The organism is Brevibacillus borstelensis (assembly GCF_036700025.1).
GTDB lineage: Bacteria > Bacillota > Bacilli > Brevibacillales > Brevibacillaceae > Brevibacillus > Brevibacillus borstelensis.
Genome location: NZ_CP144922.1, coordinates 2151026 through 2381711 on the forward strand (window position 1 = coordinate 2151026; position 230686 = coordinate 2381711).

219 protein-coding genes, 8 tRNA genes, 6 pseudogenes, 3 riboswitches and 1 other annotated feature (2 of these 237 cut by a window edge) are annotated in these 230686 nt (G+C 51.2%); of the genes and pseudogenes, 175 read left to right on the top strand and 58 right to left on the bottom strand.

The window, feature by feature from the left end; genetic code table 11:
* A protein-coding gene (locus tag V5G20_RS09955; RefSeq protein ID WP_338463377.1) for an IS256 family transposase crosses the window boundary here: on the top strand, positions 1–1066 show its 3' portion. The gene continues 161 nt to the left of window position 1, outside the view; only the last 1066 of its 1227 coding nucleotides appear in the window; its start codon lies beyond the left edge, outside the window; it ends in the stop codon at positions 1064–1066.
* Positions 1067–1195: 129 nt separating this feature from the next.
* Here V5G20_RS09955 and istA (V5G20_RS09960) read toward each other — a convergent pair.
* A pseudogene (istA, locus tag V5G20_RS09960) lies at positions 1196–1984 on the bottom strand (IS21 family transposase); the annotation flags it as partial.
* A 263-nt stretch (positions 1985–2247) separates the two neighbouring features.
* Here istA (V5G20_RS09960) and istA (V5G20_RS09965) point away from each other — a divergent pair.
* From istA (V5G20_RS09965) to istB (V5G20_RS09980), 5 genes are all read left to right on the top strand, one after another.
* Entirely contained in the window at positions 2248–3471 is a 1224-nt protein-coding gene (gene istA, locus V5G20_RS09965) for an IS21 family transposase (protein WP_338463378.1), read from the top strand.
* Positions 3468–4271 (top strand): IS21-like element helper ATPase IstB, encoded by an 804-nt coding sequence (istB, locus tag V5G20_RS09970; RefSeq protein ID WP_024982952.1) that lies wholly within the window; start codon positions 3468–3470, stop codon positions 4269–4271. Before istA (V5G20_RS09965) ends, istB (V5G20_RS09970) begins: the two co-directional genes overlap by 4 nt.
* Positions 4272–4299: 28 nt before the next feature.
* Entirely contained in the window at positions 4300–4527 is a 228-nt protein-coding gene (locus V5G20_RS27115) for a hypothetical protein (RefSeq protein ID WP_422388001.1), read from the top strand.
* Between the two features lie 266 nt (positions 4528–4793).
* Positions 4794–6035 (top strand): IS21 family transposase, encoded by a 1242-nt coding sequence (gene istA, locus V5G20_RS09975; protein WP_024985200.1) that lies wholly within the window; start codon positions 4794–4796, stop codon positions 6033–6035.
* On the top strand, positions 6032–6811 hold the full coding sequence (istB, locus tag V5G20_RS09980) for an IS21-like element helper ATPase IstB (protein ID WP_024985201.1): 780 nt from the start codon (positions 6032–6034) through the stop codon (positions 6809–6811). Before istA (V5G20_RS09975) ends, istB (V5G20_RS09980) begins: the two co-directional genes overlap by 4 nt.
* 750 nt (positions 6812–7561) lie before the next feature.
* Here the strand turns inward: istB (V5G20_RS09980) and V5G20_RS09985 are convergent.
* The 5 genes and pseudogenes from V5G20_RS09985 to V5G20_RS10010 all read right to left on the bottom strand — a co-directional run.
* Positions 7562–8755, bottom strand: a complete 1194-nt coding sequence (locus V5G20_RS09985) for a hypothetical protein (RefSeq protein ID WP_039070727.1) — start codon at positions 8753–8755, stop codon at positions 7562–7564.
* Between the two features lie 182 nt (positions 8756–8937).
* Positions 8938–9390 (bottom strand): GNAT family N-acetyltransferase, encoded by a 453-nt coding sequence (locus V5G20_RS09990; RefSeq protein WP_338463379.1) that lies wholly within the window; start codon positions 9388–9390, stop codon positions 8938–8940.
* 185 nt (positions 9391–9575) lie between these two features.
* Entirely contained in the window at positions 9576–10388 is an 813-nt protein-coding gene (locus tag V5G20_RS09995; protein WP_338463380.1) for a peptidase, read from the bottom strand.
* A 31-nt stretch (positions 10389–10419) separates the two neighbouring features.
* Entirely contained in the window at positions 10420–10839 is a 420-nt protein-coding gene (locus V5G20_RS10000) for a hypothetical protein (RefSeq protein ID WP_024985658.1), read from the bottom strand.
* 1077 nt (positions 10840–11916) lie between these two features.
* Positions 11917–12145, bottom strand: a pseudogene (locus V5G20_RS10010) (transposase); the annotation flags it as partial.
* Between the two features lie 115 nt (positions 12146–12260).
* Here V5G20_RS10010 and V5G20_RS10015 point away from each other — a divergent pair.
* Positions 12261–13487 (top strand): IS256 family transposase, encoded by a 1227-nt coding sequence (locus tag V5G20_RS10015; protein WP_338463377.1) that lies wholly within the window; start codon positions 12261–12263, stop codon positions 13485–13487.
* Between the two features lie 49 nt (positions 13488–13536).
* Here V5G20_RS10015 and V5G20_RS10020 read toward each other — a convergent pair.
* Positions 13537–14201, bottom strand: a pseudogene (locus V5G20_RS10020) (transposase); the annotation flags it as partial.
* A gap of 383 nt (positions 14202–14584) precedes the next feature.
* On the opposite strand from V5G20_RS10020, the gene V5G20_RS10025 reads away from it, so the two are divergent.
* Together V5G20_RS10025 and V5G20_RS10030 are read left to right on the top strand one after the other, a co-directional pair.
* Entirely contained in the window at positions 14585–16084 is a 1500-nt protein-coding gene (locus tag V5G20_RS10025; protein WP_338463381.1) for a malate:quinone oxidoreductase, read from the top strand.
* A gap of 213 nt (positions 16085–16297) precedes the next feature.
* Complete coding sequence (locus V5G20_RS10030; RefSeq protein ID WP_024985657.1) at positions 16298–16867, top strand: sce7726 family protein; 570 nt, start codon at positions 16298–16300, stop codon at positions 16865–16867.
* On the opposite strand, the gene V5G20_RS10035 is transcribed toward V5G20_RS10030, so the two are convergent.
* Entirely contained in the window at positions 16838–17920 is a 1083-nt protein-coding gene (locus V5G20_RS10035) for a beta family protein (protein ID WP_024985656.1), read from the bottom strand. The two genes, V5G20_RS10030 and V5G20_RS10035, sit on opposite strands and share 30 nt — an antisense overlap.
* A 346-nt stretch (positions 17921–18266) precedes the next feature.
* A pseudogene (locus V5G20_RS10040) lies at positions 18267–18587 on the bottom strand (LysR family transcriptional regulator substrate-binding protein); the annotation flags it as partial.
* Between the two features lie 138 nt (positions 18588–18725).
* On the opposite strand from V5G20_RS10040, the gene istA (V5G20_RS10045) reads away from it, so the two are divergent.
* Positions 18726–20213, top strand: a complete 1488-nt coding sequence (gene istA / locus V5G20_RS10045; protein ID WP_227278712.1) for an IS21 family transposase — start codon at positions 18726–18728, stop codon at positions 20211–20213.
* Between the two features lies 1 nt (position 20214).
* On the top strand, positions 20215–20940 hold the full coding sequence (gene istB / locus V5G20_RS10050; RefSeq protein ID WP_172921002.1) for an IS21-like element helper ATPase IstB: 726 nt from the start codon (positions 20215–20217) through the stop codon (positions 20938–20940).
* A gap of 62 nt (positions 20941–21002) precedes the next feature.
* On the opposite strand, the pseudogene V5G20_RS10055 reads toward istB (V5G20_RS10050), so the two are convergent.
* Positions 21003–21575 (bottom strand): annotated as a pseudogene (locus V5G20_RS10055) (LysR family transcriptional regulator); the annotation flags it as partial.
* 120 nt (positions 21576–21695) lie between these two features.
* On the opposite strand from V5G20_RS10055, the gene hutG reads away from it, so the two are divergent.
* From hutG to mutT, 3 genes are all read left to right on the top strand, one after another.
* Positions 21696–22682: a formimidoylglutamase gene (hutG, locus tag V5G20_RS10060; protein ID WP_338463382.1), complete on the top strand. Its 987-nt coding sequence runs from the start codon at positions 21696–21698 to the stop codon at positions 22680–22682.
* Positions 22666–23853 carry a sodium/glutamate symporter gene (gene gltS / locus V5G20_RS10065; RefSeq protein ID WP_031932746.1) on the top strand — a complete coding sequence of 396 codons (1188 nt, stop codon included), beginning with the start codon at positions 22666–22668 and terminating at the stop codon, positions 23851–23853. The genes hutG and gltS overlap by 17 nt, the downstream gene beginning before the upstream one ends.
* A gap of 285 nt (positions 23854–24138) precedes the next feature.
* A complete protein-coding gene (gene mutT, locus V5G20_RS10070) occupies positions 24139–24525 on the top strand; it encodes an 8-oxo-dGTP diphosphatase MutT (RefSeq protein ID WP_172920915.1) in 387 nt (128 codons plus the stop codon).
* A gap of 86 nt (positions 24526–24611) precedes the next feature.
* On the opposite strand, the gene V5G20_RS10075 is transcribed toward mutT, so the two are convergent.
* Positions 24612–24866 carry a YciI family protein gene (locus V5G20_RS10075; protein ID WP_003386460.1) on the bottom strand — a complete coding sequence of 85 codons (255 nt, stop codon included), beginning with the start codon at positions 24864–24866 and terminating at the stop codon, positions 24612–24614.
* Positions 24867–25258: 392 nt separating this feature from the next.
* Between V5G20_RS10075 and V5G20_RS10080 the strand changes: the two genes are divergently transcribed.
* From V5G20_RS10080 to V5G20_RS10095, 4 genes are all read left to right on the top strand, one after another.
* Positions 25259–25912, top strand: a complete 654-nt coding sequence (locus tag V5G20_RS10080) for a hypothetical protein (protein WP_003386459.1) — start codon at positions 25259–25261, stop codon at positions 25910–25912.
* A gap of 31 nt (positions 25913–25943) precedes the next feature.
* Positions 25944–26549 carry a DUF4241 domain-containing protein gene (locus V5G20_RS10085; protein WP_122959091.1) on the top strand — a complete coding sequence of 202 codons (606 nt, stop codon included), beginning with the start codon at positions 25944–25946 and terminating at the stop codon, positions 26547–26549.
* 149 nt (positions 26550–26698) lie between these two features.
* Positions 26699–27220 (top strand): DinB family protein, encoded by a 522-nt coding sequence (locus tag V5G20_RS10090; RefSeq protein ID WP_031932748.1) that lies wholly within the window; start codon positions 26699–26701, stop codon positions 27218–27220.
* Positions 27221–27906: 686 nt separating this feature from the next.
* Positions 27907–29481, top strand: coding sequence for an FAD-dependent oxidoreductase (locus tag V5G20_RS10095; protein ID WP_031932749.1), 1575 nt, complete (start codon positions 27907–27909; stop codon positions 29479–29481).
* Between the two features lie 296 nt (positions 29482–29777).
* Here V5G20_RS10095 and V5G20_RS10100 read toward each other — a convergent pair whose 3' ends face one another.
* From V5G20_RS10100 to V5G20_RS10110, 3 genes are all read right to left on the bottom strand, one after another.
* Complete coding sequence (locus tag V5G20_RS10100; RefSeq protein ID WP_157211771.1) at positions 29778–29951, bottom strand: hypothetical protein; 174 nt, start codon at positions 29949–29951, stop codon at positions 29778–29780.
* Positions 29952–30202: 251 nt separating this feature from the next.
* Positions 30203–31582 carry a DUF4179 domain-containing protein gene (locus V5G20_RS10105; protein WP_031932750.1) on the bottom strand — a complete coding sequence of 460 codons (1380 nt, stop codon included), beginning with the start codon at positions 31580–31582 and terminating at the stop codon, positions 30203–30205.
* A complete protein-coding gene (locus V5G20_RS10110; RefSeq protein WP_003386452.1) occupies positions 31579–32145 on the bottom strand; it encodes a sigma-70 family RNA polymerase sigma factor in 567 nt (188 codons plus the stop codon). Before V5G20_RS10110 ends, V5G20_RS10105 begins: the two co-directional genes overlap by 4 nt.
* A gap of 250 nt (positions 32146–32395) precedes the next feature.
* On the opposite strand from V5G20_RS10110, the gene spoIIP reads away from it, so the two are divergent.
* The 12 genes from spoIIP to V5G20_RS10170 all read left to right on the top strand — a co-directional run bounded on the left by spoIIP (position 32396) and on the right by V5G20_RS10170 (position 47714).
* Positions 32396–34288 (top strand): stage II sporulation protein P, encoded by a 1893-nt coding sequence (gene spoIIP / locus V5G20_RS10115; protein WP_003386451.1) that lies wholly within the window; start codon positions 32396–32398, stop codon positions 34286–34288.
* Positions 34289–34720: 432 nt separating this feature from the next.
* Positions 34721–35056, top strand: a complete 336-nt coding sequence (locus V5G20_RS10120) for a potassium channel family protein (protein ID WP_003386449.1) — start codon at positions 34721–34723, stop codon at positions 35054–35056.
* Between the two features lie 196 nt (positions 35057–35252).
* Positions 35253–37136, top strand: coding sequence for a PrpR N-terminal domain-containing protein (locus tag V5G20_RS10125; RefSeq protein WP_338463383.1), 1884 nt, complete (start codon positions 35253–35255; stop codon positions 37134–37136).
* 225 nt (positions 37137–37361) lie between these two features.
* Positions 37362–38693, top strand: a complete 1332-nt coding sequence (locus V5G20_RS10130; protein WP_003386447.1) for a four-carbon acid sugar kinase family protein — start codon at positions 37362–37364, stop codon at positions 38691–38693.
* 4 nt (positions 38694–38697) lie between these two features.
* Entirely contained in the window at positions 38698–39738 is a 1041-nt protein-coding gene (locus V5G20_RS10135; protein WP_003386446.1) for a TRAP transporter substrate-binding protein, read from the top strand.
* A 67-nt stretch (positions 39739–39805) separates the two neighbouring features.
* Complete coding sequence (locus tag V5G20_RS10140; protein WP_003386445.1) at positions 39806–40321, top strand: TRAP transporter small permease; 516 nt, start codon at positions 39806–39808, stop codon at positions 40319–40321.
* Positions 40322–40323: 2 nt separating this feature from the next.
* Positions 40324–41598: a TRAP transporter large permease gene (locus V5G20_RS10145; protein ID WP_003386444.1), complete on the top strand. Its 1275-nt coding sequence runs from the start codon at positions 40324–40326 to the stop codon at positions 41596–41598.
* Between the two features lie 37 nt (positions 41599–41635).
* Positions 41636–42904, top strand: coding sequence for a lactate racemase domain-containing protein (locus V5G20_RS10150; protein WP_227278120.1), 1269 nt, complete (start codon positions 41636–41638; stop codon positions 42902–42904).
* Between the two features lie 31 nt (positions 42905–42935).
* Positions 42936–44381: an aldehyde dehydrogenase family protein gene (locus V5G20_RS10155; RefSeq protein WP_024985646.1), complete on the top strand. Its 1446-nt coding sequence runs from the start codon at positions 42936–42938 to the stop codon at positions 44379–44381.
* A 27-nt stretch (positions 44382–44408) separates the two neighbouring features.
* Positions 44409–45611, top strand: a complete 1203-nt coding sequence (locus V5G20_RS10160; protein ID WP_003386440.1) for a hydroxyacid-oxoacid transhydrogenase — start codon at positions 44409–44411, stop codon at positions 45609–45611.
* Positions 45612–45644: 33 nt separating this feature from the next.
* Complete coding sequence (gene pdxA / locus V5G20_RS10165; RefSeq protein ID WP_031932757.1) at positions 45645–46649, top strand: 4-hydroxythreonine-4-phosphate dehydrogenase PdxA; 1005 nt, start codon at positions 45645–45647, stop codon at positions 46647–46649.
* Between the two features lie 84 nt (positions 46650–46733).
* Positions 46734–47714, top strand: a complete 981-nt coding sequence (locus V5G20_RS10170) for a 2-hydroxyacid dehydrogenase (RefSeq protein ID WP_122958219.1) — start codon at positions 46734–46736, stop codon at positions 47712–47714.
* 33 nt (positions 47715–47747) lie between these two features.
* Here the strand turns inward: V5G20_RS10170 and V5G20_RS10175 are convergent, their stop codons facing one another.
* The 3 genes from V5G20_RS10175 to V5G20_RS10185 all read right to left on the bottom strand — a co-directional run bounded on the left by V5G20_RS10175 (position 47748) and on the right by V5G20_RS10185 (position 51393).
* Positions 47748–49007 (bottom strand): sensor histidine kinase, encoded by a 1260-nt coding sequence (locus tag V5G20_RS10175; protein ID WP_003386437.1) that lies wholly within the window; start codon positions 49005–49007, stop codon positions 47748–47750.
* A 267-nt stretch (positions 49008–49274) separates the two neighbouring features.
* Positions 49275–50093, bottom strand: coding sequence for a WYL domain-containing protein (locus tag V5G20_RS10180; protein WP_024985643.1), 819 nt, complete (start codon positions 50091–50093; stop codon positions 49275–49277).
* Positions 50068–51393, bottom strand: coding sequence for a helix-turn-helix transcriptional regulator (locus V5G20_RS10185; RefSeq protein WP_003386435.1), 1326 nt, complete (start codon positions 51391–51393; stop codon positions 50068–50070). Before V5G20_RS10185 ends, V5G20_RS10180 begins: the two co-directional genes overlap by 26 nt.
* A 457-nt stretch (positions 51394–51850) precedes the next feature.
* Between V5G20_RS10185 and V5G20_RS10190 the strand changes: the two genes are divergently transcribed.
* The 12 genes from V5G20_RS10190 (at position 51851) to V5G20_RS10245 (ending at position 69133) form a co-directional block, all read left to right on the top strand.
* Positions 51851–53356 carry a TROVE domain-containing protein gene (locus V5G20_RS10190; RefSeq protein WP_311068331.1) on the top strand — a complete coding sequence of 502 codons (1506 nt, stop codon included), beginning with the start codon at positions 51851–51853 and terminating at the stop codon, positions 53354–53356.
* Between the two features lie 151 nt (positions 53357–53507).
* Positions 53508–54773: a methyltransferase domain-containing protein gene (locus tag V5G20_RS10195; protein WP_311068332.1), complete on the top strand. Its 1266-nt coding sequence runs from the start codon at positions 53508–53510 to the stop codon at positions 54771–54773.
* A gap of 4 nt (positions 54774–54777) precedes the next feature.
* A complete protein-coding gene (locus V5G20_RS10200; protein WP_327970290.1) occupies positions 54778–57363 on the top strand; it encodes an AAA family ATPase in 2586 nt (861 codons plus the stop codon).
* 377 nt (positions 57364–57740) lie between these two features.
* Positions 57741–58118, top strand: coding sequence for a helix-turn-helix domain-containing protein (locus V5G20_RS10205; protein ID WP_024985639.1), 378 nt, complete (start codon positions 57741–57743; stop codon positions 58116–58118).
* 532 nt (positions 58119–58650) lie between these two features.
* A complete protein-coding gene (locus tag V5G20_RS10210; protein ID WP_051925529.1) occupies positions 58651–59658 on the top strand; it encodes a P1 family peptidase in 1008 nt (335 codons plus the stop codon).
* A 78-nt stretch (positions 59659–59736) separates the two neighbouring features.
* Positions 59737–61041 (top strand): hypothetical protein, encoded by a 1305-nt coding sequence (locus tag V5G20_RS10215; protein ID WP_003386428.1) that lies wholly within the window; start codon positions 59737–59739, stop codon positions 61039–61041.
* A gap of 343 nt (positions 61042–61384) precedes the next feature.
* Complete coding sequence (locus V5G20_RS10220) at positions 61385–62923, top strand: AbgT family transporter (protein WP_338463384.1); 1539 nt, start codon at positions 61385–61387, stop codon at positions 62921–62923.
* 40 nt (positions 62924–62963) lie between these two features.
* Complete coding sequence (locus V5G20_RS10225) at positions 62964–64223, top strand: amidohydrolase (RefSeq protein ID WP_338463385.1); 1260 nt, start codon at positions 62964–62966, stop codon at positions 64221–64223.
* A gap of 61 nt (positions 64224–64284) precedes the next feature.
* On the top strand, positions 64285–65688 hold the full coding sequence (locus V5G20_RS10230) for a M20 family metallopeptidase (protein ID WP_171506615.1): 1404 nt from the start codon (positions 64285–64287) through the stop codon (positions 65686–65688).
* Between the two features lie 243 nt (positions 65689–65931).
* Entirely contained in the window at positions 65932–67917 is a 1986-nt protein-coding gene (locus tag V5G20_RS10235; RefSeq protein ID WP_338463386.1) for a bifunctional metallophosphatase/5'-nucleotidase, read from the top strand.
* A 230-nt stretch (positions 67918–68147) separates the two neighbouring features.
* Positions 68148–68492: a hypothetical protein gene (locus tag V5G20_RS10240; RefSeq protein WP_024985633.1), complete on the top strand. Its 345-nt coding sequence runs from the start codon at positions 68148–68150 to the stop codon at positions 68490–68492.
* A complete protein-coding gene (locus tag V5G20_RS10245) occupies positions 68444–69133 on the top strand; it encodes a YidC/Oxa1 family membrane protein insertase (protein ID WP_039070709.1) in 690 nt (229 codons plus the stop codon). The genes V5G20_RS10240 and V5G20_RS10245 overlap by 49 nt, the downstream gene beginning before the upstream one ends.
* A 51-nt stretch (positions 69134–69184) precedes the next feature.
* On the opposite strand, the gene V5G20_RS10250 is transcribed toward V5G20_RS10245, so the two are convergent.
* Positions 69185–69520, bottom strand: coding sequence for a winged helix-turn-helix transcriptional regulator (locus V5G20_RS10250; RefSeq protein WP_039070708.1), 336 nt, complete (start codon positions 69518–69520; stop codon positions 69185–69187).
* Positions 69521–69642: 122 nt separating this feature from the next.
* On the opposite strand from V5G20_RS10250, the gene V5G20_RS10255 reads away from it, so the two are divergent.
* The 8 genes from V5G20_RS10255 to V5G20_RS10290 all read left to right on the top strand — a co-directional run bounded on the left by V5G20_RS10255 (position 69643) and on the right by V5G20_RS10290 (position 76572).
* Entirely contained in the window at positions 69643–70614 is a 972-nt protein-coding gene (locus tag V5G20_RS10255) for an NAD-dependent epimerase/dehydratase family protein (protein WP_024985630.1), read from the top strand.
* Positions 70615–70923: 309 nt separating this feature from the next.
* Positions 70924–71382, top strand: coding sequence for a GNAT family N-acetyltransferase (locus V5G20_RS10260; RefSeq protein WP_003386418.1), 459 nt, complete (start codon positions 70924–70926; stop codon positions 71380–71382).
* 160 nt (positions 71383–71542) lie between these two features.
* Positions 71543–71932, top strand: a complete 390-nt coding sequence (locus V5G20_RS10265) for a VOC family protein (protein ID WP_039070705.1) — start codon at positions 71543–71545, stop codon at positions 71930–71932.
* A 77-nt stretch (positions 71933–72009) separates the two neighbouring features.
* The gene (locus V5G20_RS10270; protein ID WP_003386416.1) at positions 72010–72483 is read left to right on the top strand and encodes an immunoglobulin-like domain-containing protein; all 474 of its coding nucleotides are present in this window, start codon (positions 72010–72012) and stop codon (positions 72481–72483) included.
* Positions 72484–72593: 110 nt separating this feature from the next.
* Positions 72594–73238 carry a pyridoxamine 5'-phosphate oxidase family protein gene (locus V5G20_RS10275; RefSeq protein WP_024985627.1) on the top strand — a complete coding sequence of 215 codons (645 nt, stop codon included), beginning with the start codon at positions 72594–72596 and terminating at the stop codon, positions 73236–73238.
* A gap of 306 nt (positions 73239–73544) precedes the next feature.
* Positions 73545–74105 (top strand): DUF1697 domain-containing protein, encoded by a 561-nt coding sequence (locus V5G20_RS10280; RefSeq protein ID WP_338463462.1) that lies wholly within the window; start codon positions 73545–73547, stop codon positions 74103–74105.
* 4 nt (positions 74106–74109) lie between these two features.
* Positions 74110–74793, top strand: a complete 684-nt coding sequence (locus V5G20_RS10285; protein WP_024985625.1) for a hypothetical protein — start codon at positions 74110–74112, stop codon at positions 74791–74793.
* A gap of 366 nt (positions 74794–75159) precedes the next feature.
* Positions 75160–76572, top strand: a complete 1413-nt coding sequence (locus tag V5G20_RS10290) for a diguanylate cyclase (RefSeq protein WP_003386412.1) — start codon at positions 75160–75162, stop codon at positions 76570–76572.
* A 165-nt stretch (positions 76573–76737) separates the two neighbouring features.
* Here the strand turns inward: V5G20_RS10290 and V5G20_RS10295 are convergent, their stop codons facing one another.
* Entirely contained in the window at positions 76738–77034 is a 297-nt protein-coding gene (locus V5G20_RS10295) for a hypothetical protein (protein ID WP_003386411.1), read from the bottom strand.
* A gap of 331 nt (positions 77035–77365) precedes the next feature.
* On the opposite strand from V5G20_RS10295, the gene V5G20_RS10300 reads away from it, so the two are divergent.
* Positions 77366–77989 (top strand): YhbD family protein, encoded by a 624-nt coding sequence (locus V5G20_RS10300; protein WP_338463387.1) that lies wholly within the window; start codon positions 77366–77368, stop codon positions 77987–77989.
* 15 nt (positions 77990–78004) lie between these two features.
* Entirely contained in the window at positions 78005–78733 is a 729-nt protein-coding gene (locus V5G20_RS10305) for a polymer-forming cytoskeletal protein (RefSeq protein WP_003386408.1), read from the top strand.
* Between the two features lie 218 nt (positions 78734–78951).
* Here V5G20_RS10305 and V5G20_RS10310 read toward each other — a convergent pair whose 3' ends face one another.
* Positions 78952–79845: a sugar phosphate isomerase/epimerase family protein gene (locus V5G20_RS10310; RefSeq protein WP_227277541.1), complete on the bottom strand. Its 894-nt coding sequence runs from the start codon at positions 79843–79845 to the stop codon at positions 78952–78954.
* Positions 79846–80150: 305 nt separating this feature from the next.
* Here V5G20_RS10310 and V5G20_RS10315 point away from each other — a divergent pair, with 305 nt between their 5' ends.
* The 8 genes from V5G20_RS10315 to V5G20_RS10350 all read left to right on the top strand — a co-directional run bounded on the left by V5G20_RS10315 (position 80151) and on the right by V5G20_RS10350 (position 88258).
* Positions 80151–81506: a DUF455 family protein gene (locus tag V5G20_RS10315; protein ID WP_171506619.1), complete on the top strand. Its 1356-nt coding sequence runs from the start codon at positions 80151–80153 to the stop codon at positions 81504–81506.
* Positions 81507–81543: 37 nt separating this feature from the next.
* Positions 81544–82230: a deoxyribose-phosphate aldolase gene (gene deoC, locus V5G20_RS10320; RefSeq protein ID WP_003386405.1), complete on the top strand. Its 687-nt coding sequence runs from the start codon at positions 81544–81546 to the stop codon at positions 82228–82230.
* A 199-nt stretch (positions 82231–82429) separates the two neighbouring features.
* The gene (gene rbsK, locus V5G20_RS10325; RefSeq protein WP_024985620.1) at positions 82430–83371 is read left to right on the top strand and encodes a ribokinase; all 942 of its coding nucleotides are present in this window, start codon (positions 82430–82432) and stop codon (positions 83369–83371) included.
* A 61-nt stretch (positions 83372–83432) separates the two neighbouring features.
* Entirely contained in the window at positions 83433–84947 is a 1515-nt protein-coding gene (locus tag V5G20_RS10330; protein ID WP_338463388.1) for a sugar ABC transporter ATP-binding protein, read from the top strand.
* Between the two features lie 2 nt (positions 84948–84949).
* A complete protein-coding gene (locus V5G20_RS10335; RefSeq protein ID WP_051567470.1) occupies positions 84950–85924 on the top strand; it encodes an ABC transporter permease in 975 nt (324 codons plus the stop codon).
* Positions 85925–85964: 40 nt separating this feature from the next.
* A complete protein-coding gene (locus V5G20_RS10340; protein WP_003386401.1) occupies positions 85965–86951 on the top strand; it encodes a substrate-binding domain-containing protein in 987 nt (328 codons plus the stop codon).
* Between the two features lie 23 nt (positions 86952–86974).
* Entirely contained in the window at positions 86975–87430 is a 456-nt protein-coding gene (rbsD, locus tag V5G20_RS10345; RefSeq protein WP_024985617.1) for a D-ribose pyranase, read from the top strand.
* Between the two features lie 93 nt (positions 87431–87523).
* A complete protein-coding gene (locus V5G20_RS10350) occupies positions 87524–88258 on the top strand; it encodes a GntR family transcriptional regulator (RefSeq protein WP_003386397.1) in 735 nt (244 codons plus the stop codon).
* 436 nt (positions 88259–88694) lie between these two features.
* Here V5G20_RS10350 and V5G20_RS10355 read toward each other — a convergent pair whose 3' ends face one another.
* Complete coding sequence (locus V5G20_RS10355; RefSeq protein WP_338463390.1) at positions 88695–89030, bottom strand: antibiotic biosynthesis monooxygenase; 336 nt, start codon at positions 89028–89030, stop codon at positions 88695–88697.
* 195 nt (positions 89031–89225) lie between these two features.
* Here V5G20_RS10355 and V5G20_RS10360 point away from each other — a divergent pair, with 195 nt between their 5' ends.
* Positions 89226–89678 carry an SRPBCC domain-containing protein gene (locus tag V5G20_RS10360; protein WP_327927504.1) on the top strand — a complete coding sequence of 151 codons (453 nt, stop codon included), beginning with the start codon at positions 89226–89228 and terminating at the stop codon, positions 89676–89678.
* A gap of 54 nt (positions 89679–89732) precedes the next feature.
* Here V5G20_RS10360 and V5G20_RS10365 read toward each other — a convergent pair whose 3' ends face one another.
* From V5G20_RS10365 to V5G20_RS10375, 3 genes are all read right to left on the bottom strand, one after another.
* Complete coding sequence (locus V5G20_RS10365; protein ID WP_172920475.1) at positions 89733–89930, bottom strand: hypothetical protein; 198 nt, start codon at positions 89928–89930, stop codon at positions 89733–89735.
* A complete protein-coding gene (thiC, locus tag V5G20_RS10370) occupies positions 89927–91723 on the bottom strand; it encodes a phosphomethylpyrimidine synthase ThiC (protein WP_172920476.1) in 1797 nt (598 codons plus the stop codon). The genes V5G20_RS10365 and thiC overlap by 4 nt, the downstream gene beginning before the upstream one ends.
* Before the next feature lie 154 nt (positions 91724–91877).
* Positions 91878–91989, bottom strand: a riboswitch (TPP riboswitch).
* 1 nt (position 91990) lies between these two features.
* A complete protein-coding gene (locus V5G20_RS10375) occupies positions 91991–92578 on the bottom strand; it encodes a hypothetical protein (protein ID WP_003386391.1) in 588 nt (195 codons plus the stop codon).
* Between the two features lie 239 nt (positions 92579–92817).
* Here V5G20_RS10375 and V5G20_RS10380 point away from each other — a divergent pair, with 239 nt between their 5' ends.
* From V5G20_RS10380 to ltrA (V5G20_RS10395), 4 genes are all read left to right on the top strand, one after another.
* Positions 92818–94041: a SufS family cysteine desulfurase gene (locus V5G20_RS10380; RefSeq protein WP_251237736.1), complete on the top strand. Its 1224-nt coding sequence runs from the start codon at positions 92818–92820 to the stop codon at positions 94039–94041.
* Positions 94042–94129: 88 nt separating this feature from the next.
* A complete protein-coding gene (pdxK, locus tag V5G20_RS10385) occupies positions 94130–94942 on the top strand; it encodes a pyridoxine/pyridoxal/pyridoxamine kinase (protein WP_003386387.1) in 813 nt (270 codons plus the stop codon).
* Positions 94943–95090: 148 nt separating this feature from the next.
* Positions 95091–95339 carry a thioredoxin family protein gene (locus tag V5G20_RS10390; protein ID WP_003386385.1) on the top strand — a complete coding sequence of 83 codons (249 nt, stop codon included), beginning with the start codon at positions 95091–95093 and terminating at the stop codon, positions 95337–95339.
* A 627-nt stretch (positions 95340–95966) separates the two neighbouring features.
* Positions 95967–97265, top strand: coding sequence for a group II intron reverse transcriptase/maturase (gene ltrA / locus V5G20_RS10395; RefSeq protein WP_024985477.1), 1299 nt, complete (start codon positions 95967–95969; stop codon positions 97263–97265).
* A gap of 188 nt (positions 97266–97453) precedes the next feature.
* Here ltrA (V5G20_RS10395) and V5G20_RS10400 read toward each other — a convergent pair whose 3' ends face one another.
* Positions 97454–98350: a LysR family transcriptional regulator gene (locus V5G20_RS10400; protein WP_338463391.1), complete on the bottom strand. Its 897-nt coding sequence runs from the start codon at positions 98348–98350 to the stop codon at positions 97454–97456.
* Positions 98351–98871: 521 nt separating this feature from the next.
* On the opposite strand from V5G20_RS10400, the gene V5G20_RS10405 reads away from it, so the two are divergent.
* The 7 genes and pseudogenes from V5G20_RS10405 to V5G20_RS10435 all read left to right on the top strand — a co-directional run bounded on the left by V5G20_RS10405 (position 98872) and on the right by V5G20_RS10435 (position 106183).
* Entirely contained in the window at positions 98872–100353 is a 1482-nt protein-coding gene (locus V5G20_RS10405) for an IS1182 family transposase (RefSeq protein ID WP_422387999.1), read from the top strand.
* Between the two features lie 167 nt (positions 100354–100520).
* Positions 100521–101822: pseudogene (gcvPA, locus tag V5G20_RS10410) on the top strand (aminomethyl-transferring glycine dehydrogenase subunit GcvPA).
* Positions 101819–103312: an aminomethyl-transferring glycine dehydrogenase subunit GcvPB gene (gene gcvPB, locus V5G20_RS10415; protein WP_122958239.1), complete on the top strand. Its 1494-nt coding sequence runs from the start codon at positions 101819–101821 to the stop codon at positions 103310–103312. Before gcvPA ends, gcvPB begins: the two are co-directional and overlap by 4 nt.
* Before the next feature lie 462 nt (positions 103313–103774).
* Positions 103775–104386: an MFS transporter gene (locus tag V5G20_RS10420; RefSeq protein ID WP_338463392.1), complete on the top strand. Its 612-nt coding sequence runs from the start codon at positions 103775–103777 to the stop codon at positions 104384–104386.
* 54 nt (positions 104387–104440) lie between these two features.
* On the top strand, positions 104441–105127 hold the full coding sequence (locus V5G20_RS10425; RefSeq protein WP_228006649.1) for an MFS transporter: 687 nt from the start codon (positions 104441–104443) through the stop codon (positions 105125–105127).
* A gap of 50 nt (positions 105128–105177) precedes the next feature.
* Entirely contained in the window at positions 105178–105633 is a 456-nt protein-coding gene (locus tag V5G20_RS10430) for a MarR family winged helix-turn-helix transcriptional regulator (protein ID WP_003386372.1), read from the top strand.
* A 28-nt stretch (positions 105634–105661) separates the two neighbouring features.
* Positions 105662–106183, top strand: coding sequence for a GrpB family protein (locus V5G20_RS10435; RefSeq protein WP_338463393.1), 522 nt, complete (start codon positions 105662–105664; stop codon positions 106181–106183).
* Positions 106184–106260: 77 nt separating this feature from the next.
* On the opposite strand, the gene V5G20_RS10440 is transcribed toward V5G20_RS10435, so the two are convergent.
* Both V5G20_RS10440 and V5G20_RS10445 read right to left on the bottom strand, forming a co-directional pair.
* The gene (locus V5G20_RS10440; RefSeq protein WP_003386370.1) at positions 106261–106758 is read right to left on the bottom strand and encodes a GNAT family N-acetyltransferase; all 498 of its coding nucleotides are present in this window, start codon (positions 106756–106758) and stop codon (positions 106261–106263) included.
* A gap of 228 nt (positions 106759–106986) precedes the next feature.
* Complete coding sequence (locus V5G20_RS10445; protein WP_122958241.1) at positions 106987–107337, bottom strand: VOC family protein; 351 nt, start codon at positions 107335–107337, stop codon at positions 106987–106989.
* Positions 107338–107506: 169 nt separating this feature from the next.
* On the opposite strand from V5G20_RS10445, the gene V5G20_RS10450 reads away from it, so the two are divergent.
* Positions 107507–108172, top strand: a complete 666-nt coding sequence (locus V5G20_RS10450) for a VOC family protein (RefSeq protein ID WP_172920151.1) — start codon at positions 107507–107509, stop codon at positions 108170–108172.
* Between the two features lie 100 nt (positions 108173–108272).
* Here the strand turns inward: V5G20_RS10450 and V5G20_RS10455 are convergent, their stop codons facing one another.
* On the bottom strand, positions 108273–108536 hold the full coding sequence (locus V5G20_RS10455; RefSeq protein WP_122958243.1) for a hypothetical protein: 264 nt from the start codon (positions 108534–108536) through the stop codon (positions 108273–108275).
* An 88-nt stretch (positions 108537–108624) separates the two neighbouring features.
* Between V5G20_RS10455 and V5G20_RS10460 the strand changes: the two genes are divergently transcribed.
* A complete protein-coding gene (locus V5G20_RS10460) occupies positions 108625–108843 on the top strand; it encodes a hypothetical protein (RefSeq protein WP_035988812.1) in 219 nt (72 codons plus the stop codon).
* A 119-nt stretch (positions 108844–108962) separates the two neighbouring features.
* Here V5G20_RS10460 and V5G20_RS10465 read toward each other — a convergent pair whose 3' ends face one another.
* Entirely contained in the window at positions 108963–109379 is a 417-nt protein-coding gene (locus V5G20_RS10465) for a DUF3899 domain-containing protein (RefSeq protein ID WP_172920152.1), read from the bottom strand.
* Positions 109380–109553: 174 nt separating this feature from the next.
* Here V5G20_RS10465 and V5G20_RS10470 point away from each other — a divergent pair, with 174 nt between their 5' ends.
* The 7 genes from V5G20_RS10470 (at position 109554) to thiM (ending at position 117265) form a co-directional block, all read left to right on the top strand.
* Positions 109554–111224 (top strand): peptide ABC transporter substrate-binding protein, encoded by a 1671-nt coding sequence (locus V5G20_RS10470; RefSeq protein ID WP_003386363.1) that lies wholly within the window; start codon positions 109554–109556, stop codon positions 111222–111224.
* 144 nt (positions 111225–111368) lie between these two features.
* Positions 111369–112301: an ABC transporter permease gene (locus tag V5G20_RS10475; protein ID WP_172920153.1), complete on the top strand. Its 933-nt coding sequence runs from the start codon at positions 111369–111371 to the stop codon at positions 112299–112301.
* Positions 112298–113365: an oligopeptide ABC transporter permease gene (gene opp3C, locus V5G20_RS10480; protein WP_243015081.1), complete on the top strand. Its 1068-nt coding sequence runs from the start codon at positions 112298–112300 to the stop codon at positions 113363–113365. The genes V5G20_RS10475 and opp3C overlap by 4 nt, the downstream gene beginning before the upstream one ends.
* A gap of 23 nt (positions 113366–113388) precedes the next feature.
* Entirely contained in the window at positions 113389–114396 is a 1008-nt protein-coding gene (locus V5G20_RS10485) for an ABC transporter ATP-binding protein (RefSeq protein ID WP_003386360.1), read from the top strand.
* Between the two features lie 388 nt (positions 114397–114784).
* Positions 114785–115450 (top strand): YitT family protein, encoded by a 666-nt coding sequence (locus tag V5G20_RS10490; protein ID WP_031932787.1) that lies wholly within the window; start codon positions 114785–114787, stop codon positions 115448–115450.
* Positions 115451–115903: 453 nt separating this feature from the next.
* The gene (locus V5G20_RS10495; RefSeq protein ID WP_024985598.1) at positions 115904–116374 is read left to right on the top strand and encodes a hypothetical protein; all 471 of its coding nucleotides are present in this window, start codon (positions 115904–115906) and stop codon (positions 116372–116374) included.
* 81 nt (positions 116375–116455) lie between these two features.
* Positions 116456–117265 (top strand): hydroxyethylthiazole kinase, encoded by an 810-nt coding sequence (thiM, locus tag V5G20_RS10500; protein ID WP_371862612.1) that lies wholly within the window; start codon positions 116456–116458, stop codon positions 117263–117265.
* Between the two features lie 78 nt (positions 117266–117343).
* Here thiM and V5G20_RS10505 read toward each other — a convergent pair whose 3' ends face one another.
* Entirely contained in the window at positions 117344–117547 is a 204-nt protein-coding gene (locus tag V5G20_RS10505; RefSeq protein WP_003386355.1) for a hypothetical protein, read from the bottom strand.
* Positions 117548–117853: 306 nt separating this feature from the next.
* Between V5G20_RS10505 and V5G20_RS10510 the strand changes: the two genes are divergently transcribed.
* The 8 genes from V5G20_RS10510 to V5G20_RS10545 all read left to right on the top strand — a co-directional run bounded on the left by V5G20_RS10510 (position 117854) and on the right by V5G20_RS10545 (position 118804).
* Positions 117854–117946: transfer RNA gene (locus V5G20_RS10510), tRNA-Ser, on the top strand.
* Between the two features lie 13 nt (positions 117947–117959).
* Positions 117960–118036, top strand: a tRNA-Glu gene (locus V5G20_RS10515).
* Between the two features lie 8 nt (positions 118037–118044).
* Positions 118045–118131, top strand: a tRNA-Leu gene (locus V5G20_RS10520).
* 3 nt (positions 118132–118134) lie between these two features.
* Positions 118135–118210 (top strand) — tRNA-Gly (locus V5G20_RS10525).
* Between the two features lie 153 nt (positions 118211–118363).
* Positions 118364–118440 (top strand) — tRNA-Arg (locus tag V5G20_RS10530).
* 74 nt (positions 118441–118514) lie between these two features.
* A tRNA-Pro gene (locus tag V5G20_RS10535) sits at positions 118515–118591 on the top strand.
* Positions 118592–118643: 52 nt separating this feature from the next.
* Positions 118644–118714, top strand: a tRNA-Gly gene (locus V5G20_RS10540).
* A gap of 14 nt (positions 118715–118728) precedes the next feature.
* Positions 118729–118804: transfer RNA gene (locus V5G20_RS10545), tRNA-His, on the top strand.
* Between the two features lie 68 nt (positions 118805–118872).
* On the opposite strand, the gene V5G20_RS10550 is transcribed toward V5G20_RS10545, so the two are convergent.
* A complete protein-coding gene (locus V5G20_RS10550; protein WP_338463394.1) occupies positions 118873–119781 on the bottom strand; it encodes an EamA family transporter in 909 nt (302 codons plus the stop codon).
* Positions 119782–120053: 272 nt separating this feature from the next.
* On the opposite strand from V5G20_RS10550, the gene rarD reads away from it, so the two are divergent.
* Entirely contained in the window at positions 120054–120968 is a 915-nt protein-coding gene (rarD, locus tag V5G20_RS10555) for an EamA family transporter RarD (protein ID WP_031932788.1), read from the top strand.
* An 83-nt stretch (positions 120969–121051) separates the two neighbouring features.
* Here the strand turns inward: rarD and pdxK (V5G20_RS10560) are convergent, their stop codons facing one another.
* Complete coding sequence (pdxK, locus tag V5G20_RS10560) at positions 121052–121867, bottom strand: pyridoxine/pyridoxal/pyridoxamine kinase (RefSeq protein ID WP_003386352.1); 816 nt, start codon at positions 121865–121867, stop codon at positions 121052–121054.
* Positions 121868–122051: 184 nt separating this feature from the next.
* Positions 122052–122222, bottom strand: coding sequence for a hypothetical protein (locus tag V5G20_RS10565; RefSeq protein ID WP_003386351.1), 171 nt, complete (start codon positions 122220–122222; stop codon positions 122052–122054).
* Between the two features lie 219 nt (positions 122223–122441).
* Between V5G20_RS10565 and V5G20_RS10570 the strand changes: the two genes are divergently transcribed.
* The 3 genes from V5G20_RS10570 to V5G20_RS10580 are packed head-to-tail and all read left to right on the top strand — an operon-like array spanning position 122442 to position 126167.
* Positions 122442–123143 carry an ABC transporter ATP-binding protein gene (locus V5G20_RS10570; protein WP_327969930.1) on the top strand — a complete coding sequence of 234 codons (702 nt, stop codon included), beginning with the start codon at positions 122442–122444 and terminating at the stop codon, positions 123141–123143.
* Positions 123144–123167: 24 nt separating this feature from the next.
* A complete protein-coding gene (locus V5G20_RS10575; RefSeq protein WP_024984010.1) occupies positions 123168–124619 on the top strand; it encodes an ABC transporter permease in 1452 nt (483 codons plus the stop codon).
* A gap of 21 nt (positions 124620–124640) precedes the next feature.
* Positions 124641–126167 (top strand): efflux RND transporter periplasmic adaptor subunit, encoded by a 1527-nt coding sequence (locus tag V5G20_RS10580; protein ID WP_172920511.1) that lies wholly within the window; start codon positions 124641–124643, stop codon positions 126165–126167.
* A gap of 85 nt (positions 126168–126252) precedes the next feature.
* On the opposite strand, the gene V5G20_RS10585 is transcribed toward V5G20_RS10580, so the two are convergent.
* Both V5G20_RS10585 and V5G20_RS10590 read right to left on the bottom strand, forming a co-directional pair.
* The gene (locus V5G20_RS10585) at positions 126253–126915 is read right to left on the bottom strand and encodes a hypothetical protein (RefSeq protein ID WP_031932790.1); all 663 of its coding nucleotides are present in this window, start codon (positions 126913–126915) and stop codon (positions 126253–126255) included.
* Positions 126915–127697 (bottom strand): class I SAM-dependent methyltransferase, encoded by a 783-nt coding sequence (locus V5G20_RS10590; RefSeq protein WP_003386344.1) that lies wholly within the window; start codon positions 127695–127697, stop codon positions 126915–126917. Before V5G20_RS10590 ends, V5G20_RS10585 begins: the two co-directional genes overlap by 1 nt.
* Positions 127698–127834: 137 nt before the next feature.
* Between V5G20_RS10590 and V5G20_RS10595 the strand changes: the two genes are divergently transcribed.
* From V5G20_RS10595 to V5G20_RS10605, 3 genes are read left to right on the top strand one after another with little or no spacing between them, the layout of a single operon-like run.
* Positions 127835–128272 (top strand): DUF1284 domain-containing protein, encoded by a 438-nt coding sequence (locus tag V5G20_RS10595; RefSeq protein WP_003386342.1) that lies wholly within the window; start codon positions 127835–127837, stop codon positions 128270–128272.
* A gap of 55 nt (positions 128273–128327) precedes the next feature.
* Positions 128328–128540 carry a hypothetical protein gene (locus V5G20_RS10600; RefSeq protein WP_024984007.1) on the top strand — a complete coding sequence of 71 codons (213 nt, stop codon included), beginning with the start codon at positions 128328–128330 and terminating at the stop codon, positions 128538–128540.
* 7 nt (positions 128541–128547) lie between these two features.
* Positions 128548–129360 carry an EcsC family protein gene (locus V5G20_RS10605; protein WP_031932793.1) on the top strand — a complete coding sequence of 271 codons (813 nt, stop codon included), beginning with the start codon at positions 128548–128550 and terminating at the stop codon, positions 129358–129360.
* Between the two features lie 125 nt (positions 129361–129485).
* Here V5G20_RS10605 and V5G20_RS10610 read toward each other — a convergent pair whose 3' ends face one another.
* Positions 129486–130034: a GNAT family N-acetyltransferase gene (locus V5G20_RS10610; protein WP_003386338.1), complete on the bottom strand. Its 549-nt coding sequence runs from the start codon at positions 130032–130034 to the stop codon at positions 129486–129488.
* A gap of 195 nt (positions 130035–130229) precedes the next feature.
* A riboswitch (Lysine riboswitch) is annotated at positions 130230–130414 on the top strand.
* 90 nt (positions 130415–130504) lie between these two features.
* Between V5G20_RS10610 and dapD the strand changes: the two genes are divergently transcribed.
* From dapD to V5G20_RS10635, 5 genes are all read left to right on the top strand, one after another.
* Complete coding sequence (gene dapD / locus V5G20_RS10615) at positions 130505–131215, top strand: 2,3,4,5-tetrahydropyridine-2,6-dicarboxylate N-acetyltransferase (protein WP_003386337.1); 711 nt, start codon at positions 130505–130507, stop codon at positions 131213–131215.
* Positions 131216–131229: 14 nt separating this feature from the next.
* Positions 131230–132441, top strand: a complete 1212-nt coding sequence (locus V5G20_RS10620) for an aspartate aminotransferase family protein (protein ID WP_003386336.1) — start codon at positions 131230–131232, stop codon at positions 132439–132441.
* A 4-nt stretch (positions 132442–132445) separates the two neighbouring features.
* A complete protein-coding gene (locus V5G20_RS10625) occupies positions 132446–133582 on the top strand; it encodes an N-acetyldiaminopimelate deacetylase (RefSeq protein ID WP_003386335.1) in 1137 nt (378 codons plus the stop codon).
* Positions 133583–133832: 250 nt separating this feature from the next.
* A complete protein-coding gene (locus tag V5G20_RS10630; RefSeq protein ID WP_003386334.1) occupies positions 133833–134426 on the top strand; it encodes a hypothetical protein in 594 nt (197 codons plus the stop codon).
* Between the two features lie 118 nt (positions 134427–134544).
* Entirely contained in the window at positions 134545–134907 is a 363-nt protein-coding gene (locus tag V5G20_RS10635) for a DUF4912 domain-containing protein (protein WP_003386333.1), read from the top strand.
* Between the two features lie 54 nt (positions 134908–134961).
* On the opposite strand, the gene V5G20_RS10640 is transcribed toward V5G20_RS10635, so the two are convergent.
* Positions 134962–135597, bottom strand: a complete 636-nt coding sequence (locus tag V5G20_RS10640; protein WP_338463395.1) for a glycoside hydrolase family 73 protein — start codon at positions 135595–135597, stop codon at positions 134962–134964.
* Between the two features lie 165 nt (positions 135598–135762).
* Complete coding sequence (locus V5G20_RS10645; protein WP_003386331.1) at positions 135763–136191, bottom strand: DUF1885 family protein; 429 nt, start codon at positions 136189–136191, stop codon at positions 135763–135765.
* 188 nt (positions 136192–136379) lie between these two features.
* On the opposite strand from V5G20_RS10645, the gene V5G20_RS10650 reads away from it, so the two are divergent.
* The 5 genes from V5G20_RS10650 (at position 136380) to V5G20_RS10670 (ending at position 140796) form a co-directional block, all read left to right on the top strand.
* Positions 136380–136904 carry a MarR family winged helix-turn-helix transcriptional regulator gene (locus V5G20_RS10650; RefSeq protein ID WP_003386330.1) on the top strand — a complete coding sequence of 175 codons (525 nt, stop codon included), beginning with the start codon at positions 136380–136382 and terminating at the stop codon, positions 136902–136904.
* A 124-nt stretch (positions 136905–137028) separates the two neighbouring features.
* Entirely contained in the window at positions 137029–137328 is a 300-nt protein-coding gene (locus V5G20_RS10655; RefSeq protein WP_003386329.1) for a DUF3055 domain-containing protein, read from the top strand.
* A gap of 130 nt (positions 137329–137458) precedes the next feature.
* Positions 137459–138265 carry a lysophospholipase gene (locus V5G20_RS10660; RefSeq protein ID WP_338463396.1) on the top strand — a complete coding sequence of 269 codons (807 nt, stop codon included), beginning with the start codon at positions 137459–137461 and terminating at the stop codon, positions 138263–138265.
* A gap of 164 nt (positions 138266–138429) precedes the next feature.
* The gene (locus tag V5G20_RS10665) at positions 138430–138555 is read left to right on the top strand and encodes a GapA-binding peptide SR1P (protein WP_003386327.1); all 126 of its coding nucleotides are present in this window, start codon (positions 138430–138432) and stop codon (positions 138553–138555) included.
* Between the two features lie 117 nt (positions 138556–138672).
* Positions 138673–140796, top strand: coding sequence for a hypothetical protein (locus V5G20_RS10670; protein ID WP_338463397.1), 2124 nt, complete (start codon positions 138673–138675; stop codon positions 140794–140796).
* Positions 140797–140903: 107 nt separating this feature from the next.
* Here V5G20_RS10670 and V5G20_RS10675 read toward each other — a convergent pair whose 3' ends face one another.
* The gene (locus tag V5G20_RS10675; RefSeq protein ID WP_122958246.1) at positions 140904–142952 is read right to left on the bottom strand and encodes a dihydroorotate dehydrogenase; all 2049 of its coding nucleotides are present in this window, start codon (positions 142950–142952) and stop codon (positions 140904–140906) included.
* Between the two features lie 134 nt (positions 142953–143086).
* The gene (locus tag V5G20_RS10680; protein WP_003386323.1) at positions 143087–144559 is read right to left on the bottom strand and encodes an aminotransferase class I/II-fold pyridoxal phosphate-dependent enzyme; all 1473 of its coding nucleotides are present in this window, start codon (positions 144557–144559) and stop codon (positions 143087–143089) included.
* Positions 144560–144717: 158 nt separating this feature from the next.
* On the opposite strand from V5G20_RS10680, the gene V5G20_RS10685 reads away from it, so the two are divergent.
* A complete protein-coding gene (locus tag V5G20_RS10685) occupies positions 144718–145686 on the top strand; it encodes an NAD(P)H-dependent flavin oxidoreductase (RefSeq protein ID WP_003386321.1) in 969 nt (322 codons plus the stop codon).
* A 120-nt stretch (positions 145687–145806) separates the two neighbouring features.
* Here V5G20_RS10685 and V5G20_RS10690 read toward each other — a convergent pair whose 3' ends face one another.
* A complete protein-coding gene (locus V5G20_RS10690; RefSeq protein WP_031932797.1) occupies positions 145807–146457 on the bottom strand; it encodes a YktB family protein in 651 nt (216 codons plus the stop codon).
* A gap of 222 nt (positions 146458–146679) precedes the next feature.
* Here V5G20_RS10690 and V5G20_RS10695 point away from each other — a divergent pair, with 222 nt between their 5' ends.
* The 4 genes from V5G20_RS10695 (at position 146680) to speD (ending at position 149678) form a co-directional block, all read left to right on the top strand.
* Positions 146680–147279, top strand: a complete 600-nt coding sequence (locus V5G20_RS10695) for a hypothetical protein (protein ID WP_003386318.1) — start codon at positions 146680–146682, stop codon at positions 147277–147279.
* Positions 147280–147579: 300 nt separating this feature from the next.
* Positions 147580–148116 (top strand): DUF4446 family protein, encoded by a 537-nt coding sequence (locus tag V5G20_RS10700; RefSeq protein ID WP_003386317.1) that lies wholly within the window; start codon positions 147580–147582, stop codon positions 148114–148116.
* 312 nt (positions 148117–148428) lie between these two features.
* Positions 148429–149025, top strand: a complete 597-nt coding sequence (locus V5G20_RS10705) for a hypothetical protein (RefSeq protein ID WP_003386316.1) — start codon at positions 148429–148431, stop codon at positions 149023–149025.
* A gap of 248 nt (positions 149026–149273) precedes the next feature.
* Complete coding sequence (gene speD / locus V5G20_RS10710; RefSeq protein ID WP_003386315.1) at positions 149274–149678, top strand: adenosylmethionine decarboxylase; 405 nt, start codon at positions 149274–149276, stop codon at positions 149676–149678.
* 66 nt (positions 149679–149744) lie between these two features.
* Here speD and V5G20_RS10715 read toward each other — a convergent pair whose 3' ends face one another.
* On the bottom strand, positions 149745–150368 hold the full coding sequence (locus tag V5G20_RS10715) for a YhcN/YlaJ family sporulation lipoprotein (protein WP_003386314.1): 624 nt from the start codon (positions 150366–150368) through the stop codon (positions 149745–149747).
* 137 nt (positions 150369–150505) lie between these two features.
* Between V5G20_RS10715 and typA the strand changes: the two genes are divergently transcribed.
* On the top strand, positions 150506–152341 hold the full coding sequence (typA, locus tag V5G20_RS10720) for a translational GTPase TypA (RefSeq protein WP_003386312.1): 1836 nt from the start codon (positions 150506–150508) through the stop codon (positions 152339–152341).
* A gap of 184 nt (positions 152342–152525) precedes the next feature.
* Here the strand turns inward: typA and V5G20_RS10725 are convergent, their stop codons facing one another.
* Both V5G20_RS10725 and V5G20_RS10730 read right to left on the bottom strand, forming a co-directional pair.
* Positions 152526–153002 (bottom strand): glutathione peroxidase, encoded by a 477-nt coding sequence (locus V5G20_RS10725; protein WP_031932800.1) that lies wholly within the window; start codon positions 153000–153002, stop codon positions 152526–152528.
* 75 nt (positions 153003–153077) lie between these two features.
* The gene (locus V5G20_RS10730) at positions 153078–153311 is read right to left on the bottom strand and encodes a hypothetical protein (protein ID WP_003386310.1); all 234 of its coding nucleotides are present in this window, start codon (positions 153309–153311) and stop codon (positions 153078–153080) included.
* Positions 153312–153566: 255 nt separating this feature from the next.
* Between V5G20_RS10730 and V5G20_RS10735 the strand changes: the two genes are divergently transcribed.
* From V5G20_RS10735 to V5G20_RS10745, 3 genes are all read left to right on the top strand, one after another.
* Complete coding sequence (locus tag V5G20_RS10735) at positions 153567–153893, top strand: YlaH-like family protein (protein ID WP_003386309.1); 327 nt, start codon at positions 153567–153569, stop codon at positions 153891–153893.
* A gap of 12 nt (positions 153894–153905) precedes the next feature.
* Positions 153906–154181 carry a hypothetical protein gene (locus tag V5G20_RS10740; protein ID WP_003386308.1) on the top strand — a complete coding sequence of 92 codons (276 nt, stop codon included), beginning with the start codon at positions 153906–153908 and terminating at the stop codon, positions 154179–154181.
* A gap of 142 nt (positions 154182–154323) precedes the next feature.
* The gene (locus V5G20_RS10745; RefSeq protein WP_171506288.1) at positions 154324–155688 is read left to right on the top strand and encodes a hypothetical protein; all 1365 of its coding nucleotides are present in this window, start codon (positions 154324–154326) and stop codon (positions 155686–155688) included.
* 74 nt (positions 155689–155762) lie between these two features.
* Here the strand turns inward: V5G20_RS10745 and V5G20_RS10750 are convergent, their stop codons facing one another.
* Positions 155763–156098 carry a DUF5665 domain-containing protein gene (locus tag V5G20_RS10750; RefSeq protein ID WP_003386306.1) on the bottom strand — a complete coding sequence of 112 codons (336 nt, stop codon included), beginning with the start codon at positions 156096–156098 and terminating at the stop codon, positions 155763–155765.
* A 150-nt stretch (positions 156099–156248) separates the two neighbouring features.
* Between V5G20_RS10750 and V5G20_RS10755 the strand changes: the two genes are divergently transcribed.
* The 3 genes from V5G20_RS10755 (at position 156249) to V5G20_RS10765 (ending at position 159356) form a co-directional block, all read left to right on the top strand.
* Positions 156249–156707, top strand: coding sequence for a pyridoxamine 5'-phosphate oxidase family protein (locus tag V5G20_RS10755; protein WP_024984000.1), 459 nt, complete (start codon positions 156249–156251; stop codon positions 156705–156707).
* 92 nt (positions 156708–156799) lie between these two features.
* Positions 156800–156917: riboswitch (SAM riboswitch) on the top strand.
* 94 nt (positions 156918–157011) lie between these two features.
* On the top strand, positions 157012–158175 hold the full coding sequence (locus tag V5G20_RS10760) for an aminotransferase class I/II-fold pyridoxal phosphate-dependent enzyme (protein WP_338463398.1): 1164 nt from the start codon (positions 157012–157014) through the stop codon (positions 158173–158175).
* Complete coding sequence (locus V5G20_RS10765; protein WP_031932802.1) at positions 158172–159356, top strand: trans-sulfuration enzyme family protein; 1185 nt, start codon at positions 158172–158174, stop codon at positions 159354–159356. The genes V5G20_RS10760 and V5G20_RS10765 overlap by 4 nt, the downstream gene beginning before the upstream one ends.
* A gap of 31 nt (positions 159357–159387) precedes the next feature.
* On the opposite strand, the gene V5G20_RS10770 is transcribed toward V5G20_RS10765, so the two are convergent.
* A complete protein-coding gene (locus V5G20_RS10770) occupies positions 159388–159999 on the bottom strand; it encodes a YhcN/YlaJ family sporulation lipoprotein (protein WP_003386301.1) in 612 nt (203 codons plus the stop codon).
* A gap of 197 nt (positions 160000–160196) precedes the next feature.
* On the opposite strand from V5G20_RS10770, the gene V5G20_RS10775 reads away from it, so the two are divergent.
* Both V5G20_RS10775 and V5G20_RS10780 read left to right on the top strand, forming a co-directional pair.
* Positions 160197–161531 carry a PhoH family protein gene (locus V5G20_RS10775; RefSeq protein WP_003386300.1) on the top strand — a complete coding sequence of 445 codons (1335 nt, stop codon included), beginning with the start codon at positions 160197–160199 and terminating at the stop codon, positions 161529–161531.
* 393 nt (positions 161532–161924) lie between these two features.
* The gene (locus V5G20_RS10780; RefSeq protein ID WP_338463399.1) at positions 161925–162086 is read left to right on the top strand and encodes a hypothetical protein; all 162 of its coding nucleotides are present in this window, start codon (positions 161925–161927) and stop codon (positions 162084–162086) included.
* 137 nt (positions 162087–162223) lie between these two features.
* On the opposite strand, the gene V5G20_RS10785 is transcribed toward V5G20_RS10780, so the two are convergent.
* Complete coding sequence (locus tag V5G20_RS10785) at positions 162224–162697, bottom strand: DinB family protein (RefSeq protein WP_003386299.1); 474 nt, start codon at positions 162695–162697, stop codon at positions 162224–162226.
* Positions 162698–162826: 129 nt separating this feature from the next.
* Here V5G20_RS10785 and V5G20_RS10790 point away from each other — a divergent pair, with 129 nt between their 5' ends.
* Together V5G20_RS10790 and V5G20_RS10795 are read left to right on the top strand one after the other, a co-directional pair.
* Positions 162827–163273, top strand: coding sequence for a hypothetical protein (locus V5G20_RS10790; protein WP_003386298.1), 447 nt, complete (start codon positions 162827–162829; stop codon positions 163271–163273).
* Positions 163274–163381: 108 nt separating this feature from the next.
* Complete coding sequence (locus tag V5G20_RS10795; RefSeq protein WP_243015022.1) at positions 163382–163933, top strand: hypothetical protein; 552 nt, start codon at positions 163382–163384, stop codon at positions 163931–163933.
* Between the two features lie 63 nt (positions 163934–163996).
* Here V5G20_RS10795 and V5G20_RS10800 read toward each other — a convergent pair whose 3' ends face one another.
* The gene (locus tag V5G20_RS10800; protein ID WP_122958249.1) at positions 163997–164494 is read right to left on the bottom strand and encodes a hypothetical protein; all 498 of its coding nucleotides are present in this window, start codon (positions 164492–164494) and stop codon (positions 163997–163999) included.
* A 62-nt stretch (positions 164495–164556) separates the two neighbouring features.
* Here V5G20_RS10800 and V5G20_RS10805 point away from each other — a divergent pair, with 62 nt between their 5' ends.
* Both V5G20_RS10805 and V5G20_RS10810 read left to right on the top strand, forming a co-directional pair.
* Complete coding sequence (locus V5G20_RS10805; RefSeq protein ID WP_338463400.1) at positions 164557–165204, top strand: MBL fold metallo-hydrolase; 648 nt, start codon at positions 164557–164559, stop codon at positions 165202–165204.
* A gap of 55 nt (positions 165205–165259) precedes the next feature.
* A complete protein-coding gene (locus V5G20_RS10810; RefSeq protein WP_338463401.1) occupies positions 165260–166657 on the top strand; it encodes a CapA family protein in 1398 nt (465 codons plus the stop codon).
* 31 nt (positions 166658–166688) lie between these two features.
* On the opposite strand, the gene V5G20_RS10815 is transcribed toward V5G20_RS10810, so the two are convergent.
* Positions 166689–167756, bottom strand: coding sequence for a coiled-coil domain-containing protein (locus V5G20_RS10815; RefSeq protein ID WP_003386291.1), 1068 nt, complete (start codon positions 167754–167756; stop codon positions 166689–166691).
* 124 nt (positions 167757–167880) lie between these two features.
* Here V5G20_RS10815 and V5G20_RS10820 point away from each other — a divergent pair, with 124 nt between their 5' ends.
* Positions 167881–169026 carry a class I SAM-dependent methyltransferase gene (locus V5G20_RS10820; protein WP_338463402.1) on the top strand — a complete coding sequence of 382 codons (1146 nt, stop codon included), beginning with the start codon at positions 167881–167883 and terminating at the stop codon, positions 169024–169026.
* A gap of 58 nt (positions 169027–169084) precedes the next feature.
* On the opposite strand, the gene V5G20_RS10825 is transcribed toward V5G20_RS10820, so the two are convergent.
* On the bottom strand, positions 169085–169354 hold the full coding sequence (locus tag V5G20_RS10825; RefSeq protein WP_003386289.1) for a DUF2626 domain-containing protein: 270 nt from the start codon (positions 169352–169354) through the stop codon (positions 169085–169087).
* Positions 169355–169487: 133 nt separating this feature from the next.
* Positions 169488–170216, bottom strand: a complete 729-nt coding sequence (locus V5G20_RS10830; protein ID WP_024983993.1) for a helix-turn-helix transcriptional regulator — start codon at positions 170214–170216, stop codon at positions 169488–169490.
* A gap of 248 nt (positions 170217–170464) precedes the next feature.
* Between V5G20_RS10830 and V5G20_RS10835 the strand changes: the two genes are divergently transcribed.
* The 3 genes from V5G20_RS10835 (at position 170465) to V5G20_RS10845 (ending at position 172463) form a co-directional block, all read left to right on the top strand.
* Positions 170465–170842 carry a Spx/MgsR family RNA polymerase-binding regulatory protein gene (locus tag V5G20_RS10835; protein WP_003386287.1) on the top strand — a complete coding sequence of 126 codons (378 nt, stop codon included), beginning with the start codon at positions 170465–170467 and terminating at the stop codon, positions 170840–170842.
* 88 nt (positions 170843–170930) lie between these two features.
* A complete protein-coding gene (locus V5G20_RS10840; protein ID WP_003386286.1) occupies positions 170931–171686 on the top strand; it encodes an enoyl-CoA hydratase/isomerase family protein in 756 nt (251 codons plus the stop codon).
* A gap of 147 nt (positions 171687–171833) precedes the next feature.
* On the top strand, positions 171834–172463 hold the full coding sequence (locus V5G20_RS10845; protein WP_003386285.1) for an RsfA family transcriptional regulator: 630 nt from the start codon (positions 171834–171836) through the stop codon (positions 172461–172463).
* 78 nt (positions 172464–172541) lie between these two features.
* Here V5G20_RS10845 and V5G20_RS10850 read toward each other — a convergent pair whose 3' ends face one another.
* The gene (locus tag V5G20_RS10850; protein ID WP_003386284.1) at positions 172542–173009 is read right to left on the bottom strand and encodes an N-acetyltransferase; all 468 of its coding nucleotides are present in this window, start codon (positions 173007–173009) and stop codon (positions 172542–172544) included.
* A gap of 272 nt (positions 173010–173281) precedes the next feature.
* Here V5G20_RS10850 and V5G20_RS10855 point away from each other — a divergent pair, with 272 nt between their 5' ends.
* The 10 genes from V5G20_RS10855 (at position 173282) to V5G20_RS10900 (ending at position 183297) form a co-directional block, all read left to right on the top strand.
* Positions 173282–174625, top strand: a complete 1344-nt coding sequence (locus V5G20_RS10855) for an acetyl-CoA carboxylase biotin carboxylase subunit (protein WP_024983990.1) — start codon at positions 173282–173284, stop codon at positions 174623–174625.
* A gap of 14 nt (positions 174626–174639) precedes the next feature.
* Positions 174640–174852, top strand: a complete 213-nt coding sequence (locus tag V5G20_RS10860) for an acetyl-CoA carboxylase biotin carboxyl carrier protein subunit (protein WP_003386282.1) — start codon at positions 174640–174642, stop codon at positions 174850–174852.
* A gap of 49 nt (positions 174853–174901) precedes the next feature.
* Positions 174902–175834 (top strand): hydroxymethylglutaryl-CoA lyase, encoded by a 933-nt coding sequence (locus tag V5G20_RS10865; protein ID WP_003386281.1) that lies wholly within the window; start codon positions 174902–174904, stop codon positions 175832–175834.
* Positions 175831–176604: an enoyl-CoA hydratase-related protein gene (locus V5G20_RS10870; protein ID WP_003386279.1), complete on the top strand. Its 774-nt coding sequence runs from the start codon at positions 175831–175833 to the stop codon at positions 176602–176604. The genes V5G20_RS10865 and V5G20_RS10870 overlap by 4 nt, the downstream gene beginning before the upstream one ends.
* A 19-nt stretch (positions 176605–176623) precedes the next feature.
* Entirely contained in the window at positions 176624–178162 is a 1539-nt protein-coding gene (locus V5G20_RS10875) for an acyl-CoA carboxylase subunit beta (RefSeq protein ID WP_003386278.1), read from the top strand.
* A gap of 157 nt (positions 178163–178319) precedes the next feature.
* Complete coding sequence (locus tag V5G20_RS10880) at positions 178320–179294, top strand: ketopantoate reductase family protein (protein ID WP_171506295.1); 975 nt, start codon at positions 178320–178322, stop codon at positions 179292–179294.
* Positions 179278–179697, top strand: a complete 420-nt coding sequence (locus tag V5G20_RS10885) for a DUF3397 domain-containing protein (RefSeq protein WP_003386276.1) — start codon at positions 179278–179280, stop codon at positions 179695–179697. The genes V5G20_RS10880 and V5G20_RS10885 overlap by 17 nt, the downstream gene beginning before the upstream one ends.
* 49 nt (positions 179698–179746) lie before the next feature.
* Positions 179747–180304, top strand: a complete 558-nt coding sequence (locus tag V5G20_RS10890) for a helix-turn-helix domain-containing protein (protein WP_003386275.1) — start codon at positions 179747–179749, stop codon at positions 180302–180304.
* A gap of 116 nt (positions 180305–180420) precedes the next feature.
* Complete coding sequence (bshC, locus tag V5G20_RS10895; protein ID WP_251237670.1) at positions 180421–182043, top strand: bacillithiol biosynthesis cysteine-adding enzyme BshC; 1623 nt, start codon at positions 180421–180423, stop codon at positions 182041–182043.
* A gap of 201 nt (positions 182044–182244) precedes the next feature.
* Positions 182245–183297 (top strand): S-layer homology domain-containing protein, encoded by a 1053-nt coding sequence (locus V5G20_RS10900; RefSeq protein ID WP_035988933.1) that lies wholly within the window; start codon positions 182245–182247, stop codon positions 183295–183297.
* Between the two features lie 335 nt (positions 183298–183632).
* Here V5G20_RS10900 and V5G20_RS10905 read toward each other — a convergent pair whose 3' ends face one another.
* The gene (locus V5G20_RS10905) at positions 183633–184904 is read right to left on the bottom strand and encodes an APC family permease (RefSeq protein WP_172920692.1); all 1272 of its coding nucleotides are present in this window, start codon (positions 184902–184904) and stop codon (positions 183633–183635) included.
* Between the two features lie 132 nt (positions 184905–185036).
* Here V5G20_RS10905 and V5G20_RS10910 point away from each other — a divergent pair, with 132 nt between their 5' ends.
* The 21 genes from V5G20_RS10910 to ltrA (V5G20_RS11010) all read left to right on the top strand — a co-directional run bounded on the left by V5G20_RS10910 (position 185037) and on the right by ltrA (V5G20_RS11010) (position 210370).
* Positions 185037–185933: a LysR family transcriptional regulator gene (locus tag V5G20_RS10910; RefSeq protein WP_003386270.1), complete on the top strand. Its 897-nt coding sequence runs from the start codon at positions 185037–185039 to the stop codon at positions 185931–185933.
* A 126-nt stretch (positions 185934–186059) separates the two neighbouring features.
* Positions 186060–187319 carry an adenosylhomocysteinase gene (locus V5G20_RS10915; protein WP_003386269.1) on the top strand — a complete coding sequence of 420 codons (1260 nt, stop codon included), beginning with the start codon at positions 186060–186062 and terminating at the stop codon, positions 187317–187319.
* A gap of 151 nt (positions 187320–187470) precedes the next feature.
* Positions 187471–187902: a division/cell wall cluster transcriptional repressor MraZ gene (mraZ, locus tag V5G20_RS10920; RefSeq protein WP_003386267.1), complete on the top strand. Its 432-nt coding sequence runs from the start codon at positions 187471–187473 to the stop codon at positions 187900–187902.
* 56 nt (positions 187903–187958) lie between these two features.
* Positions 187959–188903 (top strand): 16S rRNA (cytosine(1402)-N(4))-methyltransferase RsmH, encoded by a 945-nt coding sequence (gene rsmH, locus V5G20_RS10925; RefSeq protein ID WP_327970435.1) that lies wholly within the window; start codon positions 187959–187961, stop codon positions 188901–188903.
* A gap of 62 nt (positions 188904–188965) precedes the next feature.
* Positions 188966–189397, top strand: coding sequence for a cell division protein FtsL (gene ftsL / locus V5G20_RS10930; RefSeq protein ID WP_003386265.1), 432 nt, complete (start codon positions 188966–188968; stop codon positions 189395–189397).
* Positions 189398–189599: 202 nt separating this feature from the next.
* Entirely contained in the window at positions 189600–192380 is a 2781-nt protein-coding gene (locus V5G20_RS10935) for a penicillin-binding transpeptidase domain-containing protein (protein ID WP_338463403.1), read from the top strand.
* Between the two features lie 68 nt (positions 192381–192448).
* Positions 192449–194374: a stage V sporulation protein D gene (locus V5G20_RS10940; protein ID WP_024984202.1), complete on the top strand. Its 1926-nt coding sequence runs from the start codon at positions 192449–192451 to the stop codon at positions 194372–194374.
* Positions 194375–194493: 119 nt separating this feature from the next.
* Positions 194494–195972 carry a UDP-N-acetylmuramoyl-L-alanyl-D-glutamate--2,6-diaminopimelate ligase gene (locus V5G20_RS10945; RefSeq protein ID WP_031932812.1) on the top strand — a complete coding sequence of 493 codons (1479 nt, stop codon included), beginning with the start codon at positions 194494–194496 and terminating at the stop codon, positions 195970–195972.
* A gap of 43 nt (positions 195973–196015) precedes the next feature.
* A complete protein-coding gene (mraY, locus tag V5G20_RS10950) occupies positions 196016–196987 on the top strand; it encodes a phospho-N-acetylmuramoyl-pentapeptide-transferase (RefSeq protein WP_003386259.1) in 972 nt (323 codons plus the stop codon).
* The gene (murD, locus tag V5G20_RS10955; RefSeq protein WP_003386258.1) at positions 196984–198348 is read left to right on the top strand and encodes a UDP-N-acetylmuramoyl-L-alanine--D-glutamate ligase; all 1365 of its coding nucleotides are present in this window, start codon (positions 196984–196986) and stop codon (positions 198346–198348) included. The genes mraY and murD overlap by 4 nt, the downstream gene beginning before the upstream one ends.
* A gap of 73 nt (positions 198349–198421) precedes the next feature.
* The gene (gene spoVE, locus V5G20_RS10960; RefSeq protein WP_003386257.1) at positions 198422–199516 is read left to right on the top strand and encodes a stage V sporulation protein E; all 1095 of its coding nucleotides are present in this window, start codon (positions 198422–198424) and stop codon (positions 199514–199516) included.
* A gap of 38 nt (positions 199517–199554) precedes the next feature.
* Positions 199555–200652 carry an undecaprenyldiphospho-muramoylpentapeptide beta-N-acetylglucosaminyltransferase gene (gene murG / locus V5G20_RS10965; RefSeq protein ID WP_003386256.1) on the top strand — a complete coding sequence of 366 codons (1098 nt, stop codon included), beginning with the start codon at positions 199555–199557 and terminating at the stop codon, positions 200650–200652.
* 110 nt (positions 200653–200762) lie between these two features.
* The gene (murB, locus tag V5G20_RS10970) at positions 200763–201668 is read left to right on the top strand and encodes a UDP-N-acetylmuramate dehydrogenase (RefSeq protein ID WP_003386255.1); all 906 of its coding nucleotides are present in this window, start codon (positions 200763–200765) and stop codon (positions 201666–201668) included.
* 15 nt (positions 201669–201683) lie between these two features.
* Entirely contained in the window at positions 201684–202940 is a 1257-nt protein-coding gene (gene murA, locus V5G20_RS10975) for a UDP-N-acetylglucosamine 1-carboxyvinyltransferase (RefSeq protein ID WP_003386254.1), read from the top strand.
* 182 nt (positions 202941–203122) lie between these two features.
* Positions 203123–203896, top strand: coding sequence for a cell division protein FtsQ/DivIB (locus V5G20_RS10980; RefSeq protein ID WP_003386253.1), 774 nt, complete (start codon positions 203123–203125; stop codon positions 203894–203896).
* Between the two features lie 44 nt (positions 203897–203940).
* The gene (locus tag V5G20_RS10985) at positions 203941–204651 is read left to right on the top strand and encodes a DUF881 domain-containing protein (protein ID WP_003386252.1); all 711 of its coding nucleotides are present in this window, start codon (positions 203941–203943) and stop codon (positions 204649–204651) included.
* 18 nt (positions 204652–204669) lie between these two features.
* Positions 204670–205419, top strand: coding sequence for a DUF881 domain-containing protein (locus tag V5G20_RS10990; RefSeq protein WP_003386251.1), 750 nt, complete (start codon positions 204670–204672; stop codon positions 205417–205419).
* Between the two features lies 1 nt (position 205420).
* On the top strand, positions 205421–205768 hold the full coding sequence (locus tag V5G20_RS10995) for a small basic family protein (RefSeq protein ID WP_003386249.1): 348 nt from the start codon (positions 205421–205423) through the stop codon (positions 205766–205768).
* Between the two features lie 145 nt (positions 205769–205913).
* Positions 205914–207170 carry a cell division protein FtsA gene (gene ftsA, locus V5G20_RS11000; protein WP_338463405.1) on the top strand — a complete coding sequence of 419 codons (1257 nt, stop codon included), beginning with the start codon at positions 205914–205916 and terminating at the stop codon, positions 207168–207170.
* 156 nt (positions 207171–207326) lie between these two features.
* A complete protein-coding gene (gene ftsZ, locus V5G20_RS11005) occupies positions 207327–208478 on the top strand; it encodes a cell division protein FtsZ (protein WP_003386245.1) in 1152 nt (383 codons plus the stop codon).
* Positions 208479–209104: 626 nt separating this feature from the next.
* The gene (gene ltrA, locus V5G20_RS11010) at positions 209105–210370 is read left to right on the top strand and encodes a group II intron reverse transcriptase/maturase (protein ID WP_024985202.1); all 1266 of its coding nucleotides are present in this window, start codon (positions 209105–209107) and stop codon (positions 210368–210370) included.
* An 85-nt stretch (positions 210371–210455) separates the two neighbouring features.
* Here ltrA (V5G20_RS11010) and V5G20_RS11015 read toward each other — a convergent pair whose 3' ends face one another.
* Complete coding sequence (locus tag V5G20_RS11015; protein ID WP_024984197.1) at positions 210456–210812, bottom strand: YmaF family protein; 357 nt, start codon at positions 210810–210812, stop codon at positions 210456–210458.
* Between the two features lie 255 nt (positions 210813–211067).
* On the opposite strand from V5G20_RS11015, the gene spoIIGA reads away from it, so the two are divergent.
* The 15 genes from spoIIGA (at position 211068) to V5G20_RS11090 (ending at position 226570) form a co-directional block, all read left to right on the top strand.
* Positions 211068–212030 (top strand): sigma-E processing peptidase SpoIIGA, encoded by a 963-nt coding sequence (gene spoIIGA, locus V5G20_RS11020; RefSeq protein ID WP_338463406.1) that lies wholly within the window; start codon positions 211068–211070, stop codon positions 212028–212030.
* A 5-nt stretch (positions 212031–212035) separates the two neighbouring features.
* Positions 212036–212758, top strand: coding sequence for an RNA polymerase sporulation sigma factor SigE (gene sigE / locus V5G20_RS11025; RefSeq protein WP_003386241.1), 723 nt, complete (start codon positions 212036–212038; stop codon positions 212756–212758).
* A 147-nt stretch (positions 212759–212905) separates the two neighbouring features.
* The gene (sigG, locus tag V5G20_RS11030) at positions 212906–213685 is read left to right on the top strand and encodes an RNA polymerase sporulation sigma factor SigG (protein WP_003386240.1); all 780 of its coding nucleotides are present in this window, start codon (positions 212906–212908) and stop codon (positions 213683–213685) included.
* Positions 213686–213813: 128 nt separating this feature from the next.
* A complete protein-coding gene (locus V5G20_RS11035; RefSeq protein WP_003386239.1) occupies positions 213814–214098 on the top strand; it encodes a YlmC/YmxH family sporulation protein in 285 nt (94 codons plus the stop codon).
* Positions 214099–214224: 126 nt separating this feature from the next.
* Positions 214225–215052: a peptidoglycan editing factor PgeF gene (gene pgeF / locus V5G20_RS11040; RefSeq protein WP_003386238.1), complete on the top strand. Its 828-nt coding sequence runs from the start codon at positions 214225–214227 to the stop codon at positions 215050–215052.
* Between the two features lie 37 nt (positions 215053–215089).
* The gene (locus V5G20_RS11045) at positions 215090–215788 is read left to right on the top strand and encodes a YggS family pyridoxal phosphate-dependent enzyme (protein ID WP_003386237.1); all 699 of its coding nucleotides are present in this window, start codon (positions 215090–215092) and stop codon (positions 215786–215788) included.
* 27 nt (positions 215789–215815) lie between these two features.
* Positions 215816–216235 carry a cell division protein SepF gene (locus V5G20_RS11050; RefSeq protein ID WP_003386236.1) on the top strand — a complete coding sequence of 140 codons (420 nt, stop codon included), beginning with the start codon at positions 215816–215818 and terminating at the stop codon, positions 216233–216235.
* A 79-nt stretch (positions 216236–216314) separates the two neighbouring features.
* Positions 216315–216587: a YggT family protein gene (locus V5G20_RS11055; protein ID WP_003386235.1), complete on the top strand. Its 273-nt coding sequence runs from the start codon at positions 216315–216317 to the stop codon at positions 216585–216587.
* 11 nt (positions 216588–216598) lie between these two features.
* Positions 216599–217372 carry an RNA-binding protein gene (locus tag V5G20_RS11060; protein ID WP_003386234.1) on the top strand — a complete coding sequence of 258 codons (774 nt, stop codon included), beginning with the start codon at positions 216599–216601 and terminating at the stop codon, positions 217370–217372.
* 99 nt (positions 217373–217471) lie between these two features.
* Positions 217472–217963 (top strand): DivIVA domain-containing protein, encoded by a 492-nt coding sequence (locus V5G20_RS11065; protein WP_003386233.1) that lies wholly within the window; start codon positions 217472–217474, stop codon positions 217961–217963.
* A gap of 68 nt (positions 217964–218031) precedes the next feature.
* Positions 218032–218297 (top strand) — a binding site (T-box leader).
* 50 nt (positions 218298–218347) lie between these two features.
* Complete coding sequence (ileS, locus tag V5G20_RS11070) at positions 218348–221131, top strand: isoleucine--tRNA ligase (protein ID WP_024984193.1); 2784 nt, start codon at positions 218348–218350, stop codon at positions 221129–221131.
* Between the two features lie 654 nt (positions 221132–221785).
* Complete coding sequence (gene ltrA / locus V5G20_RS11075) at positions 221786–223051, top strand: group II intron reverse transcriptase/maturase (RefSeq protein ID WP_024985202.1); 1266 nt, start codon at positions 221786–221788, stop codon at positions 223049–223051.
* Between the two features lie 205 nt (positions 223052–223256).
* On the top strand, positions 223257–224018 hold the full coding sequence (locus V5G20_RS11080; RefSeq protein ID WP_003386231.1) for a TraR/DksA C4-type zinc finger protein: 762 nt from the start codon (positions 223257–223259) through the stop codon (positions 224016–224018).
* A gap of 15 nt (positions 224019–224033) precedes the next feature.
* Complete coding sequence (locus tag V5G20_RS11085) at positions 224034–225152, top strand: mandelate racemase/muconate lactonizing enzyme family protein (RefSeq protein WP_251237672.1); 1119 nt, start codon at positions 224034–224036, stop codon at positions 225150–225152.
* Positions 225153–225169: 17 nt separating this feature from the next.
* Positions 225170–226570, top strand: coding sequence for an MFS transporter (locus V5G20_RS11090; RefSeq protein ID WP_031932816.1), 1401 nt, complete (start codon positions 225170–225172; stop codon positions 226568–226570).
* Positions 226571–226606: 36 nt separating this feature from the next.
* Here V5G20_RS11090 and V5G20_RS11095 read toward each other — a convergent pair whose 3' ends face one another.
* The 4 genes from V5G20_RS11095 to V5G20_RS11110 form a co-directional block, all read right to left on the bottom strand.
* Entirely contained in the window at positions 226607–227089 is a 483-nt protein-coding gene (locus V5G20_RS11095; RefSeq protein WP_251237674.1) for an NUDIX domain-containing protein, read from the bottom strand.
* 3 nt (positions 227090–227092) lie between these two features.
* On the bottom strand, positions 227093–228013 hold the full coding sequence (locus V5G20_RS11100; protein WP_003386226.1) for an NAD(P)/FAD-dependent oxidoreductase: 921 nt from the start codon (positions 228011–228013) through the stop codon (positions 227093–227095).
* Between the two features lie 79 nt (positions 228014–228092).
* Entirely contained in the window at positions 228093–228512 is a 420-nt protein-coding gene (locus V5G20_RS11105) for a hypothetical protein (protein ID WP_003386225.1), read from the bottom strand.
* Positions 228509–229102 carry a TetR/AcrR family transcriptional regulator gene (locus V5G20_RS11110; protein WP_003386224.1) on the bottom strand — a complete coding sequence of 198 codons (594 nt, stop codon included), beginning with the start codon at positions 229100–229102 and terminating at the stop codon, positions 228509–228511. Before V5G20_RS11110 ends, V5G20_RS11105 begins: the two co-directional genes overlap by 4 nt.
* Before the next feature lie 190 nt (positions 229103–229292).
* Here V5G20_RS11110 and V5G20_RS11115 point away from each other — a divergent pair, with 190 nt between their 5' ends.
* Positions 229293–230686 carry the 5' portion of an LCP family protein gene (locus tag V5G20_RS11115; RefSeq protein WP_003386222.1) on the top strand. It continues 19 nt past the right edge of the window, so 1394 of the gene's 1413 nt are visible here — the first part of the coding sequence; its start codon is at positions 229293–229295; its stop codon lies beyond the right edge, outside the window.

Below are 230686 nucleotides of genomic sequence, written 5' to 3' on the forward strand. Positions count from 1 at the left end.
AGATGAACGCCAAGGTTATCGGAACGGTACATATCCCCATCAACTGACAACGCGGGTGGGAACGATCACCCTTCGGGTGCCACGGATTCGAAATGGAAAGTTCTCGACAGAAATGTTTGCTCGCTATCAGCGAAGTGAACAAGCCTTGGTTTTAGCCCTCATGGAAATGGTGGTGAATGGGGTATCAACTCGAAAAGTTTCGCAAATCACGGAGGAACTGTGTGGAACCGAGTTCTCTAAGTCAACTGTTTCCGATCTGTGTAAACGCCTGGATCCGATTGTAACGGCTTGGAACAACCGAAATTTACGAGAGAGCTTCTATCCATTTCTCATTGTAGATGCCCTCGTTTTAAAGGTTCGTGAAGAGAGGCGTGTACGCTCTCGTGGCGTAATGTTGGCCTACGGGGTCAACACAGAAGGCTACCGAGAAGTCCTTGGACTGATGCTTGGAGATAGTGAATCAGAGGCCAGTTGGAGTGAGTTTTTTAGCTGGCTGAAAGATCGAGGCTTGCGCGGCGTAGAACTCATTGTGTCCGATCAACATGGCGGGCTCGTACGAGCCATTCGAACCCATTTTCAAGGGGTGACGTGGCAACGGTGTCAGACTCATTTTATGCGAAATATCCTCGTTGCCACGCCCAAGCAACTGCAGGAGGAATTGTATCCCCGTGTTCGTGCGATTTTGGATGCTCCTGATCTAGAGACGGCACGGTTATTGTTGCAACAAACGGTGGAAACGTATGAGGCCAAAGCTACAAAGGCAATTTCGGTTTTGGAGAATGGTTTTGATGATGCCACAGCCGTTCTTCTGCTCCCCGAAAAGTACCGTAAACGTCTTCGGACAACAAATGGCATGGAGCGACTCAACGAAGAAATTCGCCGACGAGAACGTGTCATTCGCATTTTTCCTAACCGTGAATCGGTTATTCGCCTGATCGGAGCTTTGCTTATAGAGATAGACGAAAAATGGGCAAGTGGCAAAAAGTATCTCGATATGGCAGAGTATTTGGAATGGCGAGAAACTCAGGCAACAAAAGCGGTGTCTAAAGTGACGCGCATTGGCTAAGTTATTTCTCTAATCGAGGGGAATTTACACACAAAGATGGACTTGATCACCGGAGCCTGCTGAAGTAAACAACCAGTAGCGACAAAAATGGGGAATTTTCAACCGATAGTTTTGGGGAAAATTAAATCGATATTGACACAACTCAGGAAGCAGGAAGTTGTTGCGAACGTACTTGACCATCGCCTCTACGTGCCCTTTTTCATTGCCACTACCGGGATTGCAAAACTCGTATTCAAAGTCATAATGAAAAACGAAGTTTTGAAATTCCTCCGTCAGTTCACGCTGACCATTTGGCATGATCTTTTTCACCGCTGGTGATAAATTATCAAATCGAATGACCTTTGGAACTCCACCTATATAGTGAAAGATACGCTTTAATCCCTCCAGAAAGCATTCTCGATTCTGAGACTGGAAAACTTGAAAGTAGAACGTGTTGCTATAAGGAAACGAGAGAACGAGGAATGGCAAGGTAACACTTTCTCCCTGATATTTGAATGGTGCTTCTCCAAAATCAACTTGAGCTGATCCAGGTCTCGTTTCCAATGGCAATGCCGCAGCATCACTTGTCTCCGCTAACTGGTGCTTACGTTGGGAAACATATTGTCTGACAGAGCGAGATGATCCTGTAAATTGGTATTCCTCCACTAATTGCGTGAACAAGCGTTGTGCTGTTCTTCGGAACTTCTTTTTCTTGTTCAAGTCCTCTTTGATCCATTGATCAAGAATAGGTTTAACGGGCTCCATGACTCTAGCTTTTCGAATTTGCTTGGGCTTTTCTTGTAGATTGAAATCATCCATTTCTGCATACTTCTGAACCGTCCTTGAATCACGATTCATTTGTTTGGCAATCTTGCTATAAGCTCGCCCTTTTTTGTTTGCCTCATGCCTGATATAATTAATTTCTGCCACTGCTAACATCTCCTAACTTTATACCTCCCGTCGTCTGTAATGCCCAACAGGAGTGTATTTTGATAAGGGGGTGTTGGCAAGTGGTTTTTTAATTTATGCAGCCCCTACGGGTCTGCATAAATTAACTGCCATAACCTACATTTTTAGTCTGCCATAAACACTGTCACCGCCGGGTTAAAATTGACCCAGGTTCGCCGGAATGAAAATGACCCACCCCTGTAGAATACCTCTCTCTGAAATTACCGACCAAAGTAGCTTCAGAGGGGAGACATATGCTAAGGAGTGGGACTGTGATCAGATTACACGAACTTCAAGTGAGCGGCAAGAGTATCCGCGAAATCACAAGGGAAACGGGTCATTCCCGTAATACCATACGAAAATACCTCCGCGCAGAAGGAATTCCGGAACCTCGTCCGCGTAAGAAGAGAGTCTCAAAACTCGATCCGTTCAAAGCCTTGCTGGATCTATACCTCGAAAAGGGAATTTTCAATTGTGAAGTGCTGCTGCGTCTCTTGAAAGAGCGAGGTTACACGGGGGGCATTACGATCATCAAGGACTATGTGAAGCCCCGTCGACCTCCAAAACAGGCACCTGCGGTGCAACGCTATGAGACAAAAGCCAGACACCAAGCCCAAGTGGACTGGAAGATTTGCGAGTACATCGATTTAAACGGTGAAGTGCGTAAAATCCCCGTTTTTACGATGGTGTTGGGTTACTCCCGAGCGATGTACATCGAATTTACAAAGCGCTGTGACATCCACAGTTTCTTACGTTGCTTGATGAACGGTTTGGAATACTTCGGCGGTGTTCCAAAGACCATGCTAACCGACCAAATGAAGACCGTTATTCTTGGCATGGGCGATGATCGAAAGCCGAGATGGCATCCGTTGTTTGAAGATTTTGCTGCGGCTATCGGCTTGATCCCCAAAGTTTGCCGCGTACGACGTCCCCAAACGAAAGGAAAGGTCGAGAGAAGCGTTCAGTTCATCGAGCAGAACTTCATGCCAGGGCGATCATTCACCGATCTTGGTGACCTAAATCGCCAAGCCAGACACTGGTGCGATGAGCAAAACCGTCGTATCCACGGTACAACTGGGGAAAGACCGATCGATAGCTTGGCACAAGAGAAGCTCGGTATGCTTCCGTCTCCGGAACGATGGGCAAAGTACCGGTTTGAACCGAGGAAAGTAAGCCGTGACGGATTTGTGAGCTACGACGGCGTTCGTTATGGCGTTCCATGGCGGTATAGCGGACGTGAAGTAAAGGTACGAGAGGTAAACAGATTCGTCGAAATATACTGCGAGAAGCAGCTCATCGCCCGGCACGAGAAGCAGTACCAATCCCGAAGGCTAGTGATGTGTGAGGACCAATACACGAATTTGAGTACAGCTCAGGGATATGCTTATCCAAAGCCGCAAGGCGTTCAGATTCCTGTACAAGACGTGGAAGTGCGTCCGTTGGACGTGTATGAACGTCTTGTGGAGGTGGGCGCATGATTGAGCTCGAACAAGCCCGCCAGCGTCTGGAGGAACTTGGTTTGGGTCAAGCCGCCCAATCGCTTGATGCCAAGCTGGAAGCTGCCAGCCGGAGCCAAAGCACGTATCTCTCTTTCCTCAATGATCTACTGGACGCTGAGATTCAGGATCGCCAGCGCCGAAATGTAGAGGTCCGCATGAAGCTGTCTCACCTCCCTTATCGGCGTACGCTCAACGAATTCGACTTCTCGTTTCAACCGGGGATTGATGAACGACTGATTCGTGAACTGGCTGCGCTGACGTTCGTTGGGAGGCAAGAAAACGTGTTGTTTCTCGGGCCTCCCGGCGTGGGGAAAACGCATTTAGCCGTTGCTATCGCTATGGAGGCCATTGGACAAGGATTGCCTGTGTATTTCGTCTCTCTCGCGCAGCTCGTGGGCGATTTACGAAAAGCTTATGAAGAGAATCGCCTGGACAAACGAATGAGGGTATATCTCAGGCCACGCATCCTCATCGTGGACGAGGTGGGCTACCTCCCCCTCGATCCGCTCGCTGCAAACCTGTTTTTTCAGTTGGTTTGTGCACGCTACGAGAAAGGAAGCATGATTCTGACTAGCAACAAGAGCTTTGGCGAATGGGGCGAACTCATGGGCGATCCCGTTCTTGCTACAGCTGTTCTCGACCGCTTATTGCATCACTCCCACGTCGTGAACATCCGGGGGAACAGCTATCGGCTCAAAGAAAAACTAAAAACCGGAATCTATTCGACACCAGGCGCACAGGTGGGTCAAAATTATACCGGCGCTCGTGGGTCAAATTAATTCCGGCGTTGACACATACCGTCGAATCATGGAGCATCTGGGGATTCCGGACCGCCACCGGCTTAAAGTATGGATGAAAAAATATAAACAGTTAGGCGAATTTGGGTTGATGGATCAACGAGGTAGACGTGAAGAATATGTTGATCAAGATCGATATGTTAAAAAGCTAAAACGAGAGAACTCGATGCTAAAAAAGTGTTTGAAAATCTGGATGCGGGAGGTGCAGCCCATAAGTATGAGGCGATCAAGCAAGTAGCTGGTGAGTATACGACTAGTGAACTTTGCAAGCTGTTTGGAGTCTCAAGAAGTGGATACTATGCATACTTGAAACGGCAACAAGCGGACCGGGACAAGCCCGTGAAAGACCTCATCAAAGTAGTTTATAAGAAGTATGATGGTAAATATGGGTATCGACAAACCCAGCTGTTTCTCTTATGTGAACGGCACTGTTAAAATCCTCAATAACGGCACTTGAAAATTCCCCACTTTCGGCAGAAAATCTCTCCCTGGAGGAGAGAAAATATGCTTAAGAATGGGGAGTTTTACTTGATCAAAGACATGAGACAAAGAGGAATGAATATCACACAAATTGCTGATTCATTAGGGAGGGATCGAAAAACAATTCGTAAGTGGCTGAAAAAGGATGAGCCTTCGAAATACCAACGATCTGTTAAAAAAACAAGCATTCTCGATCCATTTAAACCCTATATCAAAGCGAGAATGGAAGAAGGCTGCTTCAATGCTGTCGTTTTGTTTGATGAGATCAAAGCCCAAGGTTATCCAGGGCAAATTCGGCTCCTTCGCTCATTCATGGAACCATTGCGCCCGGTTGTTAAGACCAAGGCAACGCTCCGTTATGAAACGGCACCCGGAAAGCAAGCGCAAGTAGACTGGGGACATTTTAAGGTAGAGTGGAATGGTGGATATAAACGGCTGTACGCCTTTGTCATGGTTTTGGGATACTCGAGAATGTTGTATGTGGAATTTACAGAGAATGAACGGCTTGATACCCTCATCGGCTGCCACTTGCGTGCCATGCAATACTTTGGCGGCAGACCGGAAACATGCTTGTATGACAATATGAAAACCGTCATTGTCGGTTACGACGATCAAGGGCATGTATTGTGGAATGAACGATTTTCCCAGTTTGCAAGCCATCACGGTCTTACGCTGCGACGCTGCGCTCCCTACCGTGCACGAACAAAAGGGAAAGTGGAAAATGGAGTAGGATATGTTCGCAAGAACTTTTGGCCTCGGGTGCAGACGTTTACCAGCCTTCGTGACTTGAATCAGCAAGTACGTCATTGGTTGGATACGGTGGCTAATGTACGGGTACACGGCACCACGCATGAAAAACCAGTAGATCGATGGAAACACGAACAGTTGAAGCCACTTAACCCGATCCCATTCGAAGAGGTAGAACGCCATACTCGAAGAGTATCGAATGATTCACTCGTTTCTTACGGAGGAAGCCGGTATTCAGTCCCCTATGTTTATGTAGGTCATACGGTAGAAGTACAAGATCTCCAGAATGGCCATATCCGGATCTATCAGGGCAACATGATCATCGCTGAACATCCTAAAGCTACTCGTACCAAGCAAGTCATAACCAATAAAAAACACTTCGAGGGGATTCAAAACCAAATTGGCGCGAAGGCTCCCCAACCTATGCCGCGTTTGGTTCCCAATCCAAGCCCCGAAGTGGTGGAACGTGATTTGTCTGTCTATGAGCAGTTTGCTGACGAGGAGGTAATCGTACAATGATACTCCAGGCCCGTTTAGAAGAAGCCTTTGTACAGATGGGATGGGTACGAATCCCGGAAATTATTCACCACCACGCAGAAGAAGCTGCTGCTCAGAATATATCGTATTTGGAGTTCTTGGACAAGCTTTTGCAAGAAGAAATCATGGCCAAGAGGGATCGGTTTATCCGCATGAAAACGCGATTGGCTCATTTACCCTACCATAAAACGTTGGAGCAATTCGATTTCAGTTTCCAGCCCTCCATTGATGAAAGACGGATTCGTGATTTGGCAACCCTCCGGTTTGTACAACAACAAGAGAATCTCATTTTACTTGGTCCGCCAGGGGTCGGCAAGACTCACTTGTCTGTTGCTTTGGCTCTCGAAGCTATCAAACAAGGGTTGACGGTTTACTTTACAACTGCTCATGATTTGGTTCAGACGCTCCAGATTGCTCATCAAAACAATAGCATCAAACAAAAAATGCGAGCATTTATAAAACCGAATGTACTCATCATTGATGAAATTGGATATCGCAAAATGGATGAAACCGCAGCTCACTTTTTCTTTCAAATTGTATCAGAACGTTATGAATCCGGCTCAATTATCCTTACTTCGAACAAATCCTATGGTTCGTGGGGAGAGATATTTGGGGATACAGTACTTGCTACAGCCATCCTTGATCGATTATTGCATCACTCCCACACGATCAACATTAAAGGGGAAAGTTATCGCATAAAGGAGAAGAAAAAAGCAGGTTTCTTTCGACCCGAGTCAACCGAAGATAAAACAGAATAAACGGAATTTTGGTCGCCACCCGCCCCCCTCAGAGGGGGCATCATTCAGACAAACCTATTGCCTATAATGGGGAAAATTCGAGTGCAGATAATGGGGAATTTTCATTTGCAGTTGACAGAACAGTTGATTGCAAGGGTAGGTTAGTGCATTAGGAAAGAATAGAAGCACATTTTGGCAAGTGCCTAGCACAGAGAAATTCCAGAAAAATATAGTGTAATAGGCTCACATAAATATTTCATAAAGGAAGTGGCCCTATTGCCAGGATTTGAAAATAAGATATGGGGTTTTCGGTATCATGATTTTATCAGAGACCCATGTTGTTCAAGGGTTTGGGGACAATGTGTTCCTTGTCCAAGGAGAAGATACAATGACCTTTCATTCTACATTGGATTTAATCATCCAGCGGTAAACCGATCTGCACAGGCAACGATCTATTCATGTGCAGCACCTGCTGTACAGGCTGCCTATAGTATCTTAACTGGTGCATGTGGTGCTGCTGGTGGACCTTCGCCTGCTTGTGCGGCTGCAGTGATTGCTGCAATTCCAGCCGCTAACAACGCAGCAAGAACAACGTTTAGAACATGTATGGCTAATACAGATGTACCAGAAAGTTTGTATAGGCAAGTCAATATAGGAATCTATCATAGGAGAACAACTCTCTAATCCACATTAACAACACAAAACACCTCCTAATCATAGGAACCACATGCGATTAGAAGGTGTTTTCCATTTGCTTCTACTAAACAGCCGTTACTTAATATTATCCAACACACTTTTCATAACCTGCGGCGAGTCCTGGCGATCGAACAAGTTATACCGTTCCTTAACCGCTTGATATACCTGCATGAGCGCTTTCTGGCTCTTGGTTTTCCGGTATTCCTGCACGAGCTTTGCAAAGGAAGGGTGCCGAATCACATCGTTTCGCCAGTCCCACACACGCGGTTTTAGAACTTCACGCCGCACTTGTTCGACCATCCCGATCAACTTCGGGCCAAGATCGGCACTTAGCTGAGCTGCTGCTTTTTTCACTTCAGGACGATCAAGCAACATGACACCGTCGGGAAGGGAGTAAAGGGGCTTGTTATTCACATACAAGAATTCTTGAGAGCGATTGGCAACAGCCTCTGACAGACGGTCTTGTTTGACTTCGAACTGAAAGTACTCCCGCTCTGTCCCATTGAATTTGCTCGGGAAAAACAAATAAATGAAATCGAAGACGCCATGATAGTAAAACTGCTGATCCGGATAAATGTATCCTTTGGCATCGACTTGAAATCCCGGGAGGCCCGCCTCGATGGCCCAGCGAACTGCTTCGCTTTGGCTGTCCTTCGGGGCAACACTGCCCTTGTAAGGTCTCGCGTTTTTGTATATGCGATACAACGTGTCCGCAACAAATTGCTTTGTAATCGATTGACTGTTCCATTCCTCCGGCTTTACAAATCCGGCCTGAACCAGTGCTTTTATGCGCGAGTCAAGCTCAATCTGCCCCCGTTTTTTTCTGAATTCCGCATATTGTTCCCATTTTTCGGATGCTGCCAGCTTGGCGATTTGCTGTTTTATAGTCACGGGGTCGTAGCCTGCGGGGTATACAGGTTCTAACACCCCTATGTGATTAAAGAGCTCGAGCAAATATCCGTTTCTGGATAAATACATTTCATCTATCATAAACGAGCGAATGGAATCAGTGCCGTATAGATCTGCTACAATCTCGTATATATCCATCCGGTTTTTTTCTACAAGAGCAGCATCATATGGATTTTTGACCTGCAGGGAATCTTTCAGAAGGGAATAAAGCAGTTCCACTTCTTCCAGTGTGTTGATAGTGGGCATCTTGTAAGTGACACGATATGTATGCGTCCCTGATGGAGCTGCTTGAATGGCTGGCACGAATGAACCAGATAACAGCATGACGGTGATCATGGAAGCCAGAATGCTTTTTTTCATCGGTTTTGGTTCCTCCCTCTTTTATCCATTACGAAAACGCTTCATTGCATGCAAATGTTTCCTTTTTCTTCCTATTTTTCTCACGGAGCTTGCGTAAAGCGTCGATAAAGCTGTTCACTAAAAACGATTCGTTGGGTTTGAGAGGATCTGACCTCCATGATCGTGAGCAACTGCCAGACTGATCAGTTTGCTTCATCATCCTTCGAAAGACGCGCCATGATTTCGCCCCATGGAGCTTTGCCCAGAACCTTGAATCCTAATTTTTCATAAAGAGTAGCAGCTCCTTGGTTGTCAGGGTGATAGGCGACCATGATATCTGTGGTATCAGGCTTTGCTTTTATTCTGGCAATGACCTGTTTCATGGTTTCCATTCCGTAACCTTTGCCTTGGTGACGGGAATCGATCATCAGCCGATAAATCCAGTATTGCGAATCGTCAGGATCAATCCCAAACATCACAAATCCAACCATGATTTCATCTTTGTAAACGGCTAGTGTTTCGAAATTCGGTAAAAATTTTGACTGTGCCAAGGAATACAGATTTGAGGCGATAAATTGTTTTTGATCTTCACGGGGCTCTAACTCAATGCATTCTTCCCAGTTTTCAGCAGTTACTTCCTTGAGAATAAGATTCATAGCGATATCTCCTTTTGCTTCGTTTAGGAAAATTATACCATACCATTATACCCCATTTACAAAAAAAAGGTGTTCTTTAATAGCTCGAAGAACACCCTAAACCCTATAATTTAATAGCTTTAAAGCAAATGCTATCTAAGTTTGTGCTATTACTGTTGTTTAATCCTTCCCTATTCTTGAAACGACTATTCAATATCAGTTTTCAATTCATAGTGAGTTATTAACTCAAATTCACCAAGCACAGTCGATCCATCTACATCATAAAGAGGAATTGTACGGACATCACCATTATCGCCGTTTTGCTCAATTGCCTCTTCAATTGATGAAACATTTGGTGTCAAATCATCAGCTCTAACATATCCTTTAATCCCATTAGTGCCAACTGCAGAAATTAAATCGGGTTCCTCACCGATTGTATATTCGGATAGTGCAGAACCATAGGTCTCGCCGTTACTGTTTACATCATATTCTGTTTTTAACATCAAATCATCTATAACTTTTGCAATTTTGGTTGATTTACCCAACACCTGAATTGGAGATTTATAACCAGTGTATCTTGTATATCCATCTCCATTATAGAATTCAGCTCTACTCTGGGCATAATACTCTCCTGAAGTGGTTGTTCTAGGGGAGTACACATAGATTCCAGAGATCTTTGAATCATTATATGTCATAGAACTGGCACTTCTCAATTCACCAGCTGAATTAAACAAACGAGCTTGTCCGGCCATATAACCTACTGGCACATTTGTACCTATTGATTTGACGAAGGCAACTGCTTCTACGGTTGGATGAGTGTTGTCATTGCCAGGAGGATTTCTATCCCACACCATAGATTCAAAATAATACTCATAACCATGAATTTTAGGCGTTTGATAGGGATCAGAGTAAGTGGCGGCGGATGCTGGCGTTGACATCAAAAACATTGACAGTGACCGATCATTATGAAATTCCGAGTACTTGTCTTCCTTTTCTTCATTTTTCTTTTCTCCTCCCATAATTTTAATACTGGATTATGTTTAGTTAACATTAATCCCCACCCGAATAATAAAATCTAAATTCGCCGATTTTAGTTTTGCCATCAGATTCATACAATGGGATTGATTTGTAATCGACAGATTTCATTGATTCTTGATAAATAATTGCTTCTTGAGGTGAAGAAGCGGATGAATCCAAATCGGCGGCCTTTACATATCCGACAACCCCGTTTTCTCCTATTGTCCTAATTAAGCTTGGTTCTCGTGTTGGTCCATAAGGATATGGTCCATGTCCATATGTTTGTCCCTCTGCATTGACAGGATAGTCTGGAACCTGTTCTTCAACTACAGGTATACTATTTGCAAGAGAAGTTGCCTCCACACTAGAATTTTTAGTAACTAAAGTAGGTATACCGATTATTAAAGCGATCGAAAATATAACTCCCACAAAAGACTTTATTTTCATCTTCATTTCAAATACACACCTTTCTTCGTTAGCAGTTAAAGTAAATGTTTGCACGAAGGATGAAAGTAGTAATAGCTTTAACAGCGTGTAGCACCAAATATACACAACTTAAGATTAGACCAAAGCATTGTATTGTCTTTTAGTTGTAAATAAGAGACCGCTGACACGCGAGAATCCTTAGTAAATAACGATAGAATAATCTGTAATAAATTGCAGGGGAAATCTAAATAAATCCCTTTAATGTAATATTACACCAATTCCCCTGAAAAATTGTGTCGAAATTTCTGGTTCACAGAAAGTTCGAATTTAAGTATCATTCTTCCTGTCTAAAGTTTTGTTTTTTAAGTTGCTTTGTTCCGTGGGAACAGATTTTAGTCATAAAATTAGTTAAATAGACGTCGATTAATGAGACAAAAATGACTATACTAGTACGGTCCCTTTATTTTTTGACCTAACTTGTATTGAAGAGAATCCGTCTCCGATTAATTAGTGCTATCAAGGATATAAAGCCTCCACTGGCCTTTTTTACTACAAAACCAAGATTGTTACTGGTGTCGACATTCACTGTCTAATATAATCGGACCTTACCCTCGGTTACTATATGATTAAATAACATTAAAGGGTAACATCACAATAGAAGAAGAATTTTTTAAATCATTTCCCAGTTAATCGCTTAATAGGTCTCAGTAAATGGTAGAAAACCTATTTGTACAGAATATCTTCCCTTATGCGATTCGACTTTGCTCAACACACCGTCAAAATTTGTTGAACTTACTACAAAGTGGGTAAGGGCAGCGCTCAAATGCTTAACAAATACATCAAAGTGAACCGCTTGCAGATACCTCCCTTCATGGATCTTTGCCATCGACTGGTACTGTTACTGAATTGGCTCACCCAGGGCATAGCTGATGAACTTTGATTGATGCTTTCGTTGCTTCTCCATATCGGTGTTCTTAAAAAAGTTCACGGTATCAGCTCTTTTTCGAAAACAACAGAGTCAAGGACGTAAGGCGAAGCGAACCCTTGACGTGTTGGTGGAGAAGAAGACAATCCCCATCGGGGATGGAGCATATCTTTTATTTGTTAACGGATGTGTGGTCGTACTCGATCCTCAAAGAAAACAGATAGCTGCATGAGAATCTGGCCCCAATTATGGACTCGTCCCGTCCATTTACGTAGGACATTCATGGTTACGAGGTATAACATTTTGAGAAGAGCATCGTCTCGTCTGTGGGAAAGATGGCTTTTCCTTCGTTGCTTTACGAAGTTGTCGATGGTAACTTTCAATAATGTTCGTTGCATAGATCAGTTGAGTCCGTATAATTGTGTAAAAACGGAATCTCTTTTAAAAAATGAAGAGAGCCATTTCAAAAACCCTCGGTTAGAATGAAGTTTGCGGACACCATTCCTGGAGAGGAGTTTTTGTTATGGCTCAATATCAGATTACTGTAGATTCGCAACTTTTGCAGCAACTTTTTCTCGGAAATTCGAAGGATTCGGGGGTGGCCAAACTGTTGGAATCGGTATTGAATCAGGTGTTGCAGGCCCAAGCTACGGAACAACTGTCTGCGGAACCGTACGAACGTACAGATGAACGCCAAGGTTATCGGAACGGTACATATCCCCATCAACTGACAACGCGGGTGGGAACGATCACCCTTCGGGTGCCACGGATTCGAAATGGAAAGTTCTCGACAGAAATGTTTGCTCGCTATCAGCGAAGTGAACAAGCCTTGGTTTTAGCCCTCATGGAAATGGTGGTGAATGGGGTATCAACTCGAAAAGTTTCGCAAATCACGGAGGAACTGTGTGGAACCGAGTTCTCTAAGTCAACTGTTTCCGATCTGTGTAAACGCCTGGATCCGATTGTAACGGCTTGGAACAACCGAAATTTACGAGAGAGCTTCTATCCATTTCTCATTGTAGATGCCCTCGTTTTAAAGGTTCGTGAAGAGAGGCGTGTACGCTCTCGTGGCGTAATGTTGGCCTACGGGGTCAACACAGAAGGCTACCGAGAAGTCCTTGGACTGATGCTTGGAGATAGTGAATCAGAGGCCAGTTGGAGTGAGTTTTTTAGCTGGCTGAAAGATCGAGGCTTGCGCGGCGTAGAACTCATTGTGTCCGATCAACATGGCGGGCTCGTACGAGCCATTCGAACCCATTTTCAAGGGGTGACGTGGCAACGGTGTCAGACTCATTTTATGCGAAATATCCTCGTTGCCACGCCCAAGCAACTGCAGGAGGAATTGTATCCCCGTGTTCGTGCGATTTTGGATGCTCCTGATCTAGAGACGGCACGGTTATTGTTGCAACAAACGGTGGAAACGTATGAGGCCAAAGCTACAAAGGCAATTTCGGTTTTGGAGAATGGTTTTGATGATGCCACAGCCGTTCTTCTGCTCCCCGAAAAGTACCGTAAACGTCTTCGGACAACAAATGGCATGGAGCGACTCAACGAAGAAATTCGCCGACGAGAACGTGTCATTCGCATTTTTCCTAACCGTGAATCGGTTATTCGCCTGATCGGAGCTTTGCTTATAGAGATAGACGAAAAATGGGCAAGTGGCAAAAAGTATCTCGATATGGCAGAGTATTTGGAATGGCGAGAAACTCAGGCAACAAAAGCGGTGTCTAAAGTGACGCGCATTGGCTAAGTTATTTCTCTAATCGAGGGGAATTTACACACAAAGATGGACTTGATCCATAGATCAGCTTTCGAATCTCTGGAGGATATTTAAAAAAGGTCGCAATCTTATCCCAGTTGGTGCGCAAGGAGCTTACCATCAAGGGGGATTTACTGCCCCAGGTTTGTTCAAACTGATCGAGTTCTTCGAGTACAGCTTGCTCCGTCGTCCTGTTTTACTTTAAAGTGGATCGCGTCTAAGAAGCATAAACCGATTGCAAAGGGCGATTTTGCCACTCTTTAATCAGGGGAACGATTTTGTTCGTGACATTTGAAATGAGTGTTGGTGAGACTTCGATCCGTAAAGCTGCTGCAGATGGTCTTGAATATCACGTGTGGATACGCCTTTTGCATACATTGCGAGGATTTGATCTTCGATCCCTGTTACATTGGACCGGTGTTTCTTTAAAATGGCAGGTTCAAATTCTCCCTCACGATCACGTGGGACTTGACTGTCCACCTCGCCATACTCGGAACGGACAGTTTTTTACTGTATCCATTACGGCTATTCGTTGTTTGCTTGTTTTTCATGCCATGCTTTGCGTATCCAAGAGAGGACTCCATCTCAGCTTCGAGCATTTCTTGGATCGTTTCAGCAAACAAAATCTTTTAGAGCTGACTGTACGTCGTTCACAGACTTCATATTTTTCTCTTTGATCCACTGCTTGATCTGCTCTTTTGACATTATAAAAATCTCCCAACCTTTCTGATACTAATTGTAGTTTAGAGGTTGAGAGTCTACACAGAATATTTTAAAGACTCCACCTGGGATAAGATTGCCAACTTCTGTACATATCCTCCTAAGACTCAAAAGCAAATCTAGGGACAGCTCTCCCCTCCCTAATCGCAACTTTCTATCATTCCTCAAGTTTCCCTGCTAATTAATAGCATTTAGCAATCCATTTAATAGCAAATATTTAATTCTATATATAATAGTGTTACACTATTACTTAGGTTATCAATCATGCAGAAAAGGTGTGTGAACAGGTCGCACCCTGGCTTGCTGTGGAGCCTAAGCAGGAGGGCCTACATCTTTTCTTCAAATATTAGCGAGGTAGGACGGTAAACATGAGCGACAGACAAACCAAAACAGACGTTATCTTAATTGGTGCCGGAATCATGAGTGCAACGTTGGGAACACTGCTGAAAGAATTGATACCGGATTGGAACATTACAGTGTTTGAAAAGCTTGCAAGCCCAGGAGAGGAAAGCTCTAACGAATGGAATAATGCAGGAACGGGGCATTCAGCGCTGTGCGAGCTGAACTACACCGTCGAGAAACCGGACGGATCCATTGATATCAGCAAAGCTGTAAAAATTAATGAACAGTTTCAGGTTTCAAGACAATTCTGGTCTTATCTTGTAAACAGCAATCTGATCCGCAATCCGCAGGACTTTATCAGGCCGTTGCCTCATTTGAGCCTGGTGCAAGGTGAAAAGAATGTATCGTTTCTCAAAAAACGTTTTGAAGCGCTGTCAAACAATCCCCTGTTCAAAGGGATGGAATACTCCGAAGACCCTCGAAAACTGATGGAATGGATTCCGCTAATTATGAATGGGCGGGTATCGAATGAACCGATTGCGGCAACAAAAATCGACTCTGGAACAGATGTCAACTTCGGTGCTTTGACACGGATGCTGTTTGACCATCTGAAAAGGAAAGACGTCGATATCCACTTCAAGCATAATGTTGATGATATTAAACGCAACCGCGACGGCCTGTGGGAATTGAAAGTGCGAAATCTCGACAGCGGCACCGTTGAACGCCATACGGCCAAATTTGTGTTTATTGGCGGCGGTGGAGGAAGCCTGCCTTTGCTGCAAAAATCCGGTATTCCTGAAGGGAAACATATCGGAGGCTTCCCGGTAAGCGGTCTGTTCATGGTTTGCAAGAATCCGGATGTGATCGAGCAGCATCATGCCAAGGTATACGGGAAAGCCAAGGTTGGCGCGCCGCCAATGTCTGTTCCGCATCTGGACACAAGATATATCGACAATAAAAAATCGCTGCTCTTTGGGCCGTTTGCCGGTTTCTCGCCGAAGTTCCTAAAAACCGGTTCGATGTTTGATTTGCTCGGTTCCGTAAAACCGGATAACGTCCTGACGATGCTGGCAGCAGGGGCAAAAAACGTTCCCTTGACCAAATACCTGATCCAGCAAGTGATGCTGTCCAAGGAACAACGCATGGAAGAGCTGCGCGAGTTTATCCCGAACGCGAAAAGCGAGGATTGGGATATTGTCGTAGCGGGCCAACGTGTGCAGGTGATCAAAGATACGCCTACTGGCGGCAAAGGAACGCTGCAATTCGGTACGGAAGTAATCTGTGCAGCGGATGGCTCGATCGCCGCATTGCTCGGCGCTTCTCCGGGGGCTTCTACCGCTGTTTCCGTCATGCTGGACCTGATGAAAAGATGCTTCCCGCAGCATATCAATGAGTGGGAACCGAAAATAATAGAAATGATTCCTTCTTATGGTATATCCTTATTGGAGCACCCGGAACTTATCCGTGAAATTGATTTTTCCACAGCGCAGACGCTTGGTCTGCACAGTGAACTGGCTCTCGTCTAGCAGACGGTCGAAAAATAGAAGGAAAGAAACGGCCTTTGTCCCGAATTGCATGGGGTGAAAGGCCGTTTCGTTTTGCCTGCAGTTTTCGGCAACGGGTTGAAGGATAGAACTCTACACTGCATGAGAGCTCGGGCTTGTGTATTACTAAGCAGGAATATACAAGTAAACGTCAAAGTATACTAAGGCCAAGAAACTAAGGAACGGGATGTTAAGATGGAAAAATTACGTGATCAGGATGTTAGAGAGGCGTTATTGGAAGATCTCTCGAAAATTTACAAGGATGAACCTAATACACGTATAATTAATGAATTAGGGATTGATTTTGGAGCCTCTAGGGTAGATATTGCTGTTGTAAACGGAATATTACATGGGTATGAAATTAAGAGTGAAAGTGATACTCTCAAACGATTGCCAAAGCAAATGGAATATTATAATAGGCTTTTTGAAAGGCTAACTATTGTTATTGATGAAAAATTTTATGATGACATTCAAAAAATCGTACCAAACTGGTGGGGTATCACCATTGTTAAGAAGAGATCAGGCAAGGTTTTGTTCATTAAGAAAAGAAAGGGACGTATGAGAACGTCCCAAGATAAAGAATTACTATTAAAACTTCTCTGGAAAGATGAATTGGAGAAACTTGTTGATGTTCTTGGTTATCCCAAGAAAATGAAGCAGCTACGAAAAAAGAAACTCTTAGAATTGTTTTTACAGGAAAAAGATATTAACGTAATTCGGCAGTTTGTATATCATTCACTCAAGACTCGCGAACACTGGCGATAGCCCAAAGGTATTTTGAAGTTGATCAGTTACAAACTCGATGTGATGGTTAATTCCTATTTCGATTGGTTTTCCATGGTTTGTAATCTCTAGTTTGCCTAATGAACAATTAAGAATTGCTTTGTCACCAGCTGAAAAATGTTCACCTGAGTAATAATCGCTTGTCACTATAGTTTTACAAATATTAACAAAGGTTTCAACACCATTGTCCCCTAACAGAGTTGATTTACCTATTACGTAAAAGTCGTTAGTGGTGTAGAAAATCTTTAAATATGTGTTGTAGTAATCAATTATCTTACCTTCTTCTGGTTCGGGTGCCAGGCGAACAGTATAGTCAGCATAGTTTAATTCTGGAAACTCGTTCAGTAATTTTATATAAGTGTTAAAGTCATCTCGTGGTGCAGCCTGTTTTACGGACATAGCCGAAACATCGTCACTGTTAGCTGGACATGAGGTTAGTGCCAATATAACAGATGATTTTTTTAGTTGAGAGTAGGTTTTTAAAGCACTTCTAATCCTATTAAATCCTTGATATTTTTCAGCGAAATCAACAATAACAAATATTTTTTCCACATCATTAAATTTTGTTTCGAGCAACTCTTCGATCCTTTTGTAAATAAATGGATCAAGTGTACTATCAAAAGTATTGCAACGAATACGAACTGCAACCTTTTTTAATTCAAGGTCCTTGATCGAGTTTATCCACCATTCCGGAGAGTCATGATGGAAGCATGGGATGAAATTTAACTCTTTTTCGAGAAATCTACTTGCACAATAGCTAATAATGTTTTGAGAATCATCTGTAATTAGCTCTTCATCTGGATTGCCAATAATATCGTAAGACTGTCTAAAATCGTAAATAAACTCTCTATTCTCTACTTTTTCATAAAAGTATGAACCTAAGGTTTTAAACGATGTCCACCAAGTTTGTTTATTTTTAGAACTAATTCGTTTAGATTCAATAATTGGGACTATTGAATCTTTTGTAGCACTTTTAAGATTATGATATGCATTCATCTCGGAAGCAGAGTGCCTTAAAATTGGATAGTAGAACATGAAATCCCCTCCCTAAGACCTAGTTTAGTATGACTATGTTCTCTCTTAGTTGACAGAATCCTTCCAAATGTCGGAAAATGTCGGAAGAATAATATAGGAAATTGGGTAAGTTCGTCAAGTAATTGTAGTGGAATGTGAGTGTATTAATTTAAAAAAAGGGTAACAACAATGTAGTTCTTGATTTAGCTCAATTGGGAGAGCACCATCTTGACAGGGTGGGGATGGAGTCTTAATAATGTCTGGATCACCGTTAAGACTCCATCCCTTGTTACTCGAGGTTCTACTAAATGTTTAACAATATATTATTCCTGATTTAATTAGGCCAAAACAAAAACTTATTCTCCATTCACCCAAACTTCCTCCGAATCCCGCCGAGAAAAGCCTGAACCGCCGGAGCCAAATAACGATTCCGCATAAACATCAAATAAACGGTCCTCTCCAATGCCGGGGAATCAATCGCCTTCCACACGATAGACGGGTCCGTCGATTCAGCTAAATAATTTTCGGGAATAATCGTGACGCCCAAATTTTCCCTCACCAAGGTCAAGGCAGTCTCAAACCGTTCAATCTCAAACTTAATGTTCGGCGTCACCTGTTCAATGGAAAAGGCTGTTACAATATCCTCCCTCGTCTGAAAACCTTCCGTGCTAATGATAAAGGGCTCACTTTTGTTTATTGCACAATAGAAATGCCTAATATTGCAGCGTAAAAATGCTCAAAACAAATACAAAAAAGGCACTTGTCAGCATCAATAATTCCTCCTACCGTTAGGTTTGGGACAACTTAGCGAAGGAGAATGGAAAGGATGCTGAAAATGCCTCAACAACACTATATCAGGTTTTTACGCGAAGTAGAAGGATGCTCGGTAAACGAGATTGCAGGACGCGTAGGTGTTCACTGGCGGACTGCCAAAAAATATGCCGATAAAACCGATTGGAATGCCTCGATGACAAAACGAAAGGGCAGAAGTCCTGTCATGGGTCCATTTATGGAGATCGTCGATACCTGGTTAGAGGAGGACCGTTTGGTCCCCCGTAAGCAGCGACACACAGGTGTGCGCATTTTCCAACGTTTGCGCGATGAGCATCAGTTTACAGGTGGACAACGTACAGTATTGGCCTATGTGCAGAGACGAAAAAGTGAAATGGAACTGGACCGTGCCAAAACGTACGAACGGCTTGAACATCCACCGGGTGAGGCACAAGTGGACTTTACAACCATTGAGGTATGCCGAGATCATCGATTGGTCACATACAAACTGCTGGTAATGTCTTTTCCGTACAGCAATGCCGCTTTCGTCTATCCGACACCAGCGGAGAATCAGGAATGCTTTTTGGAGGCGATGAAGCTGTGCTTTGAACAAATGGGAGGTGTTCCTCAGCGAATCTGGTTTGACAATCTCTCCGCTGCCGTCGTTCATATCGAGAAGCAGGGCGAACGGCAATTAACGGATGGCTTCCAGCGATTCTGCGCTCACTACCGGTTTGAAGCTGTCTTTTGCAACCCATACAGTGGTCATGAGAAGGGGCACGTGGAGAACAAATGCGGGTACTCCAAGCGCAATTGGGCAGTGCCGATTCCCATCTATGAAAGCCATGAACAGTTAGTTGCCTACTTCGCCGAGCAAGCTAGCCGTGATCGTGGTCGTCAGCATTATGCCCTAAATCGTTGCATCGCAGATCTATGGGAGGATGATCGCCGTAAATTGCTTACCTTGCCGGAGCATGGATTTGAGGCTTTTCGCTTGGGTGCTGCAGTGGTGAATAAGTATGGAGAGATTCGGAAGGATGAATTGACGGTTCCGTTGCTGGGGATGGCAACGCCAGGCAGTGAGGTACTGATCCAAACGTTTTGGGATCGCCTTGTCATTCTAAACGGCCAACACCAGCTAATTCGGGAAGTACCCAGACCTTATACGGGACGAAATGTAGACATTCCGTGGTCACAAGTATGCGCTGGATGGCTGAAAAAACCACGTAGTGTAACGCACTCGCAGTTTCTCCGTATGCTACCGGAGATCTTGCAAGGGTATGTAACCGTGAAGGATCTAACAGAGCGAAAAGATCGTCTTCAGGCAATGTCGCACTGGTGTGATATTTACACCATCGAACAGATTCAAGAGGTAATTGCTCTACTAGGCCAAGACACACCGATTACGCGCATCACGGCCGTGCTAGGCGTAAAATATGGCAGTCGTGACCTCCCTGTCACGTGGGAGGAGACGTTGTCCCCTCCGGGAACTCGCGTAGAAGGTTCTCTCCAACGCTATGATCAACTTGTGGGGGTGAGCTGAGATGCCGACGGCATTGGGAGATTTGTGCCGACAACTCCGATTGGCGCATGTCGTGGACTACGTATCCGTTCAACAGAATGAGCAGATTCGTAGCATTGTGGAGCAAATCCTTGTTGCGGAACTGGACGGCCGCCGCCGTGCCAAGTTAGGTAAGCTTGTTCAGCAGGCGGGGTTCCCGCATATTAAGACTTTCGAGGGGTATGTGTATGACCATATCTCTTTCCCTAGTGGCAGTAGTCCGGAGCTGCTCCAGGAATTGGATTGGCTCGAACGCAAAGAAAATTTACTCTTAATGGGTGCCGTCGGCACAGGGAAAACCCATATGGCAACGGCACTGGGCGTGGAGGCTTGCCGCCGGGGCAAGGCGGTACAGTTCTACCGGGCTTCCGATTTGGTTTCTGTACTTCAGGAAAAATTTGTGGCGGGAACACTCAGCCGATTTCGCGAGAAATTGAAAAAGATAGATTTACTTATTCTCGATGAAGTCGGCTACGTGCCGTTCAGCCAAACCGGTTCTGAGTTATTGTTTAACGTGATTGCGGATTGCTATGAGCAACAGAGTGTGATCGTTACATCTAACCTGGAGTTTGGCCAATGGACATCGGTGTTTGGAGACACGAAGCTCACGTCGGCGCTCGTTGATCGTCTGGTACACCACGCTCATATCCTCTCATTCACAGGTGAGAGTTTCCGCTTCAAACAGGCAATGGATAGGATTCCTTTGTAGTTTCAAACGGCTGGCAAGTGCTTAGGCAATTTTGGCTGCAAAGCTGAGCATTTTCTACTTGCAAAACACACACTTTCCAGCTCGTGCAAAGAAACCGTTTCTTTATGCGCCAAAGGATGATCCTTGTGCAGCACGAGCACCAATCGTTCATCGTACAACGGGATCGATTCGATATCCTCCTCATGTACATACTGGTTCGTAATGAGCAGGTGCGTATGATACTTCCGCAGCGACTCCTTCACAGCCTTTCCGCCCAGCACTTCGATCAGCTTGATGTTGATGGAAGGATAACGCCCTTGATACTCACGGATCACTTTCGGAATCCAATGCTTCACCGACTCGATGATGCCGACAATCAGCTCGCCGCTGCCGGTGAGCTTTACTTCTTCCATTTCCTTTTTCAACATATCCATTTGGGAAAGCAGCGAAATCGCTTTTTTATAGAAAATCTTCCCAGCGTCCGTCAGCTCCATTTTTCTCGTGTTTCTTTCAAGCAGGGGAGAGCCGACCTCTTGCTCCAGATTTTTGATGGCGTTGCTCAGCGAAGGCTGTGAAATATGCAGCTTTTGCGCGGCTTTGGAGTAGCTCAGTTGATCGGAGACGGTTACGAAATAATACAATTGTTTGATATCCACAATAATTTCCACCTCTATTTATAGCTTGAAACTATAAAATTATTTAAATTATATATTAGAAATAATAAGTATGTCATTATATAATCAAAAAAACACATATACTTAAAAGGTTCAGAAAGGATGAAAAGATTGCCTACGAAAGTTTCAGCTGATGTATGGACCGGCCGGACTGATCATACGGAAAGAAGAAGCAGTTTTCGCTACCACCAGGTTGTGGAATTGGTGGATCTGGATCAATGGCTGCCTTCCGCGGACAACACATGTGCGATGATTGGGTTTGAATGTGAGGAAGGAGTTCGGCGCAATCAAGGACGAGTAGGCGCAGCCAAAGCTCCGAACGCAATTCGGCAAGCGCTTGCAAGCCTTCCCTGGAAGCTGCAGGAAGGCAACCGCATCGTCGATGTCGGTAATATTCGCTGTGAAAATGAAAAGCTCGAAGAAGCCCAGGAGGAATTGGGCCAGGCAGTCTCCGATATTTTGTCCAAGTCGGCGGTGCCGATTATTTTAGGCGGCGGACATGAAACGCTGTATGGCCATTATTTGGGCGTCCGCAAACACACCGGAAAAGAAGCTTCGCTCGGAATCATTAATATCGATGCTCATTTCGATTTGCGCTCCTATGAAAGCCAGCCTTCCTCCGGGACGATGTTCCGACAAATCCTGGAGTATGACAAAAACAGCCGATATTTTGTCCTCGGGATCCAGCGTTTCGGCAATACGCAGGAGCTGTTTGACAAGGCGGACGAACTCGGTGTCCGGTACGTGTATGAAGAAGACATGACCGCTGAACAGATGGACGACATTATCTCCGAGCTAAAAGAATTCATCGAAAAACACGATCATGTCATGCTCACGCTTTGTACCGATGTGTTAAATGCGGCGTTTGCGCCGGGAGTGAGCGCTCCGTCGCCTTTCGGATTGACGCCAATGGTTGTCCGCAGCTTGATCCGCACCGTTGCCACTCATAAGAAAACGCTTTCTTTTGACATTTGCGAAGTGAATCCGGTTTTGGATGAAAACGGCAGAACGGTAAAATTAGGTGCTTATCTGACAAACGAAGCCATCATGGGATTCTTAGGGGGACACAACGATGACGTTGGCACTTAATCAAGTCAACACGATTTTTCTCGCAGTAGCTCTGCTCGTATTGGGAACCTTCCTCGTAAAAAAGGCCGGATTCCTGCAAAAGTTCTGTATTCCCGCACCCGTCGTCGGAGGGCTGTTGTTTGCGATCATCGCAACGGCCTTGAAGGCGACAGGCGTTTTGGAAATTACCTTGGATACTTCCCTGCAAAGCCTGTTCATGCTCACGTTCTTCACGACAGTAGGACTGGGAGCGAGCTTCAAGCTCATCAGACTGGGCGGCAAGCTGCTCGTCATTTACTGGATTGCATGCGGATTCCTCGCTTTGATGCAAAACGTGATTGGCGTCTCCCTGGCTTCGCTGTTCGGCATTCATCCGCTGATCGGGATGATGGCAGGCGCGGTTTCCATGGAAGGCGGACACGGAGCGGCAGGTGCCTTTGGACAAACCCTCGAAGACATGGGGATCCAATCCGCACTGGCCATCGGGATTGCGGCAGCTACCTTTGGACTTGTAGCCGGAGGATTGGTAGGCGGACCGACTGTCAAGTACCTGGTCTCCAAATACAATCTGAAACCGACCGAAACAGAAGAAGGAACGGCGGAGGTAGAAGAAAAAGTCGAACCGATTACGACAAACGTCTTCTTCATTCAGGTACTGCTCATCACGTTCTGTATGGCATTGGGAACGTATTTGGGCGAGCTGTTCTCAACGGCAACCGGTTTTGTTCTTCCCGGTTATGTAGGAGCGATGTTTGTGGCGGTTATCGTGCGCAACATCGTTGACAAATTCAAACCGGCAGCTATCGACATGAAAAGCATCAATCTGATTGGCGACGTGACGCTTGGCATCTTCCTGTCTATGGCACTTATGAGTATCAAATTGTGGGAAGTGGCCAGCCTTGCGCTGCCAATGCTGGTGATCGTGCTGGTGCAAGTTGTCTTTATCGTCCTGTTCGGTGCCTTCGTTTTGTTCCGGCTGCTTGGCAAAGACTATGACGCCGCGGTAATGGTCGCAGGGTTCACAGGACATGGACTTGGAGCTACACCGAATGCGATGGCGAATATGGCCGCGGTGACCGAGCGCTTTGGGCCTTCGCGAAAAGCTTATCTGGTCGTCCCGATTGTGGGTGCCTTTCTGATCGATGTGTTCGGCATGCCGATCATTATTACGACGATCAATTTGTTCAAGTAAATTGCACGGTAAAGTCCTTCCACGCTGGAATTGTCCGGCTGGAAGGATTTTTTTGCTTGCAGCAATGCTTTGGAGAGCGGGGAGAGCCTTCTTTTGGGCCCTCCAACGTTGTATGTCCTTTTATAACCTGGATGGGGCAAGGATTTCGTTTTGAGAAAACAAGCTTGAAAGGAAAATGGAATTCGGCAAGAATGAAATACAGATAATACCATAGGAAGGGAATTTCGAGCTGCGCGCGGTTGTGCCAGCAGCAAACAAAGGCAAATGTTATAGGACGTGACGCAGATGATTGAAGTAGCCGCGGCAATTATAGGAAATGAACAAGGACAGATATTGATTGCAAAGCGCAAAAAGGGAAAGTCTCAGGAAGGAATGTGGGAATTTCCCGGCGGCAAAATCGAGGAGGGCGAAAGCGTTGAGGCTTGCCTGAAAAGGGAATTGCTGGAGGAAATGAAGATCGAAATCGATCCGTACGAGCCCTTTGCCGTGAATGACCATCGATACGGCTCCACACATATTCGTTTGATAGCATACACGGCGCTATACGTTGGCGGTGAAATCGTTCTGACAGATCATGATGAGTTTCGCTGGGTGCATCCCAGTGAACTTCATGAGTATCCGTTTGCGCCGGCAGATCTGAAGTTTGTGCAAATGCTGCAGGAGACCGTATAATCGCTTGAAGGCCAAAATCCCTGGCTTGTTTTTTTTACTAAAGAAAAAACGCCTCCAAAACAGGCGTTTAATTAAGGAAAGCTATGCTACTTGGTCAGCCACTCTTTTACGGACAAGGTAGAAGAACCCGATTTGATCAAGGGATCGGCGTTCCCGATGGCAATGGCTTCTTCCAGCGATTCCGCCTTGATGAGGTATGCTCCGCCTGAAACATCGCTAAAAGGTCCGTATAGCTCCAGGCGGTTGTTTTGCTTTAATTGTTCCAAATGTTCGTAATGTCCCGGAATGTCGGCTGAATTGAAGCTTTCGGTTCGATTCGTTATGAGCAAATATCGGTTCATGGTTTCTCCTTGTGAAACAGTTTTTAGCGTTATTGTAACACAAGTTTCTCCAGTTTTTGCTGGAGAGCTTGAGACAATGGTTATATATTCCAATCGCCAAGCATGATGCACCTTGTAAAAAAACCGGTTCGTTAACATGTCATTGAGGTTCAGGAATCTATTGAATGTGGTAGAGTCTATCAGTCTGTTTTATTGGCTTTTCCCACTCGGATGGTATCGAGGATGGCATACTGCTGCCGTGAATCTCGGGATGACGAGACACATCCGGCACCGGTGCGGTCTATGGACAGCTTGCAGGAGCATACGATGGAATGTCAGGAGCCGCCAAGGATGCTCCAAAAAATGGTTAAATAAGGAAATCATATCGATACTTAAGTATGGTGGTTTGAACATTGAAAATACAATACGTTCAAAAAGAAGTGTTCCTCGGCAATCAAAAGTACTTTTGTCTCACAGTTGATACGGTCAATCTGTATTCATGCGAGTTCGACAAGAATATGTACATGATTTTCGGGGATCAGCGGGCATTGCAGGAGCTTGCTTGCATTTTTCTTCTCGCCAGTCAGAATAGAGACAAAATCATTTATTTGCGCCATACGGATAAGTTTCTGCCCGAAGATTTGCATTCGTTTTCTACAAGCGACAGAAATGATGAATTGGTTTTGCTGCACCATTCTTTGCAGGCGAACACCGGACTCTGGAAGGACCTGAGGGAGCGGTTTCGCACCCAAAAAGGGAACAAGAAAAGCTATACCTGCAACCCGAGAAGGTTTGCCGATCTCGGTCATGACGATTATCAAAAGTTTGCCTTCGCAGAAAACAAAGACAAGATATTGGTCAAAAGCAAATATGAAACGCTGTTTTTGATTGGCAGCAAAAGCGTATTTGAAGTGGCTTCCGGCTTGTTTGAGCCGCTTTCCAGAGCTGGTGCAGGAGAATATCGAAGAAATGGCGGACACGCTCATGTGCATCTCGACATTTTTACAGGAAAGCACCAGGGGTTATGCGTCGATTACTACGACAAGGCATTATGGAACAAAAAATAATGGATTCAGGGAAAGGTAGGAAACCGCACAAATGTCAAATCTGTTGAACGAATTAGCCAATGCCGAAAGCAAAACGCTGCGCCCAGAGATTCTCGAACAGCTTAAAGTGATTTCCGGCAAGATTGTCGCCTGTGACCCTCTTATTTCCCGGCATACCCCATTTGAGAGGACTATTCAGCCAGGTGCGTACCCAGTCATTGCCTGGTGGCACGTGGAAGAAAACTGCATCGCAGGAGCTGAACTGAAGCTTTCCGAGTCCCGGCCGGTTCGTTGGGAAATGGCTACAGTGCCTGGGCAGAATGTAGAAGAACTGGAAGAGGGGTATATATTCGGCTACCCGGTTGATACGGGCCTCGGATGTTTTGCTGATTTAAAAGCGATCGAGAAAATGGACGAGCTGGAGGAAAAGCTGCAAAGCGAACGCGGCGAGGATTTTATCAGCTTATACGACGACCTGATCGATGACTTGATGACCGAGCATGACGATGAATGGTGCAATGCGGTTACAGACGAGGATGCGGGACTCAATGTAATTATTTTTCGCTCAGGATACGGAGACGGCTTTTACGCTACTTATTGGGGGATTGACGAAAGCGGAAAAATTGTTTCGCTCGTAACCGATTTCCAGGTCATCTAACAAGCGATTGAAATAGAGAACAAGCTCGCTTGGCTCAAACAAAATGGCTACCAAACATTGTTCCTCCATTAGTAACAGCGACAAACGACATGAGCAGTCGCGTGATGAAAGGAGAGTCTTCGACAGAAAGCAAAGAAAGGAGCAAGTCTATGAATTTTCAACTGAAAGAAGCCATTGAAATTCTTGAGCGAACGCCACAGGCTTTGGAGCATTTCTTGTCCGGTGTATCCAATGGATGGCTGCAATGCAATGAAGGCGAAGGAACCTGGAACGTCTCCGAAGTGATTGAGCATCTGATAGAAGGAGAAAAACACAATTGGATACCGAGACTGGAATTTATGCTTCAGGAAGGAGAGGGGAAACCGTTTCCCCCGTTTGACCGTTATTCGCACTTGAATGAAAAGCTTGAACGATCGATTGAACAAAAGCTGCTGGAATTTACAATGATCCGAATGCAAAATATCGCCAAACTAAAGGAGCTTGTTGAACCGGAAGCGCATCTTGAGGTGACTGGCTCTCACCCTGCATTCGGTACAGTGAAGGTCCGAGAACTGCTGTCTACGTGGGTTGTTCACGATTTGACACATATAGCGCAAATCGTACGGGTAATGGCTGAAAGGTACAGAACGGACGTGGGGCCTTGGAAAGAGTATTTGGGCATATTGAAATAGCGAATTGCCTGTAAACGTGTAAGGACTGGAAAAAGGTCGTTCCATCAGAGAAAATTAACTTTCGATAGCAGACATCCTTTTGAAGCTGGTCTAAGCTAGGCTTGCCCGTTGTAAAGTCTTCTTTTCCGTTGATGGAACGCCGTGTGCGATGAAAGTCGCCCGCACGGTGTAGGCTCGAACGAAGCTCCTCGCAAGAAGAAGGAGATAAGTCGAGAATAGCGAAGAACCAGCGCCCATTTCAAATTTGCATGTCTTTGGCGTAACAAAACGCGCAGACGGTTCCGTAGTTGTCTTTTTAACCTTTGCGGAGCCTGCCGGTGCTGCCTCGGTTGCCTTTCAGTACTCTACAGACCAGGATACATGGGTAGATGCAGAGCCAGACAGACCTGTTACGTCCACAACAAGCTACCTGAACATCCGGCTGCCCGATCGTGCTTCCGGTTTGTATTATTTCCGGATGATCGTCGAAGAGGGCAAGCGTGCTGGAGTATCCAATGTGGCAAGTGGAAATATTTAGCAAAATGAGGGGGGCAGCCATCAACGGCCCTCGGGGTAGCCCGGGGGTTTTTTCGTATTTCTCGAAGAAGATAAAAAAGGAAATTTTATATTTATTGAAACATTTTTTGCCAATTAATCGTAACTATAAGTAGAGATACCCAAAAACTGGAGAAAGCGAGGGAGAGAGAATGAGAGAGCTTCATGCCGATGTTGTGATTATTGGCGGGGGAACAGGCGGATGTGCAGCAGCTCTGGCCGCAGCCAAATCAGGAAAATCAGTCATTATGACGGAGGAAACGGAATGGATTGGCGGCCAATTTACCAGTCAAGCAGTGCCGCCGGATGAGCATCCCTGGATTGAACAGTTTGGCTGTACGCGCAGCTATCGCACATTCCGCAACAGTGTCCGCGATTATTACCGCAATCACTATCCGATGACGGCCGAGGCGAGAGCAATTCCCAATCTGAATCCCGGCAATGGCTCCGTCAGCCGTCTCTGCCACGAGCCGCGGGTCGCTCTGGCTGTTTTTTATCAGATGCTCGCTCCGTATATAAACAGCGGGAGATTGACTGTTCTGACCAACCACAAGCTTCATTCCGTCTGTGTGGACGGCGATGAGGTGCTGTCCATCGTTGTAGAAGATACAAGGCATCATGAGCAGATCGAACTCGCGGCTCCCTATTTCCTGGACGCTACCGAATGCGGCGACGTGCTTCCTCTGGCAGGCGTGGAATATGTGCTCGGAGCAGAATCGGTGGAGGAGACAGGCGAGCCAAACGCCGTCGTCGGTCCGCCGCAGCCAAACGATATTCAGGCATTTACGTACTGCTTCGCCATGGATTATCTGGAGGGTGAAGACCATACGATTGAAAGGCCGGAAACCTACGGCTTCTGGAGAAGCTACAAACCGGATTTCTGGCCGGACAAGCTGCTTAGCTGGACAGGCTCCAATCCGCGAGACACCACGCAAGCTGTACGATATGAGCTGTTTCCGGGAACCGAGTATTTTCCGTTATTCACGTATCGCCGGGTAGCAGACCCCAAAAATTTCCGGGACGGCTTGTACAAAAGCGGGGTTTCCCTCGTCAACTGGCCGCAAAATGACTACTGGCTGGGCTCTATCATTGATGTACCGGAAGAAGAGCGGCAGCGCCACCTTTACATGGCTAAGCAACTGAGCATGTCGCTTCTGTACTGGATGCAGACGGAGGCTCCTCGCCCGGATGGAGGACAAGGATACCCCGGGCTGCGTCTCCGCAAGGATGTCGTCGGAACAGAGGACGGGCTTGCCATGTACCCGTATATTCGCGAATCCCGGCGGATCAAGGCTGAATTCACTGTACTTGAGCAGCATGTCAGCGCGGCATGCCGTCAAACGGGGAAGGCGGAACCATTCCATGATTCCGTCGGTGTGGGGAGCTATCGCATCGATTTGCATCCGAGTACCGCAAACCGCAATTACGTCGATGTCTCCACCTATCCATTCCAAATTCCGCTGGGCAGCCTCATCCCGGTGCGCGTGAACAACCTTTTGCCTGCAGCGAAGAACCTCGGCGTCACCCACATCACCAATGGCTGCTTCCGGCTTCATCCGGTGGAGTGGAACGTCGGCGAGGCTGCCGGATATTTGGCGGCATACTGCCTCGAATACGGCCTGACCCCTCGGGCTGTCCGCAATACGCCTGCGGAGCTGCAAAAGTTCCAGGCATTCTTGTATTCGGAAGGTGTGGAGTACTTCTGGCCGACGATGTACGCGGTGTAGACGAGGATCAGCGAGTGGTTCAGCGGTAAACGAACTGGCAACGCAAATAATCCCGATCAAGTCTTCCGAGTCCGGTATTGCGCCGGACTCGTTTTTTCATTAATAGGGAACCGGAAGGATAAAAGATAGAAGTATGAGAAACAGCCAGATGGCCTCTAGTGCCTCGGATTTTGAAACGGCTTGAAACGGTGGAACTCATTGGTCTTTTTCTGCAATGGGGGATAGAGGGAAGTGCAGTCGGATTAGAGTAGGTGCTTCAGTATTTTAATAGGAGAGGGGGAGCCGTACAAATAGCCTTACCTGTCCTTGCCATCCGTGAACATTCTTACGAGCTGCACAGATGCAATTAACGATAAAATCCAGGCAATGGCCGCCAGTCCGCTGTCCAACGAATGGCCTGTTGTAGCACTTGCCAGCGAATAGATCGCAACGGTCCCAAAAAGAACCATCAGCATTTTTAAAATTTGCATGAATCCTCCTATTTTTGCGGGAATCAGGTACGAATCATCCTGTTTGGATTAGATAGGGAAGCGACCCCGTTTAGCAGACCGCGATGTATTTACTTGCGTTAACTCACTGTTTTTTTATTATTTTACAAAAAAGGAAATAAGGATACAAACTGGACCTAAGAAAAAAGCTGACACTTTCGAGAGTGTCAGCTTCCGTCTGGCGGTGACATGGGCAGTCTGGCCGTCCCCAAAGCCTAGCGAACTCGTATAGCTTATTTGCCGTCAATGATGGGAACAAGCCCATCCATCTTGATTTCCTGAAAGTCGATTCTCTCCGTGTCGACCTGGTAAGCATCCTTTTTCGGAACAGAATATGTGCGAATGAAGGAGCCGTTTTGAAAAAGTTCATTGTCGTAATTCAAGCCGTCTACTTTCAATACGGTTTCTTCCGACAATGCCTCTCCTGGCAGCAGCACATGCAGCTTTTGATCTTTGTAGTAAGCCTGGAGGATTCGGCCGGTCTTGTTTCCAAACGGCGCTTCCAGCGGGAATTGCCCGCTTCGCTCCAGCGTAAAATGGCCTGTTTTCATTGTTGAAACGGTTGCACCATCAAACTTCAGAGACAGCTTTTGCGGAACATCGCCATAGTACAGGGAAGGAATCATATCCAGATAGAAGGAGTCAGCCATATGTCTATACCCCTGAATGGGGTTGCCGTCAGTTGCCGGCTTGTACTCCCTTCCCTGGTCATCCACCAGACGGGGATTGATCAAGCTTTGGAGTTCAAAGCCTTCCTTCGTTTTTGCCTGCAGATGTACCCGCGTAAGGGTCGGCGTCATTTCTATTTCTTCCATGGCGAGTTCGCGAAGCAGGTCCTGTTTCCCGAGCTGGGGCTGGTTGTTCGTAGCTGTCGGCTGAATGCTTTTCTTTGCCGAGACGACTTCCTCCGGCAAGGGCAGGGGGACTTCCACGAGCACCTCTTCGCCATTGTGGGATTGTTTCACGAGCTGGATGGGCAGAACCGGGTTTGGCTGTTTCAAAAGCGCATCCATGTCGTCGTCATCCATCATGTATCTCGACTTGAAAATAAGATAGTGGGTACCGTCGATTTGCTTCCATTCGTAGGACGTGCCACCTGTTTTCCCGATTTTTCCAATAGCGGTAGTCAGTTTTGCAAAAACGAAATCCGCTTTTTTCTCTTCATCATTTTCGCTTGCGACGTCGTCGATGATTTTCCCCGAGATCAGCATCGTGAAAATGACCCTGCGGTGGTCGATCATCGCTTCCTTGACCTCAACGGTATAACCGTTTTGCTCTTTTTTCACCGAATGCAAAATGGGGTAGCCGTTTCTAAGGGCATTGGCAAAACCTTCGTCAGGGGCCAGCCATTCGAATTTCGCCGTTGACTGGACCGCGTTGTTTTTTACGAATAGGCCTCCAAGGCCCAGTGGATTCCACACGGCTACTACCAGCGCACAGGAAACGGCGGCTCCGGTCATCCAAGCAGCTGTTTTCCACCGGAACTGCCGGTTTCGCTTTTCCACTTTATCCATCACTTTGGCTTCCAGCTCGGACAGGCGGAACGGATATTTTTGACGAAGCTCCTGCTTGGCTGATTCGGCAAATTCTCTCCATACACGATCTTCCTTCATCTTCCGGCCTCCTCGGACATGATCTTTCTCAACTGCTTTCGCGCCCGGCTCAATCTGGTCCGGACAACCTCCTGCGACACGCCCAGGATGTGGGCAAGCTCCTTGATCGTCAAATCCTCGTAGTAGTGCAAGATGACGACCTGCCGATACTTGGGGGCAAGAGACATGACCACTTGAAAAATGTCTTCCCGATGCAGCCTGTTTTCCACTTCCTCCTCGACGCTGTCTTTGGCGTCCTGATCCAGCATGCTGCCCAGACGCTCATCCACCACCGTCCAAATATGGCGGAATGACCAGGAGCGAAAGTGCTTTTTCGCTTCATTCATGGCAATCTTGAACAGCCAGTGCTTGATGTCACCTTCGCCGCGAAAGGAATCCAGTGCGCGATACGCTTTGATAAATACTTCCTGTGTGATGTCCTCCGCAACCGCGTGGTTTTTGACCGTCAGGCAGAGCAGATGGTACACCTTTTCCCCGTATTGCTGCATCAGCCATCTGAGGGTCGCTTCCCGGCTTCTCGTGAGCGTGATCGGCAGGGCTTCCAAGTCGTTCAATTGTTTCACCTCATTTATTGTTCCTACCAAGATTGATCCGGCTGAAGCAGAAAGTGTGACAAGAAACTTCATTTTTATCAGGGAACGAAGCCGGGATCGTTTGTCTCCATTTTTTTATTGATTTCCGTTCAACATTTCCGTTTCATTTTACAGACAAAAAATGTCGCACGGTGAAGGAAAATGTAGATGAATCTAGAAAATCTAATGATTAGGATAGATTTTCCAATGCCGAATACTCGAACAGAGGGGAACGAGATTGTTGCATGCACGATTAAAAGTCGCTTTGATCGCCAGTTGTTTTTTGTTTTTGCTGCTGCCGCCATCTTGGGTGCGGGCGGCTACCCATATCGAGGTAGCTGTTGATCAGCTGAATATTCGCAGTTCTCCGGGTACAACCTCCCAAATCGTCGGAACCATCACCAAAGCTACACGGCTGCCGATCATCAAGCAGCAGAAAGACTGGACACAGGTGAAGCTCACGGATGGGAAGACAGGCTGGGTCATCAATAAATACGTCAAAATGATTGAAATTCAGCAACCGAAATATGTTAAGAGCAATGTAGACATGCTGAATGTTCGGGCCGAACCGAATGCGACGGCACAAATTTTGCAAATCATCGACAAAACCGGCGTCTATTTGCAAACCAAAAAGCAGGGAGATTGGGCACAGATCAAGCTGTCTGACAAAGTGAGCGGCTGGGTCAATGCACGTTTTCTAACGGAAACGTCTGCTCCTGCCCCCAAACCGGCACCTGCTCCTGCGCAGCCGCCTGCGACCACGCAACCACCGGCTTTATCGCAGAATCCTGCGACCACGCAACCGCCAGTTTTTTCGCAGAATCCAGCAGCACCGCCAGTGCCAACGCCAATCCCGGCGACGACGCAGCCGCCATTGACGACACAGACTCCTGGTCCGTGGGAAGCACCTGTACCGTCAACAACACCTGCTGTCCCGGCTGCTCCGCCATCCTCATTTACGCCAAGCAATGGACAAGCCTCCGGCACGATTATGCTGTCGGAAGGCTATGTAATATTTAGCGCGCCGGATTTTCTAAGTCCCGTGATCGGCCAGCTAAATGCTGGCACGGCCATCAACCATTACGGATATGCGGATGGCTGGTACAAGATCAGCTTCAACGGCGTCTATGCCTATATTTTCAATCCTGTTGCAGGAGGGCAGCCTGGACAGGGACAGCCGGTCAGCACTCCAGGGGCCGGGGTAAGCACTCCGAATCCGGCGGGACAAGCTCAGGCATCGATTCGCGTAAAAAATCCCGACACGAATTTACGGTCTGGCCCCGGAACCGAGTACGCCGTCATTGGAACCGTTCAGCCCGGTGAAGTATACCCAATCGTGCAGACAGCAGGAGACTGGTATGTGATCCGTCGCGGCGACAATACGACCGCCTATATCGCAGGTTGGGTCGTTGATCGCATTCAGCCGGGAGGCCAGCCGGCGAATGGAACGAACGGCCTTGGCGTCGGATACAACCACGGCATGGTCGGAAATGAGACCGTCTACATCTACCACACACATAACCGCGAGTCGTGGCGAAATGTGGCCAGAAATACACAGGGCAGCTCAGTGGATGACCCCGAGATCAATATTACACTGGTCGGAAAAAGGCTCGGTGAGCTGCTGCAAACAAGAGGCATCCCCACGATGGTGAACCGGGACGACTTTGCGCAAAAGCTCGCGGAGCAAAAGAAAAGCTATTCGCTTTCCTATTCGGAATCGTACAAAGCTGTAAGCGCAGCTGCTGCGACAAGTCCGTACCTGAAATACATTTTCGATATTCACCGCGACAGCGACGAGCCTCGCAGCAAGGTTGCCATTACGTTGAATGGCAAGACGTATTCGCGCATCTTGTTTGTGATCGGGACGGCCAATCCGAACTATTTGGAAAACAAGAAGCTGGCGGAACATCTGCATGCCCGTCTGGAAGCCTCGTATCCCGGCTTGTCGCGGGGAGTTATTCTGAAAGGTTCAAACCAGGGGAATGGCGAGTACAATCAGTCCATTTCCGGGGGAAGCCTGCTTTTGGAATTTGGCGGAACGAACAACACATTGGAGGAGTGCTACAATACGGCAGAAGCGTTTGCCGATGTGTTTTTCAATTACATGCTGGAATCCCAAATCGCTTACCACTAAAAGCACGATTCTTTTCGCAGCATCTGCGGAGAGAATCGTGCTTCTTTTTGCAAGCTGTGAAAATCGTTTGGTCATAAAGGTCAGGGTGTTTACAATCTGCCTGCAGCCAAGCGGCTCTGAGGGTTGCTTGTCGGTCCAGGTGGGTACGGCTATCAGGAGGGTTAAACAACGGCAAAGGCTTCAGTCCAACTGACCGTACTCCTTTACGCGACGCAAAGTGTCTTTCGGGACGAAGAACTCGGCCTTTCCGATGATTATTGTGGAAGCCCTCGGGCCAGAATGGGAAGCCCAGACACCGACAGAGGGAACTCCCAACGGGGAAGGCGCTGCTAGGCCACGAAAGCCTTGGATATTTTTGCAGACAGGGGGGAACAATTTTAGGCAAAACGAGCTGGTGTAAAATGGAATTCAGCCGGAAATGGAGCACCTGCCATGATTTCATTTTTTTTGACTCTGACACGCATGCTGAAAGGCTTGCTGCATGCTTTCAAAGAAAAAGATTTTCAGGTTATTTTTACGCTGGTCGTCCTTTTGCTGCTGTCTGGCACTATTTTTTATCATAATGCGGAAGGGCTTTCCATTCTCGATGCTTTGTATTTTTGTGTGACAACCCTGACGACAGTGGGGCATGCCGGCTTTATTCCGCAAACGAACGAGGGAAAAATATTTACCATGATCTACATTTTTGCGGGAGCGGGACTCACCTTCAGTGTTGTCGGCCGGATCGCCATCGGAATCTACCTCTCCCAGCGAGACAGGAGCAAATAATCTGGAGCAGACGGACCTCATGGCTTTTACGATGAGGTTTTTTCTGTTTCATCTACAGGGGTTGAACGGAAAATCAATGCTCGTCCAAGAGAATTTCCCACCCCCTATTGAAAAGGGAAAAGTAATTCTTGTACACTGTATGTATCAAATTGCAACATGGAGCATGGTGATATGTTGCGCAAAAGAGGGGTTTTTCTTGACTCGTATCCTGGTAATTGCCCCGTATCCGGGGATGCGCGATGTTTTTCTCGAAGTAAAAGAGGACATGCCAAGCGGCGCTCAACTGGATGTGGAAGTAGGCGACCTGTACAAAGGCTTGGCCTTGGCGAAGAGCCTTGAAGAGAACGGATATGACGTGATCATCAGCAGGGGGGCGACCGCTCGCCTGCTCCGAAAGCACTGCAATCTGCCGGTGGTGGAAGTGAAAATATCCGGCTACGATATTCTGCGGACCTTGACGCTGGTCAAGGGCTACACTGGCAAAGTCGGCTTGATGAGCTACCTGAACACGATCCAGGGCGCCGATGCGATCGGAACGCTGCTGGATATGAACCTGACCTTTTTTCCCATTGATCAGGAGGAAGAAATCGAAAACGGCTTGAAGCTGGCTCTGGCCCAAGGCGTCCAGGTGATTATCGGCGACGTGATTTCCACCTCGATGGCAACGAGGATGGGCTTGCAGGCGATCTTGATTACCTCGGGAAAGGAATCGGTGACAGAGTCGATTTCCGAAGCAGTGCATATGGCGTATTACACCCGGCGCGAAAAAGCGGCGCGGCAGCGGATGGAGGCCGTGATTCAGCGCTTTCCGGAAGGCATCGTTGCCGCTGACAGGGAGGGACGCGTCTTCGTCTTTAACCAGCAGGCAGAGGAATTGTTCGGGATCAGATCTGAGCATGCGCTGGACAAACAGATCGAAGAGCTTCATCCGCTGTTGAATTTGGACAGCGTGTTGAAAACAGGAGAGCGGTCTGCAGAGGAAGTAGTCTCGTTAAACGGTGAAAAAGCGCTGCTCACCAAACAAGCGCTGCTGCTAGATGAGCAAGAGGACGGCGGGTTTGCGGTCATTTCATCCGCACGCCGGATACAGAAAGCGGAGTCGCAGATTCGCCAGTCCATCACGGGCTTTGAGCACCGGGCCAGCATGCATTTCAACCAGCTTGTGGCAGGTTCGGACAAAATGAAAGAGACGCTGAAAATAGCGATACAAGCAAGCCAAACCGAATTGCCCGTGGTGATTTACGGGGAACCGGGGACAGGCAAGCAAAGTCTCGCCCAGGCGATCCACAATGCGGGACGTCGAAAGGACTTTCCGTTTGTCTTCTTCAACTGCGAGGCCTATACGGAGGAGCAGCTACCTCTGGAGCTGTTCGGGAGCGAAGGAGCGCTGATCAAGCGCGGGGCGTTTGAAATGGCCCATGGCGGCACCCTGTTCATCGACGCTATCGGCAAGCTGCCGCTATCTGTGCAGGCGATGCTGTTCAATGTCCTGCAGGAAAACAAGGTGAGCCGAATCAACGGTACAACACCGATACCCCTCGATGTTCGGGTTATTTGCGCCAACGGCCGAAACTTGAAGAATTGTATCGAGGATGGCAGCTTCCGCGAAGATGTATTTCACCTGATCAACGGGTTTTCCCTCGTGATTCCGCCGTTGCGCGAGCGAAAAGAAGACATCGACGACCTGGTTCGCTGGTTCATCGCTTCTTTCAATGCCCGATCCGGGAAACAGATCGTCGGGGTGCGCCCGGAATTGCTTCATTTGTTAAAGAGGGCCGACTGGTACGGCAATATTCAGGAATTGAAATCAGCCGTTGAGAAAATGTGCCATGCTGCAACAGGTCCTTTCATCGAGCGGATGGAAGCGGAGCATATCGTAACCGAGCTAGACAAAACGGCAGACGCCCAATCGCTGGGAAGCGGGATTGACATCAGCGGAAAAACACTGGAGGAAATCGAGCGGGAAGTGATCTGGCGCGTGCTGCAGGAAGAGGGGCAGAACCAGTCGGAAGCAGCAAAACGACTGGGGATCAATCGGTCGACACTGTGGAGAAAATTAAAGCAAGCGACAAGCGAATAGACGGAAATCTTCAAAAAGCAACGAGCAGATAGCTTGTTGCTTTTTGTTATGGGAATCATCAGTTTTCTTAAAATGTTGCAAAATGAATCGAAGAATCGAAAAAATTAGTATTGAATTTTGCAACTAATTCGTGTATTTTAATTATGCAACACATGAAGTTGTGCGAGGTGCTGAAGAGGTGATCGGCTCGAACGGGTGCCATGCAGCAAAGAGGTGATTGTTTGATTGGCTAGGATAGTCGTTATCGCGGACGATTTGACCGGAGCAAACGATACGGGTGTGCAGTTTGCAAAGAAAGGCTTTCGGACTGTATCGCTGTTTGATCCGTCAAAGCGTCAAAGCGGACAAGCAGCTGACGTCTGGATTATCAACGCGGAGACCAGGTCGCTTGATCCGGCGGAGGCATATGCAAAAAACAAGGAAATGGCGGCACATTTGCATCTCCATACCATTCCCTGCGTCTACAAGAAGATCGATTCAACCCTGCGCGGGAATGTGGGGATTGAAATCAACGCACTCATGGATGACGGGCCGTTCGATCTGGCGGCGATTATTCCGGCGTATCCGGCCAACAACCGGACGACGATCGGCGGTTATCACTTGGTCAACCAGGTTTTGCTCGAAGACACCGAGTTCGCCCGCGACCCAAAATCGCCTGTGAATGAATCGCATCTGCCGACTCTTTTGGGCAAACAAACGAGCCGGGCGGTGGGACATATCGATGTAAGAACGGTTCGCGGCGATCGCGACAGGCTGGTTGCTGCAATCAACAGTCAACATGCAGCGGGCTTGCGGCTGATCGTTTTTGACGCCTTTGACCAGTCGGATATGCAAAAGGCGACAGAAGCACTGGTTGCTTCCGGTAAGCGCGTGCTGTGGGTGGGCTCTGCGGGGCTTGCCGATGCATTATCCAATGAGCTTGCCCCCCGAGGAAATTTGAAACCGCTTCAATTTACAGACAAAGGGGAAAGCGTTGCGATTGATGCTCCTGTTTTCGTGATTGCCGGAAGTGTAAGCGCTATTACGGCGGAGCAGATTGAGGTACTGAGGGGCTTGCCGAAGTTCCGCATCGTGACGGCCGATCCGCTGGCTCTATTAAACGAAGAGACTGCTTATCAGGAAAGGATGCGGGTAGAAGCAGAGATCGTATCAAGCATTGACGATCAGCTTGTGCCCGTACTGAGTACAGATTCTTCCGAAAGCATGCGAAGGGCAGTTGCAGAGTGGATGGAACGCACGGGAGAAAGCGGTTTTGCAGTCGGCAACGCGATCGCGGATTTCCTGGGAGAAGTGGGGAAAAGCGTGTTTGCCAGGCGCATGCTGAGCGGATTTGTTCTCACCGGCGGCGATATTGCCTACCGTACCTGCCTGCACCTGGGTGTAGAAGCACTGCAAATCGTAAGTGAAGTGGAAGAAGGCATTCCGCTTTCCGTCATCATCGGCGGTTTGGCGGACAAGCTGCCTGTCGTGACCAAGGCAGGAGCATTTGGCAATCGTTTTTCCTTGGTGCATGCCGTGGAAAAAATATACAAAACGACTTTGATAGAGGGGGAATAGAAGAATGAAAAAAATGTTTAGCACGCTGGTCGTCTCGACTATGGTTCTTTTGACCGCATGTGGCGGCGGAGGCAGCGAGGCAAAACCTGCTGACAGCGGAAATGCCGGCGGACAGCAAGCAGCCGCTTCGGGTGAAGCAGTCACTTTGAAGGTAGGTCACACGCTGGCCGACACATCCCACTACCAGGTGGGTCTGGAGAAGTTCAAAGAACTGGTAGAGAGCAAAACCAATGGCTCCGTCAAGATTGAAACCTTCCCGAACGGTGCGCTTGGCGGAGAGCGCGACATGATCGAGGGTCTGAATGTCGGCTCCATTGACATGGTCCTTTCTTCGACTGGTCCGATGAGCGGTTTTGTACAGGAAGTAACGGTTGTGGACCTGCCGTTCCTGTTCCGCGACGCTGATCATGCACACAAAGTGCTGGATGGTGAAGTGGGAACCGATTTGCTGGCGAAGGTTGAAAGCAGCATGGGTGTGAAAGCGCTTGCTTGGTGGGAAAACGGGTTTCGCCACGTCACCAACAACGCCCATCCGGTCACGAAGCCAGAGGATTTGAAGGGCTTCAAGATCCGTACGATGGAAAACGACATCCACATGGATTCCTTCAAGGCGATGGGCGCACAGCCGACGCCGATGGCTTTCACCGAGCTGTTTACGGCTCTGCAGCAAGGAACGATTGATGCGGAAGAGAACCCGATTCCGGTTATCATGACCTCCCGTTTCTACGAAGTGCAAAAGCACCTGTCCCTGACTCGCCACTTCTACTCTCCTTCGATCCTGATGATGTCGCAGGCCAAATTCGATGCGCTTTCGCCAGAACAGCAAAAGGCGATTGAAGAAGCGGCGCTGGAAGCAGGGAAATTCGAGCGTGAAACCGTGGCCGAGATGGAGAAGCAGTACTTGAGCGAGCTGAAGTCCAAAGGCATGGAAATCGTGGAAAATCCGGACCTGCAGCCGTTTGTTGACGCGGTGAAACCCGTTTACGAAAAATACGAACCGCAATTCGGCAAAGAGCTGATCGAGAAAATTCGCAATACTCAGTAAGGTCTGGAGATTGATGGAGGCGGATAGGGGGACCTATCCGCCGATTCATAAGGTGGGGTGAAGTCTTTTGCAGGCGATAGTAAAAGCGATTGACGGTGTAAACAAGGTGTTGCGTTACGCAATTGCATTGCTTCTGGCCGTGATGACGGCATTGATCGTATACCAGGTGGTTGCGCGCTTGCTGAGCGGTTATATCAATATCGATATCCCCCGTTGGACGGAGGAACTCGCTCGCTACGCAATGATTTGGCTTGTGTTGATTGGAACATCTCTGGCTGTTCGCTACAGTGCATTGATTGGAGTGGAGGCAATCGCAGAACGCCTTCCCGCCCACTTGCAAAAGGTGCTTCGTATCATTGTATTGCTCGTTTCCATGGTCTTTTTCGTCGTCTTAATCGTGTATGGTTTTCAAATGCTTGCCCATGTTGGAAAACAGCTTTCCCCAGGTTTGAAAATCCCCATGACCATTCCGTATGCATCGCTGCCGATTGGCGGAGTGTTCATGTTGCTAAATTCGATAGCGGTTCTGATCGAGGTGGTCACCGGAAAAATGAACCGCGAATTTTTCAAAGGAGCTGAATAACGATGGCAGCTGTCATGATGATTTCGCTATTGGTGCTGCTCCTTTTGAGCGTGCCGGTCGCTCTGTCTATCGGCCTTGCTTCCACGGTCGCTTTTATGAACGACGGATCGATGCCGCTCATCGTTTTGATCCAGCGGATGTTTGCCGCACTCGATTCGTTTCCGCTGATGGCGATTCCCTTCTTCATCCTCGCCGGTTCGCTGATGGAGTCGGGGGGTATTTCCCGCAGGCTCGTCAACTTTGCCAATTCGCTGGCAGGGGGAATGACGGGAGGCCTCGCAGTGGTAACGGTCGTGACGGCCATGTTTTTCTCCGCGATCTCCGGTTCCAGCGCGGCGACTACTGCTGCGATCGGCTCGATCCTGATTCCGGCGATGGTGAAGAAGGGATACGACATCCGCTTTGCCGGAGCGACACAGGCTGTATCCGGAGAGCTGGGGGTCATTATTCCCCCGTCCATTCCGATGATCTTGTTCGGTATTTCCGCTGGAGTGTCCATCGGCGATCTGTTTATCGCGGGATTCCTTCCTGGGATCATGATCGGCGGCTCGCTCATTCTCGTATGCTGGTACATTTCCAAGCGGCGCGGCTACAAAGGCGAGACGGGCATTACCTGGTCGCATCGCTGGCAAGCGTTCAAAGAAGCGCTGCTTGCCCTGTTGATGCCGGTCATTATCCTGGGCGGAATTTACGGGGGGTTCTTTACACCGACAGAAGCGGCAGTGATCGCCGTCCTGTATGCATTGATCGTCGGCGTGTTTGTGTACCGTGAAGTCAAATGGAAGCAATTGGTGGAGATTTTCTCCAAGTCGGCAATTACGACGTCGATCATCATGATTATCATTTCCGCGGCAGGAATGTTCGGTTGGATTTTGACGCGCGAACAGGTGCCGCAAAAAATTGCCGCCGCGTTTACCGCTTTTTCCGACAATCCGATTATCTTCCTGGCCTTGATCAATTTGCTGCTGATCTTTGTCGGCATGTTCTTTGAAACGTCTGCTTCAATCATCATTCTGGCGCCGCTGTTGACGCCAATCGCCGTTCAGCTTGGCATTGATCCGGTTCACTTCGGCATGATCATGATCGTCAATCTGGCGATGGGGATGGTAACGCCGCCGGTAGGAGTGAACTTGTTTGTCGCCTGCCAGATCGCCGGGATCAAGCTGGAGGAGCTGACGAAAGCGCTCATTCCGTTCTTTATCATGCTGATCGTCGACATTCTGATCATCACCTATGTACCGGCGATCTCCACTTGGTTGCCGAGCTTGTTGAAATAACGACGTAAGTTCAAAGCGGGAGGCGCATATTTGTACCATGAACTTTCCAAAAATGATCAAAATCAGACAACGATTCACGGGACCAGTCGTTGCGGACATTGACGGAACCGTCAGCAAGCAGCTCGACAGCGCAGGGCTGAAGCAGAATGTCAAGCCGGGGATGCAGGTAGCCATTACAGCGGGCAGCCGGGGCATTGCTAACATCCAATTGATCATCCGGGCTGTCGTCCGCGAGCTCAGGCAGATGGGAGCTGAACCGTTCATCGTGCCGACGATGGGCAGCCATGGAGGCGCGACGGCAAAAGGACAGGTGGAAGTGCTGGAGAGCCTGGGGATAACGGAGGCCTTTTGCGGAGCGCCGATCCGTTCTTCGATGGAAGTGGAGCAGATCGGCCAGACAGAAGAGGGCATGCCGGTTTACGTGGACAAGAACGCTCTGGCAGCGGACGGGATCATCCTGATGGGGCGGGTAAAGGTGCATACCGATTTCAAATCGCCGATCGGCATTGAAAGCGGATTGATGAAAATGGCCGCCATCGGGCTTGGAAAACACAAGCAAGCCTTGCTGATCCACAGTCACGGGGTGACAGGCATCCGCGACATCATGCCCAAAGTGGCGCGGGTCATGCTGGCCCGTACAAAGATTCTTTGCGGCATCGCCATCGTGGAAAATGCGTTTGAACAGACGGCGCTGATCGAAGCGATCCCGACGGCACAGATTGAAGCCAGGGAGCGGGAGCTTTTGGCAGAGTCAGCGGCCTTGATGCCAAAGCTGCCCGCAGAAGAGATCGACATTTTGATCGTGGATGAAGTGGGCAAGAACTACAGCGGCACGGGAATGGACACGAATATCATCGGCAGGCTGCGGATTCAGGGGACGCCTGAACCCCAGTCGCCGCGCATCAAGTACATCATCGCCAGCGATCTTTCCGAGGCGTCGCACGGCAATGGGCTTGGCATCGGCCTGGCTGATCTGACCACGCAGCGTTTCTTTGACAAGCTTGACTTCAAAGCGATGAATGAGAATGTCATCACCAGCACATTCCTTGCCCGGGCGAGCATTCCGATCGTGCTCGAAAGCGACCGGGCAGCGTTAGCTGCAGCGCTGCGCGCCAACTGGGGCGTAGAGCCGGAAAAAGCTCGCATCATGCGGATTCCGAGTACACTTCATCTGGAGTACCTCTACGTATCGGAGGCGCTGCTGCCGGAAGTGACCGAATTGCCGCATGTGGAAGTGGTGGGAGAATTGGCGGAGCTGGAGTTTGACGATCAGGGCTACCTGCCAAAAATGCAGCACCATCCGTAAGATCAAGCAAAAAAAGAGAGGAGTGTACGCCATGCAAGCACAGACTGGAAAAGGCACCACCGTGTACGGAAACTATATTGACGGGAAATGGCAAGTAAATGATGATATGTTCGCCGTGATGAACAAATATACGGGAGAAGAGCTTGCTCGTGTCAGCAAAGCGTCAAAGGAAGACGTGGAGAAAGCGGTAACGAGTGCTCTTCATACCTTTCATACGAAAAAGCTGAGTCCGGTGGAGCGCTATGAAATTCTCATGCGCGCGGCGGACATCATCAAAGAGCGCAGGGAGGAGCTGGCCCTGATTCTGGTCGCGGAAGTAGGCAAGGTCCTCAAAGACGCGCGGGGAGAGATCGATCGCGGCATTCAGACGTTGATCGCTTCTGCGGAGGAGGCGAAGCGAATCGCTGGGCAAGGCGTTCCGCTCGGCCAGCCGGGAAATGAAAACAAGATGGCCTTTACCGTTCGGGTACCGGTGGGGGTGATCGGAGCCATCACTCCGTTCAACTTCCCGTTCAACCTGACGGTGCACAAGGTCGGCCCTGCTCTTGCGGCGGGCAATACGATTGTGCTGAAGCCGGCGGAAATGACGCCGATCATCGCCATGAAGCTGGCCGAAATTCTGGAAGAAGCAGGGCTCCCGGCGGGCTTTCTCAACGTGGTGAACGGATTTGGTCCGGAAACGGGTCAATATTTGCTGGAGGACGAGCGCATCGCGATGTTTACCTTTACAGGCAGTCCTGGTGTGGGACGCCACATCAAGAGTACGACGGGCATCCGCCGGGTCACGCTGGAGCTGGGTAACAACTCGCCCAACATCGTCCACCGGGATGCGCCAGACCTTGGCAAGGCAGCCGAATTGTGCGTCACACGCGGCTTTTCGAACGCCGGGCAAGCCTGCATATCCGTTCAGCGCGTTTACGTGCACCGCGACGTGTACGACAGCTTCGTGGAGCAGGCGGTCAAGGTCGCTCACTCGCTCAAGGTGGGGGATCCGACCGATCCGGCGACAGATGTCGGTCCGATGATTTCGGAAAAAGAGGCGAAAAGGGCAGAAGCGTGGATCAGCGAAGCCATCGCACAAGGGGCAAAAGCGGCATGCGGAGGAAAGCGGGAAGGAGCGGTTCTTTACCCGACCGTACTGGTGGATGTAACGCCTGAGATGAAAGTGGTCTGCCAGGAGGTATTTGCTCCGGTAATCAGCATCATTCCGTTCGACGACATCGAGGATGCGTTCCGCCAGGCAAACGACAGCAGACTTGGACTGCAGGTCGGTCTGTTTACAGCCAACCTGCAGCTGGCGATGCGCGCTGTCCATGAACTGGAGTTCGGCGGAGTCATCATCAACGACGTATCGACATACCGTGCTGACGTGATGCCATACGGCGGAGTGAAAGACAGTGGCATCGGCAAGGAGGGCCCGCGCTGGGCAGTGGAGGAAATGACGGAAGAGCGGGTTGTCGTGATCAATCTGTCTTAATCGACAGGGAAGAGGAGAGAAGCGGGTATGAGACATACATGGGAGTTCTTTTCTACAGAGCGGATCGTATACGGGAATGGCTCGATTCGCGAGCTGGACAAGATTTTGCAGCGGATCAAAGCGAAAAATGTTTTTTTGATCACAGACCCCGGCATCAAGGGGGCGGGGATCGCCGATAAGGTGCTCCGTCTGTTGGAAGAAGCGCAGTATCAGGTGGTCGTTTACGATCAGGCTGTTCCGGAACCGCCGATCCAAACGGCGATCGATTGCTATGAATTTGCCAAGGCGCATATGGATACGGACGCGATTATCGGTCTGGGCGGCGGGAGCAGCATCGACTTGGCCAAAGTGGTAGCGCTGCTGATGGCCCATGGCGGACATCCGTCCGATTACTTTGGCGAGCACCGCGTGCCCGGCCCCATCGCTCCATTGATCGCGATCCCGACTACAGCGGGGACCGGTTCGGAAGTGACTTCCGTTGCCGTATTGGCTGACCTGGAAAACAATCTGAAAATCGGCATTTCGGACAACTATTTGCGCCCAGCGGTAGCTTTGCTCGACCCCGAGCTGACCGTCGGCCTGCCTCCGTACGTGACTGCCTGCTCTGGCATCGACGCGCTTTCGCATGCAATCGAAGCGTATACGGCGAAGGATTTTCGCTACATTCGGGCGGAAGGCGAATTGCTGTTCCAGGGATCGCTGCCGCTTGCCGACGCACTGGCGTATAAAGCCATCGAACTGATCGCGAAAAATCTCGTCCTGGCGGTTCAGCAAGGCAGCAATCTGGAGGCACGCGGAAACATGCTGCTCGGCAGCCTGCTTGCCGGCATGGCCTTCTCCAATGCGGGAACAGCGGCTGCCCACGCGCTGGCATATCCGATCGGCGGCTTGGTCAAATCGCCGCATGGTGAAGTGACCGGATTGCTCCTGCCTTATGTCATGGCGTACAACACAGACGTGGAACAGGAAAAAATGGCCAAAATCGCGCTGGCGTTCGGGGTGAACCCGGCAGGCAAGACGGAAAAGGAGTTGGCAGAGGTGGCCTGGCAGGAAGTATTCAAGCTGGTCGAAGCGATCGGATTGCCGACCCGCCTTTCCCAGATCGGCATTAAAGAAGAGGATCTGGCCGAGATCGCCAGCAAATCGCTCGGCATCAACCGGCTGATCCGCAACAACCCCCGTGTGCCAACCCAGAAAAGCCTGGAAGAGCTTCTGCGCAAAGCGCTGTAGCGGCGACTTTTGAAAGAACGGAGGAAAACGGCTATGACGATCAACAACAAGCCGATTATCGCGATCACGATGGGGGATGCTGCCGGGGTAGGTCCGGAAATCATCATGAAGGCGCTCCGGGATCGAGCGATTTACGATGCGTGCCGTCCATTCGTGATCGGCGACGCGAAAATGCTGGAGCGTGTCAAAGGAGTCGTAGGCTCGGACCTCGTCGTGCGCTCGATCTCATCTATTGAGAAAGCCGCGTTTGAACCGGGCATTGTCGAATGTCTGGATTTGGATCTGCTGCCTCACGATCTTCCGTTCGGAGTTGTTTCGGCGGAGGCTGGCAACGCTGCCTTTCGCTATCTGGAAAAGGCCATTTCGCTTGCAAATGAGAAACTGATCGATGCGATTTGCACGGCGCCGTTAAACAAGGAGGCATTGCACAAGGGCGGTCATCTTTATCCGGGTCATACCGAAATTTTGGCGGAATTGACGGGGACGGAAGATTACTCCATGATGCTCTCCGCACCGAAGCTGAAAGTGATTCACGTGACCACGCACATCGGACTGATCGACGCGGTGAAAAAGATCAATGCAGAACGTGTTTACAAGGTGATCAAGCTGGCCCATGAGACACTGCAAAAAGCAGGCTATGCCCAGCCGCGCATCTGTGTCTGCGGCATCAATCCGCATGCGGGGGAGAACGGCTTGTTCGGCTACGGCGAGGAGGAGGAAAAAATTGTTCCCGCTGTGGAAAAGGCCCAGCAAGAAGGCATCCAGGCGGTGGGGCCGCTGCCTGCGGATACGCTGTTTTTCCGGACGGTGCGCGGCGATTTCGACATCGTGGTGGCGATGTACCACGATCAGGGCCATGGTCCGGTAAAGGTGCTTGGATTGGAGGCGGGCGTGAACATTACAGTCGGCCTGCCGATTATCCGTACCAGCGTGGATCACGGGACTGCCTTTGACATCGCCGGAAAAGGCATTGCCGATGAGCTCAGTTTGAAAGAAGCGCTTCGGCAGGCGATCGAATTGGCGCCGAAGCGCGTATAAAGTGAGGAAGCAGATAATGCACCAAACGAGACAGCAGTCGAGATGACCCTGCTGTCTCTTTCCATACCGGAGGTGGAATGTACGGTGAAAGACAAAATTGTGATAACGAGAAAAATTCCCCAGCCAGCGCTTGAACTGCTGCAAGCACGAGCTGAGGTATACATGTGGGATTCTGAGGAAGAGCAAATACCGCAAGACGTGCTGCTGGGGGAAGTACAAGACGCGGCAGCGATCTTCACCAATGTATCCGATTCGATCAATCGGGCGGTATTCGATGCATCTCCGTTCTTGCGCGTGGTCGCGACGATGGCGGTAGGCTATGACAACATTGATGTGGCGGAGGCGACCAGGCGCGGCATTCCCGTCGGCCACACCCCTGGCGTTTTGACGGAAACGACCGCCGACCTTACGTTTTCGCTGCTGATGGCAACGGCCCGACGCATACCGGAGGCCGACCGGTTCGTGCGGGAGGGCAGGTGGAAGAGCTGGTCCCCGATGCTGTTGACCGGACAAGACGTATGGGGGGCAACGATCGGGATCATCGGCATGGGGCGGATCGGCGAAGCGGTAGCCAGACGCGCCAAAGGCTTTGACATGTCCATTTTGTATCACAACCGCAGCCGCAAGCCGGAGGCGGAAGCAAAGCTGGGGTCCCGGTACTGTGAACTGGAAGAATTGCTGCTGGAGTCGGATTACGTCATCCTGATGGCCCCGGCGACAAAAGACACGCGAAGGCTGATGGGAGAGCGGGAGTTTTCGCTGATGAAGCGCAGCGCGATTTTCATCAACACGTCGCGTGGCACAAACGTGGACGAGGAAGCCTTGTATAAAGCGTTGAAGGAGAAGCGGATCTGGGCGGCCGGACTGGACGTTTTTCAGACTGAACCGATCAGTACGGGCCATCCGCTATTGGAGCTGGACAATGTAGTGGTTGCCCCGCATATTGGCAGCGCCAGCATCGCGACGAGAACAAAAATGGCGATGATGACGGCGGAAAACATTTTGCGCGGTTTGTCCGGGGACCGGTTGCTGCATACAGTGAACAGCGAAATATATGGAAGGTAGATAAATAGAAGTCCCTCCCATGTGCGATCAGGGTCAACCGACTTGCTCGGCTTCGGGAAAAATGAGCGTAAACTTCGTTCCTGCTCCAGGCTTGCTTGCCACTGTCACCGTCCCGCCCATGGCGTGTATCACTTGATAGGAATACGTAAGCCCGAGTCCGGTACCGTTTGACTTCGTGGAAAAATAAATGGAGCCGAGCCGTTTCATCTGGCTTTCAGTCATGCCGATGCCGTTGTCTTTGATCTTCAGAACGACGCGGTCCTCCTCGGACGACAGCCTGAGGATCACTTTTGCGTCGGAGACCTCCGAGCACGCTTCGACCGCATTTTTAATGAAGTTAACCAGCACCTGCTTGATTTCGTCCGGATTTGCCAGAACAGGTACCGGACTGTCGGGAGCATGGACCTCCAGCTCGACATTGTGCATGTTGGCGTACGGAGACATCACCTCCCGAATCACGTAAAGCTGCTCAGAGAAGTTGATTACCTCATGGCGGGCGGTCAACGGTTTGGAAATGGAGAGATACTCCGAGAGAATGAGCTCGGTCCTTTGAACCTCGCCGAGGCAGATGTTGATGTACTGTTCAAGCTTGGGCAGATGTTTATGGTCTTCTTGAATCAGTTTTAAAAAGCCTTTAACCGCTGTCAGCGGATTTCGCACCTCGTGAGCGAGGGAGGCCGCCACATGGCTCATTGTTTCGATTTTCTCGTTTTGAGCGTGCCTGATGAACATTTCTTTATCTGCTACGGATTTTCCAAACAAAGTAAGCAGGAGCCACGTGCCGAGCGAGTTTTGCATCGGTATGACGATCAGGTGGTAGGCGAGGTGCTCCTTCACGTCGTTCGGAAAAAAGGAGTACGTAAGCACCAAGGGAATAACCGAAAAGGCAATTCCCGCCAGAAAGGTAACAAACGTTCTGCGGTAATTCGCTTTGTACAATTTGTAAAAGAGAAGGGATAAAGAGAAGGTGCAGGCCAAGATGATCATCGCGACCGGCATTCCTTCCCCGCCTAGGTACAACCGGTAAATGACAAATTCGACGAGAAGGATAATGCCTGTTTGGACACCGCCGTAAACCAGTCCAAAAAACATGATGACGTAGCGAATATCGAAGATGACTCCGTCTACGACATTGGATGCAAAGGTCATGGCGAGAAACAGACAGAGTGAACTCGTGAGGAGAATAAAAGTCTGGCTGTAGTTTCTGATTTTATCGCGGTAGTAGATATTAAATGCGACAAAAGGGATTAAAGCGAAGAAGATTTGCAGGATAATCTCTTTTAATAGACTCATTTAGCGTCCCCATCACAGATTGTCCGTTGTATATTTCTTACTATTTCGACATTTCTTCCCTAAACCCTTCGAGGTCCCCCCTGTTGATTCCTTGCGCTGATTGCGGTTAAGGAGAAATGCAAATGAACAATGAACAAGGAAAAAAGCCAGGTGAGTCCATTTCCCCCTTTCCCGGCGGGAGCGTCTCAACTGGCTATTTGTTTTATGGCTCGACATGGTGCAAATCTCTTTTTTAGTGCTGACAGATGTTTGACTTGTAAACAACTGTTAGAAAAGCGGATCCACTGATTCGATCCCGTACCGGGAAAGTGCCTTGACCGCGGACTCATACATTCGCTGCTTTAGACGCTCTCCTTCCATGACGCGGACCCGCTTGCCCAGGAAGCGAAGCTTGGACAAAATGTATTCGCTGTCGTCAGCGAGAAAAGTAAGCCTGATCCGGTACGTATTCGTCTGATCCAGATACTCCACTTCCTTTTCGAAACAGGAGAAGGCGTACAATATCCTCGACAGCTCCCGGTTGTACGAACGGACGACCTCGATGACAGCCGTTTCCTTGCGCGCCTCCAGAGTGGCTTCGATTCTCTCTCTGATCTCAGCTGCCTCGCCTGGATCTACCGGCTCCTCGCTGACAGAAACGATGCTTTGCAGCCTGGTCGACATATAGGCTTGATAGCGGAAATGATACCAGAGCAGATACCATTCCTTTTTGACCATCGAATACTCCAGCTTATAAGGAAGGCCCTTATGTCCCGTGTTTACCCGGCCGTTTTTTGTCCGGTACGTCATGCGGATTCCCTGATTCTTTGCCAGAATGCGCCGAAGCAGTCTGAGAAGAGGGTGGTAGACGTGCCGCTCCTTGCTTTTTGCCTTTTCTCCAAGGCTTTCCGTGAAGGCAACCGTCTCTACCGGCTCCAGAAGGGATTGCAATTTGGTTCGCGTTTCCGGGGCAAAAGCCGCTTCTGCCGACGGGTGGGCCAGCATTGCTTTCAGCCAGGATCGCTCATGGGCAGTGATGGGCAAAGTCCCGTATTCGTCCAGACGGGAAATGAGCTGATAATTAAAGATTTTCTCGAAAAGGTTCATAATAGGACTGAATCTCCTTCCACTCCGCAATAAACTCCCGCCGCAGCCGCACAGGCTCAAGAACCTCGCAGCTCGAACCGAAGCTGCGGAGCCAGGGCTTGATCTCCGTTGTCCCGTTCACCGTGATCTCGTAAATAAACCAGTCATCGTTTTCCTCGGTAATCGTGCCCCATTGCCCCTGGAGCAGGACCCGCTCCTTGACGAAATCCGGCTGCTGTTTGTCCGGTCTGAAAAAGCGGACCTTGACCTTTACCGGCGCACCCGTGTCGACGAGCCAGCTCAAGCGTGTTCTCGCCTCCAGTTGAGCGAGCTTTTGCGCAAACTCCGCTTCCGGCACCTCTTCGCTCTCCTCGACCTGCGTCAGTCCTTCCACTCTGTATTTCATGATCCCCTGGCGGTAGTTATTCCCGAGAAGGTACCAACGGCCATATTGATGGTCATACACCACCTTCAAGGGCAGGACGTGCTCTTCTCTGCCTTCTGTCTCCCTTTCAAAGAGGGGATTCGTATTTTGGGAAGCATAGCTTTTTCCCGTTTTAGGAGAAAAGTAAAGAAATCTGACCTTCCGGCGGAGACGGATTGCCTGGAACAGGGGAAACAAGTGCGCCTCGTCCAAAATGCGCGAGTAGTAGTGATATTTGTACAAAAATGAATCGGTGACAGCAAGAGGAAGCTCTTTTTGCTTCAGCGCTTTCTTCAAGGTGTCCCGCAGCAGGTACCCCTGTACGGAAGGAACCTGGGTGTTTGCCATCACATCTACAAAGTCATACAGATCGAGCAATTCGTCGTCCGTAAGCTGGGCTACCAGATCGTTGTATACACGATAGCGGTAGGGCCGTCCGCCAGCCTCCCTTTTGATCACGCCGACCTGCTCCAAATACTTCAAATCGGAGCGAATGGTTTTCTCGTCGGGAAGAGAAACATCGGCAGGCAGTTCATCGCAGCAAATGTCCATCAGCTCTGCTGCCGTCAATGCCTTTTCCTGAAGGGCAGCAACGATGAGAGACAGCCGGTGGCTTTCCGATTCTTTCAGCGACTTGGCCCTGTACAAAAACAACAGGATCGGGTCTGACGACTCATAGTAGCTGAAGCGGAGCATGTCTGCGAATTCCGTTCCCTGCTTTTCCGGAAGCTCCGCATGGATCGTCTGCACGATTTCTTTCAGCCGCCGAAGCGTCTTGTCAAAGGTATGGACGGAGATGCCGAGGCGCTCCGCAAATTGCTGGCGGTTGTAGGCGCCGCTCGTAAGCACCAGCATTCGCAGGAATTGGATTTCTTTATCAAAGCTCTCTTTCGCCATGGCAATACCCCGTTTCCGCTTAATCGTCCTTTCTCATTTTACCAAACAGCGAAAAATGGTCAAAATGGAAAAGTTTCTCTCATGTCGTAATACTTTTGCCATGTTCGCGGGCATAAAAATAGGCGATGATGAATGTGCGAGGTCGACGCCGCACGGCGGCGCCCGCGAAGATCAGATCATTGAGGCGCTCGGATGGGTTACTTCGCCTTCTAAGCGATCGGTCGTTGGTTCGAGTCCAACTCCTGTACACGTACAGGATAGCTCAGTTGGTAGAGCAATCTGTACCTATCCAACCTTTTCCTCAATGATCCCTTTGATAAATAAGATGAAGCGAGGCGCTTGAAAGGGCTACTTCGAAAAATATGGGATTGGGATTGAAAGGTTGCCCAAGAGCGGCAGCCGGTGCCTTTTCACCTCTTTCCTCGCTTCCTTTTTTACGCATAAGGAGGGTATACCCATGAGCTTTGCCAAAAAGGTATTCTCCGGAATCAAGCCAGCTACATACAACAGCGACGGATACCCCGCATTCAAGCGTTCGGCAGAAGAGCAGTACCTGCAGACGCTGTTGACCAATACATTGGGACATACGTTTTACGCCGATACACAACAGCTTTTGGATGAAGCCCAGCAGCTCCACCATGAGATGGCCAAGCAAAACCCGCAGTTCATGGCAAAGGCAATCGTTTTTGCCCGCAACGAGGGATTTATGCGCTTGCAGCCGTTGTTTGGCCTGGCTGTCCTGTCGGGCTGCCGCCCAGACCTGTTTGCCAAGGTGTTTCTTCAGGTCGTTCGTATTCCTTCCGATTTGTCCGATTTTTTGACGATCCTGCAAGGCATGGGACGAGGGGAAGGCGGAAGGGCGGTCAAGCGGCAGGTCAACCGTTTTTTGGCCGGAGTGTCGGAGTATTGGGCGCTCAAATACAACGGCCGTGGCCGCGGCTACAGTCTCGGTGATATCATCGCCACCGCGCATCCAAAGCCGAAAGACGACAAGCAGCAGGCGCTGTTCCGCTATTTGCGCGGACATGAGACGAACCTTACGCTGATCCCGCAGGTGGAAGCATTGGAAAAATTGAAGCAAGCGGAGTCGGAGGCGGAGCAGATTCACTGGATCGAGGCAGGGAGGCTCCCTTATGAAACGGTGACTGGGGCTATCAAGCCGTCCAGGGCCGTGTGGGAAGCGCTGCTTCACCAAATGCCGGCATTCGCTCTCCTGCGTCATCTGAATGCGCTGGATCGGGCAGGTGTTTTTGAGAGCAAAGAAAGCCTCGCCTATGCGGTGAAAAGGCTGACTGACCGCCAGGCGCTGGCAAAAGCAAAAATCCTTCCGTTTCGCTTTGCAAAAGCATTCAATCAGGTAGACCATCCCGAGCTTCGCGATGCGCTCAGGGAAGCGGTCGAGCTTACCTTTGACAATCTTCCCGAGCTGGGCGAGCATACCGCGATCTTCCTCGACATCTCAGGCTCGATGGACGGGGAGTATTTGCAGATAGGCTCTGTATTCGCACTGGCGCTTTTCAAAAAAACGAAAGGGAACTCCTTGTTCTGGCTGTTTGACACAGATGTGCATGACGCGAAGCCTTCCCGGCACGACAGCATCTTGAGCCAGGCGGAGCGAATCCGCGCCGGAGGGGGGACCGATACGGGAGCCCCCGTGAGGAAGCTGATCCGGGAGCGGAAGCGGGTCGACCAGATCATCATCATAACCGATGAGCAGCAAAACAGCGGAAGCCCCTTTTATCTGGAGCTGCAAAAATACCGTTCGAAAATAAACCCGGAAGCAAAAGCGTTTATCGTCGACATTGCTCCGTACCGGCATGCCATGCTTCCGCCGGAAATCAAGGACACCTACTACATCTACGGCTGGAGCGATCACGTCCTGGCTTACATCGCCCAGACCCTCCAGGGGTATGCCTCCATGACGGAGCAGGTAGAAGCGCTGGAGATAGAGGACGGAAAGTAGAGTAGAGGCAGATTTGTTCACAGCAGATGTTCGGCCATGGACGTTTGGTCTGTGGCCTTTTTGCGTATCACGGGCGGCGCCGCCGGAAAGGAACCGGTGGCTGAAACGATCCAGCGGCTGCAACCATCCACTTTCCCTAAAGGAGGTTTATATGGCTATTGTTCAACTGAAATCTACAAACCCGCAGTTTTCCTTTCTGATCAAAAAGAACCCGCAAACCGGCGTTTTGCTCCGGTCGATCCGAAAGGGAATGGCGTACGGCTGGTACACCGACCCGACCACTTTCAACGTGTACTTCAAGGACGCGGACAATGAAATTTCCTACAAACGGCATGAGCAGGAACAATTCGAATATTTGAATGTGTCGCGGTACAACACGCCGCTCTTTCCGTTAAATGCGATAAACGAGTTTTTTTCAGCACCGTTAAAAGTGCATGACGAGCGGGACATAGAAGGCTATGAACACGCCTTTTACATCCACATGATTCATATTGAAAAGCTGCGGTATATCGAGTTTTTTGCCAAGCATCTCAAGGAGTTTGCGTTTGCCGTCGAGCATCGGGCGCATAAAAGCTATGCGCTGACCATCACGACGCGCAAGAGCCTGCATCATCTGCTGCATACGGCAAGTGTGCTGTGCCTGTTCTTGTCCATGTTTGGCGAAGAGTATATCGACATTTCCGACAGCATTCTCGATAAGTACACGAGGAGCATCAACCTGATTGACGCGCCGTTTTATATTCGCAGCCTGTTTGTCCGAAACTTCCTGTCCTCGCGGGACCGTTTTCAAACATACAAGGCAGAGCTGGAGAAAACGGGCGGCTGCGAGATCCGGTTTGCATTTGGAAGCACCGCGCTGCAACGCCGGAACTACATCGAAGGTTTGCTGCCCTTCAACAAGTCAATTGTCGATGTAGGCTGCGGGGAAGGATTTTATGCACTGCGGTTCGCCGGGAAGATAGAAGGCAGCTATTTTGCGATTGATACGGATAAAGAAGCGCTCGCTTCCGCAAATCGCAAGGCGCAGGCAAAAGACATCGATAACATCGCGGTATTCGACTCGCTTGACCGCTTCCTGGAGGTGTACAACGGAGAGAGAGTTGACGTTATCCTGACAGAGGTCATCGAGCATATGGCCGAGGATGAAGCCGGGAAGCTGATTCAGTCTATCTTGAGGCATATCGATTTCGAGTACTTTATCATCACGACGCCGAATGCAGATTTCAACCAGTTTTACGAGCTGGATGGATTTCGCCATGACGACCACAAGTGGGAGATGGGAAAAGACGCGTTTCAGCAGTGGTTCTCCAATGTGATCAAAGGGGTCGGGGTAAACACGGAATTTGTAGACATCGGCGACGCGGTAAACGGCACTCACACGACGCAGGGCGTCATTGTCAGGAGAAAGGAGGCTTGAATCCATGGAAATTCAAACGAAAGTCCACACTATCCTCATGCTGATCGGACCGACGGAATGCGGCAAGACGACGTTTGCCAGGGAAGTGCTCATTCCCGGTCTGCGGTTTGCCGACGAGACGAAAAACTATCGGGCAAATGTCCAGTACATCTCCTCGGACAGCATTCGCCAGGAGCTTCTGGGAGCGGATTTGGACAAGTACGACCAAGTCATGCTGGAGGCGAGCGAGCAGGCGTTTCAGCTCTTGTATGACAAGCTGAGAGCGGTGACCTCCTACCCGATCAATGCGGAATTCGTCGTGCTCGATACGACGGGACTGGCCGACGATTTTCGGGCAAAGGTGAAGGAGATTGCCAGCCAGAATCACTACAGACTGGAAGCAGTCGTGTTCGACTATCGCAACCGGGAGGATTACTACGCTTCCGAGCGGTCCAAAAAGCTGATTACCAGCCACATTAACCGGTTGAAAAGAGATGTCCTCGGCTCGCTGGCAAAGGAAGGATACGAAAAGATCCATCGGGTGCGGGCAAAAGACTTTTACCGGCCGGCAGAGGGCAAGGTCCATCCCGACTACCGGGTTGTGATCGAAAACAGGGAAGAGTACCTCGGGACAATTCTGCCGCCGGATGGGCGCTATATTATCGTCGGAGATGTCCATGAGTGCGTACAGGAGCTGCAAGGACTATTGCTCGCCTACGGCTACCGGATCGAGGCGGGCAAGCTGATCGCTACGGAGAAGGTCCGGGATACGAAGATCATTTTGGTCGGCGACTGGCTCGACAAAGGAAAAAACACGAGAGAAATTGTAGCGTTTTTGTACGCGAACCGGGAGCATTTCCTGTTTGTCACGGGGAATCACGAGAACTTTGTCGACAAGTATGTAAGGGGAAAAATAAAGGGAGCCGACCAGGAGCTCGTCCATTCGTATTTCGATTCTACGCAGGTGTTTTTGCAGGATGCGGAACTTTTGGAAAAGTTTTCATGCCTGCATGCTCTTTCAAAGCCGTTTTACAGATTTATCGGGGCAAACAGCCCTTCTTTCATCGTGACCCATGCGCCGTGCAAAAACAAATACTTGGGGAAAATGGACGACCATTCGGTTCGCCGCCAGCGGAATTATCGGATCGATCGGGAAAAACCGCTGGAAAACCAGCTTGCCTTTCTGCGGCAGGAAGCGGTGAAAAACCACCCGTATCACGTATTTGGACACATCGCGGCGAAACAGGCGTTTCGCATCAAAAACAAGCTGCATATCGATACAGGCTGCGTCCACGGCAATGTCCTGACCGCCGTCAGTATTGCACACAAACCGTTCTTCCGGTCATATAAATCCGGCCGGGCTGTCCTGACCGAAGAATTGCAATTGCTGTTCCAGGAGGAGCAAAAGGTATCTGTCGACGAATTGCAGGAGGAGGAAATCGGCAGGCTGGATTACTGCTCGCGAAACCGGGTCAATTTTATATCGGGTACAATGTCTCCGGCGGACAAGGACGAAGCGGCAAATGAATTGGAGTCTTTGAAGCGCGGGCTGCAGTACTTTGAAGGGAAAGGGATTCGGCACGTCGTTTTGCAGCCGAAGTACATGGGCTCCAGATGCAATGTGTATCTGCACAGGGAGCTCGCCCAGTGCTTTGCGGTCAGCAGGAACGGCTATAAAATCACGCAGGTCGACCTGACGGAGATTTACGAGGGGCTGCTGCAAAAATTCGGCGGCTACATGGAGCAAAACGGGCTGCAAATGCTCATACTGGACGGGGAGCTGCTTCCCTGGAGCGCAATTGGCGACGGCCTGATTCAAAAGCAGTTCAGACCGATTGAAAAGGCGTTGGAGGGCGAACTTGCCTTTCTGCAGCAAAATGGCTTTGAGGAAGCCTTTGGAAAGCTGGTGGACGAGTACCGGAACAGCGGATTTGAGCAAGACCAGTTCCGCAGCTCCAAGAGCGAGCTGAGTCAAAAATACGGGGCGAGTGTCTATCAAAATTACAAGCATCTGCACGACATTTTGGAGACGTATGTTCCCTTGGACGTCCATGTGAGCGCCTACCACACGTACAAACAGCAGCTGGAGCTGTACGCCGGGGACGGGAAGCTGGAATACAAGCCGTTTTCCTTGCTCAAGGCGGTATTGGAGAATGGACAGGAGCAGCTTCCGGACTGGAAGACGTCAGAGATGTACAGCTTTCTGTCGGATGACGACTTCCTCTTGCTCGATCTGGCTGAGCCGGACAGCGTGGAGCGGGCAGAGCGGTTCTTCGCCAGATTGACGCTGGAAAACCGGATGGAGGGCGTCGTGATCAAGCCGGAGGAAGCGACCAGCAGGGCCGTTCCCTATCTGAAGGTCCGCAATCCTGACTACTTGTCGATCATCTACGGGTATGACTACCGTTTCCCTCACAAGTACAGGAAGCTGCTAAAACAGAAAAACATCGGTCAAAAGCTGCGGACATCGATGAACGAATACGTGCTGGGACAAAAGATGCTGGCAATTCCGTTCCATGAGATCACGTCTGACAATGAAGCGTATAAGGAAGCCGTTGCAAATCTGTTGTTTGAAGCGGCCAAGGAAAAGGAGATCGATCCGCGGCTGTGAATAGGACGGGGGACGTGACGTTCCAGCCGGTCCCACCCGTTTTCATGCAGACCCATCCGTTCTCATACGTTCCCATCCAGCGGCTCCCTCTATCTCCATTCACCAACAGGAGGAGAGGGAGCCGAAAAAATAAGTTCTGTGACTTCAAGTCATTTTTTTCGTCTATTTACTGAGCAAGTGAATAGCATTTCGTGCAAACCGCTCACTCATTCGGAAGGCTGCCGTCCAGGTGGAGGCATGTCTTTTTAGAGCGAATACTGGAGGGGACCAAAAGGAACAGAGGACGAAAAGCGAAGTCTTCTTGCAGTCATGGAAATTTTCCTGAAGGCAAGGTCGGAAGCACTGAATATGGAACAGTCGGTACAGGAGGAACCAGTTTGAAAAACACGGGAAAACTCGAAATTTTTGTTTTGGCCGCAGCTATCCTGATCGGCGCGTGGCTCGTAGCCAGAGCGGCAACCGGAATTGCCGCCTACGGCGATTCGGAAACGCACAACACCGCTGAAATCGCCGGAGCCGTCGTTCGTCTGGAGGCAACGGTGAACGAGATGATTCAAGCCGAAGAACCGGAAGTCATGGATCAGAAGAGAGTCAGAAAATACCTGGGGATCAGTGAGCAAAATTTGACGGAGCTCATTCATGGCTCCGACTTTCCGTATATCAAGATCAGAGGGGACTATTTGTTTCCCAAGAGCGCGGTGGATGAGTGGCTCCACGATAGGGCGAAGGGACGATCATCTTTGCTTCAGTATTAGGAATCGTTTTTATCTTTCTATAAGTTGATAGGACGAGGGAGTAAGGACAAAAGTGTTCGTACTCCCTCTTTTTTGAATGGCCTCGATAGCTCCGGTTTTTCTGCGACTTTTTCCCTATTTGCGGAAAATCAATTGATTGCGGGAAGAAATTCCGCTACGATTTAATAGATAGAATATTCAAATAATTACTCTGGCAACTTGTCTTGTGCTTGTGAGAACATCTGAAAACGAAGGTGGGACCAGCATGAAAAATGAATCGTTGGACAAGCCGTTAACAACCGAAGAAATCGGCCAGATGCAGAGTCATATTTCACCTCGTGAGTTTGGCTGCAGGCAAAACCCTCCTAGTGTCGATGTCTTTGAATCTGCTCTCTCTTCGTCAGAAGAACCCAACCCACAGCAGCAAACACAGACAACCCAATCTGTCTCCCGCAGAGAGTTTCTCCACAAAACAGCCCTGCTTGGCTTGGCTGCGGCTGTTCCCGGAAGTCTTCTGACCATCGGTTCTGTCATGGCCGAGGAGGCGGGGGGAATGGAAGGAGCAAAAGCCGCTGCGGCAGGCATCGGTGAATGGATCAAACCAGGCGGAACGATCGTCGACGTACCGGGTGTGAAAGTCGGCCAGATGCAAGATCTAAAGGCGATGACCGGCTGTACCGTAGTCGTGCTGGAAGAGGGCTCCCCTTGCGGCGTAGATGTACGCGGCTCAGCCCCCGGCACACGGGAAACCGATCTGTTGAACCCGATCAACATGGTGGAAAAAGTAAACGCCATCGTGCTGACGGGAGGAAGCGCCTACGGACTGGATTCTGCGAGCGGCGTCATGCGCTATCTGGAGGAGCAGGGCATCGGCCACAATGTGGGGGTAGGTGTCGTTCCCATCGTTCCGGCAGCGGTCATCTTCGATTTATCGTTCGGAAGCGCAAAGGTGCGGCCCGATCAAAAGATGGGCTACGAGGCAGCCAAAAAAGCGAGCAAAGACCCGGTCAAGCAAGGAAATGCAGGAGCGGGAACCGGGGCGACAGTAGGAAAGCTGGCAGGAGGCAAACGGGCGATGAAAGGCGGGCTTGGCTCCGCATCCCTGCATTTGCCAAACGGCTTGGTCGTAGGCGCGGTCGTCTCCGTCAACGCCGTGGGAGAGGTGCGCGACCCCGTTACCGGAGAGATTTTGGCCGGCGCGCGTGACGACAGCGGCAGGATTCGCGACGCTCTCTCCTGGATGATCGAGCAGAGCTCTCCGCCTGTCCCGAGCGGCACCAACACCACGATTGCGGTGGTCGCAAGCAATGCCAACCTGAACAAAACGCAGGCGAATAAAGTCGCGCAGATGGCTCACAATGGACTGGCCAAAGCGATATTCCCCGTACATACGATGAGCGACGGGGATACGGTTTTCGCAGTTGCGACAGGCGGTGTCGATGCATCTGTCAATCTCGTGGGAGCATTGTCCGCGGAGGTGCTTGCCGCAGCGGTCGTCAACGCGATCAAAGCGGCGGAAGGGGCAGAAGGGCTCCCGGCCTATCGGGATCTTCGGAAATAGAGATGGAGATTATGACTTCCTGTCTGATATAGTAAAAAATGAAACATCATCTAAATCAGGCAGGGGTTAGCGAAAATTATGTATAGAATTGGTGTCGTTGGACCGCCTCCTTCTGTCGAGCGGATACTGGCTGTAGCCAACGAATTTGAACATGAGATCGAATTTGTTCCGATAACGTACGGGGATGCAAAAGAAGTGAGCGGCATTGTTCAGGAGCGCAATCACGAATTTGACGGATGGTTTTTCTCCGGACCCATTCCGTTCACGATTGCGAAAAATGTGCTCAGCCCCGAGGCCAATATGGTCTACTGCCCGCCTACCGGCTCCAACCTGTACCGGAGCTTTATTCAAATGTCGATCGACCGGGATGAAGCCGTGAAGCGAGTCTCGATTGACATGATCGAGTCGGAGGGGCAGTTTTTGCAGGAGCAGTTGTCCGAACTGCAGATACCGGAAGAAGACACGCACGTGATGACCTACGACGAGCATTATGACGCGCAGGCAGTCGCGCAATTCCATCTGAAGGTCTGGAGGGAAGGGAAGACCCAGGGCGCTTTTACTACATTGATGACCGTGGAAGAGCTTCTTCGCGAGGCAGGGGTTCCTGTCTACCGCATTTATATGACCAAGATGGAAATTCGGCAAGCAATGAAGATGGTCATCGAAAGAGCGAGGAGCTCCTACTTCAAGGATACGCAGATCGGTGTCGAAATCATTGAACTTGAGCAGTTTGACACGATTGTGGAAAAATCAACGGCCCGTTTTCATTTACAGCATCTGGAATTGAAGATCAGGCAGCTTTTGCTGCTGCTGTGCGAAAAGCTGGACGGTTCACTTATGGCAAACGGCAACGGCCGCTACCAGATTTTCAGCTCCCGGGGAGCCATCGAGCGGGAGATTGACATGCTGCGCGCGACCTTGCAGCAGCTCTCCCTGGAGGCGGACGTTCCCGTCGCAGTGGGCATCGGGTTTGGCGAGACCGCTTTTTCCGCCGAAAGCAATGCGCGCAAGGCAGTTCAGCATGCAAAAAACAGGGACGGATACGGGATCGTGATCGTCCAGGAAAACGGCGTCATCGTGGAAGCGGCAGGCGAACCGGAACAAATCGCTTATGCCTATCGCTCCAATGACAAGGAGCTTTTGGATAAATTAAACAAGGCAAACGTCAGCATCAAAACCTATAACAAGCTGCAAGCGTTGGTGCAGCGCATGGGCTGGAGCACATTCACGACTTCAGACATCGCCACGTACTTGTCGATGACGGTACGGAATGCCCAGCGGATCATCGGCAGCCTGTGCGAATACGGACTTGCCGAGTATAAGGGAGAAGAGCTTCAGGCTGTGCGCGGACGTCCGAAAAAAATATACCAATTAAAAAAGTAGCGATAAAAAAGATGAGCAGGCCAGTTCTCAAGAGAGGACTGGCTTTTTGTACGGAAAGCGCTTGCTGTTTTGTGAGAAGTCGAACAATTCTGTTGAAAAACATTTAACAAGGCTATATAATTCATTTAACGACAATTTCTCTATTTATTCGCATAATGAAAAATATGCGCAGAATTCACGAAGAAAGGGGCGCTGGCTACCGCTTTCGCAAAAAGAAAGTGCTTACATTGGGGCGGCTGCAGACTGAACACTCATTCGGTTTCGTTGCCGGCTTGCTTTACACACACATGGAAAACGAGTGACTTACCAGGACAGAAAGACACGGGCCGAGGGGGATTGTTCAATGCAAGCGCAAACGCAGCAAGCAAAGTCAGAGTTTCAGGAGCAAAAGGGGACAGGCTTATTGAAATGGGTGGAGCGGATCGGGAACAAATTGCCGAATCCATTCATGCTCTTCCTCTATCTGATCGCCATTTTGTTCGTAGTGACAGCCGTTTTGTCGTTTTTCCACATTACAGCCGTAGACCCGATCAAAAACGAGGAAGTTCAGGTAAAGAATCTGCTCAGCCAAGAGGGGCTTCAATGGCTGCTGCCCAATATCATTAAAAACTTTTCCGGATTCTTGCCGTTGGGATCGATTCTGACGCTGATGCTGGGGGGCGGATTGGCAGAGAAGGTCGGTCTGTTGGAAGCGGTCATCCGCAAGATGTCTCTGCGGGTAAATGCCCGATATGCAAGCTACCTGGTTGCCTTTATCGCTTTTTTCAGCCATGTCTCGTCTGATGCTGCCTTTGTCATCATGCCCCCACTCGGTGCGCTGATCTTCCTGGCTGTAGGACGTCACCCGGTAGCGGGACTTTTGGCTGCCATCGCCGGTGTCGGGTCAGGTTTTACAGCCAATATGCTGATCGTAACAACAGATGTGCTGCTTTCCGGGATCAGCTCGGAAATTTCGAAGTCGGTCGACCCGAACGTGACGGTAAGCGTTTTGGACAACTGGTTCTTTATGTCTGTCTCGGTACTGCTGCTTTCTGCCATCATCGGCTTTATCACCGACAAGTTTGTGGAGCCCAAACTGGGTGTTTATCAGGGCAGTGCGGAGAAAAAGCTGGAGGACCTTTCGGCTCAGCAAAAGAAAGGGCTTCGCGCGGCAGGAATTGCAGCGCTGGTGTTCATCGCCGTACTCGCCATTCTGGTCGTGCCGGAGGGCGGAATCCTGCGTGATCCGAAGCAGGGCACGATTGTTCCGTCGCCGTTTATTTCAGGGATTGTCCCGGTCATTCTGCTGTTCTTCTTCACGGTTGCCATCACATACGGGATCAAGGTGGGCGTGATCAAGAAGCAAAATGACATTCCGGCCCTTTTGACCGATCCGATCAAGGGAATGGCCAGCTTCATCGTCATGGTTTTCCCGCTCTCCCAGTTTGTCGCCATGTTTAACTGGAGCAACATGGGCAGCTTCCTCGCCCTGTTTATCACCGATTTGCTCGAAAAAATGAACATGACAGGAGCGCCTGTCTTTATCGGCTTGATGTTTTTGTCCGCATTCCTCTGCATGTTCATTGCCAGCGGCTCTGCGATCTGGTCGCTTTTGGCGCCGGTCTTTATCCCGATGTTCATGGCGCTGGGCTTCCACCCGGCTTTCGCGCAAATCACGTTCCGGATCGCCGACTCTGCCGTGATTCCGTTCGCGATCGTGTCGCCGTTTATTCCGCTGTTCCTCGGGTTCCTGCAGGAATACAAGAAGGACGCCCAGCTCGGGACGTACTATTCGCTGATCATGCCATACCCGATCGCTATATTCATTCTCTGGACACTGCTGCTGGTCGTCTGGTATTTCCTGGGCTTGCCAATCGGTCCTGGCGTCTATCCGAGAATGTAACGCAAAAAATGGCTCCAAGAGAAGACAGGAGGAATTGACTATGCTGGATTTGGTTTCACTGCGAAGAGATTTTCACATGCACCCGGAAGTGGGATTCACGGAATTCCGTACGGCTTCCAAGGTCGTGGAAATACTTGCTTCGCTCGGTTTTGACGTGATTTACGGCGCAGACGCAATGGATGGCGATTCCCGCAGGGGATTGCCGTCCGCGGACGTGCTGGAGGCAGCTTACGAGCGGGCCTTGCGGGACGGGGCAAACCCGCAGATCGTGGAGAAAATGCGCGGCGGCTACACAGCTGTGATCGGGGTGAAAAAAGGAAAGCAGGAAGGGCCTGCCGTCGCGTTCCGGTTTGACATGGATGCGCTGCCTGTCCTGGAAAGTACGGACGCAGACCACCTCCCCCAGGCAAAGGCATTTCGCTCCCGTTATGAAGGAAACATGCACGCTTGCGCCCATGACGGCCATACGACGATTGGACTCGGGCTTGCCGAAAAACTGGCGGACGGAAACTTTTCCGGTACCGTAAAGCTGATTTTTCAGCCCGCCGAAGAAGGTGTCCGCGGCGCTTACTCCATCGTTCAAAAAGGGATGCTCGACGATGTCGATTATATTTTCTGCCACCATCTGGGGACCAATGTCCCGCTCGGCGAGGTGCACGGAGCGTCCTTCGGGTTTCTCGCTACAACCAAGATGGTCGCCCACTTCCACGGGGTACCGTCCCATGCCGGAGCTTCGCCGGAAAAGGGAAAAAACGCTTTGCTCGGAGCTGCTACCGCTCTGCTGAACATCCATGCCATTCCGCGCTTTAGCACAGGCTCCACCCGTGTGAATGTGGGTGTATTGGAAGGCGGGACGGCAGCCAATATCATTCCGCAGCATGCAAAAATGATCGTGGAAACCCGTTCGGTGTCAGAAGAAGTGAATGCCGAGCTGGAACAGCGTGTCCGCAATATCATCGCCCACAGCGCAGCCATGCACGAGCTGGAGCACGAGATCGAAGTGATTGGCGGCGCCATCCCGATCAACAGCGATCTGGACATGGCTGAGCTGGCGATCGAGGAAGCGAAGCAGGTCGAGGGCTTCACCGCCTTCAAGGTCAGCGACAGCAATGCGATGGGCAGCGAGGACGCCAGCTTCATGATCAAGCGCGTTCAGGAGCGCGGAGGAAAAGGGACGTACATGGCGATCGGGACGGATATTCCCGCACCTCACCATCACCCCAAATTTGACATCCAGGAGGAGATTCTCCCGCGCTCCGTAGAGCTGTTGCACCGCATCGCCAAACGTCTGTTGACGTGAGAAGCCGTTCTATCGGACACTCCCCGAATCCTGCAGATGCGAATAGAAAGGATGTTTCTTTATGCATACCCAACGAATTTCGGAAATGATTGAACAAAAACGCGATTTGTTCATCAGTGTGAGCGACAACATTTGGAGCTTTGCCGAGACGCGCTTTGAAGAGTACCAATCTGCCGAATTGCTGGCGCAAACGCTGGAGAGCGAAGGTTTTCAGGTAGAAAGAGGCGTAGGCGGCATCAAGACGGCATTTATCGGTAGCTTCGGCAGCGGCGGTCCGATTGTCGCCATTTTGGGAGAGTTCGACGCCCTCTCAGGAATGAGCCAAAAGAAAGGGCAGGCGGTGCAAGAACCGGAGGTACCGGGAGGCAACGGGCATGGCTGCGGACACAACCTGCTCGGTACGGCTTCTCTGGCCGCTGCGGTTGCTGTCAAGCAGTACATGGAGGAGAACAATCTCAAAGGCACTGTCCGCTACTACGGATGTCCCGGCGAGGAGGGGGGCTCCGGCAAAGCCTTTATGGCCCGCGCCGGACTGTTTGACGACGTCGACTTTGCCCTCTGCTGGCACCCGATGGGCTACAACAGCATCATGGCGATCGAATCGCTGGCCAATTACCAGGTGTACTTCAAATTCAGAGGCAAAAGCTCGCATGCGGCAGCAAGCCCGCATCTGGGACGCAGTGCGCTGGATGCCGTAGAGCTGATGAACGTCGGCGTCAACTACTTGCGTGAGCACATCATCCCGGAAGCGCGCGTCCACTACGCCGTGACCAATACGGGCGGACTCTCTCCGAATGTCGTGCAGGCCTATGCGGAGGCGCTCTATCTGGTGCGTGCGCCAAAGGTTGACCAGGTGCAGGAAATTTATGAGCGGGTGTGCAAAATCGCCCAAGGGGCAGCGCTGATGACCGAAACCGAGGTAGAGATCGTGTTTGACAAAGCGTGCTCCAATGTGGTGCAAAACAAGGTCGTGGAACAGGTCATGTACCGCAACTTCCAGGAGCTGGGCGTCCCCGTGCATGACGAGGAGGAGCTCAAGCTGGCCAAGGAAGTTCGCGCCACGCTGACTGAGCAGGAGTTAAACACCTCGGAAAAAGAATTTCCGGACGGGCCGGACGTCGATATGGTGACATGGCTGAATCCGTACAACGGTGAAACGAGCCCGCTGAACGGCTCTACAGACGTCGGTGACGTCAGTTGGATCGCGCCTACCGCACAGTGTACGACGGCCTGCTTCGTGAACGGGTCGACGCTGCACTCCTGGCAATGGGTGTCGCTCGGTGGTACCTCCCTGGGCCATAAAGGCATGCTCCATGCCGGAAAGGTGCTTGCCTCCACGGCAGTCGACATGCTGAACAATCCGGAGCTGATCGAACAGGCCAAAGCCGAATTGCAGCAGCGTTTGGGCGGAAAGCCATACAAATGCCCGATCCCGGAAGGTGTGCAGCCATCCGTTAAAAAGTAAGCGAGCGTGATTCGGACAATTTGCAAGGTCAAGACGATGAAAAGCCAGCGGTTTCTCGCCGCTGGTTTTTTCTGCAGGCGAATGCCATGGATAAAAAGCAGAAATGGCAAGAAAATGATTGAGAATCTTTTCCTGTTGCGATAGTCTACTAGAGTGCCCATCTATGCACAACAAGAGAAAGAGGGTCTGAATAAAGAGAAAGAAAATTCAGAAAGAACTCTTTAGACAAAAGGAGGACAAGCAATGCGCAAGGGGAAATTGGCGCTGAAAACCTGTCTGAGCGTAGCTCTCGGGCTTACGCTGTTCAGCAGTGCTGCTGCTGCACAGCCCGCTCAGGCAAAAGCCGCCGGGAATTCAGAAATCAAAATCACGCTGCTCGGGACGTCTGACATCCATGGACGTTTCATGCCGTGGGACTATGAAATCGATGGTCCAAACAACAACGGAAGCCTAACGCAATTATTTACGATGGTCAAACAAATTCGCGAAGAGAATCCCAACACGATTCTTCTGGACGCGGGAGACTGCATCCAGGGAAATTCGGCTGAACTGTTTAACAGCCATCCACAGTCTCCGATGATGGTTGCGATGAATGCGATGAAATACGACGCGTGGGCATTTGGCAACCACGAATTCAACTTTGGACTGGACGTGCTGGAAAAGATCAGCAGCCAATACGACGGGCCGCTGCTTGCGGGCAATATTTACAAGGAAAACGGCGAGCGCTTCCTGCCAGCCTCCACGATTATTGAAAAAGCTGGGGTAAAGATCGGCATTATCGGGATGAACACCCCGATGATCGAGGATTTTGAAAAGGGAACCGACCACCTGAACGGGCTTGTCGTTAAAAATCCTGTCGATGAAACGAAAAAGGCAATCAAGGAGCTTGAAGGAAAAGTAGACGTCATGATCGGCCTGATGCATATGGGGCTGGACAACGAGAACGGGAAACCGGGGACCGGCGTGCGCGACATTGCCAATGCCAATCCCGAGCTGACCGCCATTTTCGCCGGCCACATGCACAAGCTGGTGAAAAGCGAAGAGGTAAACGGCGTACTGATCACCGAACCGGACAAATACGGCACGCATCTGTCCCGCATCGACCTGACGTTTGCCAAGCAAGGCGACAAAGTGGTGCTGAAAAGCAAGGAAGCGACAGCGCTGCCTGTGAAACAAGCAGACGGTACCTTCGTCGAGTCCGATAAGGCATTGGAAGAAACGCTGAAGCCTTTCCACGAGATTGCCCGCGCAGACGCCAATGTCGTCGTGGCTGAGCTGAAGGGCGAAAATATGGTGCCGAAAAATGAGATTGAGGGCATCCCGCAGGTCCAAATCCAGGAGACGCACCTTGCCGACTTCTTTAATGAGGTCATGCTCTATTACAGCAAGGCCGATGTCGTCGCTCACCAGATCGACAATGACAAGGCCCGTCTGGATGTAGGGCCGATCAAGAAAAAGGACATCGCCTTCAACTACCAGTACGCACTGGGCGAAATTACCGTGTACGAAGTAACAGGCAAAGATTTGAAGGACTACATGGAATGGGCGGCTGGCTACTTCAATACCGCTCGTCCGGGAGATGTGACGATCAGCTTTGACAAGACGCGTCGTTCCTCCAAATACAGCACCAACGACTTTTTCGGCGGAGTGAAGTACGAAATCGACCTTACCAAACCTGCCGGAAGCCGCATCACCAACCTCCGTCGTCTGGACGACAAGCCGATCAAAGCGGAGGATGTGCTCAAGCTTGGCATGAACTCCTACCGTATGGACGCACTCATCGCGAAGGGCGGCGCTTTGGAAGGACGGAAGTTCAAACAGCTCTGGTCGTCCAAGGATGAGAGCGCATTTGGCGAAACAGGCGGAACGATTCGCAACCGCACCATCGCCTATCTCAAAGAAGTGAAGAAAGGCGTTTACGAGCCAAAAGCATTGAATTACTGGAAGATTGTCGGCGTGGACACCACTGCGCCTGAGCGTGCCGATGTCGTTGAGCTGATCAACGCCGGAATCCTCGGGGTGCCAAAGACAGAAGACGGCAAGTACACCAACGTGGCTTCGATCAACATCAAGGACCCGGTAACAAAAGAAGAGATTGCGGAGCTCTCGCAAAAGGCAAAGGTGAATGCAACCGCGTTTGCCAATGTGAAAACCAAGGGAGAGTTCTATCAGAAGCTGAATCAAGCGAGAAAGACTGCGGCTGCTCAGGCAAAGCCAGCAGCGAAGTAGGGAAGAAGAGGCAGGGAATATACAGGTTAGGCTTATGCAAGAAGCAAGATAAGCATAGGTCAGGCAAAAAAGCAGCAAGGCTTTTATAGAAGAAGCAGCCCGTGAAAAAACTCGGGCTGCTTTTTTTACATTCCCGTTCCTTCCCCATATTCTTTTTATAGGAAGTATCCAAGTATGTATGGTATCTTTAGTATAAAGCGAACGATTTTTGTCCTCTGGGAGGTGACGCTGTGGAGTTTTCCTTGGATATGACACTCTTGCTGCTGGCAATGGGCCTGTCGGGATATCTGGTTGCACATCTGCTATGCAGTCCGGTAAAGCCGCTGGGATGGGTAGCTTGTTTGGAAAAGGGAATAGATTCGCAGCCGCCAAACGAGATTTCGGTTCGCCCCGCCGTGCATCCGAGGATGCTCTGGGTGCGGCGAAAAAAGCCTCCCGAGGAGCAAGGGTCTTCCAGTGACGATGCTGATCCGCTTTCCTTCTTGTATCGAAAAGACATTTGCAACGATACGAGGAGGAATTCCGAATGTATACCTTTGTTCAACCTGTCATTGATTTGCTGGCCTCGCTGCTGAATGTGATCTTTCAGTTTGCGCAGGATTGGGGAATTGCGATCGTTCTTTTGACACTGTTTGTGAGAGGACTGCTTTTTCCGCTCAATCTGCGGACGGCCCGCCAGACGATGCTGCAGGTCTTGATTCGCCCTGAGCTGAAGCTGCTTCAGGAACGGTACAAAGACGACCAGCCAAAGCTGATGCAAGAGACGATGAATCTCTACCAAAAGGCGGGAGTCAAGCCGCTGTCGATGTTCACGACGGCGATAATGCAGATGCCGATCTTCATGGCGATGTACGGACTGTTTTTGACGCATGGAGCGGCGATGTCCTCTTCCTTTATTCCCTGGGTTGTCTCCTTTGCCCAGCATGACGCGTGGCACATCCTGCCTGCGCTTGCCGCTGGACTTACCTTTTTGACCGGCATGATTCCGTTGACTGGTGAAATGCTGACAGACACGCCTCTGATTCAACGGGCCTTGACCTCGCTGATCATGGTCGCCTTCTTCTTGATGATTCTCTGGAAAGCGCCTGTCGCCTTGGGCTTATATTGGACCACCGGCTCCCTGTTCGGTTTGCTGGAACGCGGTTTTTATCGAACCAGATTGGGGAAAAAGGTACTGATGCGGGGACGAGCCGAGCTGCCGGCAAGCCAAGAATAAATATTTATACGCAAGCAAACCCTTGAGACAGTCTCAAGGGTTTTTGTTTTTCTATTGTTTTCCCAGCTTCAGCACATCCCACGCATTTCCCCATTCCTTCATCGCATCGAAGACGGGGCGAAGCGTTTGGCCTTTTTCGGTTAGCGCGTATTCCACATGCGGGGGGATTTCCGAGTAGATCGTCCGGCTGATAATCCCTTCTTCTTCCAGCTCCTTCAGACGCATGGACAGCGTCCGCGGGCTGATCCCCTTCAAGGAGCGCTGCAGTTCTCCAAACCGCCGCGGACCATAGAACAGTTCCCTTAAAATGATGAACGTCCATTTCCCCCCGATCACGTGCATTGTTTTTTCAATCGGACACGCTTTTTGATTATATTCTTCAGGCATGAACATCCCTCCGCTATCTTTTTGAATAGTAACTATAAAAAATATCCGTACTTTTATAATAATAGCACTTTCATTATTATAGTGAATAATCATCCTGAAGCAATTGAATGGAGGAAAAAAGCATGAAAGCTGTTGTCTTTGGAGGTACGGGGTTTATTGGAGGGCATGTCGCGGAACAACTGCATCTGGCTGGACACCGCGTGACGGCAGTTGTCCGCAAGACCAGCAACACCGCGTTTTTGGACAGCTTGGGGGTCGACGTCGTTCGCATCGATTTTTCAGATCCAGCCGCCATAGCAGACGTGATGGCAGGAAATGACGCAGCGTACAATTGCACAGCCGACGCAAAGCTGCACACGCAAATAAGCATGAATGCCCCGGTGGAAATTGAGTTGACCCGAACGCTTGCGGAAGAAGCGGCCAAGCAGGGCATTTCCCGGTTTATTCAACTCAGCACAGTGGTCATCTACGATTTTCAAAGCAACGAACCGATAGACGAGTCGTATGTGTCGAAGCCGGAGTACCCGATACAGCGGCTGGGGATTGAAAGGGAGAGAGTCGTCGGGGAAGTGGGACGAAAAACCGGAATGACGACCGTGGTGCTGCGGCCGGCAAGTACAATCGGCGTCCGGGACACTACCTCGTTTTTCGCCAGACTGTTTGCCGCACATGCGCATGACCGCTACCCGATGATCGGCGAGGGGGCTGCACAAGTTTCGCTGGTAGATACCCGCGACATCGGCCGGGCGATGGTCTGGCTGGGTACCTTCCAAAAGCAGCCGCAAGATGACGGCGTCTACCTGCTCAAAGGATTCGATACAACGTGGCGTCAACTGAAGGAAGCGATGGACCTTGCCGCAGGGAAGACTGCCAAAATGCTGGAGCTGCCGGAAGCATTGACCGAAGATGAAATGGCTGCCTATGGGTTGAGTCCATTCGCCGTAAAGACAATGGCGGTAAACAGAATCTGGAAGGACGACAAAATACGGAAGCTCGGCTTTGCCACAAAGTATTCGCAAACGGATGCGGTCGAGGCGGAGGTGAGGGATTTGCTTAGTCGAAAACGAACTTCGGAAAACAGCGGCATTCTTTAAGGAACTGGCATAGGCCATTTATACAGACATAATCCGAAGGAAGATTCCGAGTCAAAACATCAGTATAAAAAAGATTTGGGTACAGGAAAAAAGGGTGATGTACCTTCAGAAACAGAATCGTACGTTTATTCGGTGATGAAAATACATAATGTAAGATATTCATTCTTCAAGGTATAATGAATAGATCCAGCATCTGTAACTCAATCCTACATTTATCTGAAGTGAATAGAGAATCAGACGATTCATCAAAATGGAAATGCTAATAAAGGAAAAATGTTGCAACGGACATACTTTCTAAAAGGAGTCTCCATGATCACCAAAATCAATTTCACCGAAACCGATACCGTCCAAAAGCTCTTCGACCTGCAAAAAGCCGCATACCAGGTAGAAGCCGAACTGATCAATTTTTTTGAAATCCCCCCGTTGAAAGAATCATTTCAAGAGTTCCAGCAGTGCGGCGAGGAATTCTTGGGTTATTTTATCGATAACAAACTTGCAGGCGCCATTTCCTATACCATAGAAAATGAAGAACTGACGATCTGCAGAATGGTTGTGCATCCGGCTCATTTCAGAAAGGGAATTGCCCAAAAGCTGTTGGTGGCGATGGAATTGCAGAATGCAAACTGTTCTGCTTTTAAAGTAGCGACCGGCAGAGAAAATACCCCTGCCAAAAATCTGTACGAAAAAAATCATTATCAATGGAAGCGGGATGTTGAGGTCGCTCCTGATGTTTATATCAGCTTTTTTGAAAAAGCAGGAAAGAACTAAGGGCTGGATGGCCTGAGCCTGTATCTGCAACGCGCTGCCATGTTTGTCTGAAAGTCAAGGCACTATTGGATGGCAGGACGATAGATTCCAGAGAAAGCGAATGGAAAAAATGGTATGACGAGTATATACAAGCTGTCGGGTATGTAAGGGAGGAATATGTTTGATCTATGAAATGACGGTTCAAGTTCGTGTTCCAGATATAAAAGAAGGACAAAAGTGGTATCAAACACTGCTCAAAAAGGAACCCGACTTCATCCCTCACGAAGGATTCGCAGAATGGGAGCTTATTCCCGGATGTTGGCTGCAGGTGGCGGAAGGTGCTCCCGCTGATGGCAGCGGACCTATTCGCTTTGGCGTTGCAGATATCGAAGCGGAGCGGGACAGGCTAAGAAGGGAATTGCATATCGAGAGCTTTGAAATCTGTTCGAGAGAAGAAGTTCCTGTAAAATGGGGGACTTTTTCCGACCCCTGGGGAAATCGGCTGGGGTTCTTCGAATACTTGAATGAGACAGAGAAAAAGGAACGCATAAAAGCTATTTTAGGAAAATAAAAAAATCTGCTCACAGGTCCCAATAAAATGGAAACGCTCCAGCAGCGCCTCCGTCTTTTAAAGAAGGGGGGAAAAACATGCTTAAAAAGATTTTTTTGATAGCCGCTGTTGCCTTGGCTGTAATGCTCGTGGCCGCCTGTTCTTCGGAAAAGACAAAACCGTTGACAACCCTGTCGAGCTACGGAGAAATATCCAATCAGGCGAGCACAGAAGAAGCCAAGGTGGAAATGAATACAGAACAACCCAGCTACTCCGCTTCCATTGACAAGGTGACGTTGAAAATCAAAAACGACGGTCCTACTACGTTGACATTTGGGACGCCTTTTACGCTTGAGAAACGGGAGCAAGGAAAATGGTACGTGGTCCCAATGCGCTCCGATATCGCGTTTACGTCCATTGGTCTTCTTGTCGAGCCGGGAGAAACGCGCGAGGACCAAATTAGCATGAGTGACCTTGACTATACCTTGACCAAGGGAGAATACCGGGTTATCAAAAGCTTTTCCGCAAATGAAAAGGAAATCATTGTGGCTGCCCGTTTTGAAATCGAGTAGCTTCGCGGCAACAAAGGCATGGGATGAGCCGCAATACCCTCGGGCGCAATGGCAGAAACACAGGAAGTGTAGTACGATGGGAGGATATTCCACAGGGAAAAGGTGATAAAATGAGCGCCGTATTTCGTGATGTGATCTCCACCGAACAACAATTTATGAAAGAGCTTCGCGAGCCTTTGGGAAATCCGAGCTCACTTGCGGCAAACAAAGTGGTTCACGCTCTTGACCGCCATTGCCGCGAGTTTATATCCAAGTCCCCCTTCCTGGCGATGGCTACCTCCGATGCAAACGGCCATTGCGACGTGTCGCCGCGTGGCGATGCACCCGGATTTGTCCTCGTGCTGGATGACCATCATCTGTTTATTCCCGAACGCCCGGGCAACCGCCGGATGGATTCCATTCAAAATATTATTGCAAATCCCCACGTCGGCCTTCTATTCTTCATTCCCGGACTGGGGGAAACGCTGCGGATAAACGGTAAAGCGGTTGTTTGCCGCGATCCGGAATTGCTTGAAAAAACCGCAGTAAGCGGCCGGACTCCCATGTTTGGCATCGGGGTTGAGGTGGAAGAGGTGTACGCGCACTGTGCAAAAGCCTTCATCCGCTCCGGTCTGTGGAATCCGGATTCGTGGTTGGCCAAGGAGCTGCTGCCTTCCGTCCCGAAAATGCTGGCAGATCACTCGAAAACCCCAAACTCTACGGCAGAAGAGGTAGCAAGCCAACTGCAAGACAGCTATAAGAACCGGCTTTACTAATGGCTGGGTACTGTGTCATAGAAGGTGTGCCTTCATTCACCATTTTTTGAATGGTAGCAGCAGTTCTATAGGTTGCATGCCTCATCGAGATTCGGTGAGGCTTTTTTGCGTTCGTAGACGCATGTCTGTCGATTGGAAGAAATGGTGAGCGAACTATTGAAAATGGAATCGGCAATTGCATATCCAGATACACCCATGATACCCTTTTAAGATAATGTTGCGACAATGGAAACTTCCAAATCGGTGCATCGCTTTAGAGCATCAAATGGGGTGTTCACACTATGCATGGAAAGGGTCGTGGGATCGATGGCCATTTATATCGCGCTTTTGCGCGGGATTAACGTAGGCGGCAAGAATATGATCAAGATGGCGGAGCTGAAGCGTACATTTGAAACAATGGGCCTCGGCCGTGTGCGGACGTATATCCAAAGCGGCAATGTTCTCTTCGAATCGGAAGAGGAGGAAGAACCGCTGCGCGAGCGGATTGAACAGGAGATAGCTGCAGCCCACGGTTTTTCCGTGAGTGTCGTTTTGCGGACGGCTGAGGAATTGAGACGGATTGCCGCGAGCTGTCCATTTTCGGAAGCCGCGCTGGAGAAAGCGGAGGAATCGGCAGAGGGAGAAAGCCTGTACGTAGGCTTTTTGCTCAGGGAGCCTTCACGGGAAGGGATGGAACGCTTGGCCCCCTACAAAAATGAAAACGAGCAGTATTACATTGCAGGCCGGGAGATCTTCCTATTGTTCGGTCGGAGTGTACGCAATTCCAAGCTTTCCGCGAATCTGCAGAAGCTGGATGTCCCGGTGACGGTCCGCAATTGGAATACGCTCAACAAGCTGGTCGCCTTGGCAAATGAGATGGAGGCCTAGTCGGATGATGATGGACCGGGTGGATGCCGCCGTTCAAAATAATATCGCATGGTGCGGGACTGTTTGTGATACGCACGGGATTGCCCAAGCCGCTCACAGCCACGTCTGGGGAGTGCTTTCGAAGGCGCCTGCTTTTTATCCTGATATCATCTCTTCGAGCAGGAATGCAACAACTGCCGATGTACAAGCCTTCGCGGGGAGGCGAGACATTTTGAGCATTAAAGACAGCTATGCGAATCTGGACTTGTCCCCTTTTGGTTTTGACATCTTGCTTGAGGCAGAATGGATATACCGCGACTCGATTTCGGTTAGTCGACCAGCACGAGCTTCATGGCGCTTGATTGCCACCGAAAAAGACCTGATGAGCTGGACGCATGCCAATGGATTGCAAGACGTGATCAAGGCTGATCTATTGAAGCAAACAGCCGTGAAACTATTCATGCACGAAGAAAAGGGTGAAATCTCCGGTTTTATTGCAAATCTGGCTGCGGGTGTAGTAGGGATTTCCAACGTCTTTACTACGGATCATGCCAATGAAGGTCTGTGGCTGGATATTGCAAGCATAGTGTCGGCTGAATTTCCGGGAGTGCCAATGGTGGGATACGAACGAGCGGGCGACTTGTCGGCGGCTCTACTATCCGGTTTCACATCGATAGGATCGCTCCGTGTGTGGGTGAAATCATCATGAGAAGGCTTGCGTGCTGTTGTACCGTTTTTAAGTGGAAATGAGCAGAAGTTTTATCCGATTGCAAACGCAGGAAACAAGCTGATAACTGCTGCATGCAAATGACGTGTGCCTCTCCCGGTACACGTTGCGGCGCTGCATGGCGGTAGTCGGACTACATGCCGTATCTTGCAAAATCGACAGTCGTGCGGGTAGAGGTTGACCGTTAAGGGGGTTAACCTCTTTTTTCGTAGAATGCATAATACCGGTATGAAAAAAGAGCGGTTTAGCCGATATAATCTAGGAGTGCCGAAATACCCCCGGCACAGGCATTCAAAACATCCGTCTCTATGCTAACTAACAACACGAATAACAGGAGTGATCGACCACGTGAAGGAAGGACTTGCCCTGACTTTAAAAAATATAGCCATTCTTTTATTTTATGCAGCATACACGCTTGTAAAGCTCTTTTACTTTCAGATACTGCCCTACGCTTTGCATTTTTTGATCGACATCACGGCGCTCTCGATGACGTATATTGTGGTCCAGCCCACCTGGATCAAAACATTTCGCAGACTCCGCAAATGGGTGACGTACGCGATCACGGGCATAGCGATGGTTATTTGCGGCCTGTGGACAATCGAGCATTACTACCTGTTTGGCTCCCAGCTCGGGATTGAGCTGTACTACATCCCGATTGTCCTTGCCACCTTGTTTTTGTCGACGACAGCCGGACTGATCGTCACCGGAATATCCAATCTCATTTTGCTGCTGGTAAAAATTCTCGTAGGCAGCTTTCAGGCTGACTACCTCATCGAGATGTGCCTGAACATCCTGTTCACGGGATTGCTCGTTTATTTGATTCGAACTGTCGTGAATCTGCGGGACCAGGTGGCCAACAAGCAGCATGTGCTGCTGCAGAATTCCCGCGATCTGGTGATCGGGATCAACCGGGAAGGCATTATTGATGTTTGCAACGCAAGCATGCTGCAGTTTCTCGGGGTAGGGAAGGCAGATGTTACTCAGCAGTATTTTTGGGAAGTGGAAGAAAAGCTGGGTGCCGAGGAAAACCAGGCGGTGGAGGCGATCTTTTCGCTCTTGTACACGGAAAAAACGGCAGGATGCAGGGAGTTGGAGATTGTCAAAGGCGGGAATTCATACACGTTCAGCGTCAATACGTATCATTTCAAGGACGATGGCTTTATTAACGGAAGGATTCTCGTATTGTCCGATCTGACAGAGAGAAAAGAAATGGAGCGGGAGCTGGAGAAGAAGGCGACGGAGGACAAGCTTACAGGGCTGCACAATCGCGGGTATTTTGAGGCGAAATTCAAGGAAGAAAAGCTTCGCTCCGAGAGGTATCACCACCAGCTTTCGCTTATCTTGATCGACCTTGATCACTTCAAGCGGATTAATGATCAGTATGGGCATCTCGCGGGGGATGCGGTTCTGCGAGAGACAGCCCGGTTCATCCGTTCCCACGTACGCGAAACGGATTGTACGGCCCGCTATGGGGGAGAAGAGTTTGTCATTCTTTTGCCGGAAACAGGAGAAGAGGAGGCAATGGAAGTAGCGCAGCGGATTCACCAAGGGCTGGCCGATCGAATCATCTGCCACGAAGAGAAAGAAATTCGGGTAAGCGCATCGCTGGGAGTGGTGACGAGCGAAAGCAGCTTTGATCTGTCCGAGCTTTTGGGGCTTGCTGACAAAGCCCTTTACCAGTCGAAAAAAAACGGACGCAACCAAATCACCTCCGCAAACAGTTTACGGGAAAAGGAACAGTATTTGGAGCCAGAAAGGTGAATGAGGAAATGTGGAACCAGGAATTCATCGCCTTTCCAATCCGCCGATGAACAAATGAATTGTGGAATTGATTCAGCGCAGCATGGAAAGACAGCGATGGGGGGACCTCGGCAGCAAAAGCTCGCGGGGTCTTTTTTTTGTTCCATTCTCCCTATTTTGCAATGCTTACTTCTTCCTGCTTTTCGCACGGCCTTCCTTTTGCCGGCTATTCATTCCCCTGTTCAGAGCCCGTCCGGTCGTTCCGCCGCCAACAGCTTGCTGCTGCTTCGTAGAGCTTTGGATAGCCGCATTCGTTCCGCATGTACTGTCTTTTCCACTGCCGCTGGCCACCTGCGTAGCTGCTGCAGCCATGCTTTTCTTGTTGCGGCGCTTGGCGACCTGATTGTTGATCACGATGACGAGACCCTCGTTGTCCCGTTTCTTCTTTCGCTTTTTGCTAGGTTCAGACTGTTTTCCTCTCATTCCGAGATTTCGCGCGCGACCGTCCGCTCCGACACTTTCCTGTTGCTGGGTATTGGAAGAGTCGATCGCGGCGTTGTTTCGTTCGTTTCACCGATGGGATCAGTCCTTTTTTGGTGAAGTTTGTATACAAAATGCGGCTGAAACAGAAAAAGTGTGGGACAAATGGCAGGATCGCAAGAAAATGCGCGAGAGTCCTGTTGATAGGAGGACGGAGAACAAAGCAAAAACGAGAACAATGAGTCAAAGGAAGGAAGGCACAAAACAAGGGGATAAAAGACCGCATTTAAAACGTAACAATGTTATGTTACATTATCTTCAGGAGGTGTTCCAAATGGAACCAGGACTAATCTCCAAAAAAGAGCTGCTGGAGCTGACAGGCATTTCATACGGACAGCTCTATAGATGGAAACGAAAACAACTGATCCCGGAGGAGTGGTTCATCCGCAAGTCCACGTTTACGGGCCAAGAGACGTTTTTCCCCAAAGACAAGATATTGATTCGGATCGACAAAATCTTGAATATGAAAGAGGATTTGTCCCTGGACGAACTGGCGGATATGTTTTCGCCCAATGCAGCAGAGCTGTCATTGACGAAAGAGGATTTGATAAAACGAAACATTGTTACAGAGGTTTCGCTGAATTTTTATCTGGAACAAACAGGAGACAGCAGTCCGTTTCCTTTTGAACGGATTCTGCAGTTGTTTGTACTGGATAAAATGCTGAAAACCGGCGAAATGAGCCTGGATGAAGGGAAGATGCTGCTTCAGATTTTTCAGGATCACTCTGCCAGCCTGGAACGCAAAAAATTCGACCTGATGTTTGTGCGAAAGCTGGGGATATCCACTTTTTTGCTGATCGAAAGCGACAGTCGCGTATATCTTGAAAGAAACACAAAAATCGTGCAGCGGCTAAACCTGAATAGCTGCATAGAAGAACTAAAACTACAGATTGGGTAACGGAGGTTGGCAACGATGGATAATCAACAGCGTAGCAGTATCAATATCAATGGAGCAGGAACGGCGACTGGAGGCTCCGTCGACGAAGTGAAAATAAACGGATCGGGTACGATAACAAGCGATCTGGACTGTGCTTCATTCTTTTGCAACGGGACTTCCGACGTCCGCGGAAATGTAAAGGCTGAGCGGATCAAAGTGAATGGCACAGCCTCTTTTCAGGGGAATGTAAACGCCGGAAAGGTAAAGGTATATGGCACCTGCGATATTGAGGGCAATTTGACGAGCGGTGAAGTGCTGGTGAGCGGCTCTTGCGGCATCAAGGGGACGGTGTCCGGGGAGAGCATTGAGATACAAGGTTCGGTTTCGATTGCCCATGACTGTGAGGCGGAGTCTTTTCGAGGACTGGGCAGTTTTTCGGTTGACGGGCTGCTGAATGCGGGAACAATCGACATCGAGCTGTACGGAAAGGCGCGCGCCAAGGAAATTGGCGGCGAGAAAATAACGGTCAAACAAGGGAGAAGGTTTGGCATCGGCAAGCTGATCAGATCCTTTTTCGCTGGGGCCCATGAACTGCACGCAGGTACCATCGAAGGCGACGAAATCTATCTGGAATATACGCGAGCCAAAGTCGTCAGAGGAAAAAATGTTGTGATCGGAGAAGGCTGCGAGATCGATGAGGTGGAGTATACAAGCGACCTCAAAATTTCGCAAGACGCGAAGGTGCGAGGCCACAAAAAGATTTGACGCAAGCTGCCTCTCTTTGCGATTTTGCCGGTATTTTTTCCGTCGGGAACGATCGATAGGGGCCCATTTTCCACAATTTGGACCTATAAAAGGAAAGGCAGCTTGGCCGATAATAGAAGTAAGGAATGACAATTCCTCGTAAAATTGTTCTGGGGATCAAAGACAGCCAAACTGTGCAGAGGCTGTCTATTTTTTTGCCCGGAAGTGGGCCCGTTCCATTACGAACGGGCCTGCTGCACTTCCCGCCAGGCCTTTTCCGCCAATTCTTTCAATACCAGCGATTGCTGCCAGCGGTCCGAGATTTCTTCCGCGGGCGTAGCGAGGTATCCGTTCAGGGCAATCGCATAGGGGACAGGCCCTAGTTCACAGACGAAAGGAAGCACATCTCCCTGCCTTGCTTCATCCAGCCAGCAAGCCATGCCCTGCTTCCACCATTGCATATAGCGCTCCGTCATCGGATGCTCGCCGCCAGGTCCGATGTCTGCTTGTATTTGCTGGCCGTTGGATACTCTGCCGTGGATGCAGGAAGTCCGCTTCAGCAATTTCTGAAAGCACGCTTCCGCCTGAGGATGGGGAACAAGCATCTCGCCAGCCAGGACGTAATGAGACAGATCGATGGTAAGGCGAAGGTCAGGCAATGCTTCCGCATACTCGACCGTTCGCAGCAAATCCTGTGTAATCCGTCCGCGGTGCGTTTCCACAAAAACAGGAATCCCATGGTTTTTGCCTTCGCGGATGATGCCCTTGAGCCGGTTGATCGCTTTTTCGCCTACGACGAAGGAATCCTTGACTTGCGCATTTACGTAGCTGACGCCAAACTGTTTAGCCTTGCGCAGAAACGCCGCAAATTCTTCCGGCTCCTCCGGGAAAGCTTCGACGCCGAATTGCAGGTTGTAATGGTCGAGCAAGCTGCGCCAGAGGCCTGCTTCTTCAGGGGCAGGCAGTCTCCCCATAATGCCGCCGTAGCCTGCTTCCGCAATTTTCGCAAGCTTTTTTGCGAGGGACCACTCGCCGTTTTCATCGCCGATCCCGCGCATAGCCCACCATGACTGGTGAACCTCCAGGCGAGGAGGAAGATGGTGAGGCCCGCACATACTTTGTAAGAAGTTCATGTACATTCTCCTTCGGTAGAAATGGATTTTCCACAGACAGTGTGGTAAGAGAGACAAAAAAACAGAATAGGAAAAAAAACTGACTACTTGGAAAAATGGGATTGACATCCGGCGGAAAAACCTTTACGTTATTATCAGACGTCCATAGAGGTATATATTCCAACATGAACATATCATAATCTGAAACTCGCATTCTTTCAAGTGAATAATCGATCGAAAATGGATGTTCGTAGATTTTCTGGAAAAATGTACCGACAATGACGCCAGCAACGTTCTATGTGAGACGACAAGGAGGAGAAAAGCGGATGACACAAACGTATCTGCCGGGATCTGAGCGGGGCAAGTACATGCGTTACGACACGGCTGTAATCCTGAAGCGATTTTACCTTTGCGAAAAAGAGCTGGTCGTAGGCGAGGCAGGCTGGATTCCAGGCATTCCTTACTTTGACATGAAAACGCTTCTGCCCAAAATCTTGTGGGAGGACGCGATGACTGCAAATGCGCTGCGGGAACGAGTGTTTGAACTGCGTTTCCCAAGCCGGATTCTGGAAGTGGGCGAGGACCAGCAGCTGATCGACCTCATCCAGAGGGCACGCTCGGCACCGAATGCGCTAGCCTTCCTGTCGACGCTGGCACATGTGTTCAAACCGGCGCTTCTCCAGGCTTACCAGACCTATCTCCGCTTGGCCGATCATATCGGGGACGGCCCAACCTACCGCTTCATGAATCTCGCTGTGGAAGAAAAACAAAGGCAGATTCGGGAGATAAGTCTGTTGCTCGAAAGAGAGTCGGCTCGTGCCGATCATACGGATCGAGTCCTCGCCGAACAGTGGACAAATGAGATCCAGGAGCGCTTGCAGGCGATGGGCGGAATCGGCCTTGATGCGCCAGTGGCAGAGGCTGAGCAAAAAGAGACAGCTTTGGGAAATCAGCCCGCAGCAGCCGGCGAGTCCGCCGAAGCGCTCTCTCATGCGATCCCCTTTGCCCCGATGGAAGTGCCCGCCAGAGATGGCCGCTTTATTCATGTGCGCTTCTACTGGCCGGACAATGTGGACCCGTCGTTTCCTTACGGAGAAGGCTTCCGGCTGCAGCTTCGGAGCGCCGTCAGCCATCTGAACGAGATTTGGGCGGTGGAAAATGCGGGACATGTCCTCTACTCGTTTGCCGGGGAGCTGGGATGGGAATTTATCTATGACGCCGCGCGCTGGGTCTACGACGAGAGCAGACATTGCCGGATGGGCTATGAGCGGCTCCGATCATGGGGATTTGAGGAAGCGGAACTGCCGCTTGGCACGTACATTTACGACAGCTGCAAAGGACAGGACCCGATCTACCGGCTCGGCATGCTGTTTTACTTTGAATCGAAGAATATCGGGAAAAAGCTGGACAGAATCAAAAATTTCGAATCGATGAATGACCGCACCAGCCAGCACGACATGGACTTCGACTGGGCCGATGAGACGATCCACACGAGCTATGGAAAGACGTGGCTGTCTGCGGCACTGAAAAAGCGGGGGCAGGACCCGGATGATTATACGGAGATCAAGGAAATGTGCGAAAGCATCGTCAAGCGTACGGTGGAAACGGCTACAGCCGAAGAAATTGAGAAAATCACGGAGATAGCCAACAGGATGATCGCAAAAGGTAAGGCTGCCCAGTAGGAAGGATCGCTATCCAAACATAGAGGAGTTGAAGAAAATGGCTACATTTACGGTAGAGCAAGTTGCCGCAAAAATTCAGCATACGCTGGTAACCCCCAATGCTTCGGAGGCAGATATCAAACGAGTTTGCGAAGAATGCCTGACCTACGGATTTGACGGGGCGATGATTCAGCCGGTGTGGATTCCCCTCGCCAAAAAACTGCTTGCGGGCAGCAAAGTAAAGGTATGTACGGCATTTGGCTACCCGATGGGCGGAGCTACCACTTTTACAAAGGTGGCAGAGGCGCGCGACGTGATTGCTGCCGGAGCAGATGAGTTTGACTTCATGCCGAACTACGGATTGTTCAAAAGCGGGCGTTACGACGAGTTCGCTCAGGAAATCGCGGCTGTCGTCAAAGCGGCCGAGGGCAGAGTGGTCAAAATCATGCTCGAATTCGGGATGCTGGATGAGGAAGAAAAAATAAAAGCCGCTACGTTGGCCAAGGAAGCGGGCGTCACCTACTTGAAAAATTCCAGCGGCTGGGGACAGGGCGGCCATGCCACGGTGGAAGACATCCAATTGCTTCGCCGCATCGCCGGCACACAGACACGGGTAAAAGCGTCCGGCGGGATTCGCACTTTTGAGGATGCCGTAAAAATACTGAACGCAGGCGCGGAGTTGATCGGGACCAGCGGAAGCGTGAAAATCGTCACGGGACAGGGAGAAGCAAGCACGGTTTATTAAAGCGAGGCCGTCTGCCCTGTCGATTGGTCAATGCCGACATAGCCATCCTATGGCAGGGAGCAGGGCTTCTCCCAAACTGTAATTTCAGACTCTTTCGATCGTTATTTATTTTGACAAAACAGAAAACATATGTATATCATGGTTTATAGACGTCAATATACGTTTATTACCTTTACTCTGATGCCAAAGGAGAAGAGAGATGGAGACACAAGGGCAAAAGCATATCGTCGTCATCGGCAGCTACAATGTCGGGTTTATCTGCAGCACGCCGCGAATGCCCGTTTGGGGAGAAACGATATTGGGCAGCGGATTCTCTGTTTGCGACGGTGGGAAAGGCTCCAATCAATCCGTTGCGGCAGCAAAATTGGGAGGCTCTGTTTCTTTTATCGGCTGTGTCGGGGATGATCCGTATGGGAAATCCGGCGTCGCCATGCTGCGAGAAGCGGGGGTCAATGTGGATGAGGTCTCCTTCTCACAGGCTGCCCCGACAGGTGTGGGCTTCGTCTTCCTGAATCAGCATGGAGAAAATTGCATCGTCGTCGATCCGGGAGCAAACCACCTGCTTTTGCCCGAGGAATTGGAGACGAAAGCGTCCATCCGCCGCGCCGATATTCTCGTATTCCAACTGGAAAATCACTTGGATACGATCCGCAAAGGCATGGAGCTCGGCCGCAAGTGGGGGAAAACGGTGATCCTCAACCCGGCTCCGGCAACGCCGGATTTGGACGATTTGCTCGCGCTGTCCAGCATCGTCACTCCGAATGAATCGGAGCTTCTGATCCTGCACGGCCTCGATCCTGCTGCCGACCTGACGGACGTGGAGTGTGAGCGTTTGGCCCGGCTGCTTTTGGAAAAAGGCCCGGAAGCGGTCATTGTCACCCGAGGGGAGAAGGGCGCGATGGCTGTGACAGCAGATGAGGTCGCATCGATTCCGGCTCCGAAGGTAACCGTGGCAGATACGACCGGAGCAGGCGATTCCTTTACAGGGGCATTGGCTGTCGCCTTGTCGGAAGGCAAGCCGCTTGCGGAAGCCGTGCGGTTTGCTTGCTGCGTCGGCGCCTACTGTGTGACCAAGGAAGACGTCATACCTGCGCTCCCCACGAGGGAACAACTGAATGATTTCATCAAGACGTTTGAATAAATGCCATTTTTGAAAACGCTTTAAATGGAAGCGGGATTGAAAGATGAGGGGAGGGAGCCAGATGCTGGCACTGCTGAGTCTGCAGAAAATCGAAAAAAGCTTTGGAAGCAACCAGATTTTGCACCAGGTAGACTTTCACCTGCAAAAAGGACAGGTTCACGCCCTTCTCGGGGCCAATGGAGCCGGAAAATCCACGTTGATGAAAATCATTGCCGGGGAGTACACCAAGGATGCGGGAACCATCCGGATCGAAGGCGAGGATGTGCACATCCTGAGTCCAGGTCACGCCAAACGCCAGGGGATCAGCGTCATTCATCAGGAACTGAGTCTCGTGCCGGAATTTACGGTTGCAGAAAATGTGTACCTCGGCAAAGAGCCGGCACAAGGACCGGGATCATTTCTTCTGTCTCGGAGCGAAGCCGCTAGGAAGACGATAGAGCTGCTCGACAAGTACCAGATTGAGCTTGATCCGCACCGCAAAGTCAAAGACCTCTCGATCGGGCAGCAGCAGGTGGTCGAAATCTTGAAGGCGATCTCGGAGGACTCCCGCGTCCTGGTCATGGATGAGCCGACAGCGACCTTGACCGCAGCGGAGACCAATCAGCTCTTTGAAGTGATCCACTCCCTCAAGTCAAAAGGGATCGGGATTATCTACATCTCGCATCGCCTCGATGAAATCCAGCAAATTTGCGACTGGGTCACGATCCTCAAAGACGGCAGAAAAACAGCCGAGGGGCCGATCGCGGAGTTCGGCAATGAGCGGATCATCGAATGCATGGTAGGCAGACAGATGGATCATTACTATCCGAACACGAAGCACAACCCGGGCGAAGTCGTTCTCGAACTGCAGCATATACGGAAAAACGGAGTCCTGCGCAATGTCTCCGCCACCTTCCGAAAGGGAGAAATCGTCGGGATATTCGGACTCTTGGGAGCCGGACAGTCAGAGCTGATGCGGATTATTTTCGGCGCAGACCGGGCAGATGGGGGACAGCTAATTTGCAAAGGCCAGGCGGTCCAAATCGATTCACCGCGTACCGCGATGAGCCACGGAATCGCGCTGGTGACCGAAAACAGAAAAGAAGAGGGCCTGGTGCTGGAGCTCGGATCGGATCAGAACATGACGCTGACCAGCATGGAGCAATTCTCCGGCTACGGGCTTCGCAACCTCGGAAAAATCAAGGAGATCGCCAAAGAGTACGTGGGGAAATTGAACATCAAGCTGCACGCCCTGCATCATCCGGTCAAGCATTTGAGCGGGGGAAACCAGCAGAAAGTGATTCTCGGCAAATGGCTGCTTACCTCCCCGGACATTATTCTTTTGAGCGAACCGACGAGGGGAATCGACATCGGGGCAAGGTCGGAGATCTACCACTTGCTCGACCGGCTGGCACATGAGGAAAAAGCGATCGTGATCGCGTCGAGTGATGTGGATGAAATCCTTGGACTGTGTGATCGGGTCTTGATCATGTTCCGGGGAGAAATCATCGCAGAGGTAGATCAGGCCGATGCCAGCATCGAACTCCTCATGGAATATGCGTCTGGAGCCCGGCAAACAACGGGGGTGGGGGGATGAACATGATCAATAGCACAAATCCGGTTGCAAGCAAACCGGCGGTAAACAGGCTCAGTCTGATTCAGCAATACGGCATGTTTTTTATCCTGATTCTCGTGGCAGCGATCTTCACGATGCTGACACCAAACTTTTTGACGCCGTCCAACCTGATCAACATTTTAAGACAGGTATCGGTAATCGGCATTGTGGCAGCCGGTCAAACGCTCGTCATCATCACGTCGGGAATTGATTTGTCCGTAGGCAGCATCGTCGGCCTGTCGGGAGCGGTTTCGGCGGGAGTTACGCTTGCCACAGGAAATGCGTTTCTGGGAATTGCCGCCGGGCTGTTGACGGGGATGGTATTCGGGGTGGCAAACGGTCTGTTGATCTCCCGCCTGAAACTGACGCCCTTCATCGTAACATTGGCCTCGATGACGATGCTGTCCGGTTTTACCCTGATCTATACGGGCGGAAATCCGATTTTGGTGACAAACCCGGTCTACAAATTCATCGGGCAAGGCTATGTAGGTCCGATCCCGTTTCCTGTCGTCGTTCTTTTGCTGGTCTACGCCATTCTTTACTTCGTCCTAAAGCGAACGGTTCACGGCCAGTATATTTACGCCATCGGCGGCAATGAAAAAGCTTCCTTGCTCGCGGGGGTGCGGGTAAACCTGCACAAAACGATTGTGTACGGAACATCGGGATTGCTGGCAGGTCTGGCCTCCGTCATCCTGACAGCGCGTTTGTCATCGGCGACACCTGTCGCGGGAACGGGGTATGAGCTGGACGCCATCGCCGCGGTCATCCTGGGCGGAACGAGTCTGTTCGGCGGCAAAGGAAGCGTGGTCGGGACACTGATCGGGGTCCTGCTGCTCGGGATACTGACGAGCGGAATGAACCTGATCAACGTCTCTCCGTTTTACCAAAATGTGGCAAAGGGGTTGATCGTCCTGTTGGCAGTCATCATCGACCGGATGATCAACAAAGAAAAACAATAGCTCACAGAAAATGGCCAATAAATTGAGGAGGGGAATTTTCATGAAAAAATGGATGTTTTCATTGGTAGCAGCGACGCTGATGCTGACAGTTTCGGCGTGTGGTTCGTCCGGTACAACTGGAGCTCCGGCCACGGGATCGGGCGGCTCCGCGCAAGGCGGCAGTGCGGGCGAGGGCAAGATCAAAATCGGCTATGCGATCAACACTTTGAACAACCCGTTTTTTGTCGCCGTAAAAAATGGAGCGGAAAAAGAAGCGGAAAAGCTGGGCGTAGAGCTCGTGGTGGTCAATGCAAACGACGACCTGGCCACACAGCTGCAAGGCGTAGAGGATTTGATCCAGCAAAAGATCGACGTCCTCATCCTCGATCCGGTGGACAGCAAAGGGACCATACCAGCCGCGGAAGCAGCGAATAAAGCCGGGATCAAGGTGATCACCACGGGACGCGAGCTGGAAGGCGCCGAAGTCGTCACGCATCTGGGCTATGACGAGGTCAGGCATGGCATCGTCGCAGGCGAATTCATGAGCAAGCAGCTGGGCGGCAAGGGAAATGTCGTGGAGCTGCAAGGCATCATGGGCACAAACGTGGCACAGGATCGCAGCAAAGGCTTCCAGGAGGGTGTAGCGACATCGCCGGACATCAAGATTGTCGCATCGCAGTCGGCCGACTTTGATCGGGCCAAAGCCATGACTGTCATGGAAAACATCCTTCAGGCCAATCCGGAGATAAACGGCGTCTATGCGGCAAACGACGAAATGGCGCTCGGTGCGGTGCAGGCGATCAAAGCGGCAAACCGCACAGGCATCGTGGTCGTATCCAATGACGGTACAGCCGATGCTCTTCAGGCGATTAAAGACGGCGACATAGCCGGGACGATGGCCATTTATCCGAACCAGTACGGACAAAAGGCAGTCCAGATCGCCAAGAAAGTAGCCGGCGGCGAATCCGTGGAAAAGAAACTGGAGCTCCCCTCTATTTTCGTAAGCAAGGATAACGTAGAAGAAGCGATCAAGGAATCTCAAAACTAATTGGAAACGAGGAGCGAAGAACAATGAAAAAAGGTACAATCCTGAACCGTGAGCTGAATGAAGCGATTGCCTCGATGGGTCACACTGATTATATGATCGTCTGCGATGCCGGTTTTCCGATCCCAAATGGCGTAAAGCGCATTGATTTGGCGCTGAAAAAGGATGTGCCCGATCTGGAAACGGTTCTCTCCCTGATCGCCGGAGATTTCATCGCAGAAAACATCTACGTCGCCGAGGAGGTCGAAACGAACAATGCGCCTCTGTACAACAAGCTCAAGGCGATGTTCCCCGGCGTAGAAATCGGCACGATGGAGCATCAAAAAATATTGAGCGAGATGGCTTATAAAGCGAAGGTGATCGTCCGTACAGGTGCATTCGATCCATGGGGCAACGTCATCCTGCAATCCGGGGTGAGCGTTCCGCAGTGGTTTGACAAGCCCGGCATCGTTGTTCCCGATTATTACAAAGACAAAATGTAAGGTGTGCAAACCTGGCAAGCTGGGGGTTGTCTTGAAAAAACAGCGGGATAAAAGTATAGTAAATGAGAATAAGTTGGATAAAGGGTGAACCCAGTGATCGAAAAAACAGGTCCGGAACCGATTTATATTCAAGCGAAAAATTGGATTCGGGGAAAAATTGCCAGCGGCGAGTGGAAGGCAAAGGAGAAGCTGCCGTCGGAATCGGATCTCGCAGCCACATTGGGAATCAGCCGGGGTACCATCAAACAAGCGATCAAGCAGTTAATCACAGAAGGCATTCTCGTCCAGATACACGGGAAGGGAACCTTTGTCGTAGGCGAGCAAATGGAGTATCCGTTGGCGGAGAGACTGATTTCCATCGCCGAAACCATGATCGAAAGTCACAAAGACTTTACGACCAGGCTGCTCGGACTGGAGACCTCCCCAGCCGATCAAACCGTAAGCCGGTTTTTGGAGTTGGACCCATCCGGACAGGTTTATCATCTAAAGCGGCTGCGTTTTATCGAAGACACGCCGGTTGTCTTTTTGGAGAACTTTTTGCCGAAACAACTCTTCCCCGGCTTCGAGCAGAACAACTTTGAGGAGAAGACGTTGTTTTCCATAATCGAAGATCGCTACAAACTGAGAATCTCCTGGGGAAAACGCTCATTTTTGGGAAAAGGCGCTGACGAGAAGATCGCGGAAATGCTGCAGATCGACAAAGGAACGCCGATTACGTTCCTGGAGCAGACCATTTACACCGAGGACAATGTACCGATCGAGTATTCCAAAGTATGGCTGCGAAACGATCAGATCAAGCTGACCTCCATTCTGAAAAGAACGCAGTAAGTATGAACGGCTTGCTTCAGGGGAAGCGAGAAAATGCTCTCATCACGAATGTCAGCCAATTCAAGACCGACACAAAGCAAAGCCGTCGTCGATTCGTTGCAGGACACCATGCTGACGAGCAAAAAGAGCAAAAAGCAAAAAACGCTTCAAAAGAAAGCAAGACATATGTTTGCAAAGAGAAGCTGGAGGCTGACGTCAAAAGCCTCCAGTTTTTTATGCGGCCAACCTTTGATTAAGCATCCTTTAGTCCGCTGCTTTTGGATGCGGTTCTGCTTTTGGACGAGGTTCCGCTTTTGGGGCGAAGCCGGCCAGTCTACATCCGAGAGGTGTCCCACCGTACCTGATTGCTTTCTTCTATTTTCATCTCCACTGCCAAAAGCCTGAACGACTGCAAACAAAAAAACGCGGAAAATGGCTCCGCGTCCGAATCTTCATCTTACAGCTCATTCAACGAATAGTCTCTTTCTACTCTGCAAATCCTCGTCACGTACTGCTCATACCATACCTGTTTCCCTTTTTCCTGCGCCACCAGATGGTCCTCGTTCTGCTTCCAGTTGCGAATATCCTCCAGCGACTGCCAGTACGAGATCGTCACTCCGAATCCGTCCGCATCGCGCGTGCTTTCCACGCCGAGAAAGCCCGGCTGGGCAAATACCAGCTTCTCCATCATTGCGGCCATCTCTTCGTACCCCGTATTATCCGTTTGTGTCCGTTGACTGGTGAAGATCACAGCATAGTAAGGCGGCTTCGGCGTCTTTGCAAATGGCCCCATTTTACCCCCACTCCCTCAACTGGTATCTGTTAACAAGTATAGCACCCGCCTTTTTTTCTGTAACCTATTTCTCCACTGACAGCGATTGTCAGGGATGAGTGGATATACTCGAAAAAGCTCCGGGTATCAGATCTCTATGGGGCGGAAACCTTTTTGCCATACAAAACACTAACGATACGAGGGGGACTTTCAAAGATGAAACCAACCGACTTGCACTACGAATTTTACGTATTGGCAACCCCAGAGCAGGTGTGGGACACGCTCGTCTCGCCAGATGGGGTAAAAGCCATTTACGGGGGCTGTGTGACCGAGTCAACGTTCCGTGAAGGAGACCCGATCCGCTATATCGGCCCGGGCGCAGACGGAGATAAAACCATCCACGTCTACGGCGTCATTTTGCAGTGCGAGCAGGCCAAGACGCTCAGCTTTACCCACTTTGTCGGCGATTCCTACCACTCCGGCCAGGAACGGTACGAATCGCGCATCACTTATCGGCTCGAACCGGCCGGCGCGTCCACAAAGCTGACCCTGACCCATGACCGTTGGCATGAGAATGATCTGTCATACGATAACAGCGCGAAGGCATGGTGGATGATCCTCAGCAGCACGAAGACACTGATCGAAACAGGTAGGCCGCTGGCATTTTAAAAGTCGGTTTCGCCGTCGGAAACAGTGCTGTAACCCAGCGCCGCAGTCGCTCCTTTAATAATAAAGACTTTCCGTCCACTGGCATTTTCGGCACATGCGGGAAAGCGGGGTCTCCAGAAAATCGTGATCACATGCTTTTTGGGCAGTCCCAAGCTGCGCGCGGAGTGCGGCTAAAGCCGACTCCAACCGCTTGATTTCAGCACGCAGCTGGCCGGGATCACGCAGTTTTCCCATATCGGCATCCCGCTTCATTTCCTGTCCGTCCCTTTGTACAGTTGTCCTCCCTGCTCGCGGAATTCCCTGGCTTTCTCTTGCAGCCCCTCGTCAATAGCCGCATGGACCGAAAGCTGGTTGTCTCGGGCGTAGGCGCGAATATCCTGGGTGATTTTCATGCTGCAAAATTTGGGGCCGCACATTGAGCAAAAATGGGCAGATTTTGCCCCTTCGGCAGGGAGAGTCTCGTCGTGATACTCGCGTGCCCGCTCAGGGTCAAGCGAGAGGTTGAACTGATCGTTCCAGCGGAATTCAAACCGCGCCTTGGAAAGCGCGTCGTCGCGAAGCTTGGCTCGCGGATGTCCTTTTGCCAGATCGGCGGCATGGGCGGCGATTTTGTAGGCGATCAGGCCGTTGCGCACGTCCTCCTTGTTTGGCAGGCCGAGATGTTCCTTCGGGGTGACGTAGCAGAGCATCGCGGTGCCAAACCAGCCGATCATCGCGGCGCCGATAGCGGACGTGATGTGATCGTAGCCGGGAGCGATATCGGTCGTGAGCGGGCCCAGCGTGTAGAATGGCGCTTCGTGGCAAAGCTCAAGCTGCTTATCCATATTCTCTTTGATCTGGTGCATCGGCACGTGTCCGGGACCTTCGATCATCACCTGCACATCATGCTTCCAGGCGATCTTGGTCAATTCCCCAAGCGTCTCCAATTCGGCGAACTGGGCTTCGTCGTTCGCATCGGCGATGGACCCCGGCCTCAGTCCGTCACCGAGCGAGACGGAAATGTCGTATGCCTTCAGGATTTCGCAAATCTCTTCAAAATGCGTGTACAGGAAGTTTTCCTGATGGTGGGCCAGGCACCAGGCCGCCATGATGGAGCCGCCGCGGGAGACGATTCCGGTCACCCGATTGGCGGTCAGCGGGATATAGCGGAGCAGCACCCCTGCGTGGATCGTAAAGTAATCCACTCCCTGCTCGGCCTGTTCGATCAACGTATCCCGGTAGATCTCCCAAGTCAGCTCCTCGGCTTTGCCATTTACTTTTTCCAGTGCCTGATAAATCGGGACAGTACCGATCGGCACGGGACTGTTGCGGATAATCCACTCCCGGGTCGTGTGAATGTGTTTTCCGGTGGAAAGGTCCATGATGGTGTCGGCTCCCCAGCGGGTGGCCCACATCATTTTTTCCACTTCTTCACCGATGGAGGAGGTGACCGCGGATGTGCCGATGTTTGCGTTTACCTTCACGTGAAAATGACGACCGATAATCATCGGCTCCAATTCCGGATGGTTGATGTTGGCCGGCAGGATCGCGCGGCCGCTGGCGATCTCGGCTCTGACGAATTCCGGCGAAACTCCTTCGCGGATGGCGACGAATTCCATTTCCGGCGTGATGATGCCGCGGCGGGCGTAGTGGAGCTGTGTGACGACGCTGCCTTTTTTGGCCCGAAGCGGCTTGCGGTCATTTCGGGGGAAAACAGGTACTGCTTCAAGCTGCTCGGCGCTTTTGAAGCCGTTATCGACAGGCTGCACCGGGCGTCCCGCGTAGGATTCCGTATCGTCTCTTTCAGCAATCCAGCTTTTCCGCAGGGAAGGCAGTCCTTTTTGAATGTCGGCAATGTAGTCGGACGCCGTATACTCGCCGCTGGTGTCATAGACGCGAATGGGCGGGTTGGGAATTTCTCCGTACAAGCCCTGGGAAGGCGAAAGCTGGATTTCCCGCATCGGGACGCGAAGATCAGGCCTGCTGCCGACCTGGTACACTTTGCGGCTGCCAGGGAAAGGCTGTACAGCCGTCAGGTTGAGGGAAGATGCGTGTGGAATGGACATGAAAAAAACCTCCTTGTCATGGTTGCACGCGGCATGAACCCTGATGGAGGCGGAAGAAGACGCGTCTGCATGACAAAAACAAAACGCCGCAAAAAAACTTGCGACGCCAGACGCGAGAGCAGACAGGAAAGGGACGCAAGCATACGCAGTCCTCTCCGGTCTATATAAACATTCCTCCGCTGGCATTACCCAGTTCAGGTTCAACGGTCGACGACAGAGTAGCCGTCCTCTCAGCCTGGTCATCCCCAAGCTCCCGTGCATCATTGTTTAGAAATAGTTTGTTGTTTCCACCATAGCATAACTACTTTTTCCCAATTGTTCAAGAGGTTTTGTCGCAGCAGGAGGAAAGACATCGTGCAAAGCTTTGTCCAGCTTGTACCATTGGTCCATTCCCACCGAGGAGAGAATCGCGTCTCCATCCTCTTGCTTATAAGAGTCGAGATGAAACTTCGGCCCCATCGTAAACGGCTTGAGATAATGCTCTCCTTCCCGCGTTTCCACGTACATCATATACGCGTAGTCTGAAACCTTGTTGGCCGTTTCATATTCAAACTGCAAAATGAACAGCGAATCAGCCGTTCCCCTTAATTGCTCCACTTTTTCGCTGCCGGAGATCCAATCAACGACGGCAATCTGCTCGGTTTTATCCGAGTACAGGGAGAGAAGCTCCGGTTGCGCTTTGATGGAGTCTTCCCGGTAGTGATGTACCCATATGGCTTTCCCTTTTCCTGAATGAAAAAGCGATTCCAGCGCCGCTCCCGGGTGGGGCGCTTGTTGCTGTGAACACCCGCAGACGAGTGCAGATAGACAAAGGATGACGAAACGGAGCACGTGAGTTCTGGAATTCACTGCCATGATACTGCCTCCCTAACCCCGGAGTTAACCCCCGTTTTTGATGTGATGCCGCAGCGACATGCTTCCCAAAGTACGAACCCTCTCAATATAGTAAACGAAAAAGAAGAGGGAAACGTTTCAAGACAAATCCAACCATCTATAGGATAATCAAATGATTTTTATATAAATAATTGAATTGAACTATTGGTTTGCCGCGGCTATCCTTACGGGTAAATCCCGGAAAGGAAGTTGAGAGCGATATGAATCCGCATGAAGTGAAGCAATGCTTCCCGATTATGAATGTCCCGATCTACGGGAAGCGGCTTGTATATTTGGACAACGCAGCCACTGCCCAAAAACCGGTTCAGGTGATTGAGGCGCTGGAAGCATTTTATCGGATGGCAAACGCCAACGTTCACAGGGGAGTCCACTACCTGGGGGCAAAGGCGACAGACATGTACGAGGCGGCGAGAGAAAAGGTCCGTGCTTTCATCCGCGCAAGCGAAGCGGCCGAGATTGTTTTTACCCGGGGGACGACGAGCGCCTTGAATCTGATCGCCAGCGGATACGGCCGTTTGGTCCTTTGCGAAGGCGACGAGATCGTCATTTCATTGGCCGAGCATCACAGCAACCTGATCCCTTGGCAGCAGGCGGCAAAAGCGGCCGGGGCAACACTGAAATTCATTCCCTTGCAGGAAGATGGGACGATAACGCCGGAAGCTGTCCGTTCAGTGGTGACCCCACGGACTAAAATCGCAGCACTCCACCATATATCCAACGTCTTGGGAGATGTAGTACCGCTCAGAGAGATCGCCGGCATCGTCCATGCACACGGAGGAGTTTTGGTTGTCGACGGTGCGCAGGGAGCGCCTCATTCACCAGTCGATGTGGGGCAGATGGACTGCGACTTTTACGTTTTCTCCGGTCACAAAATGTGCGGTCCTACAGGAATTGGAGTTTTGTACGGGAAGCGTCCATTGCTGGAGCAATTGGTACCTGTTGAGTATGGAGGAGAGATGGTTGAGTCGGTCGATGCCGAATGGGCGTCGTGGAAAGAGCTTCCGTACCGGCTGGAAGCGGGAACCCCTTTGATTGCGGGAGCGATTGGGCTGGGGGCTGCGATTGATTTCCTCGCTCAAATCGGCATGGAGAAGATCGAACGGCATGACCGCAGGCTGGTTGGCTACGCACTGGAGCGGTTGCAGGAGCTCAAAGAATGCAAAGTGCTGGGGCCGCTACGGCATCGCACGTCCATCCTGACGTTTCAACTGGGGGAGATCCATCCCCATGATCTGGCTACCGTGCTCGATGCAGAAGGGATCGCCATCCGTGCCGGTTACCACTGCGCGCAGCCGCTGGCGAAATGGTTTGGACAAGCGGCGACGGCACGGGCCAGCCTCTATCTCTACAACACCGAAGAAGACGTAGATGCGCTGATCCTGGGATTAAAGAAGGCGCAGGACTTGTTTCGCCGAAATAAATAAGACGGAGTGCCTAAAAAGATTCAGTGTCACGGATTTGGAGAGGCAAGCACGATGCTTAAAAAAGCACCATGAAGGAGGAAGGGCAGACATGCAAGTGTATAAAACAGTGACCATAGCCGGATCGGATTCCAGCGGAGGAGCGGGTATTCAGGCCGATCTCAAAACCTTTCAGGAGCTGGGGGTTTACGGGATGTCGGCCTTGACGACGATTGTCGCGCAAGATGAAAGCTGGGGCCATCATGTTTTTCCGGTTGAACCGGACACGGTAGCAGCGCAGCTACGAACGGCACTGGAGGTGATCGGAGCGGATGCTTGCAAGACAGGCATGCTAGGCTCTATCCGGGTCATCGAGCTTGTGGCCCAAGCAATCGCCGCGAGCGGCATTCAAACGATCGTTATCGATCCCGTCATGATTTGCAAAGGCGTCGATGAAGAACTGCACCCGGAAGTAAATGAGTGCCTCCGCGAAGTGCTGGTTCCGCTGGCGACCGTCGTGACGCCCAATCTGATCGAGGCGGCCAAGCTGAGCGGCATGGCACCGCTGCAATCTGTGGAAGAGATGAAGGAAGCGGCCAGACGCATTCACCGGCTCGGTCCGTCTTATGTGCTGGTAAAAGGGGGAGGGCGGCTGCCGGGAGACAATGCGATTGACCTATTGTATGACGGCAGCAGCTTTGACATTTTCGAAGTGGAAAAGATCCGCACGACAAATACGCACGGGGCGGGCTGCTCCTACTCTGCCGCAATCACCGCGGAATTGGCAAAGGGAAGGTCAGTGCCAGAGGCAGTTGCGACCGCAAAAGCGTTTATTACCGAGGGCATCCGTCACTCGTTTTCCTTGCGCTCGTTTGTCGGACCGACCAATCACAGCGCCTATCGGCAATCAAAAGGCGGCAACTGACCAAGCGGGGCACCGTCTCTGCTTTCCATGTGTTCATTCGCTAAACCAATCCTTATCATATCGGATTTGGAATTGATGCTGCCTGCCAAAATCGCTACCTTATAGCTAAGGGCCCTTGTATTACATCAGGAGAGGAGGAGAGAAAAGGATGGCGAAAGCTGTGTTTTATCATGCTGGATGCAGTGTATGCGTCGATGCGGAACAGGCCATTTTGCCGTATCTCGACCGTACCAAAACCGATGTGGAAACCATTCATTTCGCCCAGCATCCGGACAAGCTGGACGAGGCGGAAAAACTGGGAGTGAAATCTGTGCCTGCACTCGTATTGAACGGTACGGTGTACCATATCAACTTCGGGGCGAGCATGGCGGATGTCCGAAAGGCTGTTGGCAAGTAAGAAGGCGATATCGTAGGCAGCAGCACCAATTTGTTCATGGCTCTTTACTCACCTCGTTGATAGAACCTCTTGGAGGCGTAAGCTCGCGCATTACGCCTCTTTTTTTATGAAGCGTGCCCAGCAAGCCGTTAATTGCTAGTTGGTGAAAGTCCAACCGAGGCAGGAGCCAAGTCACCTCGTAGCTGACAGGCAACTGGTGGAGAAATCCTAAGGTTGAAGCCCTGTGACAAAGTAACTCGAAAGAGTGCGAGCAAATCAGCAGGCCGTAACATAAAGTGAATCCTGCAGCCTCGTTAAGAAAGACCACCGAGAGGTGGACAAAGGGAAGCCGAGCTTGTTTCATATGGGCGAAGGCCAAGGACGGTGTGGAGAACTTGGAATACAGCACCTATGAATCCCTCGGGGTATGGGGAGCGGTATGTTGAGAAAGTAGTTAACGGAACTGGGGAGACCCTACTCTGCACGCCCCGTCAGGAGCGTAAAACGGAAACCTATAACCGTAAGGGAAGTGGTGGATGGCAGAGAGGGAGTCGGAGGGGTTCATAGTACCGATGAACATAAGGACAACACAACCTTATGGAGGGAAGGAGCCCTGCTTTGTTCACGGGTCGAAGGAGGTAAGAGTGAGTGAATGCAAGTAAACTTGCTAACTACACCGATGTAAAAGCTCGACAACTTTGGACAACCCTATATCTTTGTGCCAAGGCAAACTCAAAACGGCGATTTCATGCCTTGTATGACAAAATCTACCGCCCGGATATTCTAGCGACAGCTTGGAGGAGAGTAAAAGCAAATAAAGGGAGCGGAGGAATCGACGGACAATCCATCGCACAGATTGTGGAGGAGTATGGGGAGAGCCGTTTTCTTAACGAGATCTATCTAGATTTAAAAGAAAAGCGGTATCGTCCACATCCGGTTCGTCGAACTTACATCCCTAAACCGGATGGCAAGAAACGTCCACTCGGCATCCCGACGATCAAGGATCGGGTGGTCCAAATGGCTACTAAGCTAGTCATTGAACCGATCTTTGAAGCTGATTTTCGGGACTGTTCTTATGGCTTTCGGCCAGGAAGAAATGCTCACCAGGCAATTGCACAGATACGCAAAGCAAGCAAGAGGTGTTATTGGGTCGTAGATGTTGACATTAAAGGGTATTTCGACAACATCAACCATGAGAAGTTGATGAAACTGGTCGAAATGAGAATCAGCGACAGACGTGTTCTGAAACTTATCCGACAATGGCTGCAGGCTGGGGTCATGGAAAATGATCAATTCCATGAAACAGAACTGGGAACTCCGCAAGGAGGGGTAATCTCGCCTCTTCTTTCAAACATCTATCTAAACTACATGGACACCATTTGGGAAAATCAATTCTCCCATCTTGGCACACTTATCCGCTATGCGGATGACTTCGTTATCATGTGCAGAACCAAACAAGAAGCATTGGAAAGCATTCAAGTGCTGATGGCTATTCTAAACAAGCTGGAGCTTAGTCTCAGTAAAGAGAAATCTAGACTCGTTAATATTTGGGACAATTCCACTGGGTTTGACTTTCTTGGGCTGCACCATCGCAAATTCCCCGTGTTCAACAAAGGGGGGAGCAAGGTATTTGCTATGTCTCATGTACCAGCTAAGAAAGCAATGAAGGAAATGAGACGTAAAATTAAGGAATACACTGCACCAAGGAACAAACTGTTTCTGTCTCTAGAAGAGCTAGTGAAAGGGCTAAATCGCAAGCTAAGGGGGTTCAAGAACTACTACTTCATCTCGCCCATCGCCAAACGATGGGCAAGACGGATAGACTGGTATGTGATTGAACGCCTTACAATCTTCTGCAACAAGAAAAGAAGCAAGCGGAATAAACATGCCGGAAAGCTGAAGGTCATACAAAACACGCAGGGTAGTTTATTGAAATTAGCCGGATAAAGTAAGCCGAATGCCAAAGAAAGAAGAACATCGGAAAGCCGTATGAGGGAAAACCTCACGTACGGTTTGATGAGGGGGAGCTGAAATGAGCAAGGCGACCATACGGTCGCCCGAAAGTTTCAGTTCTCTACTCTACAGTGTAAAGCCGCTGCAAACCTGTCTATCGTTTAAGGGTGGGGCGATTGCGGTTACTCCATCCTTTTGGCAGTCCCGATCAGGTTTTCGAGGAAAACCCGCGTGGCGGCGCACATATATTTGTCCGCCCGGTAAATGATGCCGATCTGGCGGGTGATCGGACTGGCGAACGGGACGGCGGCAATTTTTCCATTCTGGATAAAGTCGACGTATGGTTTGGGCAGGACAGTGACGCCGATCCCGCTTGCGACCATATTGACGATCGATTCCATCGTAGTCATCTCAAAGGAAGGCTTGACGGAAAAGCCGGCAGTTTCGCAATGCTGATCAATGAGCTGTCTGAGATAGTAATTTTGCGGAAGAAGGACAGAAGGCGTCTCTTTTAACACCTCGAGCGGAGCGGAACGTTTCTCTGCCAGTGCATGGCCGGACGGAACCACGAGGCACAGCTCCTCCTGCACCAGCGGCAGCGTCTCGAACTCCTCGTCCTCGACGGGCAAAAAGACAATGCCCATATCTAGCTGGTTGTCCAGCAGAGCGGAGCGGATGTCTCCCGTGCGCAGTCCAAGTACGGACAGCTCGATATGGGGATACTGCCGATGAAACGCGAGGATGGCTGGCGGCAGCAGGTAATTGACGACCGTCAGGAGTGCGCCGATGGTCAGCTTGCCGCGCTGCAAGCCCTGCAGATCCGAGATGGCGGCCCGCGCCTGGGACAGTTCATGGAAGACGCGCTGAGCATGTCCGCGCAGGATGCGGCCCGCTTCCGTCAAGGCGGTTTTCTTGCCGATCCGGTCAAACAGCGGGACGCCGATCTCCGCTTCCAGAGCGCGGATTTGCTGGCTTAAAGAGGGCTGAGAAATCCCGACCTTTTCTGATGCTTTGGTGAAATGCAGTTCCTGTGCCACGGCCAAAAAATACTCCAATTGCTTTAATTCCATCGTTCTCACCGCTTTCTATTCATAGGTAAATCCAATTGAAATAATAGTAATGATTGAATTGATCAATGTATATAGAAGCTTATAATGAAGGTGACCATGTGTCCAGTGCAAAATCGTAAACAAAAAAAAGAAACGGGTAGGGAGAGTCCTGCAAAAGTCCACCTAATATCTGTAAACCGTAACCCTAGTGCCCTTAGGTACTGGGGTTTTAAGTATCGAGAATGTAGCTGTAGTGGGGAGAAGCATGTTTCCGATCTGCGCTCCGGTCTACGTCCTGCAAGGATGTGAAACTGTCCGCTCCACAGCGATCCCGGGGGAAGCGCAAAACGGCGCGCAGCTCCGGGGTTTACTCATAGATTGCGCTTCTGTTTCCCCGGGCTCGCTGTTCCGCTTGGCTGGACTCCGCCAGTCGCTCCGCCTGGAAACATGCTTCTCCTCCGAAACAGTAGGTTTTCAACAGGCTGAAACCCAATGCCCCTTCGACACTGGGTTTGTTGTACAATGAAAAGAAAACGAAAGAGTTGGAACCATTGCTACAGCCCTCTAAACAAATCACGGCATCCTTCCATGCCGAATTATATAAACTAATTCCCGCGGATCACCCTTTACGTAAAATCAATGAAATCGTAGATTTCACATTCATTCATGAGTTGGTTCGTTCCTCTTATTGTGAGCATTACGGAAGACCTGCTAACGAACCCGAACTCCTGTTTCGTCTATTGTTTTTACAAGTTCTCTACAATCTTTCGGATGAACGCATCATTCAGGAAACGCAGGTAAACCTCGCTTATAAGTGGTTTTTAGGTTTAAATCCAGAAGATCCCCTTCCTGACCCCTCTCAATTATCCCGCTTTCGTAATCATCGGTTAGGGGCCGGAGCCGTGGATGAGGTGCTTAAATCAGTTGTACGTCAGTGCATCGAAAAAGGACTTGTGAAGTCAAAGACGATCATCATGGATTCCACCCATACACTGGCAGCTTCACAAAAACAAAAGCCGCTTGAAGTACTGCGGGATGCGGCGAAGCGCTTATTCCGTGTTGTGGTGAAAAAGCATCCAAAACTCGAAAAGAAACTCCCACGGTTACCGGAGTTGAAGAAAGATCAAGAGGATGCTGAGAAGATCATGCTTCACTACTTGGCGGAACTTGGAGAGACTGTCGAGACTTTGTTACCCGATCATGAGGGTTCCATCTCGGAGAAGGTCAAGATCGCCAAGGCCATCGTGGAAGACGAACGTCTCCTCGCCAATAAAGGTATTATGTCGGCCATTGATCCAGATGCACGCTTTGGATGGAAGAGTAATACGAAATCCTTTTTTGGCTACAAAGAGCATATTGCCATGACCGAAGAAGAAATCATTACGGCTGTGGAGGTCACCGGAGGAAGTACGGATGACGGAAAACAATTCAAACAACTTTTGAACCAATCGCTTGACGTAGGAATAGAAGTACAAGAAGTGATTGCTGACACCGCATATTCGGGTAAAGATAACTTGGACGAGATGAAAGCCAAGAAGATTCAACCCGTCGTCCCACTAAACCCAATCGTACATAACGGAGGGCTAAGGCAAGAAGGTTTTGAGTACAACAAGGATGCAGACTTTGTTATTTGTCCGGCAGGACAACATAGTATCCGAAAGGCTGTCCAAGGAAGCAAGAGTGGCAAAAGTCGTTCTCTCGTTTTCTACTTCGATACGGAGAAATGTAAGACATGCCCACTTAGGGAAGGCTGTTTCAAACCAGGAGCGAAGAGCAAGACCTACTCCATCCGGATCGTGGCGGAAACCTACAAGGCGCAAATCGAGTTTGAAAACAGCGATACGTTCAAAGAACGTATTCGTCGCAGATCGATTATTGAGCACAAAAATGCTGAATTAAAAAGGTATCATGGGATGACCAAGGCCAAGTACCGTGGTCTCTTTCGTATGCGAATACAGGCAATACTTACGACTTTCGTCGTAAATGTAAAACGGATGATAAAATTGGCAGAAAAAATGCAGCCCGCCTCTTAAAGGAGAATGGGCTGCATTTTTCGTTAAAGTCCTTTTTTGTAAAAAATAGTGTGGGTTACCCGATCCGCAAACCTCAAAAGAGGTATTTTGCAGGCCTCTCGGGTAGGGGAGGTCTTTTTTTGAAGCCGTTCGGGTATTTGCCCCATACAGAGACAGAGCGTAAAGAAATGCTGGCGTTTTTGGGTTTGCAGCAGACAGAAGGACTGTTTGACCAAATTCCTGCCGAGATCAGGCTGAAGGAGCCGATCCAGATCCCGCAGGCTTGGTCGGAGCTGGAGCTGACCAGACAGTTTGGACGGATGGCCGCCAGAAACAAAAATACCGAAGAATATGTCTCGTTTTTGGGAGCCGGCGCTTATGAGCACGCGATTCCGGCAGTGGTTGAAGCCATCGTCGGCCGCTCGGAATTTTACACGGCATATACGCCTTACCAGCCGGAAATCTCGCAGGGCATCCTGCAGGCGATTTTTGAGTACCAGACGATGATTTGCGAATTGACCGGAATGGAAGTATCCAATGCTTCTCTATAAGACGGTCCAACAGCGATGGCAGAAGCGGGGATGATGGCTTGTGCGGCGACCAAGCGAACCAAATTGCTCGTCTCCAGGGCGGTTCATCCGGAATACCGGGAAGTCCTGAAAACATACGCTTACGGCCAACGGCTGGAGATCGTGGAAATTGGCGTGGGGGATGGGCTGACAGATTTGGACGAGCTGGGAGACCGGATGGGTGACGACATCGCCGGATGTATCGTCCAGTATCCGAATTTTTTCGGCTGCGTGGAACCGCTGGAAGAGCTGGCTGCTCTCACGCGTCATTGCGGGGCGCTGTTTATCGCGGTCGTCAATCCGATTGCGATGGGAATTTTGGAGCCGCCGGGTTCCTTTGGAGCAGACATCGTCGTGGCGGAGGGACAGCCGCTTGGAAATCCGCTGTCATTTGGCGGGCCTTATCTCGGCATTTTGGCGACCACCCGGGCGCTTGTTCGGCGGATGCCGGGCCGGATCATCGGGCAGACCACGGACCTCGACGGCAGACGCGCTTTCGTCCTTACCCTGCAGGCCAGAGAGCAGCATATCCGCCGGGAAAAGGCGACCTCCAACGTCTGCTCCAACCAGGCGCTCAATGCTTTGGCAGCGACCGTCTACCTCAGCTATATGGGCAAGCAGGGGCTCTGCGAAGTAGCGAGACAGTGCATGCTGAAAACGCAGTACGCGATTGAGCGTCTCACCTCCATCAAAGGAGTGGAGCGATTGTTTTCGACAGCCGTTTTTCACGAATGTGCGTTCAAGCTGCCGGCATCTCCTGCGGCAGTGAACAAAAAGCTTCTTGAGCACGGAATCATCGGCGGATACGAGCTGGCGAAAGACTACCCCAGATACGAAAACAGCGTTCTGCTTGCCTTTACGGAGGCGAGGACGAAAGAGGAGATCGATACATTAGCCGAGCGATTGGAGGCTGTGCTATGAGACAGGAAAAAGATCAGCCGCTTATTTTTGAATGGTCCCGGCCAGGCCGGAGCGCCTATAGCTTGCCAAAGCTCGATGTGCCGGAGCTTTCTGTGGAGGACATTCTGCCTTTGCCCTACATCAGAGCGAAGCGGGCCGAGCTGCCGGAAGTGAGCGAACTGGATGTCGTCCGGCATTATACGGCTCTGTCCCGCCGAAACCACGGAGTTGACAATGGTTTTATCCCGCTTGGCTCCTGCACGATGAAGTACAACCCGAAGCGAAATGAAAAAGTGTCCAAGCTGAGCGGATTTGCGTCCATTCATCCGTACCAGCCGGAGGAGACCGTGCAAGGGGCGCTGGAGCTGATGTACCATTTGCAAAAGGAGTTGGAGGCCATCACGGGGATGGACCAGGTCTCGCTGCAGCCGGCTTCGGGAGCTCAGGGAGAATGGGCAGGCCTGCTGATGATCCGGGCCTATCATGAGTCGCGCGGGGAAAAGCGGACCAAGGTGCTGATACCGGACGTATCCCACGGTACAAATCCTGCCTCGGCTGCCGTCGCCGGGTTTGAGAGTGTCACGATTGCCTCCAACGAGTACGGCGAGGTCGATCTCGAATCGCTCCGGCAAGCGGTAGGGCCGGATACCGCCGCCCTGATGCTGACCAATCCGTCTACGCTCGGTCTGTTCGACCGAAACATTCTGGAGATTGCCCGCATCGTCCATGAGGCAGGGGGACTGCTTTACTACGACGGAGCCAATTCCAACGCCATCCTCGGCTATGCCCGTCCGGGAGACATGGGATTCGACGTGGTGCACCTGAACCTGCACAAAACCTTTACCACCCCCCATGGCGGCGGAGGGCCGGGGGCGGGACCCGTCGGCGTCAAAAAGGAACTGATTCCGTTTCTGCCCGTACCGATCGTAGAGCGGGACCAGGACCGCTACCGGTTGAATGCAGACAAGCCGCAGTCGATCGGAAAGGTCAAGGGGTTCTACGGAAATTTCGGCATTCTGGTCAGGGCTTATGCGTATATGCGCACGATGGGACCGGACGGATTGAAGCTGGTGACCGAAGACGCGGTACTAAACGCCAACTATATGATGAGAAAGCTGCAGCCGCACATCGAGCTGCCCTACGACAGGACGTGTATGCACGAATTTGTCCTGTCAGCAAGGCAGCTCAGGAAAAAAGGGGTGCGGACGCTGGACATCGCCAAGCGGCTGCTCGATTTCGGCTATCACCCGCCGACAATCTACTTTCCGCTGAACATCGAAGAAGCGATGATGATCGAGCCGACCGAGACCGAAAGCAAGGAGACGCTGGACCAGTTTATCCAGACGCTCATCCGGATATGCGAGGAGATTGAGAGTAGCCCGGAGACCGTACAGGAAGCGCCGCACACAACTGTGGTGAACAGGCTGGATGAGGCGAAGGCAGCCCGCAATCCGATCCTCCGCTATCGGAGAGAGGAAGAAAATGGACGGGAGGGTTCGGTTTTGCGGTAAAAGGCGACGAGGCTGCAAGCCAAAGGCGTGATGGAATCGAGGAAACAGAAACATAGCGTTATGGCAGAAGAAAGAACCATAACGTCATGCTCGGAGAAGAAGCAAAAGACGTGCTCGGAAAGGCAAGCGATATGCTAGGAAAAGCAAACAGTGCGAAGGCAATTAAGCTTCGCACTGTTTCTTCCTTATGTGATTGAGGAAGGTCGAAAGAAAACACATTGACAACATATAGTATAGTGTCTAAACTAATGAATAGAAAAATTTGGCATATCCCTGGCGACAACAAACAATATGGATGAGGAGAGAATGGTCCAGGAATATTTTTTTGCATAATTTGTTTAGTATCTATACTGTATGGTAGGTCGGTGAAACGGCGAAATGAAAACGGAAATAATCAAGAAAAAAGAAGGCTCAAGCCGAAACCTTTTTTACATGCTTATGGCCATTTGTCTCGGAGCATTCGTGTCACATTTCACAGCAGGGATCGTCAACGTGTCGCTCCCTCGTTTGACGGAAACCTTCCATGCGGGAATTGGCACTGTTCAGTGGATCACGACCGGGTATTTGCTGGCTGTCGCTTCGCTTTTGCCCGTGATGGGAAAGCTTGGCGACCGCTATGGCCAACGCCGCATTCATAATCTCGGCTATGTTTGCTTTACGATAAGCTCGGTTTTGATCGCCTTTTCGCCGAATGTGGCCATCCTGCTGCTGCTGAGAGTGTTGCAAGCGGCCGGAGCTTCGATGTTCCAGGCGACAAATATCGCGTTGATCACTATGTATATGCCAAAGGAGCGGAGAGGCCGCTCGCTCGGAATTGTCAGTACGGCTGTAGCGCTTGGAGGGATGAGCGGTCCCATTGCGGGAGGCATGATCGCTCAATGGCTGAGCTGGCAGTGGCTGTTCCTGATTCACGTTCCCATTATCCTCTTTGCGACTTGGCTTGCCTTTCGCAGCATTCCGAACCAGGAACCGGAGAGAAAGCCGGGCACTTTTGACGGCATGGGGGCGGTTCTCTTTACCGCCGTCATCGGCATCGTCATCTTGGGCGTAACCCAGGGCCAGGTGTGGGGCTGAGGATCGCTGGGGCTTGTTTCGTTATTTGCCGCAGCTCTTGCCGCGCTGGTACTTCTGCTCTGGTGGGAGAAAAGGCAGGCTCACCCGTTTTTGCCCCTGCCGGTATTCAAAAACGCTGCTGTGACATCCGGCCTGTTCATCACGGGAAGCTCTTTTTTGCTCGCCAACACGATTTTGGTCGTCTTGCCGTTTTACTTGACCGGGTTGGTTGGAATCGTTCCTCTTGAAGTGGGGTACATCATGGCCGCTTATCCTCTCATACTTGCGGCTGCAGGGCCGTTTGCGGGGGCACTCTCGGATCGGTACGGCTCCCGGCTGTTCCAGTTTCTCGGCTTATGCGGCATGGGCGGAGGTTCTTTGATCCTGACGCTGTGGCTGGAGCAGCTGTCCATGCTGGAGATTGTCCTGACGCTTGCGTTGACAGGCTTTGGCATGGGGCTGGTAACGTCCCCGAACAACAGCTTCATTATGAAAAATGTCGCTTCCCACTACGTGGGTACGATTGGCGGAATGGTTGCCCTGATGCGAAATGTCGGGATGGTTTTCGGTGCGGCACTGGGCCTCGGGTTCATGAATGGAGTGTCCTTCGATGAAAAAGCACAGGCGATGGGTGCATTTACAAGCGTGTTCGGAATCAACGTCGCTATTTTTGTTTTGAGCATTGCGGTATTTGGATACGGCTTATTTTTGGACCGGAAAACCAAGGGAAGCCAAAAGCAAGAGACAAACCATTCTGTTTGACCCAAAACGGGCGCCTTGACACGGAATGGTTTAGAAACTAAAGTATGGGTATGAGAGAACAGCAAATTTTCCCACCCGAAAAAATGAATACAGGCAGTCAAAAACTGGGGCGCGTCATTTTGCAGCTTCAACGACTCGAGCGGCAGCCTCGAACGTTTGGGGAAGCGGGCGTGCTGACGCCGAGCGAAATTCATACAATCGACGCCATCGGCTGTGAGGGCGGCATCCTAATGAGTGCGCTTGCGTCCCGCCTCGGTGTGACAAAAGGTGCCGTGACCCAGCTCGTGACGCGCCTGGAAGCCAAGGCGCTGGTTACAAGGACGACACACCCGACAGATTCCAGAGCGGTGATGGTCTCGCTGACGGAAAAAGGGAAAGTGGCATATCGCATCCATGAGGAAATGCATCATGAATTTTATCAACAGCTTCGCCTGCAATTGGATCCTGACGAGATTGCCGTATTTGAAAAATGTTTAGATAAATTGAGTGAGCTGCTGCGTGACTAGTTCTGCATTAGGCAAAGGGGAAACCGTTATGAGACAGATTGAAGTCCTGCCCTATGACGAAGAGTGGGCGGCATTGTTTGAAAAAGAGAAGGAGCTTTTGCAGGGCATATTCTCCGAAGAGCTGGTCGCGATCCATCACATCGGCAGCACTTCGATCAGAGGAATGAAGGCAAAGCCGATCATTGACATCATGCCGGTCGTAAAAGACATTGAGCGGATCCATCTGTACAACGACTCCATGCGAATGGCCGGATATGAGCCCAAAGGGGAGAACGGGTTGCCTGGCCGCCGCTACTTTCAAAAAGGAGGCGACCAGCGAACACACCACGTCCATATGTACCAGCAAGGCCATCCCGATATCCACAGGCATCTTGCCTTCCGCGATTACGTAAGCAGCCACCCCGATGCAATGGCTGCTTATGCGAGCCTCAAGGAAGAGCTTGCCAAAAAATTCCGCTATGACAGCCAGGCGTACGCAGACGGCAAAAGCGGACTTGTGCGACAGATCGATAAGGCAGCTCTCGCTTGGTATCTAAACAGAACTAGTTAGGTTAGTGGTATTTTGCTGAGGCAACCCAATGAGAACCCGGTTGGTCCCGTCTCGCCATCCATCCATGAACCGATCACTTATTCGAGAAGCAATTGATAAAACGCCACATCGTGGTATTCCCCGAATTTGTACCCCACCTGACGAAAAACCCCCACTGGCTGAAATCCAAACTTGACGTGAAGCTGAGCGCTGGATTCATTGCCTCCGGTGATTCCGGCGACCAGCGCGTGGTAGCCAAGTTCTTTCGCCGCCGCGATAAGCTTTGTCATCAACAGCCCTCCGATTCCCTTTCCATGATGATCATGATGAACGTAGACAGAAGATTCCGCTGTCTGGTTGTACGCGGGCTTCTCCCGAAACGTGCCAAGCGACGCATATCCTACTACCGATCCGTTTTCTACTGCCACCAGCAAGGGGTGCTGCTCGTCGTATTTTTGGAACCATTTCTTTCGCTGCTCGAGCGTTTGTTCCACCAGGTCGAACGTGGCAGGAGAAGTCCGTACGACGTGATTGTATATTTCCAATAGGACGGGCAAGTCGTGTTCGGTTGCTTTTCTTACGGTAATAGAAGACATGCTGTTCACCACCTGACGAATTTGAGTCAATTATATGTCAGGTTTTCTTACATGAACAAGAGAAAAGTTTCCTAAGCTTTGGACTTCCCAGATTCAGGGACAAAAAAATGGTGCCGTTTTAAAGGGGATTGCTAATGATTGGAGAATAACATACTTATTGATTTAATAAGTATATAGAACGCCTGCCTTAAATCGGCAGACTCCTCGCCCATAGTTTGCTTGCTGCCGTTATTTATACTGAATCAACCCGATTCCCAAGCCAACAGGGTCTGCCAGATAAGCCAGGTAAAACTCGTCGAACTCCATTTTATCCCGGACTATTTTGGCTCCGCTCTCTACCGCCTTGGCCAGTGTATCGTCCAGCGAGTCCACCTCGATGACAACCCGTGTCCCGTGCGGATAATCGCTTGGACCGAGTGCAATGCCGCCATGAATTCCGGGCTTGGTATCGGAGCCAGTCGTGACTTCGCGATAGTCCCAGTGAGGTTCTGCAATTTTCCAATCAAATACGGATGAATAGAACGCTGCTGCTTTTTCAGGGTCTTGGCTGTTGAATTCAAACAAAACGACTCGTGCCATTCGTGCGCCTCCCATTGTTTGACAAGTTGTCAGAGTATTCTTCAAATCCATTGCAATTCCTTCTTGGAGATAGGGGCTTTTTTTCTCGGGGTGGTGAGTTGTCCGCCCGAATAGTCGAAAGCTGTCCGCTCGCGTAGTCAGTGAGTGAAGTTTCATGGAGGAGGATATTATGAATTTTCATGTGCTTTCAGTCGTGACCAGCAAGCTTTCAGACATGAAGAGGTTTTATACCGAAGTGCTCAGGCTTCCATTAACGTCGGAAGACTCCGCATCGTTTACAGTAAAGGCAGGCAGCTCGCTCCTGCGTTTTTCCGAGTCGGCGGAGCCCGCTTTCTATCATTATGCGTTTGCGATTGCCAAGCCGCATTTTGAAGCGTGCCTTCAACGAATAAAAAAGCACCAAGGCTTGCTGCGAGACCGGGATGGAGAGGAACGGATGACTTCAGTGATCTGGAAAGGAAGCCAGATATATTTCGAAGACCCGGAAGGAAATATTGTAGAAGTGCTTTCCTTTGAGGAAGAGGGAGCCGAAGGAGGGTGGCTGCGCATTCAGGAGATTGGAATGCCGGTCCCGGATGTAGCTGCCTTCGCCGAGAAGCTTTCCGTTTTGGGCAGCGAATTTGAAGCGGAAAGCGATACATTTCGCTTTTTCGGTGATCGGCGTGGGGTATTGGTGCTCGTAAAGCAAGGACGTTCCTGGTTTCCGACCAACCGTCCGGCCGCGATTCATCCGATCATCGTGGAGGTGGAGCAAAGGAGCGGAGAAAGTGAAGGAGAAAGAGGTCTATTCACCATCGAGCAACCCGAGCTTGGGTATACGATTACGGTACGCTAAGCTAATCTAAGCGGATTCTATTTGCGGAGAAGCGATCCGATCAACAGCATACCCGCACCCGGAACTTGTGCCGGGAGAGGTGATCCATTTGCATTTCCAATCATTGCCTGCTATGGATCGCTTTTTGCGCCTTATGCTCATCCTCCGGACGGACAAAAATTTCATAGGTAGTGGTGCGGTCGGTACGGGGGAACATTACACTAGAAGTATCCAAACCCAAATGATTGATGTCATTTGGCGATTTTGTCCGGTAGCTGATGCCGTGAGCCTGCAATTTTGCCGCGGCTTTGGCATACGCTTCGGTGCCGACCGCTATATGCACCAGGCACTTGTGTCGAGAAAAAAACCTGGAAAACAGACCCATTCATAAATGCCCCCAATCCCTTTATTTTCCAAAAGCGAAGCCGTATACTTATATCAATGATTTTAGCTGAAGAGAGGGAAGCCTACCAATGAAGTCTTTTTTGCTGATCGGTTGGTTGATACTGCTTGCAGGGGCAATTCTTTCGCGTGTCAATCCCAGGTTCAGAAGCATCCGGTTAATCGGGGACGGTGCCTTTCCGTTTCTTTTGTACATCACTGCCCCTGATTTGTGGCCGCTCTGTCTGGGCCTGTTTTTCCTCCTGTACGCCGCGGAAATCTTTCGAATGTATCGAGAGCAGAGGAATTGATCCTCCTTGCGTCTCTGTCCAGCCTTCGCTGTCAGATTTTCCTGTCTTCCGGAATTGGTCCTGATTGTATTCGTCGTATCTCCTGTTTGAAAATATTCCAAATGAGCAAGATAGATCTCCTATTTTATGAAAAGAAGCGAAAAAATAAAACTGACCGCAAAATAGCCGGCTCCCGCCCAAAAAAACGGACCGTGGGGGATCAGCCGCGGCTGAAACGACACGTCGTCCTGTCCGGTTAGCTCATACATCCCTTCGTTCTGCCCGCCTTCGACCTTACGAATGTATGATTCCTGCCTCCGCCAAGAAGCAAAAAAACGCTTGCAACTGATCCAGAAGGCGGTAAAAAATTGCCCCTGGATGACGAAAAGCACGCCCCATGCCATCAGCAGCAGAAGAGAAGCGTAGCAGAGGCCGTCTGCGAATCCGCCAAGCGACAGCGGGGAGGGAGAGAAAAAGCCAAATGCCAGAGCAAAGAGGGGAGGACCTGCAATCAGCGACGCCATTTGCCATCCGGAAGACCAATTTGCAGTCGACATGCGATCTCTCCTTATAAAAAAAGATGTAGGCAAGCTGAATAGATTCAGCGCATGTAAAATATTACTGTATTTTCCGAAAATAACTTGACTGACAATTCTAAAAAGTTGTATTTTATCTCTAGTATATCCTACCAAAAGATGGAACGTCCATCAAATCGAACAATGGGGGGCACTATGAGACGAAAAAAGAAAGGCTTATCCTTAGTCATCGCGTTGTTGATGGCGTTTACTGTGGCCGGATGCAATTTCAACTCCGAACAGACAAATACGCAGACACCGGCGCCAAATAACGGCAATCAAACCGCTGAGCCAACCGCGGGGAAAAAGGTACTGCGGATTTATGACTCGGACGAGATCCCGACGCTGGATACCGCTCAAGTACACGAAGATGTCTCGTTCGCGGTCGTGAACAACACGATGGAGGGCTTGTATCGCAGAGACGCGAACAGCCAGCCGTATTTGGCGATGGCGGAGAAGCACGATATGTCCCCGGACGGTCTGGTACATACCTTCAAGATTCGCGAAAATGCCAAATGGAACAATGGCGAGCCGGTAACCGCACATGACTTTGAGTTCGCCTGGAAAAAGGTATTTCAGGCGGCCGGCCACTACAGCTTTATGTTCGAGACAGCAGCGGTCCTCAATTCTACTGCGATTCTCAAAGGAGAAAAGAAGCCGGAGGATCTCGGTGTAAAGGCATTGGATGACCGCACGCTGGAAGTCAAGCTGGAGTACCCCAACCCGCTGTTGAATCAGCTTCTTTCCTTCCCGACATTCTTCCCGCAGAAGAAGGAGTTCGTCGAGAGCAAAAAGGAGAAATACGGCCTGGAATTCGACACGGTGCTGTACAACGGCCCCTTCATGCTGACGGAATGGAAGCACGATCAGGGCTGGAAGTACGAGAAAAACCCGAACTATTGGGATAAAGACAAGGTCAAGCTGGATCAAATCGACGCCTATGTCGTAAAGGATGTCTCTACGGCATTGACTCTGTATGAATCGGGTCAAATCGACCGGGTGGAGCTGACTTCTTCCTTCGTGGATCAGTACAGGGACAAAGAGGGCTTCCTGACGATCAAGGACCCGTCTATCCGTTTCTTGCGCTTCAATCATACGCATCCTGCACTGGGCAATGTGAACATTCGCCGGGCAATCAACCTGGCCTGGGATAAACAGGGACTCACGGATGTCATTTTAAACGACGGTGCTACCCCGCTATATGGCATGGTTCCCGGTGGATTCTTCTTCTCGCCCGAAGGAAAGGATTTCCGACAGCTCAATGGCGATATCAACAAAGGGACGGTAGAGCAGGCACAGGAATTCTGGAAAAAAGGATTGCAGGAAACAGGGCTGAGCGAAGTGAAGGTAGCGCTTAACCTTGCCGATACAGATACGCAGAAAAAAGTGGGCGAATACTTAAAGAACCAACTGGAGAAAAATCTCCCCGGCTTTACGCTTGAGCTGAAATCAGTACCGACCAACCAACGGCTTGAGCTCGAAAAGGCGGTCAATTACGACATCTCGCTTTCAAGCTGGGGACCGGACTACAGCGATCCGATGACCTACATTGACATGTGGGTGACAGGCGGCTCAGCCAACCGGATGAAATACTCAAATGCAAAGTACGACGAAATGGTAAAACAGGCCAAGATGGAGACCGATATGTCCAAGCGCTTCCAGATGATGCTGGAGCTGGAGAAGATGCTGCTTGATCAGGACGTGGCTGTCGCGCCTGTTTATCAGGAAGGGCTTGCAGTATTGCAGCGGCCGACGGTGAAGGATTACGTCGTTCTGCCAACAGCGCCGAGGTACAACTACATGTGGGTGGATATTGCAGGGCAGTAATTGACGGTATCATTATCCAATGACCAAAAAAAGAGGATCGCATTTGCGTATCCTCTTTTCACCTGTAAATCACGGGAGAGCATAACCCTCCCGTTTTCCGATTTTTTGCGAAGCGGACAGCCAGACTGAAGATGGGGTGAACAAATGGGAGCTTATTTGCTGAAACGGGTTGGATACATGCTGGTGACGCTGTTTATCATTGCAACTGCTACTTTCTTTTTAATGAAGACGCTCCCCGGCACACCTTTCACCAATGCCGACCGGTTGAATGAGCAGCAGTTGGAAAACATGAAGGCCAAATACGGACTGGATCAGCCGGTTGCCATTCAGTACGTTCGCTATTTGGCCAATCTGGTCCAAGGCGATTTGGGCATGTCATTTAAATTTATGGGCAGAAGTGTAAACGAGGTGATCTTTGAGCGGATCGGTCCATCGGCGCTGATCGGATTTCAGGCGCTGATCGTGGGGACGTTTGTCGGGCTTGGGCTCGGGGTTGTCTCAGCGCTCCGGCATAACAGCATCTGGGACTACACCTCGGTTACGCTGGCTGTGTTGGGGATGTCGATCCCCCCCTTTGTCTTTGCCGCTCTTTTGCAGTATTACCTGGGATTGAAATGGGGCTTGTTGCCGCCGGCTCTGTGGAAGGGGTACGAGTACACCATTTTGCCGACTCTTGCGCTTTCGGTTACGGTAATCGCTACCGTCGCCAGGTTCATTCGGACGGAAATGCTGGACGTGATCAGTCAGGATTACGTCATGACTGCCCGGGCCAAAGGCTTGTCCGAGACGGGTGTAATCGTAAAACACGTCCTGCGAAACGCCTTGATTCCCGTCGTGACGATGCTCGGACCGCTCGCCGTCAACATTATGACAGGGACGCTTGTGATCGAGAAGATCTTCTCTGTTCCGGGTCTGGGCGAGCAATTTACGCTGTCCATCGTCGTCAATGATTACAGCGTAATTATGGGGATTACGCTTTTTTACAGCTTGCTCTTTATCCTGATGGTTTTCGTGGTGGACATCCTGTATGGTCTGCTTGATCCGAGAATCAGCGTGAGAGGAGCGAAGGCGAAATGAGTGCTGAACTGGGAAAAAACGAATCGACTCTGGTGTCGCAAGTACATAGCCATTCGTCTGTCTTTCCGCCTGCCGAAGTCACGGATGACCTGTTCGTCCATGAACCGCTTGACTCTCGGTTGCAAGAGCAGGTATCGGGCCAGACCGTTTCTGTTTGGAAGGATGCCTGGAGACGGCTGCTGAAAAACAGGGGAACCGTTATTGCGATGTGCATCATCGTCCTGATCACACTCTTGGCATTGATCGGACCGCAGTTGTCTGGACGACCCTACGACGAACAAAATCTGACGTTTTCCAACCTGCCGCCCAAGGTAGCTGGCCTGGAATGGCTCGGTTTTGACGGGAAGGATGCCAAAGGAATCGATCAATACGAGGCAAGAGGAATCACCGAGCACTTTTGGTTCGGAACGGATGAATTCGGGCGAGACCTCTGGACGCGTGTCTGGAAGGGGACGCAAATATCGCTTACCATCGCCCTTTTGGCGGCACTGCTTGATTTGTTCATCGGAGTGGCCTACGGCGGAATCTCTGCCTTTTACGGCGGAAAGATCGACAATGTAATGCAGCGCATCATCGAAGTGCTCGTAGGCATACCAAACTTGATCGTGATTATTTTGTTCATCTTGATCCTTGATCCGGGGATTTTCTCCATCGTCTTGGCTATGATCGTGACCGGCTGGGTCGGAATGGCCCGTGTCGTACGCGGGCAGATGATGCAGATCAAGGCGCAGGAATTTGTGCTCGCTTCCCGGGCCCTTGGCGCTTCCAACTCCCGATTGATCGTCAAGCATCTTTTGCCAAACGCGGTCGGCCCGATCCTGGTCACACTGATGTTTACGATTCCGACTGCCATCTTTTTCGAAGCGTTTCTCAGCTTTATCGGGCTGGGCTTGCAGCCTCCGCTTGCATCGCTGGGCGTCCTTATCCAGGACGGGTACGTGTCCATGCGTTATTTCACCTACAAGCTCGTTTTCCCGGGCATTGTGATCAGCGCCTTGATGATCAGCTTCAACCTGTTGGCTGACGGACTGAGGGACGCGCTTGATCCGCGCATGAAAAAATAGCCGGAATAGAAGGGAGACAAACCATGTACGAACCGATCTTGTCCGTAGACAATTTGCACGTCTCGTTTCATTCCCAGAACCGGGTGGTCAAAGCCGTCAGGGGAGTCAGCTTTGCGCTGCAAAAAGGGGAGACGCTGGCGATCGTGGGAGAATCCGGTTCAGGCAAATCAGTGACAGCGAAAAGCCTGATGCGGATGCTGCCGGCCCAAACTGCCAAAATAACGGAGGGCGCCATCCGCTATGACAATCAGGATGTGCTGTCCTTTTCGCCGCGCGAGCTGCAAAAGCTGCGGGGCAAAGAGATCTCCATGGTCTTTCAGGACCCGATGACATCGCTCAATCCGACGATGAAAATCGGCCGCCAAATCATGGAGGGGTTGGCCAAGCATGAAAAGTTGACGAAGTCGGAGGCAAAGCAAAAGGCGATTCAGATGCTGGAGATGGTCGGGATTCCGCAGGCAGCCGAGCGGATCGATGCCTATCCCCATCAATTTTCCGGAGGAATGCGACAACGAGTCGTCATCGCCATCGCGCTCGCCTGTCGACCGAAGGTGCTGATCGCCGATGAACCGACAACGGCTCTGGATGTCACCATTCAGGCGCAAATTCTCGACCTGATGCGCGGACTGCAGAAGCAGACAGGGACGTCTATCATCCTGATCACGCATGATTTGGGAGTCGTGGCCAATATGGCCCAGCGAGTTGCCGTCATGTATACGGGAGAAATCGTCGAGATCGGGCCTGTCCATGAGATATTCACGAGGCCGCAGCATCCCTACACGAAGGGATTGCTGCAATCGATGCCCCGTCTGGACGCGGACCGCTCCGAGCCGCTGGTGCCGATCCCGGGGTCTCCGCCCGATGTGACCAGGCTGATGGGTGGATGCTCTTTTGCCCCTCGCTGTCCCTATGTGATGCGGGTGTGCCATCATTTTTCGCCCCAATCGACGAGCCTTGGTCCGGAGCATCAGGTTTCCTGTTGGCTGCAAGACAGGCGGGCAGAGGAGATGCGCCGCTCCTTTTGCTCATGAGTGCAAAAAAGCGAGGGAAACAGAGCAAACCCTATCGGTTCATTGCAAAATCCTGATCTTGCCGAGGAGCCATTTGCAAAAAAACGAAAAAACGGCCGTTTTTGAAGGTCTATGCGGAATAGCCGGATTCGGAGAGTTCCATTTTTTGTGATACAATAAAGACATCTCAAAAACGGAAAGGATCAGGATACCAATGGTTCCGTATAGGAGCGTATGGAAACGTTATGATCTCTCCTACACATAGCGTCGCAGCATGTCGATCGTCACTAGGGCGACTCAACCTGCTGCGAAAGTGAGGAAATACGTATGGAACGCTGTCTGTATGTCAGAAGTTCCTCAGTGGTCGGTTGGGCGCTCAAGCCAAAACCGATGACATTGCGAGGAATTAATGATGAGGAGAGCAAAACCGTTACGACAACAGTTTGCACAGCTTAGTTTGATTTTGTTCGGATCTTGTTTATTGGCATTTGCGTATTACCATATCAACTTCCAAAACCACTTGTCGGAGGGCGGATTCGTAGGCTTGGCGCTTTTGGCCAAGTACGGCTTTAATCTCCCGCCGGCTGCGACGATGCTCGTCCTGGACATCCCGCTTTTTATCATGGCGTGGTTGCTGAAAGGACGCCAGTTCATCTGGAACACCATACTTGCGTCGCTTGCCTTTTCAGGCTTTTATGAATTGTTTGAACGATTTTCGCCTATCGTAATCAATTTGAGTGACTATATGCCGGTCGCCTCCCTGCTTTCCGGGGTGTTGACTGGCCTGGCAACAGGGATTGTTCTGCGCTTCGGCGCTGCTACGGGCGGGGATGACATCATGTCTGTCCTGCTCAGCAAATATACCGGTCTGTCGATCGGGACGATCTTTCTCCTGTTGGACTGCATGGTGCTTAGCCTGTCGTTCCTGTATTTGCCGGTCAAAGAGGTGCTGTACACCATTTTGGCGGTCTTGATCGCCAGCAGGGTGATTAACTGGACGATTGGAAAAGGAACGACGGAGGAAGAAGAGAACGTCCATGGACCTGTCCGGGGCGTTTCGACAAGCCACCGATGAGTTTTGACGAAAGCGATAGAAGTATCCATTTTCAATCTGGATCCGACAAGCGACAGGAGGGCCTCCTGTTGCCAAGCGAAAAGACCCGAGGGTTATCCCCGGGTCTTTTTTTGGCTGGGGATACTGCAACTTTTCAATCCACAGCCGTAAACGTAACAAATAGACATGTACCAGCAATCTGGGCAAGTGCCCCAGAACGTGTCATCGGTAGGCGAATACCTTAACAGAGGAGAGGGAAAACTGTCTGCAAGGAAATGCAGTCAGCGGCGAGAACTGCCTTCGACATCTATTTAATAGGAAACGATAAAATTACCGGAGCAAATGAAGCATTCAATTGCCAATAAAAATCATTCTCATCGTTGACAGATAATGATTTTCATTATACGATGGTAATGATAATTGATCTCAGTGACGAAGCGATTGCTTTGCTAGTCCTTTTTGCGGGAGGGTGCCATGCGTTATCAAATCAATGGTTACACAGACATGTACACGGTGTTGGCAAATGAACGTAAGGTGGGCGGTGCTGTCGAGGCGGGCTTGATTCGCCTGCGGACCGGTGAAGAGTTCACCAATGCGGTTCTGACGCGGCTTGAAATGTCTGATGCACAGTTTTGTTCGCTTGGCTTTGTCACCCAGGAAGGCAAGCGTCTGATTGTCCATGTGAATGATGTCAGCATGGTTGCAGATGCCGTACATATCAACGTATGTGATCTGAAAAACGAAGTCATGAGGGCGGAAAAAACTGCTGAGCGACTCAAACGGCTGAAGCGGCTATGCGAACTGAATGAAGGCAGCTGTACGCCGACATTCCGCGAAGAAGCACTCCTTCTGGCGGAAGATATCGGGATGGAACTGGCCAGAGGTCATGTCGATTTGTCGTTCCTCCCGGATACGGAAAAAGCGAAAGTGGTGCGAATCGCCTAAAACAAAATTCAAGGCGGCATGTATGAAACAGCGTACATGCTGCCTTCTTACGTTTTGGAAACAGGAGTGAAGGAAAACATGATCAGCTTGCATGATATTGCCCGAACATTAGAACGAGTACGAGAGAAGAAGCCACTCGTGCATAATATCACAAACGTGGTGGTCACCAATTTTACAGCCAACGGATTGCTTGCTCTGGGGGCTTCGCCTGTCATGGCATATGCCCGCGAAGAGGTGGCAGACATGGCCAGACTTGCCGGGGCGCTCGTGTTGAACATCGGTACACTGAATCAGCCGGAAGTAGAAGCTATGATTATTGCCGGGAAGGCAGCCAATCAGCAGCAGGTGCCGGTTATTTTCGACCCTGTGGGGGCTGGCGCGACTTCGTACCGGACAGAGACAGCCAGACGCATTCTGCAGGAGGTCAACGTTTCTTTGCTGAGAGGCAATGCGGCCGAGATTGCCCATGTCATCGGAGAAAACTGGACCATCAAGGGTGTGGATGCAGGGGAAAGCAATGGGGATATTGTCGCGCTGGCGAAAAAGGCCGCGCTGCATTGGAAAACGCACGTGGTCATCACCGGACGGGAAGATATCATTACGGATGGCACTGCCGCGTATCTTATCAAGAACGGTCATCCCATTTTGACAAAGGTTACCGGGACGGGGTGTCTGTTGACTTCGGTGATCGGCGCTTTCGCTTCGGTTGAACAAACCCTCTTGACAGCAGGAGCAGCGGCTCTGGTCAGCTACGGGGTTGCAGCCGAGCTTGCCGCGGAAAAAACAGAGGAAAAAGGCCCTGGCAGTTTTCAAATTGAATTTCTGAATCAACTGGCGATGGTGTCATCGGAAGATATTTTGCGGTATGGTGCTGTGGCTGTTGCGATGTAGGGCCGTTTCGAGGAAAAATTTGCGCATTGAGCATTTAGATCGAAAGAATGAGGCGGGTACACATTGGATGCGATCGACTTACCGGATCATGGATGCAATGTAGCTGTATTTTTTCAGCGTGTACGACAGAAGCTTTTGCTGATGCTCAGACAGTGACAGAAAAACAAACTCCACCTGATCTTGTTCGAGCGGGCGAACGTAGTATTTGGAAATGCCGTGCCTGACGATCTCTTTGTTTAGTCTGGCGGCGATTCCCGCGTCGGTACGTATGTGTATTTCCACTGGTTACTCTCCCTCCTTGACCACAAAATAGCGTACCAGAATCAGGCAAAGAAAAACGTCGGACATGTGACGAAAAAAAGTCCGATCTGTTACCAAGTTGTGTACCTGAACGTGCAATTTCGAATTGTGAAAAATATCCGACTGCCTTGCCTTTGTCTAGAGAAATTCGCATCAGATGAGAAATCGCGTACAGATGGCTGTCAAACATGCGAGAAGTGGAAGGGAAAAAGAAGGTATTGAAATAACTCTTGTTTTATGATATAGTCATTTGTGTCAAAACGGACAAACACAATGTGATTTGGTACTGGATGGATGTCCGAGTGGCCGAAGGAGCACGATTGGAAATCGTGTAGACGGGGATGACTCGTCTCGTGGGTTCAAATCCCACTCCATCCGCCATCTTGCTTAAAATGGCCCGTTGGTGAAGCGGTTTAACACAGCAGCCTTTCACGCTGTCATACAGGGGTTCGAATCCCCTACGGGTCACCATAACTCATGCGGTCGTGGCGGAATTGGCAGACGCGCTAGATTCAGGTTCTAGTGGTGGCAACACCGTGGAGGTTCAAGTCCTCTCGACCGCACCATATGCGGACGTAGCTCAATTGGTAGAGCGTCGCCTTGCCAAGGCGAAGGTCGCGGGTTCGAGCCCCGTCGTCCGCTCCATGATGCGTATGCAGGTCTCTCACCCGTGCCGGGTTTACCCTCGTGGTAAAACACGAAGAATTGCTCGGGTACTTCAGATTTGGCTGCGCAAAGAAGGATACTCGACGAGGTATTGCCAATGGAAGCGAGCCCCGTCGTCCGCTCCATATATATGTGCCCTTAGCTCAGCTGGATAGAGCGTTTGACTACGAATCAAAAGGTCGGGAGTTCGAATCTCTCAGGGCACGCCATTTATCCCCCCAGCAAGGGGAGGTACCTCGGTTGATCTGATAGCCTTTTGCGAAAGGCATGATTCATTTTGCATCGGGAAGTGGCTCAGCTTGGTAGAGCGCTTGGTTCGGGACCAAGAGGTCGCAGGTTCAAATCCTGTCTTCCCGACCATCTTTGTTTTTTTTCTCGAATAGTTGGCTACTATAAATAGAAGCAAGATCGTGCGGGTGTAGTTCAATGGTAGAACCCCAGCCTTCCAAGCTGGTCGCGTGGGTTCGATTCCCATCACCCGCTCTTTTTCATTTATGGCGGTCGTGGCGAAGTGGTTAACGCACCGGATTGTGGCTCCGGCACTCGTGGGTTCGATTCCCATCGATCGCCCCATCTGTCAAACAGCAAAAAAGCCCAGTGTTTGTCCAATTGGACAGCCACTGGGCTTTTTTTTGCTGGGATTACATGCTTTTCTCGCTCAAAATGGCTGTGGTCGAACGCGCTTGCTTCAATCTGATTTGCGGGACGATGATCGCGAGCATGATCAGCGTGACGCCGGCCCATCGCAGTCCGGACACCTGCTCATGGAGAACGAAGCTGGACAAGAGGACGACCGTAGGCAATTCGATTGCACTGAGAATCGTCGCTACGCCATTGCCCAGACGAGGAACCCCGATCGCAAGGCAAAGAATCGGGATGACCGATCCAAAGCAGGCGACCAGCAGAGCGTACGGAAGCAGGCCGTCCAAAAGCCTGCCATTGATCAGGAAGGCAGGGGGGTACACCAACGAAAGCAGAATGGCTGCCAAACTGATGGAAATGGCGCTGCGCAAATAAGGATTCATGTCAGGGACGAGCCGCCCGCTGAAAAAGATGACCATCGCAAAGGTGGCGCCTGAGAGCAGTCCAGTCACGAGTCCGTACAGACTGACGCTCTTCAGGCTGTCTATGCCGAGTCCGCTGGCAAGCACCGTCCCGATGCCGAGCAGAACAAGAGACAGCCATTTTTCACGAGTCGGCCATTTCCGGTCTGCGATCGCTTCGATCATCACGCCAATCCATGTAAATTGAAACAACAGGACGATGGCGAGCGACGCGGACACTTGACTGACCGATTGATGATACAGAAAGCTGGTCGCGGCCATCATCACGCTGACAGGCAGCAAAATGAACACATAACGCCAGCGAAAGCGTTCCCTGGATAAAAAGAAGGCGACCGCGATCATGATGAGACCGCCAAAGATTAATTGGCTGCTGCTCATTTCATAGGGGGAATATCCTGCGTGAAAGGCTGCTTTCATGATAATAGAGAGGATTCCGTAGCTGACAGCTCCCGCGAGAACGAGAATCACGCATTTCCAGTATGACATTAGTAAACTTCCTTTCTTCTGACTAAACAAATAATTGATGGGACCTATTGTACTATAGAAGCAAACTTGATACAATAAAAGTTTATACCATGCTTTATCGTGATAATTAGGTAATAAACTGCTTAGTTACCATGGTAGCGCAATGAAGGGTTGATCTCCTTTTTGAGCTTCCTATAAAGAATGTACATAGATAGATAAGTTGCTCTTCTATCGTTTACACTGAAGAGAATGAGCGAGGAGAACGAAACAGAAACAAATGGGGGCAGGTGTGGATGAAACAAGGAGTCTTGTACGCAATCGGGGCCTATTTTATGTGGGGAATGCTGCCGCTGTACTGGAAGGTTTTCGAGAAGATGGGAGCCTGGGAGATATTGGCCCACCGGATTATCTGGTCAGCCGTGTTTGTCGTAGCCCTGCTGTTTGTGACAAAAAAACTGCGCTATTTGAAATCGTCGGTAACGGAAGCGAAAACGTGGATCGCTTTGGTACTGAGCTCGTTAATTATCAGCGGCAACTGGCTGATCTATATATGGGCAGTCAACATCGGCCATGTGATGGAAACGAGCCTGGGCTATTACATAAATCCGCTGCTGAGTGTATTGTTCGGGGTTTTGTTCCTTAAAGAGCGCATGCGCCTGGGGCAATGGATCGCTATCGTACTTGCGGCGATAGGGGTTTCCGTCATGACTTTCCATTACGGAAAGGTTCCGTGGGTAGCTATTTTGCTCGCGCTCACGTTTGCCCTGTATGGATTGGCGAAAAAAACCGTCAAACTCGAGCCCATGATGAGTCTCGCCTGGGAGACATTGTTTGTGGCCCCGATCGCTCTTGCCTACGTGCTTGCACTTCAGGTAAACGGACAGGAAACCGCCCTTTCACTGGAAGCTTGGCAAATAGTCTTGCTGACCTTGGCTGGGGTTGCGACAGCCCTGCCGCTGTATTGGTTTGCCCAGGCAGCGAAGCGATTGCCTTTGTCAATGGTCGGCTTCGTTCAATACCTATCGCCAACTATCACGCTGCTGATGGCCATTTTCTTGTTCCATGAACCGTTTACCCAGACCCATTTGATCAGCTTTGGCTTTATCTGGAGCGCATTGGTCGTATTTACGATCAGTTCGCTCCGAAGCAAGGGAACGTCAACAGCTCCCGCTCCAAACGCAAACCTGGCTTTCAAAAAGAAAGCATAACAACAGAAAAACTCCCGGCTTCCTTATATAGAGGAGGCCGGGAGTTTTTGCTATTGCCTTTATTTATATAGCTAGTCCAACACTTACGCTTTTTGCAGCTTGCGATACGCTCCATGATTGGTCGGACCAACGTATTCGTTCAGCTTGAAGGAGTGGCGGATCGCTTCCGTGATAAACTGCTTCGCTACGTTAACGGCATCGCGAACCGATTGTCCTTTTGCCAATTCGGCGCAGATCGCCGCGGAATACGTGCAGCCTGCTCCGTGCGTATAGGTGGTATCGATGCGTTCGCCTTCGAGGATGTCGAATGTACTGCCATCATAGAGCACATCGATTGCTTTTTCATGCTGCAGCTTGCCGCCGCCCTTGACCAAAACATAGGCCGCGCCTTTGTCGTGAATCCGCTTGGCGGCTTCCTTCATGTCGTCGACAGTCTTGAGCGCGCCCATCTGGGACAAAGCCCCTGCTTCATACAGGTTAGGTGTGACGACGGTCGCACGCGGCACCAGAACGTCACGCAAGCAGTCCGCATTTTCCGGATGGAGCACCTCGTCTGCCCCTTTGCAGACCAGGACAGGGTCAACGACTACGTTTTTCAGTTGATACTGTTCGATTTTTTTGGCAGCCAGCTCGATCAGATCCGTTGTTCCGAGCATGCCGGTTTTTACTGCATCGACACCGATCCCGGAGAGGACCGTCTCGATCTGCTTTTCCAGGGTGTTCAGGTCGATCGGGAACACTTCGTGGAACCAGGAATTATGCGGATCCTGCGCGACGATAACAGTCAAGGCAGTCATCCCGAATACGCCCAGCTCCTGAAAGGTTTTCAAGTCCGCCTGAATACCTGCTCCGCCGCTTGTGTCAGAGCCTGCGATGGTCAATGCTTTCTTCATGGTCATGGCTTTCGTCTCCCTTTGTATCCGCTACGATGGTAGTAGGGGCATCTCTGAAATCTTCTTATCCTTATTGAAGAGCAAATGCACAGCGGTGTCAATAAGGGTGACACGCAAAAAGCCGCTTTCCCTGTGAGGAAGAGCGGTTCAAAAAGGTGGACGGTCAAACCATGGCCACTTTATGTATGTGTTAGACAGATGCGACGTGATGGAAAGAGAAGCTGATGGGAGCGGCCATTGCTTTTGACCTTGTGCTGGCCAGTTTCTTGGCCTCTTTCGCTGCTTCAAACATGCTAGGAGCTTTAATGACTTCAATCCATTGACGTGTAGCTGTTTCAAACAAAAAGCGATAGATCCTCATCTTCACTCTGCCCTCTCGTGTTTTTCTTGCCTGCTCCTATTATATCAGCGAACTGGAATGATTTGGTTACAGGAGTGTTACAAGTTCTTGAATTTGGTGTGTACAAAGGGTTAATTTTATTTCACGAAATAAAATCGTTACATTTTTCCTGCTCCTCCGTCTATATACAATGAGATGATTTTTCCAAATTTGTAATAGCAAAAGAGGTGTACACAGAAGATGGTCAACGGAATGGGTGAATTGACGGTCGAAAACGTCAATCACAGCTATGGAACCGGGAAAATCAAAGTCCCTGTCCTCTTTGACATCAATATCCACATTGCAAAAGGGGAGTTTGTCGCGCTGTGCGGGTCTTCAGGATCGGGAAAATCGACACTCCTCAACCTGCTGGCGGGATTGACCAAACCGGAAGAGGGCAAGATTTTCGTCAATAGCGAGGAAATCTCCCGTTTTAACGAGAACGAGCTTTGCTTGTTCAGGCGCAAATGCATGGGCTTTATTTTTCAGTCCTACAATCTATTGCCGGGTCTGACCGCGCTGGAAAATGTGGAGCTTCCCTTGATTTTTGCAGGTGAGAGCAAGAAAAAAAGACGGATAAGAGCTGCCGAGATCCTGGAGAAAATGGGGCTGGAAGGCCGCCTGGATCACCGCCCCAACGAGCTTAGCGGCGGGCAGCAGCAGCGTGTCAGTATCGCCCGCGCCCTGGTAAACAACCCGAGTATCGTGCTGGCTGACGAACCGACTGGAAACCTGGACAGCAAAACAGAGCAGGAAATTCTCGACTTGATGAGGCAGATGAACCGAGAAAGCAATACGACATTTATTATCGTTACGCATGAGCAGGAAGTGGCCGAGCAGTCCGACCGGGTGATTTACCTACAGGACGGAAGAGTCGTGCAAAGGCGTACCAAACCGGCGTGATCGAGGGTATGAGGTGAAACAAAAGTGAAATTTATAGACTCATTTCGGATTGTATGGAGAAACCTGTGGCGCATGAAGCTGCGAACAGCGCTTACCTCGGTTGGGGTCATGATTGGTACGGCAGCGATTGTCGCGATGATTGCCCTCAGCTTGGGCTTGAAGGCAAATGCTGTAAAAAGCCTGGAGAGCTGGGGGAACTTGACAGAGCTCGACGTGGAACCGGCCTTCTACATACCGGAAGAAGACAGAGTGATTCCCGACGACGAACGAAAAAAACTGAATATGGCGGCTGTTCAAGAGTTGAAAGCGGTCAAAGGCGTAGCTGCGGTCATGCCGATCAAGCGCATCCGCGGCGAGTCCAAGCTGAAGGTTGGCCGAAGGGAAGGGTACATCGAGCTGGTCGGTGTCGACGTCCGCGAATCTGCCGCATACCGGAAGGACGAAATTGAAAAAGGAACCTATCTTACGGGAGCGCCTCAGGAGGTTGTTGTTTCCTATTACGTTCCGCGAGAGATGAGGGACGTGGAAAAAGAAAAGCGGGAAGCCCGAATGAGGAATGCCAACAAGAGTGGCGGCGGAGGAGGGGAAGTATACTTCTCTCGGCGAGGTGGTGGCGGAGGAGGCGAAGAAGGCCCGGCTCCATTCGACATGGTGGGCAAGCCGGCAACGATTACGCTGACTCGCGAATACCGGATCGACGATGAATTGAAGCTGGAGAAAAAAGACGTCAGGGTGAGGGTCGTCGGCCAACTGCAAAAATCGGAGAATTTCCGCTACGGAAGTGCGGTCTACGCTCCGCTCAGCCTCGTAAAGGAAATGAACGACTGGCTGAACCGCAGCAGGGGCGAGGAGTTTGGTGACACCAGCTCAAGGCGCTCGCGCGATAAAAATCAGGACGAGTTTGTATTCGATGAGATTACAGTCAAGGTCGAGTCTCGCGAAATGGTCGAGAGCGTCGTATCCGATTTGAAAAAGCTTGGCTACGAGGTTTGGTCGCCTGCCCGCGAACTGGAGCAGATCAACAAGTTCTTCTTCGTGATTCAAATGATTCTCGGCGGGATTGCAGCCATTTCTCTTCTGGTCGCTTCCATCGGGATTGTAAACACAATGATCATGTCCATTTTGGAGCGGACCAAAGAAATCGGGATTATGAAGGTAATCGGAGCCACCGTTTACAACATCCGCTGGCTGTTTTTGATGGAGTCGGGCTTCATCGGTCTGATTGGAGGCATGACCGGTCTGGGACTTGCCTGGGGCGCCGTTGAATTGGTCAACTATTTCGGCAAAGCAGGCGGTCTGATGGACAGTCTGGGCTTTGGCGGCGGAGGAGAGGAAATGACCACGTTGGCTGTGATACCGACATGGCTGGCTCTGTTCGCCATCGGATTTGCCTTTATTATCGGTTTGTTGGCGGGCATTTTCCCGGCCATTCGCGCGTCCCGTTTGAGCGCATTGCAAGCGATTCGATCTGAATAAGGAAATGTGGGGTTACTTACGATGAGCAAAAAGAAAAAGTGGATCATCATTTCTGCCGTTCTCGTGCTGTTGGGCGGCGGAAGCGTGTATGGTTATACGAAGTTTACGAGCAACGAGGCGGCATCGGAGCAGCCGCAGGAGGAACCGCCTTCCTTCCCGACTGCGGCAGTAGAGACGGGAGAAGTAAGCAAAGCCATCTTCGCTTCGGGGACAGTGGAAGCCAAGGCCCGTGAAGAGGTGAAGCCGGAGCTGAGCGGAAAGGTCGAGAGGGTGTTCGTGCAGGAGGGACAGCGCGTTTCAAAGGGCGATCCTCTCTTTAGCATTGACGGCGAGGACGCTGCCATTGAGCTGCAAAAGCAGGAATTGAACATCATCCGGGCGCAAAAGGACTTGGCCGAGATCAAAAATAAAAAGGACAAAATTCTCTCTGACAAAACCGGAAAGATCAAAGAAGTTTTGATCAAGGAAGGCGATCCGGTAACGCCCGACACGATTGTGGCAAAGCTGGTCAACACGGATTATCTGAAAATCAAAGGGAAATTCACCGCATACGAGGCCGAACGCTTTAAGGTAGGCCAGCAGGTGAAGGTATTTCTCGTAGCCTCTCTCTCTTATGTCGATGGAACGGTTACGAAAATCGACCTGACCGGAACCAAGGAAAAAGGTGTCGGCGGCGTGCATGACGTAGAGGTGCTCGTGAAAAAGCCGGGAGCCATTTACGTTGGGGACATGGGCGAGGTGCAGTATACAGATGCAAAAGGCACGTTGTACGCCAGCCAGATCGCCACGCCATTCGAGAATCCGGATGACATCGATCTCGTAGCCGGTACGCATGGAAAAGTGGGCAAAGTCGAGATTGAGAATGGCGACGAAGTGAAGGCAGGACAGCTCATTGCAAAAATGGACATGACCTCCGTCGATCTGGAACTGAAGGAAAAAGAACTGGCGCTGAAGGAGTCCCAGCTGACGATGGAGCAAAAGCGACGGGACATCGCAAAAAAACAAGTAACGGCGCCAATCAGCGGGGTAATTACCAAGCTCAATGTAACGGCAGGCGAAACACCTGACTCGGGCAAGCCTGCTGCGGTCATCATGGATACGAGCGCGGTTTACTTTATCGCGGCTGTGGACGAGCTGGACATCCCGTCGATCAAGGTAGGGCAGCACGCGGAAGTGTATGTCTCGGCTTTTGGCAACAAGCCGTTTACAGGAAAAGTAATCGAAGTGCCAAAAGAAGGTACAAAGGAAGACAAGACGGTTCGATTTGCTGTGAAAATCGAACTGTCCGATACGAACGAGATGAAGCACGGAATGACCGGGGACTGCGATATTTTCGTAGAGAAGAAAGAAAATGTGCTCCGACTCCCCATGCAGGCTGTTGAAGTCCTGGAAGAAGGGAAAGGACAGGTCATGGTGAAAGATCCGGCGTCCGGAGAACCGACACCGAAAGAAGTGGAGATTGGGATCGAAGGATCGGAATTTGTTGAGATTAAGAGCGGGCTTGCAGCCGGAGATGAAGTTTTGATGATGCTCGGCGGAGAAATGTAGCCGGAGCAGGCTGGAGCGAACCGCAAATAAAGGGGAAACCGCCCGATGTCTCTATTCATGGACAGCCGGGCGGTTTTTTATGAAATTATGAAGGAAACAAGATTCTCTCTATTTCGGCCCGCAAGCTTTTTAGCGGATTGCCGATCGGCCGCCCGGTGCTTGCTTCGAACAGCTCGGCAGCAGGAACCATGGACAATTGGGCCACGGAAATGCTCTCCGGCTCCCCTCGCTTGGCCAATACTTGCAAGCCATGATAGATGGCTTCGCGGTATTCCGCTGTTCGTCCGCTCATCAGCAAAGGAAATGAGTCGGGAACGAGCTCTGCACGTACGTCTGTCTCCGAAGAACGCACGTGTGCGAACGAATGGTAACGCGCCATGGTCCCTTTGATCGTAGCAGGGTTTGAAAAAAGCAGACGGTGAGAGCCGGAGGAGCTGGATACGTCGTGGAAAAATGGTTCGTCCAGCTTGATGATGGGCAGCTCTACACAATTTTCATCTTCAGGCTGCATGCCTGCAATGTACTGAGTGCAAGTAATGAGAATCGCGTCCACGCCGCATGCGGCGATCCATTGCAGCTGTTCCCGTATCTTTGCTCTCGACGCCTCGTCGGGAAAATGTCCCGAAAGCTCTGAGCGAATCAGGACGCCGGGGTCGACAAAATGGGTCAACGCCAAACCGTCGATACACAAACCATCAGAAATGAGGGCGATATTGGAGTGATGGGCGTGCAAACAGCCAAGGCGCATCAGGAAATCTCCTTTTCAAATGGTTTGACAGCAGCCACTCTGATCCGTTTGTAGTCGATGACCCAAGAGCCGTCGTGAAACAGATGAGGCTTGAGCTCTTCGGCGATGTCCCGATATGCGGCCTTTTTTTCGCCAGCGGACATCCCGGTGAAGAAGGGGGAGCAAAAAGCGTTCAGCCAGTGAAGAATGCCGTTTTCTCCGTCAGGCAGGGGAGTCGGGCGGTCAAAAAGCTGCGCACAAGTGACAGAGAAGCCTTGATGCTCTAATATAGTGGAATAAGTGCCAATACTGGGAAAGTACCAGGGCATTCTTTCAGATGCATCAATGCCGGCTGAGCTTAGCACGATTCGGATCTTTTCGATAACCGTTTCCACATTGCCGGCTCCGCCAAACTCGGCGATGAAGCGCCCACCGGGACGAAGCGCAATCCAAATGCTTTCAGCCACCTTCTCGGGCTGCTTCATCCAGTGCAAGGCGGCATTGGAAAAGACGGCATCGAAGGTTTCGGTTGTACGATAAGTATGAGCGTCCGCAACATAAAAAGGAAGATGCGGATATTTTTTTCGCGCGGCATCGATCATTTCTTCAGAGAAGTCAATTCCGGTCGGTTTGGCCCCCATGCTCGCCAGCTCATGGGACAAGTCGCCCGTCCCGCACCCGATATCGAGGACAGACTCGCCCGGTTTCGCTTGAAGCCAATCCAGGATGCCTTTGCCAAAGGCGGAAACAAAGCTCATTTTCGTGTCGTACAATTGCGAATTCCATGAATGCGTATCAGTCATGTGAACCCCCTCCTTGCTTTGTTTTTACCAGCAAAAAGGGTATTAGTCAAATCTATAATAAGTATAAAAGTAATAGGAAATTTCTATTTGCATTTGCGAAACAATGCCTTCAGGCAGACGATAAGGGAGGATGAAGGATGGAACCAGTTGTTTTGCGCGGGCATCATTTGCTGTGTGTCCACGGTTTTCGCGGAATGGGATACAGTCCTGACTTTGTTGTCAAAATGGGGGAGATTGTAGAGAGAATCCGCGACAATGAGCAAGACTTTCCGATTCAAGTCGTAAAAGGATTCGATGAAACGTGTCAAGTCTGTCCTCATAAAGGATCGACGCGCTGCGAAGCGGCTCCTGATTCGGAGGAGCATGTCCAAACGCTGGATCAAAATGTGTTTCGGCACCTGGGAATCACGCCAGGGGAGGTTTATCTCAAGTCGGAACTCGTGCAAAGGACACGCGAGAGAGTATCCCCAGATGATTTGGCCCATTTATGCGAGGGGTGCTCGTGGTTATCCTACGGTGTCTGCAAGGAGGGAATAACCGAGCTTCGCAAAGGAAAAAACCCTGAACCTTCCTAATTTTTTCTGACGTGCTTCGAGGATTTGGGAAAGAAAGATCAGGGAGGGAACGGCAATGACGGAGGAAGAGTGGGGCATCCTCTACAAACTTGGCTTTCGCATGGAAGAAGGAAAAGTGAAACATCTCAAGCTGGGAGTCGTAAAAGAAATTGAGGATTTTTCGGGTTTTGATTCACTCTCGGAGTTGGAAGCATTCGCAAAGGAATGCTTGCGGACCCGATGCCTCGTAAACAAGCAGACGAAACGCGATAAACGGCAAAGGGGTTGAACGGATCGTGGAGCTTGAAGATCGAGTGACACTAACCCGTAAGTTGGATGAGGTAAGGAAATGGGAATCAGACCAGAACGATCTGTGGTTTTGGGAAAAGCTTGGGCGCCTCCCCTTTGTCTTTCTGGACCGGATCACGCCAAACGTGGTGCGGGACAAACTTGGCACAGCCGTCGACGAACTGGTTGCCTTTTTGGAGAACGGAGGGAAGTACCTGGTACGTGAGCGGGATATCCACACCCGCTTTCAGGAAGCGTTCCCGAGGAAGGACGAGCAGTCGCTAGAAACGCTTCCGATCAATCAGCGTCCACTCGCGCAAATGGATAAAATCGCCGCAGAGCTGAGCGAGTCGCGTGCCACCTTTGCAGCCGTACAAGGAGCCACCACAGGCTTTGGCGGCATCTTTACGCTTGCAATCGACATTCCTCTGCTGCTGGGCACCTCGCTAAAGGTACTGCAGGAGATGGCGATTTGCTACGGCTATGATCCGCAGGACAAGCGGGAGCGGCTGTTTATTGTCAAATGTCTGCAGTTCGCTTCCTCGGATATTGTAGGAAAGCAGGCGATCCTGGAGGAGCTGTCTTCTTTCGACAATCCTTCCAAAGAGCGGGATGTACTCTCTCAGCTTCAGGGCTGGCGAGAGGTAGTGGTGACCTACACGGAAAATTTCGGGTGGAAAAAGCTGTTTCAGATCGTACCGGTCGCGGGAATGCTCTTCGGCGCTTATCTGAATCGCTCGTCTGTCCGTGACGTGGCGGAGACGGGCATGATGCTGTATCGCAAGAGAAGGATTCTCGAGCGGCTTGGCACGGAGGCGTAGCTGTAGTGTGAACAAAAGCCCAAATGGCCGAATCGGCCGAACAAATTGCCCAGCCAAACGCCGAACCGAATTATTGAACCGATTTTCTGAATTGCAACCGTCCAGATTAAGTGATGCTGCCGCTCCTACGTCGTCTCCAGCTCCTCGGCGGTAATGGCAAAGATCAGGTGATCCTCCCATTTACCGTTGATTTGCAAATAGCGAAGCGACAGTCCTTCTTCGCGAAATCGGTTTTTCGCAAGAACCTTGATCGAGCCTGTATTGCGCGGCATGACCGCAGCTTGAACCCGGTGAAGCTTTGCTTCGGTAAACGCAAATCGGATGACTTCTCCTACTGCTCTGGTCATTATTCCTTTGCCGTTATGAGATTGATCGAGGAAATAGCCGAGTGTAGCGTTTTGCCAGGCTCCGCGCACGATATTGGAGAGGTTGACGCGGCCGACGAGGGTTTGATCAGGGCCGACGAAAATGCCGAACGAATAGCCTGTCCCTTCGCGAAAGCTTCGCTCTGCCTCCTCCAACTGCTGGTACTGCGCTTCAATTGTGTAAAAAGAAGCGGGGCGGATGGGTTCAAAAGGCTGCAGAAATTGGTGGTTTTGTTGCCGCAAAGAGGCCAGGGCAGGGGCATCGCTTGCAGACAAGGGACGAACAAGAAACGCAGAAGGTGCAAACATCTTCAGGTTCAGCCTCCTATTCACATATAGGGTGGATGGAAAGTTTAGCATGAATCAGGACTGTTGAAAAGAGGGAAAAGGGAGTCGCTGACAATGCCGTCCAGCAGGAGCGGCCCACTCTCGATTCAACAGTTGCCACCGGGTACGGAATTTGGTACAGTACAGGGTAAGTAAAGCTGAACAATTGCATATTGCCTTCTAAATAGAGGCGCGCTGCGGATGAGTACTTCTTTTCATCAGGAATGGGGAAAGGGAAGAGGAGAAAAGGCCAAAGCGCCGAAGTTCTGGCCGCATCCCCATTGGCGGCAGGGCTGGGGTGCTCGTGAATAATGATCATCCTGTCATAGGAGAAGTTTCTCTTATGGAGCGCTATTTACGTTTGCTTGTCCGGTATCAAAAAGCAATGAGTATAGCGTTTGCACTCATTGCTTTTTCTACATTCATTTCAAGAAAAGTGGAGGAGAAGTACTGTGAACATGATGGATGCCAATGAAATTATCTCGTTTATTCAAAAAAGCGAAAAGAAAACGCCTGTAAAGGTATACCTCAAAGGGGATTTGGACGGCATCGACTTCGGTCCCAGCGCAAAAGCCTTTTTGAACGGCGGCACGGGAGTCGTTTTCGGGGAGTGGAAGGAAATCCAGCCTGTTCTGGAGCAGCATGCGGATAAAATCGCGGATTATGTAGTGGAGAGCGACCGCCGCAACTCTGCGATTCCGCTTTTGGATACAAAAAACATTCAGGCACGCATTGAGCCAGGCGCAATCATTCGCGACCAGGTGAGCATCGGCAACAACGCTGTCATCATGATGGGAGCTTCCATCAACATCGGAGCCGTCATCGGAGAAGGCACCATGATCGACATGAACGTCGTCGTCGGCGGACGCGGAACGATCGGGAAAAATTGCCACATCGGCGCAGGTGCTGTCATTGCCGGCGTGATCGAACCGCCATCTGCGTCTCCGGTCGTTATCGAAGACGATGTCGTGGTAGGAGCAAATGCGGTCATTTTGGAAGGGGTTCGCGTCGGAAAAGGCTCCGTTGTAGCCGCAGGAGCTGTCGTTATCGAGGACGTTCCGCCGAATGTGGTAGTAGCTGGTACGCCCGCACGCATTATCAAGCAAATCGACGAAAAGACACGCTCCAAGACGGAGATCAAGCAGGAGCTGAGACAGCTGTAAGGGAGAGGGTAGGCATGGACTGGCGTTCGCTTGATCAACAATACATCGTCTCTACGTACAAAAGACTGCCGATCGCTATCGCCAAGGGCGAGGGAAATTACCTCTACGACACGAATGGCAAGGGATATCTCGATTTGTTTACCGGACTTGCCGTAAACGTGCTCGGCCACTCTCACCCGCGGATTATTCAGGCCCTGCGGGAGCAAGGGGAGCAATTTTTGCACATCTCCAATATTTTCCTCAATCCCCCTGCGATCAAGCTGGCGCAGAGGCTGATCGAGCATACCATCCCGGGGAAAGTCTTCTTTACCAATTCCGGAGCAGAAGCGACCGAGGCGGCTATCAAGCTGATTCACAAATGGACGGCTGCCGAAGGTACGGGACGCTCAGGCATCGTGGTTCTGTCCAACAGCTTTCACGGCCGGACATTGGGAGCTCTTCGCCTGACCAGACAGCCTCACGTCTATCAGGATTTTCCTCAGCCCGATTTTCCGGTCTATGAGCTGAAGGCAGGAGACATTGATCAGCTTCGCGCTGTCTGTGAGGAACGCCGTCCTGCTGCCGTTTTGATGGAGCCGGTGCTGGGCTCGGGCGGTGTCGTCCCTCTGGCTGAAAGCTATTTGCAGGAAGTGGCGGCGATCTGCCAGGCGACAGGCACTTTGTTTGCAATGGATGAGATTCAGACAGGAATGGGACGGACAGGCAAATTATTCGCTTTTCAACACGCTGCTGTGACACCGGACCTCATTCTTTTTGCCAAAGGAGTAGGGGGCGGGCTTCCGCTCGGGGGTGTCATCGCAGGCGAAAAACTGCAAGACTTGTTCAAGCCGGGTGATCACGGCACCACGTTTGCGCCGTCACCGCTCTCTGCCGCCTTGGGGAATGCAGTTCTGGACGAACTGTTGGACGCAGCGTTCCAAAGTCAATTGCAGGATGTGACGCAATACCTGTGGGATCGTTTGGAAGATCTGCGGGCAGCCTTTCCTGAGCAGCTGCAATCGCTTCGCGGAAAGGGAATGATGGTGGGAATCCCGCTCTCGGTTTCACCGGAGGAAGTAAGCCGGCTTCAGCAAAATTTGCTGGAGGAGGGGATTTTGGTCGATGTTACGCAAAAAACCATTGTCCGTTTGCTCCCGCCGCTTACGCTGACCCGCGGAGATGTCGATCGTTTTATGGAAGCCTTCACCCGCGAAATGAGCCAGTTGGCGGCCGGAAAGGAGGCGTAGCAGCGTGAGTGTTTCGACGTTTGTCCGTATCCGCAGAGATCTGCATCAAATTCCCGAGCCCGGGTTCGCGGAGTTCAAGACACAGCGTTACCTGCTCGATTATCTGGAGCAGCTCCCTGCAGAGCGGTTTGAGCTCAAGACATGGAAGACAGGCATTCTCGTAAAAGTGGCAGGCCGCAATCCGAAAAGAACGATCGCCTGGCGCGCGGACATGGACGGGCTTCCCATCACGGAAGAGACCTCCTATCCATTCCGCTCCAGGCACGAAGGGTATATGCACGCATGCGGACACGATATGCACATGGCGATTGGCCTCGGCATTCTGACGCATTTCGTCCATCATCCCATTGACGACGATCTCCTCTTTATCTTCCAGCCTGCAGAAGAAGGACCTGGCGGAGCCAAGCCGATGATGGAGAGCGAGGAGTTTGGAGAATGGCGGCCGGATTGCATTTTTGCCCTGCACATCGCTCCAGAGTATCCCGTAGGCCATATCGCGACAAAGCCAGGCATTCTGTTTGCCAACACATCCGAATTGATGATTGATCTGGTCGGAAAAGGCGGACACGCGGCATTTCCGCATAAGGCAAACGACATGGTAGTCGCGGCAAGCCATCTGGTGACCCAGCTGCAGTCGGTCATCTCCCGCAATATTGATCCGCTGGATTCGGCTGTCATTACGGTCGGGAAGATTGAGGGAGGTACGCGGCAGAACATCATCGCGGAGAAGGCAAGACTGGAAGGGACGATCCGGACGTTTTCCACCGATTCCATGACCCGGGTGAAGGACCGGATTGAAGCCCTGGTCAAAGGGGTGGAAGCGGGATTCGAGTGCAAGGCCGAGATCGATTACGGCTGCGGCTATGCTCAGGTGTACAATCACGAGGAAATGACCCTTCAGTTTATGGACTGGGTGAGGGGAAATCTGCCCGACGTCACCCTTGTACACTGCGCGGAAGCGATGACCGGTGAGGATTTTGGCTTTTTCTTGACCGAAATTCCCGGATTCCTGTTCTGGCTGGGAGCGGATACCCCTTATGGACTTCACCACTCCAAGATCGAGCCGGATGAGCAGGCGATTGAAGTCGCCATCGACGTAGTGACCCGATATTTTACATGGCTCTCCGATCAGCAGGCATGACCGGATAAAACATGTGGATAAAAGCAGGAAAACGACCTCTTGGGGGTCGTTTTTCTATTGTTTGGACATGATGTGACGTGCCTATTCCCGCCAAGCAGGCCATAGCTGTGGATGATGTGGATTTTGTGGATATCGCAGAAAAAACTTCGCGGGGCACCACAACTATTTGCTTGCTTGGGCGTATAAGAATATGGAAAGAAACACTGAGGAAAACAAGCGCTGAAGCGCAACGATACTGGAGGATTGAGTCATGAAAAAAAGGTGGTTGTCTGCCCTGTTGGTGCTGACGGTTGCAGGTGTAGGGAGTACGGCCTTGGGCGAAGGCGCAATGCGCATTTTTCTGAGCGGCGAGCGCATTGTAAGCGATCTGCCCGGGTCTACGGCTTCTTCCATGGAAGAATTGGTGAATCGCTTGGGTGGATTCACAGAGTACGATCAGCGCTCGGGCAAAATGGAAATTATCAAGCCTAATGTGAATGTGCTTGTTCTTGAGGGAGTTCAGCAAAGCCGCAATAAAAATGTCGTCTTCAGCAACCCGATCAAAGGGTACAGCGACAAGGATGTCCCTCGCACGTTTAACGTCTTTGTCGAAGTAGACGAAGCCCCTTCGGCAAAGGATTTGCGCATGCAAGTAGTATTGATTGGACCGGATGGAAAAGAAGTGGAGCAAAGTAAAGTCTGGAAATTCTCAACTCAAAACGGAAACAGCTTCTACTTCTCGGAACCGTTTGTCTCTACCAAGCTTGAGCAGTACGGGACCTACAAAGTGCAGGTGCAGATGAAAACCGAGAAGTTTGATCAGTATGTAACAGTAGGGGAAAACAGTTTTTCCGTGGGCAGATAAAATTATCTGGCTTGGATGCGTTTCCACATGACTTGTTAACGTGGTATAATGATTACAAAACACAAGTTTTTTCATAATCCGCAAGCAAGTACATGAGAGAAAGGAACGATGGGAGCGAATGGAGACAAATCCCCCGCGGTCATCCACCGACATTGACGGCCCGAGTATAACCATTGCCTGGCAAGATGAGCATTCGATCTTGGCCGAATGGCAAATGACAAAAGAGTTTGAGCAGGAAGTCGAGCGAAAATTCGCGATTCCATTTGCCGAACTGCCATTTGTACTCCGCCTCTTCGATGTGACGGACCGCAACGAGATTCGTAATGACGGCACAGATCTGTATACAGACTTTGATATTAACCACCGGTCTTCAGAATGGATTCTTTATGGAGTGACACAGGGACTGAGATACTGTGTTGATCTGGGGATTCGGATGGTTGATGGCAGATTTTATTCGCTGTCGCGATCTCAACTGATTTGATCAACGTACGCATAAGGCAAGGCTCTCCTTTGGGAGAGCCTTTTTTTGCATTCGCTAAGGGATATTTCTCTGTTTGTCCAAAAGGCGCAGAGCGACAGCGAATACAGCCCAGGCCGGCATCGGTTCATCCAGCTTTCCGAGCCATTCCGGTGAGGTGATCAAGCCTTCTTTTAATGCGCGCAGCCCCAGCTCCTGCTTCCACTCGGGGACGGACTTCTCTTCGGGGGCAAATTGATCGTACTGTGTCAAATGGTAGGTGCGTATCAGGTTGGTCAATTTTTCGGCGTACGCCGGATCCGTTGCGTAGCCCGCTTTTTGCAGCTCCTGTGCGGCTTCGGTGGGAGTGGATGCGAGGATGACACGCTTATACGCGGGCCGAAGCAAAAACGAAGCGTGGTCATCGATGGACTGTTGATAGCAATAGTAGGCTTTGAAGGCAGAGGGGCGAATAACCGTCTGGCCATTTTCCACCTCCCGGGAGTTGACCGTGACAGAACCGGCTGGTCCGCTTCCTTTGATCCCGAACAAATTATAGGAGTAGCGGCCGGTTGCGGCATCGGTTGGAACGTGCTTGCCCCAGCCGGATTCCAGAATGGCCTGGGCAATCGTGATCGAGGGGAAGATGCGATGCGTCAGATAAGATTGGCGGGCTGGCCCGGCTACAAAATGGATAAACACTTGTTGGTCCATCGGGCATTCCTCCCAAAAGAAGGGTTGTGCTCTATTTTTATGAGAAAACAAGCAGAGCGGGGAAGGCTGCTGTCTCTCCTTTTAGAAAGAGCGGCAAATGTGGACAAAAACAGCCGGAAAATAAAAAACAGCCGGGAAATGCCGGCTGCTGCTGCTCCAGGCGCTTTATGGCTTGCGCGGCTGGAAATATTGGATGCGGTTGTTAAAGAGGTGCAGCTCTGCTTTAAAATTGCGTGCAAGATAACGGCAAAATTCATTTGCCTTGCTCTTGTCGCCATGTGTTGCAGAGTCCGGCAGGGAAACTTGAATGTAAGAATGTTCTTTACCATTTTTCTCTCGTTTGCCAACTCCGATGATAATCGCCTTGTGAGTGCTCGGATCTTTGCCGCGAAGCAGCAGCCAGGAATCCTTGCCCTCGGGGCGTTCATCGATGACATAAGGGAAAGCGGCATCGGCGTAGGACCAGCCGAGTTGTTCACCGGTTTTTTTGGTCATGTCGACGTAGCGCAGCAATTTTGCTTTGACTTCATCCAGAGATGCTTCAGTGGCTGTAGAGCCATCCACTAAATATATGTAGGCCGACTGCAGATTCACGTTTGCATTCACTCCTAGTCCCGGGAATCTCCTGCGTTAAGTGTAGCATTCCTGCCACTCTTTGGCAATGAATCATTCCCAGGGGGAAAACAATTGCGAGCTTTTTCAGAAAAGTGTAAAATGTATATACCATTTGCAGCGCGTTACAGCACTAGAGAACGACAAATGGATTGTGGAGGGAAGATACCATGCAGGAGGTTTCCATTCGAAATGTCTATGAAGCATTAAATACGATGCGCGCCATAGATGTGGTCAACAAGGAAGATTGGGAGCGAGCGGCAAAAGAAGCGGAGCTGGACTCCTCCGTACAACTGAATATTCTATGGATCATTTATTGCTACGAAGGCGTGCGCGTAACGCAAATCGCGGAGTGGACCTTCTGGCATCCGTCTTCCATTGTGATCCACATCAAAAAGCTGGTGGAAAAAGAGATGGTCTACATCGAAAAGTCAGAGCTGGATGGCCGGGTTGTCCATGTCTATCCGACGCGCAAGGGCAGAGAAGTGATCGAGACAAGCAGGCAGCGGGTCCCTTCGATTTTCCGTCTCACCTATGCGTTGGAGAAGCTGGAAGAGAGGTACAGTACAGCTGTTGTCGAGCTCTTTTTTGAGTGTCTGTCTTTTGTCGCGCAGTCGCTGCACGGATCGGAAAAGGTCCGGTGGATTCAGGAAGGAGAAGACCGGGTACCCAATCGGCAATCCATGATCATCTGACTTCGCCCAATATTTGGCAGGTTGAAATGTAAACTGGAAATTGAGCGGAGATTGTGTTACACTAATAAAGAATCCGAATATTTAAACAATGCTCGGATCATTACACTTGGAGGAGGGATTGCTGATGGAACGCTATGACCATTTGTACGACGTCGCCGAGAATGCACAGGTTCGTTTTTTCGGTTTTGTCACAGAACGGACTCGCCACGACTTCGGAATCGTCTATACGAACAAGTTTTATGGAAAGCCGTTGGTCATCTGTATGCAGACTGGGCAATCTACCCTTCTCGGTTCAGAGGATGCCGTAAACCCGGAGTACCTGAAGAAAATCTTCCGCTTGGATTGTTCAGATGAAGCAGAAATGCTCTCCCACTTTTTCCAGGAGCATTTGCCATCGTTGCCCTTCGAAGAAAACCAGTATTAACGGATGAGCAGAAGTTCGCTTCTGCTCATTTTTTTGTGCGGTGAGATGCAATCATTGCCTTCCAGAAGAGATGGCGCTTTCATACAATTGCCTTGTCACATGCTATTCTTGGAGAAGAGGAGGGAGCAAAATGGAGTGGTTTTCCCATACATGGTCTGTAGAAAAGCCTCGTGCAGCGATGGTGCTGATCCACGGAACAGGCGAGCATCATGGCAGATATCAACATGTCGCTGACGAGTTAAATCGGTTCGGAGTCGAAGTAGTGACAGGGGATCTGCCAGGGTGGGGCCGGTCTGCGGGCAGGAAAGGACATATCGACAGCTTTTCGCAGTATTTGGACGCGGCTGGGGCGTGGGTAGAGACGGCCTTGCAAAAAGCGGGACTGAAATACCCGGTATTCGTTTTTGGGCACAGCATGGGCGGCCTTGTCGCGGTGCGCCTCATCGAGCGCTTTGCGGAGCGAAAACGACTCGCCGGACTGATTCTCACGTCTCCATGTCTCCAACTGAAGGTGCCGGTTCCACAGTGGAAGGCCAGGCTGGCTGTTTGGTTGGATAAGAGCTGGCCTACACTGCGAATGGCGAGCGGGATAACGCCCGAGATGGTTACGCGCGACCCGGAGGTGCAAAAGGCTTACATAACAGACCCATGGCAGTATCCAAAAGTAAGCGTGCGCTGGTACCAGGAGCTACATCGAGCGATGGGGGAAGCTTGGGAGGAACGAGGCAGCCTTTTGTTGCCGACTCTTGTGCTGCAGGCCGGTGATGATCTGCTGGTCGACGCGGATGCCGTGGAGCGATTTGCGGCTGATTTGCCGGAAGAAGCTGTATTCCGGCGCTTCCCCGGAATGCGTCACGAGCTTCTGAATGAGCCGGAGCGGGAAGATGTGCTCTGCTGTATCGTAGAGTGGATGAAGCAGCACGGACTAGAAATGTGACATACTAATAGAGATTAAAATGTGTATTTTTTTGATTGACTCCTCCATTATGACGTATTAATATAAAGGTACGATCATGAATGAGCATCATCTTTTTGCTGGCGTGTAGGATATATGACATGCTTGTGCGACAGCAATATGAGAGTCGGAGGGGTTTGCGCAATATGGGGACTATTATTTGCCAAAGCTGTGAGTCGATCATCGAGCATTTTGAGAGCAATCAGGTAAAGACGCTGTATGGCATGTGCAAAGGCGAATGCAAGCACGCGGAAGCGACGAAACAGAAATAAGGCGAAATAGATAGAACACGGACGCTTGTCGAAAGCGTCTGTTTTTTTTTGACAATGATTGGCGAATGAAGGATAATGGGAAAGAGAGAAAATAGTTGTAAGAGGAGGAATTGTTTCATGAAGCGAGGACGCATCCGGGGACTGATGGCGGCTGTCTTGCTGACATCTTCCCTCTGGGGCGGTACATCGGCTTTCGCCGCAAATGAAATCCGAGTCGATGCAAGTCAGCCTTATATTGCCCGTGTAGGCTTTGACATTTCTACCGATTATGCCGTGTGGATGTTGAAGAATGAAAACACCATTACTCTGTATGACATCGATGATCAATCCGAAACCAAAATTGGGGACAAGTCCTCTGGAAAGAAAAATCCGGTGGTGGACGGCAAGTATGTTGCCTGGATTGACGACCGCCACGGAGGAGACGATGTCTACCTCTACGATATTGACCGAAAAAAGGAAACCCGGATTACGAATGGAGACGCCAAACCGTCTCAACTGGATCTTGCGGACAATATGATCGTGTGGACAGATAGTTCAGACGACAACATCTACCTCTACGATATCAAGGCAGGGGAAGCAAAGCGTGTTTCTACCAGCGGTCGAGCGAGCAACCCGACTGTTTCCGGCAATTACGTTGCTTGGGAAGACAGAAGAAATAAAAATGCCGATATCTACTACTACGACATTAAAAAGGGTCGCGAATACGCGGCTGTTGAAGAAAAAGGCGATCAGACCAAGCCGTCGATCTCCATGGATCAAATCGTTTACGAGAATGACAACGGCAGTGATACCGATGTATACCTCCACGTGTTGGGGACCACTCGGGATAAACGATTGACGACTGATTCTGAAGACGATAAAGTGCCGCAGATCTACGATGACAACTTCATCTTCATTAACGATGGGACCCTGTACTTTGGCGATGTCGACAGACCAAAGGACATAGACGATATTGCCAGAGACGTTTATGACAAAATTCCGCCTCGCATGGCCGGCGATTATGTCATTTTCACCAAGAGAGATCGCGATGACAACCTGAGTCTCTATATCTATGATACAGATGAAGAGGACTTGGTCCAGATCGGCGGAACTGCCGGCGAACCAACAGAGCCGGATGGCGATGACAGATATATCGTCTACATAAACGAGTCGAAGAAATCTTCTAGCGTTGTTTTGCACGATCTGAAAACGAAAACGAGCAAGGTGATCAGCAAATCTGACTCCGAGCCAAACCGTCCGCTTGTCAGCAGTCCTTATGTAGTCTGGTATGACGACGATGAGGAAACGCTGATGGTCTACAACATACGGACTGGCAAGCTGAGCAGAGCTGTTGACGAAGACGATACGCCACATGAGAGCCTGTACGAGCTGGAAGGGAAAAACCTGCTGTGGGTAAACGAGGGCCGTCGTTATGATGTGATCCTGACCGACCTGTCTACAGGTGATTACGAAGAACTCGAAACGCTTAATGATGAACCTCTTTATTTGGATGTCAATGAAAACTATGCGATGTGGGTGAAAGAAGAACGCTCGGGTGATAGTACAATTGTACTGTATGATATCGACCGAGGACGTGATGAGGATATTCGTACTGACGTGGAAATCAAAGGAGCAAGCTTAGGCGACGAGTTTGTCGTTTGGAGTGAATACTCCAATTCCACGAGATCGTACGACTTGTATTATTATGACATCGATCGGGAACGGACCAATCTTGCAGTACGATGGACGGAAAGAGATCAAATCGAACCGCAAGCTTCCAGAGATGTTGTGTTCTTCTCGGATAATCGAAATTCCAAGAGAGACACCGACTACTACTTTGAGCTATACGATATAGACAGAGATTCCTATATGAATGAAATCTGGTCGGAGGATGCCGAGATTGAGGAACCGCGAATGGGTGGTAACCGACTAGTCTGGATCGATAACAGAGACTCCACTCCTGCAGTTTATACCGCTGAATTTGCCAGCCCTCGAGATGACGACGATGATGACGACAACGGTGGAGAAATTCCAGGAGATTACACAGATTATAACTTTATAAAGGTTATGACTGGAAGCGATGATTCAGTTATTAAAATCATTGCAAAAAATGCTAATCGGACCTATTTTGTGTTAGATCCTGGAACAAGTAAAGAGAAAAGCATACCTTTCATGACAGCATTAGATGACGTCAATACATTTTTCAAACTGTTGAATGGAACGAATATAAATTCTGTTGTGATTCGAGTATTTAATAAATAGTATCTACAAAAACAGGCATAGAGGAAAGGTCCTCTATGCCTGTTTTAGGTTTTAAAAAACACTCATCATAAGTCCTGTCTTCCCGACAAATGACGGAGTCGTAATTGCTACGTCTTCCTCAGACAAAAGTAGGGGTATGTGAGCATTAATGCCACCAGGAAGAGAAGGGCAGCCACATACGCAGGGATCAAATGAATAAAGTCCGTATATCCAACTGCGAAATGAATGCCAATCCCGGATGCGAATCCAGGCAGACCTCCCAGAAACAGCGTCCACCAGACCCAGGACTCTCCCTGCCTGAATGCCCACAAGCTGATCAACAGGACCGCGATTCCGACTGACAACAGGGCACCGCCAAATCCGGCCCGATCATGGGCGATCACGGGGATCAGCTTCTCATTATAGGCCTGCAAAACCTCGGGCGTAGCACAAAGAAAAGCCAGATCCTGTGGGACAAACACACCGGTAATCCCGATGATGGAGATAATCAGTCCAGCTCCGGTCAACCCGCAGCCGATAATCACAAAGAACAATTGTCCCCACAGTGAGCGGCGCCAGTCACGGTCATTTTTGACTTGGGCGGGCAGAGGAGAGAGCTGTTTGTTTGCAGGTTGCCTTATGGCCAACAGGAAAAACGGGAACAGCGACAGAGACAATACAGCATGCAGAATATCAAAATAACCGTAGCCAATGTAGAGAAAGAAGCTGAGAAAGCCAACTGAGCCGGAAACGAGCAAGACCTGCTTAGCCCAATGAAGCTGCCGGCTAAGGCCGAATCGGGAAAGCTGGAAATAAATCACGCCAATGGAAATCATTGTACCCGCCAGACTAACCCTGTCATGGGACATGAAAGGGAGAATTTGCGGGTTGAGAGCCTGGAGCTCGGACGCTCTCATGCCCAGGAAGGCTTCATCATAGGGAAGTACGACAGTTGTCAATGCTACCAGGAGTGCGAGTAATCCCCCGATCACCATGCCGATCCCCAGCAGCGAGCCAGAGAACCATCCAGGGAACTGCCCGGTGAATCTCCGAGGAGCACGATGGCTCTCGACGGTTGGTGAATCCGGCTCGGACAACTTGCTGTCGGCAGAAAGTTCAGCAGTCCGAAGAGGATGATTGCTTTGCCAAATGGCTTCATTGATTCGTTTTGGCAGGCCAGGACCGGAATAAATCAGTCCGCTGTGAAGCTGCACAAAATCGGCGCCTGCCGCGAATAAAGCCAGAGCATCGTCTGGCTCGATCACGCCGCCGGAACCGATCATAAAAAGATTCGGGTAACTTTTTCGAATCCACTGAACCATCTGGATGCTCTTTTCCCTTGTTATGCCCCCTGTCAAGCGGCGTGGGGACAGCTCTTGCGGCGGCTTTGTGTCTTTGGCTTCAGACTGCGGGACCGATGTTTTGCCAAAAGCAGATGATGGGGAAATGCCACCGGCGATTGCAACACCTTTTATCCCCGCGCGAATCGCCGGCAATAGCAAGCACTCGGCCTCGACCTTGGGCAAGTCCGGTGACAGTACCAGAAGCAGCGGGGCCTTTGTTGCCTCTGCGAGCAAAGAGAGATGCAGGTTCCATGCAGTCTCATCCCACCCATCCAAAAGCTGTTGACGTGTATCAAGCGTAAAGAATCCGCAGTAAGGCGATAGCTGTTCAATCATTTCAATGCGCTCCTGAGCCGCTTCAAGCGGAGAGGACCCAGGGGCGAATGACAGCCGGCAAGCCAATGGAAGCGAGCGATGTCCGCAGCGCTCAAGCCGCTCGGCCAGCTTTGCCGCCCCCATGTTAGCCAAGGGAGCTGGATACGAGATAGACTCGTCTGCCAATAACCGCTCGATGCCGCCGGATTCATCAACGGGATTGCGGGTGACGGGACCCAGTTCTATATAGCCGAAGCCGAATTGGGAAAGGGCGGATAGCCCCCGGGCATCGGTATCGAGCCCGGCCCCCAAGCCAATCGGAGTGGGAAAGGAGATACCCCAATGCTTTCTCGAAAGCTCGGCGGGAGGCTCCATATGTCCCATCAGTTCGATGAGTGAGGGACCGCCCGGGCATTTTGCCAATGTGCCGATAGCGGTCAAGGTCAAACGGCGTGACCGCTCTGCGGGCAGTGTAAACAATAAGGGGCGAAACATCGTGTGATACGACCAATCCGGCATAATGGTTTCCTCCATCTATACCCACTTTTCCCTATCATATCAAATGCTGACTACATACAAAACGCGAATGGCCTCTTCCGAATTGACCTTCGAGACAAAAAAAGCCGACTCGCGTAGAGCCGGCATTTTGTAGGTTATCCAGAGATAGCTGTTTGACGTTTTACGACCTTGACCGTTTTCAGTGACTCGTCCTCAGGGCCTTGAACAGGAAGGCCGACACGAATGTTCTCCTTGATGTAGGCGATGTTTTCCTCTGTAATCACCTCTCCGGGCAAAAAGATCGGAATACCGGGAGGATAAACCATGATAAATTCGGTGATTACCCTACCTGCCGCTTCCGCCAAGGGAACAGTCTCCGTCTCTGCGTAAAAGGCATCGCGCGGCGTCATGGACAGGACCGGGATGTTCGGCAGCGAAATGGTCGGCTTTTCTTCTGCCTGCACATGAGCAAATTCCACAGACAATTCCCTCAGCGCATTCACCAGAGTGCGAATCGATTCCTCTGTATCGCCAGCGGTAACAAAGCAGAGGACATTGTACAAATCGCTCATTTCGACCTCGATGTTGTACTTCGAACGGAGCCAGTTCTCCACTTCCCAGCCAGTAATCCCCAGATCGCGAACGTGAATCAAGAGCTTGGTCGGGTCCATGGCAAAAGTCGCAGGCGTACCGAGAATTTCCCGACCGACGCAGTGAATCCGCGGGATCTCGTTAATCATCTCTCTGGCTTTGTTGGCCATCTGCATCGCTTGCTCGGTCAACATCCGACCGTTAATGGCCAGGTGCTGCCTCGCCATGTCCAGAGATGCGAGCAGGATATAAGAGGTCGAAGTCGTCGTCAGCATGCTCATGACGGTCTTGACGCGATCGACATCGACCAGGCCTTCGCGAACATTCAGGATAGAGGTCTGGGTCAAGGAGCCTCCCAGCTTGTGAACGCTGGTCGCTGCCATGTCGGCACCGGCTTGCATCGCGGAAATCGGAAGCTCTTCATGAAAATGAATGTGGACACCGTGTGCTTCATCCACCAATACGGGAATTTCATAGTTATGCGCAGTACGTACGATTTCTCTGAGATCGCCCGCAAAGCCGAAGTATGTCGGGTTGATGACGAGGAGAGCAGCCGCATCGGGATGCTGCTCCAGCGCTTTTTGAACAGCTTTTACAGTAATCCCGTGAGATATCCCCAAACGCTCGTCCATCACAGGATGGATAAAAATCGGAGTCGCTCCGGCAAAAATGATCGCCGCCATGACCGATTTGTGAACGTTCCGCGGGACGATAATTTTGTCTCCCGGATTGCAAGTGGCCATAATCATGGCCATGATCGCGCCGCTCGTTCCCTGAACGGAAAAAAAGGTATGGTCAGCTCCGAAAGCTTCGGCTGCCAGATCCTGGGCTTCCTTGATCATTGCCTTGGGATGGTGCAAATCATCCAGAGGAGCAATATTGATGAGGTCAATCGAGAGAGCGTTTTCCCCGATGAATTCACGGAATGTCGGGTGCATGCCCATGCCCTTTTTATGACCAGGGATGTGAAATTGAATAGGATTTCTTCGGGCGTGCTCCAACAACCCGCTAAACAGAGGAGTACTCTTTTGTCTCATATGATCGCCTCACTTTGCAACAAGAATAAAAGAGTAAAAAACAAACAAATTGAGTATAGCAAAAAGGGGGGGGAAAGCAAGTTCATTTTTTTGATATTTATCTGTGGCGGCAGGAGTTCTCCCTTTTGGCCGAGAAGTGAGTGAGAGAGGTGACGCTTATGAAAACAAGAGTGACTGAGCTGCTGCAGATCCAGTACCCGGTCGTACAAGGCGGGCTGGCTTATCTGGCGTATGCCGAATTGGCGGCTGCCGTCTCCAATGCCGGCGGTCTGGGACAGGTAACAGCAATGTCTCTTCCCTCTCCGGAGGCTTTGCGTGAAGAAATTCGGAAAACCAAGGCCTTGACTGACAAGCCGTTTGGTGTGAACTTTGCCATTGGCCAGCATGGTCGCCCATATGAACACATGCTGGAGGCCGCTTTGGAAGAGGGGGTCCGGGTCATTTCCATAACCGGAGGAAATCCCGAGCCGCTCATTCGCCGAACGGACGGCCTCGATGTGAAAAAGCTCGTGCTTGTCGCCTCAGTCCGTCAGGCGCAAAAGGCAGAATCGATCGGCGCAGATGCGGTCATGGCCGTAGGTCAGGAGGGCGGCGGGCACCTGGGCAGAGATGACATCGGCACGTTTGTCCTGATCCCGCGCGTCGTTGATTCGGTGCGTATCCCTGTACTTGCCAGCGGAGGGATCGGAGACGGCAGAGGAATTTTGGCCGCTCTCGCTTTAGGAGCAGAGGGCGTAGAGATGGGGACCCGGTTTATCGCGACCAAAGAGTGCGTCCATGCTCATCCTGCCTACAAGAATGCTTTGATCAGAAGCACAGAGCACGACACCCAAGTAATCAAACGGACGTTGGGGACTCCTGCGAGGGTAGTCAGAACACCCGGGTCAGATCTCATTTTGGAAATGGAAAAAAGCAGTTCGGACTATGAGCATTTGAAGCCGTACATCAGCGGTGAGCGAAACCGCTTGTTTATCCACGAAGGAAACGAGCAGGAGGGCTTCGGTTGGGCAGGGCAAGTGATCGGATTGATTGACGATGTCCCGAGTGTACAAGAACTGTTTGACCGAATGTTTCAAGATGTACAAGGCAAGCTGGCTTTTCTCAACAACAGTGCAGGTCGTTCCTAGTGGTTTTCCTTAGTGTTCCCGGTTGCACCCGATTATGTGTCCGAAAAGCAAAAGAACAGGAAACCGCTTTTTTAGAGAAAGCGGACCTGTTCTTCTGCATATACCTAAACTACATCCTCATCAAGCGAGTCCCGTTGTACGCAGCTTGCTCAGATTGTACAGCTTGGTCAGGACGGCAAAGGTAGCGTCGAGTTTTGAAAGCAGTTTGTCTCCATCGGCAAGGACAGGATCATGGCGATCGATATTGATGCCGCACAGAATTTCTGCCTTTTTCACTTGTTGCAGTCTGTCGATCAGTTGCAGTACGCCTTCACGTCCCAACACGGCTTGAGGAGTGCTGCCCGGCTGCATGTGATCGGGGGACCAGCGAAAGTCGTCAGGTACCATTTCGAGGATTTCCTCCAGGTGTTCCTTCATGGACCGGCTGATCTCCTCCTTGAAGGGAGATTCGTAAATCACTGCATACCAGACAAACAGATGAGTGCCCCACAAGCCTACCTGAAAGTGAGGGTGTTTCTTGTATCCGCGTTTGTCGCCAGCCCAGGCAACCCATGTATCTTTTGGCGGGTTTACTGTTCTGCGCGCGTGCTTGGCGACATGGTAAAACATCTCTTCGCCAGTTGCCAGCGAGAGAGACGGAGCGAAATGTTGTCCGAGGGTCTCCAGCTTGGGCCGGATCAGCTCCTTGATCCCTTCCATTCTGTTGTCCAATCCCTCAATGGCAAACACATCAAAATCATTCTGATGAAAACCGGTAAAAGAATTCGTCATCACGACCACCTCTCATAGCACGATCTGTAGCAAGCAGCCCGCTGGGAAACAGGCAAGTGTCTTTGTCAAAAGAGCTCAGAACCCCCCATATAATAACATAAGATTTTAGGAAAAAACATGCAGGGAAACGAATAGCAAAAGCTGCAACAGAATAATATGATATACCACTCACTCCCGTAAGCAGTTCTATTTACTGAGTATTCTGTGAATGGGAGGGATCTGATGCAAGACGGGAAGGAATTGGAGTATTGCAATTTGTCTGTCTGGTTTGACCGAAAAACCTTGTATGCGATGCTGCAGTTTCTGGTCAATGCAGGAGCAACTGTCACTTGGAAGGAAACCAAGGAGCACTTTCATTTACTCGTGTGCACCCAGGACGGCAGAGCAGAATGGAGACTTCAACGCGTCAACGGTGTCTACAGATGGCAGCAACCTGATTGTTCAGTCCGTGACACCCGGGTGGCCTTGATACTCTACCGCTTTATCCAGAAGGCAAAAGGACATGTCGTTGTAAAAATGCTCCATGAAAGCGGGTTGCTCATAAAGCACATTCGGTATGGAGAAGCCGTCAGAATCGTGGAGATAAAAGGAGCTGAGAAAAAAGTGATCTACGAAAAAGCTTGCAGTGTAACCATGGATCAGGTGATTGCCGCCCTCAAACGTCGTGATGCAGAGGAACGAATACCGGTTTTGCGTTTGGAACTCGATTATGAGTTGGCTACCCTGTACGATGCTTTGCATGCCAAGGATACGGCTCAGATTCGCAGATCGACCGAACGCTTGAAGCAGCTCCGCAAGGAAATGCTGCTGCTGGAAGCATAGGGAAAGCCAACCTAAGAAGCAGGCCAGTGAAACGTTAACAGCTTTGCGATTACACGAAAGCATGCGAAAGATGCGTGCATGAGTGGAGGAAAGAACAAAAACGATGAAGGTCGCACATGTGAATAGGGAATGAAAAAAGCGGCATCTCATATCGAGAGTGTCGCTTTTTTTGGTTTTTGCTCCTGGGCATCTTTTTGATCGTTATGTTCGTCTTTTCATTTGAATTGGCCCAGGCAACAGATGTACAATAGAGTAGGATTTTTGGGCCCCTTGCGCCACTAGAAAGGAAGAAAATGTTACATGGTAGATCTCCTATCGCTTGCTGAAAACACGCCGTTCTTGCTCCTGGCCACCCTCGGGCTCATCCTCTTGTTGTTTTTGCTCCTGATCATGCAGTCGGTTCGTATCAACCGTCTTCGCAAATCGTTAAATCGCTTGCTGAGCGGTACAAATGGGGCTAATTTGGAGGAAGGCATGCATCGTCTCTTTGACGAGATGGATGATGTGAAAAAACGGCAAACGGATCAGCAGTTTTTGCTCAATCGCCTGTCACAGCGCATTGCCGGACAGTGCGGAAATGTCGGGGTTGTCCGCTACAATGCGTTTGATGACATCGGCAATGACCTCAGCTTTTCCTTGGCAATCATCGACGATTCCCAGAATGGTGTGGTTGTTACCAGTATTTTCAGCCGCATGGAGTCCCGGGTCTACGCAAAGCCGGTCGAACAGGGCAGCTCGCCTTACCATTTGTCAGAAGAAGAGCAGACAGCGATCAGAAAAGCAATGAATCAAATAGCTGGAAGCCCTTCTGGAACGGAAATAAAACAGGAAAATTAGCGAGTATCCGGCAGAATAGGTGAGTTCTTCTTGTGTCAGGATAAAATTCAACGGATATTCGGCTTTTTTGCGAAAATTCATCCGCTTTTCGCTCAAGACTTTTTACTGCCTCTGTAGTATAATAAAGGAGTCAAGGTTGGCTTTAAATACGAAAAGTAGGTGATCCGCCTTCAATACCCAAATCGATTTTCGATTCGCGGGGCAAGGCCAGGTTCTACAACGTTCCTTCGTTGACACCTAGCGTATCTCCTCATTTGGCAACCGTTTTCGTCCAAACGATCCAGGTAAACCAAAAGAATTGAGGAGATATTTATGGCACAGCGTTTAGCAACAAACTACGCCAAGGCCTATTTTACGATGAACGAAGAAGAGTTGAACCGATTCGTCTCTCTCTTCACCAATGAGCACATTTCTGTCGAAGTGAAAATTTGTGAAAACGGCGATCGGGACGTTTTGTTGACGGACAAGAGCGGTGCGATTCAGTTGACATTCCACCGCTTGGGCAACCGGTATTCCTGTGAAAGTTCCTACCTCATTAGAGATATGCATCTGGCTAATGCCATGCGGAAAGCAATGAAAACGTTTCGAGGCCACGGGATCGTCCATCGGATTTATGACGGATTTACAGTCGTCTATCATTACGACGAAGGTTCTGTCGTAAGCATCCAGGAGGTTTCCGGCGACGAGGAAGTGTCCATTTTTGAAAATACCGCCCCTCATGCCGCAAAGGAACTGGAAGAGCTGTTCCGGCAGACGGGAAGCGAGTGTGAGATTGACTCGATCCGGCAAGAGACGGATAGATGGCTGGACTTGCGTAACTGGGCGAAGCATGCTGCCCCGGAAAAACTTGGCATGATCGACCTTCGTTTGTGCGCATTGTCACGTCGTTTGTTTGAACTGGAAGCCTGAGAAAACTGAAGATTTTCTGCATGAAATGGGTGCTGCGGCGCCCATTTTTTGTTTCCCATGATTTTCTTTCATAAAAAGTATTGTCAACTAGGCCGAAGCATGGTACGTTTGTTTTCGTTGGAAACAGGATTAGGAACCAGGATTCACTTTAAAGGGTGGATAACAAGAGGGAAACCGCCCCCGTTAGTGAATGACGCAGGTCCTAGCGATGTTTAACATTACACTTGCTAGGAAGGGGGAACCGAAAGATGGAATACTCGACTTTCGGAAGACACGTTGCCGTTGACACATGGGGAGTTCAGTTTGACTTGTTGAACGACGCAGAATTTTTGAAGAAGGAAATGATTGAAGCTGCTGAAAGCTGTGGTGCCACTGTACTCAGTGTGCAAGCCAAGCAGTTTTCTCCTCAAGGGGCTACCGTTCTGGTTCTTCTCTCGGAAAGCCATCTGTCTATTCATACCTACCCAGAGCGTGGATTTGCGGCTCTGGATTGCTACACCTGCGGTGAGACCGTAGACCCGCAAGTTGCCATTGATTACCTGGTTTCTGTATTGCGGCCAGAAAAAGTGTACGCAAAGAAACTGGTTCGCGGTACAGGCGAATTGCAAGTGGTTGAACCGGAAATGAAACCGGCCCAGGTGGCAAGCAAGTAACGATTGGAAAAAGCCAAGAGGTGCGGAATATGTCCGCACCTCTTTTGTGTCAAAAATTGCCCGGGTTTAACGGAACGGAGCGGTTATCGTACGGCCGACATCCCGCAGCAATACGGTAAAATCGTTTGCGGCGTTTGCCAGATTTCCGGTTACCGTATTCGGCCCGGAGGTAACGGCATTGGTGGTGTTCGCCAGGCCGTTCGTCACGGTGTTGCTGATGTTTTGCACCCTGCTGTACATGTTGTCATCTGAAGTGACGCGGATGTTGAGATTTGGTGCGGCAGCCCGCGCAGCAGAGTGAACCTGGCGTTCGATGGCTTGCCTTTGCTGCATATCTTGAGCGCCAAAACGGGTCCTGACGCCGATAATGCAATCGTTCCCGTACACGGCTGCCGTTGCTCCTTCAACCCCGGGAACATTGTCTGCTGCTTGCGCCAAACGATCTGCGACATCGCGGTTAAATCCTTGGGCAGTAAAGCCGTTTTGATAATTGTAGGCACCGTAGTTGTTTGCTCCGAAATTGTTTGCGGTGCCGTTGTTAGGCTGCGCATTGTTTTGCAGGTTAGCTGGACGCTGGTATGCCAAATTGTTTGTTTGGGTACCTTTATTTTGATCCGTGCCTGCATTTGCACACCCGGATACAGTTGCCAGCACCATTACGCCAACAAGAGAATACGCCCATTTATTCATGGGGAGCCACCTCCTTCGGTTAGTATGAGCCCGCATTGCACTCGATACTCAGGAAGGGGCTGGATGTCAAAACACCCCATTGTGCCATTTTTCTCTACCTGTTAATATGGAAGGTACGCATACTAGAGGAGGTTTACATGAAGCGTCTTGACATACGCAACATCGCAATTATTGCACACGTCGACCACGGTAAAACGACATTGGTGGACAAACTGTTGATTCAATCCGGTACATTCCGCAGCAACCAGCAGGTTGAAGAGCGGATGATGGACTCCAATGACCTGGAGCGGGAGCGCGGAATTACCATTCTGGCAAAGACCACATCCATTAAGTACAACGAGTACACCATCAACATTCTGGATACTCCTGGGCACGCCGACTTTGGCGGCGAGGTAGAACGGATTATGAGCATGGTGGACGGCGTTCTGTTGATCGTCGATGCTTTTGAAGGATGCATGCCGCAAACTCGCTTTGTATTGAAAAAAGCGCTGGAAGCAAAAGTGACGCCTATCGTCGTGGTCAATAAAGTGGACCGTGATAATGCACGTCCGCAAGAAGTCATCAACGAAGTTTACGACCTCTTTATTGATCTCGACGCAACCGAAGATCAACTGGAGTTTCCGATTGTATACGCATCCGGATTGCAAGGGATTGCGGGTATGGAGCCGGACAAACTGGAAGGAAACCTTCGTCCGCTGTACGAGACGATCATCGAGCACATTCCAGCTCCGGAAGCGAACTCCGAAGAGCCATTGCAGATGCAGGTTACGATGCTGGACTACAATGACTTCCTCGGCCGCATCGGGATTGGCCGTATTTACCGCGGTGTGCTGAACGTAAATGACACCGTTGCCCTGGTAAAACGGGACGGCTCGGTTAAACGGATGCGCGTGCAAAAGCTGTTTGGATTCTCTGGCCTGCAGCGTGTTGAGCAAAAAACGGCAAAAGCCGGTGATATCGTTGCCATCGCCGGTCTCGAGGATATCAACGTAGGGGAAACTGTCTGCCATACAGATCATCCGGATCCATTGCCGCTGCTGAAAATTGACGAGCCGACCCTGCAAATGACATTCCTCGTCAACAACAGCCCGTTTGCCGGACGCGAAGGCAAACACGTAACTTCCCGCAAGCTGCGCGACCGCCTGATGGCCGAGCTGGAGACTGACGTATCCCTTCGCGTAGACGAAACGGATTCTCCGGATGCGTTTATCGTATCGGGACGCGGTGAGCTACACTTGTCCATTCTGGTTGAAAACATGCGTCGTGAAGGCTTTGAGCTGGGCGTATCCAAGCCAGAAGTAATCGTGCGGGAAATCGATGGCCAAAAGATGGAGCCAGCCGAACGCCTGATTATCGACGTGCCGGAAGAATACACCGGTTCCGTCATGGAAACGCTTGGCCAACGCAAAGCTGAAATGGTCAACATGATCAACAACGGCTTTGGCCAGGTTCGCCTGGAATTCATCATTCCGTCCCGTGGTCTGATCGGCTACCGTACAGAGTTCTTGACGATCACACGCGGATACGGCATCATGAACCACTCCTTTGACAGCTACCGTCCGCTCGTTCCGGGCAGCGTTGGCGGACGCCATGCAGGCGTGTTGATCTCCAATGAAACGGGAACGGCCACCACGTACGGTCTGATGTCCGTCGAAGACCGCGGCATCATGTTTATCCAGCCGGGTACCGAGGTATACGAAGGAATGATTGTCGGCGAGCACAACCGCGACAACGATCTGACCGTAAACGTCTGCAAAGAGAAGCACGCGACCAACGTCCGTTCGGCAACGAAGGATGATACCGTGAAAATGAAAACGCCTCGTCTCTTGACGCTCGAAGAGGCGCTGGAATATCTGAATGACGACGAACTGTGCGAGGTTACCCCGCAATCCGTTCGTTTGCGTAAAAAGTATCTGACCAAATCGGAGCGCGAACGCTACGAGAAGCAAAAACGCTATGCGTCTCAGTCTTGATTTGCAGAGGCAAACGCAATTTTGTCTGGCATGACATACTGTCCGGATACGAAAGTAACCATGCAAAAAGCCGCCTGGTAAAAGGGCGGCTTTTTCATTTTCTCAGCAAGAAATTGCTTCGGCCAAGAGGCAAAAAACATCGCAGGCATTCACCCGAGACCAATGTGTATGAACTGGTTTGCCCCTACTGCAAATACTGTTCGATCAGCCCGGTCAATTCTTCCGGCTTCACCCGCGGATCAATCCGCTTGACGACGTTTCCTTCACGGTCGACCAGAAATTTGGCAAAATTCCATTCAATGTCCTGGTTTTCCTCGTTGGGGGCGTGCTGCTTCAGATACTGATACAGGGGATGAGCATTCGGTCCGTTTACATCAATTTTGGCAAACAGGGGAAAAGTCACTCCGTAATTTCGATCGCAAAATGCCGAAATTTCTTCAGCCGTACCAGGCTCCTGAGCGCCGAATTGATTGCACGGAAAACCAAGTACGACCAAACCGCGGTCACGATAGCGCTCATATAATTCCTGCAGTCCTTTGTACTGCGGAGTCAGCCCGCAAGCACTGGCAGTGTTGACGATCAGAAGCAGGTTGCCCTTGTAGCGGGCCAGTGTCGTTTCTTCACCAGCGATGGTTGTGACGGGGATGTCGTAAATACGCAAGGATTCCACCTCTTTCAAAGAGTTGTGATCCCGTCCACTATACCACGTCAAAGGGGAGTCATTCCAGCCTGTCGGCTAAAGCAACTGTTTGATAATCGTCATTTCGACCTCGGACAAGATGATTTGCTGCACAGATTCCGACCCTTTTCGTGCGGTGCTTTGCAGGATGCGTACAACTCCCTCCGGGTTTTGGGCGATAATCGTGCGGATCTCCCCATTCCCGCTCTTTCGCCGAGAATCATGCATGACAGAATAACCGAAGCGCTCCTGCAGAAACTGCAGGCTTGCCTGTACCTGAGCGTGCTTCATGCGAACCCCTCCCGACCGCTTCTTTTCTATTGAACGTATGAAAAAAACAGGACGAGAATGCATGCCAGTCTGTCAACCTGCAGTCACAGCATTTTGACAGGTTTCAAGGCAACTGATAAAGTGATAAGGATGGGGTAAACCAGTGCAAGAGCCTCTGGGAAACATCATTACATACGAGAGAAAATGCGGGGGAGAATTCGCTGGTTTGCGAGCGCTTACCCGAAGCAGTATGGCCGCAGGGCAGGAGGGTTAAAGATGGAATGGTTTGAGGTTGTTTCTACCTATGCTCCTTCTTCAACGGAGGGACTTTCGGCTTATGACAGCTTTCGGATGTGGGCTGATCATAACCGGGTGTGGATCATTTTTGTACAATTGATACTTGTCTATTACATGGGATTTGCCACTCGTGTGCGAATGCCCATTTTAAAAACAATTTTGCTTTACGTACTGCTCTTTATCGGCGCTCTGATCTTTGGCATTCTGGATGTGCAGCTGCCTGTGAAAAGCGCCCTGCTCGTAGCGATTGCCATCCTGGTGATCGTCAAGGTCAGAATCAAGCCGGAAGGAAGCAGCAGAAAGTGAGGGGGAGCGCACGTGAAGCGTGAGGATGCATTGGCCAATTGGCTGCAGATCAGGATTGTTGCGGATGCTCGTCCGGACGATCGCTCCGCCGCTGATACTGCCGCCTTTTTTGAGGCCATTCTCAAAGAGGATCATCAGGCGAGCAACCTGACCTACGAGGCAAATGAAGACAGCTACGTGGTTTCCGTTCTATGCAATCAAGAGAAGGTCGAACGGAGATACGATCGTGAGGAGGCAGAATCCCTGCTGAGGGCAATCGAGCTTGAACCGCGATACAATGAATCATAATCACTGTTCTGAAACAAGATGGCTCCGCCTTGCATGCTTTGGCGGGGCCCTATTTTTTATTTCTGCAACTTTTCCAAGGTTGCCCTCGTCTGTAACTGTGCCCAGGGCATTGAGGGAAAACATGGAAAGGGGAAGTACATCAATGAAAAAATACATGACCAGGCCCGTGCTGGCAGTTGTGGCTGCCGCTACGATAATTGGGGGCGTAACGCCGCTGCTGGCCAATGCCAGTACAACCGGAAGCAGCAGTGCGATCAAGGTTGTCATGAATGAAGAAGGCAAGCAAGTGACTCGCTACAATCTGAAAGAGCTGGCAACAAACGATCCGGCCACGCTCAATCTGTTGCTGAAAACGCAGGCAGATCACTTGTACATTGTAGTGGACAAACTGAATCTCGACGTAAAAATGCAAACGTACATTGAGCAAAATGAGGCGGAGTGGAACCGGATTTACAAGGAGTACTATTCCGATATTTACCTCGAAGTACGTTTTGACGAAACCGAGCAGGGCTTTGTCAGCCTAACTCCAGAGACAAAAGAAAGCACCACCTACCTGAAAGGTGAAGTAACGGATGAAGTAACCAAAGTCGTGGTTGTCAAGCCAAATGGCGACAGCATCGAAGTCGTGCCAACGGCCAACGACAGCTTTTCGGTGAGCTTTGCGGCCACTGTGAGCGCGACTCCGCAATACGCGACAGTGAAAGCTTACGTCAACGACAAACTGGTCGATACCCGCGAAGTGCGGATCAACTCGGGAACTGTTGTAGATTCCGATGTTTTGATTCATACGCAGGCTGTTTTGGATAGCAAAAAGGGTGAATTGAAAGTAAACGGCATTGTAAACCTTACGGCAGGCAAAGTAGTCGTGACCTATGACGGAGACAAGAGAGGCGCCGGCGTGAAAAAGCTGTGGGACGGTGTCGGCTCCTATTCAGTCACCATGAAGGATGTAGAGGCTGACAAAGGGAAAGTATTGATTGAGGTGTACAAGGACGGCAAGAAGCTTGATTCGGAATCCGTCGATCTGCTTGTTGTCAACAAGCCGGATAAACCGACCAAGCCGGAAACGCCGAAGCCTGCCCAATACAAAATTACCGGAACCGCCAAGCTTGACGCCAAAGATAAGGAAATTGAAGTAGAAGGGGAAATCGCAGGATTCTCCAAAAACCAAAAAGCGAAGCTGTATGTAATCGCTCCGGACGGCAAAAAACACGAGGTCAAGATAGACGATGACGGGGAGTTCGAAGTGGAGCTCTCTTACAAAAATCGTTCTTACAGCGCCAAGTCCGTCCATCTGGAAGTAGTCGTTGACGGGAAGGTCGTAGCACAAGCTGACATTCCTCACGGTACGCCAGTAAACGAAGTTGATGACGATAAAGATAAAGATAAGAAAAAGAAGGACAAAGACAAAAAGCATCCGAACGGAAATGCGTATGGCTACTGGAAAAAGCATGGCCATGACGATGACGGAGACGATGACGATAACGACGATCGCGACAACGACTAATCCGTTGCATTCTTGAGCGACCGCGAATGGCAATCTTCTTTCTGCTCCGGCAGCTTGCCAATCATTCCATTTGACTAGGGCTGACGGTAGGTGGAGACATAATCCATCAGTTGGCTGATGTAGTCCCCGATGATGGGAATCGAGAGGAATTTGCTCAGGACGGAACCGAGAATGGCCAGTACGATGGCTGTTCCGATCGTCAGTCCCAGGCCCCGTGCCAGACCTGCCAGGAAATTGATCCAAAGCAGCTTGCGCGGGGCTGTATAATTTTGAATGACATCTGCCAGACGGATATCCTCTAAAAACATGGCGATTTTGTCCATCCGGTCATTTAATTTGCGTGCCTCCTGAATTTCTTCGAGGAGCTGGTCAATCTTTGACAACAGGCGGTCTGTGGGGCTTTGTGACATCTGGTTTCTCCTCCTGTCTCCTATGGTTACCAGTTAAGTAACAGTGTAGGGAAAAAAAGGGGAAGAATCAAGCGCATGCCGGAAAGGTTTGCCTATCTCTTCCTTGGCGGGTACAATAGACGTACAAAACTTACACAAGGAGGCTTCGGAATGGCTGAGACCGTATCCCAAACGCTTTCGGAGGAACTGTTCGGGTTGTTGCAGCAGGAGCGGTTTATCACATTGGGCACCATTGACCATGAGTCTGGGGCGCCATCGCTCAGCTCGCTTTCCTGGACGTTTGCGGCATCGCCGCAAGTCATCCGGTTTGCGGTAGACAACCGTTCACGCATCTTGACCAATATCGCCAAGCAGCCACAAGTGGTTCTGCATTTGATTGGTGCTGGCTCTTCTTATGCCATTAACGGAAGGGCTGTATTGAAGAGTGAGCGGATGGAGGAGGTTCCCCTGAAGCTGGCGATGGTGGAGGTTACCATTGAGGCGGTGCGTGATGTCATGTTCTACGGTTCCCGTATCTCCGTAGAACCGCAGTATGAAAAAACATATGATAAAAATGCGGCGGCGAAGCTGGACAATCAGGTGATGACAGCACTGCGCAAAGCGGAGTAACAGAGAAAACGGGTGAAAACGAAGAGGAAATATCTGTTGACAATCACTCGATATTTCCGTTAGTATTAGGATCAACAAATTGAATAGCAAACTTCTTATCCAGAGAGGCGGAGGGACTGGCCCGATGATGCCCGGCAACCAATTTTCCTGTTAACAGGACGATACTGGTGCTAATTCCTGCAGAGCAAATCATGCTCTGAAAGATGAGAAGGGTTTGCTTGCGGCGACGTAAACAAAGCCTTCTTTTCAAAAGAAAAGAGGGCTTTTTCATGCCCTCAACATCAAAGCAGAGGGAGAGATTGCTATGCATCTGGAAACGAAACTGGTACAGGCGGGGGTAGGTCGTGATACGATCACGGGCGCGGTAAGCTTCCCGGTTTACTATGCGACCGCTTACCGCCACCCGTCTCTTGGTCAAAGTACCGGATACGATTACACCCGTACGGCCAATCCGACACGCAAGGTGCTGGAGGAGGCGATCGCAGAGGCCGAGTGCGGTGATGCCGGTTTTGCCTGTGCTTCCGGGATGGCAGCGATTCACACAGTCATGGGACTTTTTTCTCAAGGCGACCATTTGATCGTTTCGCTTGATTTATACGGTGGGACATACCGTCTTTTTGAGCAGGTCCTTTCCCGCTACGGGCTCCAGTTCAGCTATGTTGATCTGCGCGATCTTCAGGCATTTGCGGGCGCGATCCGTCCGGAGACAAAAGCCGTTCTCATCGAGACGCCGACAAATCCGCTGATGCAAATAACGGATATCGCTTGCGTAGCCGGGATCGCCAAACGAAGCGGTTTGCTGACCATCGTGGACAATACCTTTATGACGCCGTACTATCAGCGTCCACTGGAGCTGGGGGCAGATCTGGTGCTCCATAGCGGGACGAAATATCTTGGAGGCCACAATGACGTGCTGGCTGGCCTGATTGTGACAAAAGGCGCTGAGTTGTCTGAAAAGGTCCGGTTTTTGCACAATTCCATCGGTGCAACCCTCGGCCCACAGGATTGCTGGCTGCTGGTCAGAGGCATGAAGACGCTCGCTTTGCGTATGGAGCGACATCAGAGCAATGCTCTCCAGGTTGCGCGCGAACTGCGGGAGCATCCGGCGGTCACCGATGTATTCTATCCGGGATTGGACGATCATCCCGGCTACGAGATTCAGAGCAAACAGGCGACCGGTTACAGCGGCATGGTGTCCTTCCGCGTTCGCTTCTCTGCTCAGGTGGGGCCGTTTTTGGAAAACTTGCGCATCATCTCTTTTGCGGAGAGTCTGGGAGGCGTCGAGTCTTTGTGCACGTATCCGGCGACACAGACTCATGCCGACATTCCGCAAGAAATTCGAGAATACGTCGGGGTCTGTGATCGTTTGCTGCGATTGTCGGTAGGAGTTGAACATCCGGATGATTTGATTCATGATTTGATACAGGCTCTCGATGCAAGTCTGGTAGCGGAAGGGTGTAGACGATGAAATTTGCCACGAAACTGCTTCACGGGACATCTTGTTTCGATCCGGTGACCGGTGCGGCATCCACGCCGATTTACCAGGCATCTACGTTTCACCAAGCGGATTTGGACCGTCCGGGCGCATACGACTATGCGCGGTCCGGCAACCCGACCCGGCATGCATTGGAAGAGGCGATTGCCGTCCTGGAGGGCGGTGCGCGGGGATTTGCATTTGCTTCCGGCATGGCCGCGATTTCCAGCGTGTTTATGCTGTTTTCCGCGGGCGATCATGTTGTCGTGGCAGAAGATGTCTACGGCGGAACGTATCGCTTTTTGACCAAAGTGTTGTCCCGCATGAATATTGACGTTACGTTCGTGGATACGACCTGCGTAGAGGCAGTGGAGAGAGCCGTCACTCCTCGCACTCGCGGGATCTACCTGGAGACACCTTCTAATCCGACGTTGAAGGTGACAGACATCGCAGCTGTCTGCCATATCGCAAAGGCCAAGAATATCATAGTCATTGTCGACAATACGTTTCTGACCCCGTACTACCAGCGTCCGCTTGAACTCGGAGCAGATATCGTCATCCACTCAGCGACGAAGTTCATCGGCGGCCACAGCGATGTCGTTGCAGGGCTGGCTGTTACCAAGGATGCTGAGCTGGGTGAACAGCTTTACTTTATCCAAAACGGCATGGGAGCGGTACTCGGAGCGCAGGATTCCTGGCTGGTGATGCGCGGGCTGAAATCGCTGAAAGCCAGACTGGATGTAAGCACCCAAACAGCGGAAAAGATCGCTCGATGGCTCGCAAATCATCCTTCCGTTGCAAAGGTACATTATACGGGACTAGCGGGTCATCCCGGCCACCAGCTCCAATCGAGGCAGGCGAGCGGCCACGGAGCCGTGCTGTCCTTTGATGTGGGCAGCAGAGAGCGGGCGAAGGCTTTGTTTGATCGGGTTACGCTTCCGATCGTAGCGGTCAGTCTCGGAGCCGTAGAAACCATTCTGTCGTATCCGGCGATGATGTCACATGCCGCTATGCCAGCGGCAGAAAGAGAGCGTCGCGGTATAACGGACGGATTGATTCGCTTATCCGCCGGACTGGAAGACGCTGACGACCTCGTCCGCGACCTGGAACAGGCGCTTGAAGGTGTAGAGGCCGCTTTATCTGAAAGCAAAAGCAAGGCATTCTCCGGGGCATAACCGGGAGAATGCCTTTTTATTGAGGAGCTTTTTACTGCCGGTTGACCGGTATTTTGCGATTTCCTTCCGGTTTTGCGTTGCCGCTGTTGTTCAGGCGTTGTTCGTTTTCTCTGGATGGCGCTTCCTCTTTCATTTGAACATCGCGAGGGGCTTGGGGAATGATGCGTCCGACAATATCAGCCAATTCTTCCGCAATACCCGCCACGGGCCGGCCTTTTTGCATATCAGTGGACATTTCCCGCAAGCGTTGAACGATGTCGGGATCGGCCGTTACGAGCGCAGTGGCGCCTTGGGGATCTTCCTTCAAGGCTTCTGCCACTGTATATTTGATGACCCCTACTTCAGGGCGATCCAGGTGGGCGTTGACGTCGATGCCGACAACAGCCCATTTGCCCAATACAACAGCGGTGGCATCCTTTACGTTTGGTACACGGGTGGCCAGTTGGACCAGCCGGTCTGCAGTAGCTTGTGACGATTGGTTATAGCCAGGGGACGGTGCTGTTTGCTGTACGCGCTGCGTTTCATCTGCCCGTTTCCCGGGCTGCGGTGCTGCTTGATTCCCGGGAGGCTTGTTGCCAGACATGCAGGCGGAGAGCAGCAGGCTGACACTGAGTACAAGTACGGCTGTCCGCTTCACGGTCATTCTCCTTCGCTTCTTAAGTTGCTCCCACACAAGTCATGCATGATTATCTGTATTTTGTTCTCCTGTCCACCTTTTCATGCGGGACTCGTCTATCTTCACTCTTGCCGACATAGACTGTAGTACATCACGTCGCGGCTACTGAGCATCCCACCCGCAATTGCATAGGGTATAACAGATGGGTATTAGGAGGCGAGATTTTGAAGAAAATCTACGTGCTGGACACCAACGTACTCCTGCAAGATCCACGAGCGATGTTTTCCTTTGCGGATAACGAAATCGTCATACCCGCCGTGGTGTTGGAAGAAATTGATTCCAAAAAGCGCTATATGGACGAGATTGGCCGCAACGCTCGTTATGTGTCGCGGCTGTTTGACAGCTTTCGCGAATTGGGGCATCTGCATCAAGGCATCCTTTTGGAAACGGGTGCGCTATTGCGCGTCGAATTGAACCATTCCTCGCTTGCCAAGCTTCAAAAGCAATTTACGGAAATGACCAATGACAACCGCATTCTGGCGGTAGCGCTTAACTTGCAGGAAGAAGAAAACCTCTTGCCTCAACCACGCCCTGTCATACTCGTCTCGAAGGATGCCCTGATGCGAGTGAAAGCTGATGCGCTTGGACTGATTGCCGAGGACTTTCTTTCGGACCGCGTCGTCGGCGAGTATTCCCACATTTACAGTGGTTATCACAAAATGCAGGTTGCCCCGGAAATCATCAAAAATTATTACGGCAGCCGAAAGTTGTCACTTTCCACCTGTTTTCCGCAGCAGCGTTTTTATCCCCATCAGTTCCTGGTGCTGAAGGATGAGTTGAATCCGTCTATATCGGCTATCGGGAAGGTTGACATCGATGGAAAGAATCTGGAGATGCTGGTCGCTGACGACGATCCGATCTGGGGAATCAGGGCCCGCAATGTCCAGCAGCGGATGGCTTTCGAATTGCTCTTGCGAGAGGATATTCCGCTGGTGACGATGACAGGAAAAGCGGGTACCGGGAAGACCTTGCTGGCTTTGGCCGCGGGGCTTTTGCAAATTGAAGATTTGCAAACATACAAGAAGCTGCTTGTAGCAAGGCCAATCGTCCCGTTGGGGAAAGACATTGGCTATTTGCCCGGTGAGAAGGAAGAGAAGCTTCGTCCCTGGATGCAGCCGATTTACGATAATTTGGAGTATTTGTTCAATACAAAACGTTCCGGTGACCTTGACAAAATATTGGCAGGGATGGGCAGCATTCAGGTAGAAGCGCTGACGTATATCCGCGGGCGTTCCATTCCGGAGCAGTACATTATCATTGATGAAGCGCAAAACCTGACAAAGCATGAAGTGAAAACCATTTTGACTAGGGTGGGGGAAGGGTCGAAGATCGTATTGATGGGAGATCCCGAGCAGATCGACCATCCATACCTGGACGAGAGCAACAATGGACTTACGTACGTGGTGGAGATGTTTAAGGATCAGAAACTGGCTGGTCATATCCGCTTGGAAAAAGGGGAGCGCAGCGTTCTGGCACAGCTTGCGGCAGACTTGCTGTAAGTGTGCATAGTGCAAGCGAATCCGGACATACTAGGATTGTCGAACCCGATGATCCATGAATCAAAATCGGCGAAAGCCTTCCAGGAGGCGAAGAACCGTGGATGGTCATGATCACGCTCTCGATATCAATCGAACTGGCGGACACCGTACTCTTTAGGTAAGACAAACTCTGTTACGGAGGTTGAGGAGCTAAAGAGAATAATCGGTACTACCCCATAGCAACGGGTTCGACACGGCCGCTCCCAATTTGGGAGCGGTTTTGATTTATGGATAAAAACGCGATCAGCAATCTTTTGGTAAAAAGATAGACAACGATCGACAAATAAAGTGCTTTTTCGATAAAGGGAATATATGGAATATAGTGAATATATAGTAAATAAGGAGGTGAAAACAATGAAAAAACTGGCTGGTATTCTACTCGGAGCAGCTCTGGTTTTTACGCTGTCCTCTTCAGTCACGGCAAATTCGGAAGCTTGCGCTGGCTGCAAAGCGCCAAAACCTCATCCGGATTGCGTATGTCTGAATGGTGGTCCACAATGGGCCTGCCCGTGGTGATTTTAGTTCTGAATATTCAATCAAATACTTAATTTCAGCAAGGTCGACCTGCCATAAACTCTTAGCCACCTCTCGGGTGGTATTTTTTTTGACTTCCTGTCAGGCAAAAGAAAAAGCCCGGTATCCCGGGCAAACGGCTAAGCTTGATTTTGCAGAGCTTTTCTCAACAATGTAACCGTGCTTGCGTGCATGCCTTCATGGTACAAGCTGAATAAAAACATGCCCCCAAATGTATCGATTTCGGCTTTTCCGCGAAGGTTGAACGGGCTGGGAAGCTTTTCTTCAAAGCGATCGGCAAACTCTTTTTTAATCCGTTCCGTTTGCTCTGCCAATTGTTGGTTCAATGTTTCCAGGGTAGGAAGCTCCCCTTGCCAATCGGCAGGTTTTGTGCCGGGGCCGAACAGGGCCGCATAAGATTCGGGGAGGTGCGGAGCTTTTCCCCCGTAGAGCAGAGCATCCTGGGTAAATAAAACGTGGCCAATATTCCAGCGGATATTGTTGGAAAACCCTTCCGGCACAATGTCGGCCTGCTCTTCCTTCGTTGCCTGCAGCGTAGCAAGCGTAAGACTGCGGACTACATCGTAATGATCCCAAGCATGTGCAATGTTCATTCGCATTACCGCCTTCCATCTTCGTATCCATACAAAAAAATGTTACTTGAAATTGTCGCTGGTGAAAATATCCGAATGTGCTATGGTTGTCTCTTTCCCCATAAAGATGAAGCAAGGGGGGAGTGAAGCATGGTTACACTGGATACATCTATTTCTTTTTTGATTTACATCACGGCGGTTTCCAGCGCGGCCGCAGGGGTGACAGAGGCTGTCAAATCGGTCGTACCTTTTCTAAATACAGATTACGAAGCAAAAGAAGACAGGCTGGAGGATCACAATCATGCTGCCCGGCTTTCCCACTACAAAAAATTCCTGAATTTGCTCATCTCTGTTGTCGCAGCCGGTCTGATTTTTGGTTTTCTCCGGCTAGACCCGGCTTTGATTCTAGTCGGTGCCCCATCTGCTTTTGTAGAGAACTCCTGGCAGTTGGGTACGTGGATGTGGGGAATCGTCGCAGTCTTCGGCTCTCCGTTTTTTGCGTCGCTCCTAAAAATTCTCGAGTGCTGGAAGCATAATATGAACGGAAACCATATCCCCAACAAGCCGCGGCAAAAGGTGAGCGGCCCCAAGCAATAGGAGGCATCCTTTTCCCTTTCCCGAGTGCCGTACGCTCTATTGCCCCTTGCACAGCTCTTGCGATAAGATAGCCTTGTGCAATTTTGAGAAAAAAAGGGAGAAGCAGGCATGAGAAGAAAGTACGGACTTTTGGCAATTTGCTTCCTGCTGACAGTCTTTCTGCTTCAGGCGTGCGGATCGGCTGAATCGGCAAAGGGAGGATTGTCCGCCGCATTTGATCCGGAAAATCCGCAAGAATACGGCATTCGCGGCATTTATTTGGGACAAAACGTCAAAGAGGCGATGAACGTCCTGAAGCCGGCAAAGGCCGATTTTATGGATGCGGTGACGAGAGAGAGCTATACGTTGGACCAAATGGCTTCCGGAGCCGGTACCGTTGTCATGGGATTGCTCCTGGTCGACGATACCCAACTGATAGTCATGGTGAAGCAAGGTGTCTTGAAATCGATCGCAGTCGGAGGCGTTCCTCCGGAAAAAGCCGCCCAATTTGCCACGAATCGCGGATTGGCTGTCTATGACAGCTTCCAACGCTTGCAGGAGCTGTATGGCCAGGCGAAGCCCGGGCAGGAAGTGTCGCTTCAAGGAAGCAAGTACAAGGCGCTATTCAGCATTCACGATGACAAGGTGATCGGTTTTCGTTTCGATACGATTGGCGATTGACAGAGATGGGATACAACGTTCGCAAACAGCCATGCGTGCATCCTTCGGGTAGCGTATGGTTTTTTACACGTCTTTGTCCTGCCAGAGTACAGAGATGTTGTAGGCCCGGGCAATTCCGTCGATTAACTGATCATGGGCAGGATCAATCAGGTACAGATCAGCCGGCGTGGAGGGAATGCGCCCGAGGATGGCTTCCTTCATTTGTTCCAGCGCCGCCCATTGATCCTGATCGTCACCTGCGGATACATCAAGCGAAAAAAATGCGACCCGATCTGCATACAGGTAAGTATGGCCTTCCTGGCTTTCAAACCCGATGTCATCCAGGTGAATGATTTCCGTGTCGGGAGGGAGAAGCCAAAGGGAGAATTCCTCTCCCAGCATCGAGGCTTTCGTCAACAGCTCGTTCAGCTTTTGACGATCATGCTCGCCTTCAACGATGAGCAGCTGTCCATCGCGGTCAAACACATTGACATTGTCTCCGATTTTATGTATGACTTGAGCATAGAATCCGGGAAGCTTGCCGGCCGGGGCTTGCATTTCAACACCGAACATTCGTTTCATCGTCATCACTCCACTTTACGCCGTTTTCTTTCATCGTATCATAGTTCATAAGGAGGTTTCACATGAAAGAGGCCAATATGAAAATCGAGAGCTTTGCGCTTGGACCGTTTCAGACAAATGCGTATGTGCTGACCCATCCGGAAACACAGGAATGTATCGTCATCGATCCGGGAATGGAACCGGAACCTCTTCTTCGTGCACTGGAAGGCAAAAAGGTAGCGGCTGTGCTGCTGACCCACGCCCATCTGGACCATATCGGCGGTTTGAATGCTGTCAGAGCGTTGACAAAAGCGCCTGTCTACATCCATCCTTTGGAGAGTGAATGGTTGACGAATCCCGACCTGAATGGTTCCAGCCGCTGGAATTTGCCGGAACCGATTATTTGTGAGCCAGCCGAATATGAATTGGCCGATGGACAGATGCTGGAGCTTGCCGGTTTTTCTCTCCGCGTTCTGCATACACCGGGCCATTCCCCGGGAAGCTGTTCGTTTGTCATAGGGAAACATTGTTTTGGCGGCGACGTGCTGTTTGCCCAGAGCATCGGCAGAACGGATTTGCCAGGCGGCGACTTTGAGACGCTGATGATCAGCATTCAAGACAAATTGTTTGAACTGGATGACGATACGATCGTCTACCCGGGACATGGCCCCAAAACGACGATCGACGCAGAGAAAACCTTCAATCCATACGTAACGGGGATGCTTCGATAGAGCGCCCCACGGAAGCGAGTGGAAGGACAGGAAAACAAAAGGAGTTTACTGACACATGAGAAAAAAATGGTGTTCACTGGTGATCGTCGTTGCGCTTGGCTGGGGAACAGTTGGATGTGTCCCGCAGACAGGAAAGACCGATCAAACCACAGCAGCCCCTGTCTCTTCCGCCGCGGCTCAAGAGCCGGCTGACTTACCTGCTGAGGCACCTGCAGACAAACCAACGGACCAACCAACAGACCAACCAACAGACCAACCAACAGACCAACCAACAGACCAACCAACAGACCAACCAACAGACAAACCTGTAGACGAGCCAGCAGATGTCTCCACGGAAGAGTCCGGCACCAACCATGCAGCGGGACTATCGGCACCGCTTTCCCGTTTTCCGGAGCAGCGCATTACGCTAATGGCTGTAGGTGACATCATGGTGCATGACGAACAACTGGAAGCCGCTCTTTTGCAGGATAAAAAAACCTATAATTTTGCACCGTCATTTGCGTACGTGAAACCGATTTTTCAAGAAGCCGACTGGTTGATCGGCAACCTGGAAACGACACTCGCCGGGCAAGAGCTGCGCTATTCCGGTTATCCGATGTTCAATTCCCCGGATTCTTTGGCCGATACGCTAAAACAGCTCGGTTTTACCGCCCTGACGACAGCCAATAACCATTCCATGGACCGAAAAGAAAAGGGCGTGCGGAGAACAATCGATCAGTTGGATCGGGTCGGCTTGCTCCATACCGGAACGTTTCGGGACGAAGCAAGCCGCAATGAGCCGCTTATCTTGAACAAAGACGGCTTTACGATGGCGCTGCTCTCGTACACGTACGGGACGAATGGCATTCCGATTCCAAAGGATAAGCCTTACCTGGTCAATTTGATCAATCCCGATCTGATCAAGGCAGACATCGCGAAAGCAAGAGCAGCGGGTGTCGATCTGGTCGCGGTCGCGCTCCATTTTGGAAACGAGTACCAGCGCATGCCAAACGCCAAGCAGCGGGAGACTGCCGAGCTGTGCATCAAGTTCGGAGCCGACCTGGTGCTAGGGGCGCACCCCCATGTCGTGCAGCCGTATGAATGGAAGACGATGACACTGGAGGATGGGAGTACCCACACCGGATTTATTGCCTATTCACTGGGCAATTTTATTTCCGCCCAACGCCGGGATTACAAAGACGTAGGAGTGATCCTGAAGCTCACCTTGTACAAAGGAGAATCAGGAGAAGCCAAAGTGGAAAAAGCGGAATGGACGACAACCTATGTTCATTATTATCGGAAGAATGGAAAACGTCATTATGTCATTTATCCTGTACCGCTCGCTGTTTCAGCCATGGAGCAAGGTCAGAAGCCGCCTGTGCTTGGCAAGGAACTGGCCGATTTCCTGAACCGGCTGCAAAAGGAAATGGATACGCATCTGAATTCGATGAATAAACAGACGAAGGCCAGCTAGGAAGCTGGCCTTTTTTGCGTGCAAGGGGGATTTATTTTTTTCCGAAGCCAAAGGGGAAGTTGACCTTCAGCTGCAAACGGAGTTCTTCATCCATCATGCTGATCCCCTGCACCTGAATGTTCGGGGAGATCAATTCCGGATAAAAGCCGAGGTCGTACTGCTTCTCCATCTCTTCAACAGTGGAGGAAGGCAGGGCAAAGCCGTCGAAATACAATTCATTGATCTTAAATTTCAACTGTTTCGGCGAAACGAGCTCATATGATCCGACGAGCCGAAGCTTCATGTGATCGTATTCACCTTCAACGATGAGCTGATTGTTTTCAAATTGAAAACGAGACTGTTTGAACAGGTCGTTTTTACTCATCAGAAACTGGTTGAAATCATTCTGATTGATCGTCAGCGTGTGAAGGAACAGCCCTTCCGACTGGATTCTCTCCGGTGTCGCCAGCTCGGGAATTTGGAACATGACGGTCGACAACTGGGTAAAGAAGGTTTGGAAGGCGGGCAGACCGCGTTTTTGCCAATCGACGATCAAATGGTCCATCAGCGATTGCACGCTGGTTGCATCTCCAACCATTTGCAGGTTTTTTTCTTTTTCCGTCTGGACGGCCAGCATTTCGGCCAGCTGCAGCTCGTATTGCTTGCGCAGGTCTTGCAGGGCCGTCAACCGTTCCAGCTTGTCTGCTTGCAGAGCTGTCATCTTGGCGCGTTCTGCCTGAAATTTTTCCAGGCGCGAGATATCCCGCTCATAGAGAAGCTGCAGGAACTCAAACATCAACAGAAAATCGTTGAAATTCTCGGCATCGAACAGAAGTGTCAGAAACGACACTCGTTCTCCCATGTAATAGGCTCTGGCGACTTCACCAGCATGTCTCCTCATCGCTTCGATGACTGCCTTTTGCCGTTGCATGTCCAGATCGAGACGGGCTATTTCCCCGCTCAGCTTTCCTTCCTCCTGTTTGATCAGGCCCAAGGTTCTTTCCAGTTCTTTTTGTGTAAAGTGCTGCTGCAGGATCAATTGTTCCAAAGGAGGCGCTTCCTGGGCAAAAGCGGTAAGCGGAATCGCGGCCAGCAGTAACACGAGCAAAATTTTACGCATCTCTTCACCTTTTGTTTCGTAGCGTGATTGGAGCAACTAGCCAAATACGCTCTCACCACATTGTATGATCTCTTTTCGTATTATAGCCTTAGTTGGCGGAATTTGGATAGCAGGAGAAGTGAAGATGACGACAATATCCAGAATTTACAAGGAAATAGAGAGCCATCCGGAGGGGGCAATCCCGTTTGTCCGCTTCATGGAGCTGGCGTTGTATGATGAAAGCGAGGGCTATTATACAAACAGCCGCCCAAAGATCGGAAAGGAAGGCGATTTCTTTACAAGTGCATCTGTGCACCCGGTTTTTGCGGAGACCTTGGCTGACGCGGTGGCAGAGATGTGGGACGCGGGAAAATGGCGTTCGCCTGCTCTGATAGAGATCGGTGGCGGGACCGGGGCATTGTGCAGCGGCATGCTTGCTCGATTGCAGGAGAGCTCTCCGCATTTGTTCGATTCCATCCAGGTCGTCCTGATCGAAGCAAGTCCGTATCACAGGGAGCTGCAGAAACAGGCGCTGTCGAAGTGGGGGCTGCCCGTCCGCACCTATCAAAGTCTCGAGCAAGCGGCAGCATCCGAGAGCCTGCAGGGTGTCGTGTTCTCCAATGAGTGGCTGGATGCTTTTCCGGTACATATCGCTGAAAAAACGCAGAAGGGCTGGCAAGAGGTATGGGTCACCAAAAACGGCGATCAATTGGCAGAGTGCTATCGGGACCCGATCCCTCCGCTGGCCCGTTACTTGACCGAGATTGACAATGGATTGCCCATAGGCATGCGGGTGGAAGCCAATCTCGGAATCGAGGAGACATTCGCACAACTCTCCCGGCTGCTCCGTTCTGGATACGTGATGACCATCGATTACGGCGACTTGCAGGAGGAGCTATACCATCCGAGCAGAAAGCGGGGGACGCTGATGTGCTACCGCCGTCACCAAGCCGATGATAATCCATACGAGCATGTCGGCGACAAAGATATTACGGCGCATGTCAATTTCTCCGCGCTGATCCGCGCAGGGGAGCGGGAGGGATTTCAGAAGGTCACGTATATGCGCCAGGATCAGTTTCTGATCAGGAGCGGGATACTGGAAAAAGCGGTCAATCATACGGACAGAGATCCGTTTACCAGCCAGGCGATGAAACGGAACAGAGCAATCCAACAGCTGATTTACCCAGGGGGCTTGGGCGGGATGTTCCGGGTGCTGGTGCAAGCAAAAGGGGAGGTTACAAGTCACGGGTTTCGTTTCCAAACAGCAGAAAAGTACGGGGAGAAAAGATGACGGCAGCGTGAAGATGCCAAGAAAAAAAGATGCTCATCAGATGTGAGCATCTTTTTTCTTACAGAAACGATTGAATCATCATGGAGTGCTCTTGCGGTCCTACCGGCATCACGAAGAACGTGTAATAGGTGAACCCAACGAAGGAGACAAACATAAAACCGAAGAAGATGTTCAAGTATGCCCGCTCAGTCAGATTCATGTAGCTGAGCGCCACAAAGAATGCGGTCAGGCCGAAGAACAACAGGGCCATCGGGTACAAGCCAGCCCAGAACGACATCAGCGCGATTGCGATCGTCCAGAAGCCCAGTACGCGATACATACGATCCATCTGTAATCCCTCCTTTTGCAGCAAGTCGGCAATATTTACAAGATTCCTTCCCCATTATATAGGACAGGAGGAGACGTGTAAACGGGAAGGTATGACGGTTTTTTGACTGTCTTGGTAAATGCTGCTGGTTTAGCTAATCAACCGACATTTGGCAGTCCAGCTCGGGTACGCGGACTACCGTGTAATTGCATGAGCGGCAGCCGCTCAGCATCGATTCGTCTTCTCGTAACTCAATTTGCCCAAAGTATGTTTCAAATATTCCCGTCAACAAGGCGTTATGCATCCTGCATACAGAGGAAGGATAGCGCTTGGCCGTTTCGGAAAAGGTGCAATTGAATACGCGAAAGCGCAAACGTCCGTCCTGGAGCGCTTCGATGTCAGGCTTCAAGCCTTGGGCGACGACCAGCCGGTGTATATGCTCCAGCTTTTCTTCAAAGGAAGCTTTGTTTTCATCTAAAGGGAACTCCTTCAAGGCGCGTTTCGCCATTTCCGTTCCCATCCGATAGCCCATCTTGGTTAGCGCAGCTTCCCCGGCCTCGCCGAGTGAAAGGATGCTTTCTATCGCTATGTCCGCCAAGAGGCGGTAATCTCGCGGAGGAAATTGCAGGCTGACCACCTGATCGGAAAGCGAATATAGACGGCTGGGACGCCCGCCTTTTCCGCTCTTGTCAGAAGCTGAGCTGAGCAGATTGACATCCTCAAGCTTGGTCAGATGAAGACGGGCTACATTGGGATGGATCGAGAAGTGTTCGGCCACGTCTTGAACGGTAACGGGCTCCCTGCTGTTGGAAACGTACTGGTATATTGAAAAACGGGTAGAATCAGCCAAAGCGCTTGTAAGTTTCTGAGCATCGCATTCCATACCGTTCTCCCCTTTCCGTTGACAAATTACATTAAGTGTATCCGATTTTTCTTCGATTGTTAAGGTAAGAGTGTGCAGCCGATGGGTTTTAGCGCTGTCGATTGCCGTTATATCTAATCGTATTTTTTAGATTTAATACTATTGACATAGTGTTAATACCACATTTATAATCCAAAGTAGAAAAGGTTTTTTTATTAGCTTACTTTTAGATAGCTGATTATGCGATAGATGAGATGGAGGGTTATAAGATGGCTGTTGCAGAGCGTACACGTACCCAAAAATTGACTTTTTTCACGTATCCGAGCTGTACTTCCTGTCGGAAGGCGAAGGCATGGCTGGCGGAAAACGGAGTGAACTATGAAGAGCGTCATTTGTTTAAAAATCCGCCCACATCAGAAGAACTGCTGGAGATCATCAAAATGACAACGAACGGGTTGGATGAAATCCTGTCTACACGCAGTCAGCGATTCAAAAATCTGGATGTGGACATCAACGATATGTCTGTGAGCGAGCTTTTGGAAATGTTGAGCGAAGAACCGCAATTGCTGAAACGTCCGATCTTGACTGACGGCGAGAACCTGATCGTCGGCTTCAATCAATCTGCTATGAAAAACCTGCTTTCCTAATTCGAGGAGAAGGGTAGCCCCCTTCTCTTTTCTCTTTTTTCAGAGGGGGTTACAATGGGGAAAACGAGCGAGAAAGGGTGGAGACCGGGTGGAAACGATTCGGGTAGAAAAACGGGACGGCATCGCGACAATCACTTTTCATCGTCCAAAGGTACATAATGCGATCAGTCTGGAAATGGCAGAAGAGCTGCAGCAGGCAATCGAGGACGCTTCGGCGGATAAGGAAATCAAAGTAATCATTTTCACCGGGGAAGGTGCGAGCTTCGTCTCCGGCGGGGATGTGAGGCAATTCATCGCTGCTCGCGGCAAGGAGCAGGCTCTGCCCATCCTCAGCAAGGTGGCGGATGTGCTCCAGGCAGTGGAGACTGCAAAAAAGCCTACGATTGCCATGATCAATGGACATGCGCTCGGCGGGGGCAGTGAATTTGCGATTTCCTGCAACTTTCGGTTCGCCAGTGAAACCGCAGTGCTGGGCTTTGTGCAAATCGGGCTCCATATCACGACGGGCTGGGGCGGAGGCTCGCGGCTGCTGGACAAGCTCCCGGAGTCCAAAGCACTGGCCCTCCTGTTGACAGGGGCAAGACTCAGCGCCGAAGAAGCGAAAGGCTACGGACTGGTGGACCGCGTCTGCCATCCTGAGCGCCTGCGCGAGGAGACGGAACAGTTCGCCGCGGCAATCGCCGCCCGTCCCTTGGCCAGCATCGAAGCATATATGGACATGCTCGCCTGGAAGCGAAAAGGGTTGTCACTGGCGGAACGCACGCGCCGGGAAGTCAGCCAATGCGCCGAGCTATGGGGAAATGACGAGCACGTGCGTCTTGTAGAGAAATTTTTAGGCAAATAGAGAATAGGAACTCGCCAGCTCCGCTCCCGTTTAAACAATTGTGTGCTTGGACATACTTTTTCTAGTAGAAAACGATTCTACCAGAGTAGGAAAAAGCATAGGATGGAGTACATCATCCTTTTAAAGGTAACGGGAGGGACTTCATACATGGTAGCTTCCAGACAGGACGCATGGACTGAAGATGACGATCTGGTGTTGGCGGAAGTCACCCTACGCCATATTCGCGAGGGCGGGACGCAGCTTGCTGCTTTTGAAGAAGTAGGGCAACGCCTTGGGCGTACGGCGGCCGCATGCGGATTTCGCTGGAACAGTTGTGTGCGCAAAAGATATGACGCAGCGATCGTGATAGCGAAAAACCAGCGGCAGCAGTTGAAAAAGATGGGACGGCTTACTTCTGTCCAAACAGAGGTAAATGGAGAGGCACAGCTTCTGAGAAAACAGCAATCGCCGGTCCAGCAGCTCTCGCCAAGCGGCTCAGCCGAGGAGCAGATTGACGCAGTGATTCGGATGCTGATGAATCACAAGGATTTGGTCCGAAAGGTACGGCAGCTTGAACAAGAGTTGGAAGGAAAGGTTTTGGAGATAAAAGAGTTGAAGGAAGCGCACGACAGGATGAAAAAAGACTTGGAACAGGTCCAAGGAGTCAACGAGGATTACAAAGCGTTGGTTCAAATCATGGAGCGTGCACGGAAAATGGCCTTCTTGAATGAAGAGGAGCCCGTGAAAGCCATTTTCAAAATGGACGAGAACGGGAATTTGGAGAGGGTGGAAAAATAGACCCGAAAGTCTGCAAGGGACAGCGAATCATGAAAAAGAAGCGGCCGCATAGCCGCTTCTTTCGTTTTTCAAACCCCGTCAGTCTTGAAGTCCGACACCCTCTGGGAGCCATACATAAGGGTTTTCGCCGCGGTCACGGACCGGGTTGTACTTGACCGGAGTAAAACCCATCTTCAACCAGAATTCATCCGCACGACAGCGGGAGTTGGTCTTGATCGGGGCACCGAAGCTCTTGGCATGGTTCACCAGAGCAGTACCGTAGTCCTTGCCCCGATAATCCGGAAGGACCTCCAGCTTCCACAGCTCGTAGTAATCCTGAGCGGGGGCAAAGTATCGATCGTACTTGCCGTCGATTTTGTAAAGGCTCATCCGCGCCACCAGCAAATCATTGTCATAGATGCCGTAGAAAGGAGATTCGGAATCGTTTTCCACGATGTTCGCCTCCAGGTCTTCCTTCATCGAAAGCTCCTCCAGGCCAAATTCGCGGAATCTTTGAAACTCCTCCAAAGTCTTGTAGTTGATGTTTAGACGTTTTACCTCAAACATGAGTAAGCCACTCCTCTCACGCGCTTTGCCTTGCCATAACATTACTTATCATTATACACAAAATCGGTTACATCTGAGCGCATTTTCTCCTTTTGTCCCATCTGTTTGCAAAAAATGTTTTCGTCTCCATGGAAAAAATTTAAATTTCAACCTAGAACTATGTCATATCTCATGGCAAAATAGAGAGAAGCAAAACAATTTCGACAATCGTCCGGACGAGTTGCAAACGGTTTCACGGTGCCGGCCGATTGGTCTTGGAGAGGAGCGTTGCCATGCGAAAAGTATTGATCGCCAATCGCGGGGAAATCGCCAGGCGGATTATTCGCACCTGCCGGGAGCAGGGGCTGGGGACGGTAGCGGTGTTTTCAGACGCAGACAAAGATCTTCCCTTTGTCCGTGAAGCAGACGAGGCCGTACATATCGGCCCGCCACCGGTACCGCACAGTTACCTCAATGTAGACGCCATCATCGCTGCGGCCAAACAGACAGGGGCGGATGCCGTTCATCCGGGTTACGGATTGCTGTCCGAAAATGCAGCGTTTGCCCGCCGCTGTCAGGAGGAAGGCCTGCTCTTCATCGGTCCATCGCCAGAGGTGATCGCCCAGATGGGAGATAAATTGACGGCTCGAAACGTGATGCACAACGCAGGAGTCCCGATCGTACCAGGCTGCAAGGAACCCGCGCAGTCTCCTGACGAGGCGGCGCAGCTGGCTTCGGAGATCGGGTATCCGGTCATGCTGAAAGCGAGCGCTGGCGGCGGAGGGATCGGCATGCAGATTTGCCGTGACGAAGCCGAGCTGAGGCAAGCGTATCAATCGGCAAAGGGCAGGGCAAAGGCGTACTTCGGCAACGATGCGATGTACATTGAGCGCTATGTCGATGAGCCACGTCACATCGAAGTGCAGATCGCCGGGGACATTCACGGAAACGTTCTGCATATTCTGGAGAGAGAGTGCTCGATCCAAAGAAGACATCAGAAGGTACTGGAGGAAAGTCCTTCTCCCTTTTTGGACGACGATACGAGAGAGAAGCTCTGCAGCGCAGCGGTGCAGGCAGCACGTGCTGTAGGCTACACCGGTGTCGGAACAGTAGAGTTCATCGTCGATGGAAACAAACAATTCTATTTTTTGGAAATGAATACACGCCTGCAGGTAGAACACCCTGTCACGGAGGAAATGACCGGACTTGATCTGGTCGCCATGCAGTTGGCTATTGCGAGAGGAGAAAAACTCTCATTTGCTCAGGAAGATATCAAGGCGATCCGGCACGCGATAGAGCTGCGGGTCTATGCAGAAGACCCGGTCACGTTTATGCCTTCGCCGGGAACGATCACGCTGTATCAGCCGCCGCAGCTGGAGGGCGTCCGGATCGACGACGGTGTGGAAACAGGGACACAAGTGACTCCGTTCTACGATCCGATGATTGCCAAGGTCATCGCTTCCGGAGCGGACCGGAGCGAAGCGATCAAGCGGGCGAAAGCGGCAATGCAGCAATTTGTCCTCACCGGAATCAAAACCAATATTCCATTCTTGCTGGAGGTACTCGAAGACGAGCAGTTCGTCCGGGGAACCTATACCACTCGTTTCATCCAGGAACGGAAACAAAAATCAGTCTAAGGAGTGCGAGCAAAATGAAGAATGTAGCAGCAACGATGGCAGGAACAGTCATCAACATCCTGGTGCAAAAAGGCGATCAAGTCAAAGCCGGTCAAGATGTGATCGTACTGGAATCAATGAAGATGGAAGTGCCGGTTCAGGCGGAAGCAGACGGCGTTGTTGCCGAGATCAAAGTCAACAGCGGCGATTTTGTCAACGATGGAGATGTGATCGTCGTACTGGAATAGAATGGGGCTGCTTCTAAACTGAGCGCCCGCTAGGAAAGGGGGAGCGTCCATGCAGGTACAAATTGTCGAGGTCGGACCGCGCGATGGACTGCAGAACGAACAAAAAGTGCTCTCCGCTCCGGAAAAAATCCGGCTGATCGAGATGCTGGCGGAAGCCGGACTGCAAAGAGTGGAAGCGAGCTCCTTCGTAAACCCGAAGTGGATTCCCCAACTGGCTGATGCGGGAGAGGTTTGCCGCTCGCTTCCGCACCAGTCACGCGTGAGGTACAGCGCCCTTGTTCCAAACCTGAAAGGGCTGGAGCGGGCGCGGGAGTGCGGCTTGACCGAAGTAGCCCTGTTCATGTCCGCATCGGAGACGCACAATTTGAAAAACATTAACAAGTCGATCGAGGAGACCTTTCCCGTCCTTCGCGAGACAGCCAGGGAAGCATTGGCCTTGGGCATGCGTGTCCGCGGCTATGTGTCGACGGTGTTCGGCTGCCCCTACGAGGGAGAGGTTCCCCTGGACAACACCCGCAAAGTCACGAATGAGCTGATTTCGATGGGGGTCTATGAGGTCTCGATTGGCGATACGATAGGAGTGGCTACACCCCTGCAGGTTCATCAAGTTTTTGCGGCGCTTGTGAAAGATGTTACGACTGAGCGCTTGGCCGGTCACTTTCACGATACCCGCGGTACTGGTCTGGCAAATGTCGCCGCAGCGCTGGACGAGGGCATACGGATCTTTGACAGCTCGATCGGAGGGCTTGGCGGCTGTCCATATGCGCCGGGGGCATCTGGAAACATTTCGAGCGAAGACCTTGTTTACATGCTGCACGGGATGGGATACGAGACAGGGGTCAGCCTGGAGAAGCTGGTCGAGGCGGGAGCGTATGTCCAGCAGCTTTTGGGACGCGCCCTGCCATCCAAGGTGCTCCAGGCCGCCTTGGCCCAGTCGCACAGAAGACAACCCGAATCCCGGGCAGAAGGAGGCAAAGCATGACTGTCTTGTATGAAAAAGAAGGACTGATCGGGATATTGACGATAAACCGCCCTGAGGTGTTTAACTGCCTCAACCTGGACACTTTGCTCGCGATGCGGCAAACGGTTGCCGAGGCAGCCGTGGATCGGAGCGTGCGTGTGCTGATCGTCACCGGAGCGGGAGACAGGGCTTTCTGCTCCGGGGCCGACCTGAAGGAGAGGCGGTCCATGACTGATCTGCAGGTACAGCATTACATCAGAACAATCCGCGACACGTTCAGCGAGCTGGAGCGGATTCCCAAGCCGGTAATCGCAGCCATCAATGGCATTGCCCTTGGCGGCGGCACGGAGCTGGCTCTCGCGTGTGATTTGCGTGTGATGAGCGAGACAGCCCAGATGGGGTTGACGGAAACGTCCCTCGGGATCATTCCCGGCGCGGGCGGAACACAGCGGCTTCCCAGGCTGGTCGGCAAAGGAGTGGCAAAGGAGCTCATCTTTACGGCCCGCCGCGTAGCTGCCGGGGAAGCGCTTGCCATCGGACTGGTGAATAAGGTGGCGGCTTCCGATCAAGTCATGACGGCTGCCCTGTCGCTTGCCCGCGAGATTGCCGAAAATGCCCCGATCGCCTTGGCCCAGGCCAAGTATGCGATCGACTACGGTCTGGAGACTGACCTGGCTACGGGGCTGGCCATGGAGAGCAACGCCTATCAGGTATTAATCCCTACCCGTGATCGGCAGGAGGGACTCGACGCCTTTAAAGAGAAGCGAAAGCCGGTGTATCGCGGCGAATAAGAGGAGGTAGTAGGCACCCATGAGCAAACAAGCAGAAGACATGCTGAGAGAACGCATCGCCCAGGTGGAAAAGGGCGGAGACGAAAAATACCATGCCAAGCTGAAGGAGCAGAACAAGCTGTTTGTCCGTGATCGCTTGAAGCTTCTGTTTGACGACGAATTTCACGTGGAGGACGGCCTGTTTGCCAACTTTATGGCTGGCGACCTGCCGGCAGACGGAGTCGTTACGGCTATCGGGAAAGTAAACGGACAGACGGTCTGCGTCATGGCGAACGATTCTACGGTAAAAGCAGGCTCCTGGGGTGCCCGGACGGTCGAGAAAATCATCCGCATTCAGGAAACGGCGGAGAAAATGCGGGTGCCGCTGTTGTACCTGGTCGATTCCGCCGGGGCACGGATTACGGACCAGCTTGAAATGTTCCCGGGCCGGCGGGGGGCAGGTCGAATTTTTTACAATCAGGTAAAGCTCTCCGGCAAAATTCCGCAAATCTGCATCCTGTTTGGACCTTCCGCTGCCGGAGGCGCCTATATCCCGGCGTTTTGCGACATCGTCATCATGGTCGACAAGAATGCCAGCATGTATCTGGGGTCCCCGCGGATGGCCGAGATGGTGATCGGAGAAAAGGTGACACTGGAAGAGCTCGGCGGTGCCCGCATGCACTGCTCTGTCAGCGGCTGCGGAGACGTACTGGCAGCCAATGAAGAAGAGGCGATTTCTGCCGCTCGCCGCTATCTCGGCTACTTTCCTGCCGACTACACGGCCAAGCCTCCGGTTGGGGCCGCCAAGTCGCCTCGTCCAGACGCGAAAAAAATCAGCGAGATCGTCCCGGAGAATCAAAATGCTCCGTTCAACATGCATGAACTGATCGACGCGTTGGTCGACGAAGGCTCGTTTTTTGAGGTGAAGAAGCTGTTTGCGCAGGAACTGATTACGGGGCTTGCCCGTCTCGATGGCAAGCCGATCGGTATCGTGGCGAATCAGCCGAGGGTAAAGGGAGGCGTCTTATTTGTCGATTCGGCTGACAAGGCGGCGAGGTTCATCACGCTGTGCGACGCCTTTCAAATCCCGTTGCTGTTTTTGGCGGACGTACCGGGCTTCATGATCGGCACGGCGGTCGAGCGGGCCGGCATCATCCGCCACGGAGCAAAAATGATATCCGCGATGGCGGAAGCGACGGTTCCGAAAATTTCGGTTATCGTGAGAAAGGCCTACGGAGCAGGACTTTATGCCATGGCCAGCTCTGCTTTTGAACCAGATGCATGCCTCGCGCTGCCGGGAGCGCAAATAGCCGTAATGGGGCCGGAAGCAGCGGTGAATGCTGTCTACAGCAACAAGATTCAAGCCATTGAAGATCCCCAGGAACGGCAAGCCTTTATCATGCAAAAACGGAAGGAGTACCAGGAAGACATCGACATCTATTTGCTCGCTTCCAATCTGATCGTGGACGCGATCATTCCTCCTGAAGAGCTGAGACGGGAGCTGATTGCAAGATTTGACGTCTATGCGAACAAGAAGCAGATTTTTTCAGAGCGAAAGCACCCCGTTTATCCGGTGTGACCATTTCGCCCGCTGGTCGTCCCAAGAGGGATGGCCTTTTTTATTTCGGCAGGTGAATATTTTTTTGACAATTTCGATCTCTTTACGTAGGAATAATTGATCATTGCCAGCAACTTTGGTATTCTTGAAATAAGTATTGATTAATGTAGGTGAACAAATGCAGCTTCAGTCGATACCACTCCATTTGGTTGTCATAGGCGGCGGTTCTGTAGGGCTTTTATATGCGTCCAGGTTGCTGCTGAGCGGGCAGTCAGTCACACTCGTCACCCGCACCCGCGAGCAGGCGCAGCTCTTGACGCAAGCAGGAGTAACCCTTCGCCAGCTCGACGGAACGGTGCAGAAGGCTTCAATCCGAAGCAACCCGATGGAAGACGGTTTGCCGCAAGGAGACCTTTACCTGCTGGCGGTCAAACAGTCGGATCTTGATGCGATCCTGCCTGATCTTCGCCACCTTTCTGCTGCATCGCGGGTATTGGCCCTCCAGAACGGCATGGGACATTATGAGAAATTGACACAGGTGCTTGAAAGCCGTCAGTGTTTTTTTGCAAGCAATACGGAAGGAGCGCGCCGGCTGTCCCCTGTAGAGGTCGAGCATACCGGAACGGGACTTTTGCGCATAGGTCCTTGGACGGAACAGGATGAGCGCGATCCGATCTGCAACGCGTTCGTAGAGCTTGCCAACCGCTGTGGTTTTCAGGCCGTTTATGAGGATACGATAAAACCATTCGCCTGGAGAAAGCTGCTGGCAAATGCCTTGATCAACCCGTTGACAGCTCTGTTCGAGATGCCAAACGGCATGCTGCTTGAATCCCCGCACACCGTGACATTCATGAAAGAACTGTTTTGGGAAGCCGCGGCCGTAGCGGAGCGCTGCGGTGAAAAAATTGAAGAGCGAGATTGGCAGGAAGTTGTAAAAATTTGCCGAAATACTTCCCGTAACATTTCCTCAATGTTGCAAGACATCCGGCGGCGGAATCACACGGAAGTAAACGCTATCAACGGTTATCTCGTTCAAAAGGGGAGGGAAACCGGAATACCCGTCCCGATGCATGAGACATTGCTGCGCGCCGTGCTTCTGAAGACAGACATGGTGAAGGGGAAGGGAGAGGCCGCCATTGACCTTTTTGGGTAAGCTTTGGTCGTTTTTTTCAACGACGTGGACCTATTTTTGGGCGACGTTGACCGCGTTTCCTTTTCTTGGATTCCCACTGGCGTACTTTTTGGTGTATCTGTGGAAAAAGGACCGGCGTTTGGCCGGACGCTGGGCTGTAAATATCACGAATTTTTTGCTCATTCGTGCCGTTGTCGTCGCGTATAGCGTAATTTGGCCGGAAGCGCTGTCTGCGTGGTGGTGGATTACCGGATTTTTTCTCGCGGCCATTGGACTCATCGGCTGGGTTCAAATCAGGCTGAAAGGTAAGCTGTCGCTGTTGAAGGCGAGCTTCTCGGTTTGGAGACTGTCTTTCCTCCTGTTTGGACTGGTCTACGTAGTGCTGTATACAACCGGGATCTTTAAGACGATGGGCGACGTATAAACACTCGCGGCACCGATACATATACCAATAAAGAAAGAAGGTAGGATTTATGAGGCTTCCCATCGAATCGATTGGGCATAAGATTCGAATGATTCGGAAAGAGCGTGGCTTTACCCTGGAGATTATGGCGAACAAAACAGGACTGAGCAAGGGCTTGCTCAGCCAGGTCGAACGCGGCATTTCTCAGCCTTCTCTTGATTCCCTGTGGAAAATCACGAAGGCTCTGGAGGCTTCGATCATCCATTTCTTCGAGGACATCGACCAGAAGCAGGTCCACGTTACGCGAAAGCCGAAGCGCAGACAGATGGTTTTTCCCGAGTCAACAGGGACGTACGCGTTATTGTCTGCGGGGGGAAGCTCAAAACTGGGTATGTTGGAAGTAAAGCTGCAAAAAGGCGAAATGGTAGTGGACAAATTCGTGCAAGGCGAAGGAGAAGAGTGCTTTGTCGTCACGAAGGGAACGGTTACCGTGCGATTCAACGATGAAGAGCACGTACTGGAGGCCGGCGACAGCATCACTTTCGACAGCACCAAATCACACAGTGTCGAAAATACGGGCGAGGAAGAAGCGGTTCTGATCTGGTCCGTCACTCCGCCGCAATTTTAATTGCATACAATGGCAATTACACTTTGACAACCCATTACGGCGGGTTGTCTTGTTTTTTTGGGGGAGGGGGGCATGGTATAATTTGCAGTGACATGGAGTAAGAAAGGTGAGCTTCTATGAATGTTGAATGCGTATCGCTGCCGTTGGCCAACCGGCTGGCTCATGATTACCAGCTGGGAAACGCCGACGCGCTGCGTTTTTTTACCTATCCCCCGTACCAGATGGAATCGTATCGGAAACGGCTCGAATGGCTTGAAAACAATGAGATTCCTCACAGAGACAAACTAGCTGATGGGCTGCTTGCCTACAATCAAGCGATCGGCAATCATCAGCGAGCGATGGAAGGGATCGAAAAGCTGCGAAAGCAGGGTACTATGGTTGTGATCGGCGGCCAGCAGGCTGGTGTCCTTACTGGCCCGCTGTACACGATTTACAAGGCTGTCCATCTGATTCAGGCTGCAAGGCAGCTTTCGGCACAGTTGAATGCAGAAGTCGTTCCTGTGTTCTGGATTGCCGGCGAGGATCACGACATCGATGAGATTGACCACACATTCTGGCTCACCGATCAAGAGACAAAGCTGCATAAGGAGAAAATCTCCCTTCCGCGTACGGGACGCCCTTCGGCCAGCAGTGTGCCGCTGGGACGTGCGGAGTACGAGGCATTCATGGAGAAGCTGTTCGCCAATTTGACAGAGACGGAGGAGACAGCGGCGATCCGCAGGTGGGTGGAAGAGGCTGCTGCATCGTCAAAAACCGTCGTCGATTGGTTTGCCCGCCTGATGGCCAGTTTGTTTGGCAAGCACGGCCTGATTCTGGTCGAATCTTCTCTCCCTTTTGTCAGAGAGCTGGAAAAGCCGGTTTTTACGCAAGTTTTGCAGCGAAATGAGGAGCTCAGCGCGCTTGTAGCCGACGCGGCTGGCCGTTTGGAGAGTGCAGGCTACCCGCTTCAGCTGGAGGTGGGGGGACAGGAGGCGAATCTCTTCCTGTATGAAGGAAAGGATCGTTTGCAGCTGCTTCGCCACGGAGATCGCTTCGTCACCCGCCGGGGAACGTATACCCGCGAGGAGATGATTGAGCTGGCCGAGACAGATCCCTGTCGATTCAGCTCCAATGTAGTCACCCGCTCGCTGATGCAGGAGCATCTCTTCCCGACCTTGGCTTTTGTGGCTGGCGCGGGGGAGATTGCTTACTGGGCGTATTTCAAGGAGGTGTTTGCCGCTTTTGGCAAGCAGCTGCCGATCGTGCTCCCGCGGGTCTCCGTCACCCTGGTTGAAGGGGCGATTGCCCGCTTGCTGAAAGATTTCGACCTGCCCATCGACAAGGCGCTGGCTTCGTTTGCCGCGTGGAAGGAGGAATGGGAAGCGAGCAGGGGAGCCCATCCCTTGACGGACCGCTTTCAGCATGTCCGGGACGCCATGCAGGAGCTGTATCAGCCGCTCGTCAGCGAGGTTGCACTCCTGGAGCCGGGAATGGAGCAGTTGGCGGAGAAAAATGCGGCTCGTCTATTGGAACAGGTAGACTTTTTGGAGCGGCGGCTAGTTCTGGCGCTGGAGCAGCGGGAAGATATCGGGAAGCGGCGTCTGTGGAGGCTGGAAGCGGCGCTGAATCCTGCAGGAGGATTGCAGGAGAGGAAGCTGTCGATTATCCCGTTCGTAAACAAATACGGTCTGTCGCTTGTCGACCGGCTCGTGGAAGCGCCCCTCGTCCACGATGGCAGCCATCAGGTTGTCTATCTGTAAAACCGGATAACATGAGTGAAGCCGCACCGTTTGTGATCGGGTTGCGGCTTCTTTTTTTGTGCTCCCGGAAATGAAGGGTCTGACCATGCACCATGGAAAAACTTTCTTGCCGTTTTGTTGGGATTTGTCGAAACATTTCATGCATATAAACGTCATACCTTTTGAACAGGAGATTTTCTCCGAAAGGTGGTCAAACTTTTCATGCGAGGCAAGAAAATGACGACAGGCAGATGGGTGTTGACCGTTGCTCTTTCTGTTACCTGGCTGCTATCCGGTTTGGGAGCAGGGGGACAGACGGCCGAGGCCCGCATTAGCGATCTGGCAGCCAGCAGCGGTACCTTCGTGGATACCGAGCGGCATTGGGCCAAAAAAGAGATAGCAGAAGCGGTAAGCGCACGATGGGTTCAAGGATTTCCGGATGGAACGTTTCGGCCGGAGACACCTGTTTCCCAGGAGCAGTTCATGGCGCTGGTTGAGCGCATGCTGCCGCCATTTAACGGACACGAAGCGGATGATTTCGCGCAGGACCTTTACCTGAAACCCGTGAAGGGCCGCTGGTCGGAAAAAACGTATAAGCATTTGCTGCCAGCTGGCATACTGCCGAGCGGAAAGCCTGAGGAGCCGCTGACGCGCGTTGAGGCGGCAAGATTGACCTTGGCTGCGCTGGGTAAACAGTCAGAGGGAGAAAAATACCGGGGTACGACGTCCCGCTTTTTTAGTGATGTATCAGTGGACAATGAGCATCAGGTAGTGATGGTGTATCCGATCTATAAACTAGGCGTTATGGCTGGTTACCCGGACGGGACGTTCCGCCCGAATGACAAAGTCAGCAGGGCGCAGGCGGTGGTCCTCCTGAACAGGATCAGGGAAGCGCAGGAGGAGCTGTACCCGGGGAAGGTAACCGAGGCGGAGCGCCAGGCGATGACAAAAGCGGTAGACAGCTTTGTCACAACCGTTATGGACAAGGAGAAAATCCGGCGATACGACGATCTGGTCAGCTACGTACAAAAAAACAAGCTGCCCGTCAGTGAAAAGTTCCTGCAAGAGCACTTCTCGTTTATGAAATACGACGTCTATGATTTCATTCGCTTTCCGCGTTTTGACGAACTGATTTACTACGCGAAAATCAGCGAGGGCAAGTACCGGATGACCGTCCAATACTATTCCGGAGAGCTGGGCGGCAGTGTAGACAGGACGTTCTATCTCGCGTCCGCGGACGGAAAGGACTTCCGGTTGATCGGAAAAGACGAGTAGCAGGGACTGCCGGAAAGGCGGAAAATTTGCTGCCCGTTTCAATAGAACGGGACGAGCGAAACGATGATGATACGGTGGCAGCAAAAACAAAGATTGATTACACGTGCTCGTTTGACGGTTGCCAGACTGTCCTGCAAACTGGGACGGAGTAAAGCCGGAGAACAAGAAAAACAGCCATTCCTGCTCAAGTTTGACAAGCAGGGAACGGCTGTTTTTTGTTTCGGAAACGGCTGTTTTTTTGTTTGGGAAATGAATCGTTTTTACTATCATCTTTTGGACTGATACCTATTCACATGCCCATTGTTTATGTCGAAGCCCGCTCCTTTGCCATCAGGTTATGAAGCTTTTCGCTGCCAGTTTTCCCATATCAGGAGAACGCCGGCAATCACCAGCGGATAAAGCGCCGACCATCCGAGAAAAGGATAAAGCCCACCGGTAACGATCAGCGATGTCCAGGCAGCGATACGTCCATACCGGCTGTTCTTCAAGAGTCGGACACCGGCAAGACAGCCCCCGATATAGGTGGCAAAAAAAGTCGCGTTGGGAAACTGGATGAGACGAGCGAGATCAATCCAGCCCATGGCAAGAACGAATAGAACGATGAAAAAACAAATCGATAAAAAGAGCAGTCCGCCGACCGGCGTCCCGTATTTGGAATGGAGACGGCCAAACCAGCGCGGGGCCGTGCCTTCCTGAGCCAAAGCATAGGCAATTCGGGAAGCGGCGCTGATATACGCATTGGCCGCAGCGACGCAGATAAACAGGGCCGTCACACTGACAATCCACCCTCCGATCGGGCCAAACGAAAGCTGAACCATCACGCTCAGAGATGCTTCCGACCGGCCTTCGCCATAGCTGTGGGTAGCAACGGTCATAAGGGCAACGGCGAAGTAAAGCAAAGCGACGATGCATGCACTCCACAGGACGCCGCGGACCGCGTTTTTCTCCGGATCGACAAACTCCTCGGAGAGGTGTGTCACCGCTTCCCAACCGATAAAGCACCAGAACAACAGGCCAGCCACTTGCACGACACTCAGCCAGCCATTCGGGGCAAATGGAGTAAAGTGACTGGCAGAAGCATGGGGCAGCGCGGCCAATACCGCGATCACCAAAATAGCCACGATCAATGAAACGACAACCGTCTGGACGCGGCTTGCGACTTTCAGGCCAAATACGTTCATGAGGACGACAGAACCAAGAATCAGTCCTGCAGCGAGATACACTTGAAGCTGGCTCCACTGCAAAAGGACAGCGACATAGTGGGACGCTGTGACAGCGACGATCGGGGCGCCAATCGGAACCGACAACAGAAAAAACCAGCCGACCATGTTTCCATAGCGGTCTCCGAAAGCCATCCTGACGTAAGTGGAGACGCCACCTGAGCTAGGGTGTCGGGCGGACAACAGCCCCATGGTGATGGCCATCGGCAGTACGAGGATGGCCATGAACAGCCAGGCGAGGACAGAGGCGGGGCCGGCCATTTCTGCCGCCATCCCGGGGATGAGCAGCACTCCCGAACCGATCACGGCACCGATATACAGGGCGACGATTTGGGGAAGCGACAGCGTTTTCGCCAGTCCTGACGTGTGAGAAGTCGAGTTTTTCATGTAAATTCCTCTCCCGAAAGCTATTTATTTGCTGGTATTTGAAGTGTAGCATAGACGTTATCATCGGAGTTATCTATAATATTCGATGATGAGAATCGAAAAAAACGATTTAATAATAAAGGGGAGAGCCCGATGGATACCCGTTATTTGCAGACCTTTCGCGAAGTGGCGAAATGGCACAGCTTTACCCGAGCGGCTGAAGTGCTTGGTTATGCCCAATCCAGTGTTACGACTCAGATACAGAATCTGGAACAGGAGTTTGGCGTCACCCTGTTCGAGCGGTGGGGACGAAAAATCAGGCTGACACATGCCGGAGAAGTGCTGCTGGAATACAGCGGGCAGCTGCTCGGACTGCTTGATGAGGCGAAGGCCCAACTGAGTGAAGAGGCTCAGCTAGCCGGCACGTTGACCATCGGGACAGTGGAATCTCTCGCCGCTTTTTACTTGCCCCCCTATTTGCAGCAGTTTCGCCGCGAGCAGCCGCAGATTCGGGTGCTGCTCAATCCGGGGATCTGCTACGAGCTCCGTCAGGGTGTCAAGGAGGGCACTTACGACTTTGCGGTTGTACTCGATTGGCTGCAATCCCACCCCGACTTGGAAAGCGTAAATCTCGGAGAAGAAGAACTGGTCGTCATTGCATCTCCCGAACATCCGCTGACTTCGCGAAAACGGGTTGAAGCGAGTGACTTCAATGGCGAACAGTGGATTTTTCCCGAGGCGGGCTGCAGCTATCGGTCGATGATCGAGTCAGTCCTGCGCGACAGTGGAGCGAGCTTGGAACCCTCGCTCGAGTTTGGCAGTCTGGAAGCGATCAAGCAATGTGTGGCATACGGGCTGGGAATCGCACTTGTCCCGATGATCGCTGTGGCCGAAGAGGTGAAAAAGGGGACGATCTCGGTCTTGCCCTTTACGCATCCAGACATTCGCGTTTACCGCCAGCTCGTATACCATAAAAAGAAGTGGATGCCGCGAGCGATGCGCCACTTTTTCAATCTGTTGACCGAAGGGATGCCTGCCCGTGAGATCTAAATGGCAAAAACAAAGCGGAATAGTTGCTTTTTTGGTTATAGGGTTATGGAACGGATAGGAAAAACAAAAATCATGTGGTAAGATAAATCATAGTTTGTTTGTAGAAGAAGGAGGTTCAATCCGCTCATGAACATGGTTTCTGAAAGCATCGTAAAAGATATGGCGCTTGCGCCGAATGGCCACCTGAAAATCGACTGGGTAAAAGAACATATGCCCGTCCTCAACCGGATCCGCGAGCGCTTTGAAAAGGAAAAGCCGTTTGCAGGCCTGAAAGTAGCGATTTCGTTGCACCTGGAAGCAAAAACCGCCTACCTGGCGAAAGTGGTGCAAGCCGGCGGTGCCGAGGTAACCATCACCGGCTCCAATCCGCTTTCTACACAGGATGATGTTTGCGCAGCGCTTGTGGAAGACGGCATTCGCGTCTTTGCGAAATACAATCCTTCCCCGGAAGAGTACAAAAGCCATCTGATCAAAACGCTGGAAACGCGTCCGGACCTGATCATTGACGACGGTGGCGATCTGGTGACGATCCTGCACAGCGAGCGTCGCGATCTTCTTTCCCAAGTGCGCGGCGGTGCCGAGGAAACCACGACAGGAATCCTTCGCTTGAAAGCGCTCGACAAGGAAGGCAAGCTGGAATTCCCGATGGTTGCGGTAAACGACGCATTCTGCAAATACTTGTTTGACAACCGCTACGGTACAGGCCAATCCGTATGGGATGGCATTAACCGGACCACCAACCTGGTCGTCGCTGGAAAAACGGTAGTTGTCGTCGGCTACGGCTGGTGCGGCAAAGGCGTTGCGATGCGTGCGAAAGGTCTTGGAGCGAAAGTGATCGTCACCGAGATCGACTCTATCAAAGCGGTAGAGGCGTACATGGACGGATTCGAAGTCATGCCGATGAGCGAAGCGGCCAAGCACGGCGATTATTTCGTCACAGTGACCGGAAACCGCGATGTCATCCGCAAAGAACATTTTGAAGTCATGAAAGATGGCGCGATCCTCTCCAACGCCGGCCACTTCGATGTCGAAGTGAACAAGGTTGAGTTGGAAGCGATGTCGAAATCCAAGCGCACCGTTCGCAAAGACATCGAGGAATTTGTCTTGGCAGATGGTCGAAAAGTGTATCTCCTGGCCGAAGGACGTCTGGTCAACCTGGCTGCCGGTGACGGCCATCCGGCGGAAATCATGGATATGACCTTTGCCCTGCAAGCCGTCTCTCTCGAATACGTAAACAAAAACTACGAGTCTATCGGCAAACACGTGCTGAACGTGCCTTACGAGCTGGACGAAATGGTTGCCCGCTACAAGCTGGAGGCACTCGGCATCACAATCGACAAGCTGACAGACGAGCAAAAAGCATACTTGGACAGCTGGGTCGAATAATTTCGCGAAACGCGTCTTTTCCCGGTAAAAAAATCAACGAAAAATCCTGCTTACAAAAGCAGGATTTTTTATTTATAATAGCAAGTAGGTGACCGAGTGGGGAAAAGTGGGGGAAAGTGGAGGTCAGCGGAAGGAAAGTGGGGGGCAGGCCGTGTTCATGGGTGAATACCAACATAGCATCGATGAAAAAGGCCGGTTGACGATCCCTGCCAAATTCCGTGAAGGCCTCGGGGCTTCCTTCGTCATTACCCGCGGGCTCGACCAATGTCTGTTTGTCTATCCGCCAGAAGAGTGGAAAGCATTGGAGGAGCGGCTGAAGACGCTGCCGTTCACCAAAGCGGATGCTCGCGCCTTTACGCGGTTCTTCTTTTCCGGAGCGGCGGAATGCGAGTGGGACAAGCAGGGAAGGGTAAATATACCACCTACTTTGCGCGACTACGCGGCGCTTCAAAAAGAGTGCGTCGTCATCGGTGTATCCAATCGGGTAGAGATCTGGAGCAAGGATCGTTGGGAAAATTACTTTGCGGAGTCGGAAGGATCTTTCGCCGAGATTGCGGAGAAGCTGGTGGATTTTGATTTATAGGAATCGGAGAAAATGCGGTGCGTCGGAACCATTCAGGTGCACCCGTTGAATTAGGAGTGACGGCTTTGTCCTTTCATCATGTAACTGTATTGCGAGAAGAAGCCGTTGACGGACTGAACATCCGGCCGGATGGCATTTATGTGGATTGTACGCTCGGTGGCGCCGGGCACAGCAGTCTGATCGCTTCGCGGCTTGCGCCAGGCGGACGATTGATTGCGGTTGACCAGGATGACTGGGCGCTGGATAACGCGAAGGAACGTCTTGCTCCCTACATAGATCGGGTAACGCTGGTGAAAAGCAACTTTCGCCATCTGAAAGAAATTGTGGCTGAGCTGGGCCTCGATGGTGTAGACGGCGTACTGTTTGATCTGGGCGTTTCGTCTCCGCAGCTGGATGAAGGAGAGCGCGGATTCAGCTACAATGCCGATGCACCGCTTGACATGCGGATGGACCAGCAGGGAGAGCTTACCGCCTACGACATCGTCAACGAGTGGGACGAGCAGGAGCTGGCCCGAATCATTTGGGAATACGGCGAAGAAAAATTTTCCCGGCGAATTGCCCGGCAAATCGTTCAAAGGCGGCAGCAGGCTCCTGTAGAGACGACAGGGGAGCTGGTGGAAATTATTAAAGAAGCCATTCCGGCCGCAGCGCGCCGTACCGGTCCCCACCCGGCCAAGCGGACGTTCCAGGCGATCCGGATCGCTGTCAATGACGAGCTGGATGCCTTCCGGGATGCGATCGTGGATGCGATCGGCATTCTGCGTCCCGAAGGTAGAGTGAGTGTGATTACGTTCCATTCCCTCGAAGACCGGATCTGCAAGCAGGTTTATCAGGATTTTTCCAAAGGGTGCATTTGTCCCCCTTCCTTTCCTGTATGTGCCTGCGGAAACAAGGCCACGGTCAAGATCGTGACCAGAAAGCCGATCCTGCCGTCAGAAGAAGAGCTGGAGGCTAATCCTCGGGCGCGTTCAGCCAAGCTGAGGGTCGCTGAAAAGTTATAGAAAAAGAATGCGGCAAAAAAATTTGAGACGCTCGCAGCCAGAGCAAAAGGAGTGAGACCGAGATGAGCTACTACTACCGGAGTAATCTCGCGGTAGAACTGGAGGATTCGCCAGGTTCCGTCACCAAGAAGAAAACGAAGCGGACTGTACGCATCAAACCGTCTATACCAACCAAGGAGAAGCTGATGTATCTGTTTTTTATCACCCTGGTTGTCATAGGTGTGGGGATGGTTGGTGTTCGTTATTCGCAAATCTCGCAGTACAACTATGAAATACAGCGCCTGAAGAAAGAGATCAGAATAAATAAGGAAAAGAACACCAGTCTTCAGCTGCAGATCGAGCAGCTCAGCAACCGCGATCGGATCATCATGGAAGCGGAGAGAATGGGAATGGTGTACAATCCGGAAGCGGCTCATCTGGTAGGTCAATCCAAAGAAGCTGCAAAAAAGGACGGGAAAGGAAGCAAAGCTGCGAGTCAAAAGAAACAGCCATAACCCAAGCACGGGACAGCAATGAGCTCTGTAGAAAATGTTACTTGCGCAAGTGAGTAACATTTTTTCATAATGTCTTCTGAATAAAAAGACTGTTCGAATGCAGATCCGCCGGCTTCGTCGAACATGATTCGACGGAAGCTTTTCTTTTGACAGTCGGTTTTTTGATATGCAATGGAATATCCTTGGTTTGGAGTGAAACAAAATGGAACTGAAACGGCGTGTGAATTTGCGCATTATCCTCCTGGCCCTGTGTGTAATCGTACTGTTTTCCTCGCTCACGGTACGTCTTTGGTGGATTCAGACGGTGGAAGCGACAGGCATTATGGAAATCGCGCAAAAGCAGTGGGATCTGGAGAAAACGCTGAAGCCAAAGCGTGGAGCCATTTTGGACAGGAATGGGGAAATTTTGGCCTATGAGGGAAAGGCGTATGATGTGAGCGCAAGGCTCAAGCCTCGCGATGACAGGGATCAGGATGTCGTGAAAGATCCTTATTATACTGCACAGGCGCTTGCGCCCATCCTGAATGCCCCTGTAAATGAGCTGTTGCGAATCCTGACCAAGCCAAATCAAGTTGTTGAGCTGGGAAGATACGGAAAAAAGATCAGCGAAAATCAAAAAGTCGGCATTGAAAACCTGCAGTACCCCCAGCTCCCAAGCGGAGAAAAAGTGAAGACCAACCAACTCCCGGGGATTATTATTACCGAAACGACACGTAGGTACTACCCGAACAATAGCTTTGCAGCGCATGTCCTCGGCTATTTGGACTTCTTTGAAGAGAAGGCCAAAATGGGGATCGAGCTCCAGTTCGACAAAGAGCTCCGGGGCGAAAAGGGAGAGATGCATGTAGTCACGGACAAGGTAGGCTACCAATTGCCGGATGGCGAACGGGAGTACAAGCCGGCCAAGGACGGCATGAACATCTACCTGACGATCGATAAGACGATCCAGGATTACGTGGAGCAAGCGCTCGACAAGGCCGAGCAGGAGTACAAGCCAAAAGGGGCGACTGTCGTGGTGGCGGACCCGCAGACCGGCGAGATTTTGGCGATGGGCAACCGGCCGCAGTTCAATCCGAATACGTACTTTACCGGGATTACCAACTTTACGAATCACGCCGTAACCACCATGTTTGAGCCGGGCTCTACATTCAAGATTATTACACTGGCGGCAGCGATCGAAGAAGGCAAATTCGATCCGAACGCATACTATCAATCCGGGACGTACAAGAAATTCAAGCCGCCCATCCGCGACCACAACCAGGGGGCGGGCTGGGGCACCATCTCCTTCCTTGAAGGGGTGCAAAGATCGAGTAACGTCGTGTTTGTCATCATGGGATACGACTACCTTGGACCTGAGCTTTTGAAAAAGTACTTTGAGAATTTCGGGATCGGCAAGCCGACAGGCATCGAGCTGCCGTACGAGAAGAAAGGGATTTTGAACAACCTGCTGAAACCGGCTTCCCAGCGCGACATTGCCGTTACCACTTTTGGGCAAGGGGTGGCCGTCACCGCGATCCAGCAGGTGGCAGCGGTAGGAGCCATCGCCAACGGCGGCGAGCTGCTCAAGCCGCACATCGTAAAAGAAATGCGCGATCCGGTGACGGGAGCAGTCGTAAAACGCAGCCAGCGGGAAGTGGTCCACCGTGTCGTAAGCGAGGCGACCGCCAAAAAGACTCGTGATGTTTTGGAAACGGTCATTACCGGAGAGCATGGTACAGGGAAATCGTACTTTATAGACGGTTACCATGTTGCAGGTAAAACGGGAACGGCCCAAAAGTACGACGACAAGGGAAGAATTATGGAGGGGCAGCACTATATCGTGTCCTTTATCGGCTTTGCTCCCAAAGACAATCCCCGTTTGCTTGTCTACGTCGTCGTGGATGACCCGACCACAAACGAGCATTACAGTTCATGGGGAAAAAATTTCGTAGCGCCGATCTTCAAATCCGTCATGGAGCGCAGCCTCCAGTACCTGCAGCAAAAGCCGGATGCGGTAGGAGCCGAGAAAAATGCCCAAACGGTGACGGAGCAGGCCATTGCAAAGGCAGAGCAAGTTCGCGAGGTCAGCATGCCCAAGCTGGTCGGGATGTCTACAACAGCCGCCAAGCTCAGGGCAGAGCAGGACAACATCACGGTCAACATCATGGGAACCGGGACGAAGATTGTCAATCAATACCCGGCTCCTTATGAAAAAGTGGTGCCCGGATCGACGGTCACGCTTGTAACAGACCGAATCGAAGGTTCAAAAATGCCTGATTTCAAAGGGAAATCGCTGCGCGAAGTCATGGAGTTCGCATCGCTGATGCAGCTCAAGATCACCTCGTACGGCGCCGGCTTCGTCACGCAGCAAAATATTCCGCCAGGTACAGCGTTAAAAGGAGGAGAGCAGCTTCAGATTACTCTCCAGCCGTCATCCGGTCCGCTTTCTCCGGCACTGCAGCCTGGTCAAGGCGTGGTGCCAGGAACGGCAACAGATCCGGGCGGAGCCCAACCGGACGCAAATTCGCCTGATGGCCAGTCCGGTGCAGCGAACGCTGCTGGAGGGCAGCCTCCACCAGGCTCTTCGCAAACAACAGTGCCTGGTAACGGTACACCTCAAGGCGATAGCGGGAATACGACCGTACCTGGAGTTCCCCAGACAGGTACGACAAGGAGTGGCAATCCCGCTTCGACGACAGGGACATCTGGGACACCGGGAACGTATCCACCGGTTTATCCGCCAGGTGCCGTGCAATCGGGCACAGGTATCGCCCCGGGAACACGAGCTGTTCCGACTGGAGGCTATTCCGGCTATCAGGGCTATCAAGGCCATCCGGGGCAACCTGCCGGTGCGGGACAAATGCCGGTCGGAACAGGCCAAAGCTTGCCGCAGGGACAAGCAACCTGGCAGTATCCCTACCCAAACAATACTGTGCCGGGCACACAGCAGATTCCCGCAGGGCCGCCTGCTGCTCCGGCCGGATCGACAACCGCACAGCCATAGGTTCTAACCTGTCCCCCCTCCGAATAGGGTAGGAATGAGACAACCTGTGTCATAAGGGGGGACTCGCTGTGCGGGTATCCAATGTAACCGTGAGACGCCGCATTTTTGTCGCATTGGTTATCGGAATCGTGTTGTATACGGCTCTGATTACGAGGCTAGGCTACGTACAACTGGTCAAGGGGCCGGAGCTCCAGGAAAAGGCGTTGAAGCTGTGGAACCGCGACATCAAATACGAGCCGAAGCGAGGGCGCATTCTTGACCGCAATGGCAAGGAGCTGGTGACAAACATCAGCGTTCCTTCCGTGGTCGCGATTCCGGTTCAGATCAAAGACCCGCATGGGACGGCGAAGCAGCTGGCAGTATTGTTGGGCCAGCCGGAAGACGTCGTTTACAAGGGGATTATGAAGAAAGAGAGGATCAATCGCGTTCCAGGCGGCAGGAAAATTTCTGAAGAAAAAGCGCGGCAAATCCAGGAGTTGAACCTTCCGGGCATTGTCGTCGTAGAAGATTCCAAACGCTTCTACCCAAACGGGACGATGGCAGCCCATCTGTTTGGTTTTACGGGCATCGACAACCAGGGCTTGACCGGACTTGAGCGGATATACGACCAGTTCCTGCAAGGCAAAGAGGGATATGTATCCTATCTTGCCGATGCGACAGGACAAACGATGCCGGGCGGGTCAGAAGAATACGTAGCGCCGGTCGACGGGATGGATATGTACCTGACCATCGACAGTCAAATTCAGTCGTTTATCGAGCGGGAGCTGGATGAAGCGATGGTTGCATATCAGCCGGACGATGTACTTGCGATCGCAATGAACCCGAAGACAGGCGAGATTCTCGGCATGGGCAGCCGCCCAACCTACCATCCCGAAAAGTACAGGGATTATCCAAGCGAAATCTACAACCGGAACCTGCCGATCTGGAAAACGTACGAGCCCGGTTCCACCTTTAAGATCGTAACACTGGCCGCAGCTCTCAACGAAGGTGAGGTCAAGCTGGACGAAAGCTTCTTTGACCCCGGCTACATCATGGTCGCGGGCAAGCGTCTGCGCTGCTGGAAGCGGCAGGGGCACGGGCAGGAAACGATGCTCGAAGTCGTGGAAAATTCCTGCAACCCCGGCTTTGTCACCATGGGGCAACGCCTGCAAAAGGAAAGGCTGTTTGAGTACATCAAAAAATTTGGATTTGGCCAAAAGACGGGCATTGACCTGATTGGAGAAGAGAACGGTCTTTTGTTTAATCTGAATCGGGTAGGACCTGTTGAACTGGGTACGACCTCATTCGGGCAGGGGGTCTCGGTGACCCCGATCCAACAGATGGCTGCTGTTTCGGCGGCGATAAATGGCGGGAAGCTGATGAAACCGTTCGTCGCCAAGGAGTGGCGGGACAGTGTTACGCATGACATCGTCGGCCGGACGCTGCCAACGGAGGTTCGTCAGGTGATCACTCCCGAGACTTCTGAAAAAGTCCGCTACGCCCTGGAAAGTGTCGTGGCCAGAGGAACCGGAAAGAACGCGTACATCGAAGGCTACCGCGTCGGCGGAAAAACCGGTACGGCGCAAAAGGTGAGGGACGGCAGGTATGTAAACGGCGAGTACATCGTGTCTTTTATCGGCTTCGCCCCTGCAGACGATCCCCAGATACTCGTCTATTTCGCAGTCGACAACCCGAAGGCGCTCGCATTCGGCGGACTGATTGCCGCGCCCAGCGTGAAGAACATTTTGGAGTCGTCCCTGCAGCACTTGGGCGTACCCAAACGCAAGGACGGGATCGAAAGGGAAGTAAACAGGGCGCTTGGCGACAAGAACTACCTGGAGGTGCCGCAGATGGTGGGGCTCTCCATGCGCGAGGTGGCAACGACCTATGATCAGCTGCCGCTCGTTGTCGAAGGCAAGGGGTCACATGTCATCCAGCAATCGCCTGCGGCCGGAGTCAAAATCGAGGAAGGCTCAAAAATTCGTATCTACCTTGGTGACAAATCAAGCGATTAGCTATAAAATGAGTATTCGGAGCGGAGCGGAAGAGGCTTGTACACAGGTGCTCACCCTCCGCTTTTGTAGAATTTGCTTGGCTTTTGTCTATAATAGGGAAAGAATGGGGTGCCAGTTTTATGTTGCTTCGGGATCTGCTTGCTCCCTTGTTGCCAGTGCATGCTACTGGGGATGACAGCATCGAAATTACAGGAATAACAGCAGATTCACGCAAAGTAAAGCCCGGCTTTTTATTTGTCTGTTTGACTGGCTTTACCGTGGATGGACATACGTTTGCAGCGCAGGCGGTGGAAAAGGGAGCCGTGGCTGTGTTGGCTCAAAAGGATGTGGACGTGCCAGCAACCATTGTTCGGGTTCCTGATACCCGTCGGGCAATGGCGATGCTGGCTGACCGCTTTTACGGGTCCCCGACGCGTGAATTGAAGGTGATCGCGGTTACGGGTACCAATGGAAAAACGACCACGACCCATCTGATCGACAAGATTTTATCTGATCAGCAGAAGCGTACCGGTTTGATCGGCACCATTCACATGAGAATCGGCAATGTCACCGAGGAAGTAAAAAACACGACGCCGGATGCGCTGGAGCTGCAGGAAAGCTTTCGCCGCATGCGCGATATCGATACGGAGTACGCCATTATCGAAGCGTCTTCCCATGCGCTGGAGCTGGGCCGCGTCCGCGGTTGCAATGTACATACAGCCGTCTTTACCAACTTGACGCAGGATCATCTCGATTACCACAAGACCATGGAGAATTACCGCCACGCCAAGTCGCTTTTGTTCGCCCAACTGGGCAATGAATACGATCCGCAGCGGATGAAAACAGCCGTGCTGAATGCGGATGACGAGGCGTCCGGCTTTTTTGCCACCGTCACACCGGCCAGGGTCATCACGTACGGTATTGACAACCCTGCTGACATCAGAGCGGTGGACATTGAGATCAGCACAAAAGGGACGACATTTGTCGCCCATACGTTTCAAGGCTCTGTCAAACTGTCTTTGAAGCTGATGGGCAAGTTCAACGTCTACAATGCACTGGCGGCGATGGCGGTCGGATTGGCCGAAGGAATTTCGCTAGAGGCGATCAAGTCCAGTCTCGAACAGGTGCAAGGCGTGAGTGGGCGGTTTGAGTCCGTTGATGCAGGGCAGCCTTTTGCCGTGCTCGTCGACTATTCGCACACGCCGGACAGTCTGGAAAACGCGCTTGTGACGATCAAGGAATTTGCCAAAGGAAAAGTGTTCTGCATCGTCGGCTGCGGCGGTGACCGGGATAAGACAAAGCGCCCGATTATGGCGCAAATTGCAACGAAATACGCTGATCTGACCGTCTTAACTTCAGATAACCCGAGGTCCGAGGACCCGCAGGCGATTCTCGATGACATGCTCGCCGGTCTGAAGAAAACCGCTCCACACCGTTACACTTCCATCGTGGACAGACGGGAAGCGATCGGGCATGCCGTATCCCTTGCAGTTGATGGCGATGTGATCCTGATCGCCGGAAAGGGCCATGAGACGTACCAGATCATCAAGGGCGAGGTTTTGCCTTTCGATGACCGGGAAGTGGCAAAAGAAGCTATCAGAGGGCAGAAGAACGAATAGAAGCACATATTCTTGAATAGCATCAGAGAAAGGAGGGTCGGGCATGTTCGCTGACAACGTACTCCTAGTCACGATCGTAGCCGCGTTTCTCATCGCCGTACTCATCGGTCCCTTGTTCATCCCCGTCCTGCGCCGCTTGAAATTTGGGCAGGCGATCCGGGAGGAAGGACCACAATCCCATCAGAAAAAAGCAGGGACCCCCACGATGGGGGGGACCATCATTTTGTTGGCACTCATATTCACTGTGCTTAAATTTGCCAATGCCACCATCGAAGTTCTCTTTTTGATGCTGGTCACGATTGGATACGGATTGATCGGTTTTTTGGATGACTACATCAAAATTATCAAAAAGCGCAATCTGGGACTGACTGCAAAACAAAAATTTGCCGGCCAAATCCTTTTAGCTATCGGTGCCTATTATCTTTTGCACCTGATGGGTCATGACACCTCGCTCCATTTGCCAGGCACTCCTTGGAACATTGAGCTGGGAGTATTGTACTTTCCGTTCCTTTTGTTCCTGTTGGTCGGTACCACCAATGCCGTCAATATTACAGACGGTCTCGACGGACTTTTGGCGGGGACAGGAGCGATTGCATTTGGAGCTTATGCGATCATTGCCTGGTTCAGCCAGAATTACGATACAGCCATTTTCAGCGCCTCTGTAGTCGGCGCGGTTCTCGGATTCCTCGTATTCAACGCTCATCCCGCCCGCGTGTTTATGGGCGATACCGGCTCGCTGGCGCTTGGAGGAGCGCTGGCAGGCATTGCGATCATGACCAAAACCGAACTGTTATTGGCGATCATCGGCGGCGTCTTCGTCGTTGAAACCTTGTCTGTCATCCTTCAGGTTGTTTCTTTCAAAACGAGAGGCAAGCGCATCTTCCGCATGAGTCCGCTGCACCATCACTTTGAATTGACGGGCTGGTCAGAGTGGCGCGTGGTCGTCACGTTCTGGCTGGTGGGTATTTTCTTCGCTGGATTGGGCGTCTACCTCGAGGTGGTGACTCTGCGATGAACAACTATCAAAATCAGCACGTCGTCGTTCTGGGCATGGCAAAGAGCGGTGTAGCGGTGGCCAAACTGCTGCACCGCTTTGGTGCGCATGTTGTCGTAAATGACCAAAAGCCGCGCGAGGAAGCGGCGGGCGCGGACGAGCTGGAAGCGCTCGGCATCGAGGTGATCTGCGGCGGCCATCCGGATGATTTGATTCACCCGGGAGTAGCGCTTGTGGTGAAAAATCCGGGGATTCGGTACGAGGCAGCGCCGGTAGCCAAAGCGATCGAGCTGGGCATTCCGGTTGTGACGGAGGTTGAGCTGGCTTACCAGGTCTCCCAGGCGCCGATTATCGGAATTACGGGGTCCAACGGGAAGACCACGACAACCACTTTGGTCGGATTGATTCTGCAGGAAGCGGGGATCGACGCTCTTACAGGGGGCAATATCGGAACCGTTTTGTGCGGCCTTGCCCAAGAAGCCCGTCCGGATCAATGGCTGGTCGCCGAGTTGAGCAGCTTTCAGCTGATGGGGACGCTTTCGTTCAAACCGAAAATCGGCGTGCTGATGAACATTTATCCGGCACATCTCGATTATCATCATACGATGGACGAGTACAAGGCAGCCAAATGGAAGCTGTTTGCCAACCAGACGTCTGACGACATCGCCATTTTGCCTTACGACCAGCCGGATGCTTGGCCTGCGGATGAGGCTTTGCGAGCATCGGTTTATTACTTCAGCAAGCAACAGCCCGTTCCGCGTGGCGTCTGTGTAGACAATGGAGTCATCGTCTACGTAGACGCAGCGGGGGAGCGGGAAGAAATTTTGCCGCTGGACAGATTGTCTGTGGCTCATTTGGACAACGCGCTGGCGGCTGCATTGGTCGGCAAGCTGGCAGGCGCGGGCAGCGAAGCAATCGCCAAGGTGCTGTCTAGCTTTGCTGGAGTAGAGCACCGGATGGAATTTGTCGGGACCGTGGCAGGAGTCAAGTACTATAATGATTCCAAGGCGACGAATTCGGAGGCTGCTTCGCGAGCGCTGCAGGCTCTGTCTGAACCGACGATCTGGATTTGCGGCGGATTGGACAGAGGTGTCACTTTTCACGACCTCATTCCGGTCATGCAGAAAAATGTCAAAGCTGTGATTGCCTTCGGCGAGACGGCACCGATATTGCTGGCTCGAGCCAAAGAAGCAGGAATCAACAGGCTGATCCATGTCGATACTGTGGAAAAAGCCGTTATTGCCGCTTCCGAGGCAGCCGTGCCGGGTGACGTTGTCCTGCTGAGTCCGGCATGCGCGAGTTGGGATATGTTTCCTTCATTTGAGGTGAGGGGGAGCATGTTTAAGGACGTTGTGCATAGACTTAAAACAAGCCTAGCATAACGCCTTGTCCCTGCACGGTCTCACCAAATGACTATCATCTCGGGACGGCGTGAGAAAGGAATGACTTTGCACGATGAGCAAGGTACGCTCTGCCCCCGATTTCATGATTATTTTTGCAACACTTTTTTTATTAGGAATTGGCATCGTGATGGTGTACAGCGCAAGTGCCATCGTTGCAACAAGAGCGCCCTTCAACGATCCGTATTTTTTTGCCAAGCGTCAGTTGATCTTTGCTTTGCTCGGGATCACCTCGATGTATTTGATGATGAATATCGACTACTGGGTATGGAAGCAGTGGGCCAAGCTCGGCTTCATGATCAGCATCGGCCTTTTGATCGTCGTTCTGATCATCGGGATTGAGGTAAATGGTTCAAAAAGCTGGCTTGGTCTGGGAGCGTTCGGGATTCAACCGGGCGAGTTTGCCAAGCTGGGTGTCGTCGCCTTCCTGGCGCGCTGGCTGGCAGACAATCAAAAACAGATCGTGCTGTTTCGGACAGGTTTGGCCCCGGCACTGGCGATCCCTGTTGTCTGTTTTGGCTTGATCATGCTGCAGCCGGACCTTGGCACAGGGACTGTACTGATGGGGACGGCGGTCATGATGATTTTCGCCGCAGGAGCCAGGATCAGCCATTTTGTCGGCCTCGGCTTGATTGGTGTCGCCGGTTTTGTCGGGCTCGTGCTGTCGGCTCCTTACCGGATCAAACGGATCACATCGTTCCTCGATCCCTGGCAGGACCCGCTGGGCACAGGCTATCAAATCATTCAATCGCTTTATGCGATCGGCCCCGGCGGCTTGTTCGGCCTTGGGCTCGGACAGAGCAGACAAAAGCATTTCTATCTGCCGGAGCCTTATAATGACTTTATTTTCTCGGTCATCGCCGAGGAGCTTGGTTTCATCGGCGGGACACTGGTGCTGCTCGTATTCCTTCTGCTTCTGTGGCGAGGCATGCGCACGGCCATTACGGCGCCCGATCTGTTCGGCAGCCTGCTGGCGCTCGGGATTATCGGCATGATCGCCATTCAGGTCGTGATCAACGTCGGCGTCGTTACCGGCATGTTTCCGGTTACCGGAATCACCTTGCCTTTTCTCAGCTACGGCGGGTCATCGCTGACGCTGATGCTTACAGGGGTAGGGGTATTACTAAACATTTCGCGTTTTTCCAGATGAAGAGGGGAAAACGGCAAACTTGGGTGAAGGTGATTACTATGCGTGTTGTCCTCACGGGTGGAGGCACAGGTGGACATATTTATCCGGCGCTTGCGGTGGCGAAAGAAATTTCTCGCCAACAGCCGCAGGCTGCCTTTTTGTACATAGGCAGTAAAAAAGGCTTGGAAGCACAGCTCGTTCCACGGACGGACATTCCGTTTCAATCAGTCGAGATCGCTGGTCTGAAGCGGAAGCTGACTTTCGATAACGTAAAAACACTGTGGAAATTCATCCAGGCTGTCTCTTTATCCAAACGGATGCTGCGCGAGTTCCGGCCTGATGTTGTCATCGGCACGGGCGGGTATGTGTGCGGCCCGGTTGTCTATGCTGCGGCTCGTCTCGGGATTCCTACGGTGATTCATGAACAAAATGTCGTACCGGGTTTGACAAACAAGTTTTTGGCCCGTTATGTCGATCGCGTAGCTGTCTCGTTTGAGGAGTCGCTTTCGTTTTTTCCTGCGGGAAAAACAGTGCTGACCGGCAATCCTCGGGCCACCGAGGTGATGCATGGAGATCCGCGGGCGGGAAGAGCTTTTCTCGGTGTAGGCGAGGACAAGCGTGTGGTGCTGATTTTTGGCGGAAGCCGCGGAGCAAGAGCGATCAATGAGGCGACGTTGGCCATTGTACCGCGCATGCAGGAGTTTCCCCGCACCCATTTTGTCTACGTGACAGGTGACGTTCACTACGATTCCATTTCGGCTGCATTGAAAGAAAAAGGGGAGCAGCCCCGCAACCTTTCCGTCTATCCGTTCGTCCACAATATGCCGGACTTGCTTGCAGCCGCCCACTTGATGGTAGGCCGTGCCGGGGCATCAAGCCTGGCTGAGCTGACAGCGTTGGGCGTGCCCTCCATACTGGTTCCGAGTCCGTACGTTACCAACAACCATCAGGAAAAAAATGCGCGCGGACTGGAGAAGCAAGGAGCTTCCATCGTTATTTTGGAAAACGAGCTTAGCGGAGAGAGGCTGTTGGAATCCCTTTCTGCCATTTTGGGAAGCGAGGAGCGGTGGGCTGCGATGCAAAAGAGCTCTCGCCAGCTTGGAATGCCTGATGCCGCAACGAAAATCTATCAGGTGCTAGGGGAGCTTAAAAGGTAGAAGGGTCTTTTTTGGGCGACTGTCACGCCAATATGGGCGATCGCATAGTATGGAGCAAACACGTGATAAGGCCTAGGTCCGACCTAGCATGTGTATCAGGAGGTTCACAAATGAAGCAGATCATAGATGAATTGAGGCAGGCGGATATTGGAAAAGTGTGGACCGATGAACCTCTCGCCAATCATACCACTTGGCGGATTGGGGGTCCTGCTGATTTGTTAATCCAGCCCAAGGATAAGTCAGCGTTGTTGACAGCCTTGAAAATCATCCATCGTCATGATATTCCTTGGAGTGTAATCGGGCGCGGCTCCAACCTTCTGGTGAGGGACGGAGGGATACGCGGAGCCGTGCTCAAGGTGGCTGAGGGCTTGAGTCACTGCGAATTCAGGGGCGAAGAGGTGTGTGTGGGTGCCGGATATTCCATGATCCGCCTGGCGGTGGAGGCAGGCAAAAAGGGATTAACAGGTATGGAGTTTGCGGGAGGCATTCCTGGTACAGTAGGCGGGGCCGTCTACATGAATGCGGGGGCGCACGGATCGGATTTGTCACGTATTATCAAAGAAGCCGAAATCCTCTTTGATGATGGTGAAGTCAAAGTGTTGAACAACGAAGAACTGAGCTTCAGCTATCGGACGTCCCTTTTGCAAAAGCGCAAGGGAGTTGTTTTGGAAGCCCGCTTTGGGCTGCGCCAGGGCGACCGCCGAGAAATAGCTGCTACACTGGCAGCCAACAAGGAGCGGCGCCGCATCACGCAGCCGTTGCAAATGCCTTGTGCCGGAAGTGTTTTTCGCAATCCGCCTGGAGACCACGCCGGCCGTCTGATCGAGGCTGCAGGCCTGAAAGGATTTCATTACGGGGGAGCTCAGGTTTCCGAGATTCACGCCAATTTTATCGTCAATCGGGGAGGCGCTACGGCTACCGACGTCCTCACCTTGATTACGCACATCCGCTGCACGATCAAAGAAAAGTTTGGCGTTGATTTGCATCCGGAGGTGTTGGTGGTGGGCGAGGGGTAACACGGAGGTGAAAGTTTGGATACTTTTGCGATCGAAGGCGGAAGACCTCTGTCTGGTTCGCTTCGGGTCCAAGGAGCCAAGAATGCTGCCCTTCCCATCCTCGCCGCGTCGATTCTCGCGGAAGGGCAATTTTATATCTATGATGTTCCCCACCTCAAAGACATCGAGGTGATGCTGAAAATCTTAACTGCACTGGGAGCCAGGACAAAGCATGCGGACGGAAGTGTCGATCTGGATACGACCTCAGTTTCCGTGTCGCATGTCCCTGATGATCTGATGGGTCAAATGCGTTCTTCGATCTTTTTGGCCGGACCGCTTCTGGCACGTTTGGGCGAGGTGACCATCTCCCGGCCAGGCGGCTGTTTGATTGGAGAGCGGCGGATCGACTTGCATCTGGCCGGCTTGACAGCGCTGGGAGCAAAAATCGAGGAAGCAGAGGGCTATATTACGTTTCGGGCAGATCAATTGTATGGCACCAACATCTTTCTCTCTTTCCCGAGTGTGGGGGCAACAGAAAACATCATGATGGCTGCTGTATTGGCCAAGGGAACGACACGTATCTGCAATGCCGCCAGGGAACCGGAAATTGTCGATTTGCAAAACTTCCTGAACGCCATGGGTGCACGCATCTGCGGCGCCGGAACGGATACGATCGAGATCAACGGCGTTACCAGGCTGCGTCCAGTCAGCTATCGGATCATCCCCGATCGGATCGTAGCGGGCACTCATCTCCTGGCGGTCGGAGTGTCAAAGGGACACATTGAACTGACCAATATCATCCCCGAGCATCTCACCGCATTAATTGAGGTCGCCCGTAGCTGTGGTGTTGAAATCAAGACCTACCATGATATAATGGAAGTCAAGAGCACAGGCAACCCGCTTGCCTACGAACGGATAATTACCTCTCCGTTCCCCGGTTTTCCGACCGATTTGCAAGCGCAGTTGATGGTGTTCTTGGCACAGGCAACAGGAACAAGTGTGATCAAGGAGACGATTTTTGAAGGAAGATTCAAACATGTGAACGAATTGGCGCGAATGGGCGCCTCCATTTACGTCGACCTGGGTTCCGCGATTATCCGCGGCGGAAACAAACTGTCAGGTACGAGTGTTGAGGCAAGTGACCTGCGGGCAGGTGCCGCACTTGTTCTGGCGGGATTGGCGGCGGAAGGCACGACCACGGTATCACAGATTCATCATATCGACCGTGGTTACGAACGGCTGGAGCTGCAGCTGCAGCAGCTGGGTGCCCGCATTTCCCGCGTGTCGATATAGACAAGAAGAAAGTGAGCGGCATATGCTATGCCGCTTTCCCTGTTTTGTATGGTGGCAGTTATTTATAGGATTGCCATTATTTGTGAGGTGATTTGCCGGAAAGCAGGTCTCCTTGGATACGGAAAAATCGTGTATCAGTGCTCGGCGCGTGACACGCTAGCGTAGTGAGGAAGGGTTGAGTCATGGCGGTAATCGAAGAACGCATTCCGCACGTTAAAGAGCAGCGTCCGCGGCGCAAAGGAAATCGCAAGCTGGTTGTTTTGCTCGTCCTGTTTTTTTTGATCGTATTGATCGTCTTGTTCATCCGCTCGCCGTACAGCAAGGTTCAGGAAATTCAGGTGTATGGAAACGACATGTACACGAGCGAGGAGATCATCGCTCATTCCGGTTTGACACTTGGCATGCAGTTTTTGAATGTGTGGGAAAGCCAGGTGCAAAAAGCGAGCAAGCCTTTGGAAGGGGTGAAAACCATCTCTGTGGAACGATCCTTTCCCGGCGTAATTCGCTTGCATGTAACCGAATTCAAACGTGTGGCGTTTTGGAATGGACAGGATGGCAGCAGGGCTCCGCTCCTGGAGAACGGGAAAGTGCTCAGACAGGTGGATTTTTCCAAACGGATGGTGGACAGGCCGCTAATCAGTTCATGGCCAAATCCCGAAATGCTTCCGGACTTGGCAAAAGCGCTGGCGAAGCTGTCCCCTGCAGTATTGGGGGAGATTTCCGATATCGCCCTGACGCCGACGATTTATGACAATCAGCGGGTCACTCTGTTCATGAGGGACGGAAACGAGGTCAGGAGTGTCGTGTACAAGCTGGATACTATGCTGAACTGGTATCCGACAATCGTGCAGGAGCTGCCAAAAGGGGTAAAAGGGGTTCTTTCGCTGTTTGAGCAGCCATGGTTCGTACCGTATTCGAATCCTGGGGCGCCCATTCAGCTTCCTGCCGGTGGGTAATAGCCCCAATCGTTTTAAGTATGGGTAAAAGGGGTAGCTGCAAAATGGGTCGTCGTCATAAATTTAACTTGTACCTCACTCTCGTCACTTTTTGTACGGGTTTTCTTGTGGCAACTTCGGTCGAGACGACCAAGCTGTTGCAACGGGAACGCTTGAACGACCAGCAATTTCAGCAAGAGACGCAATTAACCGAGCGTATTCTGGCTGAAAAGGAGCAAAACCGGCACCTGGAGAACCAGCTGCTCGATTTGCAGCGGCAGGTCGGAAAGATCGAGGAGGCGATGGCGCAGCGAAAATCGGAAGGCGCGAGCATACTCAGTCAGCTCGAGGCAGCGAGGATGATGGCCGGGGTTGTACCCGTAGAAGGACCAGGGCTCGTTGTAACCATGCAGGACAGTCAAAATGCCGGAAGCAGCATGGACGTCGCGAATTACATCGTTCATGAACAGGACGTACGGCTGGTTGTAAACGAGCTGCGTGCCGCCGGTGCTGAGGCGATCAGCATCAACGGGCAACGGCTGGTCAGCAATTCGGCCATTCGCTGCGTAGGTCCGACCATTATTGTAAACGGGATCAAGTCGGCGGCGCCTTTCGTCATCTCCGCGATCGGAGAGCCAAATACGCTGGAGGCGGCCTTGAATCTCCCGGGCGGCGTAATCCAAACGCTGCAAGACTTTGTACAGATTGATGTTTCAAAAAAAGAAAAAATCAAACTGCCAGCTTATGTAGGTGACGCCAAGACCAAACATTCCTAGGTGAAGGAAGCGTTTCTCATGTTGCAAAAAAGCCGTAAAATCACATTTATTCTTGCCATTATTAGTGCTATCATAGGGGTTATGTTGACCGTACAGCTCAGAAGCAGCCTTCATCCGGCACATAAGGAATCACGCAGTATAGCGGAATTGCGGACGTCGCTTCAGAAAGAGCTGGAGAAGCACAAAAATCTTCTGGCTGACATCTCCAAATACAATCAGCTTTACTATCAGTATGAGACCGCCCTCAATGAGGATGAGAGCCTTTCTGTCATGAAAGAAGAGCTGGCGAGAAACCGGAAAATGGCGGGAATGGTCAGCGTGGAAGGCGAGGGGATCATACTTCGGGTCGTTGATGCCCAGGTGAATCCTGCGGAAGCGGGCCTCGACGGAGGGATGACTGAGCCGGTAATCGGAGGCTATACGATTGACGATGAAGACCTCAGATGGCTCGTCAATATTCTCTTTGCCAACGGTTCTCAGGCAGTGTCCATCAATGGGCATCGAATGGTGGCAACGACACCGATCCGTTATGTCGGCAATGCGATTCAGATTGATACCAGGACGATTCAGCCGCCTTACGAACTGAAAGCGCTCGGGGAGCCGGACGTGCTGCTGTCGGCGCTCAAGCTGGAGGGTGTGGAAGAAAACTTTCGTCTGGCCAACAAGGAGATTATCGCAGAGAAGCGGGACAAGCTGATCATACCGGCTAATCGGGAGCAGCGCCCCATCCAATACATGAAACCAGTCAAAGAAAAAGGAGAATCCTGACATGTGGCTCCCGCTTATCGGACTCATCGTTGGCATCGCTGTCGGATTTATGCTGGATTGGCGCGTGCCTCAAGAATACAGCAGCTATTTGTCTATCGCCCTTCTGGCTGGTCTGGACACGATTTTCGGGGGAATCCGTTCCTATCTGGAACGCACGTTTAATGTTCGCGTTTTTATGTCCGGTTTTTTCTTCAATACGCTGTTTGCGGCCGGACTGGCATTTATCGGAGGCTTTCTCGGCATCGACCTCTACCTTGCCGCGATTGTTGCTTTCGGCGTGCGTTTGTTTAACAATTTGGCGGTGATTCGTCGGATAGTCCTATCCCGTTGGATTAACCAGCAGGAATAGAGAATCACTCGAAATTGGGAAGAAGGTCATATTTTTACAAAAATTCATGATCAAAAAAAGGGAATGGTAGTCCTGTGTTGAATAAATTACGCAGATGTATTCACATTATGACGACAAAAGACGTAGCAAGGGAGGTGTCACAGGTTTGGTAAGCAATGAACTCATCGTCAGCCTAGATATTGGAACTTCCAAAGTTCGCGTCATGATCGGCGAAGTAAACAACGGTTCCATCAACATCATCGGAGTCGGACAGGCACACTCGGAGGGTATCAAGAAGGGTGTGATCGTCGACATCGACCAAACTGTGCATGCCATCCGGGAAGCTGTTGACCATGCTGAACGCATGGTTGGGGTATCGATTGATGAAGTATACGTCGGTATCACAGGAAACCACATTGAGCTGCATGAAACCCAAGGGGTTGTCGCTGTATCCAGCGAAGACCGTGAAATACGAGATGAAGACATCCAGCGAGTTATTCAGGCAGCAAAAGTTGTTGCCATACCGCCTGACCGGGAGATCATTGAAGTCGTTCCGAAAGAGTATATCGTCGACGGGCAGGGCAGCATAAAGGACCCGAGAGGGATGATTGGTGTCCGTCTGGAAATGGAAGGCATGATCGTCACAGGCTCGAAAACTGTCGTACATAATATCGTTCGTTGCACGGAACGGACAAATCTTCGCGTAGCCGGAATTTTTCTGCAACCGCTAGCCTCGAGCACGGTAGCTCTTTCCAAGGATGACAAAAATATGGGGGTCGTTCTGGTTGACATCGGTGCGGGTTCTACCACCATCGGTGTATTTGAGCAGGGAAAACTGGCAGCAACGACCGTGATTGGCATCGGGGGCGACCATATTACCAACGACATCGCTTTAGGACTTCGGACCCATACGGATGTAGCTGAACGCGTGAAGACGAAAAATGGTTGCGCTCTGATCGACGAAGCGTCGGAGGATGTAAAATTCAAGGTAACCCGTATTGGCAGTGATGTGGAAAAACAGTTTACTCAGGTGGATTTAGCCAATATCATTGAACCGCGTGCAGCGGAGATTTTTAACCTCGTGGAAGATGCGGTCTACAAGCTGGGTTTCCATGATGAGGTTGCCGGCGGATACGTATTGACTGGCGGAACGGTTGCGATGCCAGGCATGCTGGAGTTGGCAAAGGAAGAACTGGATGCGCCGGTGCGCGTCGCGATTCCTGATTATATCGGGGTTCGAGACCCCGCCTATACAACAGGCGTGGGTTTGATACAGTACGCTCTGCACCAGTTGGAGCGTCGCAGCGTGCGTACAGCTCCTCCGTCGTTTAAAGGCGGGCCGAAGCCTGCAGCCGTTTCCAAGCCGAAAGAAGGCGGCGGTTTGATGGAAAAAGTGAAAAACTGGTTCAGCGAGTTTATATAACCGCCTGTAACCTCAAGACTCCGAATACGGTGAATCGGCTGATGTTTACGAACATTGCCCGCGGGGAAGTAGTCACTTGCGGGCGATGAACCGCACAACCAACCGGCTTCACCACACAGAAGCTTTTCTCATGTTGAATTGGGGAGGACTAGCAAGATGCTGGAATTTGATATGGACATGGAATCCTATGCGCGAATTAAAGTGATTGGTTGCGGCGGTGGCGGTAGCAACGCGGTTAACCGTATGATTGCCGGAGGTTTAAGAGGAGTAGAATTTATCACTCTGAACACTGACGCGCAAGCTTTGCAACTCTCCAGTGCTGATATCAAGCTGCAGATCGGAGAAAAACTGACTCGAGGACTGGGAGCAGGGGCAAATCCGGAAATCGGAAAAAAAGCCGCTGAAGAAAGTGCCGATCTGATCGAGCAAGCCCTGCGTGGGGCTGACATGGTATTTGTAACGGCTGGAATGGGCGGCGGTACCGGTACCGGTGCGGCTCCTGTCGTAGCTGAAATTGCCAAAGAGCTGGGCGCTCTGACAGTCGGGGTCGTAACTCGTCCGTTTTCGTTTGAAGGACGGAAGCGTTCTACACAAGGCGAGCAAGGGATCGCTGCGTTGAAGGAAAAAGTCGATACGTTGATCGTCATCCCGAATGACCGCCTGTTGGAAATCGTGGATAAAAATACACCGATGCTGGAGGCGTTCCGTGAAGCGGACAACATCCTGCGTCAAGGTGTGCAAGGGATATCGGACTTGATTGCTACTCCAGGTTTGATCAACCTGGACTTTGCTGACGTTAAAACGATCATGACCGAGCGCGGTTCCGCTTTGATGGGGATTGGCGAAGGCAGCGGCGAAAACAGAGCGGCTGAGGCGGCTCGCCGTGCCATTTCCAGTCCACTGCTGGAATCATCCATCGATGGTGCCCGCGGGGTTCTGATGAACATCACGGGAGGGACAAACCTCAGCTTGTACGAGGTAAACGAAGCGGCAGACATCGTTTCATCTGCGGCTGATCCGGATGTAAACATGATTTTCGGTGCGGTCATCAACGAGGATTTGAAAAACGAGATCGTTGTAACGGTAATCGCTACCGGCTTTGAAGACTACCAGCGGCAAAACACAAGCACTGGACAGCGCCGGGTGCAACAGCCTGTTCAGACAGGCAACCGCCCGACACCTATCTCCAATACGGGAGCGAGCCGTGCGAAGGAAGAGGAAGAAGAGAAGTCTTTCTTCTCGATGAGCAATTTGGACAATCTGGACATTCCTGCCTTCCTGCGCAACCGTCGCCGCAACAAAAAGTAAATTCGCGTTTTGGCAAAAATATGACCATTAGAAAAACCTTGTTCCATGACGGAGCAAGGTTTTTTGTTTTGGTGCGCCCAGCATGGGCGATAGCTATAGGGTGAAAGTCCCGAACGGGGGTTGGCTGTACCAACCGTTAGCTCAAGGCAAGGGTGTCGACCGCGAGGTCGAATCTGAAGGAAGCCGGCGGCAAAATCCCGACCTGAGGTACACGAACCCAATTTGAGGCTGTTGTATCCGGGCGAGTCTGCCAAACAAGACAAAGCCCCATACAGCCAAGGGATACAGTAGTAAACTTGGGCAGGTACATGGGATGAAAGTTATCGTTCTTACCTGGGGAGGTCTGCATGAAACGCCTTCAACTGTTGGTAACCGTCTCCGTAAGGAGACGCTGAACATGCAGAAGTCAGCAGAGGCCATAGTACCCGAGTAGAGGACGCTTGAATGGGGAAGGGCCGAACATCAAGTCAGCATGCGATCCATGTCTTTTGATACGGTACGTCGAAGCAGAATTCTGTCAAGGAACTACTTTTGAAGAGCAGGGGTGAAGCCCCGAGGGTACAAAAGAGGGCTGAGTATCGTACAGCAAGCACGGAGTCCGCATGTGCGAAGGAAGGAACATCATTATGGATTTGCTGGAAAAAGTCTTATCACGGGAAAACTTACGGATGGCACTCCAACGAGTGGAGGAAAACAAAGGTGTCGGTGGAGTCGATGGTGTTTCAACCGAACAACTACGCGATTATCTACGTGAACACTGGCAAGCCATCCGCGAGAAGATGGAAAGGGGAACCTATAGACCTTCACCTGTTCGCAGAGTCGAAATCCCGAAACCTGACGGTGGTGTAAGGTTATTAGGCATTCCCACCGTGGTAGACCGCTTTATTCAGCAGGCCATCCTCCAAGTGTTAACGCCGATCTTCGACCCCACCTTCTCGGAATCTAGCTATGGGTTCCGTCCAAAACGTAGCGCTCACATGGCAGTAAGGAAAGCGCAAGCGTATATCTCCGAAGGATATCGTTTCGTGGTGGACATCGATCTAGAGAAATTCTTTGATCGCGTAAATCATGATATTCTAATGAGCCGTGTGGCTCGAAAAGTTCAGGACAAGAGAATTTTAAGACTGATTCGTTCCTACTTGAATGCGGGGATCATGATAAATGGCGTCTGTACAACATCAAGTGAAGGAACACCGCAAGGTGGGCCGTTAAGCCCACTTTTGGCAAATATCCTACTTGATGATTTGGACAAGGAACTCGAAAAGAGAGGCCACCGTTTCTGCCGCTACGCAGACGATTGTAATATCTACGTGAAAACAAAACGGGCAGGGGAACGAGTAAAGAAGAGTATTCAAAACCACTTGGAGAAGGTACTAAGGCTAAAAGTAAATGAGGAGAAAAGCGCGATAGACCGACCATGGAAACGAAAATTCTTGGGCTTTAGTTTTACCTTTGCAAAACAGACAAGGATTCGCATCCACCCCAAATCCCTCCTCAAGCTAAAAGAGAAAATCCGCACGATCACGAATCCGGTGTGGAGCATCTCGATGGAGAAGCGGATTGAAAGAATAAATCAGTACCTCATGGGCTGGATTGGATATTTCGCCCTTGCAGACGCGAAGGGCATTCTACAATCCATTGAGGAATGGACAAGGCGCAGGCTCCGTCTTTGTTTGTGGATGCAGTGGAAACGCGTGAGAACCAGATATCGAGAACTTCGTTCTCTTGGCATATCTCACGTAAAAGCCATTGAAATTGCAAATACCCGCAAGGGTGCATGGCGTACCACAAAGTCTCCGCATATACACAAAGCCCTCGGCATTGCCTACTGGCAACAACAAGGGCTGAAAAGCTTAGTGCAACGATATTCTCAAATTCGTCAAGCTTGGTGAACCGCCGTATACCGAACGGTACGTACGGTGGTGTGAGAGGACGGGGGTTAGTCGCCCCCTCCTACTCGATCGTGCGTGGCGTTATTTATCCATAGTCTTTTCCGGTTCTTCCCCGGTACGAATGTGTATGGCCGTCGTCAAATGTCGTTACGCCAGAAAAATCGTGGTAATGTCCTCCACCGGGAAGTGGGATCGGAGGGCCGGTCCATCCGCGGAAGCGGTGAACATGCCCGTCATCATAGGAGGTGACGCCTTCATAGTAATGCAAATGTCCTCTCCCTGTTCCTTGATAGGGAGGGGAGGTTCGGCCTCGGACTTCATGGCGATGACGGTCGTCTACACTTGTCAGTGTGGAATAAGAGTGGATATGACCCGGGATATCGCCAAAGCGGATAAAGTCGATGGCATGGCTGTGAGAGGACTGCTTGTTTTTTCTGCTCAAATGGAAGCTCCCTGCCTCTCTGATGGGTTTTATACATCAGATGCTGAGAGCGCTGTTTCGGAACCGGGGATTCACCCAGAGGACCCAAAATCTTCTACAAAAAATCCGAAAAAACACGGTCAAGAATTGACAGACTTTACATACACATTGATATATACTGGCCTTGGTCGGAAGGGATAGCGGCCAGAGATAGGTACGACCCTCCGGGGAGGCCGGGAGCGGCCTGGTCTTTTCGGGATCGGGGGTGATAGCGGAGTGATCGTCTATCTCGATATCATTCTACTCCTCAACTTTGCCATTGATACCTTGCTGCTTTGGTTTACGGCATATTTTCGCAAAGAGCGGGTGCGGTGGTGGCGGATTTCTCTGGCATCTTTGTTTGGGTCAACCTATCTGGCCTTCTTCTTTTTCCCAGCTTTTGCACCGATGTATCAGTGGGCTGTAAAATTGCTGTTTTCCGTCATCATGCTCTGGATTGCCTTTGGCCGAAGGAGGCTGCTCGGTTTTTTGCATAATTTGGTCATCTTTTACTTTGTGGCCTTTGTCTTCGGCGGGGGAGTGTTTGGACTCCAGTATTTTCTTTCGACACAAAGCGAGGTCGTAAATGGACTGGTCACTGTCCACAACGACGGTTTCGGCGTCGGCTTCACGCCTACTCTCGGCATCCTCTTGGCCGGCTTCGTGCTCGTTTTCTTCCTAAGCAGGCAAAGCTATGGGGCTATTTCGCAGCCGCGACGAATCGAAGCCTTTCTCGCAGAGGTAAGGGTGAAGCTCGCCGGTGAAACCGTCTTGTGCAGAGGTTTGGTCGACACGGGAAACCAGCTGCATGAGCCGATTACCCGTACGCCTGTCATGATTTTGGAGAGCAGTCTGCTAGCCCACATCCTGCCGGAAGCTCTCGCCACGCTTATCGAAAAAAGCGAAGGAGCCGTCAATCAGATGGACGGTGTGTGGGAGGAGCTGCCGCCTTCGTGGCAGTCTCGTCTTCGGCTCGTTCCATATCGCAGCGTTTCCAGCGGGATGAGCTTTCTGATCGCGCTCAAACCGGACGAAGTGCTGATCGTGCAGGACGGCAAACGCTATGTGACCGAGAAAGTACTGGTTGGTCTCAACCCGATTCCATTGGCAGCAGACGGGCAATACCAGGCCATCGTACACCCTGCGATGATAGAGACCCCTTTCCAAGAAGAATACGCAGTACGCGAACAGGAGGGCTAACGAAAATGTATGTAAAACTTCGCCTACAATTACAACTACTCTGGTACCGTTTCCTGCTGTGGACTGGTGCACGAGCCGAGGAAATTTACTACATCGGCGGAAGCGAGGCCCTTCCTCCGCCACTGACCAGAGAAGAGGAAGAGATCTTGCTTGGCAGATTGCCTTCCGGCGATCCCGCTGTACGGAGCATGCTGATTGAGAGAAACCTGAGGCTGGTCGTCTACATTGCCCGCAAATTTGAAAATACCGGGATCAACATCGAGGATCTGGTCAGCATTGGCACCATTGGGTTGATTAAGGCGGTGAACACCTTTGATCCCGAGAAAAACATCAAACTGGCTACCTATGCCTCGCGCTGTATTGAAAACGAGATTTTGATGTACCTGCGCCGAAACAACAAGATCAGGTCGGAGGTTTCTTTTGACGAACCGCTGAATATTGACTGGGATGGCAATGAGCTGCTGTTGTCGGACGTCCTCGGCACCGAAAACGACACCATTTACAAAAACATCGAGGACCAGGTAGACCGCAAGCTGTTGAAAAAAGCACTCGATAAGCTGACAGAGCGGGAGCGCGTCATCATGGAGCTGCGCTTCGGCCTCACGGGAGGCGAGGAGAAGACGCAGAAGGATGTTGCCGACCTGCTTGGCATTTCCCAGTCCTATATTTCCCGTCTGGAAAAGCGAATTATAAAACGGTTGCGAAAAGAATTCAACAAAATGGTCTAACGCATATTTTCCCAATCGAGGGAGATACTGTTCCTAAACCGTGCCAGAAAGTGGTCCCGCCACTCTCTCGTCCGGGTACGCGTCAGAACGCGGCCTTTCAAGACAACCGGGTTAGGAACTTTTTTCTTGCTTCGAGGAGGGAAAGACGTGACGCGCAATAAAGTAGAGATATGCGGGGTAGACACCTCTAAGCTTCCCGTGCTGACCAACAAGGAAATGCGGGAGCTGTTCGAACGCTTGCAGGGCGGGGAACTGCCAGCGCGGGAAAAGCTGGTCAACGGCAACCTGCGATTGGTGCTGAGTGTCATTCAGCGTTTCAACAATCGAGGAGAGTACGTTGACGATCTGTTTCAGGTAGGGTGCATTGGACTGATGAAGGCCATTGACAACTTCGATCTCGGGCAAAACGTTAAATTTTCGACCTATGCCGTGCCCATGATCATCGGGGAAATCCGCCGCTACCTGAGGGACAACAACCCGATTCGCGTTTCACGGTCTTTGCGGGATATCGCCTACAAAGCGCTGCAAGTGCGGGACAATCTGACCAACAAGCATTCGCGTGAGCCCACCATTATGGAAATTTCCCAGGAGCTCAATGTTCCCAAGGAAGACGTCGTATTCGCGCTGGATGCCATCCAGGACCCGGTTTCTCTGTTTGAACCGATCTATCAGGACGGCGGCGATCCGATCTACGTGATGGATCAGATTAGCGACGAGAAGAACAAGGACGTCATCTGGGTTGAGGAAATCGCGCTTCGTGAAGGAATGCAGCGTTTAGGCGAGAGGGAAAAAATGATTCTCTCGATGAGATTTTATGAAGGGAAGACGCAGATGGAGGTAGCCGAGGAAATCGGCATCTCGCAGGCGCAGGTCTCCCGTCTGGAAAAAGCGGCGATCGCCCATATGCAAAAACACGTGCAATCGTAACATTATCAGTTTGTCCAAGCCCTGCGGAACGGCACTGCAGGGCTTATTCTTTTGCGCCGGATTTCGGACATAATCGCCCGCCTGCTCATATAATGAAAGGGAAGGGGAGAAAAGTAGGTGAGGAGCAGATGGTCAAGATTTCAGATTTCCAGACCAAAGAAGTAGTCAACATCTTGGACGGCAAGCGGCTTGGACAGATATCCGACCTGGAAATAGACCTTCGCCACGGGAGGGTAGAGGCCATCGTCGTCCCCGGACCGGGTAAGTTTCTCGGATTTTTTTCATCGGGCAATGATTATGTCATCCCTTGGCGCAACATTGTGAAAATCGGGAAAGACGTTGTTCTTGTGAGAGTAGAAGAGACGCTTCGCGTAGACGTGAAGGGCAGCACCGAGGATGAGTACCGCTCGTAGAAAGGCATAAGAGAGCCTTTCTTTTCTTTTGGGCTATGGTATCATTAGCCATAGAAAAGAGAGTCCAGCATGCGAATGGACAACCCGGTTTTTCTACGGTTCTATCACGAAGGAAGAGGTGGCGGCATGAACGAACCATTTGTTGGACATACAGGGAAAGCAGGGCTTCGGCTGGAGGAGTGGGAAAAAGCGTTTCCCGGTCTTGTCGCAGGCTTTACCACACGTTCCGGCGGGGTAAGCGAGCAGCCTTACGGATCGTTTAACATGGGGCTGCATGTCGGCGACAGCTCCTCCCACGTGGTAACCAACCGCAAGCGGCTTGCCGAGGAGCTGGGCATGCCCTTCGATGCGTGGACCTGCGCAGACCAGGTGCATGGCAACCGGGTATGCGAGGTAGTGGCAGGAGGGGCAGGCAGAGAAAGTCTGGAAGACGTCATTGCAGCCACGGATGGGCTATTTACAAATAAACAGGGAGTCCTGCTTGTGTCTTTTTACGCAGATTGCGTGCCGCTTTTCTTTCTGGACCCGGAGACGGGGGCGATCGGGCTGGCTCACGCCGGATGGAAAGGAACTGTTTCGCGTATTGCCGAGGAAATGGTGCGTGCTTTTGAGCGCAACTACGCAGCAAAAGCGGCAAACATGAAAGTGGCGATCGGCCCGGCAATATGCGGGAACTGTTATGAGGTCGATGAGCGGATTATCGGGCAGGTACGGGCAGCCGCAAAAAATTGGTCGCCAGCAGTGTCCCCGCGTGAAAATGGGCGCTACCTGCTGGATTTGCCCAGACTCAATCAGGAAATTGTAACGGAATGCGGAATATTGCCCGATAACATAATACGGACCCAATGGTGTACAAGCTGCCGTACAGACCTGTTCTTCTCCCATCGGAGAGAAGCGGGACCTGCAGGGAAGACGGGAAGGATGGCCTCCTTTATCGGATGGCGGGATCGTTGAAATAGATCTTTGTTTGGAAAGGGAGTCGGAAGAAGTTATGACGCGGGAACAGGAATTGCTGAAAGAAAGATTGGACCGAATCGAAGAGAGAATAGCGGCTGCCTGCAGCCGTTCGGGGCGCGACCGCAGCGAGGTAAAGATCGTCGCGGTTACGAAATATGTAGGTGCCGACACCATTGGCGATTTGCTCAAGGTCGGCGTCGAGCACATCGGCGAAAACAGGGTCCAGGATGCCCTGCCCAAATACGAGCAATGGGGAGAGCAGGGAGTTTGGCATTTTATCGGCCACCTGCAGACAAACAAGGCCAAAGAGGTCGTCGGCCGCTTTTCCTATATTCACTCTCTGGACCGCTTGTCCCTGGCCCGGGAAATAGAGAAACGGGGAGAAGCGTTGAATCTTGTCGTTCCCTGCTTTTTGCAAGTCAATATTTCCGGGGAAGAGACAAAATTTGGCCTTAGTCCCAATGACGTATTGGCTTTTTTGCGCGAAACCAGTAATATGAAACATATAAGGATCGCGGGATTGATGACCATGGCGCCTCATGTCGAAGATCCGGAAGAGGTGCGGCCTGTATTTCGTGGTCTGCGAGAATGGAAAGAGCGGATCAATGAATGGAAGTTTCCGCATGCGGAAATTACAGAGCTGTCGATGGGCATGTCCAACGACTTTGAAGTAGCGATTGAAGAAGGAGCTACATATATTCGGCTAGGCTCGGTTTTGGTCAAGCCGGACTAATCGACCATTCACGAGAGGAGGATTGCTATGAGCGTTATGAATAAAATCAAAGGGTTTCTGGGATTGGAAGACGAGGAATACTTCGAAGAGACGGTAGTAGAGGAACGCGAAGAGCAAGAGCCTATTGCCAGACGACAGCCTGCAGCGCGTGCGAACAATGTCGTTCCTTTTCAGACACGGGAGAAGGAGGGAATCCGTTTGATCCTCTGCGAACCCCGTCAATACAGTGACGCCCAAGACATCGCTGACAACCTGCGTCACCGCAGACCAGTCGTGGTCAATTTGCAACGGGTGGAAAAGGAACAGGCAAAACGGATTATCGACTTTCTCAGCGGCACTGTCTATGCGCTGAACGGCGATATCCAAAAAGTCGGAGACTACATTTTTGTTTGCACACCCGATCATGTTGACATCCAGGGTACCATTTCCAGCGTGGTGGAAGAATAAAAGTGTTTGATTGAACGGAAGCGAAGTTTGGATGAGTAACATGATGCTTGTTACTTTGAAAAGGATAAAGGGTGAGTGAATGACAGCCATTCTGTTTACGATCATTGATTTTGCCTTTACGGTTTATCAGTTTATGGTGATTGCGTATGTCCTCATGTCGTGGGTGCCTCAGATGAGAGATACGGGAATCGGGCAACTGCTGGAGCGGCTGGTGGAACCGTATTTGGCTCCGTTTCGTCGGTTCATACCGACGCTCGGCTTCATTGACATATCTCCAATCGTAGCGTTGATCGCACTGAATTTTGCCCACAGCGGATTGAAGACAATCCTCATTAAACTGCTGTATATGTAGGAGCCGGTCACATGAGTGTATACGACCATTTTCGAAAAGAAGAACTTCCCTTTGTGGAACGGGCGCTGGAAATGCTGACGCTGGTAGAGCGGAAGCAGGCCATGCGCCTTACTGATTTTTTGGACCCGCGGCAAGCGGCCATACTGAAAAGCTTGACCTCGCAGGTACAGGACGTCTCGGTTACCGCAAACGGCGGCTATGAAGGGGCAGAGAGGGTTCGTGTAATGCTGCACCCTGATTATCTGACCCCCGAGGCGGAGGAGTTTCGTTTGACCTTGCTGCACATCGCCGCTGATCAGCGGTTTAAGCGGCTGGAGCACAGGGATGTGATGGGAGCCTTGCTCAATGCAGGCCTCAAGCGGGAGAAATTCGGGGATATGATCGTGGACGAAAGCGGCTTGTTTGCCGTCGTTGCAGAGGAAGTGGCTGACTTTGTCCGCGTTCAAGTGACCCATATTCACCGTACGCCCGTTTCGTTTGAAAAAGTGGAGTGGGCCTCCTTTCAGGCGCCGTCAGAGCGTTTGACCGAAAAGACCATCACCGTTCCCTCACCGCGAGTGGACGCGGTAATCGGCGAGGTGTACCATCTGTCACGGGCCAAGGCGGTCATCCCGATCCGTGCCGGCCGTTTGAAGGTCAATTGGAAGGTGGTAGACGATCCGTCCTACCAGCTAGAGACGGGAGATATGGTTTCCCTCGCCGGTTTTGGACGCTTCAAGCTGCTCGAAGTGGCCGGAGCTACCCGCAGTGGAAGGTTACGAATGAATGTCGGCTTGGTTACATAGAATCATAGAAGGGCTTAAAAAATTGCAAAATCCGGCAGGAAATGATGTGGAAGCTGTCGAAAATGTCAGTACGATTATCGGAAGAAGTGGGGGGTACATGTGCCTTTAACGCCGTTAGATATACACAATAAAGAATTCAGCACAGGATTCCGTGGTTACAACGTCGACGAAGTAAATGAATTTCTGGATCAGATCATCAAGGACTTTGAGCTTCTGATCAAGGAAAAGAAAGAAATGGAAGAGCGCATCGCCATACTGAATGAGCGTGTGGATCACTATAAAAGCCTGGAAGAAAACTTGAGCAAGTCCATTCTCGTCGCTCAGGAAACGGCCGAAGACGTGAAGTCAAACGCAAGAAAAGAAGCTCAGTTGATCCTGAAAGAAGCGGAGAAAAATGCAGACCGGATCGTCAACGAAGCGTTGGCGAAGTCTCGCAAGATTGCAATCGAGATCGAAGAGTTGAAGAAACGGGCGTCTGTGTACCGGATGCGTTTCCGTACGCTGCTCGAAGCCCAATTGGAGATGCTGGAAAACGGCGCGTGGGACGATATCGAACAAGCAGATTCGTCTTCCGCAGTGCTTGCCGAATAATCCATTGACGCCAGGGCTATGATGGTACTATAATTTATTGAAACTTTTCTTTACAACTATACACTCGCTGACAAACGATGATCGGGACGAGTAAGCGATCGAGCGCAGCTTAGAGAGCCGGTGGACGGTGAAAACCGGACTGCTGCTTGCCGCTGAAAATCACCCGGGAGTTCAATAACCGAAAGACTGCTGGCTGCGTCGTGCGGCGGTCGAGTAAGTGAGCGCGTCATTCTCGTTACGAATGAATCAAGAGGAACAGGGCTTGTGCCGGTATATTTCGGCTGATTTCTGTTCAATCAGGGTGGTACCACGGGAGCTTTCTCTCGTCCCTACAGGGGATGAGGGAAAGCTTTTTTATATTTTTCTGTAGGAGTGAATCAGACAATGGATTATAGCAAAACGCTGGCACTGCCAAAAACAGACTTTCCGATGCGCGGGAATCTTCCGGCCCGCGAGCCTGACATGCAGGCAAAATGGGAAGAGCTGAATATTTATGAAAAAGTGCAGGAGCGGACAAAAGGACGCCCCAGCTTCATTTTGCATGACGGCCCTCCTTACGCGAACGGCGACATCCACATCGGCCATGCCTTGAATAAAGTGTTGAAGGACTTTATCGTCCGCTACAAATCGATGGCGGGCTACTGCGCTCCGTACATTCCGGGCTGGGATACGCACGGCTTGCCAATCGAACAGGCAATCATCAACGCCCAAGGACTGGATCGCCGCAGCATCGAGGTAAATGACTTCCGCAAACGCTGCGAAGAGTACGCCTGGAGCTACATCGACAAGCAGCGCGACCAATTTAAGCGCCTCGGAATTCGCGGTGACTGGGAAAATCCGTATGTGACCCTGCTGCCGGAGTACGAGGCACGTCAAATCAAGATTTTTGGCGAAATGGCGAAAAAAGGCTACATCTACAAAGGGCTGCGCTGTGTGTACTGGTCCCCGTCATCGGAGACTGCGCTTGCCGACGCCGAAATCGAATACAAGGACAAGCGCTCGCCATCCATCTACGTCAGCTTCCAGGTACAGGATGGAAAAGGCAAGCTGGATACGGAAACAGGTGTCGTAATCTGGACGACCACGCCTTGGACGCTGCCAGCCAACCTGGCGATCTCCCTGCATCCGGAACTGGAGTACAACGTAGTCAAAGCCGACGGACGCAAATTCGTACTTGCGGGCGGACTGTTGGAAGCGGCCAGCAAGGAAATTGGCTGGGAAAGCGTAGAGGTGCTGGCAACCTTCAAAGGGCAGGAGCTCGAAGGCGTAGTCACCAAGCATCCGTTCTACGATCGCGAGTCGCCGATCATCCTTGGCGAGCACGTAACGCTCGACGCCGGTACGGGCTGCGTTCACACTGCTCCGGGTCACGGGGAAGACGACTTCGCTGTCGGTCAAAAATACGGCCTTGGCGTACTGTGTCCTGTGGACCACGAAGGAAAAATGACCAAGGAAGCTCCCGGCTTCGAAGGGTTGTTCTACGAAGATATCAACAAGCTGGTCACGGAAAAGCTGAATGAGACAGGCGCGCTCTTGAAGCTGGGCTTCATCACTCACTCGTATCCGCATGACTGGCGTACGAAAAAGCCGGTCATTTACCGTGCGACAGAACAGTGGTTTGCTTCGATTGATGCATTCCGTGAAAACATGCTCGAGGCCATCAAAAACGTGAAGTGGATTCCGCACTGGGGAGAAACCCGTTTGGCGAATATGATCGCCGACCGCGGAGACTGGTGCATTTCCCGCCAGCGCGTATGGGGTGTGCCGATTCCGATCTTCTACTGCAAAGACTGCAACGAGCCGATCATCAATGACCAAACGATTGAGCACATCTCCGAGCTGTTCCGCAAAGAAGGCTCGTCCGTCTGGTTCGCTCGCGAGGCTAATGAGCTGGTGCCAGAAGGCTTGTCCTGCGGCAAATGCGGCTGCACGGAATTCCGCAAAGAAACAGATATCATGGATGTATGGTTTGACTCCGGCTCCAGCCATGAAGCGGTATTGAGAGAGCGTGGACTGGGCTGGCCGGCTGACATGTACCTGGAAGGCTCCGACCAATACAGGGGCTGGTTCAACTCCTCGCTGTCCACTGCCGTTGCCGTATACGGTACAGCACCGTACAAAGCGGTATTGAGCCACGGCTTCACGCTGGATGGAGAAGGGCGCAAAATGTCGAAGTCGCTCGGCAACACGATCGTTCCGCAGGAAGTCATCAACAAGCTTGGCGCGGACATCCTGCGTTTGTGGGTAGCTTCGGTCGATTATCAGGCTGACTCGCGCATCTCTGACGCGATCCTCAACCAGATCGCGGAAGTATACCGCAAAATGCGCAATACGTTCCGCTTCCTGCTGGGGAATCTGGACGGCTTCGATCCGGCGAAAGACCGCGTAGCCTACGAGCAATTGAGCGAGCTGGACCGCTATGTCCTGGCCAAAGCAGCGCAAGTAGTCAAGCGTGCGCGCAAGGCTTACGACGAGTACCAGTTCCACACTGTCTTCCATGCCGTTCACAACTTCTGCGTCATCGATCTGTCTGCTTTCTATCTGGATATTTGCAAAGACCGACTCTATGTGGAGGCGCCGGATAACCTCAAGCGTCGCGCAGCGCAGACTGTCATGTACGATTGTCTGATGAGCCTGGTCAAGCTGGTGGCACCGATCCTGCCGCATACAGCAGATGAGGTATGGAGCTTTATCCCGGGTGTGACAGAAGCAAGTGTTCAGCTGACTGACATGCCGGAAGCAAATGAACAGCACTTGGGCTTTGCAGCGGAAGCACTCAGCAAATGGGATGCGTTCCTCGCAGTACGCGATGAGGTACTGAAGGCTATGGAAGAAGCGCGCCGGAACAAAGTATTCGGAAACTCCGTAGACGCCAAGCTGGCGCTTTATCCGCAAACGGAAGAGACGGCAAGCGTACTGTCTTCGATGGAGGATCTGGCCGACCTGTTCATCGTTGCCCACGTTGACCTGCATCCGTACGGAACGCCTGCTCCTGCGGAAGCGGCTGCATTGGAAGGAATCTCTGTCGTGGTAGCTCCTGCTGACGGTGTAAAATGCGAACGCTGCCGCGTCGTGAAGCTGGATGTCGGTGCCGACAGTGCACATCCTTCCATCTGCAAGCGCTGTGCATCCGTTGTCAACGAACACTATGCGCATGTAACGGAGTAAGAGGTCCTTTCATCGGTCAAAAAACAACTGAAAACCGACGAATGAAAAGCAGTTTTTGTCAAAGTCGCCCAAGTCGTCATGACTTCGGTCGACTTTTTGGTGCGCCCAGCATGGGCGATAGCTATAGGGTGAAAGTCCCGAACGGGGGTTGGCTGTACCAACCGTTAGCTCAAGGCAAGGGTGTCGACCGCGAGGTCGAATCTGAAGGAAGCCGGCGGCAAAATCCCGACCTGAGGTACACGAACCCAATTTGAGGCTGTTGTATCCGGGCGAGTCTGCCAAACAAGACAAAGCCCCATACAGCCAAGGGATACAGTAGTAAACTTGGGCAGGTACATGGGATGAAAGTTATCGTTCTTACCTGGGGAGGTCTGCATGAAACGCCTTCAACTGTTGGTAACCGTCTCCGTAAGGAGACGCTGAACATGCAGAAGTCAGCAGAGGCCATAGTACCCGAGTAGAGGACGCTTGAATGGGGAAGGGCCGAACATCAAGTCAGCATGCGATCCATGTCTTTTGATACGGTACGTCGAAGCAGAATTCTGTCAAGGAACTACTTTTGAAGAGCAGGGGTGAAGCCCCGAGGGTACAAAAGAGGGCTGAGTATCGTACAGCAAGCACGGAGTCCGCATGTGCGAAGGAAGGAACATCATTATGGATTTGCTGGAAAAAGTCTTATCACGGGAAAACTTACGGATGGCACTCCAACGAGTGGAGGAAAACAAAGGTGTCGGTGGAGTCGATGGTGTTTCAACCGAACAACTACGCGATTATCTACGTGAACACTGGCAAGCCATCCGCGAGAAGATGGAAAGGGGAACCTATAGACCTTCACCTGTTCGCAGAGTCGAAATCCCGAAACCTGACGGTGGTGTAAGGTTATTAGGCATTCCCACCGTGGTAGACCGCTTTATTCAGCAGGCCATCCTCCAAGTGTTAACGCCGATCTTCGACCCCACCTTCTCGGAATCTAGCTATGGGTTCCGTCCAAAACGTAGCGCTCACATGGCAGTAAGGAAAGCGCAAGCGTATATCTCCGAAGGATATCGTTTCGTGGTGGACATCGATCTAGAGAAATTCTTTGATCGCGTAAATCATGATATTCTAATGAGCCGTGTGGCTCGAAAAGTTCAGGACAAGAGAATTTTAAGACTGATTCGTTCCTACTTGAATGCGGGGATCATGATAAATGGCGTCTGTACAACATCAAGTGAAGGAACACCGCAAGGTGGGCCGTTAAGCCCACTTTTGGCAAATATCCTACTTGATGATTTGGACAAGGAACTCGAAAAGAGAGGCCACCGTTTCTGCCGCTACGCAGACGATTGTAATATCTACGTGAAAACAAAACGGGCAGGGGAACGAGTAAAGAAGAGTATTCAAAACCACTTGGAGAAGGTACTAAGGCTAAAAGTAAATGAGGAGAAAAGCGCGATAGACCGACCATGGAAACGAAAATTCTTGGGCTTTAGTTTTACCTTTGCAAAACAGACAAGGATTCGCATCCACCCCAAATCCCTCCTCAAGCTAAAAGAGAAAATCCGCACGATCACGAATCCGGTGTGGAGCATCTCGATGGAGAAGCGGATTGAAAGAATAAATCAGTACCTCATGGGCTGGATTGGATATTTCGCCCTTGCAGACGCGAAGGGCATTCTACAATCCATTGAGGAATGGACAAGGCGCAGGCTCCGTCTTTGTTTGTGGATGCAGTGGAAACGCGTGAGAACCAGATATCGAGAACTTCGTTCTCTTGGCATATCTCACGTAAAAGCCATTGAAATTGCAAATACCCGCAAGGGTGCATGGCGTACCACAAAGTCTCCGCATATACACAAAGCCCTCGGCATTGCCTACTGGCAACAACAAGGGCTGAAAAGCTTAGTGCAACGATATTCTCAAATTCGTCAAGCTTGGTGAACCGCCGTATACCGAACGGTACGTACGGTGGTGTGAGAGGACGGGGGTTAGTCGCCCCCTCCTACTCGATTTATCCCTCCGAATAGTGTTTTTTTCTCCATGACCTTTACCTTGATACGGTTGGCGTATTTGCGGCCGGGGTTAATTTGAACAGCGAATAGACATACTACCCTTCAGAGATAACAAAGGAAGGACGGTGTCATACGTGGACGAGCAGAAGCTGGCGCGCTTCAGGGTAAGACTTCTAGAGCAGAAGAAGGAACTGGAGGATCGGGTGCAGGACCACTATGGAATGCGCGAACCGATGTCTACTTCCCTACAGGAATTTTCCATGTACGATAACCACCCGGCCGATATCGGCAGCGAAATGTTTGAGCGGGAAAAGGATCTTGCCCTGGACAGCTTGGACAGGGAAACACTAAAGGAAATCGATCAGGCGCTGAGCAGAATGGAGGAAGGCACATACGGCATCTGTACGGTATGCGGACAGGACATACCGGAGGAGCGTCTGGAAGCGTTGCCTCAAGCCCAGACGTGCAAGGAACATGCACCTGCTCCGAACCTCAACGAATCGCGTCCAATCGAGGAAGAATTCCTCCAGCCGCCATTTGGGCGGACTTCTCTGGATGAAAAAGAGGGACAAAACGGCTTCGACGGCGAGGATGCCTGGCAAATCGTCGAGGCGTGGGGAACCTCCAGCACGCCGTTTTCCTTCGTGGATAATGACAAAACCGACTACAAGGAAATGTATATAGAAAGCGACGAGCCAGACGGGTTTGTCGAGGCTGTGGAGGAAATCGGATATACGGATATTCACGGCTATCACGGGCCGGACAGCGTCAAATTCATGCGCAGCGGAACGTATGAAGAGTATATGCGCAAAGGCGAAGGAAAAGGGCAGTTCTTGAATTATGAAGATGCCTTGGAAGAAAGAGCGGAGCGGGAAGGGCGAAATGATTTGATGTAAATCAGGAGGACTTTCATGCAGATCGCACGCGTTGAGACGTATCCCTTGCTCTACACGCTTGGGCAGCCGTATGGGGACGCAAATGGGTACAAAAAATACCGGACCTGTTTCCTGATCAGGATCATTACCAACTCCGGCACCGAAGGCTGGGGTGAAGCGGTTGACTGGCTGCCCACACTGGAAAAAGGCTTTTCCGAGAGGATCATTCCTTATTTGCTTGGAAAGCGGGCGACAGACCGGTTGTCAATCGTCTCCACCATCGCAAAATGGCACCAGCGTGCTGCCGTGGCGGTGAGCATGGCTCTGACTGAAATTGTGGCAAAAGAGGCAGGCTTGTCACTGTGCGAACTGTGGGGAGGTGCCTTGCATAGCTCTATTCCGGTTTACGCCTCGTTTCAATCGTACAGCGATAGAGAAGACTGGCCGCTCCATTCAGTCCGCCTCGTCGAAGCCCAGATTCACAACGGTTTTCGCATGGTCAAAGTGAAAGTCGGAGGCAGGTGCTGGCAGGAGGACCGGAGGCATATTGAACGACTGAAGGCCTCCATTCCGGAAAGTGTTCAGGTGGCTCTGGATGCAAACCAAAGCTATGATCTGGCGACTGCCCGCAAGTGGGAGCAAGTTTTTTCTCGCTATGGAAATTGGTTGTGGATGGAAGAGCCGATGCCGATGGAAAGGACCGAGGAGTATGTGAAGCTTCGTGCAGCTCTTTCGGTTCCTTTGGCAGGCGGGGAGAATTTGATTAGATGTAATCAATTTTTACCTCTGTTAAAAAATGGGGCTGTTGACTTGATTCAACCTGACCCCGTTCATTCGGAAGGCATAGACAGCTATCGGGAGAACCTGACGATGGGCCGAAATTTTGGGCATCGGGTTTCCCCCCATGTTTACGACGGCTCCCTGGCCCGTCTTTATGCCATCTGCTCACAAGCTTGCTTGCCTGCCTGGAGCAAAATGGACGGAGACAAAATCGAGCCTGTCGAATGGGACGTCATGGAGAATCCGTTTACGGAATTATTCCCAATAAAGCTTCAGGGAGGACTGGCTGTCGTCCCTGATGGCATCGGTATTGGTGTTGAACCGGATTGGAGAATTATAAACGCATTGCGCTGGGACGGCAGCGCATACGTGTAAATACGGGGAGATTGGACATGGCGCAAAACACAAAAAATCTGGTTGGTTTAACCGGCATCCCGCTGGTCATGGTGCTGGGCAATTCAATGCTCATCCCTGTATTGCCCACAATGAAATCCAAAATGGATCTGACTGCCTTGCAGACGAGCTTGCTGATCACTGCTTTTTCGATCTCTGCGGGAATTGTCATTCCGCTTGCGGGCTATTTGTCAGACCGGTTCGGACGCAAGATCGTCATTATCCTGTCGCTCATCCTCTATGGTGCAGGCGGCTTGGTGGCCGGTCTGGCATCGCTCTGGTGGGACAATCCGTACATGCTTATCATGCTGGGTCGCGTAATGCAGGGGGTTGGAGCGGCAGGAACAGCTCCGATCGCGATGGCGATGGCCGGAGATTTGTTCAAAGGCGCCTCGGAAAGCCGGGCGCTTGGCTTGATGGAGACGTCCAACGGGCTTGGGAAAGTCCTCAGTCCGGTTTTCGGCTCGCTCCTGGCGATGATTGCGTGGTATATGGTGTTCTTGGCTTTTCCCATTATTTGCGGAGTGGTTTTGCTGCTGTTTCTGTTTTTTACCAAGGAGAAAAAACAGGAAAAACAGCCGATGCCGGTTCGCCAATATCTTCAGTCGATTGGGCAAGTCTTTCGGCAGCATGGGCGCTGGTTGATTCCGGCCTTTTTTATCGGGAGCATCTGTCTGTTTACGCTTTTCGGGGTCTTGTTCTATCTGTCCGACCTCCTGGAAGAAAAGTATAAAATCGACGGGCTCTTGAAAGGCGCATTTTTGGCGGTTCCCCTTTTGGTGATGAGCATCACAGCGTACATCACCGGATTGATTATCAAGAAAAAACTAGGGCTCATGCGCCTCTTTGTCATCATCGGGATGTTCCTGCTTGCCACTTCCTACGTTATCGCCAATTTTGTAAAAGGTGCTTATGTATTGACGGGCGTTCTTATCATTGGAAGTGTCGGTACGGGATTAATCCTGCCCTGCCTGAACAGTATGATCATCGGGGCTGTAAAGAAGTCAGAGCGGGGGATGATTACCTCATTGTACAGCGGTGTCCGTTTTATCGGTGTAGCCGTCGGACCGCCTGTGTTTACCTGGCTTTTGGATAGGTCAAGAAGCGTGATGTTCCTCTCGATTGCGGGGCTGGCTGCACTATTTGGGGTGGTGGCGATCTTCTTCTTGAAACCGAAGCAAGCAGGGGATGCTGCCTCGGAGCAGCCGTCGGAAGAAGAGGAGGAAAGCGCCAAAGAGACAAAGGCGATGGAGCAGGTAGCGGAGATTCTTGGCATCCATCGGGAGAGCGAAGAGGACAAACGACGCGTGGAAGCGATAAAAAGGTTTGGATTCGATCCAAACGATTTAATGGACGCCTTGTTAAAGAACAAAGGGACCAAAAACAAGGAAAAAAGCTGACAGGCATCCGCCTTTTTAAAGGAGATGCCTGTCTCTTCATGTTTTCACATTCGCGGAAAAGGGATGGCGCCTTGCTTGCTCAAGCGTCAACGGATAGACGTCATCATACAAATATCGGCTAAACGGTTTTTGCCCTTTTACCGCTACGGGTATTTCCTCAAACCAAACGGCTTCTTCCACATCGGTTCCGGTTGGGAGATCCGCAAGATGCAGCACCCGGGCTATGTAGATATCCTTTGCGATTTCACCGCCAACCGTGTACTGACCGATCCTCTCGATTGCTTCCAGGACAGCACCCGTCTCTTCAAAGGTCTCCCGGACGGCGGCGGCCAGGCTTGTTTCACCGGGCTCGACTTTTCCCCCGGGAAGTTCAATCCCTCGCGTCCGATGACGGGTAAACACCAGCTTTCCTTGCCAAAAGGGGAAGACGAGGACGTGCTTGGCGGTACGCTGGCGAAAGACGGCAGGATCAAAGGTAAGGGTAACCGCGAAGCCGAAGTCATCTACGAATTCATGCATGCTTCACTGCTCCTTCAGTTGGAGTGAAATGTGCTTTACTGCCTTCATCGCCTGACCTGCCGCCAAAGACAGGCTGCCATAATCCGCACCGTTGGTGACATCACCGATCGCGTAAATCCATTCTGTCCCTTTGACCTGCTGATAATTGTCTGCCGGCAGATAGCGGGAATTTTCTTCTCCCAAAAGGCTGTCTAACCCGTCAACATTGCCGTGAACCCCAATTCTGGGCAAAATGCGATCGACGCTTATTGTTGAAGGCGTATCCGGACGAAAGGAGCGAAGGGACAAAACAGCTTTTCCATCCCGCTCCGAGCAAGCGGCGACCTCCGTTTCCCACAGAATCGTCAGCGAAGGAAGCGTGGAAAGTCGTTCTCTCCACTGGGAGCGGGCCCGCATGTGGGCGCTTCTCACCAAGAGGTGAACCGTCCGTGCATAGCGGCTCAGATTGTAGGCGCTCTCCGCTGCACGATCGCCTCCGCCGATGACGGCGATGTCCATTCCGGTGACTGCTTCCGCCTCGGCGGTAGTGGAAAACCAGGGGGCCAGTACCTTGGAACAATCCGCGAGGGCAGGAATCTGATTAGGGCTTACGCCTGTCGCAACGATCAGATAGTCTGTCTGATAGGCCGTCCGCGTGGTTGTTACCTTTCGCTTGGTGGGATCGACCGAGGTCAGCGCTTCACCAAACCGGACTTGCAGGCTTCGAAGCACTTTATGACTTTGCAGCTCTTCAAGAAGGTTCGTTCCGTCCGCGTAAATATGCGGAGGAAAATCCCAGATTTCATTGTGGATTTGCGCCAGCTGGCCGCCCAACCGATCCGTTTTCTCGATCAGAATGCAGGACAACCCGAGCCGTTCGCACCAAATGGCGGCCGACATTCCCGCTATGCCGCCGCCAGCGATAAGTACCTGAACATGTTCCACACGAGTCCCCCTTTCCAAAAAGAGACTGCCAAACGCTCTCTATATATATGCTTTCTATGATGATCCAGACAGTTTTAGACTACCCCTTTCGACGGGCGAGTGCAAGAGTGTTCTGCCAGGCCGGGATCAAGATGTACAACCCGTAGGCAAAGACCACCCAGACCGAGAAGGAAAGCACCTGCTCATCACTCATGTGCGGGAAGAAGAGAGTGTGATTCGAAAGGGAGATGCTGTCCAGCATTAGTCCTACGGCTGTGCCAAGCATCCCGAAGCGGACGAGGCCGTACTTTGATGGATCAATCAGGTGGTAGGAAAGGCCCACCAAGTAAAGAGCGATGGCCGTGACAGCTTCCAGTCCGAGAAAGACGGGGAAAAACAGGTCGTGTGTCACACTGACAAGTACGTGATGGCCAAAGTAACGGAAAAATAACGTGACCAGCAGCCAGACTATTGCGCCGGAGACAACCGGAGTGACCCATTCGCGTGTTGACAGTTTCATCGTGATTCGGCTCCTTTCCTTCCAACAAGAAATGAAATGACATGAGCGAGGTCGGCATACGCCTGATCGGCATCAAAGGTGGGCGACAGCAGCGCCTGCAAGGCGAGTCCGTCAATCCACGCATTGAACAGAGGGGCCCAGCGTTCGGCTGGAATATCAACAGGTGTACGCTCCCCCGCGAATTTTTTGACAATCTCGCCAAGCGCTTGATTTTCCTGGTCCTGCAGCAGGGCCAGCTCGCTGCGCAATGAGTCCTGATAGATACCCGCAGCGATCAAGGAGAAATAGACGCGATGATACGGAGAATCATGGGTACAGCGGCTCCGGGCGGAAGCGAGCGCCTTTTCCAAAATGGCTTCGCCTTGGCCGGCATCTGCCAGAAGGTCATGCCAGGAATCCTGACACATTTCTTTAATCAACTCGAGAAGCAGTTGTTCTTTGTTGCGAAAATGGTAGTACACCGTTCCTTGGGTAACGCCTGCTCCCTCGGCCACAGCTTTCAAGGTAAGGGCCTGCATCCCGTGGCTTGCGATTACCTGACGGGCAGATTGGAGCAATTCCTGACGAGAGATGACGTTCGGTTTGGCCATACACTCACCCTCTTGACATTGATTAGTTAGTTGAATGACTAACTCTATTGTGATTTTCATAATAGGAGAAAAAAATGGCATCGTCAAGCAGCCTTCACCAAAGTTTTACAAAAATAGACCCGGGTATGGTAGAATGAGACATAATTTTACAAGAACAAAAATTTCTCTGTCTTTTCGAGGGAGTGACTGGATGTTGGGGAATACACAAAAGAACGGAGTGCCGACGGCAAAGCAGAGGCGGACCAAGCGGAGCAAAAAGGGTCTCAAGCTGTGGCTCATGTTGACCGGCAGCATGCTTCTGCTAGCAGCCATCATCGGCGGGGGATATGTCCTCTCCAAGCTGGATGACACGCTGACGGAGGTAACCGAGAACCCGTACAAATTGCCGGATCAGCCCGTAGTCGAACAGCATTACGAAGAAAACAAATCGCTTTCGATCCTGATCATCGGGACGGATACACGCCAGAACATCGGCATGCTGAATACGGATGTTCTCATGCTGGCTGTCGCTGATCCGGATGACAAGAAGGTGAGCATGGTCTCCATTCCGCGGGATACGCGGGTAAAGGTGCCCGGCTACCCGGAATACCACAAGATCAACGGAGTATTCGCCATTGGAGAAGGGCTGAGGCAGCAGGCGGAGAAAAAGGGAGAGCCTGTGACCGAAAACGGTGTGACCATCCTGAAAAAAACGATGGAGAGCATGTTTGGCATCCCGGTCGACCACTATATCCTGCTTGATTTTGAAGGCTTCAAGGCCGTTATCGACAAATTGGGAGGAGTCGAGGTAACTGTCGACCGCGAGCTGGTCTACGAATTGCCGCGCGGGGGTGTTTACCGGACGCTGAGAGCTGGCAAACAGGTGCTGAATGGCGAGCAGGCTCTCGGCTATGTCCGCCATCGTATAGACAGAAGGGGTAGCAAATACGATTCAAGCGATTTCGACCGGAACAGGAGGCAGCAAGAGGTGATCAAAGCCGTTACCGACAAGATGACCTCTGCTGATGGACTGACGAAGGCCCTGGCTGTTTTGGAAACAGCCGGCAAGCATGTGAAAACCGATTTGTCGAAGGATCAAATCAAAGGCTTGGCCATGGATTTCAGCAATTTCTCCTCGAAAGACATCGTTTCGCTTGACAACGGGGCGCTGTGGGATTCCCGCCTGCTGTATACGCTGTGGCCGCGGGAAAACATGAATGAGATCCGCCGCATTCTGCAAAGCGAGCGGGGCGCTCAATCCGAAATCGCGATGAACGACGCTGCGATCGCGGAGGTAGCCCGTGCGGAGCCCCGCAAGCCTTCCGGGGGAACAAAACCGTCCACCGGCAGCGGAAGTCATGCAACTCCGGCTAAGCCGCCGTCCGCAAAGCCGGACTCTGGCTCAACCAAGCAGCAAACGAGTCCGCAGCCTCCGAAGCCCCCAGGTGATATGCAGCCGGATGTCAATACTGCACCGGGAGAAGGGCAAGGTGGTGCGGTTCCTGTTCCGGGAGGTGAAGGTCAGCCTGCGCCGGCAGACATGCCGCCTCCCGACATTGTCAATCCGCAGCAGTGGGTGCCGAGTCCGCCTTCAGCGGGAGCCGA

What these genes read in the sequence shown, in the direction of transcription:
- istA (WP_338463378.1), top strand. Translation starts at nt 2,248, where the DNA reads ATGCTAAGGAGTGGGACTGTGATCAGATTACACGAACTTCAAGTGAGC.
- istB (WP_024982952.1), top strand. Translation starts at nt 3,468, where the DNA reads ATGATTGAGCTCGAACAAGCCCGCCAGCGTCTGGAGGAACTTGGTTTG.
- V5G20_RS27115 (WP_422388001.1), top strand. Translation starts at nt 4,300, where the DNA reads ATGGAGCATCTGGGGATTCCGGACCGCCACCGGCTTAAAGTATGGATG.
- istA (WP_024985200.1), top strand. Translation starts at nt 4,794, where the DNA reads ATGCTTAAGAATGGGGAGTTTTACTTGATCAAAGACATGAGACAAAGA.
- istB (WP_024985201.1), top strand. Translation starts at nt 6,032, where the DNA reads ATGATACTCCAGGCCCGTTTAGAAGAAGCCTTTGTACAGATGGGATGG.
- V5G20_RS09985 (WP_039070727.1), bottom strand. Translation starts at nt 8,755, where the DNA reads ATGAAAAAAAGCATTCTGGCTTCCATGATCACCGTCATGCTGTTATCT.
- V5G20_RS09990 (WP_338463379.1), bottom strand. Translation starts at nt 9,390, where the DNA reads ATGAATCTTATTCTCAAGGAAGTAACTGCTGAAAACTGGGAAGAATGC.
- V5G20_RS09995 (WP_338463380.1), bottom strand. Translation starts at nt 10,388, where the DNA reads ATGGGAGGAGAAAAGAAAAATGAAGAAAAGGAAGACAAGTACTCGGAA.
- V5G20_RS10000 (WP_024985658.1), bottom strand. Translation starts at nt 10,839, where the DNA reads ATGAAGATGAAAATAAAGTCTTTTGTGGGAGTTATATTTTCGATCGCT.
- V5G20_RS10015 (WP_338463377.1), top strand. Translation starts at nt 12,261, where the DNA reads ATGGCTCAATATCAGATTACTGTAGATTCGCAACTTTTGCAGCAACTT.
- V5G20_RS10025 (WP_338463381.1), top strand. Translation starts at nt 14,585, where the DNA reads ATGAGCGACAGACAAACCAAAACAGACGTTATCTTAATTGGTGCCGGA.
- V5G20_RS10030 (WP_024985657.1), top strand. Translation starts at nt 16,298, where the DNA reads ATGGAAAAATTACGTGATCAGGATGTTAGAGAGGCGTTATTGGAAGAT.
- V5G20_RS10035 (WP_024985656.1), bottom strand. Translation starts at nt 17,920, where the DNA reads ATGTTCTACTATCCAATTTTAAGGCACTCTGCTTCCGAGATGAATGCA.
- istA (WP_227278712.1), top strand. Translation starts at nt 18,726, where the DNA reads ATGCTGAAAATGCCTCAACAACACTATATCAGGTTTTTACGCGAAGTA.
- istB (WP_172921002.1), top strand. Translation starts at nt 20,215, where the DNA reads ATGCCGACGGCATTGGGAGATTTGTGCCGACAACTCCGATTGGCGCAT.
- hutG (WP_338463382.1), top strand. Translation starts at nt 21,696, where the DNA reads ATGAAAAGATTGCCTACGAAAGTTTCAGCTGATGTATGGACCGGCCGG.
- gltS (WP_031932746.1), top strand. Translation starts at nt 22,666, where the DNA reads ATGACGTTGGCACTTAATCAAGTCAACACGATTTTTCTCGCAGTAGCT.
- mutT (WP_172920915.1), top strand. Translation starts at nt 24,139, where the DNA reads ATGATTGAAGTAGCCGCGGCAATTATAGGAAATGAACAAGGACAGATA.
- V5G20_RS10075 (WP_003386460.1), bottom strand. Translation starts at nt 24,866, where the DNA reads ATGAACCGATATTTGCTCATAACGAATCGAACCGAAAGCTTCAATTCA.
- V5G20_RS10085 (WP_122959091.1), top strand. Translation starts at nt 25,944, where the DNA reads ATGTCAAATCTGTTGAACGAATTAGCCAATGCCGAAAGCAAAACGCTG.
- V5G20_RS10090 (WP_031932748.1), top strand. Translation starts at nt 26,699, where the DNA reads ATGAATTTTCAACTGAAAGAAGCCATTGAAATTCTTGAGCGAACGCCA.
- V5G20_RS10095 (WP_031932749.1), top strand. Translation starts at nt 27,907, where the DNA reads ATGAGAGAGCTTCATGCCGATGTTGTGATTATTGGCGGGGGAACAGGC.
- V5G20_RS10100 (WP_157211771.1), bottom strand. Translation starts at nt 29,951, where the DNA reads ATGCAAATTTTAAAAATGCTGATGGTTCTTTTTGGGACCGTTGCGATC.
- V5G20_RS10105 (WP_031932750.1), bottom strand. Translation starts at nt 31,582, where the DNA reads ATGAAGGAAGATCGTGTATGGAGAGAATTTGCCGAATCAGCCAAGCAG.
- V5G20_RS10120 (WP_003386449.1), top strand. Translation starts at nt 34,721, where the DNA reads ATGATTTCATTTTTTTTGACTCTGACACGCATGCTGAAAGGCTTGCTG.
- V5G20_RS10135 (WP_003386446.1), top strand. Translation starts at nt 38,698, where the DNA reads ATGAAAAAAATGTTTAGCACGCTGGTCGTCTCGACTATGGTTCTTTTG.
- V5G20_RS10145 (WP_003386444.1), top strand. Translation starts at nt 40,324, where the DNA reads ATGGCAGCTGTCATGATGATTTCGCTATTGGTGCTGCTCCTTTTGAGC.
- V5G20_RS10150 (WP_227278120.1), top strand. Translation starts at nt 41,636, where the DNA reads ATGAACTTTCCAAAAATGATCAAAATCAGACAACGATTCACGGGACCA.
- V5G20_RS10155 (WP_024985646.1), top strand. Translation starts at nt 42,936, where the DNA reads ATGCAAGCACAGACTGGAAAAGGCACCACCGTGTACGGAAACTATATT.
- V5G20_RS10160 (WP_003386440.1), top strand. Translation starts at nt 44,409, where the DNA reads ATGAGACATACATGGGAGTTCTTTTCTACAGAGCGGATCGTATACGGG.
- pdxA (WP_031932757.1), top strand. Translation starts at nt 45,645, where the DNA reads ATGACGATCAACAACAAGCCGATTATCGCGATCACGATGGGGGATGCT.
- V5G20_RS10175 (WP_003386437.1), bottom strand. Translation starts at nt 49,007, where the DNA reads ATGAGTCTATTAAAAGAGATTATCCTGCAAATCTTCTTCGCTTTAATC.
- V5G20_RS10180 (WP_024985643.1), bottom strand. Translation starts at nt 50,093, where the DNA reads ATGAACCTTTTCGAGAAAATCTTTAATTATCAGCTCATTTCCCGTCTG.
- V5G20_RS10185 (WP_003386435.1), bottom strand. Translation starts at nt 51,393, where the DNA reads ATGGCGAAAGAGAGCTTTGATAAAGAAATCCAATTCCTGCGAATGCTG.
- V5G20_RS10190 (WP_311068331.1), top strand. Translation starts at nt 51,851, where the DNA reads ATGAGCTTTGCCAAAAAGGTATTCTCCGGAATCAAGCCAGCTACATAC.
- V5G20_RS10195 (WP_311068332.1), top strand. Translation starts at nt 53,508, where the DNA reads ATGGCTATTGTTCAACTGAAATCTACAAACCCGCAGTTTTCCTTTCTG.
- V5G20_RS10200 (WP_327970290.1), top strand. Translation starts at nt 54,778, where the DNA reads ATGGAAATTCAAACGAAAGTCCACACTATCCTCATGCTGATCGGACCG.
- V5G20_RS10210 (WP_051925529.1), top strand. Translation starts at nt 58,651, where the DNA reads ATGGAAGGAGCAAAAGCCGCTGCGGCAGGCATCGGTGAATGGATCAAA.
- V5G20_RS10215 (WP_003386428.1), top strand. Translation starts at nt 59,737, where the DNA reads ATGTATAGAATTGGTGTCGTTGGACCGCCTCCTTCTGTCGAGCGGATA.
- V5G20_RS10220 (WP_338463384.1), top strand. Translation starts at nt 61,385, where the DNA reads ATGCAAGCGCAAACGCAGCAAGCAAAGTCAGAGTTTCAGGAGCAAAAG.
- V5G20_RS10225 (WP_338463385.1), top strand. Translation starts at nt 62,964, where the DNA reads ATGCTGGATTTGGTTTCACTGCGAAGAGATTTTCACATGCACCCGGAA.
- V5G20_RS10230 (WP_171506615.1), top strand. Translation starts at nt 64,285, where the DNA reads ATGCATACCCAACGAATTTCGGAAATGATTGAACAAAAACGCGATTTG.
- V5G20_RS10235 (WP_338463386.1), top strand. Translation starts at nt 65,932, where the DNA reads ATGCGCAAGGGGAAATTGGCGCTGAAAACCTGTCTGAGCGTAGCTCTC.
- V5G20_RS10245 (WP_039070709.1), top strand. Translation starts at nt 68,444, where the DNA reads ATGTATACCTTTGTTCAACCTGTCATTGATTTGCTGGCCTCGCTGCTG.
- V5G20_RS10250 (WP_039070708.1), bottom strand. Translation starts at nt 69,520, where the DNA reads ATGCCTGAAGAATATAATCAAAAAGCGTGTCCGATTGAAAAAACAATG.
- V5G20_RS10255 (WP_024985630.1), top strand. Translation starts at nt 69,643, where the DNA reads ATGAAAGCTGTTGTCTTTGGAGGTACGGGGTTTATTGGAGGGCATGTC.
- V5G20_RS10260 (WP_003386418.1), top strand. Translation starts at nt 70,924, where the DNA reads ATGATCACCAAAATCAATTTCACCGAAACCGATACCGTCCAAAAGCTC.
- V5G20_RS10270 (WP_003386416.1), top strand. Translation starts at nt 72,010, where the DNA reads ATGCTTAAAAAGATTTTTTTGATAGCCGCTGTTGCCTTGGCTGTAATG.
- V5G20_RS10275 (WP_024985627.1), top strand. Translation starts at nt 72,594, where the DNA reads ATGAGCGCCGTATTTCGTGATGTGATCTCCACCGAACAACAATTTATG.
- V5G20_RS10280 (WP_338463462.1), top strand. Translation starts at nt 73,545, where the DNA reads ATGGCCATTTATATCGCGCTTTTGCGCGGGATTAACGTAGGCGGCAAG.
- V5G20_RS10285 (WP_024985625.1), top strand. Translation starts at nt 74,110, where the DNA reads ATGATGATGGACCGGGTGGATGCCGCCGTTCAAAATAATATCGCATGG.
- V5G20_RS10295 (WP_003386411.1), bottom strand. Translation starts at nt 77,034, where the DNA reads ATGAGAGGAAAACAGTCTGAACCTAGCAAAAAGCGAAAGAAGAAACGG.
- V5G20_RS10300 (WP_338463387.1), top strand. Translation starts at nt 77,366, where the DNA reads ATGGAACCAGGACTAATCTCCAAAAAAGAGCTGCTGGAGCTGACAGGC.
- V5G20_RS10305 (WP_003386408.1), top strand. Translation starts at nt 78,005, where the DNA reads ATGGATAATCAACAGCGTAGCAGTATCAATATCAATGGAGCAGGAACG.
- V5G20_RS10310 (WP_227277541.1), bottom strand. Translation starts at nt 79,845, where the DNA reads ATGAACTTCTTACAAAGTATGTGCGGGCCTCACCATCTTCCTCCTCGC.
- V5G20_RS10315 (WP_171506619.1), top strand. Translation starts at nt 80,151, where the DNA reads ATGACACAAACGTATCTGCCGGGATCTGAGCGGGGCAAGTACATGCGT.
- deoC (WP_003386405.1), top strand. Translation starts at nt 81,544, where the DNA reads ATGGCTACATTTACGGTAGAGCAAGTTGCCGCAAAAATTCAGCATACG.
- rbsK (WP_024985620.1), top strand. Translation starts at nt 82,430, where the DNA reads ATGGAGACACAAGGGCAAAAGCATATCGTCGTCATCGGCAGCTACAAT.
- V5G20_RS10330 (WP_338463388.1), top strand. Translation starts at nt 83,433, where the DNA reads ATGCTGGCACTGCTGAGTCTGCAGAAAATCGAAAAAAGCTTTGGAAGC.
- V5G20_RS10335 (WP_051567470.1), top strand. Translation starts at nt 84,950, where the DNA reads ATGATCAATAGCACAAATCCGGTTGCAAGCAAACCGGCGGTAAACAGG.
- V5G20_RS10340 (WP_003386401.1), top strand. Translation starts at nt 85,965, where the DNA reads ATGAAAAAATGGATGTTTTCATTGGTAGCAGCGACGCTGATGCTGACA.
- rbsD (WP_024985617.1), top strand. Translation starts at nt 86,975, where the DNA reads ATGAAAAAAGGTACAATCCTGAACCGTGAGCTGAATGAAGCGATTGCC.
- V5G20_RS10355 (WP_338463390.1), bottom strand. Translation starts at nt 89,030, where the DNA reads ATGGGGCCATTTGCAAAGACGCCGAAGCCGCCTTACTATGCTGTGATC.
- V5G20_RS10360 (WP_327927504.1), top strand. Translation starts at nt 89,226, where the DNA reads ATGAAACCAACCGACTTGCACTACGAATTTTACGTATTGGCAACCCCA.
- V5G20_RS10365 (WP_172920475.1), bottom strand. Translation starts at nt 89,930, where the DNA reads ATGAAGCGGGATGCCGATATGGGAAAACTGCGTGATCCCGGCCAGCTG.
- thiC (WP_172920476.1), bottom strand. Translation starts at nt 91,723, where the DNA reads ATGTCCATTCCACACGCATCTTCCCTCAACCTGACGGCTGTACAGCCT.
- V5G20_RS10375 (WP_003386391.1), bottom strand. Translation starts at nt 92,578, where the DNA reads ATGGCAGTGAATTCCAGAACTCACGTGCTCCGTTTCGTCATCCTTTGT.
- V5G20_RS10380 (WP_251237736.1), top strand. Translation starts at nt 92,818, where the DNA reads ATGAATCCGCATGAAGTGAAGCAATGCTTCCCGATTATGAATGTCCCG.
- pdxK (WP_003386387.1), top strand. Translation starts at nt 94,130, where the DNA reads ATGCAAGTGTATAAAACAGTGACCATAGCCGGATCGGATTCCAGCGGA.
- V5G20_RS10390 (WP_003386385.1), top strand. Translation starts at nt 95,091, where the DNA reads ATGGCGAAAGCTGTGTTTTATCATGCTGGATGCAGTGTATGCGTCGAT.
- gcvPB (WP_122958239.1), top strand. Translation starts at nt 101,819, where the DNA reads ATGAGACAGGAAAAAGATCAGCCGCTTATTTTTGAATGGTCCCGGCCA.
- V5G20_RS10430 (WP_003386372.1), top strand. Translation starts at nt 105,178, where the DNA reads ATGAGAGAACAGCAAATTTTCCCACCCGAAAAAATGAATACAGGCAGT.
- V5G20_RS10435 (WP_338463393.1), top strand. Translation starts at nt 105,662, where the DNA reads ATGAGACAGATTGAAGTCCTGCCCTATGACGAAGAGTGGGCGGCATTG.
- V5G20_RS10440 (WP_003386370.1), bottom strand. Translation starts at nt 106,758, where the DNA reads ATGTCTTCTATTACCGTAAGAAAAGCAACCGAACACGACTTGCCCGTC.
- V5G20_RS10445 (WP_122958241.1), bottom strand. Translation starts at nt 107,337, where the DNA reads ATGGCACGAGTCGTTTTGTTTGAATTCAACAGCCAAGACCCTGAAAAA.
- V5G20_RS10450 (WP_172920151.1), top strand. Translation starts at nt 107,507, where the DNA reads ATGAATTTTCATGTGCTTTCAGTCGTGACCAGCAAGCTTTCAGACATG.
- V5G20_RS10455 (WP_122958243.1), bottom strand. Translation starts at nt 108,536, where the DNA reads ATGGGTCTGTTTTCCAGGTTTTTTTCTCGACACAAGTGCCTGGTGCAT.
- V5G20_RS10460 (WP_035988812.1), top strand. Translation starts at nt 108,625, where the DNA reads ATGAAGTCTTTTTTGCTGATCGGTTGGTTGATACTGCTTGCAGGGGCA.
- V5G20_RS10465 (WP_172920152.1), bottom strand. Translation starts at nt 109,379, where the DNA reads ATGTCGACTGCAAATTGGTCTTCCGGATGGCAAATGGCGTCGCTGATT.
- V5G20_RS10470 (WP_003386363.1), top strand. Translation starts at nt 109,554, where the DNA reads ATGAGACGAAAAAAGAAAGGCTTATCCTTAGTCATCGCGTTGTTGATG.
- V5G20_RS10475 (WP_172920153.1), top strand. Translation starts at nt 111,369, where the DNA reads ATGGGAGCTTATTTGCTGAAACGGGTTGGATACATGCTGGTGACGCTG.
- opp3C (WP_243015081.1), top strand. Translation starts at nt 112,298, where the DNA reads ATGAGTGCTGAACTGGGAAAAAACGAATCGACTCTGGTGTCGCAAGTA.
- V5G20_RS10485 (WP_003386360.1), top strand. Translation starts at nt 113,389, where the DNA reads ATGTACGAACCGATCTTGTCCGTAGACAATTTGCACGTCTCGTTTCAT.
- V5G20_RS10490 (WP_031932787.1), top strand. Translation starts at nt 114,785, where the DNA reads ATGATGAGGAGAGCAAAACCGTTACGACAACAGTTTGCACAGCTTAGT.
- V5G20_RS10495 (WP_024985598.1), top strand. Translation starts at nt 115,904, where the DNA reads ATGCGTTATCAAATCAATGGTTACACAGACATGTACACGGTGTTGGCA.
- V5G20_RS10550 (WP_338463394.1), bottom strand. Translation starts at nt 119,781, where the DNA reads ATGTCATACTGGAAATGCGTGATTCTCGTTCTCGCGGGAGCTGTCAGC.
- rarD (WP_031932788.1), top strand. Translation starts at nt 120,054, where the DNA reads ATGAAACAAGGAGTCTTGTACGCAATCGGGGCCTATTTTATGTGGGGA.
- pdxK (WP_003386352.1), bottom strand. Translation starts at nt 121,867, where the DNA reads ATGACCATGAAGAAAGCATTGACCATCGCAGGCTCTGACACAAGCGGC.
- V5G20_RS10565 (WP_003386351.1), bottom strand. Translation starts at nt 122,222, where the DNA reads ATGAGGATCTATCGCTTTTTGTTTGAAACAGCTACACGTCAATGGATT.
- V5G20_RS10570 (WP_327969930.1), top strand. Translation starts at nt 122,442, where the DNA reads ATGGTCAACGGAATGGGTGAATTGACGGTCGAAAACGTCAATCACAGC.
- V5G20_RS10580 (WP_172920511.1), top strand. Translation starts at nt 124,641, where the DNA reads ATGAGCAAAAAGAAAAAGTGGATCATCATTTCTGCCGTTCTCGTGCTG.
- V5G20_RS10585 (WP_031932790.1), bottom strand. Translation starts at nt 126,915, where the DNA reads ATGCGCCTTGGCTGTTTGCACGCCCATCACTCCAATATCGCCCTCATT.
- V5G20_RS10590 (WP_003386344.1), bottom strand. Translation starts at nt 127,697, where the DNA reads ATGACTGATACGCATTCATGGAATTCGCAATTGTACGACACGAAAATG.
- V5G20_RS10595 (WP_003386342.1), top strand. Translation starts at nt 127,835, where the DNA reads ATGGAACCAGTTGTTTTGCGCGGGCATCATTTGCTGTGTGTCCACGGT.
- V5G20_RS10600 (WP_024984007.1), top strand. Translation starts at nt 128,328, where the DNA reads ATGACGGAGGAAGAGTGGGGCATCCTCTACAAACTTGGCTTTCGCATG.
- V5G20_RS10610 (WP_003386338.1), bottom strand. Translation starts at nt 130,034, where the DNA reads ATGTTTGCACCTTCTGCGTTTCTTGTTCGTCCCTTGTCTGCAAGCGAT.
- V5G20_RS10620 (WP_003386336.1), top strand. Translation starts at nt 131,230, where the DNA reads ATGGACTGGCGTTCGCTTGATCAACAATACATCGTCTCTACGTACAAA.
- V5G20_RS10630 (WP_003386334.1), top strand. Translation starts at nt 133,833, where the DNA reads ATGAAAAAAAGGTGGTTGTCTGCCCTGTTGGTGCTGACGGTTGCAGGT.
- V5G20_RS10635 (WP_003386333.1), top strand. Translation starts at nt 134,545, where the DNA reads ATGGAGACAAATCCCCCGCGGTCATCCACCGACATTGACGGCCCGAGT.
- V5G20_RS10640 (WP_338463395.1), bottom strand. Translation starts at nt 135,597, where the DNA reads ATGGACCAACAAGTGTTTATCCATTTTGTAGCCGGGCCAGCCCGCCAA.
- V5G20_RS10650 (WP_003386330.1), top strand. Translation starts at nt 136,380, where the DNA reads ATGCAGGAGGTTTCCATTCGAAATGTCTATGAAGCATTAAATACGATG.
- V5G20_RS10655 (WP_003386329.1), top strand. Translation starts at nt 137,029, where the DNA reads ATGGAACGCTATGACCATTTGTACGACGTCGCCGAGAATGCACAGGTT.
- V5G20_RS10660 (WP_338463396.1), top strand. Translation starts at nt 137,459, where the DNA reads ATGGAGTGGTTTTCCCATACATGGTCTGTAGAAAAGCCTCGTGCAGCG.
- V5G20_RS10665 (WP_003386327.1), top strand. Translation starts at nt 138,430, where the DNA reads ATGGGGACTATTATTTGCCAAAGCTGTGAGTCGATCATCGAGCATTTT.
- V5G20_RS10670 (WP_338463397.1), top strand. Translation starts at nt 138,673, where the DNA reads ATGAAGCGAGGACGCATCCGGGGACTGATGGCGGCTGTCTTGCTGACA.
- V5G20_RS10675 (WP_122958246.1), bottom strand. Translation starts at nt 142,952, where the DNA reads ATGCCGGATTGGTCGTATCACACGATGTTTCGCCCCTTATTGTTTACA.
- V5G20_RS10680 (WP_003386323.1), bottom strand. Translation starts at nt 144,559, where the DNA reads ATGAGACAAAAGAGTACTCCTCTGTTTAGCGGGTTGTTGGAGCACGCC.
- V5G20_RS10685 (WP_003386321.1), top strand. Translation starts at nt 144,718, where the DNA reads ATGAAAACAAGAGTGACTGAGCTGCTGCAGATCCAGTACCCGGTCGTA.
- V5G20_RS10690 (WP_031932797.1), bottom strand. Translation starts at nt 146,457, where the DNA reads ATGACGAATTCTTTTACCGGTTTTCATCAGAATGATTTTGATGTGTTT.
- V5G20_RS10695 (WP_003386318.1), top strand. Translation starts at nt 146,680, where the DNA reads ATGCAAGACGGGAAGGAATTGGAGTATTGCAATTTGTCTGTCTGGTTT.
- V5G20_RS10700 (WP_003386317.1), top strand. Translation starts at nt 147,580, where the DNA reads ATGGTAGATCTCCTATCGCTTGCTGAAAACACGCCGTTCTTGCTCCTG.
- V5G20_RS10705 (WP_003386316.1), top strand. Translation starts at nt 148,429, where the DNA reads ATGGCACAGCGTTTAGCAACAAACTACGCCAAGGCCTATTTTACGATG.
- speD (WP_003386315.1), top strand. Translation starts at nt 149,274, where the DNA reads ATGGAATACTCGACTTTCGGAAGACACGTTGCCGTTGACACATGGGGA.
- V5G20_RS10715 (WP_003386314.1), bottom strand. Translation starts at nt 150,368, where the DNA reads ATGAATAAATGGGCGTATTCTCTTGTTGGCGTAATGGTGCTGGCAACT.
- typA (WP_003386312.1), top strand. Translation starts at nt 150,506, where the DNA reads ATGAAGCGTCTTGACATACGCAACATCGCAATTATTGCACACGTCGAC.
- V5G20_RS10730 (WP_003386310.1), bottom strand. Translation starts at nt 153,311, where the DNA reads ATGAAGCACGCTCAGGTACAGGCAAGCCTGCAGTTTCTGCAGGAGCGC.
- V5G20_RS10735 (WP_003386309.1), top strand. Translation starts at nt 153,567, where the DNA reads ATGGAATGGTTTGAGGTTGTTTCTACCTATGCTCCTTCTTCAACGGAG.
- V5G20_RS10745 (WP_171506288.1), top strand. Translation starts at nt 154,324, where the DNA reads ATGAAAAAATACATGACCAGGCCCGTGCTGGCAGTTGTGGCTGCCGCT.
- V5G20_RS10750 (WP_003386306.1), bottom strand. Translation starts at nt 156,098, where the DNA reads ATGTCACAAAGCCCCACAGACCGCCTGTTGTCAAAGATTGACCAGCTC.
- V5G20_RS10755 (WP_024984000.1), top strand. Translation starts at nt 156,249, where the DNA reads ATGGCTGAGACCGTATCCCAAACGCTTTCGGAGGAACTGTTCGGGTTG.
- V5G20_RS10760 (WP_338463398.1), top strand. Translation starts at nt 157,012, where the DNA reads ATGCATCTGGAAACGAAACTGGTACAGGCGGGGGTAGGTCGTGATACG.
- V5G20_RS10765 (WP_031932802.1), top strand. Translation starts at nt 158,172, where the DNA reads ATGAAATTTGCCACGAAACTGCTTCACGGGACATCTTGTTTCGATCCG.
- V5G20_RS10770 (WP_003386301.1), bottom strand. Translation starts at nt 159,999, where the DNA reads ATGACCGTGAAGCGGACAGCCGTACTTGTACTCAGTGTCAGCCTGCTG.
- V5G20_RS10780 (WP_338463399.1), top strand. Translation starts at nt 161,925, where the DNA reads ATGAAAAAACTGGCTGGTATTCTACTCGGAGCAGCTCTGGTTTTTACG.
- V5G20_RS10785 (WP_003386299.1), bottom strand. Translation starts at nt 162,697, where the DNA reads ATGAACATTGCACATGCTTGGGATCATTACGATGTAGTCCGCAGTCTT.
- V5G20_RS10790 (WP_003386298.1), top strand. Translation starts at nt 162,827, where the DNA reads ATGGTTACACTGGATACATCTATTTCTTTTTTGATTTACATCACGGCG.
- V5G20_RS10795 (WP_243015022.1), top strand. Translation starts at nt 163,382, where the DNA reads ATGAGAAGAAAGTACGGACTTTTGGCAATTTGCTTCCTGCTGACAGTC.
- V5G20_RS10800 (WP_122958249.1), bottom strand. Translation starts at nt 164,494, where the DNA reads ATGAAACGAATGTTCGGTGTTGAAATGCAAGCCCCGGCCGGCAAGCTT.
- V5G20_RS10805 (WP_338463400.1), top strand. Translation starts at nt 164,557, where the DNA reads ATGAAAGAGGCCAATATGAAAATCGAGAGCTTTGCGCTTGGACCGTTT.
- V5G20_RS10810 (WP_338463401.1), top strand. Translation starts at nt 165,260, where the DNA reads ATGAGAAAAAAATGGTGTTCACTGGTGATCGTCGTTGCGCTTGGCTGG.
- V5G20_RS10815 (WP_003386291.1), bottom strand. Translation starts at nt 167,756, where the DNA reads ATGCGTAAAATTTTGCTCGTGTTACTGCTGGCCGCGATTCCGCTTACC.
- V5G20_RS10820 (WP_338463402.1), top strand. Translation starts at nt 167,881, where the DNA reads ATGACGACAATATCCAGAATTTACAAGGAAATAGAGAGCCATCCGGAG.
- V5G20_RS10825 (WP_003386289.1), bottom strand. Translation starts at nt 169,354, where the DNA reads ATGGATCGTATGTATCGCGTACTGGGCTTCTGGACGATCGCAATCGCG.
- V5G20_RS10830 (WP_024983993.1), bottom strand. Translation starts at nt 170,216, where the DNA reads ATGGAATGCGATGCTCAGAAACTTACAAGCGCTTTGGCTGATTCTACC.
- V5G20_RS10835 (WP_003386287.1), top strand. Translation starts at nt 170,465, where the DNA reads ATGGCTGTTGCAGAGCGTACACGTACCCAAAAATTGACTTTTTTCACG.
- V5G20_RS10845 (WP_003386285.1), top strand. Translation starts at nt 171,834, where the DNA reads ATGGTAGCTTCCAGACAGGACGCATGGACTGAAGATGACGATCTGGTG.
- V5G20_RS10850 (WP_003386284.1), bottom strand. Translation starts at nt 173,009, where the DNA reads ATGTTTGAGGTAAAACGTCTAAACATCAACTACAAGACTTTGGAGGAG.
- V5G20_RS10855 (WP_024983990.1), top strand. Translation starts at nt 173,282, where the DNA reads ATGCGAAAAGTATTGATCGCCAATCGCGGGGAAATCGCCAGGCGGATT.
- V5G20_RS10860 (WP_003386282.1), top strand. Translation starts at nt 174,640, where the DNA reads ATGAAGAATGTAGCAGCAACGATGGCAGGAACAGTCATCAACATCCTG.
- V5G20_RS10865 (WP_003386281.1), top strand. Translation starts at nt 174,902, where the DNA reads ATGCAGGTACAAATTGTCGAGGTCGGACCGCGCGATGGACTGCAGAAC.
- V5G20_RS10870 (WP_003386279.1), top strand. Translation starts at nt 175,831, where the DNA reads ATGACTGTCTTGTATGAAAAAGAAGGACTGATCGGGATATTGACGATA.
- V5G20_RS10875 (WP_003386278.1), top strand. Translation starts at nt 176,624, where the DNA reads ATGAGCAAACAAGCAGAAGACATGCTGAGAGAACGCATCGCCCAGGTG.
- V5G20_RS10880 (WP_171506295.1), top strand. Translation starts at nt 178,320, where the DNA reads ATGCAGCTTCAGTCGATACCACTCCATTTGGTTGTCATAGGCGGCGGT.
- V5G20_RS10890 (WP_003386275.1), top strand. Translation starts at nt 179,747, where the DNA reads ATGAGGCTTCCCATCGAATCGATTGGGCATAAGATTCGAATGATTCGG.
- bshC (WP_251237670.1), top strand. Translation starts at nt 180,421, where the DNA reads ATGAATGTTGAATGCGTATCGCTGCCGTTGGCCAACCGGCTGGCTCAT.
- V5G20_RS10900 (WP_035988933.1), top strand. Translation starts at nt 182,245, where the DNA reads ATGCGAGGCAAGAAAATGACGACAGGCAGATGGGTGTTGACCGTTGCT.
- V5G20_RS10905 (WP_172920692.1), bottom strand. Translation starts at nt 184,904, where the DNA reads ATGAAAAACTCGACTTCTCACACGTCAGGACTGGCGAAAACGCTGTCG.
- V5G20_RS10910 (WP_003386270.1), top strand. Translation starts at nt 185,037, where the DNA reads ATGGATACCCGTTATTTGCAGACCTTTCGCGAAGTGGCGAAATGGCAC.
- V5G20_RS10915 (WP_003386269.1), top strand. Translation starts at nt 186,060, where the DNA reads ATGAACATGGTTTCTGAAAGCATCGTAAAAGATATGGCGCTTGCGCCG.
- ftsL (WP_003386265.1), top strand. Translation starts at nt 188,966, where the DNA reads ATGAGCTACTACTACCGGAGTAATCTCGCGGTAGAACTGGAGGATTCG.
- V5G20_RS10935 (WP_338463403.1), top strand. Translation starts at nt 189,600, where the DNA reads ATGGAACTGAAACGGCGTGTGAATTTGCGCATTATCCTCCTGGCCCTG.
- V5G20_RS10945 (WP_031932812.1), top strand. Translation starts at nt 194,494, where the DNA reads ATGTTGCTTCGGGATCTGCTTGCTCCCTTGTTGCCAGTGCATGCTACT.
- mraY (WP_003386259.1), top strand. Translation starts at nt 196,016, where the DNA reads ATGTTCGCTGACAACGTACTCCTAGTCACGATCGTAGCCGCGTTTCTC.
- murD (WP_003386258.1), top strand. Translation starts at nt 196,984, where the DNA reads ATGAACAACTATCAAAATCAGCACGTCGTCGTTCTGGGCATGGCAAAG.
- spoVE (WP_003386257.1), top strand. Translation starts at nt 198,422, where the DNA reads ATGAGCAAGGTACGCTCTGCCCCCGATTTCATGATTATTTTTGCAACA.
- murG (WP_003386256.1), top strand. Translation starts at nt 199,555, where the DNA reads ATGCGTGTTGTCCTCACGGGTGGAGGCACAGGTGGACATATTTATCCG.
- murB (WP_003386255.1), top strand. Translation starts at nt 200,763, where the DNA reads ATGAAGCAGATCATAGATGAATTGAGGCAGGCGGATATTGGAAAAGTG.
- V5G20_RS10980 (WP_003386253.1), top strand. Translation starts at nt 203,123, where the DNA reads ATGGCGGTAATCGAAGAACGCATTCCGCACGTTAAAGAGCAGCGTCCG.
- V5G20_RS10985 (WP_003386252.1), top strand. Translation starts at nt 203,941, where the DNA reads ATGGGTCGTCGTCATAAATTTAACTTGTACCTCACTCTCGTCACTTTT.
- V5G20_RS10990 (WP_003386251.1), top strand. Translation starts at nt 204,670, where the DNA reads ATGTTGCAAAAAAGCCGTAAAATCACATTTATTCTTGCCATTATTAGT.
- V5G20_RS10995 (WP_003386249.1), top strand. Translation starts at nt 205,421, where the DNA reads ATGTGGCTCCCGCTTATCGGACTCATCGTTGGCATCGCTGTCGGATTT.
- ftsZ (WP_003386245.1), top strand. Translation starts at nt 207,327, where the DNA reads ATGCTGGAATTTGATATGGACATGGAATCCTATGCGCGAATTAAAGTG.
- ltrA (WP_024985202.1), top strand. Translation starts at nt 209,105, where the DNA reads ATGGATTTGCTGGAAAAAGTCTTATCACGGGAAAACTTACGGATGGCA.
- sigE (WP_003386241.1), top strand. Translation starts at nt 212,036, where the DNA reads ATGTATGTAAAACTTCGCCTACAATTACAACTACTCTGGTACCGTTTC.
- V5G20_RS11035 (WP_003386239.1), top strand. Translation starts at nt 213,814, where the DNA reads ATGGTCAAGATTTCAGATTTCCAGACCAAAGAAGTAGTCAACATCTTG.
- pgeF (WP_003386238.1), top strand. Translation starts at nt 214,225, where the DNA reads ATGAACGAACCATTTGTTGGACATACAGGGAAAGCAGGGCTTCGGCTG.
- V5G20_RS11045 (WP_003386237.1), top strand. Translation starts at nt 215,090, where the DNA reads ATGACGCGGGAACAGGAATTGCTGAAAGAAAGATTGGACCGAATCGAA.
- V5G20_RS11050 (WP_003386236.1), top strand. Translation starts at nt 215,816, where the DNA reads ATGAGCGTTATGAATAAAATCAAAGGGTTTCTGGGATTGGAAGACGAG.
- V5G20_RS11055 (WP_003386235.1), top strand. Translation starts at nt 216,315, where the DNA reads ATGACAGCCATTCTGTTTACGATCATTGATTTTGCCTTTACGGTTTAT.
- V5G20_RS11060 (WP_003386234.1), top strand. Translation starts at nt 216,599, where the DNA reads ATGAGTGTATACGACCATTTTCGAAAAGAAGAACTTCCCTTTGTGGAA.
- ileS (WP_024984193.1), top strand. Translation starts at nt 218,348, where the DNA reads ATGGATTATAGCAAAACGCTGGCACTGCCAAAAACAGACTTTCCGATG.
- ltrA (WP_024985202.1), top strand. Translation starts at nt 221,786, where the DNA reads ATGGATTTGCTGGAAAAAGTCTTATCACGGGAAAACTTACGGATGGCA.
- V5G20_RS11085 (WP_251237672.1), top strand. Translation starts at nt 224,034, where the DNA reads ATGCAGATCGCACGCGTTGAGACGTATCCCTTGCTCTACACGCTTGGG.
- V5G20_RS11090 (WP_031932816.1), top strand. Translation starts at nt 225,170, where the DNA reads ATGGCGCAAAACACAAAAAATCTGGTTGGTTTAACCGGCATCCCGCTG.
- V5G20_RS11095 (WP_251237674.1), bottom strand. Translation starts at nt 227,089, where the DNA reads ATGCATGAATTCGTAGATGACTTCGGCTTCGCGGTTACCCTTACCTTT.
- V5G20_RS11105 (WP_003386225.1), bottom strand. Translation starts at nt 228,512, where the DNA reads ATGAAACTGTCAACACGCGAATGGGTCACTCCGGTTGTCTCCGGCGCA.
- V5G20_RS11110 (WP_003386224.1), bottom strand. Translation starts at nt 229,102, where the DNA reads ATGGCCAAACCGAACGTCATCTCTCGTCAGGAATTGCTCCAATCTGCC.